This is a genomic window from Idiomarina sp. (assembly GCF_048260185.1).
Lineage (GTDB): Bacteria > Pseudomonadota > Gammaproteobacteria > Enterobacterales > Alteromonadaceae > Idiomarina.
In genome coordinates, this window is record NZ_JBLXHB010000001.1 from 805,071 (window position 1) to 1,035,756 (window position 230,686).

General features: G+C 46.5%; 206 protein-coding genes, 12 tRNA genes and 1 pseudogene (2 of these 219 only partly in view). 91 read left to right on the forward strand and 128 right to left on the reverse strand.

Annotated features, from left to right (window positions below; all coding sequences use genetic code 11):
- From recJ to ACN0RF_RS03995, 4 genes are all read right to left on the reverse strand, one after another.
- On the reverse strand, positions 1-509 hold the beginning of the coding sequence (recJ, locus tag ACN0RF_RS03980) for a single-stranded-DNA-specific exonuclease RecJ (RefSeq protein WP_034820485.1). 1,204 nt of this gene lie to the left of the window's left edge; 509 of the gene's 1,713 nt are visible here — the first part of the coding sequence; its start codon is at positions 507-509; its stop codon lies beyond the left edge, outside the window.
- 3 nt (positions 510-512) lie between these two features.
- A complete protein-coding gene (dsbC, locus tag ACN0RF_RS03985; RefSeq protein WP_034820482.1) occupies positions 513-1,244 on the reverse strand; it encodes a bifunctional protein-disulfide isomerase/oxidoreductase DsbC in 732 nt (243 codons plus the stop codon).
- Between the two features lie 55 nt (positions 1,245-1,299).
- Positions 1,300-2,202, reverse strand: coding sequence for a site-specific tyrosine recombinase XerD (gene xerD / locus ACN0RF_RS03990; protein WP_034820479.1), 903 nt, complete (start codon positions 2,200-2,202; stop codon positions 1,300-1,302).
- A gap of 100 nt (positions 2,203-2,302) precedes the next feature.
- The gene (locus ACN0RF_RS03995; protein WP_034820477.1) at positions 2,303-2,788 is read right to left on the reverse strand and encodes a VC2046/SO_2500 family protein; all 486 of its coding nucleotides are present in this window, start codon (positions 2,786-2,788) and stop codon (positions 2,303-2,305) included.
- A 111-nt stretch (positions 2,789-2,899) separates the two neighbouring features.
- Between ACN0RF_RS03995 and ACN0RF_RS04000 the strand changes: the two genes are divergently transcribed.
- Positions 2,900-2,984 (forward strand) — tRNA-Tyr (locus tag ACN0RF_RS04000).
- Between the two features lie 37 nt (positions 2,985-3,021).
- Here ACN0RF_RS04000 and ACN0RF_RS04005 read toward each other — a convergent pair.
- The gene (locus ACN0RF_RS04005) at positions 3,022-3,990 is read right to left on the reverse strand and encodes an NAD(P)H-quinone oxidoreductase (RefSeq protein ID WP_417438139.1); all 969 of its coding nucleotides are present in this window, start codon (positions 3,988-3,990) and stop codon (positions 3,022-3,024) included.
- An 84-nt stretch (positions 3,991-4,074) separates the two neighbouring features.
- Between ACN0RF_RS04005 and ACN0RF_RS04010 the strand changes: the two genes are divergently transcribed.
- Positions 4,075-5,718: a response regulator gene (locus tag ACN0RF_RS04010; protein WP_417438326.1), complete on the forward strand. Its 1,644-nt coding sequence runs from the start codon at positions 4,075-4,077 to the stop codon at positions 5,716-5,718.
- Here the strand turns inward: ACN0RF_RS04010 and ACN0RF_RS04015 are convergent.
- The 16 genes from ACN0RF_RS04015 to rpsB form a co-directional block, all read right to left on the reverse strand.
- Positions 5,715-6,551 carry a pirin family protein gene (locus ACN0RF_RS04015; protein WP_417438140.1) on the reverse strand — a complete coding sequence of 279 codons (837 nt, stop codon included), beginning with the start codon at positions 6,549-6,551 and terminating at the stop codon, positions 5,715-5,717. The two genes, ACN0RF_RS04010 and ACN0RF_RS04015, sit on opposite strands and share 4 nt — an antisense overlap.
- On the reverse strand, positions 6,548-7,510 hold the full coding sequence (locus tag ACN0RF_RS04020) for a glutathione S-transferase family protein (RefSeq protein WP_114981475.1): 963 nt from the start codon (positions 7,508-7,510) through the stop codon (positions 6,548-6,550). The genes ACN0RF_RS04015 and ACN0RF_RS04020 overlap by 4 nt, the downstream gene beginning before the upstream one ends.
- Positions 7,511-7,604: 94 nt before the next feature.
- Entirely contained in the window at positions 7,605-8,744 is a 1,140-nt protein-coding gene (gene lpxB, locus ACN0RF_RS04025; protein ID WP_417438141.1) for a lipid-A-disaccharide synthase, read from the reverse strand.
- Positions 8,744-9,511 (reverse strand): acyl-ACP--UDP-N-acetylglucosamine O-acyltransferase, encoded by a 768-nt coding sequence (gene lpxA / locus ACN0RF_RS04030; RefSeq protein WP_034820458.1) that lies wholly within the window; start codon positions 9,509-9,511, stop codon positions 8,744-8,746. Before lpxA ends, lpxB begins: the two co-directional genes overlap by 1 nt.
- A complete protein-coding gene (fabZ, locus tag ACN0RF_RS04035; RefSeq protein ID WP_011234085.1) occupies positions 9,512-9,967 on the reverse strand; it encodes a 3-hydroxyacyl-ACP dehydratase FabZ in 456 nt (151 codons plus the stop codon). It lies immediately after the preceding gene.
- Between the two features lie 14 nt (positions 9,968-9,981).
- A complete protein-coding gene (lpxD, locus tag ACN0RF_RS04040) occupies positions 9,982-11,007 on the reverse strand; it encodes a UDP-3-O-(3-hydroxymyristoyl)glucosamine N-acyltransferase (RefSeq protein ID WP_417438142.1) in 1,026 nt (341 codons plus the stop codon).
- 3 nt (positions 11,008-11,010) lie between these two features.
- Entirely contained in the window at positions 11,011-11,526 is a 516-nt protein-coding gene (locus ACN0RF_RS04045; protein ID WP_051018736.1) for an OmpH family outer membrane protein, read from the reverse strand.
- Between the two features lie 44 nt (positions 11,527-11,570).
- Entirely contained in the window at positions 11,571-14,072 is a 2,502-nt protein-coding gene (gene bamA / locus ACN0RF_RS04050; protein WP_417438143.1) for an outer membrane protein assembly factor BamA, read from the reverse strand.
- 31 nt (positions 14,073-14,103) lie between these two features.
- Positions 14,104-15,459, reverse strand: coding sequence for a sigma E protease regulator RseP (gene rseP / locus ACN0RF_RS04055; RefSeq protein WP_417438144.1), 1,356 nt, complete (start codon positions 15,457-15,459; stop codon positions 14,104-14,106).
- Positions 15,456-16,649: a 1-deoxy-D-xylulose-5-phosphate reductoisomerase gene (ispC, locus tag ACN0RF_RS04060; protein ID WP_417438145.1), complete on the reverse strand. Its 1,194-nt coding sequence runs from the start codon at positions 16,647-16,649 to the stop codon at positions 15,456-15,458. The genes rseP and ispC overlap by 4 nt, the downstream gene beginning before the upstream one ends.
- A 4-nt stretch (positions 16,650-16,653) precedes the next feature.
- Positions 16,654-17,517 carry a phosphatidate cytidylyltransferase gene (locus ACN0RF_RS04065; RefSeq protein ID WP_034820446.1) on the reverse strand — a complete coding sequence of 288 codons (864 nt, stop codon included), beginning with the start codon at positions 17,515-17,517 and terminating at the stop codon, positions 16,654-16,656.
- Between the two features lie 3 nt (positions 17,518-17,520).
- Entirely contained in the window at positions 17,521-18,294 is a 774-nt protein-coding gene (uppS, locus tag ACN0RF_RS04070; protein WP_417438146.1) for a polyprenyl diphosphate synthase, read from the reverse strand.
- 82 nt (positions 18,295-18,376) lie between these two features.
- Entirely contained in the window at positions 18,377-18,934 is a 558-nt protein-coding gene (gene frr, locus ACN0RF_RS04075) for a ribosome recycling factor (RefSeq protein WP_011234093.1), read from the reverse strand.
- A gap of 31 nt (positions 18,935-18,965) precedes the next feature.
- A complete protein-coding gene (gene pyrH, locus ACN0RF_RS04080) occupies positions 18,966-19,700 on the reverse strand; it encodes a UMP kinase (protein WP_016341299.1) in 735 nt (244 codons plus the stop codon).
- Between the two features lie 103 nt (positions 19,701-19,803).
- Positions 19,804-20,682, reverse strand: coding sequence for a translation elongation factor Ts (gene tsf / locus ACN0RF_RS04085; protein WP_034820442.1), 879 nt, complete (start codon positions 20,680-20,682; stop codon positions 19,804-19,806).
- Between the two features lie 15 nt (positions 20,683-20,697).
- The gene (gene rpsB, locus ACN0RF_RS04090) at positions 20,698-21,426 is read right to left on the reverse strand and encodes a 30S ribosomal protein S2 (protein WP_011234096.1); all 729 of its coding nucleotides are present in this window, start codon (positions 21,424-21,426) and stop codon (positions 20,698-20,700) included.
- Between the two features lie 285 nt (positions 21,427-21,711).
- Between rpsB and map the strand changes: the two genes are divergently transcribed.
- Genes map through dapD form a run of 3 tightly spaced genes read left to right on the forward strand, consistent with a single transcriptional unit; the run spans position 21,712 to position 25,995 of the window.
- Complete coding sequence (map, locus tag ACN0RF_RS04095; protein WP_034820440.1) at positions 21,712-22,500, forward strand: type I methionyl aminopeptidase; 789 nt, start codon at positions 21,712-21,714, stop codon at positions 22,498-22,500.
- Positions 22,501-22,521: 21 nt separating this feature from the next.
- Positions 22,522-25,161: a [protein-PII] uridylyltransferase gene (gene glnD / locus ACN0RF_RS04100; RefSeq protein WP_417438147.1), complete on the forward strand. Its 2,640-nt coding sequence runs from the start codon at positions 22,522-22,524 to the stop codon at positions 25,159-25,161.
- Positions 25,162-25,170: 9 nt separating this feature from the next.
- On the forward strand, positions 25,171-25,995 hold the full coding sequence (gene dapD, locus ACN0RF_RS04105) for a 2,3,4,5-tetrahydropyridine-2,6-dicarboxylate N-succinyltransferase (RefSeq protein WP_034820436.1): 825 nt from the start codon (positions 25,171-25,173) through the stop codon (positions 25,993-25,995).
- A 3-nt stretch (positions 25,996-25,998) separates the two neighbouring features.
- Here the strand turns inward: dapD and truC are convergent, their stop codons facing one another.
- Complete coding sequence (gene truC, locus ACN0RF_RS04110) at positions 25,999-26,709, reverse strand: tRNA pseudouridine(65) synthase TruC (RefSeq protein ID WP_417438148.1); 711 nt, start codon at positions 26,707-26,709, stop codon at positions 25,999-26,001.
- 2 nt (positions 26,710-26,711) lie between these two features.
- The gene (locus ACN0RF_RS04115) at positions 26,712-27,056 is read right to left on the reverse strand and encodes a YqcC family protein (protein WP_011234101.1); all 345 of its coding nucleotides are present in this window, start codon (positions 27,054-27,056) and stop codon (positions 26,712-26,714) included.
- Positions 27,057-27,149: 93 nt separating this feature from the next.
- Here ACN0RF_RS04115 and ACN0RF_RS04120 point away from each other — a divergent pair, with 93 nt between their 5' ends.
- On the forward strand, positions 27,150-28,181 hold the full coding sequence (locus ACN0RF_RS04120; protein ID WP_417438149.1) for a DUF3549 family protein: 1,032 nt from the start codon (positions 27,150-27,152) through the stop codon (positions 28,179-28,181).
- On the forward strand, positions 28,181-28,489 hold the full coding sequence (locus ACN0RF_RS04125) for a DUF3301 domain-containing protein (RefSeq protein WP_417438150.1): 309 nt from the start codon (positions 28,181-28,183) through the stop codon (positions 28,487-28,489). Before ACN0RF_RS04120 ends, ACN0RF_RS04125 begins: the two co-directional genes overlap by 1 nt.
- Here the strand turns inward: ACN0RF_RS04125 and ACN0RF_RS04130 are convergent.
- The 3 genes from ACN0RF_RS04130 to syd form a co-directional block, all read right to left on the reverse strand.
- Positions 28,463-28,777, reverse strand: coding sequence for an Mpo1-like protein (locus ACN0RF_RS04130; RefSeq protein WP_417438151.1), 315 nt, complete (start codon positions 28,775-28,777; stop codon positions 28,463-28,465). The genes ACN0RF_RS04125 and ACN0RF_RS04130 overlap by 27 nt on opposite strands.
- 5 nt (positions 28,778-28,782) lie before the next feature.
- Positions 28,783-29,463, reverse strand: coding sequence for a GNAT family N-acetyltransferase (locus ACN0RF_RS04135; protein ID WP_417438152.1), 681 nt, complete (start codon positions 29,461-29,463; stop codon positions 28,783-28,785).
- A gap of 97 nt (positions 29,464-29,560) precedes the next feature.
- The gene (gene syd / locus ACN0RF_RS04140) at positions 29,561-30,112 is read right to left on the reverse strand and encodes a SecY-interacting protein (protein WP_417438153.1); all 552 of its coding nucleotides are present in this window, start codon (positions 30,110-30,112) and stop codon (positions 29,561-29,563) included.
- 59 nt (positions 30,113-30,171) lie between these two features.
- On the opposite strand from syd, the gene queF reads away from it, so the two are divergent.
- Entirely contained in the window at positions 30,172-30,996 is an 825-nt protein-coding gene (gene queF, locus ACN0RF_RS04145; protein ID WP_417438154.1) for an NADPH-dependent 7-cyano-7-deazaguanine reductase QueF, read from the forward strand.
- A 4-nt stretch (positions 30,997-31,000) separates the two neighbouring features.
- Here queF and ACN0RF_RS04150 read toward each other — a convergent pair whose 3' ends face one another.
- Entirely contained in the window at positions 31,001-32,794 is a 1,794-nt protein-coding gene (locus ACN0RF_RS04150) for a M61 family metallopeptidase (protein WP_417438155.1), read from the reverse strand.
- 151 nt (positions 32,795-32,945) lie between these two features.
- Here ACN0RF_RS04150 and ACN0RF_RS04155 point away from each other — a divergent pair, with 151 nt between their 5' ends.
- The 5 genes from ACN0RF_RS04155 to ACN0RF_RS04175 all read left to right on the forward strand — a co-directional run bounded on the left by ACN0RF_RS04155 (position 32,946) and on the right by ACN0RF_RS04175 (position 38,923).
- A complete protein-coding gene (locus ACN0RF_RS04155; RefSeq protein WP_034820399.1) occupies positions 32,946-34,469 on the forward strand; it encodes a sensor domain-containing diguanylate cyclase in 1,524 nt (507 codons plus the stop codon).
- Between the two features lie 74 nt (positions 34,470-34,543).
- The gene (ppnN, locus tag ACN0RF_RS04160; RefSeq protein WP_034820396.1) at positions 34,544-35,899 is read left to right on the forward strand and encodes a nucleotide 5'-monophosphate nucleosidase PpnN; all 1,356 of its coding nucleotides are present in this window, start codon (positions 34,544-34,546) and stop codon (positions 35,897-35,899) included.
- Positions 35,900-35,906: 7 nt separating this feature from the next.
- Positions 35,907-36,293 carry a DUF3192 domain-containing protein gene (locus ACN0RF_RS04165; RefSeq protein WP_034820394.1) on the forward strand — a complete coding sequence of 129 codons (387 nt, stop codon included), beginning with the start codon at positions 35,907-35,909 and terminating at the stop codon, positions 36,291-36,293.
- Positions 36,290-37,813: a hypothetical protein gene (locus ACN0RF_RS04170; RefSeq protein ID WP_417438156.1), complete on the forward strand. Its 1,524-nt coding sequence runs from the start codon at positions 36,290-36,292 to the stop codon at positions 37,811-37,813. Before ACN0RF_RS04165 ends, ACN0RF_RS04170 begins: the two co-directional genes overlap by 4 nt.
- A 105-nt stretch (positions 37,814-37,918) precedes the next feature.
- Positions 37,919-38,923, forward strand: a complete 1,005-nt coding sequence (locus ACN0RF_RS04175; protein ID WP_011234112.1) for an isocitrate dehydrogenase — start codon at positions 37,919-37,921, stop codon at positions 38,921-38,923.
- Between the two features lie 44 nt (positions 38,924-38,967).
- On the opposite strand, the gene rlmM is transcribed toward ACN0RF_RS04175, so the two are convergent.
- The 9 genes from rlmM to ACN0RF_RS04220 all read right to left on the reverse strand — a co-directional run bounded on the left by rlmM (position 38,968) and on the right by ACN0RF_RS04220 (position 47,583).
- Complete coding sequence (gene rlmM, locus ACN0RF_RS04180) at positions 38,968-40,077, reverse strand: 23S rRNA (cytidine(2498)-2'-O)-methyltransferase RlmM (protein WP_417438157.1); 1,110 nt, start codon at positions 40,075-40,077, stop codon at positions 38,968-38,970.
- Entirely contained in the window at positions 40,077-40,457 is a 381-nt protein-coding gene (locus tag ACN0RF_RS04185) for a DUF423 domain-containing protein (RefSeq protein ID WP_114981492.1), read from the reverse strand. Before ACN0RF_RS04185 ends, rlmM begins: the two co-directional genes overlap by 1 nt.
- Positions 40,454-41,077 carry an alpha/beta fold hydrolase gene (locus ACN0RF_RS04190; RefSeq protein ID WP_417438158.1) on the reverse strand — a complete coding sequence of 208 codons (624 nt, stop codon included), beginning with the start codon at positions 41,075-41,077 and terminating at the stop codon, positions 40,454-40,456. Before ACN0RF_RS04190 ends, ACN0RF_RS04185 begins: the two co-directional genes overlap by 4 nt.
- A complete protein-coding gene (locus ACN0RF_RS04195; protein WP_011234116.1) occupies positions 41,077-41,976 on the reverse strand; it encodes a transcriptional regulator GcvA in 900 nt (299 codons plus the stop codon). Before ACN0RF_RS04195 ends, ACN0RF_RS04190 begins: the two co-directional genes overlap by 1 nt.
- Positions 41,977-42,073: 97 nt before the next feature.
- Positions 42,074-42,838, reverse strand: coding sequence for an SDR family oxidoreductase (locus ACN0RF_RS04200; protein ID WP_011234117.1), 765 nt, complete (start codon positions 42,836-42,838; stop codon positions 42,074-42,076).
- A 20-nt stretch (positions 42,839-42,858) separates the two neighbouring features.
- Positions 42,859-43,755 carry a 3-hydroxyisobutyrate dehydrogenase gene (gene mmsB / locus ACN0RF_RS04205; protein ID WP_417438159.1) on the reverse strand — a complete coding sequence of 299 codons (897 nt, stop codon included), beginning with the start codon at positions 43,753-43,755 and terminating at the stop codon, positions 42,859-42,861.
- Positions 43,756-43,782: 27 nt separating this feature from the next.
- Positions 43,783-44,904: an enoyl-CoA hydratase/isomerase family protein gene (locus ACN0RF_RS04210; RefSeq protein WP_417438160.1), complete on the reverse strand. Its 1,122-nt coding sequence runs from the start codon at positions 44,902-44,904 to the stop codon at positions 43,783-43,785.
- 9 nt (positions 44,905-44,913) lie between these two features.
- On the reverse strand, positions 44,914-46,071 hold the full coding sequence (locus tag ACN0RF_RS04215) for an acyl-CoA dehydrogenase family protein (RefSeq protein WP_110012549.1): 1,158 nt from the start codon (positions 46,069-46,071) through the stop codon (positions 44,914-44,916).
- Between the two features lie 12 nt (positions 46,072-46,083).
- The gene (locus ACN0RF_RS04220; RefSeq protein ID WP_011234121.1) at positions 46,084-47,583 is read right to left on the reverse strand and encodes a CoA-acylating methylmalonate-semialdehyde dehydrogenase; all 1,500 of its coding nucleotides are present in this window, start codon (positions 47,581-47,583) and stop codon (positions 46,084-46,086) included.
- Positions 47,584-47,652: 69 nt separating this feature from the next.
- Between ACN0RF_RS04220 and ACN0RF_RS04225 the strand changes: the two genes are divergently transcribed.
- Complete coding sequence (locus ACN0RF_RS04225) at positions 47,653-48,531, forward strand: EamA family transporter (RefSeq protein ID WP_034820374.1); 879 nt, start codon at positions 47,653-47,655, stop codon at positions 48,529-48,531.
- Between the two features lie 8 nt (positions 48,532-48,539).
- On the opposite strand, the gene ACN0RF_RS04230 is transcribed toward ACN0RF_RS04225, so the two are convergent.
- Positions 48,540-49,721 (reverse strand): acetyl-CoA C-acyltransferase, encoded by a 1,182-nt coding sequence (locus ACN0RF_RS04230; RefSeq protein WP_417438161.1) that lies wholly within the window; start codon positions 49,719-49,721, stop codon positions 48,540-48,542.
- Positions 49,722-49,799: 78 nt separating this feature from the next.
- Between ACN0RF_RS04230 and ACN0RF_RS04235 the strand changes: the two genes are divergently transcribed.
- From ACN0RF_RS04235 to rcsF, 11 genes are all read left to right on the forward strand, one after another.
- Positions 49,800-50,219 (forward strand): MerR family transcriptional regulator, encoded by a 420-nt coding sequence (locus tag ACN0RF_RS04235; RefSeq protein ID WP_011234124.1) that lies wholly within the window; start codon positions 49,800-49,802, stop codon positions 50,217-50,219.
- Positions 50,216-51,385, forward strand: a complete 1,170-nt coding sequence (locus tag ACN0RF_RS04240) for an isovaleryl-CoA dehydrogenase (protein WP_417438162.1) — start codon at positions 50,216-50,218, stop codon at positions 51,383-51,385. Before ACN0RF_RS04235 ends, ACN0RF_RS04240 begins: the two co-directional genes overlap by 4 nt.
- Positions 51,386-51,400: 15 nt before the next feature.
- Positions 51,401-53,008, forward strand: a complete 1,608-nt coding sequence (locus tag ACN0RF_RS04245; RefSeq protein ID WP_034820366.1) for a carboxyl transferase domain-containing protein — start codon at positions 51,401-51,403, stop codon at positions 53,006-53,008.
- A 16-nt stretch (positions 53,009-53,024) separates the two neighbouring features.
- On the forward strand, positions 53,025-53,810 hold the full coding sequence (locus ACN0RF_RS04250) for an enoyl-CoA hydratase-related protein (protein ID WP_417438163.1): 786 nt from the start codon (positions 53,025-53,027) through the stop codon (positions 53,808-53,810).
- A 14-nt stretch (positions 53,811-53,824) separates the two neighbouring features.
- Entirely contained in the window at positions 53,825-55,795 is a 1,971-nt protein-coding gene (locus ACN0RF_RS04255; RefSeq protein ID WP_417438164.1) for an acetyl/propionyl/methylcrotonyl-CoA carboxylase subunit alpha, read from the forward strand.
- Positions 55,796-55,814: 19 nt separating this feature from the next.
- Entirely contained in the window at positions 55,815-56,714 is a 900-nt protein-coding gene (locus tag ACN0RF_RS04260) for a hydroxymethylglutaryl-CoA lyase (RefSeq protein WP_417438165.1), read from the forward strand.
- 22 nt (positions 56,715-56,736) lie between these two features.
- Positions 56,737-58,680, forward strand: a complete 1,944-nt coding sequence (locus ACN0RF_RS04265) for an acetoacetate--CoA ligase (RefSeq protein ID WP_417438166.1) — start codon at positions 56,737-56,739, stop codon at positions 58,678-58,680.
- 3 nt (positions 58,681-58,683) lie between these two features.
- Positions 58,684-60,900, forward strand: coding sequence for a putative bifunctional diguanylate cyclase/phosphodiesterase (locus ACN0RF_RS04270; protein ID WP_417438167.1), 2,217 nt, complete (start codon positions 58,684-58,686; stop codon positions 60,898-60,900).
- Positions 60,901-60,917: 17 nt separating this feature from the next.
- The gene (locus ACN0RF_RS04275) at positions 60,918-62,567 is read left to right on the forward strand and encodes an electron transfer flavoprotein-ubiquinone oxidoreductase (protein WP_417438168.1); all 1,650 of its coding nucleotides are present in this window, start codon (positions 60,918-60,920) and stop codon (positions 62,565-62,567) included.
- 325 nt (positions 62,568-62,892) lie between these two features.
- Positions 62,893-63,309 (forward strand): H-NS family nucleoid-associated regulatory protein, encoded by a 417-nt coding sequence (locus tag ACN0RF_RS04280; protein ID WP_417438169.1) that lies wholly within the window; start codon positions 62,893-62,895, stop codon positions 63,307-63,309.
- Between the two features lie 182 nt (positions 63,310-63,491).
- Positions 63,492-63,788 carry an Rcs stress response system protein RcsF gene (gene rcsF, locus ACN0RF_RS04285; protein ID WP_417438170.1) on the forward strand — a complete coding sequence of 99 codons (297 nt, stop codon included), beginning with the start codon at positions 63,492-63,494 and terminating at the stop codon, positions 63,786-63,788.
- On the opposite strand, the gene ACN0RF_RS04290 is transcribed toward rcsF, so the two are convergent.
- Complete coding sequence (locus ACN0RF_RS04290; protein ID WP_417438171.1) at positions 63,785-64,426, reverse strand: hypothetical protein; 642 nt, start codon at positions 64,424-64,426, stop codon at positions 63,785-63,787. The two genes, rcsF and ACN0RF_RS04290, sit on opposite strands and share 4 nt — an antisense overlap.
- 211 nt (positions 64,427-64,637) lie before the next feature.
- Between ACN0RF_RS04290 and tsaA the strand changes: the two genes are divergently transcribed.
- Positions 64,638-65,345 carry a tRNA (N6-threonylcarbamoyladenosine(37)-N6)-methyltransferase TrmO gene (gene tsaA, locus ACN0RF_RS04295; RefSeq protein ID WP_417438172.1) on the forward strand — a complete coding sequence of 236 codons (708 nt, stop codon included), beginning with the start codon at positions 64,638-64,640 and terminating at the stop codon, positions 65,343-65,345.
- Positions 65,346-65,423: 78 nt separating this feature from the next.
- Complete coding sequence (locus ACN0RF_RS04300) at positions 65,424-67,127, forward strand: proline--tRNA ligase (RefSeq protein ID WP_417438173.1); 1,704 nt, start codon at positions 65,424-65,426, stop codon at positions 67,125-67,127.
- Between the two features lie 79 nt (positions 67,128-67,206).
- Here ACN0RF_RS04300 and gpt read toward each other — a convergent pair whose 3' ends face one another.
- Together gpt and ACN0RF_RS04310 are read right to left on the reverse strand one after the other, a co-directional pair.
- The gene (gene gpt / locus ACN0RF_RS04305) at positions 67,207-67,692 is read right to left on the reverse strand and encodes a xanthine phosphoribosyltransferase (RefSeq protein ID WP_034820335.1); all 486 of its coding nucleotides are present in this window, start codon (positions 67,690-67,692) and stop codon (positions 67,207-67,209) included.
- A 7-nt stretch (positions 67,693-67,699) separates the two neighbouring features.
- Entirely contained in the window at positions 67,700-68,992 is a 1,293-nt protein-coding gene (locus ACN0RF_RS04310; protein WP_417438174.1) for an NCS2 family permease, read from the reverse strand.
- 108 nt (positions 68,993-69,100) lie between these two features.
- Here ACN0RF_RS04310 and ACN0RF_RS04315 point away from each other — a divergent pair, with 108 nt between their 5' ends.
- The gene (locus tag ACN0RF_RS04315) at positions 69,101-69,421 is read left to right on the forward strand and encodes a 2Fe-2S iron-sulfur cluster-binding protein (RefSeq protein WP_034820329.1); all 321 of its coding nucleotides are present in this window, start codon (positions 69,101-69,103) and stop codon (positions 69,419-69,421) included.
- Between the two features lie 12 nt (positions 69,422-69,433).
- On the opposite strand, the gene ACN0RF_RS04320 is transcribed toward ACN0RF_RS04315, so the two are convergent.
- The 5 genes from ACN0RF_RS04320 to prmB are packed head-to-tail and all read right to left on the reverse strand — an operon-like array spanning position 69,434 to position 73,290.
- Positions 69,434-70,576, reverse strand: coding sequence for an ATP-NAD kinase family protein (locus ACN0RF_RS04320; RefSeq protein WP_417438175.1), 1,143 nt, complete (start codon positions 70,574-70,576; stop codon positions 69,434-69,436).
- Positions 70,577-70,578: 2 nt separating this feature from the next.
- A complete protein-coding gene (locus tag ACN0RF_RS04325; RefSeq protein ID WP_011234141.1) occupies positions 70,579-70,707 on the reverse strand; it encodes an entericidin A/B family lipoprotein in 129 nt (42 codons plus the stop codon).
- Between the two features lie 10 nt (positions 70,708-70,717).
- Positions 70,718-71,266 (reverse strand): elongation factor P hydroxylase, encoded by a 549-nt coding sequence (locus tag ACN0RF_RS04330; protein ID WP_417438176.1) that lies wholly within the window; start codon positions 71,264-71,266, stop codon positions 70,718-70,720.
- Positions 71,267-71,272: 6 nt separating this feature from the next.
- A complete protein-coding gene (aroC, locus tag ACN0RF_RS04335; RefSeq protein WP_417438177.1) occupies positions 71,273-72,361 on the reverse strand; it encodes a chorismate synthase in 1,089 nt (362 codons plus the stop codon).
- The gene (gene prmB, locus ACN0RF_RS04340) at positions 72,361-73,290 is read right to left on the reverse strand and encodes a 50S ribosomal protein L3 N(5)-glutamine methyltransferase (RefSeq protein WP_034820317.1); all 930 of its coding nucleotides are present in this window, start codon (positions 73,288-73,290) and stop codon (positions 72,361-72,363) included. The genes aroC and prmB overlap by 1 nt, the downstream gene beginning before the upstream one ends.
- 86 nt (positions 73,291-73,376) lie before the next feature.
- Between prmB and smrB the strand changes: the two genes are divergently transcribed.
- Entirely contained in the window at positions 73,377-73,940 is a 564-nt protein-coding gene (smrB, locus tag ACN0RF_RS04345) for an endonuclease SmrB (RefSeq protein WP_034820315.1), read from the forward strand.
- Positions 73,941-73,943: 3 nt separating this feature from the next.
- Here the strand turns inward: smrB and sixA are convergent, their stop codons facing one another.
- Genes sixA through ACN0RF_RS04360 form a run of 3 tightly spaced genes read right to left on the reverse strand, consistent with a single transcriptional unit; the run spans position 73,944 to position 75,224 of the window.
- Complete coding sequence (sixA, locus tag ACN0RF_RS04350) at positions 73,944-74,426, reverse strand: phosphohistidine phosphatase SixA (RefSeq protein WP_114981509.1); 483 nt, start codon at positions 74,424-74,426, stop codon at positions 73,944-73,946.
- Entirely contained in the window at positions 74,423-74,800 is a 378-nt protein-coding gene (locus ACN0RF_RS04355; protein WP_114981510.1) for an RnfH family protein, read from the reverse strand. The genes sixA and ACN0RF_RS04355 overlap by 4 nt, the downstream gene beginning before the upstream one ends.
- Entirely contained in the window at positions 74,778-75,224 is a 447-nt protein-coding gene (locus tag ACN0RF_RS04360) for a type II toxin-antitoxin system RatA family toxin (RefSeq protein WP_153849005.1), read from the reverse strand. Before ACN0RF_RS04360 ends, ACN0RF_RS04355 begins: the two co-directional genes overlap by 23 nt.
- Positions 75,225-75,331: 107 nt before the next feature.
- Here ACN0RF_RS04360 and smpB point away from each other — a divergent pair, with 107 nt between their 5' ends.
- Positions 75,332-75,811 (forward strand): SsrA-binding protein SmpB, encoded by a 480-nt coding sequence (gene smpB / locus ACN0RF_RS04365; protein WP_034820895.1) that lies wholly within the window; start codon positions 75,332-75,334, stop codon positions 75,809-75,811.
- Positions 75,812-76,331: 520 nt separating this feature from the next.
- On the forward strand, positions 76,332-77,864 hold the full coding sequence (locus ACN0RF_RS04370; protein WP_417438178.1) for an integrase catalytic domain-containing protein: 1,533 nt from the start codon (positions 76,332-76,334) through the stop codon (positions 77,862-77,864).
- Positions 77,865-77,953: 89 nt separating this feature from the next.
- On the opposite strand, the gene ACN0RF_RS04375 is transcribed toward ACN0RF_RS04370, so the two are convergent.
- From ACN0RF_RS04375 to ACN0RF_RS04395, 5 genes are all read right to left on the reverse strand, one after another.
- Positions 77,954-78,883: a hypothetical protein gene (locus ACN0RF_RS04375; protein WP_417438179.1), complete on the reverse strand. Its 930-nt coding sequence runs from the start codon at positions 78,881-78,883 to the stop codon at positions 77,954-77,956.
- A gap of 231 nt (positions 78,884-79,114) precedes the next feature.
- Positions 79,115-79,822, reverse strand: a complete 708-nt coding sequence (locus ACN0RF_RS04380; protein WP_417438180.1) for a hypothetical protein — start codon at positions 79,820-79,822, stop codon at positions 79,115-79,117.
- A gap of 339 nt (positions 79,823-80,161) precedes the next feature.
- A complete protein-coding gene (locus ACN0RF_RS04385; protein WP_417438181.1) occupies positions 80,162-82,888 on the reverse strand; it encodes a TrlF family AAA-like ATPase in 2,727 nt (908 codons plus the stop codon).
- A gap of 366 nt (positions 82,889-83,254) precedes the next feature.
- Entirely contained in the window at positions 83,255-84,037 is a 783-nt protein-coding gene (locus tag ACN0RF_RS04390) for a hypothetical protein (protein ID WP_417438182.1), read from the reverse strand.
- A gap of 135 nt (positions 84,038-84,172) precedes the next feature.
- A complete protein-coding gene (locus ACN0RF_RS04395) occupies positions 84,173-85,054 on the reverse strand; it encodes a hypothetical protein (protein ID WP_417438183.1) in 882 nt (293 codons plus the stop codon).
- A gap of 445 nt (positions 85,055-85,499) precedes the next feature.
- On the opposite strand from ACN0RF_RS04395, the gene ACN0RF_RS04400 reads away from it, so the two are divergent.
- The gene (locus tag ACN0RF_RS04400) at positions 85,500-85,727 is read left to right on the forward strand and encodes a hypothetical protein (RefSeq protein ID WP_417438184.1); all 228 of its coding nucleotides are present in this window, start codon (positions 85,500-85,502) and stop codon (positions 85,725-85,727) included.
- A gap of 225 nt (positions 85,728-85,952) precedes the next feature.
- Here the strand turns inward: ACN0RF_RS04400 and ACN0RF_RS04405 are convergent, their stop codons facing one another.
- Entirely contained in the window at positions 85,953-86,144 is a 192-nt protein-coding gene (locus ACN0RF_RS04405) for a hypothetical protein (RefSeq protein WP_417438185.1), read from the reverse strand.
- A gap of 420 nt (positions 86,145-86,564) precedes the next feature.
- On the opposite strand from ACN0RF_RS04405, the gene ACN0RF_RS04410 reads away from it, so the two are divergent.
- Together ACN0RF_RS04410 and ACN0RF_RS04415 are read left to right on the forward strand one after the other, a co-directional pair.
- Complete coding sequence (locus ACN0RF_RS04410) at positions 86,565-87,236, forward strand: hypothetical protein (protein WP_417438186.1); 672 nt, start codon at positions 86,565-86,567, stop codon at positions 87,234-87,236.
- A 192-nt stretch (positions 87,237-87,428) separates the two neighbouring features.
- Positions 87,429-88,588 (forward strand): annotated as a pseudogene (locus ACN0RF_RS04415) (IS30 family transposase).
- A 159-nt stretch (positions 88,589-88,747) separates the two neighbouring features.
- On the opposite strand, the gene ACN0RF_RS04420 reads toward ACN0RF_RS04415, so the two are convergent.
- Together ACN0RF_RS04420 and queE are read right to left on the reverse strand one after the other, a co-directional pair.
- The gene (locus tag ACN0RF_RS04420) at positions 88,748-88,987 is read right to left on the reverse strand and encodes an addiction module protein (RefSeq protein ID WP_417438187.1); all 240 of its coding nucleotides are present in this window, start codon (positions 88,985-88,987) and stop codon (positions 88,748-88,750) included.
- A gap of 155 nt (positions 88,988-89,142) precedes the next feature.
- Positions 89,143-89,814, reverse strand: coding sequence for a 7-carboxy-7-deazaguanine synthase QueE (gene queE / locus ACN0RF_RS04425; protein WP_153849269.1), 672 nt, complete (start codon positions 89,812-89,814; stop codon positions 89,143-89,145).
- 62 nt (positions 89,815-89,876) lie between these two features.
- Here queE and queC point away from each other — a divergent pair, with 62 nt between their 5' ends.
- Positions 89,877-90,533 carry a 7-cyano-7-deazaguanine synthase QueC gene (gene queC, locus ACN0RF_RS04430; protein ID WP_317496617.1) on the forward strand — a complete coding sequence of 219 codons (657 nt, stop codon included), beginning with the start codon at positions 89,877-89,879 and terminating at the stop codon, positions 90,531-90,533.
- 15 nt (positions 90,534-90,548) lie between these two features.
- Here queC and nagZ read toward each other — a convergent pair whose 3' ends face one another.
- Entirely contained in the window at positions 90,549-91,541 is a 993-nt protein-coding gene (gene nagZ, locus ACN0RF_RS04435) for a beta-N-acetylhexosaminidase (RefSeq protein ID WP_417438188.1), read from the reverse strand.
- 133 nt (positions 91,542-91,674) lie between these two features.
- Here nagZ and ACN0RF_RS04440 point away from each other — a divergent pair, with 133 nt between their 5' ends.
- Positions 91,675-93,018: a S41 family peptidase gene (locus ACN0RF_RS04440; protein WP_417438189.1), complete on the forward strand. Its 1,344-nt coding sequence runs from the start codon at positions 91,675-91,677 to the stop codon at positions 93,016-93,018.
- A 31-nt stretch (positions 93,019-93,049) separates the two neighbouring features.
- On the opposite strand, the gene ACN0RF_RS04445 is transcribed toward ACN0RF_RS04440, so the two are convergent.
- From ACN0RF_RS04445 to hemA, 10 genes are all read right to left on the reverse strand, one after another.
- Positions 93,050-95,389 carry an acyl-CoA dehydrogenase gene (locus tag ACN0RF_RS04445; protein ID WP_417438190.1) on the reverse strand — a complete coding sequence of 780 codons (2,340 nt, stop codon included), beginning with the start codon at positions 95,387-95,389 and terminating at the stop codon, positions 93,050-93,052.
- A gap of 63 nt (positions 95,390-95,452) precedes the next feature.
- Entirely contained in the window at positions 95,453-96,079 is a 627-nt protein-coding gene (locus tag ACN0RF_RS04450) for a TetR/AcrR family transcriptional regulator (protein ID WP_011234169.1), read from the reverse strand.
- Positions 96,080-96,193: 114 nt separating this feature from the next.
- Positions 96,194-97,687 carry a TrkH family potassium uptake protein gene (locus ACN0RF_RS04455; RefSeq protein ID WP_417438191.1) on the reverse strand — a complete coding sequence of 498 codons (1,494 nt, stop codon included), beginning with the start codon at positions 97,685-97,687 and terminating at the stop codon, positions 96,194-96,196.
- A gap of 4 nt (positions 97,688-97,691) precedes the next feature.
- Complete coding sequence (gene kdsA, locus ACN0RF_RS04460) at positions 97,692-98,534, reverse strand: 3-deoxy-8-phosphooctulonate synthase (RefSeq protein ID WP_417438192.1); 843 nt, start codon at positions 98,532-98,534, stop codon at positions 97,692-97,694.
- 15 nt (positions 98,535-98,549) lie between these two features.
- Positions 98,550-99,821, reverse strand: coding sequence for a DUF819 domain-containing protein (locus ACN0RF_RS04465; protein ID WP_034820257.1), 1,272 nt, complete (start codon positions 99,819-99,821; stop codon positions 98,550-98,552).
- Between the two features lie 15 nt (positions 99,822-99,836).
- Positions 99,837-100,211, reverse strand: coding sequence for a SirB2 family protein (locus ACN0RF_RS04470; protein WP_417438193.1), 375 nt, complete (start codon positions 100,209-100,211; stop codon positions 99,837-99,839).
- Positions 100,212-100,235: 24 nt separating this feature from the next.
- A complete protein-coding gene (locus ACN0RF_RS04475; protein ID WP_417438194.1) occupies positions 100,236-101,708 on the reverse strand; it encodes a DUF3369 domain-containing protein in 1,473 nt (490 codons plus the stop codon).
- Positions 101,683-102,555, reverse strand: a complete 873-nt coding sequence (prmC, locus tag ACN0RF_RS04480) for a peptide chain release factor N(5)-glutamine methyltransferase (protein WP_417438195.1) — start codon at positions 102,553-102,555, stop codon at positions 101,683-101,685. Before prmC ends, ACN0RF_RS04475 begins: the two co-directional genes overlap by 26 nt.
- Positions 102,552-103,643: a peptide chain release factor 1 gene (prfA, locus tag ACN0RF_RS04485; protein WP_145914817.1), complete on the reverse strand. Its 1,092-nt coding sequence runs from the start codon at positions 103,641-103,643 to the stop codon at positions 102,552-102,554. Before prfA ends, prmC begins: the two co-directional genes overlap by 4 nt.
- Before the next feature lie 7 nt (positions 103,644-103,650).
- Complete coding sequence (gene hemA, locus ACN0RF_RS04490) at positions 103,651-104,922, reverse strand: glutamyl-tRNA reductase (protein ID WP_011234177.1); 1,272 nt, start codon at positions 104,920-104,922, stop codon at positions 103,651-103,653.
- Positions 104,923-105,054: 132 nt separating this feature from the next.
- Between hemA and lolB the strand changes: the two genes are divergently transcribed.
- From lolB to ychF, 6 genes are all read left to right on the forward strand, one after another.
- Complete coding sequence (gene lolB, locus ACN0RF_RS04495; RefSeq protein WP_034820245.1) at positions 105,055-105,681, forward strand: lipoprotein insertase outer membrane protein LolB; 627 nt, start codon at positions 105,055-105,057, stop codon at positions 105,679-105,681.
- The gene (ispE, locus tag ACN0RF_RS04500) at positions 105,672-106,532 is read left to right on the forward strand and encodes a 4-(cytidine 5'-diphospho)-2-C-methyl-D-erythritol kinase (RefSeq protein ID WP_034820242.1); all 861 of its coding nucleotides are present in this window, start codon (positions 105,672-105,674) and stop codon (positions 106,530-106,532) included. Before lolB ends, ispE begins: the two co-directional genes overlap by 10 nt.
- A 15-nt stretch (positions 106,533-106,547) precedes the next feature.
- Positions 106,548-107,495 (forward strand): ribose-phosphate pyrophosphokinase, encoded by a 948-nt coding sequence (locus ACN0RF_RS04505; RefSeq protein WP_016341307.1) that lies wholly within the window; start codon positions 106,548-106,550, stop codon positions 107,493-107,495.
- A gap of 138 nt (positions 107,496-107,633) precedes the next feature.
- On the forward strand, positions 107,634-108,299 hold the full coding sequence (locus ACN0RF_RS04510) for a 50S ribosomal protein L25/general stress protein Ctc (protein WP_034820239.1): 666 nt from the start codon (positions 107,634-107,636) through the stop codon (positions 108,297-108,299).
- A gap of 14 nt (positions 108,300-108,313) precedes the next feature.
- Positions 108,314-108,910, forward strand: coding sequence for an aminoacyl-tRNA hydrolase (gene pth, locus ACN0RF_RS04515; protein WP_034820237.1), 597 nt, complete (start codon positions 108,314-108,316; stop codon positions 108,908-108,910).
- 6 nt (positions 108,911-108,916) lie between these two features.
- Positions 108,917-110,008: a redox-regulated ATPase YchF gene (ychF, locus tag ACN0RF_RS04520; RefSeq protein WP_034820234.1), complete on the forward strand. Its 1,092-nt coding sequence runs from the start codon at positions 108,917-108,919 to the stop codon at positions 110,006-110,008.
- 44 nt (positions 110,009-110,052) lie between these two features.
- On the opposite strand, the gene ACN0RF_RS04525 is transcribed toward ychF, so the two are convergent.
- The 4 genes from ACN0RF_RS04525 to ACN0RF_RS04540 are packed head-to-tail and all read right to left on the reverse strand — an operon-like array spanning position 110,053 to position 114,278.
- Positions 110,053-110,460: a group I truncated hemoglobin gene (locus ACN0RF_RS04525; RefSeq protein ID WP_034820232.1), complete on the reverse strand. Its 408-nt coding sequence runs from the start codon at positions 110,458-110,460 to the stop codon at positions 110,053-110,055.
- Between the two features lie 9 nt (positions 110,461-110,469).
- Positions 110,470-111,324, reverse strand: coding sequence for a DUF3034 family protein (locus ACN0RF_RS04530; protein WP_417438196.1), 855 nt, complete (start codon positions 111,322-111,324; stop codon positions 110,470-110,472).
- 6 nt (positions 111,325-111,330) lie between these two features.
- A complete protein-coding gene (locus ACN0RF_RS04535; RefSeq protein ID WP_417438197.1) occupies positions 111,331-113,622 on the reverse strand; it encodes an EAL domain-containing protein in 2,292 nt (763 codons plus the stop codon).
- Positions 113,622-114,278 carry a methylamine utilization protein gene (locus tag ACN0RF_RS04540; protein ID WP_034820226.1) on the reverse strand — a complete coding sequence of 219 codons (657 nt, stop codon included), beginning with the start codon at positions 114,276-114,278 and terminating at the stop codon, positions 113,622-113,624. Before ACN0RF_RS04540 ends, ACN0RF_RS04535 begins: the two co-directional genes overlap by 1 nt.
- Positions 114,279-114,475: 197 nt before the next feature.
- On the opposite strand from ACN0RF_RS04540, the gene ACN0RF_RS04545 reads away from it, so the two are divergent.
- The 7 genes from ACN0RF_RS04545 (at position 114,476) to ACN0RF_RS04575 (ending at position 117,185) form a co-directional block, all read left to right on the forward strand.
- Positions 114,476-115,858 (forward strand): class II fumarate hydratase, encoded by a 1,383-nt coding sequence (locus ACN0RF_RS04545; protein WP_034820224.1) that lies wholly within the window; start codon positions 114,476-114,478, stop codon positions 115,856-115,858.
- Positions 115,859-115,882: 24 nt separating this feature from the next.
- The gene (locus ACN0RF_RS04550; protein ID WP_417438198.1) at positions 115,883-116,551 is read left to right on the forward strand and encodes an SDR family oxidoreductase; all 669 of its coding nucleotides are present in this window, start codon (positions 115,883-115,885) and stop codon (positions 116,549-116,551) included.
- A 144-nt stretch (positions 116,552-116,695) separates the two neighbouring features.
- Positions 116,696-116,772, forward strand: a tRNA-Met gene (locus ACN0RF_RS04555).
- Between the two features lie 19 nt (positions 116,773-116,791).
- A tRNA-Leu gene (locus tag ACN0RF_RS04560) sits at positions 116,792-116,876 on the forward strand.
- Positions 116,877-116,897: 21 nt separating this feature from the next.
- Positions 116,898-116,972 (forward strand) — tRNA-Gln (locus ACN0RF_RS04565).
- A gap of 37 nt (positions 116,973-117,009) precedes the next feature.
- Positions 117,010-117,084 (forward strand) — tRNA-Gln (locus tag ACN0RF_RS04570).
- A 14-nt stretch (positions 117,085-117,098) separates the two neighbouring features.
- Positions 117,099-117,185 (forward strand) — tRNA-Leu (locus ACN0RF_RS04575).
- A 76-nt stretch (positions 117,186-117,261) separates the two neighbouring features.
- Here the strand turns inward: ACN0RF_RS04575 and ACN0RF_RS04580 are convergent.
- Positions 117,262-118,404, reverse strand: a complete 1,143-nt coding sequence (locus ACN0RF_RS04580; protein WP_417438199.1) for an FAD-dependent oxidoreductase — start codon at positions 118,402-118,404, stop codon at positions 117,262-117,264.
- A 106-nt stretch (positions 118,405-118,510) separates the two neighbouring features.
- On the opposite strand from ACN0RF_RS04580, the gene ACN0RF_RS04585 reads away from it, so the two are divergent.
- The 22 genes from ACN0RF_RS04585 to ACN0RF_RS04690 all read left to right on the forward strand — a co-directional run bounded on the left by ACN0RF_RS04585 (position 118,511) and on the right by ACN0RF_RS04690 (position 139,133).
- Positions 118,511-119,380 carry a DMT family transporter gene (locus ACN0RF_RS04585; RefSeq protein ID WP_417438200.1) on the forward strand — a complete coding sequence of 290 codons (870 nt, stop codon included), beginning with the start codon at positions 118,511-118,513 and terminating at the stop codon, positions 119,378-119,380.
- A gap of 79 nt (positions 119,381-119,459) precedes the next feature.
- Complete coding sequence (gene miaB / locus ACN0RF_RS04590) at positions 119,460-120,899, forward strand: tRNA (N6-isopentenyl adenosine(37)-C2)-methylthiotransferase MiaB (protein WP_011234192.1); 1,440 nt, start codon at positions 119,460-119,462, stop codon at positions 120,897-120,899.
- Positions 120,900-120,914: 15 nt separating this feature from the next.
- Complete coding sequence (locus ACN0RF_RS04595) at positions 120,915-121,904, forward strand: PhoH family protein (RefSeq protein ID WP_153848991.1); 990 nt, start codon at positions 120,915-120,917, stop codon at positions 121,902-121,904.
- Complete coding sequence (ybeY, locus tag ACN0RF_RS04600; protein WP_011234194.1) at positions 121,904-122,395, forward strand: rRNA maturation RNase YbeY; 492 nt, start codon at positions 121,904-121,906, stop codon at positions 122,393-122,395. Before ACN0RF_RS04595 ends, ybeY begins: the two co-directional genes overlap by 1 nt.
- Complete coding sequence (gene corC / locus ACN0RF_RS04605) at positions 122,392-123,279, forward strand: CNNM family magnesium/cobalt transport protein CorC (protein ID WP_011234195.1); 888 nt, start codon at positions 122,392-122,394, stop codon at positions 123,277-123,279. Before ybeY ends, corC begins: the two co-directional genes overlap by 4 nt.
- Complete coding sequence (gene lnt / locus ACN0RF_RS04610; RefSeq protein WP_417438201.1) at positions 123,279-124,790, forward strand: apolipoprotein N-acyltransferase; 1,512 nt, start codon at positions 123,279-123,281, stop codon at positions 124,788-124,790. Before corC ends, lnt begins: the two co-directional genes overlap by 1 nt.
- 88 nt (positions 124,791-124,878) lie before the next feature.
- Entirely contained in the window at positions 124,879-125,076 is a 198-nt protein-coding gene (locus ACN0RF_RS04615) for a hypothetical protein (protein ID WP_011234197.1), read from the forward strand.
- 36 nt (positions 125,077-125,112) lie between these two features.
- Positions 125,113-127,689 (forward strand): leucine--tRNA ligase, encoded by a 2,577-nt coding sequence (gene leuS / locus ACN0RF_RS04620; protein ID WP_417438202.1) that lies wholly within the window; start codon positions 125,113-125,115, stop codon positions 127,687-127,689.
- A 3-nt stretch (positions 127,690-127,692) separates the two neighbouring features.
- Entirely contained in the window at positions 127,693-128,178 is a 486-nt protein-coding gene (gene lptE, locus ACN0RF_RS04625; RefSeq protein WP_414018498.1) for an LPS assembly lipoprotein LptE, read from the forward strand.
- A 12-nt stretch (positions 128,179-128,190) separates the two neighbouring features.
- Entirely contained in the window at positions 128,191-129,273 is a 1,083-nt protein-coding gene (gene holA, locus ACN0RF_RS04630) for a DNA polymerase III subunit delta (RefSeq protein ID WP_417438203.1), read from the forward strand.
- A complete protein-coding gene (nadD, locus tag ACN0RF_RS04635; RefSeq protein WP_417438204.1) occupies positions 129,270-129,899 on the forward strand; it encodes a nicotinate-nucleotide adenylyltransferase in 630 nt (209 codons plus the stop codon). The genes holA and nadD overlap by 4 nt, the downstream gene beginning before the upstream one ends.
- A gap of 63 nt (positions 129,900-129,962) precedes the next feature.
- The gene (rsfS, locus tag ACN0RF_RS04640) at positions 129,963-130,280 is read left to right on the forward strand and encodes a ribosome silencing factor (protein ID WP_011234202.1); all 318 of its coding nucleotides are present in this window, start codon (positions 129,963-129,965) and stop codon (positions 130,278-130,280) included.
- Positions 130,281-130,283: 3 nt separating this feature from the next.
- Positions 130,284-130,754, forward strand: a complete 471-nt coding sequence (rlmH, locus tag ACN0RF_RS04645) for a 23S rRNA (pseudouridine(1915)-N(3))-methyltransferase RlmH (protein ID WP_034820185.1) — start codon at positions 130,284-130,286, stop codon at positions 130,752-130,754.
- 8 nt (positions 130,755-130,762) lie between these two features.
- Positions 130,763-132,658, forward strand: a complete 1,896-nt coding sequence (gene mrdA / locus ACN0RF_RS04650; protein ID WP_417438205.1) for a penicillin-binding protein 2 — start codon at positions 130,763-130,765, stop codon at positions 132,656-132,658.
- Positions 132,645-133,763, forward strand: coding sequence for a rod shape-determining protein RodA (gene rodA / locus ACN0RF_RS04655; protein ID WP_417438206.1), 1,119 nt, complete (start codon positions 132,645-132,647; stop codon positions 133,761-133,763). The genes mrdA and rodA overlap by 14 nt, the downstream gene beginning before the upstream one ends.
- A gap of 14 nt (positions 133,764-133,777) precedes the next feature.
- Complete coding sequence (gene mltB / locus ACN0RF_RS04660) at positions 133,778-134,749, forward strand: lytic murein transglycosylase B (RefSeq protein ID WP_417438207.1); 972 nt, start codon at positions 133,778-133,780, stop codon at positions 134,747-134,749.
- Positions 134,736-135,563 carry a septal ring lytic transglycosylase RlpA family protein gene (locus ACN0RF_RS04665; protein ID WP_417438208.1) on the forward strand — a complete coding sequence of 276 codons (828 nt, stop codon included), beginning with the start codon at positions 134,736-134,738 and terminating at the stop codon, positions 135,561-135,563. The genes mltB and ACN0RF_RS04665 overlap by 14 nt, the downstream gene beginning before the upstream one ends.
- A gap of 62 nt (positions 135,564-135,625) precedes the next feature.
- A complete protein-coding gene (locus ACN0RF_RS04670; protein WP_417438209.1) occupies positions 135,626-136,783 on the forward strand; it encodes a serine hydrolase in 1,158 nt (385 codons plus the stop codon).
- A 12-nt stretch (positions 136,784-136,795) separates the two neighbouring features.
- Positions 136,796-137,062 carry a DUF493 family protein YbeD gene (gene ybeD / locus ACN0RF_RS04675; RefSeq protein WP_011234209.1) on the forward strand — a complete coding sequence of 89 codons (267 nt, stop codon included), beginning with the start codon at positions 136,796-136,798 and terminating at the stop codon, positions 137,060-137,062.
- Positions 137,063-137,106: 44 nt separating this feature from the next.
- A complete protein-coding gene (lipB, locus tag ACN0RF_RS04680) occupies positions 137,107-137,772 on the forward strand; it encodes a lipoyl(octanoyl) transferase LipB (protein ID WP_417438210.1) in 666 nt (221 codons plus the stop codon).
- Positions 137,756-138,724: a lipoyl synthase gene (gene lipA / locus ACN0RF_RS04685; RefSeq protein ID WP_110012614.1), complete on the forward strand. Its 969-nt coding sequence runs from the start codon at positions 137,756-137,758 to the stop codon at positions 138,722-138,724. Before lipB ends, lipA begins: the two co-directional genes overlap by 17 nt.
- 16 nt (positions 138,725-138,740) lie before the next feature.
- On the forward strand, positions 138,741-139,133 hold the full coding sequence (locus ACN0RF_RS04690; RefSeq protein WP_110012615.1) for an MAPEG family protein: 393 nt from the start codon (positions 138,741-138,743) through the stop codon (positions 139,131-139,133).
- On the opposite strand, the gene ACN0RF_RS04695 is transcribed toward ACN0RF_RS04690, so the two are convergent.
- The 17 genes from ACN0RF_RS04695 to rlmE form a co-directional block, all read right to left on the reverse strand.
- Positions 139,101-140,258, reverse strand: a complete 1,158-nt coding sequence (locus tag ACN0RF_RS04695; protein ID WP_417438211.1) for a peptidase — start codon at positions 140,256-140,258, stop codon at positions 139,101-139,103. The two genes, ACN0RF_RS04690 and ACN0RF_RS04695, sit on opposite strands and share 33 nt — an antisense overlap.
- A gap of 10 nt (positions 140,259-140,268) precedes the next feature.
- The gene (nlpI, locus tag ACN0RF_RS04700) at positions 140,269-141,153 is read right to left on the reverse strand and encodes a lipoprotein NlpI (RefSeq protein ID WP_417438212.1); all 885 of its coding nucleotides are present in this window, start codon (positions 141,151-141,153) and stop codon (positions 140,269-140,271) included.
- 124 nt (positions 141,154-141,277) lie between these two features.
- Positions 141,278-143,428, reverse strand: a complete 2,151-nt coding sequence (gene pnp / locus ACN0RF_RS04705; protein ID WP_417438213.1) for a polyribonucleotide nucleotidyltransferase — start codon at positions 143,426-143,428, stop codon at positions 141,278-141,280.
- Between the two features lie 180 nt (positions 143,429-143,608).
- Positions 143,609-143,878 carry a 30S ribosomal protein S15 gene (gene rpsO, locus ACN0RF_RS04710; protein ID WP_011234216.1) on the reverse strand — a complete coding sequence of 90 codons (270 nt, stop codon included), beginning with the start codon at positions 143,876-143,878 and terminating at the stop codon, positions 143,609-143,611.
- 97 nt (positions 143,879-143,975) lie between these two features.
- The gene (truB, locus tag ACN0RF_RS04715; protein WP_417438214.1) at positions 143,976-144,908 is read right to left on the reverse strand and encodes a tRNA pseudouridine(55) synthase TruB; all 933 of its coding nucleotides are present in this window, start codon (positions 144,906-144,908) and stop codon (positions 143,976-143,978) included.
- Positions 144,908-145,294 (reverse strand): 30S ribosome-binding factor RbfA, encoded by a 387-nt coding sequence (gene rbfA, locus ACN0RF_RS04720; protein WP_273025158.1) that lies wholly within the window; start codon positions 145,292-145,294, stop codon positions 144,908-144,910. Before rbfA ends, truB begins: the two co-directional genes overlap by 1 nt.
- Positions 145,295-145,312: 18 nt before the next feature.
- Positions 145,313-148,003, reverse strand: coding sequence for a translation initiation factor IF-2 (gene infB, locus ACN0RF_RS04725; RefSeq protein WP_417438215.1), 2,691 nt, complete (start codon positions 148,001-148,003; stop codon positions 145,313-145,315).
- Positions 148,004-148,029: 26 nt separating this feature from the next.
- Positions 148,030-149,529: a transcription termination factor NusA gene (nusA, locus tag ACN0RF_RS04730; protein ID WP_417438216.1), complete on the reverse strand. Its 1,500-nt coding sequence runs from the start codon at positions 149,527-149,529 to the stop codon at positions 148,030-148,032.
- A 26-nt stretch (positions 149,530-149,555) separates the two neighbouring features.
- The gene (rimP, locus tag ACN0RF_RS04735; RefSeq protein ID WP_417438217.1) at positions 149,556-150,014 is read right to left on the reverse strand and encodes a ribosome maturation factor RimP; all 459 of its coding nucleotides are present in this window, start codon (positions 150,012-150,014) and stop codon (positions 149,556-149,558) included.
- Positions 150,015-150,190: 176 nt separating this feature from the next.
- Positions 150,191-150,267 (reverse strand) — tRNA-Met (locus ACN0RF_RS04740).
- 75 nt (positions 150,268-150,342) lie between these two features.
- Positions 150,343-150,429: transfer RNA gene (locus ACN0RF_RS04745), tRNA-Leu, on the reverse strand.
- A 6-nt stretch (positions 150,430-150,435) separates the two neighbouring features.
- A complete protein-coding gene (gene secG, locus ACN0RF_RS04750) occupies positions 150,436-150,777 on the reverse strand; it encodes a preprotein translocase subunit SecG (RefSeq protein WP_034820144.1) in 342 nt (113 codons plus the stop codon).
- Between the two features lie 4 nt (positions 150,778-150,781).
- The gene (gene tpiA, locus ACN0RF_RS04755) at positions 150,782-151,540 is read right to left on the reverse strand and encodes a triose-phosphate isomerase (protein ID WP_417438218.1); all 759 of its coding nucleotides are present in this window, start codon (positions 151,538-151,540) and stop codon (positions 150,782-150,784) included.
- Between the two features lie 87 nt (positions 151,541-151,627).
- Positions 151,628-152,968, reverse strand: coding sequence for a phosphoglucosamine mutase (gene glmM / locus ACN0RF_RS04760; protein WP_110012621.1), 1,341 nt, complete (start codon positions 152,966-152,968; stop codon positions 151,628-151,630).
- Positions 152,965-153,780: a dihydropteroate synthase gene (folP, locus tag ACN0RF_RS04765; protein ID WP_417438219.1), complete on the reverse strand. Its 816-nt coding sequence runs from the start codon at positions 153,778-153,780 to the stop codon at positions 152,965-152,967. The genes glmM and folP overlap by 4 nt, the downstream gene beginning before the upstream one ends.
- A 70-nt stretch (positions 153,781-153,850) precedes the next feature.
- Positions 153,851-155,797 carry an ATP-dependent zinc metalloprotease FtsH gene (gene ftsH, locus ACN0RF_RS04770; protein WP_417438220.1) on the reverse strand — a complete coding sequence of 649 codons (1,947 nt, stop codon included), beginning with the start codon at positions 155,795-155,797 and terminating at the stop codon, positions 153,851-153,853.
- Between the two features lie 41 nt (positions 155,798-155,838).
- Complete coding sequence (gene rlmE / locus ACN0RF_RS04775) at positions 155,839-156,465, reverse strand: 23S rRNA (uridine(2552)-2'-O)-methyltransferase RlmE (protein ID WP_417438221.1); 627 nt, start codon at positions 156,463-156,465, stop codon at positions 155,839-155,841.
- A gap of 91 nt (positions 156,466-156,556) precedes the next feature.
- On the opposite strand from rlmE, the gene yhbY reads away from it, so the two are divergent.
- Complete coding sequence (yhbY, locus tag ACN0RF_RS04780) at positions 156,557-156,853, forward strand: ribosome assembly RNA-binding protein YhbY (protein WP_253619687.1); 297 nt, start codon at positions 156,557-156,559, stop codon at positions 156,851-156,853.
- Here the strand turns inward: yhbY and ACN0RF_RS04785 are convergent.
- The 10 genes from ACN0RF_RS04785 to grpE form a co-directional block, all read right to left on the reverse strand.
- The gene (locus ACN0RF_RS04785; protein WP_417438222.1) at positions 156,828-157,376 is read right to left on the reverse strand and encodes a hypothetical protein; all 549 of its coding nucleotides are present in this window, start codon (positions 157,374-157,376) and stop codon (positions 156,828-156,830) included. The genes yhbY and ACN0RF_RS04785 overlap by 26 nt on opposite strands.
- 159 nt (positions 157,377-157,535) lie before the next feature.
- The gene (gene greA, locus ACN0RF_RS04790; RefSeq protein WP_011234230.1) at positions 157,536-158,012 is read right to left on the reverse strand and encodes a transcription elongation factor GreA; all 477 of its coding nucleotides are present in this window, start codon (positions 158,010-158,012) and stop codon (positions 157,536-157,538) included.
- Positions 158,009-161,233: a carbamoyl-phosphate synthase large subunit gene (gene carB / locus ACN0RF_RS04795; protein ID WP_110012623.1), complete on the reverse strand. Its 3,225-nt coding sequence runs from the start codon at positions 161,231-161,233 to the stop codon at positions 158,009-158,011. Before carB ends, greA begins: the two co-directional genes overlap by 4 nt.
- A 58-nt stretch (positions 161,234-161,291) precedes the next feature.
- A complete protein-coding gene (gene carA, locus ACN0RF_RS04800; protein WP_034820125.1) occupies positions 161,292-162,437 on the reverse strand; it encodes a glutamine-hydrolyzing carbamoyl-phosphate synthase small subunit in 1,146 nt (381 codons plus the stop codon).
- 158 nt (positions 162,438-162,595) lie between these two features.
- The gene (dapB, locus tag ACN0RF_RS04805) at positions 162,596-163,402 is read right to left on the reverse strand and encodes a 4-hydroxy-tetrahydrodipicolinate reductase (RefSeq protein ID WP_110012624.1); all 807 of its coding nucleotides are present in this window, start codon (positions 163,400-163,402) and stop codon (positions 162,596-162,598) included.
- Entirely contained in the window at positions 163,402-164,634 is a 1,233-nt protein-coding gene (locus ACN0RF_RS04810; RefSeq protein ID WP_417438223.1) for a dicarboxylate/amino acid:cation symporter, read from the reverse strand. The genes dapB and ACN0RF_RS04810 overlap by 1 nt, the downstream gene beginning before the upstream one ends.
- 129 nt (positions 164,635-164,763) lie before the next feature.
- A complete protein-coding gene (locus ACN0RF_RS04815) occupies positions 164,764-165,600 on the reverse strand; it encodes a M48 family metallopeptidase (RefSeq protein WP_417438224.1) in 837 nt (278 codons plus the stop codon).
- Positions 165,601-165,649: 49 nt separating this feature from the next.
- On the reverse strand, positions 165,650-166,804 hold the full coding sequence (gene dnaJ, locus ACN0RF_RS04820) for a molecular chaperone DnaJ (protein WP_034820113.1): 1,155 nt from the start codon (positions 166,802-166,804) through the stop codon (positions 165,650-165,652).
- A gap of 102 nt (positions 166,805-166,906) precedes the next feature.
- Positions 166,907-168,835, reverse strand: a complete 1,929-nt coding sequence (gene dnaK / locus ACN0RF_RS04825) for a molecular chaperone DnaK (protein WP_034820110.1) — start codon at positions 168,833-168,835, stop codon at positions 166,907-166,909.
- 105 nt (positions 168,836-168,940) lie between these two features.
- Positions 168,941-169,606, reverse strand: coding sequence for a nucleotide exchange factor GrpE (gene grpE / locus ACN0RF_RS04830; RefSeq protein WP_110012627.1), 666 nt, complete (start codon positions 169,604-169,606; stop codon positions 168,941-168,943).
- A gap of 142 nt (positions 169,607-169,748) precedes the next feature.
- On the opposite strand from grpE, the gene nadK reads away from it, so the two are divergent.
- The 5 genes from nadK (at position 169,749) to ACN0RF_RS04855 (ending at position 179,535) form a co-directional block, all read left to right on the forward strand.
- Positions 169,749-170,627, forward strand: a complete 879-nt coding sequence (nadK, locus tag ACN0RF_RS04835) for an NAD(+) kinase (protein WP_034820105.1) — start codon at positions 169,749-169,751, stop codon at positions 170,625-170,627.
- 80 nt (positions 170,628-170,707) lie between these two features.
- A complete protein-coding gene (recN, locus tag ACN0RF_RS04840; protein ID WP_153848977.1) occupies positions 170,708-172,372 on the forward strand; it encodes a DNA repair protein RecN in 1,665 nt (554 codons plus the stop codon).
- An 86-nt stretch (positions 172,373-172,458) separates the two neighbouring features.
- Positions 172,459-172,809, forward strand: a complete 351-nt coding sequence (locus tag ACN0RF_RS04845; RefSeq protein ID WP_034820100.1) for an outer membrane protein assembly factor BamE — start codon at positions 172,459-172,461, stop codon at positions 172,807-172,809.
- 30 nt (positions 172,810-172,839) lie between these two features.
- Positions 172,840-175,548 carry an insulinase family protein gene (locus tag ACN0RF_RS04850; RefSeq protein WP_417438225.1) on the forward strand — a complete coding sequence of 903 codons (2,709 nt, stop codon included), beginning with the start codon at positions 172,840-172,842 and terminating at the stop codon, positions 175,546-175,548.
- Positions 175,549-175,653: 105 nt separating this feature from the next.
- The gene (locus tag ACN0RF_RS04855) at positions 175,654-179,535 is read left to right on the forward strand and encodes an EAL domain-containing protein (protein ID WP_417438226.1); all 3,882 of its coding nucleotides are present in this window, start codon (positions 175,654-175,656) and stop codon (positions 179,533-179,535) included.
- A 15-nt stretch (positions 179,536-179,550) separates the two neighbouring features.
- On the opposite strand, the gene fadJ is transcribed toward ACN0RF_RS04855, so the two are convergent.
- Complete coding sequence (gene fadJ, locus ACN0RF_RS04860; protein ID WP_110012632.1) at positions 179,551-181,677, reverse strand: fatty acid oxidation complex subunit alpha FadJ; 2,127 nt, start codon at positions 181,675-181,677, stop codon at positions 179,551-179,553.
- The gene (gene fadI, locus ACN0RF_RS04865) at positions 181,677-182,987 is read right to left on the reverse strand and encodes an acetyl-CoA C-acyltransferase FadI (RefSeq protein ID WP_034820090.1); all 1,311 of its coding nucleotides are present in this window, start codon (positions 182,985-182,987) and stop codon (positions 181,677-181,679) included. The genes fadJ and fadI overlap by 1 nt, the downstream gene beginning before the upstream one ends.
- 211 nt (positions 182,988-183,198) lie before the next feature.
- On the opposite strand from fadI, the gene ACN0RF_RS04870 reads away from it, so the two are divergent.
- Genes ACN0RF_RS04870 through ACN0RF_RS04895 form a run of 6 tightly spaced genes read left to right on the forward strand, consistent with a single transcriptional unit; the run spans position 183,199 to position 190,122 of the window.
- On the forward strand, positions 183,199-184,155 hold the full coding sequence (locus ACN0RF_RS04870) for an AAA family ATPase (protein WP_034820087.1): 957 nt from the start codon (positions 183,199-183,201) through the stop codon (positions 184,153-184,155).
- Positions 184,155-185,114: a DUF58 domain-containing protein gene (locus tag ACN0RF_RS04875; RefSeq protein ID WP_114981556.1), complete on the forward strand. Its 960-nt coding sequence runs from the start codon at positions 184,155-184,157 to the stop codon at positions 185,112-185,114. The genes ACN0RF_RS04870 and ACN0RF_RS04875 overlap by 1 nt, the downstream gene beginning before the upstream one ends.
- Entirely contained in the window at positions 185,114-185,590 is a 477-nt protein-coding gene (locus ACN0RF_RS04880) for a DUF4381 domain-containing protein (protein WP_417438227.1), read from the forward strand. The genes ACN0RF_RS04875 and ACN0RF_RS04880 overlap by 1 nt, the downstream gene beginning before the upstream one ends.
- Positions 185,583-186,566: a vWA domain-containing protein gene (locus ACN0RF_RS04885; protein ID WP_417438228.1), complete on the forward strand. Its 984-nt coding sequence runs from the start codon at positions 185,583-185,585 to the stop codon at positions 186,564-186,566. The genes ACN0RF_RS04880 and ACN0RF_RS04885 overlap by 8 nt, the downstream gene beginning before the upstream one ends.
- A complete protein-coding gene (locus ACN0RF_RS04890; RefSeq protein WP_417438229.1) occupies positions 186,563-188,401 on the forward strand; it encodes a VWA domain-containing protein in 1,839 nt (612 codons plus the stop codon). The genes ACN0RF_RS04885 and ACN0RF_RS04890 overlap by 4 nt, the downstream gene beginning before the upstream one ends.
- Complete coding sequence (locus ACN0RF_RS04895; protein ID WP_417438230.1) at positions 188,395-190,122, forward strand: BatD family protein; 1,728 nt, start codon at positions 188,395-188,397, stop codon at positions 190,120-190,122. The genes ACN0RF_RS04890 and ACN0RF_RS04895 overlap by 7 nt, the downstream gene beginning before the upstream one ends.
- A gap of 73 nt (positions 190,123-190,195) precedes the next feature.
- On the opposite strand, the gene ACN0RF_RS04900 is transcribed toward ACN0RF_RS04895, so the two are convergent.
- The 11 genes from ACN0RF_RS04900 to ACN0RF_RS04950 form a co-directional block, all read right to left on the reverse strand.
- On the reverse strand, positions 190,196-192,064 hold the full coding sequence (locus tag ACN0RF_RS04900) for a SurA N-terminal domain-containing protein (RefSeq protein WP_417438231.1): 1,869 nt from the start codon (positions 192,062-192,064) through the stop codon (positions 190,196-190,198).
- Positions 192,065-192,217: 153 nt separating this feature from the next.
- Positions 192,218-192,490 carry a nucleoid-associated protein HU-beta gene (gene hupB / locus ACN0RF_RS04905; RefSeq protein ID WP_011234253.1) on the reverse strand — a complete coding sequence of 91 codons (273 nt, stop codon included), beginning with the start codon at positions 192,488-192,490 and terminating at the stop codon, positions 192,218-192,220.
- A 304-nt stretch (positions 192,491-192,794) separates the two neighbouring features.
- A complete protein-coding gene (lon, locus tag ACN0RF_RS04910) occupies positions 192,795-195,119 on the reverse strand; it encodes an endopeptidase La (RefSeq protein WP_034820068.1) in 2,325 nt (774 codons plus the stop codon).
- 121 nt (positions 195,120-195,240) lie between these two features.
- Positions 195,241-196,512, reverse strand: coding sequence for an ATP-dependent protease ATP-binding subunit ClpX (gene clpX / locus ACN0RF_RS04915; protein WP_417438232.1), 1,272 nt, complete (start codon positions 196,510-196,512; stop codon positions 195,241-195,243).
- 28 nt (positions 196,513-196,540) lie between these two features.
- Positions 196,541-197,161, reverse strand: coding sequence for an ATP-dependent Clp endopeptidase proteolytic subunit ClpP (gene clpP / locus ACN0RF_RS04920; RefSeq protein WP_011234256.1), 621 nt, complete (start codon positions 197,159-197,161; stop codon positions 196,541-196,543).
- 99 nt (positions 197,162-197,260) lie between these two features.
- The gene (gene tig / locus ACN0RF_RS04925; protein ID WP_011234257.1) at positions 197,261-198,562 is read right to left on the reverse strand and encodes a trigger factor; all 1,302 of its coding nucleotides are present in this window, start codon (positions 198,560-198,562) and stop codon (positions 197,261-197,263) included.
- Between the two features lie 180 nt (positions 198,563-198,742).
- The gene (locus ACN0RF_RS04930) at positions 198,743-198,970 is read right to left on the reverse strand and encodes a hypothetical protein (protein WP_034820065.1); all 228 of its coding nucleotides are present in this window, start codon (positions 198,968-198,970) and stop codon (positions 198,743-198,745) included.
- Between the two features lie 100 nt (positions 198,971-199,070).
- Positions 199,071-199,147: transfer RNA gene (locus tag ACN0RF_RS04935), tRNA-Pro, on the reverse strand.
- A 27-nt stretch (positions 199,148-199,174) separates the two neighbouring features.
- A tRNA-His gene (locus ACN0RF_RS04940) sits at positions 199,175-199,250 on the reverse strand.
- Positions 199,251-199,276: 26 nt separating this feature from the next.
- Positions 199,277-199,353, reverse strand: a tRNA-Arg gene (locus tag ACN0RF_RS04945).
- Between the two features lie 28 nt (positions 199,354-199,381).
- Positions 199,382-199,458: transfer RNA gene (locus ACN0RF_RS04950), tRNA-Pro, on the reverse strand.
- On the opposite strand from ACN0RF_RS04950, the gene ACN0RF_RS04955 reads away from it, so the two are divergent.
- Positions 199,431-199,610, forward strand: a complete 180-nt coding sequence (locus ACN0RF_RS04955) for a hypothetical protein (RefSeq protein WP_082815444.1) — start codon at positions 199,431-199,433, stop codon at positions 199,608-199,610. The genes ACN0RF_RS04950 and ACN0RF_RS04955 overlap by 28 nt on opposite strands.
- Positions 199,611-199,698: 88 nt before the next feature.
- Positions 199,699-200,559, forward strand: coding sequence for a bifunctional methylenetetrahydrofolate dehydrogenase/methenyltetrahydrofolate cyclohydrolase FolD (gene folD, locus ACN0RF_RS04960; RefSeq protein WP_034820064.1), 861 nt, complete (start codon positions 199,699-199,701; stop codon positions 200,557-200,559).
- Between the two features lie 3 nt (positions 200,560-200,562).
- Here folD and ACN0RF_RS04965 read toward each other — a convergent pair whose 3' ends face one another.
- Both ACN0RF_RS04965 and topA read right to left on the reverse strand, forming a co-directional pair.
- Entirely contained in the window at positions 200,563-201,297 is a 735-nt protein-coding gene (locus ACN0RF_RS04965; RefSeq protein ID WP_417438233.1) for a TadE family protein, read from the reverse strand.
- 111 nt (positions 201,298-201,408) lie between these two features.
- Complete coding sequence (gene topA / locus ACN0RF_RS04970; protein WP_034820062.1) at positions 201,409-204,027, reverse strand: type I DNA topoisomerase; 2,619 nt, start codon at positions 204,025-204,027, stop codon at positions 201,409-201,411.
- A 296-nt stretch (positions 204,028-204,323) separates the two neighbouring features.
- Between topA and astB the strand changes: the two genes are divergently transcribed.
- Positions 204,324-205,667 (forward strand): N-succinylarginine dihydrolase, encoded by a 1,344-nt coding sequence (astB, locus tag ACN0RF_RS04975; RefSeq protein WP_417438327.1) that lies wholly within the window; start codon positions 204,324-204,326, stop codon positions 205,665-205,667.
- Positions 205,668-205,701: 34 nt separating this feature from the next.
- Here the strand turns inward: astB and purF are convergent, their stop codons facing one another.
- The 10 genes from purF to fabB all read right to left on the reverse strand — a co-directional run bounded on the left by purF (position 205,702) and on the right by fabB (position 217,268).
- A complete protein-coding gene (purF, locus tag ACN0RF_RS04980; protein WP_034820059.1) occupies positions 205,702-207,219 on the reverse strand; it encodes an amidophosphoribosyltransferase in 1,518 nt (505 codons plus the stop codon).
- A gap of 14 nt (positions 207,220-207,233) precedes the next feature.
- Entirely contained in the window at positions 207,234-207,728 is a 495-nt protein-coding gene (locus tag ACN0RF_RS04985; RefSeq protein ID WP_011234264.1) for a CvpA family protein, read from the reverse strand.
- An 89-nt stretch (positions 207,729-207,817) separates the two neighbouring features.
- The gene (locus ACN0RF_RS04990; protein ID WP_417438234.1) at positions 207,818-208,363 is read right to left on the reverse strand and encodes an SPOR domain-containing protein; all 546 of its coding nucleotides are present in this window, start codon (positions 208,361-208,363) and stop codon (positions 207,818-207,820) included.
- 2 nt (positions 208,364-208,365) lie between these two features.
- Positions 208,366-209,658, reverse strand: a complete 1,293-nt coding sequence (gene folC, locus ACN0RF_RS04995; RefSeq protein ID WP_417438235.1) for a bifunctional tetrahydrofolate synthase/dihydrofolate synthase — start codon at positions 209,656-209,658, stop codon at positions 208,366-208,368.
- Entirely contained in the window at positions 209,658-210,536 is an 879-nt protein-coding gene (gene accD, locus ACN0RF_RS05000) for an acetyl-CoA carboxylase, carboxyltransferase subunit beta (RefSeq protein ID WP_034820050.1), read from the reverse strand. Before accD ends, folC begins: the two co-directional genes overlap by 1 nt.
- A gap of 91 nt (positions 210,537-210,627) precedes the next feature.
- Positions 210,628-211,413: a tRNA pseudouridine(38-40) synthase TruA gene (gene truA, locus ACN0RF_RS05005; RefSeq protein ID WP_034820047.1), complete on the reverse strand. Its 786-nt coding sequence runs from the start codon at positions 211,411-211,413 to the stop codon at positions 210,628-210,630.
- Positions 211,414-211,424: 11 nt separating this feature from the next.
- Positions 211,425-213,779: a FimV/HubP family polar landmark protein gene (locus ACN0RF_RS05010; protein ID WP_417438236.1), complete on the reverse strand. Its 2,355-nt coding sequence runs from the start codon at positions 213,777-213,779 to the stop codon at positions 211,425-211,427.
- Positions 213,780-213,858: 79 nt separating this feature from the next.
- The gene (locus ACN0RF_RS05015; protein WP_034820040.1) at positions 213,859-214,875 is read right to left on the reverse strand and encodes an aspartate-semialdehyde dehydrogenase; all 1,017 of its coding nucleotides are present in this window, start codon (positions 214,873-214,875) and stop codon (positions 213,859-213,861) included.
- Between the two features lie 11 nt (positions 214,876-214,886).
- Positions 214,887-216,032, reverse strand: coding sequence for a 4-phosphoerythronate dehydrogenase (locus ACN0RF_RS05020; RefSeq protein WP_417438237.1), 1,146 nt, complete (start codon positions 216,030-216,032; stop codon positions 214,887-214,889).
- Between the two features lie 21 nt (positions 216,033-216,053).
- Positions 216,054-217,268 carry a beta-ketoacyl-ACP synthase I gene (fabB, locus tag ACN0RF_RS05025; RefSeq protein ID WP_034820035.1) on the reverse strand — a complete coding sequence of 405 codons (1,215 nt, stop codon included), beginning with the start codon at positions 217,266-217,268 and terminating at the stop codon, positions 216,054-216,056.
- Between the two features lie 133 nt (positions 217,269-217,401).
- Here fabB and mnmC point away from each other — a divergent pair, with 133 nt between their 5' ends.
- Positions 217,402-219,222, forward strand: a complete 1,821-nt coding sequence (gene mnmC, locus ACN0RF_RS05030; protein WP_417438238.1) for a bifunctional tRNA (5-methylaminomethyl-2-thiouridine)(34)-methyltransferase MnmD/FAD-dependent 5-carboxymethylaminomethyl-2-thiouridine(34) oxidoreductase MnmC — start codon at positions 217,402-217,404, stop codon at positions 219,220-219,222.
- Here mnmC and ACN0RF_RS05035 read toward each other — a convergent pair.
- Positions 219,187-219,483: a YfcL family protein gene (locus tag ACN0RF_RS05035; protein ID WP_034820028.1), complete on the reverse strand. Its 297-nt coding sequence runs from the start codon at positions 219,481-219,483 to the stop codon at positions 219,187-219,189. The genes mnmC and ACN0RF_RS05035 overlap by 36 nt on opposite strands.
- A gap of 105 nt (positions 219,484-219,588) precedes the next feature.
- Between ACN0RF_RS05035 and fldB the strand changes: the two genes are divergently transcribed.
- Both fldB and ACN0RF_RS05045 read left to right on the forward strand, forming a co-directional pair.
- Positions 219,589-220,110, forward strand: coding sequence for a flavodoxin FldB (gene fldB / locus ACN0RF_RS05040; RefSeq protein ID WP_034820885.1), 522 nt, complete (start codon positions 219,589-219,591; stop codon positions 220,108-220,110).
- Between the two features lie 5 nt (positions 220,111-220,115).
- A complete protein-coding gene (locus ACN0RF_RS05045; protein ID WP_417438239.1) occupies positions 220,116-222,518 on the forward strand; it encodes a zinc-dependent metalloprotease in 2,403 nt (800 codons plus the stop codon).
- 18 nt (positions 222,519-222,536) lie between these two features.
- Here the strand turns inward: ACN0RF_RS05045 and ACN0RF_RS05050 are convergent, their stop codons facing one another.
- The 3 genes from ACN0RF_RS05050 to ACN0RF_RS05060 all read right to left on the reverse strand — a co-directional run bounded on the left by ACN0RF_RS05050 (position 222,537) and on the right by ACN0RF_RS05060 (position 227,516).
- On the reverse strand, positions 222,537-222,929 hold the full coding sequence (locus ACN0RF_RS05050; protein WP_011234277.1) for an acyl-CoA thioesterase: 393 nt from the start codon (positions 222,927-222,929) through the stop codon (positions 222,537-222,539).
- Positions 222,930-222,969: 40 nt separating this feature from the next.
- Positions 222,970-225,201: a DPP IV N-terminal domain-containing protein gene (locus tag ACN0RF_RS05055; protein WP_417438240.1), complete on the reverse strand. Its 2,232-nt coding sequence runs from the start codon at positions 225,199-225,201 to the stop codon at positions 222,970-222,972.
- 140 nt (positions 225,202-225,341) lie between these two features.
- Entirely contained in the window at positions 225,342-227,516 is a 2,175-nt protein-coding gene (locus tag ACN0RF_RS05060) for a TonB-dependent receptor (RefSeq protein ID WP_417438241.1), read from the reverse strand.
- Positions 227,517-227,692: 176 nt separating this feature from the next.
- On the opposite strand from ACN0RF_RS05060, the gene ACN0RF_RS05065 reads away from it, so the two are divergent.
- Positions 227,693-229,339: a M28 family metallopeptidase gene (locus ACN0RF_RS05065; protein WP_417438242.1), complete on the forward strand. Its 1,647-nt coding sequence runs from the start codon at positions 227,693-227,695 to the stop codon at positions 229,337-229,339.
- Between the two features lie 126 nt (positions 229,340-229,465).
- Positions 229,466-230,686 carry the 5' portion of a GNAT family N-acyltransferase gene (locus tag ACN0RF_RS05070; RefSeq protein ID WP_417438243.1) on the forward strand. The gene runs 483 nt beyond the window's last position, so the window shows 1,221 of its 1,704 coding nt (coding positions 1-1,221); the start codon lies at positions 229,466-229,468; its stop codon lies off the right edge, out of view.

Here is a 230,686-nt window from a genome sequence, read left to right on the forward strand (position 1 = left end):
GCCGGAGGCAGTTCTTCAGGTGGTAAATGGTGGTCAGTAACCAGCACTTGTATGCCCTTTTCACGAGCAAGTGCAATGGCGTCATGCGCTGCAATACCGTTATCGACAGTCACAATTAACTGCACATTCTCTACGGCCAGTTGTTCTACCATGGCAACAGACAGGCCATAGCCGTCAGTCATTCGATTTGGTACACGATAACCCACTTGCTGCAGACCAAAGGCCTGCAGGGCCGACACCATTAATGCCGAACTGGTTGCGCCGTCGGCATCAAAATCACCGCAAATACAAACCTTTTCTTGATTTTTTAACGCATTTAGCAGCAGTTCAACGGCTTTATCGATATCTCTTAACGAAGAGAAATGGAGTAAACCGGAGGCTTTCAAAGATAATTCGTCAGCACGACGGACACCCCGGCGGGCATAAATTTGCCGCAACAAAGGCGGTATTTGTTGCGGCAAAAAGTCATCGTCAACGACTTGATAACGACGTATTTCATAATCACTCATGAATTACTGTGACTCACCTTTTTTAATTTCAGCAATTAAACGTGATGCAGGTAGCGCTCCCGGCACTAAACGACCGTCGGGCAGAACAATAGCGGGAGTACCGCTTACCCCAAACGATTTACCGAGTTGGTAGTGCTCCGCAACCGGATTGGAACAGCTTAAGTCGCCACTGTAATTTTCGTCTTCTTTAAAGGCGGTAATGGCCGCTTTTTTGTCATCCGCACACCAAACCGTCTGTAGCTGCTGCCCGCCTTTGCTACTCATACCACCACGGGGAAAGGCCAGGTATTTTATGGTAATGCCCTGTGCGTGATAGCTGTCCATGTTTTCGTGCAAGCGCTGACAATAACCGCAGGTAGTGTCTGTAAAAATCGTTACCTGATATTTCTCGTCCTCAGCCGGGTACACGATCATATCGTTTTCAAAACCTTTCAGCATTTTCAGACGAACTTTAGCCATACCCGCTTCACTTAAGTTTTCCGGTTCACTGCCGGTTATATCAAACACATTGCCGCTAATCAGCCGTTCACCATCATCTGACACATAAAACATGCCCTGATTAGTCACCGCACGGACATAGCCGTCAATTTCACCAGACTCTGTGGATAACACTTCAATACCAATTTTATTCAGGTGTCGGGTGTCGATTTCATTTTGTTCCGCACTAATTGCCAGCGCACTAAAACTTGCACCAACCAGCCCTACTAATCCAACTACAGACACTAAATTGCGCATAAATACCTCTTAAATTAACTGTCCGAACCCTACCCTGTTACCAGCCAAAATGCAATTAGCCGCGCGGGTGATGCTGAGCATGTAAGGCCTGCAGACGTTCACGTGCAACCTGGGTATAAATTTGTGTGGTGGATAAATCACTGTGACCTAACAGTAGCTGTAAGACACGTAAGTCGGCGCCATGGTTCAGCAAATGCGTGGCAAAAGCATGGCGTAAAGTGTGCGGCGACAAATGTGCGTAAATGCCGGCTTCTTCGGCGTAATGCTTTAATCTGTACCAAAATGCCTGACGTGTTAATAAAGAGCCACGTTGCGTAACGAATATCCAAGGGCTGCTCTTATCCGTTATTGCCGGGCGGCCGTGCTTCAAATACTTGTCCAACCATTCCAGCGCTTCTTCTCCTAAAGGCACTAATCGTTCTTTATTGCCTTTGCCGACAACCCGAACTAGTCCTTGCTGGCGGCTCAACTGGTCATATTGCAGACGAATAAGTTCGGTTACCCGTAGTCCGGTGGCATAGAGCACTTCCAACATAGTCCTGTCACGCAGACCAATGGGAGTTTCTGTATCAGGTTGTTCCAATAGAGAAACCACATCGTCCTCGCTTAACGAATGTGGGATGCTTTGCGGTAATTTAGGGCGTTTAAGGCGTGCTGTTGGGTCTACTGCCACCCACTGCTGTTTTACAGCAAACTGGAAGAATTTCTTCGTCGAACTTAAAAAACGCGAGGTGCTTCGTGGCGATAAGCCTTGCATACGCCGCCACAACAGGTAGTCCTGCAGCACCACTTCATCGGTGTCCATTAAGGATTTTTTGAGCGATAGCAAATATTCACAATAACGGCGTAAGTCACTGCGGTACGCTGCTTGAGTATTATTACTGGAGCCATGATGCAGCCATAGATGCTCAGTAAAAGCATCAATACGGTCTTCGTCCTCTGGGCGGAGTTGCTTCATGGGTTTTGGAAATTAGCGAAATGATAATGCTATTATGCCGCATAGCGAGAGCGGCTGAAACTGCTTGTGCAAAACTCTCCGAAAAGAATCAGGTTAAGCGCTAATGAGTAATGCCTAGTTTCTGCAGAACATCATATAGGCCAGCGGGCCCTTTGTGCTTGTACTCGTCTTTTTCTTCCGTTTGCGGCTGTTTCTTCTTTTCCAGCCGCTGACGAACCCGCCAGTCCAGGTTGTGAAGAAGCTCCAGGGGCAAACGATCAGGCGTTGCATCGGGAATAAGCGGCTGAGGATGAGTCGCGTCCTGTAGTTTAAAGTCTGACAACTGACTGACTGTTGCATAGACACCACTAGCCAGCACCATACCCGGCTTCGCATCTAAAGGCCGCGCTCTGCCTGCGCCAATGCTTCTTTGCCAGTTAACTTGCGCAGGGCGCTCAGAAATAACCGGGTCGTCACCCAAGGCAGACACCCAATAGGCAAACTCGCCCGCGAAGCCGTGATTAACTGCTTCGCTCGCGTGTTGCTCAAAGAAATGAGCGGCCTGATTTTCGACAGCAGCATTCTGTACAGCTGAAACTTGACTCATTAAGACTCTGGATAATCGGTTACAGATACTTCTGTATCGACCAAAGTCCTAAAAGTTTAAGTTTTCTCTTTACAGCTAAGCTAAGACTGTTATTATACGCGCCTCTTGAGTGGAGGGGTTCCCGAGTGGCCAAAGGGATCAGACTGTAAATCTGACGGCTCAGCCTTCGCAGGTTCGAATCCTGCCCCCTCCACCATTTCTTTACTGCACCGTCAGTTGGCTATCAGTCTGAATTACTCTTCCGAAAGCGTTATAACGACCTTACCCTGAGTTTTATTATCTGCAACATAATCCAGTGCCTGCTGAATATCGTCAGCGGCAAAAACCTCATCGATAATCGGTTTTATGGTGCTGCTTTTAAACTTATCACCAAAATCACGCCACAAACCCTGTAAAATTTGCCCCTTGCGTTCCGCTGATAATGCTCTAAGGGTTGAACCAATCAGTTTTTGACGCTTCATCAGCATACGCCCGAAATCGACTTCGCCAGTTACGCCAGCCATTAAGCCAATTAAAATAATACGACCATCCTGAGCCAGATACTGCTGGTCTTTTGCTATGGACTCACCGGCAACAGGGTTCAGAATAACGTCGACTTCGCCCAGAGCTTTAACTTCTTCAACAATGTTCTGTTGGTGCCGGTTAACCGTATATTTTGCCCCCAGTTTCAGACAAAACTCTGATTTCTCCCCGCTACCCACTATGGCGATAAGTTCGTTCCCGCTTTCCCGGCACAGCTGTGTTAATGAAGAACCAACCCCACTGGCACCCGCATGAGTTAATACTCTCTCTCCGGGTTTTAAGCCAGCTAATTGATAGACATTAAGATAAGCTGTAGCAAAAGTTTCCAACCAACCCGCAGCTTCTGCATTATTCCAGCTTTCAGGCACCTCCAGTATTTGTGCGGCGGAAACATTCACCTGCTCAGCAAAGCCGCCGCCAGCCAATAACGCACTGACACGTTGCCCGGTTTGCCAACCATTGACCTCGCTACCCACTTTTTCTATAACCCCACAGACTTCTAAGCCGGGAACAGCTGACGCGCCTTTAGGTGGTGGGTATTTCCCTGCTATTTGCATTAAGTCGGCACGATTAAGCCCGGCGCTTAGTACCCTCAGCTGAACTTCATTAGCCTGAGGTTCGTCCAGTGCAGGGTGGTTCTTCCAGTGTACTTTTTGTTCGGAAATAGCAATTGCTTTCATATCAGCCTCTGTTGCCGCTTAACATTATTGAAATTAGCCAGTATGCTGTCGGTATGAATAAGATCAGGATACTGTTTGACGCAAATGGACAAAACCTTAGAGCTCAATAATAAACGCGTATTATTAATAGATGACCAGAAGCCCTTTCAGGTCATGCTCAAAGGCTTGCTGTTAAACTTGGGGGCGCAGGACGTACAAGTCAAGACCACTGGCGAAGCCGGCATTGCCGCTTACATCAAAAATCCGCACGATATTCTGCTGGTAGACTATAACCTGGGGCGTGGACGCAATGGCCGCCAAGTTTTAGAGGAGCTGCAAGTTCGCGGGTTAATGAAAGAGCACACTCTGTTCTTTATTATTACCGGCGACAACACTCGCCCTATGGTGCTCAGCGCACTCGAATTGCAACCCGATGATTATTTGATGAAACCATTTTCACATCGGGTGTTGCGCTCCCGCCTGGTGCGAGCTTATAAACGTCGCATGTGGTTAAAGGACGTATTCAAAGCGCTGACCAATCATGATTATGAGGCCTGCATTGATGCCTGCCAGAAGCATATTCAATCTAACAGCCGTTACAGTAATTACTGCCGCAAACTGCAAATTGAGTTGTACAACAAAACCGGGCAATTGGATAAAGCGGAAACGGCGATAAAAGAATTGCTGGAAGAAAACTCCCACAGTTGGGTCTTTCTAAAACTGGCTGAAACACGGTTATTACAGAACTCTCCCGAAGAAGCGCTGAATATTCTTAATCATTTAATTAAGCGTATGCCTAACGCTGTTGAAGCTTATGATCTGAAAACCGAGTGTTATCTTCAACAGCAACAGCTGGAAGACGCTTTGGAAAGCGCCCGCGATGCCATCACCATGGCGCCATTTTCAATTGAAAGACAAACCAAACTGGCTCATATTGCCCGCGATAACGGCGACTTTGACATTGCCAAGCAAGCCATGAACAACGTTTTGCAAATAGCCCGTAAATCGGTTTTTCGTAACGCACATCACTTGTGTAACTATTTACGCAGTATTTTAGATGCGGCCGAAAATAGTGATACACCGCAGCAAATCAGTAAGTATCAGACAGAAGCAACAATGGAGCTGCAACGTGCCCGCTACGACGAGCATCTGTTGCATGCCGATATTTCGTTTGAGGATTTGGAATCCATTTTATTATCGCGTATTGACTCATTTAATGGTCGCTTACGCGAGGCACAACAGCGTTTAAACGAAGTTGTCGGCGAAAAATTGGCGCACAACCAGCCTATCAATAAAGACTTATTGCCTGACGTTATCGCCATTTTGCTGGATGTCGGGGAGTATGAAAAAGCGAATGCCCTGACTGCGAATCAGGACGAAAACCCAACTCTTGACAGTTACACCTTTAAAATTTTACAGGCGCGCTTAGCTGCTGCTCAAAAACAGCAGGATAACTTCTTTGAGGTTCACAAGGCGGGCTTAGATGCTTACCAGCAAGGCAACTACATTCGAGCACTGGAACTGTTTCGTAAAGCTATGGAAGCGGCACCAATGAACAGCGGTGCCGCACTTAACTTTATTCAGGCGGCCGTTCGTTATGTTGAAGAAACACCTGGTGGAGAGCGGGTTCGGCTTAAGAAAGAATGCGATAATTGCTTTAAAGTCTTAGAGGGGCTGCAATTATCCAGTAGCCACAGTAACCGCTATGAGCGGTTACTGGAGCAAACCGAGGGGCTGGAACTGCGCTAGCTTAGCTTTTGGTTAGCGGCTAACTGACCCGATTGATAATCTTTAATAGCCTGCTCAATCTGATCCGATGAATTCATGACAAAAGGACCGTATTGAGCAATAGGCTCTTCAATAGGTTTCGCGGCCAGCAAAATAAAGCGCGCATTTTCAGTAGCGGAAAAATCTAATGTTTCAGCAGGATCAAGCAACATCAACTCGCCCTCTTTCGCGGCTTCTCCATTCACTGTCAACTCACCCTGATAAACATAAGCCAAGCGTCGTTTTTGCCCTTGTGACGGCAAGCTGAAGCTTTCACTTCCTAAGTGAACATCCAGCATTAGAAAGTCTCTTCCCGGCGCATTCACAGGCCCCTCATGCTGCTGGTACTGCCCTGAAATAATCCTGATCAGAGCATCACCATTTTTCACTTCAGGAATACTGGCTGCCGGGTAGTCGTGCCACTCAGGTTCACTCATTTTTTCATCGGCCGGCAAATTGACCCAGAGCTGAAAGCCCCACATAAGGCCTTCAACTTGCTTCGGCATTTCGGCGTGAATAATACCTTTCGCTGCTTTCATCCACTGCACACCACCAGCATCCACTTCACCGCTATTACCGACAGAGTCTTTATGCTCCATCGTACCCGCCAACATATAGGTCAGCGTACAAAAACCGCGGTGCGGGTGCGGCGGAAAACCAGCAATATAGTCGTCCGGGTTATCGGAGCGAAACTCATCCAGCATTAAAAACGGGTCCTGATGTTTTAGCCCCGGCTGATTAATAATACGAGTGAGTTTAACTCCCGCGCCATCCTGCGCTGGCATTCCCCGGTGTTTGGCTAAAATAACACTCATGACTGGCTACTCCCCTTACTACTACGGTTATGTGCCTGATGAAAATCGATTTCCGGCCCCTTAGGTACTATTTGTGTCGGATTAATGGTTTTATGGCTGGCATAGTAATGCGTCTTAATGTGGTCCATCACGACGGTCTCCTCCACGCCCGGATGCTGGTATAGCTCCAATAGGTAATTCCACATGTTAGGATAATCGACAATGCGCTTCTTATTGGTTTTAAAATGCCCAAAATAAACCGCATCGAAACGCACCAGAGTAGTGAATAAGCGCCAGTCCGCCTCGGTTAACTCGTCACCGGCTAAATAGCGGTTCTGACTAAGAATGTTCTCTACTTTGTCTAAGGCAGCGAATAGCGATTCATACGCTTCTTCATACGCCTGTTGTGTAGTCGCGAAGCCACTGCGGTAAACACCGTTGTTAATGTCGTTATAAACCCATTCATTAACTTCTTCTATCTGCTTTTGCTTATCTGCAGGAAAGAAGTCCAGTGTATTCCCGGTCAGTTCATTAAACGCGGAATTAAAAATACGGATAATTTCGGCCGACTCATTGTTCACAATGGTCTGATTTTTCTTATCCCACAGTACTGGAACGGTTACTCTTCCGGTGTATTCCGGGTCGGCTTTTAAATACAGCTGATAAAGAAAGTCCGCGTCATACAGTGGTTCGTTAAGTGGCGCATCAGCAAACTCCCAGCCATTCTCCAGCATTAGCGGATGCACAACGGAAACGTCGATATGACTTTCCAGACCTTTTAATTTACGGAAGATAAGCGCCCGGTGAGCCCACGGACATGCGTAAGAAACGTAAAGGTGGTAACGCCCGGATTCAGGCTCAAACTCAGTACCCTGCGCTACGGTATTGCGAAATTGTGATTCGCTACGGACAAAGCGGCCACCATGTTTTTTGGTGTCATACCACTTGTCGTGCCATTGACCATCAACTAATAAACCCATAATAAACTCCTTAAGTTGGTATACCCTTATAATAGAGTCTATTTTTTGGAATTATTAGCGCATTATTTTCTATTTATTTTTCTAAAAAATAGAACTATAGAAAAGATTCAACCACATCAGCGGCTTTTTCGCTCGCCGACACCTTCAATTGCTGGTGAATATTCGTAAACTGCTCCAAAAGCGGCTGGTTGTCTTGCTCAATTAACCGCACTAGCGCTTGTTCGATTGCCTCTTCCGAAGCTTCTGATTGAGCCAGTTCCGGCACAATTTCTTTACCCGCTAAGAGGTTAGGTAAAGAGAAAAAAGGTGCGTGAAACAAACGTTTAATGATTTGATAAGACAACCAATGAAAACGATAAGCGACTACCATTGGCCGTTTAATCAGCAAGGCTTCAAGCGCAACAGTTCCCGACGTTAGCAGTAAATAATTGGCTGCCGCCATAACTTTTCGACTTTCACCAACAGGTAATACAATATCCAGTTCAGGACTGTACTGATCAACTAATTCCCGAAATTGTATGGCTCGAGCTTCGCTTATCATAGGAGCAACAAAGCGTAATTCCGGATATTTTTTTGCTAGCTTGTTCGCTACATTCAGAAATACCGGCGCCATACGGGCAATCTCACCCTTACGACTTCCAGGTAAAATGGCAAGATACGTAACATCAGGTTCAAGTTCCAGCTCGTTACGTGCTTCCGTCTGTTGCCACTGCATAGGAATATCATCTGCCAGGGGGTGACCAACAAAGGTTGCTGGTAGCTGGTGTCTGTCGTAGAAGTCTTTCTCAAAAGGCAATAAACACAGTACGTGATCCACTGCCTTTTTTATTCCTTTGATACGACCTTCACGCCATGCCCAGACAGATGGACTGACATAATGAATAGTAGGGATACCGGCTTTTTTAAGGCGAGCTTCAACCGTCAGGTTAAAATCAGGAGCATCAATGCCTATCATCACATCCGGTTGCTCAGAAATAAGATAGTTGACCAGGTTCTTTCTGTGTTTTAACAGCTTAGGAAGTTGCTGAAAGACCTCAGCAATGCCCATAACGGCCAAATCATCCATGGCAAAGAACGAGTCCATTCCCCGTTCTGCCATTAAAGGCCCGCCGACTCCAATAAAAGTTGCATTGGGGTGACGTTTGGCAATGGCCTGCATTAGCCCGGCGCCTAACAGATCACCCGAGTGCTCACCGGCAACAATAGCTATTTTAGGCGACTGATTGCGGCTCATTACGGACGAATAATGCCTCGTGAACTGTTTTCAACAAAAGCTTTAAAACCATCCAATACCGGTTCGTTTAATGCTGAAATACCTTCCAGGGCTTCGTCTACAGTCAGGCTGGAACGGTACAAAATTTTATAGGCACGACGGACATTTTGAATTTGTTCGGGCGTATAGCCGCGACGCTTTAAACCTTCGGAATTGATTGTTCTGGGCTTGGCATTATGACCCTGCGCCATCACAAAGGGAGGAATATCCTGAACGATAATAGAGTTAACCGCAGCAAAAGAGTGAGAACCAATATGACAAAATTGATGCACACCGCTCATGCCACCCAGAATAACCCAGTCACCTACGTGAACATGGCCAGCCAAAGTAACCTGATTAGCAAAGATATTGTCATTACCTATGACGCAATCATGCGCAACATGTACGTAGGCCATAAACAGATTATTATCGCCAATTTTAGTTAACGAGTTATCCTGCACCGTGCCACGGTGAATGGTTACCGACTCGCGGATGACGTTGTTGTCACCAATCTCAAGCTGTGTCGGTTCACCGTCGTATTTTTTATCCTGACAGTCTTCACCCACCGACGCAAATTGATAAATAGTATTATTTTTACCAATGGTTGTCGGGCCTTTTAAAACAACATGAGAGCGGATATCGCAGTTGTCGCCGATAACAACGTCGGGGCCGATAACCGTCCAGGGGCCGACACTAACATTAGTACCGAGTTTGGCGCTGGGATCGATAATTGCGGTTTCGTGAATCACTTAAACTTCTCTTCTTGCACAAATAATTTCGGCAGTACAGGCAACGTCACCGTCGACTTCCGCGCGGCCGGTAAACTTCCAGATACCACGACGCTCTTTTTCGAAGGTAACAAAGAAATCAACGGTATCACCGGGGATAACCTGACGTTTAAAACGGGCATTATCGATACCGGCAAAAAGGTACAAATCGTTTGCATTCTTTTTGCTTTCGGTAATTTTAAAGCCTAATAAACCACAAGCCTGAGCTATAGCTTCGAGCAATAACACTCCCGGGAAAATAGGCTTCGCCGGAAAATGCCCATTAAACATAGGCTCATTAAAAGTTACGTTTTTTATCGCGTGCAACGAGTCTTTAGAGTTTGTTTCTATAACTCTGTCTATTAATAAAAACGGATAACGATGAGGCAGTAAATCTAATACGCCCTGAATATCAAACCCTGATTCCGTAATTTTCAAACCTTTCACCTTACTCAATTATTATCGTCAGCTTGTTTTTCTAACTCTTTGACACGCTTGAAAAGATCATCCAGCTGACGGAATCTCGCTCCATTACGTCGCCATTCACGATGTCCACTGGCAGGAATACCTGACGCATAAACACCTGGCTCGGTGATTTCTTTTATCACCATAGCAAATCCCATAATTTGCACGTCGTCGCACACACTAATATGACCGTTAATAGCCGAAGCTCCGCCTATCATACAACGCTTACCAATGCGACAGCTACCGGCGAGTACAGTACAGCCCGCAATAGCCGTGTCTTCATCAATGAAAACGTTATGTGCTATTTGACATTGGTTATCAATAATACAACCCGACGAAATAATGGTGTCATCCAGCGCTCCACGATCGACCGTTGTACTGGCACCAATTTCAACGTTGTCTTTAATAACGACACGCCCCAACTGAGGGATCTTTAGCCATTTGCCATTATCAGGTGCCCAGCCAAAGCCATCAGCACCAATAATAGAACCGGAATGAAACAGGCAGTCATCGCCAATAACACAACGATGGTAGATTTTAACGCCTGACCAAAGTGTGCATCCAGAGCCAATTTGCGTTTCAGGGCCAATATAGCAATGCGGTCCAATACTGGTGTTATCACCAATTATAGCGCCATCATCAATGACCGTATATTCGCCAATGCTAACATTTTTGCCTATGCTGGCTGACTGCGCAATTTTCGCAGACTCAGCGATACCCTTGGCTGGTTTCGGCGTAGTGTCTAATAGCTGCGCTATTCGGGCAAAAGCCGCATAAGGGTTGGACACCCGAATCGCGTTATCAATCGCATCGCTGTCGTCTCTTTCAGAGACAATAACTGCGCCGGCAGAGGTTGTTTCTAGCTGACTTTTGTAACGGCTATTCGCTAAAAAGGCGATAGCGTCACCAGTAGCAGACTGCAAGGTCGCCACGCGCAAAATGGGGAGCTGCGAATTACCTCGCACCTCCCCACCCACATGGTCAGCCAACTGCTGCAATGTGTACTCAGCCATAAATTAGTTACCTGAAGTCATTTTCTCGACAACGGCGTTAGACAAGTCATTATCGGCTTTCATGTAAGTAACCGCGTTGCTTTCAAGAACCATGTCGTAGTCTTTAGCTTCTGCAACAGCAGTAATCGCGTCCTGAACTTTTCCAAGTAGCTTATTACGTTCTTCGTTCTGACGACTACGAGTATCTTCTTGTAACGCTTTGCTCTTAAGCTGTGCTTCAGAGATCGTTTGCTCAAGATCACGCTCTAACTGAGTTTTCTCAGAAGCAGACATGATTGATGCATCGCGTTCCTGCTTTTGACGCAATTCCTGAACTTTTTGTTCAAGGCGGCGCATTTCTTCAAAGCGATCTTGAAACTCAGTTTGCAGTTGCTCTGAAATTTGCTCACGTTGTGGTAACTGCTGGAATACTTCCATCATATCGACCACACCAATTTTTTGTTGCGCCTGTGCGGCACCAGCAAAAAGCGCTGTAGAAACAGCAACCGCTGCAGCTGTAGATTTAATTAACTTTTTCAAGGTAAAACTCCTTCAAATTTTATCACTATATTTAATTATTATTATCAGAATGTGGTTCCGATATTAAATGAGAACACTTGGGTTTCATCACCCTCAACTTCTTTCAAAGCCCGACCTAACGAGAAAGTTAATGGACCCATTGGAGATATCCATTGCACTGACACACCAGCCGATGCACGAAAGTCTCCCGGAGAACTATAGTCGGTTAACGGTTGTGGACTGGTATTCTCCAAGTCCTTGTATCTATCGTAGTCGAATTCAGTATCCCAAACCATACCAAAATCAACAAAGACACTAGTTCGTATACTATTACGCATACCTTCGTCAACAAATGGCGTCGGTACAATCAGTTCCAGTCCGCCAGACACTTTAGCGTTACCGCCTAAAGAATAGTTGTTTTGCACAAACAACTGCTGGTTACCTGTTTCTGAACTGTAGTTCGGAGTCGGCAACCCGGTAAAGTCCGGGATACCCTCTGAGTTGACCGACTCAGGTACAACATAAACAGCTCTGGGACCGACAGTGTTCGGTTCAAAGCCACGCAAGTCTCCCTGACCGCCAATACGGAAATACTCCCAGAACGGTAACAGGTAATCATTTCCAGCATCGTCTTCACCGTAACCGTTACCATAACCTAAATTCAGTCTGGTGAGAAATGACCACTGCTGGTCTCGACTTAATGGATAATAGTGTTTGTACTCATAGTTTAAACGGAAATACTTTACGTCACTAAATGGTGCTGAAATTTCAGCGCTGGCACGCTGCGACGAACCGCTGGTCGGGAACTGTCCACGGTTTAATGTTACCCGTGACCACCCTGCGTTCAGTTCATAAATATCGAAACTAATTGGTCGCTCTGGATTCTGGTCATCCAGATAAGACCGATAAAACTGCTGAATTTGCTCAATACTTTGGTTCTGTGAATTTACGCTCACTTCCTGGTTTTTATAGCCAATACCAAAGTTTAAGCGGTTAATTTCATCAATTGGGAAGTTAAGTCCGGTCGATACCCCATAGGTTTTCTGGTTATAGTTTACGAGGTTTTGCGCATTACCCGCGTCAAACTCACTCATATAAACCTGACCTGAGAGTCCAACGCCGTTCATGGTGAAGTAAGGGTCAGAATACGACAAGCTGACGTTTTTATTAAACCGACTAGTGCTGATATTAAAACCAACCCGGTTACCGGTACCTAAAAAGTTGTTTTGCTGAACACCGGCATTAAGCTGCAGGCCAGAGTAATCACCGTAACCGATACCAGCATTAAAGGAGCCTGAAGGCTGTTCTTTAACCTTATAAGTCACATCAACCTGATCATCACTGTCTTCAACCCGTTCAGTAGAGGTTTCTACGGTTTCGAAGTACCCCAGACGTTGAAGACGAACTTTACCTTGTTCAATATTGCTATCAGACAACCAGGCACCTTCAAGTTGACGCATTTCGCGGCGTAACACCCTGTCTTTGGTCGCGCCATTACCCTCAAAGTTAATGTGGCGAACGTAGACACGTTTCCCGGGGTTTATCGAAAACGTAATTTTAACGGTTTTATCTTCGTCGTCGTGCTCAGGAATAGCCTTAACCTCTGGGTACGCATAACCATAGCGCCCATAAAAACGGCTAATCATATCTTCAATGTAAGTAACCTGTGCCGCGTTATAAAGCGTGCCTTCTTCTATTTTAGCGATTTTTCCAACCAGCTCGTCATGCCCTTTCAAGTCGCCAATAACGTCCGTTTCGCTAATATTGTATTTATCACCCTCATTCACATTTATGGTGATATAAATACCTTCACGATCCGGCGTCATAGAAACCTGTACAGACTCCACCCGAAAGCGCAAATAACCGCGGTCACGGTAGAATGACTCTAAGGTTTCCAGGTCACCGCTTAACTGTTGTTTCTGGTAACGCTTTTCACCTATAAAGTTCCACCATGGAAGGCTATCCCGAAGCTCAAAGGTATCCAGTAATAGCTCATCAGCGAACGCCTTGTTGCCCACAATGTTGATTTGCGCAATTTCAGCGGCATCGCCTTCTTCAAAATTCATGCGCAACTCAACACGGTTACGCGGCAAATCCACGACCTGAACTTCTACCGAGGCATTGTATTTACCAACGCTGTGATAAAAGTCTTCCAGACCTTTTTCTATGCCTGAAATAGTGGTTCTGTCTAAAGGCTCACCAGTAACAATATTATTATCAACCAGGCTTTCCTGAAGCTGCTCGTCTTTAATATCGCTGTTACCTTCAAAGGTGATTTCGGCAATAGTTGGCCGTTCACTAACAGTGAAGATCAAAGTGTCTTCACTTCTGCGCGCATCGATATAGTCGAAATGAGTAGAAGAATACAGTGCACGAATAGCGCTGCGAATTTGCAGCTCGCTAACTTCGTCACCGACTCTCACCGGTATATAGGTTAACGCTGCGCCTAACGCAACACGTTGTAACCCTTTAACTTCAATATCTTCGACAACAAATTCATCTTGTGCGTAGGCTGGTGCTACTGCACCTGCAATCATGGCACTCACTAACAGCTTTTTAAACGTCATTATCACTAGCTACTTATTGTTAATTCGTGACTCAGAATGCGAAACGGGCGATGTCATTTGATATTGCTAACGCCATCAACGCGAATACCAGCACCCCACCAATCCTATAGCAAACGTCTTGCACTCTTTCGGATACCGGCTTACCACGCACCCATTCAATGCTGTAAAACATCAAATGACCGCCGTCCAATACCGGTAAAGGTAATAAATTAATGATCCCTAAATTGACACTTAACAGCGCCAAAAAACTTAAAAAATAAACGAACCCATTGCTGGCACTAACCCCAGCACCTTCGGCAATACTTAAAGGTCCAGCCAGGTTCTTTACAGAAACATCTCCGGTCAGCAGTTTACCTATCATTTTCACGCTAACAACCATCAATTCCCAAGTTTTTTCTGCGCCTTTCGCTAAGCCCCCGAAAAAACCGTATTGATGGGTGAAAACGTAATCATCTGGCAACGGCTCTGTTACCGGAACTACGCCAAGGTAGCCTATGACACCATTTTGGCTTTCCCGTTCCCCTATTTGAACAGAAATTTGCTGCTCAACCTGGTTCCTCTCAACCGTAAATAAAACGTCCTGTCCCGCCGATTGAGCGATTATCTTACGTATTTCAGTCCAGCTTTCGACACTTTCATCACCAATTCGCGTGATTGTGTCACCTTCTTTTAAGCCACCAACGTCGGCTGGCGAGCCGCTTTCCACCTGGCTAAGCTCGGTATACACAGCGGGTTGATACACCTCAATACCCAAACTACCAAAGGTCGATTCCGTTTCAGGATCAAACTGCCAGCCACTTAACTTCAGTGTCCGTTTAACTTCATCACCGTCCGGTGTTCTTAATGTGAGCACCGTTTCATCATCACCTATTGCTGACATAAGCCCCAACTGAACCTGTTGCCAGTCATAGGCTTCAACGTTATCAACTGAGAGAATTTCACTGCCTCTTTCAAGTTGAGCCTCAGCAGCAACAGAGTCGGCTTTTATGTCGCCGATAACCGGTTTCACCGTTGGTACACCAATACCAAACATCAACCATAAAACAGCAACGGCTAATACAAAGTTCGCAACCGGACCCGCAGCAACTATCGCGAAACGCTTGTAAACTGACTGTGCATTAAAGCTGACATCTCGTTCTTCCTCGCTGACATCATCAATGCGTTCGTCCAGCATGCGTACATAGCCGCCAAGAGGAATAATACCCAGTTGATAAACCGTGCCGTCTTTGCCTTTACGTTTCCATATAGCCCGGCCAAAACCGACCGAAAAAGTTAACACTTTTACGCCGCAACGGCGCGCAACCCAAAAGTGTCCAAACTCGTGAAAAGCAACTAAAATGCCCAGAGTTACAACGAAGGAAAAGAAATACCAAATTGCGTCTATCACTGTGCGTACTCCTGCAACCATTTATTGGCCGCTAAACGCGCTTGTTTATCTATGGCTAACAGCGTCTCTAAGCTGTCGGCCTCATCAGCTTGTATTGACTGCAATACCGAATCACAAACTTTTGCAATATCAGTAAAGCCAACCTGTTCTTGTAAAAATGCAGCGACGGCAACTTCGTTCGCCGCATTTAAAGCCGTAGTGGCCCACTGCCCTTCCCAACATGCTTCTATTGCCAACTGTAAACACGGATAACGTTGCGCTTCGGGCTGCTTAAAGGTCAGTTCGGCTATTTGAGTAAAATCTAAGCCCGCCACACCGCTTTCTAAACGCTCTGGATAACCCAGCGAATGGGCTATCGGTGTGCGCATGTCCGGCTCGCCCATTTGAGCAAGTACGGAACCGTCGGTGTATTGCACCATTGAGTGAATAACGCTCTGCGGGTGAATAACAACTTTAAGTTGGTCGCGTGAACAATTAAATAACCAGCGAGCTTCAATGTATTCCAGCCCCTTGTTCAGCATGGTGGCGGAGTCCACTGAAATTTTCCGACCCATAGACCAGTTTGGGTGATTACAGGCTGCATTTGCGGTTTGCTGAGGCAACTCATTAAGGGGTAAATCGCGGAACGGGCCGCCTGACCCCGTTAACAATAAATACTGGATACCATGCTCAGCCAGAGCCATAGTACCGACCTGCTGCTGCGCCGCCTGGGGTAAACACTGAAAAATAGCGTTGTGCTCACTGTCGACTGGGATAATTCTAGCGCCAGAACGTTGTGCATGATCAATAAACAACTGACCACTCATAACCAAAGCTTCTTTGTTCGCCAGCAGTACGTCTTTACCTGCATCAATTGCAGCCAGTGTCGGTGATAGCCCGGCCGCACCGACTATAGCCGCCATAACCACATCCACCTCACCAGCCGAGCTCACCTCTGCTAAAGCCTGCTCTCCAGAAACAACCTGAGTTGGAGTCTGTTGACCGAGCAACGTTTTAAGCTCAGCAGCTGCATCTTGTGAGCCCATAACCGCATATTGCGGATTATGCTTTACACAAAGCTCAGCCATAGCGCTAACCTGGCTATGGGCAGTTAAGGCAAAAACCTGAAAGTCATCCGGATGCCGCGAAAGAACATCCAATGTGTTTTGACCAATAGAGCCTGTTGCTCCCAAAACTGTAATTCGACGCATAGGTTTAATGCAAAAACTCCAGATAAGCTAAGGTGAAAATAGGCACTGCAGCGGTAAGACTGTCAATACGGTCAAGAATTCCCCCGTGCCCGGGTAAAATTGAACCGCTGTCCTTAACCCCTGCACTACGCTTAAACATGCTTTCGTTTAAATCACCAAATACTGAGGCAACCACAGTAAACAATCCGGTTAAGTAATAACCGGTAAACTGATCGGCCGGCACTTTAGTCCAGTGCGCCACAACCATCATCACCACAAAAGCTAAGGTCACACCACCACAAAGGCCTTCCATAGTTTTCCCCGGGCTTACCGCTGGCATCATCTTATTACGGCCATAACGCACGCCGGCAAAATACGCACCAACATCAGCAGCCCAAACCAGCAGTAAAATAAAGAGAACAACCCAGCCACCAAAGAAACGCGACTCATCAATATCAATTGAGCGAACCGTGACTAATGCCGCCCAGGTAGGAATAAAAATTAACAAACCGAATACGCCGACAATGGCGCGGGTTCGCGACCACATACGTCGGCTGGAGGGGTAATTAACGATCATTGCCAACGCAACGACCCACCAGACACCGCCGGCTAAAATGGTGTAATAAATGAGTTTAGAGAGCTCGCCGCCCTCCCATAAATGCTCGTAGGGAGCCAGCCAGGACAACACGCCAATAATGGCACCGACAAATAAGGTGTAAGCGATACGCGCTGAAGTGCGGCGCACGCCCATTAGCGGAGACCATTCCCAGGCGCCCAGCATAAGGACCCCCTGAATAAAAAGAGCAAAGCCCCACAACGGCAGCATAAAAACACCGTACAGTGCCACCGGAACCAGCAATAGTGCTGTAATAATACGTTGTTTTAGCAAGTGTTATTCCTCTATCCGAGTTTCTATGCCTTGCATTAGCACGGTTAATTGTTCGCTCGTTAAACCAAAACGGCGTTCCCGTTGCGCAAAATCTGTAATGGCCTGAGCAAAAGCCGTATCGTCAAAGTCAGGCCATAAGACTGAGGTGAAATACAGTTCGGCATAAGCCAGCTGCCATAAAAGAAAGTTACTGATACGATGTTCACCGCCTGTGCGAATGAGCAAGTCCGGCAATGGCTGGTCGGCCATCATCAATTCACCGGCTATTGTCTGTTCAGTAATTTCTGTCGGCTCTATTTCACCAGCTTTCACTTTCTCAGCTAACTTACGACTGGCTTGTGTAATATCCCACTGACCGCCGTAGTTTGCCGCTATGTTCAGATTAAGTCCGCTGTTCTTTCGCGTTTGCTCTTCTGCCTCGCTCATGCGCTTTTGCAAACGTTTTGAAAAAGCCTCTTTGTCACCAACTATGCGCAAGCGAATATCGTTGTCATCTAATTTTTTAATTTCGCTTTTCAGTACTGACATAAACAATTCCATCAATACCGAGACTTCAGTTGCCGGACGCTTCCAGTTTTCACTACTGAATGCGAATAAAGTCAGTGACTCTATACCGTTACGACGAGCGAAAGCAACTGCCTTGCGTACTGCCTCCGCGCCCGCTTTGTGGCCGAAGGTTCTTATTTTACCGCGTTGTTTCGCCCAGCGCCCGTTACCATCCATTATAATGGCAACATGCTTGGGGACTAACTGCTCAATTGACGGTAATTCTTTCATTCAATCTGCCGTAAACATTAAAAAACGCCGTGCGAGTATACCTGACACGGCGTCATAGACCAACGTAGGGAAGGTTTGATGGTTAAATTTCCATCAAATCCGCTTCTTTTGCTTTCAGAGCTTCATCAATTTGCTTCACGAATTTATCGGTCAGTTTTTGAATCTCTTCTTCAGCATTACGTTCTTCGTCTTCAGTAATTTCTTTTTCTTTTAGCAGGTCTTTAATATCACCATTCGCATCGCGACGAATATTACGTACCGCAATACGCCCGTTCTCAGCTTCGGCACGAACAATTTTAACTAAGTCGCGGCGACGCTCTTCTGTCAACGGAGGTAATGGAATACGGATAACTGCGCCTGCTGAGGCCGGATTCAGACCCAAATCAGAATTAATAATGGCTTTTTCAACTGCTGCTGAAGCTGACTTATCAAACACTGTCAGAGCCAGAGTTCTGGAATCCTCCGTGGTGATATTAGCTAACTGCTTAAGAGGCGTGTCAGTACCGTAGTAGTTCACCATGACACTGTCCAGTATACTCGGATGAGCACGGCCTGTGCGTACTTTTGACATTTGACTGCGCAGCGACTCAACACTTTTTTCCATGCGATCTTTAGCGTCTTCTATAGTTTCTTTTATCACTGTCTTATACCCTTTTATTCAATAACTGCGTTTACTCTGCGTTCTTGCTGATAAGTGTACCTTCTTCTTCACCCATTATCACGGCTCGTAAAGCACCCGGCTTATTCATATTAAACACCCGGATAGGTAAAGCGTGATCACGCGCCAGAGTAAATGCGGCTAAATCCATTACTTTTAACTGTTTTTCCAGTATATCATCGTAATTAATATGCTTATACAAAGTGGCATCCGGGTTACTCACTGGGTCATCGGAATATACTCCGTCAACCTTGGTTCCCTTAAGTACGACTTCAGCTTCAATTTCGATACCGCGCAAACAAGCGGCAGAATCTGTAGTAAAGAACGGGTTACCGGTTCCTGCAGAAAATATCACTACACGTCCTGATTTTAGCAAACTGATGGCTTCTGCCCAGTTGTAACTGTCACAGACCCCCGTCAATTCAATAGCTGACATTAAACGTGCGTTAACAAAGGCACGGTGTAAAGCGTCGCGCATAGCCAGACCATTCATTACAGTGGCCAACATGCCCATGTGGTCGCCCACAACCCGATTCATACCCGCTTTTGCTAAACCTTCTCCACGGAATAAGTTACCGCCTCCAATGACTAAACCAACCTGAACCCCAAGTTCAACCAATTCTTTAATTTCCTGCGCCATACGATCAAGTACTTTGGCGTCAATACCAAATGGCTCATCTCCCATAAGGGCTTCACCACTGAGTTTTAACAATATGCGTCGATAACTGGGTTTCGGATGGGTGCTCATCATTGCCTCTACTCTTTCCTTTAGTTTAAAAAAAACCGCGTCCTGAACGCTCAAGACGCGGTTTATAATTTTCTATTTCATGGGGCTGGTCGAGACCACGTTATTAGCCTTTACTCGCTGCCGCCACTTGTGCCTGAACTTCAGAAGCAAAATCTTCTTCTTTACGTTCAATACCTTCACCCACTTCAAAGCGAACGAAAGTAACAACATCAGCACCAGCTTTCTTCAGTAACTCACCAACAGTCATTGATGGATCTTTTACGAAAGGCTGACCTGTCAGGCTGATTTCACCGGTAAACTTACGCATACGGCCTTCAACCATTTTTTCAGCAATTTCTTTCGGCTTACCGCTTTGCATCGCGATATCAACCTGAATAGAACGCTCTTTTTCTACAACTTCAGCTGCAACGTCTTCAGGCTTAACGAATTGCGGGCTGCTTGCAGCAACGTGCATGCACAGGTCGCGAGCCAGATCTTCGTCACCGCCGGTTAAAGCAACAGCAACACCAATGCGGGCACCGTGAGTATAAGTCGCAACAACGTCGCCAGCTTCAAGAGTTTGAACACGACGAACGTTCATGTTCTCACCAATTTTAGCGACTAAGTCTTCACGAGTTTTCTCTACAGTCTGACCGTCGATGTCAGTAGTTTTTAATGCTTCAACGTCATTTTCTTTGTTAGCAAATGCGGCGTTAATAACTTTATCGCCGAATGCCAGGAAGCTGTCATCGCGAGCAACAAAGTCGGTCTCACAGTTCAGTTCAACCAAAGTTGCCTGGTTACCTTCAGATTTAACTAAGATAACGCCTTCAGCCGCAACACGGCCTGCTTTTTTAGCTGCTTTTGCCTGACCGCTCTTGCGCATCAGTTCAATTGCCGCTTCCATATCACCGTCGACTTCCTGCAATGCTTTTTTGCAGTCCATCATGCCAGCGCCTGTGCGCTCGCGCAGTTCTTTAACTAGAGCTGCTGTAATAGCCATGATTCTATTCCTCGATTATTCAGTTGCTTCGACGAAATCGTCAGAGTCTTTCGCTTCAACTTGCGCTGTACGTGCTTCTTTTACCGCTTCAGCAGCAGTGTTCAAGTATAATTGAACCGCACGGATTGCGTCATCGTTACCTGGAACAATGTAGTCCACACCGTCAGGGTTAGAGTTTGTATCCACAACAGAAACAACTGGAATGCCCAGGTTATTTGCTTCTTTAATAGAGATGTGTTCGTGATCAGCGTCGATAACAAACAGAACGTCAGGTAAGCCGCCCATGTTTTTGATACCGCCTAAGCCTTTTTCCAGCTTTTCCATTTCACGAGTATTAACCAAAGCTTCTTTCTTGGTCAGTTTCTCGAAAGTACCGTCCTGGCTCATTGTTTCAAGGTCTTTTAAACGCTTGATTGATTGACGAACTGTTTTCCAGTTAGTCAACATGCCGCCTAACCAACGGTGGTTTACATAGTACTGACCACAGTTAATGGCTGCTTCTTTAACCGCTTCAGCTGCTGCGCGCTTAGTACCAACAAACAGGATTTTACCTTTGTTAGAAGCAACGTGCTGCATATAGCTCAACGCGTCGTTGAACATAGGCACAGTTTTTTCGAGGTTAATGATATGAATTTTGTTACGAGCACCAAAAATGTAAGGTTTCATTTTTGGGTTCCAGAAACGAGTTTGGTGACCGAAGTGGACACCCGCTTTCAGCATGTCACGCATTGACACGTTAGCCATAATATTTTCCTTTTTAGGGGGTTAAGCCTCCATACATCCCATAAGCCGACCTGTTCTTAGACAAGCACCCCGCCTTATGTGTCGATGTATGTGTGGATTATAATTTACATACAAGTGTACTTTGTTGGCATAAGGCCAAAAAAGCGTGCGTTTTATACCATAAAGCTGAGCCCTGCACAACAAAAAACCTTCGCTAACTTCTGCTTTGACCCACCTCAAAGATAGCGAATTTTATCAGTCACTGTTAAACTGTCGGCTTTTCCAGCAGTCATGGACAGGAAGAGAATGACCATCTCAATTAAGACACCCGAAGAAATCGAAAAAATGCGCGCCGCAGGCAAACTCGCCGCCAGTGTGCTTGAAATGATTGGTGAGTACGTCAAACCAGGCGTAACCACGGAAGAACTGGATGATATCTGCCATAAGTACATCACGGATCATAACGCCTATCCAGCACCATTAAACTATCACGGTTTCCCTAAATCGATATGTACGTCCGTTAACCATTGTGTCTGTCATGGTATTCCTGGCCCCAAAAAACTGAAAGACGGCGATATCATGAATATTGACGTTACCGTTAAACTGGATGGTTACCATGGCGACACCTCAAAAATGTTTGTTGTGGGTAAACCCTCAATAATGGCTGAGCGATTAATTAAGGTAACTCAGGAGTCGCTTTATAAAGCTATAGAAATGGTTAAACCGGGTATCAAACTGGGTGACTTTGCTGAAGTTATTCAGAAACACGCCGAAGGTCATGGCTATTCTATCGTTCGTGAGTATTGCGGTCACGGTATTGGCTCCGTATTCCACGAAGACCCACAAATTCTGCATTACGGTGAGGCGGGTACTGGCGAAGAGTTAAAAGCCGGTATGTGTTTCACTATTGAACCTATGGTCAATGTTGGTAAGCGTCACACAAAATTAATGAAAGACGGCTGGACCGTACTGACGAAAGACCGCAGCTTAAGTGCACAGTGGGAACATACATTATTAGTTACCGATAACGGTGTTGAAGTACTGACACTGCGCAGTGATGAGCCCGACTTAGCGCGAGTTATCGAGCACAGCTAACGCATTTGCAGGGGAGAGCCTATGGCTAACGTTCAAGAAGATAAAGACTTTCACGGGCGCTGGCCTGACCGAACCCTGCAACCTTGCCTAAAAGACTACAAAGCGCTTTTAGAAAGTTACCAAAACTGGTCTGCCGCGCGTTTTGTCACCGCCGATATTGATGAGCTGGTTCATCACCGTGCGACCTTTTTTGACCAGTTAATTGGCCAGTTGTGGCAGCAATTTCAGCTTAATGGCGAACCGGCAAGCATCTTAGCTGTGGGCGGCTATGGTCGTGAAACTCTGCACCCCGGGTCGGACATCGACCTGCTCATTTTAGTTGGCCCTGAAAATGCTGAAGCCGAAGCTAAGTTGTCTGAAAAGCTCGGACAGTTTGTTACCTTTTTATGGGACCTGCACCTGGATATCGGCCATTCGGTACGTACTATTGAAGATTGCTTCGCTCAGTCAGAAAACGATATCACGATAGCCACAAACCTTATTGAAAGCCGATACCTTTCAGGGGCTGAGTCGCTCTACAATGAATTTCATCAACAGTTGTTAAATGACTTTCCCTGGTCTAGTCGCGATTTCTATCAGGCCAAGCTGGATGAACAGAAGCAGCGCCACCAGCAATACCACAGCACATCTTATAACCTGGAACCGAATATTAAATCGAGTCCCGGTGGGCTCCGTGATATTCAGACCGTAGGCTGGATTGCTAAGCGTCACTTCCGTACTCACTCGGATGAAAACCTGGTTGAGTACGGTTATATGACAGCCGATGAATTCGTTGAATTGCGCGACTGCATGAACTGGCTATGGCGCATACGCTTTGCCCTTCATCTGGAAGCAGGTAAACGCGAAGACCGCTTACTCTTTGACTTTCAGCCAGGCGTTGCTGTTCGCCTGGGCTATGGTAATGAAGGTAAAGCATCCGTTGAAACCATGATGAAAGATTACTTTAAAGTGGTCTTACGCGTCAGCGAGCTTAACCAGATGCTTCTGCAGTTTTTTCATCAGGCAATACTAGGAACACAGGACTTACAACACGCTGAACATATTAGCGATGACTTTGCGGTTGCGAATAAACTGTTAACAGCACGCCACGACAATGTATTCGATAATCACTGTAATATTATCCGCGCTTTTGTCTGCATTGCGGAACATCCGCAAATAAAAGGCATACACTCAAATACCATACGTTTACTCAGAAATGCCCGCGCCCAACTAAGCGAGCCATTAAGCCACGATCCGGAATGCCGTGACTTATTCAACCAACTGATTAAGCATCCCAGAGGCTGTGGTTTGTCCTTTGCACTGATGCATCACCACAGTGTGCTGGCGAGCTACCTATCGCAGTGGCAACAGATTGTCGGACAAATGCAGTTTGACCTTTTTCACGCCTACACAGTGGATGAACACACCTTTCGCTTAGTAAGAAATTTGTACCGCTTTAGTGACGAAGATTATCAGGATCAATTTCCACTGTGCGAAAAACTCGTGGCGCAAATGGATCGCCGCTATTGCTTGTATTTGGCGGGTATCTTCCATGACATAGCTAAAGGTCGCGGCGGCGATCACTCAGAGCTTGGCGAAATGGATGCGCGTAATTTTTGCCACCAACACGGTTACAGTGAAGAAGACGCAGAGCTAGTGGCCTGGCTAGTACGGCACCATTTAACCATGTCGGTTACCGCGCAAAAGCGGGACATTCATGACCCGGAAGTTATTCAAGACTTTGCAAATCAAGTTTCGACGCTCGAGCGGCTAGACTACCTTTACTGTCTTACGGTGGCAGATATTCGGGCAACGAACCAGTCGCTTTGGAACAACTGGAAAGCAACTTTACTGGAAGAGCTTTATAACGCCACTTCGTACTTACTGCAGCAGGACAGTAATAAGCCTACCCTGGATATTCGCCAAAAAATTAATGAGAATAAAGCCAGTGCAATGGCCTTACTACTAAGCGCAGGCTTTAAAAAAGCAGAAATTCTGGCGTTATGGGGGCGTTTTACCGCGGATTATTTTTTCCGCCATACGGCAGAGCAAATCAGCTGGCATTCACAGCATATTCTGAACCTGCCAAGCGAGCAGTTGCCGCTCATTCTCATCGGAGACGAAAACAACTACGGCACAACTGAGTTGTTTATCTACCATCACGAAGAAGGTCATTTATTTGCCTCGGTTGCCGGTGTTCTCGACAGTCAGCAACTCAACATTCTGGATGCACAAATTCTGGCTACCCGCGACGGCTTTGTTATGGATACCTTTGTGGTGCTACAGAGAGACGGCAAGCCGTTAACAGAGCCTCATCGTATTGAAGAAGTAAAACAACAATTGCTGGATGTCCTGCATAAACGGATACCCGTTCCCAGCACTAAACGACCATTATCGCGGCGCATGAAGAACTTTTCGGTGGCAACTGAGGTCACTTTTATACCGAGTAAACACCACGGCCGTACCACCTTCGAGCTGGTAACACTGGACAGGCCGGGGCTTATTGCTAAACTTGCCGCTATTTTACAGCAACAGAACGTTATTCTGCTGGCAGCGAAAATCACCACCATAGGCGAGCAGGCAGAAGATTTATTTATTGTCACTACCGAGCAGCAAACCGCCCTTAGCGACAAACAGAAAAAAACATTGAAAGCAAAAATTATCAAAGACCTGGAGTTTTAAATTCTTATCATGGAAAACATAAAGCAGCGCATCATCGATGCATTTGAACAACGTGATCAAATCAATGCCCGTACCGACAACGACGACCTACGCGAAGCTGTGCGTTACGTTATCGACGAGATTGACCGCGGCGAATTACGGGTAGCCGAAAAAATTTCCGGTGAATGGGTTGTTCATCAATGGCTTAAGAAAGCGGTTCTTTTATCATTTCGCTTAAACGACAACGACCTGATTGAAGGCGGAGAAACCCGCTTCTGGGATAAAGTGCCGGCCAAATTTGCTGACTATGACAGTGCCCGCTTCCGTGCCGAAGGCATGCGCGTTGTACCACCTGCCATGGTTCGTAAAGGAGCTTTCATCGGCCGCAACGTTGTCGTAATGCCATCGTACGTTAATATTGGTGCATACGTTGGTGAAGGCACTATGGTGGATACCTGGGCTACCGTGGGCTCTTGTGCGCAAATTGGAAAAAATGTTCACTTATCCGGCGGGGTTGGTATCGGTGGTGTTCTGGAGCCGCTGCAGGCCAACCCGACGATTATTGAAGATAACTGCTTCATTGGTGCGCGCTCAGAAATTGTTGAAGGCGTTATTGTTGAAGAAGGCGCGGTGATCTCCATGGGCGTTTACATTGGCCAGAGCACGCGCATTTATGACCGCGAAAATGACCGCATTCTATATGGTCGCGTACCTTCAGGTTCCGTTGTTGTACCGGGTTCATTGCCTTCTGCAAACGGAACGCACAGCCTTTACGCTGCCATCATTGTTAAGCGGGTTGATGCTAAAACTCGTGCCAAAGTGGGTATCAATGCCCTGCTACGTAGCGCGGAATAATTTTTACTTAAGAAATGGCTGGTGAAACTCATCCGGCAGTGGTATTTCCAAATTGATGGACTCGCCACTGACCGGATGTTTAAAGCTAAGTCCAGTCGCTGCCAGCAGTAAACGGTGGCAATTAAAGTGCTCGCGAAAAAAGTTATTATGCCGTCCATCACCATGGTTAGTATCACCGACAATGGGATGCCTAATGTGTGCCATGTGTCGACGTAATTGATGCTTGCGCCCCGTTTCCGGTTGCATCTGAACCAGTGAATAACGTGTGGTGTCATGTTTTTTACTGACTTTATAAGGCAGTTCAATCTGCTTTAAACACTGATAATGCGTTACCGCCGGCTGCTTATCTTTATCCGGATCCGCCTCTTTATCAGCAAGCTTATCCAGTTCTTCTTTCAGCGCGTAATCGATAGTACCGTTTTCTGGTACGTAGCCTCGGACCACAGCGTGGTAAGTTTTGCTCACTTCGCGAGCGGTCAGTTGCTCTGTCAGAGTACGGGCGACATCGCTGTTTAAGCCAAAAATCAACAAACCGGATGTCGGGCGATCTAAACGATGAACAGGGTAAACATGACAGCCAAGTTGATTCCGCAGCATCTGCATTGCAAACTCGCGGGCACCGCTGGCTATACGGCTTCGGTGAACCAATAAGCCACTGGGCTTATTAATAACGGCAAGGTGCTCATCCAGATAAACAACTTCTAACTGACTCACCGTTAAACATCTTCCTGCAAGGGGTCAGTTCCGCTGAGCAACACATCAAATTCACGTATCAGTGCAATAAGTTGTTCGTATTGTTCCAGCTCGCTGCGGTAGATATGCGCAGCCATGGGGCTAACAGCAATACCCTCAGGCAAAGGGCGCTTGCTATCCACTAACGCCCACATTCGGGGAAGCATAATAAACTGCAGCCACTGATGAAATTCCAGCGTGTCGACAGCAAAAGGCTGCTGACTCTCCAACGCCTGCACCGGCGGGTGGTGAGACTGCCATAAGCCAAGACTGTTCAGTTCACGCTCTATTCTATCCAGCAATCGAGCGGCTTTCTGATACTGCTCCATATCAGACTCCGTTACCACATCATTGTATAAACCGATATAATGGCGCCATAGTGATTTAATACGCCTTAAAATTCAAGCAAAAAGGGAGCGCCTGTGTCAGCACCGACCATCACCACCTTGGGTGAGTTTTTGCAAGCCGGCCAAGCCGAATACAAAATTTTTGATATTGGCAGATGCCTGACAGAGCTGTCTCAAGAAGAGTTTGCAGCCATTGAGCAACAACAACGTCCATACCCTTACCCCATTGCGCGGCAGGCTCAATTGGCGATACTGTTCCAGCATAAACAACATGATCAACAGCCTTTTATTTGGTTTTTGCAATTTCCGTTGGACGAGCGCGGGCTTTTAAATATAGCCGCACGTAATCAATATCTGGAGTACGTGATCAATGCATTGGGCCATGAAATTACCGAAGAAATGACCGAGGAGCAGCAAAAACAACTGCAGCAAAATCCGTATTTATTAACGCCGAATGAGCAACAGCGCGCAGCTTTGCATGCCCGGGTTCAGCGCCAGCAAAAATTGTCGCCGTCCATACATTTTGAAACGGCGGAAGCCTATTTGAAGCAACCTGAAAGCGGCATAGATTGGCAACAAATAGGCTTGCAGGGGTTACACGACTGCGCTGCCCGGTTAGAGCAATTGCCGGAACTGAGCAAAGCCATAGCAACGCATTTCTCTCATTATCCGAGTGCTGTGCGCCAGCCGTTGGCGGTTGCGCTTGAGCAACAAAGCCTGACTCCACCGGTAAGAGACGCTCTTCTGCATAACCTCGAGAGCAGTAATGCTCAACTGTGCACTGACAGTTTGCGCGCGCTGGCCTCAGCGTCAGCTCATCCTCGGGTACAAAAAGCAATAAACACGCTGGTTCCAAATGCCAATGCCGATCAGCTCGTTGTTATTGCTGCGCGTTTATGGCCGGTGCTTTGCGAAGAACAAAATTTGCTGCGCTACTTAGACGCCATCGCAGAGCTTGATAATTCATTATTTGATGCATTATTCCAGGATATTATTGCCCTGCCGGACATACGTCCGTTACTGTTATCCATTATTGCTCAACAAAAACAGTCTGCGGCGGTTAATGAAGCATTAAACCGATTAAAACAACAGACTCAGGGAAGCTAATGAATTTACTTGATGTCATTGTTTTACTGGTGCTGGCAACGGCAATATGGGTGTTCTGGCAACATCGCCAACAGTCAGAAAGTGCGCAAAAGCATGCGGTATTTTACTGTAAGCAGCAAGGGCTTCAGTTTTTAGATATTCGTCGCGAGGAGACGCGTTGGTCATTTAAAGGCAGTCAACCGGGCTGGCGTAGTACTTTTAAAATGGGCTTTAGCAGCGACGGCGAAACTCGTTATGAAGGCGACTTAACCCTTCATAATCAGCGTTTGGTCGGCGTTGAATTACCGCCCTTTAGAATTCCCGCTTAATAACCGGACCCAGGCGTCTTTATACATAACCCAGTCACCCATTAAACTGTACAAAGGATATTGGAAAGTGGCTGGTTTATTCTTTTCAAAAATAAAGTGACCGAGCCAGGCAAAGCCATAACCAATAATAGGCAATGCTAACAACCACCAATAGTTTGCACTAACTAGCGCATAAAAAAGTACAACTAAAACCAGGGTGCTCCCAATATAGTGCAGCACCCGGCAACGCTTATCGCTGTGCTCCTGTAAATAATAAGGATAAAACTCCTTAAAACTGGAATAACTCATTTTACTCAGCCTTGCTGCCGTTCATAGAACAGGACTTCACCGGGCAGCTTTTCAACTTCTATCTGAGCTTGTATGCGATAGCCGCGCTTTTTAAAGAAAGCCTGATAATCCGAACGAGTGACGTAAACCGCTATCCCTTGTGATTCCGGGTCTTCTTCGAAAACCGCTTTGGCAGCTTCAACAAGTAAGTGCCCCACGCCCTGCGACTGATATTGTGGTGCTACCGCAATAAATGCCAGCATATGGTAAGGCACATCCGGCATCGCTTCCTGAATTAAGCGTTCCTTTTCAAGTACCTGTTTCGTACTCAAAAAACCAGCCGTGAGCAACATGCTTATCCGCCAGTGCCAGAAACGCCCCGGACCAAAACTTTTGCCAGGACGAGTAAGACACGCGACACCTAATAGTGTACCGCCGTCTCTAATACCTATAATAGGCTGTCCACTTTCCCAAAACGCGTTTAAGTCTTCGCGGATAGCCGCCCGTAAACGCTTATCGTAGTCAGGTTTGTCTGACCGGAAAATTTTCTGCAGCAACTCATCATCGTAATAAGTCTGGAACAAAAGCGAGGCCGCTAATTTCAAATCTTCAGCAACAAGATAAACCAGCTCGCCCTGAACATGCTCACTGCTGTTTTCACCTGCTTCATCAATTTCGTTTTCCGTTTTTTCTGTCAGACCCTGCATAATGAATAGCCAATTGTTAGTTTTTCATAACACCAACTTAACCATTTTTCGGAATTCTGTCGAGAGTCATTTATCCGCCATTCCGGCAAAGCTGTCATCAAGAGTTTTTATCAGTCTCGACTTGAGGCTGACAATTATCAAGCCAGTCAGCCAATGAGTCAGACAGAACTTCGTGTTGTTCCTTACCTACCCATTCAAGTCCAACCGCACCACTTTGATTATCTATGGTTACTAACAAGCCGTCATCCTCGCTACCTAAACCAATAAAGACCGTTTCAGGCTGTTTCAAACGGCGCTTCATTAAAATGTGACCCGTAATATTCTCTAATAAACGTTCACCATCTTCTGCGCTCTGCGTCTGTAGCAAGCTAATTTCGTGCCCCTGATAATCAAGCGCTAGATCTCCTGCGTACCAGCGGCCAAACAAAGTTTTAATACTCTGATGGAAACTCATTTCCAGAGCACTCTCAAGATCATCAAAGTTTAACGCTTCAGGCTGCCGGCACGGCGTCCATTCAACCGTATTCTCATCAATAACAGTTCCGTAAATCGGGCTATTCCACTCTTCTACGTACTCTGTATAGCGCACAGGAACAGTTTCCTGATAGCGCACCATTAGTGCATCTATCGATTCTTCTAACGTCTTCATCTGGTACTTACACCTAAGAAAATTTACAATACAGCCATTGTACTTACGGAGCGACTTAAATGCCAAAGAAGGACGCACTAGACCACTTATCTCTGGGTCAACACACCGACTACCCGAATGAATATGACCCAAAGCAGTTGCAACCAGTCCCCCGCTCACTGAATCGGGAACCTATAGGGCTTAAAGATAAGCTACCTTTTTCGGGTGTAGATTTATGGACCGGTTATGAAATCTCCTGGCTAAACTCAAACGGACTGCCACAGGTTGCGGTGGGTTATTTTGCAGTGCCTGCCGAAAGTCCTAATCTGGTCGAATCCAAGTCGTTTAAGCTTTACTTAAACAGCTTCAATGACTCGCGTTTTGACACATGGGAGCAGGTGCAACAACTGATGGAAACCGACCTGTCCGCTTGTGCCGGTGCACCGGTTAAAGTCAAGCTGGAACATTTATCTGAGCTGGAAGGTGAATCCGTGGCGACTTTCCCGGGTCATTGCATCGACCATCAGGATATTAGTATTTCGCATTACGACTATCAGCCGTCACTACTTGCTACAGAACAAAATGAAACAGAAGAAGAGCTACACAGTCATCTGTTAAAATCGAACTGTCTGATAACCAATCAACCCGATTGGGGTTCGGTTTACATTCATTATCAGGGGCCGAAGTTGGATCGCGCTGCACTGCTGGCTTATCTGGTCTCATTCAGACGTCATAACGAATTCCACGAGCAATGTGTCGAGCGCATTTATCAGGACTTGAAAGCACTAGGAATGAAAAAGTTGACGGTTTATGCCCGTTACACACGTCGTGGCGGTCTGGACATAAACCCATTTCGTTCAGACTTCGAGCCAGCGCTGCAAATGCAACGCATGGCCCGACAATAACTGATTAAGCGTTAGGGTGCGGAATTTGTAACCATTGCAGGAAACGAGCTTTCTGTTCAGCAGTAGGCTCGTCTAATGGTTCAATTTTCGCATCGGTTGCAGGAGTTGGTTGCACCGTTAAGGTTTTCTTGTGCAACTGGTCGCGACGGAAGAATGTTACTTCAATAGAATCACCCGCTTTATATTCAGCAAAAGCTTCTTTAAAGCGACCATCAACTACGGTATGTCCGTCATAAGCAACAATGACATCACCCGGTGTAAAGCCCGCTTCCCAGGCCGGGCTGCCTTTACTAACCCGGGTCAGTTCCATGCCGCCACTGGCTTCATTAGCACTCCAGCCGGCCCAGGCTTTTTCAACGCTGTCTTCGTCCTCACCCTGCTCATACACCAGTTCTAATCCAACTTGCTCCAGCATACTTTCAAATGGAATATCTGCCGCCGGACTTTCAACATTTTCCTGCCACCAGCCCTGCCAGGACTTACCCGTTAAGTCTTTCAAAATAGTTAGCACGTCGGCTGAAGTGAAGCCCTGCTCGTCGGCATCAAAGCGCTGATACAACTCATTATGTACGTCACGATAGCTAACTTCCCCATCGGTTGTTTTCAACAACTCGCTGTCCAGCATCCAGGAAACCAGAGCACCTTCCGAATAAATATTCACAGAATCGTTGTGCGCGCGATCTCCATATTGATCAATCCACGCCTCAAAAGAGGCTTCAGCCACTGACATAACATCCCTGCCTGGCTTTGCTCGGTAACGGTCAATGCTGGTTGCCACCCGCTCAAAATACTCAGACGGTTCCATAATATCCGCCTGTAATAACAAATGATTCTGGAAGTAGCTGGTTGAACCTTCAGCAATCCAGAATAAATCAGTGTAGTTTTCTTTTTGATAATCGTATGGAACCAGTCCATCCGGACGATAAGCTTTCACGTTCCAGGTATGCACAAACTCGTGTGACGCTGTGGACATAAACGACAAGTAATCATCGCGACTGGCAAAGCTGTATCTGGGGCGCTGGATAATCGTCGAGTTTTTGTGTTCCGTTGCACCACCAGCCCCAGTCGTCGCGTGGATCATAAAGACATAACGCTCAAATGGGTAACTGCTCCAAATCGAGTCACCGGTGGCCACTAGCTTTTGTAAATCTTCGACCGTTTTTTCAGCGTCGTAGTTACCCTCACCCCAGAATACGACTTCATAATCGCGATCATCCTGAGTGAATTCATAGTGTTTGCTAATGCCTGTTTCTATTGGCGAATCAACTAAGACATCCCAGTTTGCGGCCGAGAACTGATGTCCGCCATCTCTGTCCATACCGGAATAACTCTTCCACTCACCCGGTACATCCAGAGAAACTGAAACCGGCTCGTCACGCCACGCATCTGCATACATGAACACAGCGGATGCATCTAAATAGGCATGGCTGTCATCAATATGACGGCTGCGGCGACCAAGTTGATTCGCGTAAATTTCGTAATCTACGGTCACTTCGCCGCTGTTTTCAGGTAAGTAAACTCGCCAGGTGCTTTTATCAACTTTTTCCCAGCGAAGTTTTTCACCATTACTCTGAACTTCAAAATCACGAACACCGTTCGCTAAATTTAAAATGCGATAATAACCTGTTCTCCAGGATGGCATCTTCACATCCAGAAACTTAGCATCACTGGCCGGGAAGGTAATCGACACTTCACCCTTGTGGTGCTCAGGTTGCGTTAAATCAATTTTATAGTCGGTATTTGCTAATACAATGGAAGGTGCCAACATAACACCAACAGCTAATAAGCTCTTGCGCACAGTTTATCTCCGTTAGTTTCGCTTTATTTGTTAGTTAACTTGTTCAAAGACTACCACAATTCACCAATAGTAAATAAATTCAGATAGGTTAGACTTTATCTGATTAATTTTCGTATTATGCGTATTGACTTCAATATTGGGTAGGTGAGCATTGACAATACCTGAGACACCACAAGAGCAGGTTCAGCATCTTAGTAAGAAGCTGCGACAAAGTATCCAGTCACGCAAACAGATAGAAGACGATTATCAGCGCGACTCACAGCGTTACTCGAATTTTGTAAATGATCTTTGTCTGGCGTTAAATGGTGTTGACAGTGAGTTAGACGGTTTACTGCATAAATTACGTGGTCATCTTCAGCAAAATGCGTCCGCCGCGGTGCTAGAGCCCATGATGCAGCAAGTGGGAGAGGTAATTTCTCAGCATACTGTCCGTATGCAAACTCTTCTTAGAGAAAGCAATGAAAGTATCCAGTTAGCTTTACAACACGTTAAGCCCCGCGATAGCAACGGCAAGAGCCAGCTACAAAAAATAGCAAATGAGTTTGAGCAACCCACAATGACGGTTTCTCATTATTTGCCCCTGGTTAATCAATTGCTTGCACTTTCTTATCAGCAGCAAGGTACTCAGACTGAGACCCAAGTAACTCAGTACCAAAATCAATTGGTTGATTTACTAAGTGAAGTGGAATTTCTGGGCAGTGCCGCAGATACCCTGCAACAAGTGAAAGTAGCTTTACAAAAGCCACAGACCAGTGAAACCTTGCTAGCTATCACCTTAAAGGTTATGCGGCTGGTATTTAACAACATTAACGATGAACGCCGCTCAGCGCAGCTGTTTCTACAACAGTTAAATGCATCTTTAGAATCTGTTCAGAGTGTCTTAGGTCAAACCATAAATCATTCTGCAGACTTTGCTGATCAGCGACTGCATCTGAACCAGCAACTAAAAAGTGGCGTTTCTGAGATAAAGGCTTGTGTCACTGACGCGTATGAACTTAACGATTTGAAAGAGTCTGTCGGTTTGCAGTTGCACCGTTTAGGTGAAACTTTGAATCAGCACCTTCAGTTGCATGATGAAGAACGTCAAAGTTTCCATAGCAACACACAAGCCATGGAACAAAAACTTCGTGAAACCGAAGCGCAGGTTTTACACTATAAACAGGAGCTGGCTAAACAAAAGTTCCGCAGTTTACAGGACAACCTGACCAAACTGCCTAACCGCTCTGCTTTTGATGAACGCTTGAATCTGGAGTTCCAGCGCTGGGGCAAAGATGAAACTCCGCTCAGCATAGCGATTATCGACGTGGATCATTTTAAGAACATTAATGATAGCTTCGGCCACATTGCCGGCGACAAAACCTTACAAGTTATTGCAGGTACTCTCAGCAAATCGTTAAAAGAATCGGCCTTTGTTTGTCGCTATGGTGGCGAAGAGTTTGCTATCATATTCTGTTCTGATGGACAAAGTGCCTATCAACATATAGAGAATACGCGGGAGAAAGTGGCTAATATCCCGTTTAAATTTAAAACCGACGATATACGCATTACTATTTCCGCAGGAATAGCTGAATTTAAATATAATGAAGATACACCGCTGGCGGTTTTTGAAAGAGCCGATAAGGCGCTCTATGAAGCAAAAAATAGCGGGCGCAATAAAGTTATCGCAGCCAAATAGAAACCAACGCTGATGATCACCGCCGGCACAAGGATGACGCCGAGTCATCGTTATTACAGGAGTATGGAAAAATAATGAGAGCAAGTATTTCTCCAAGAGGCACCATGTCTCTTTTGTCGCAACTGGAAATAGAACGTTTAAAGCAATCCTCAAACAGCCAACTTTATAAATTATTTCGTAATTGCTGTCTCGCGGTTTTAAATGCCGGAAGTAATACCGACAGCAGCGCTGAAATTTACGATAAGTATAAAGATTTCGCCGTTAATATTATCCGCAAAGAGCGCGGTATTAAAATTGAGTTAATTGAGCCGCCGGCAGAAGCTTTTGTTGATGGCGAACTCATTGTCGGTATTCGTGAATTACTGGAATCGGTATTGCGCGATATTCTCTTTACCGGAGAGCGCTACTCAGAAGAAGAACTAAAAGACGCTGACAGTGCTACCCTAACCCACGTGGTGTTCGATATTCTACGCAACGCCCGCACTATTCAGGCCATGCAAGAGCCCGATATGGTTGTTTGCTGGGGCGGTCACTCGATTAACGAAGCTGAGTACAAATACACTAAAGAAGTGGGTTATCAGTTGGGTTTGCGTGGCTTAAATATCTGTACCGGGTGTGGTCCGGGTGCAATGAAAGGCCCGATGAAAGGCGCGACTATTGGTCATGCTAAACAGCGTATTAGTGGTGGGCGTTATTTAGGTCTTACTGAACCGGGCATTATCGCTGCCGAGCCACCCAATCCTATCGTTAACGAACTGGTTATTTTGCCCGATATTGAAAAGCGCCTGGAAGCCTTCGTTCGCTGTGCGCACGGTATTGTTATTTTCCCGGGGGGCGCTGGTACGGCTGAAGAACTGTTGTATCTTCTTGGCATACTGATGCACCCGAAAAACCAACAACAAAGCTTACCGGTTATATTAACAGGCCCTGAAGCGTCTAAAGATTACTTTGATGCGCTGGATACCTTTATTGTTGAAACTCTGGGTGAAGAGGCTCGCGGATTCTATCGTATTATTATTGCAGACCCTTCAGGTGTTGCGCAGCACATGCACGCCGGAATGGCAGCAGTAAAACAATATCGCCGTGATTCTGGTGACGCTTACTACTTTAACTGGACCTTGTTTATTGATGAAAACTTCCAGCGCCCGTTCTACCCGACTCACGAAAATGTCGCGTCGCTAAACCTGCACCCGGAACAGCCTAAAGAAGAGTTAGCAGCGGACTTACGCCGTGCATTCTCAGCTATTGTTGCCGGTAATGTGAAAGATGGCGGCATTCGCCAAATTCGGGAAAAAGGCGTATTTACCATTCACGGTGAAAAAGAGTTAATGAAACGACTGGACGTATTGTTAAGAGCATTCGTCGAACAAGGACGTATGAAATTGCCAGGTTCGGTGTATCATCCTTGTTATAAGGTTGTTACTGACTGAAGGATTTATGAAAAATAAAGTCTTTGTCATACTCGCCATTGGCGCTGTTTCTTACCTAGCCATAGTAGGAGCAGTGCTGATGCTTTATCAGGCTGATCCTGCTGATTTACAATGGCAGGAACGAGAAACCTACAACGCCAGACAAATTGGTCAGTTGGATCTCGGTATGTCCAAAGACAGCGTTATTCGTATTTTAGGCTCACCCGATATCAACGAAGCGAAAGCCTCCTCTGAAGGTGACATGCAAGTTCTGTTTTATCGGACTCATCACGTGACTTCTGACGGAATAACGACTAAAGATGAATGTACCCCTTTGGTTTTTCGCGATAATAAGCTTATCGCCTGGGGCAACGACTCTTATCGTGACTATCAGAATTATCAGAGGCGAGAATGAGAAAGCTGACCGAGTGTTGTGAAAAAGCAGCTAGTTTACTGAAACAACACGACGTTCGTCAGCTTTATCGTCTGGTTCAGTTTATTGATGAAGAGTATCAGCAAAACCGCTGGCCGGAACTACTTCCCCTTTACGCTCAGCAACATGCTCCGGGCAATAACCAACTAATAAGTGAGTTACTCGCGGTTTGTGTAACCGCACTGCATTGTGGTTACCAATGGTCTTTGCACTCGCATTACCGTCGAATTCTGGCCGCTGCTTGTGTCAGTGAGAAGCTTAACCCGGCCCCTTCTCACTGGAAGCAGCTGCATTTAAGACAGCCGCTGTGGCTTTCGGCTTTAGAGCCTTTAACACTAAAATCCGCTGACATTGTCGTTTTTCGCTATTGGGTTAACGCCTTAACTCAGGTTCAGTTGCAATGCTGTGAGCCTACTCAAGCTTTTTTCCCTTTATTAAACAGCGAATTCCGCTATCGCTTCTGGACACTGTTAAATCAGCAGGATGCGTTTCCGATAAGGCTAACCGGGCAAAAGTTTTCACACCATAAGAACCAACAGACCGCTGTACTTTTAGGTTTTGAAGGAAAGCACCAGATTCTGGCTTTATTACATAAGCTGGACAGCCCGTTTTATGTCAGCCCGAACGAGACACAAAACTGGCAAGTTAACGACAAGCCTTTGACTCAGGAACAAATGAACGCTCTGGCTCAGCACCGGTTACTAAAACACGAGCAAAAAAGTGCAACACAACAAACGCCCAGACAACTGTTACGCGCAATAAACCGTTACGCCAATGCCAGTGGCGCCTTAAACGCAGTAATTCAGCAAATTAACCAGCTACCCTTTTTAGCCAGCAGTCTACATGCTGCCGTGCATCAGAGCGAACGCATTGGCAACAGCGAAGCCAGTCGTATGGACTTAAAGCAATCTTATTTATGGCTAGGCTCTAAACGGGCTTCCGTTATTCTTGCTACCGCTTTTTTGCAGCATCAGTTTTCATTAAATACCATTCCGCTGCATAACGCATTAATGCAAAAGCTCGGCTTACTGACAACAACGCTACAGCACTTATCGGCAGAAACCGGCGTTAGCCTGCCAACCCCGGCACCACTACTTGCCCTACTTTCAGGCTCCGATCTTTTTCGTCACCCGGAGCTGCTTAAATCGGCAAAGTGGCCTCGCCCGCGAGAAATAGAACACTGCTACAGTACAAGTTGGGTAGGCTCTGCACTGGATATCAGTGACTTCCGTCGCAGTCGACAATTAGTTAAGCGCTGGCAATTGCCTCCGGCTACCGAAAATTTATTAAACCCGGATAAAGCCGAATCCAATAAATTAGGTGCACTATTTTTTTTAGCTCATTATTTAACACTAAGCACTTATTATCCCGATGTCTCGTTAAGCAGTTCAGTAAAATCGATGCTAAAGTCTTATTGTCAGCAACTGCAAATAAACAGTGAGCAACTGACCCGAATTAAAGCCAAATCGGCTTTTGAAAGTCACTGTTACTCACCGTTATAACCTACATTCACTGACTGAATAATGCTTTGCTAGTCAGTATTAGCGCGGCAATGGTAGAATTACCGTTCCTGTTTTTGTTGTAACACGGTTTAAAGGAATCAATTCATGAGTAGAACTATCACAGTTATTCCAGGTGACGGCATCGGTCCGGATATTGTCGAGTCTGCAACAGCCATTCTTGATAAAGCAGGTTGTGACTTTGAATATGAATACGTCGACGCTGGTTTAACTGCTTTGGAAAAGACCGGAGAGTTATTACCTCAGAATACTCTTGATGCGATTGAACGTAACGGTGTTACATTAAAAGGTCCACTAACCACTCCGGTTGGCGAAGGCTTTACCTCTATTAATGTCAGCCTGCGTAAACATTTTTCGTTATACGCTAACGTACGCCCTGTGCTGTCTTTTACCGGCACCCAGGCACGCTACGAAAACATTGATATTATTACCATTCGTGAAAATACCGAAGGTATGTATTCGGGCTTAGGTCAAAAAGTGTCTGAAGACGGTAACGAAGCCGAAGCAGTCAGCAAAATCACCCGTGAAGGCGCTGAGCGCATTGTCCGTTTCGCCTATGAAACCGCGCGTCGCGAAGGCCGTAAGAAGGTCACCGCGGTGCATAAAGCCAATATTCTGAAATCCACTTCTGGTCTATTCTTAAAAGTAGCGCGTGAAATTGCTGAAGAGTATCCGGACATTGAATCAACAGAAATGATTGTTGATGCTGCCTGCATGCGCTTAGTTATGAACCCGGAAGAGTTTGACGTTATTGTCACCACCAACCTGTTTGGCGATATCCTGTCAGACCTGTGCGCAGGTTTGGTCGGCGGCTTAGGTATGGCACCCGGAGCTAACATTGGTAAAGACTGTGCCATTTTCGAAGCTGTACACGGCTCAGCCCCGGATATTGCCGGTAAAAACCTGGCAAACCCAACCTCAGTTATCTTAGCGTCAATTCAGATGCTGGAATACTTAGGCATGCAAGAGCAAGCGGAAAAAATCACCAAAGCATTAGAAGATGTGATTTCCAGTGGCGATCGAACCACTCGTGATTTAGGCGGTTCGCACGGTACCACTGACTTTACTCAGGCGGTTATTGAGCGTCTTTAAAGCGAACGGCATAGCCTGAATGAACTCAGGCTATGCCATTAAAGCTAGCTGCGGGGCAACCAGCGCAAATGTACGGTAATTTCTTCACGGTCGTGGTAAAGGTGCTTGGCCTGAATTTCAAACGGCTTAGTCCCCTCGGTTTGTAGCTGTTCTTTAATCTGATCCAGGTAGCCTTTAACTGCGGCATAGCGCTGACGCATTGGTAGCTTTAAATTAAATATGGCCTCTTCACAGTCACCGTCCAGTAACCAACTGGTCATCAGCTCGCCGACACGTGCGGGTTTTTCAACCATATCGCACACCAGCCAGGTAACATTTTTGCGTTTCGGGCGGAATTTAAAACCGTCTTCCTGAATGTGCTTAACCTGACCGGTTTCCATCAAGGATTCTGCCATCGGCCCGTTGTCCACAGCCTGTACCATCATACCGCGGCGTACCAGCTGATAAGTCCAGCCTCCCGGCGCTGCACCAAGATCTACCGCCTTCATGCCCGAATGAACACGTTTTTCATGTTCGTTTTCAGGTACAAATACCTGAAAGGCTTCATCCAGTTTCAACGTTGAACGGCTTGGTGCCTCTTTTGGCATACGCAAGCGCACAATACCACCGTTGTGTAAGGTTTGGTTATAGCTGTATGAATAGCCCACCAAGGCATGCGCCGGGTTGACGAATAACACATGCAGCATCGGTCGTTTAGCTAGCGGTTTATTACTTAAAAGCTCTTCTTTACGCAACGCCTGACGCAGCGGCACGCTAAACTTACGGCAGAATTTGGATAGCTGGTTAGCTTCGTTAGTATCTGGAGTTCCCACTCGTAACTCACCAGCCAGGCCAAACGTTTCCTGGTGAGGTTTTAATACCTTAATGACTTCGCTGGCACGGTCTTCTATACCGGCCACTTTAACCGGCCCCAGCAAGGCAAACATTTCGCGCGCAAAAACCAGGTCTTTCAGCGTCAGTTTACGGGCAATATGCTCTGCTTCTTCGTGCTGGCAATGATAGGTAACGTAAGCTTGCTCGGGTTGTGTCTGGCAATAACCATAAACACCCAGTTCCGCGGTTTTATCCTGAATTTCGGCCGCGCAATCACCTTCGAACCCAGCACGACACAGCAATACAATGCCACTACCTCTGCCGTTAACAATCTCACTCATTAACTACCTGCTCCTAACTTTATTGCGCCAACTAATAAACTGACCCAGCCAGCAATAAATAATAACCCGCCAATAGGCGTTATAGGCCCAAACCATTTAACACCGGTAAGTGCTAAGGCATACAAACTGCCGGAAAATAAAACCACGCCAGCCAGCCACAAATAACCACTGGCAACAAACCAGACTGACTGTGACTGCTTTAACCAAAGCGCTAAAACAAACAGTGCCAACGCGTGATAAAATTGATAAGTGACTCCGGTCTCAAAAGCGCTCAGCAAACTCTCGCTTAATTTCGATTTTAAACCGTGCGAAGCAAAAGCGCCCAACATAACGCCGGTACCGCCTAAAATGGCGGCCACAATTAAAAATATCTGACTCATTGAATAAACTCCTTAATGGCATCTGCGGCCTGTTGCCAAAGCTTAGGCGTATTCTCCGCTTTGGCTTTTGTGGCGGCAAAACCGTGATCGGCACCCTCTAGCCACTGCAACTGCCAGTTATGCGGCAACTCCACGCTTTGCCCCTGCTCCGCTCTTTTTAAAAGCGGTTTACTGAACGGGTCCCGTGTTCCCTGCAAAATAAGACCGGGCGCCTGCGTCATTTCTAATTCTTCAAGGCGTGACTTCTCAGGTTTTTGCGGCGGATGGAACGGAAACCCCAAAGCAATTACTGCTTTCGCGCCGGATTTATCGGCTAAACGCAACATCACCCGGCTTCCTAATGACTTACCCATCAAAACTAACGGCTTATTATCTTGCTGTAATTCGATCAGCAGTTCATCAATCGCATCAACCAATGCCTGCATTTTATTCGGCGGCCGTGGCTTACCGGTTTCTCGAACCTTTTCCCAATACGGAAAGTCCGGACGGACAAGCTCTGCGCCAAGCGCTATGCCCTGCTCCACAAAGAAATCCATAAAAGCTGTGTCGGGACCGCCTCCTGAACCGTGCAAAAACACGATGCGGATGACTCCTTCCGGGTTCTGTTGTTGATAACGCATTATTGGTTAAACTCTTGCTCTTCTTTTTGAACCAAGTTTAGCAACCACTGACGGAAGGTCGCGATTTTACCTATCTCCGCCTGATTGTCACGACAAACCAGATAAAACGCTTTATTCCGCTGCAGTGCCTGAGGGAAAATGCGAACCAGGTGGCCACTGTCAATTTCGGACTTCACCAGCACGTTATTGGCTAATGCAATGCCCTGCCCGTGAACCGCCGCCTGTAAAGCCAGGCTCGAATGACTGAATACCGGTCCATTATCACCTTTATACTGAGGTAAGCCCACCAACTGAAACCAGTCCTTCCAGGCATTACGGGTTTCGTCGTGCAGCAAGGTTTGCTTGAATAAATCTATCGGTTCTTTGATATTCGCTTTGTTCAATAACAACGGCGAACAAACCGGCCATAAATATTCTTCATGCAATTGGTATGCTTTTACCCCGGGCCAGCGGCCATCGCCATAGTAAATAGCAACGTCCACGTCGTCGGTTAACGAACCACTAATTTCATCCACCGCTTTAATACGAATGTCCATATCCGGGTGTTCTTCGCGAAAACTACTAAGCCGCGGAACAAACCATAAAATAGCGAAACTGGGCGGAACCGACACGGTCAAAGCGCCGCGTTCAGACACTAACCGAAGTTTATCGGTGGCCTGCGCCAGTTGCTCAAAAATATCCCGTAATTCTAAATAGTATTCCTGTCCTTCTTCGGTCAACAGCAACGAGCGGTTACGTCGAATAAAAAGTTTAAGTTCAAGAAAGTCTTCTAACGCTTTTACCTGATGACTGACTGCCGCCTGAGTCACAAATAACTCTTCGGCTGCTTTGGTAAAACTGAGGTGACGCGCTGCCACTTCAAATGATTTAAGCGCGTTTAAGGGAGGTAATTTCCGCATGCCATTAACTAAAAAGCGTCTCTGTTTAGTAGATATCCACCACTATAACAGAGACGCCCTTTGTTCGGCTATTTATCATTACTTTATCTAATGTGACTTACAACCGGACGCCACCGTCAATTTCGACCACACGGCCGCTGAAGAAGTCATTTTCAATAATGTAGCGAGCACTGTGAGCTATTTCATTGGGCTGGCCCCAGCGTTTTAGCGGGACCATAGACAACGCACGATCAACCGCTTCAGGTTTCATCTGTGCCGTCATTGGAGTTTCGATAAAGCCCGGTGCAATGGCACCACAGCGAATGCCGTAGCGACCTAATTCACGAGCCCAGGTGACTGTCATGGCAACCACACCGGCTTTCGTTGCGGAATAGTTAGTCTGTCCCATGTTGCCAGCACGCGCGACGCTGGAAATATTAATGATAACGCCTTTCTTACCAGCTTTTACCATCTGCGCTGCGGCTTCACGTCCGCACAAGAAGGTACCGGTTAAGTTCACATCCAGTACTGACTGGAACTGCTGTAATGGCATTTTCTGTTTCAGTTCGCCGTCTTTGAATTTTATCAGCAGGCCGTCACGTAGTAGACCGGCGTTGTTTACCAACACATCAATGCCATCAAATTCTTGCTGTATTTGTTCAAACACGGTTTCTACCGATTCTTCGTCGGTAATATCAACTTCATAACCAACCACTTTGGCTGCACCCAGCTTTTCACATTGCTCCTGAGCTTCACCTAATACGTCACCGTTAATATCGATAAGCGCAAGTTTGGCACCTTGTCTGGCGAAATCTTCAGCCATTGCAAGGCCCAGCCCCTGGGCACCACCGGTAATAACAATAACACTGTCTTTAATTTGCATGTGTATCCCCAATTCTTAGGTTACTTCTGTGACTTAGGTGCCACATAATTAAAAATACTGGAAAAGTCCTGCCGCCCATGGCCTTGTTCAGACCAGCTGTGATAAAGGTTGCGAGTCAACGAACCCATAGGCGTTGCAGCACCACTTTCTAATGCGGTTTGTTGCGCCAGGCCTAAATCTTTGGCCATTAGGTCAACCAGGAAGCCACCTTGATAGTCATTACTTGAAGGCACGTTATCCATTACTCCAGGGCACGGATTATATACTTGTAAAGTCCAGTTGCTACCTGAGCTTGCCAGCATAATTTCCGATAAAACTTTCGGGTCCAGCCCGTTAGCCTTACCTAATTGCAGAGCCTCTGAAGTACCCACCATTAACACTGACAACAGCATGTTGTTGCAAATTTTTGCAATCTGCCCGGCACCGACATCACCGGCACGGAAAACGTTTTTCCCCATGTCGTTAAGCACAGTGCGAGCCCGGTCCACATTGGTTTCTGTGCCGCCGCAAATAAAGGTTAAGGTGCCGGCTTTCGCGCCACCCACACCACCAGAAACCGGAGCGTCGATAAAGGCAATACCTGCTTTCTCTAGTTGTTCACCCACATACATAGCGGTTTCAGAAGAAATGGTACTGCAGTCAATGACCAACTGATCTTTATTCAGCTTGTTGATTAGGCCGTCGTCACCAAGGTAAACGCCTTTTACGTGATGGTCTGCAGGCAACATAGAAACCACAAATTCAGCTCCATCAACTGCCTCAGCTGCTGTTTTCGCGGCCTGTGCACCGTCAGCAACTATCGCTTTAAGCGCTTCTTCCGATAAGTCAAAAGCCTTAACCTTGTGGCCGGCTTTTGCCAGGTTGCTGGCCATAGGGCCGCCCATGTTACCCAGTCCAATAAATCCTACGGTTGCCATACAGGCACTCCTTCTTGTTAATTCGTTTTATTTATCAAGATCGGCTAGTGGATGCGTTCGCTCGCCCCAGGGCGGTAAAAAGAATGCATCAACCTCTTCCGCTGGTACTTCGGCTACCGAGCTATGCTGCCATTGGGGATTCTTATCTTTATCAATCAGCAGTGCCCGAATACCTTCCGCAAAATCACCACGAACCGCACAGTTACAGGACAAGGTTAGCTCTAAACGGAAACAGTCAGCCAAAGACAAGTCAGAGCCTTGCTGCAACTGGTTCCAGACCAGGTGCGATGTAAATGGACAACCATTGGCCAAGTTCTTCCGTGCACGCGCCAGCCATTTATCATCGGTTTCGTCACTGACAATACGTTCAGCAATTTCACCGATATCATTGCCTGTGGTTAACTTAGTAATCAACGACTGATGCGGCTCAACCTGTGGATTCGGCAAAGATGTGGTGTCACTACTAGCAACCGAACTCAGTAAGTCCGTCACTTTTTGTTTATTCAGAGCCTCGGTATTGCCCCACTGAACTTCCTTCAGCTGATTCAGAATGCTTTCTTTGCTTTCATGACCAACAAAGTGATCGGCCAGGTTCAGATACAGCGCATCGTTCGCATTCATCGTCGCGCCGGTAATGCCTAAGAACAAACCGCAACCTTGTGGCATGCGATTAAGGAAGTAGGTCGCACCAACATCCGGGTACAAGCCAATAGTCACTTCCGGCATAGCCAGTAACGAACGTTCGGTCACAATACGGTGGCTGGCGCCATTCATCAGCCCCATACCGCCGCCCATCACAATGCCGTCACCCCAGCAAATAAGAGGTTTAGGGAAGGTCTGGATAAAGTAGTCCAGTTGATATTCCTGCGTGAAGAAGTTTTCGACTTCTTCCACTAATTTGCCCGGTTCTGCCTGCATAGCTTTATACATGGCGACAATGTCACCGCCGGCACAAAAGGCTTTTTCACCAGCACCCTGCAACCAGACACAAGCAACTTTGTCATCTTCTGCCCATTTTTTCAGCTGCGGTAACAGCTTTTCAGCCATCGCCAGACTCAGGGCATTCAATGATTTCTCGGAATTTAACGTAGCAACGCCGATGACTTTGTCACCGGCGTTCAGTTCTTCAAAAAGTACAACGTCTTGCATGGAATCTCCTTACAAGATTTCGCGATCGTTATCCGCCAGAATGCGACGTCCAATAATCATGCGCATCACTTCGTTTGTGCCTTCCAGGATCTGGTGCACACGAACATCACGCACATGGCGCTCTAACGGATACTCTTTAATGTAGCCATAACCACCGTGCAACTGCAGTGCGTCGTTACACACTTTAAAACCAACATCGGTCGCAAACTGTTTTGCCATAGCACAATAGGTAGTTTTATCAGCGTCGTTGTTATCGACTTTACTGGCTGCCAGACGCACCATTTGACGGGCTGCAACCAGCTCAGTTGCCATATCGGCTAACTTAAACTGTAACGCCTGAAATGCCGCCAGCGGCTTACCAAACTGCGTACGTTCCTGCATGTAAGCTTTAGCAGTATTTAATGCCGCCTGCGCGGTACCCACAGAACACACCGCAATGTTAATGCGTCCACCGTCTAAACCCATCATGGCAAACTTAAAGCCTTCGCCTTCTTTACCCAGCAGGTTTTCTGCCGGAATGCGAACATCTTCAAAGGTCACCAAGCGGGTTGGCTGGGCATTCCAGCCCATTTTATCTTCGGCTTTACCGTAAATAACACCTTTGGCGTCCGCCGGTACAGCAAAGGCAGAAATGCCTTTAGGCCCGTCTTCGCCAGTACGAGCCATAACCACTAAAACGTCAGTTTCACCGGCACCGGAGATAAACATCTTAGAGCCGTTCAGAACGTACTCGTCGCCGTCTTTTTTCGCACTGGTACGTAAGCTGGCAGCGTCCGAACCAGAGCCTGGTTCAGTCAGGCAGTAAGAGCCAAGCTTCTCACCGGTTACCAACTCTGGTACCCACTGGTCAATCACTGACTGTTGGCCGAAAGAACCAATCATCCAGGTAACCATGTTATGAATAGTCATCATGGCTGTGGTGGCTGTACAACCACCCGCCAACTGCTCAAAAATGAGCGCCGAGTCCAGACGGCTCATTCCGAAGCCGCCAGCCTCTTCCGGCGTGTACATGCCCATAAAGCCCATTTCACCGGCTTTACGGAACACTTCAACTGGGAAGTAATGCTCTTCATCCCACTTAGCCGCATTAGGCGCCAGCTCTTTGTCGGCAAAGGCCTTGGCAGTATCTACAAAAGCTTGCTGGTCTTCTGTCAATTCGAAGTTCATCGTTATCCCCTATTATCTTAGGTTAATTGACATGTTCGGACCTGCTGGATCTTCAAGGTCGCTCTCAAACCAACGCGCCGTTACGGTCTTCGTTTCACTATAAAAACGAACGCCCTGCTTACCATAAGCGTGAAGGTCACCAAAGAATGAACGCTTCCAGCCTGTAAATGAGAAGAACGGCAGTGGTACCGGAATTGGAATGTTGATACCGACCTGACCCACTTCAACTTCGTGCTGATATTTACGTGCCGCAGCACCACTTGCAGTAAAGATAGAAGTACCATTACCGTAAGGGTTGTTGTTAACCAATTCCAAAGCGTCTTCAAGGCTGTCCACTTCTGTGGCGCACAATACCGGACCGAAAATTTCCGTTTTATAAATTTCCATATCCGGCGTTACGTTAGAGAAGACCGTTGGTCCAACCCAGTTACCGTTTGGCAGACCGTCAACTTTGCAATTACGACCATCAACCAGCAATTTAGCACCTTCTTTTTCGCCTTGAGTAATCAAAGCTTCAACGCGTTCTTTCGCTTGTGGACTAATAACCGGGCCATAAGCGGCACCTTCGTCATTCCATGCGCCCGGACGAACCTTAGCAATAGCTTCCGCTATTTCAGGGATCCACTCTTTTGCCGCGCCAACAAATACCGCGACAGAAATAGCCATACAACGTTGACCCGCCGCACCGACAGAAGAGCCAACCATATTGTTGATGACTTGCTGTTTATTGGCGTCAGGCATAATAACGCAATGGTTTTTTGCACCGGCAAAGGCCTGTACACGCTTACCATTTTCCGTACCACGGCGGTAAATATATTCAGCAACCGGCACTGAGCCTACAAAAGACAAGGCGCGAACGTCGGGGTGGTCTAACAGAAAGTCGACCTGTTCTTTGTTGCCATGCAATACCTGCAGTACGCCTTTCGGTGCGCCAGCTTCTTCGAACAGTTCAGCCAAACGGGTTGGTGTTAAAGGATCTTGCTCGGAAGGCTTCAGAATGAAGGTATTACCGCAAGCAATGGCCAGCGGGAACATCCACAGTGGGATCATCGCCGGAAAGTTAAACGGCGTAATACCAGCGCAAACACCTAATGGCTGAGTGTAACTATAAGAATCAATTTTACGGGCAACGTTTTCAACGGTCTCGCCCATTAATAACGAAGGAATATTCGCTGCGTGTTCAACCACTTCAATACCACGCCAGACATCGCCTTTGGCATCTTCAAAAGTTTTACCGGTTTCTTGCGCCAGAGTCTCGGCAATTTCTTCCTGATGTTCTTTTAACAAGGCCTGATAGCGCATCATTACTCGAGCACGCTCAGAAACAGGCACTTCTTTCCAGGTTTTAAAAGCTTCACGGGCACTCTCAACCGCTGCGTCCATTTCGCTCTGGGTAGCAACTGGCACTTGAGCGATAACTTCCTGAGTAGCAGGGTTGGTGACAGGAATCCACTGTTCTGACTTCGAGGCGACAAATTCGCCATCTATATACAGAGGCACTTTCTTAGACATAATTCACCTTCTTATTGTGTTATTTTGTCATCTATTGATGAGCTAAATTTAGTTAAGTGAGCCTTTTACGTGACCCTCTTAATTCTGATTACTTTACTTTGGGCCGCCAGTTTTTCGCTAATTGGCGTTTACCTTGCGGGCCAAGTTGATGGTTATCTGGTTGTCTTTATTCGCATGATTTTAGCACTGATAACAGTGTTACCCTTATTCCGCTGGCGTCATCTGTCGCCCCAAAATGGTCAGCTATCTCAGTTGGCTAAGCTAGCGATTATTGGCGCTGTACAAATTGGCGCTATGTATTTGTTTCTTTATCATGCCTTTTTGTATTTGAGCGTTGCCGAAGTGCTTTTGTTCACTATTTTTACACCACTCTACATAACGCTAATTGACGAGCTGATACTTAACCGCAAGCATCTGCCGCTGTTATGGTGGATAGCCGCAGCGGTATCGGTATGCGGCGCCGCCATTATTCGCTATCAACCCTTGTCCGATGACTTCATCACCGGCTTCTTTTTAATTCAGGCAGCCAATGCGTGCTTTGCTGCCGGTCAAGTTGCTTATAAACGTTTACCCACCGGTAAAACCTTAGAACAAAGCCAGCAATTTGCTGCCTTTTTCTTTGGTGCCAGCGTCGTTGCCGGCCTTGGTGTTTTATTATTTGGCGACTTAACCAAAATGCCGACCACCAATCTTCAATGGGGCATTTTATTATGGCTCGGTATTGTTGCCTCCGGCCTTGGTTACCTTGGTTGGAACCTTTCCGGAAAACGAGTCAATACCGGGCAACTGGCCACCATGAACAATGCGTTAATTCCCGCGGGCATTTTGGTTAATGTCGTGTTTTGGGAACAGTCTTTCGACTATACCCGCTTAAGCATTGGTGCTCTTATTATTATTCTTGCCGTATGGCTGGCAGGACGGGTTAACAAACTTAAACCCGCCCGCTAACCAGCGCTTTAGAGCATTTCTACGGCCAGAGCAACGGCTTCTCCACCACCAATACACAGTGAGGTGATGCCCCGTTTCTGGCCTTTTTGTTTCAGTGCATGCAGCAAAGTAACCAATAACCGCGCCCCACTTGCGCCAATGGGATGCCCTAAAGCACAGGCTCCGCCATGCACATTCACTTTCTCCGGATCCAGTTTCATTTGCTGAATAGCCAGCATGGTAACCATGGCAAAGGCTTCATTAATTTCCCATAAATCGACGTCGTCTTTAGTCCAGTCCAGCTTACTCAGCAAAGAGTTCATTGCACCAATTGGGGCAACGGTAAATTCAGACGGCGCCTGAGAATGCGTAGTGTGACCCATAACTCGCGCCAGCGGCCGCAGGCCTTTGGCCTTTGCATCGCTTTCACGCATTAAAATGAGTGCTGCTGCGCCATCAGAAATGGAACTGGAATTAGCCGCGGTAATGGTGCCGTCTTTTTTAAATGCCGCACGCAACTGAGGAATTTTGTCCAGACGCGCTTTACCCGGTTGCTCGTCAGTATCGACAGTGACGTCGCCTTTACGAGTAGAGTATGTAACTGGGGTGATTTCGTCTTTAAAAAAGCCATCTTTAATAGCAGCCTGAGCTTTGGTAAGTGAATGAATGGCAAACTCATCCATTGCTTCACGGCCCAGACCGTATTCGTCAGCAGTGTCCTGTGCGTAACACCCCATAGCTTTATGCTCGTAGGCGTCTTCCAGACCGTCCAGCATCATATGATCCAACACTTGTCCGTGCCCCATACGATAACCGCTGCGGCCTTTTGGCAGCATGTAAGGTGCATTCGACATGCTTTCCATGCCACCGGCCAGCACCACGTCTGCAGAGCCCGCTTTAATTAAATCGTGCGCCATCATTGCAGCTTTCAAGCCAGAGCCGCATACTTTGTTAATGGTTGTGGCGCCTGTTGAGCGAGGTAAATCGGCATGCAGCATTGCCTGACGCGCCGGCGCCTGACCTAAGCCGGCAGGTAACACATTGCCCATGATAACTTCTGAAATATCATCGGCTGTTAAACCGCTGTTACTCAGCGCCGCTTTTATAGCTGTTGCGCCCAAATTGGGAGCAGTAACTTCACTTAAGCTGCCCTGAAAACCGCCCATTGGCGTACGGTTGGCCGCTACTATAACGATTGAATCGCTCGACATTTTTCCTCCAAATGCACTTTACGTTAACGTAAACTTCCTCTAAGCTTAGATCTTAGGACAACCAAAAAGCAAGTACCGATGAACAATAAAGTGACCTACAGTATTGGCGAACTGGCAAAAGAATTTGACATTACCACCCGTAGCATTCGTTTTTATGAGGACGAAGGCTTGCTTTCCCCCAGACGCCAGGGGCAACAGCGCATATATACCAACAAAGACCGGGTTCGTTTAAAGCTGATTCTACGCGGCAAACGACTCGGTTTTTCACTGGCCGAAACCCGTCGTTTGTTCGAACTTTACGACGCGGATAATAGCAGTGCGGCCCAGCTCGAAAAGGTACTTGAGCTGGTCAGTGAGAAAAAACACTCACTTAAACAACAAATGGAAGATATTAATGTGTTACTGACCGAACTCAGTGGTCTGGAGCAACGTTGCCAAGACGAGCTCGAGAATATTCAGTCGTCAGTTTCAGAAGTTCATTCTCAGGAGTCGTTATGATCAGTCAATATACCACCTTTAACTTTGGTCTCGGCGAAACAGCCGATATGATCCGTGAACAGGTTAATGCCTTCGCGCGTGATGAAATAGCCCCACGCGCCGCCGAAATTGATGAAAAAAATGAATTTCCCAGCGATTTATGGCAAAAACTTGGCGACATGGGTCTGCTTGGCTTAACCGTTGCTGAAGAATATGGTGGTTCCGGCATGGGCTACCTCGAACATGTTATTGCTATGGAAGAAATTAGCCGCGCTTCTGCCTCGGTTGGCTTAAGTTATGGTGCCCATTCAAACCTTTGTGTTAACCAAATTCACCGTAATGGTAACGAAGAACAGAAGAAAAAATACTTACCGAAACTATGCACCGGTGAACACGTTGGCGCTTTAGCTATGAGTGAACCGAATGCCGGTTCTGATGTAGTCAGTATGAAGCTGCGTGCTGAGAAGAAAGGCGACAAATACATTCTGAACGGCAATAAAATGTGGATCACTAACGGTCCGGAAGCTAATGTCTTTGTCATTTACGCGAAAACCGAACCCGAAAAGAACTCACGGGGCATTACGGCCTTTATCGTTGAAAAAGACACACCAGGGTTCAGCCAGGCGCAAAAACTCGACAAACTGGGTATGCGTGGTTCAAATACCTGTGAACTGGTATTCGAAGATGTCGAAGTCCCCGAAGAAAACATTCTGGGAGAGCTAAACGAAGGCGTTAAAGTGTTGATGAGTGGCCTTGATTACGAGCGCGCTGTTCTTGCAGCGGGCCCTTTAGGCATTATGCAGGCCTGCCTTGATACTTGCGTACCTTATATTCATGATCGTAAACAGTTCGGTAAAGAGATCGGCGAATTCCAGCTAATTCAGGGCAAAGTTGCTGATATGTACACTCGCACCAATGCGGCGCGTGCCTACGTTTACGCCGTGGCTCAATCTTGCGACCGTGGCGAGACCACTCGTAAAGATGCCGCCGGAGCGATTCTCTACGCCGCAGAATTGGCCACTCAGCTAGCACTGGACGCTATTCAATTATTGGGCGGTAACGGCTACATTAACGAATACCCCACAGGACGCCTGCTACGTGACGCCAAGCTATACGAAATTGGCGCTGGCACGTCAGAAATTCGCCGTATGCTCATTGGTCGCGAACTGTTCACTGAATCCAAATAATAAGGAGGCAACGCCGTGGCGATTTTATCCAGTAAAATCAACACCCGCGATGCACAATTTGCGGCTAACAGCGAGTCTATGCAGAGCGTCGTTAACGACCTGCAGGAAAAAGCGGCAAAAATTCATCAAGGTGGCGGCCCTAAGTATCAGGAGCGCCATTTGTCCCGGGGTAAATTATTGCCCCGCGACCGTATTAATAAACTACTGGACGCGGGTTCACCGTTTCTGGAAATAGGTCAGTTTGCGGCCTGGGAATGTTACGAAGACTACGTTCCTTCTGCTGGTGTGGTTGCCGGTATTGGTCAGGTTGAAGGCACTGAGTGCATGATCATCGCTAACGACGCCACCGTTAAAGGCGGTACCTATTATCCGCTGACCGTTAAAAAGCATTTGCGTGCTCAGGAAATTGCCGAGCGTTGTCACCTGCCCTGTATTTACCTGGTGGACTCCGGCGGCGCTAACCTGCCCCGTCAGGATGAAGTATTCCCGGACAAAGAGCACTTTGGTCGCATCTTTTTCAATCAGGCGAATATGTCTGCCAAAGGCATTCCGCAAATTGCTGTAGTTATGGGATTGTGTACTGCCGGTGGCGCTTACGTACCGGCAATGGCCGACGAAAGCGTTATTGTCAAAGAGCAAGGCACTATTTTCCTTGCGGGTCCGCCGTTAGTTAAAGCAGCAACTGGCGAAGAAGTTTCAGCCGAAGAGCTTGGCGGCGCCGACGTGCACACACGCATTTCCGGTGTTGCGGATCACTTTGCTCACAACGACGAACACGCTTTAGCCTTGGCACGCCGCTCGGTAGCCCGCCTTAACCGCGGTGAACCTACTAAGCTTGACCGCCAACCAGCCAAACCTCCGCGTTACGACGCAAAAGAGCTGTACGGCATTGTCGGCACCGACCTACGTAAACCTTATGACGTTCACGAAGTCATTGCGCGCATTGTCGATGATTCGGACTTTGACGAATTTAAAGCCAACTACGGCAATACGCTGGTAACAGGCTTTGCCCGCATTGATGGCTATCCGGTAGGCATTGTGGCTAATAATGGTATTTTGTTCTCTGAGTCGGCACAAAAAGGCGCCCACTTTATTGAGCTTTGTGCCCAACGCAAAATTCCACTGGTGTTCTTACAAAATATTACCGGTTTTATGGTCGGCAAAAAATACGAAGCCGAAGGCATTGCTAAGCATGGTGCGAAAATGGTGATGGCGGTTTCCTGTGCCAAAGTGCCTAAGTTTACCGTGTTAATCGGTGGCAGCTACGGCGCCGGTAACTACGGCATGTGTGGCCGTGCTTACGACCCTACCATGATGTTTATGTGGCCAAATGCCCGTATCTCAGTTATGGGCGGTGAACAAGCCGCGGGTGTTATGGCGCAGGTAACCAAAGACAACCTGGCGCGCAAAGGCGAAAGCTTAAGCGAAGAAAAAGAACAAGAATTGAAAAAGCCCATTGTTGAGCAATACGATAAGCAAGGCCACCCTTATTATGCGTCAGCGCGCTTGTGGGACGACGGTATTATTGACCCTGCACAAACGCGCGAAGTTCTGGCGTTAAGCCTTGCCGCTTCATTGAATGCACCGATTGAAGACAGCCGCTTCGGCGTCTTCCGCATGTAATCGGAGGTTATTGATAATGGCAAAATACACAAAGCTTGATATTAACGACCGGGGCGTTGCGACATTAACATTAAACCGGCCTGACGTTCACAACGCGTTTGACGACGTGATGATTGCGGAACTACTGCAGGCATTGAAAGAGGTTGAAGAAAGTACCAGCGCGAGAGTGCTGGTGCTTCGTTCAGAGGGTAAAAACTTTTCTGCTGGTGCGGATTTGAATTGGATGCGCTCCATGGCCGATAAAAACTATCAGCAAAACGTGGATGACGCCGGTGAGCTTGGGCTCTTAATGGAACGTCTGGATTTGCTCAGTAAACCCAGTATCGCGTTAGTGCAGGGAGCCGCTTTCGGCGGTGCCGTAGGCCTTGCCGCATGCTGCGACATAGTCCTGGCGCAACCGCGCAGCAGCTTCTGTCTGAGTGAAGTCAAAATTGGGCTTATTCCGGCAGTTATCAGCCCTTATGTTGTGCGTACTATTGGTGAGCGTCAATCACGCCGCTATATGCTGACCGCCGAGCGTTTCTTTGCCGACAAAGCGCAGGAGCTAGGTTTAGTCAACGAAGTTGTAGAAAACTTTGAAGAGCCGTTAAACAAACTATTAGATGCGCTTCTAGCCAATAGTCCACAAGCGGTAGACGCCTGTAAGCAACTAATTCGCAATGTCGGTTCACGCCCTATCGATAAAGGCGTACGTGAACACACCATTAAAGCCATTGCCGAAATTCGCGTGTCGGACGAAGGTCAGGAAGGACTCAGTGCGTTTCTTGAAAAACGCCCCGCCGCCTGGCTTAAACAGAGTTAACAACAGGTCTCATTATGATCAAAACATTATTGATTGCGAACCGTGGTGAAATTGCCTGTCGTATTATTGCCACAGCAAAGAAAATGGGAATTCGCACCGTAGCGGTATTCTCCGATGCCGACCGCAACTCACGCCACGTTAAATTGGCGGATCAGGCTGTACACATTGGTCCTGCAGCAAGCACTGACAGTTATCTGCGTGCCGATAAAATTATCGCCGCCGCTAAGCAAACCGGTGCTGAAGCCATTCACCCGGGTTATGGCTTTCTCTCAGAGAACGAAGACTTCGCTGACCAATGTCAGCTGAACAACATCATTTTTGTGGGACCGCCGGTGTCGTCTATTGCCGCTATGGGCTCTAAGAGCGCGGCTAAATCCATTATGCAGGACGCTGGTGTACCTCTGGTTCCGGGGTACCACGGCAGTGAACAGGGTATTGAAACGCTAAAAGCCGAAGCTGAAAAAGTTGGCTTTCCATTGCTACTAAAAGCGGCGTACGGCGGCGGTGGTAAAGGCATGCGTGTAGTAGAAAACATGGGCGAATTCGATGACGCTCTGAATTCCGCGAAACGCGAAGCTAAGTCCTCTTTCGGCAACGACAAAATGCTGATGGAGCGTTTTATTCGTAACCCTCGCCACGTAGAAATTCAGGTGTTTACCGATGAGCACGGTAACGCTGTTTATTTGGCTGAGCGCGATTGTTCAGTGCAGCGCCGTCACCAAAAGGTGCTTGAAGAAGCGCCCGCTCCGGCACTTACCGAGAAAACACGTACTGAAATGGGCGAAGCCGCCATTCGTGCAGCCCAGGCAATAGACTACGTTGGTGCCGGTACGGTTGAGTTTTTGTTTGACCAAAGTGGTGAATTCTACTTCATGGAAATGAACACCCGCTTACAGGTTGAGCATCCGGTTACGGAAATGATCACCGGCCAGGACTTAGTCGAATGGCAATTGCTGGTCGCTTCCGGTCAGCCATTGCCGTTGGCACAAAATGACATAAAGGTAAACGGCCACGCGTTTGAAGCACGTATTTATGCCGAAGACCCGGACAACGATTTCTTACCCTGCACTGGCACCATTAAGCATTTACGTACGCCGGCAGAAGAAAACGGTATTCGTATTGATACAGGCATTGAAGAAGGCGATGAGATTTCGGCTTTTTATGACCCAATGATCGCGAAACTGATTGTCTGGGACACCGATCGTACCCGAGCCCTGCTGCGTCTGCAAAAAGCTTTGCGTGAATACCGCTTAACTGGGTTAACGACTAACGTAGACTTCTTGCATCGTTTGGCCTCGCATCCGGAGTTTGTAAAAACTAACCTGACAACCGAATTTATCCAGCAACATCAGGAAGAACTGCTGCCCGATAGCTCGGTAAATTATCAGCAAATTGCAACCGAAGCGGCGTTGTTTGATATTTGTCAGCGCCAACAGCAACGTGGCAGTTCTCCATGGCATAGTGGTAACGCGTTTAGAATGAACTCAGCGGCGACACATACGGTTCCACTGCAGTTTGGCGAAGAAACCTACCCTATTTCACTAATAGAAACCGCTAACGGAGAGTTCCTGCAGCGAGTTGATGAAGAAAGCGTACAATGGCAAGCGTCTTTAACCGACGACAAACTTACGCTGACTGCCGGTAGTATGCGCTATCATCGCTACGTCAGTGCCGACGACCAGCAAATTACGGTATTCACCGATAACGGCCCTATAACTTTCCATCGACACCGTGTGACTGATACGCTGTCGGACGAAGCGGCGCACGGTGGTCACGTTGCACCAATGAACGGTACCATTATGGAAGTGCTGGTTGAAAAAGGCGATACAGTCAAAAAAGATCAACCACTGGTCATTATGGAAGCCATGAAAATGGAATACACCATTAAAGCTGGCCATGATGGTGAAGTCACCGACGTCTTTTTCGCCGCAGGAGATTTGGTCAGTGACGGCGATGAACTGCTTGCAGTGAGCGAAGCCGAATAATAAATAATCAGGAGTGACTATGGCTATTGCAGAACAGATAAAAATCGTCGAAGTTGGTCCTCGTGACGGCTTGCAAAATGAAACTGCTGTTTCTGTTGATGCAAAAGTTGCCTTAATTGAAGCGCTGGCAGAAGCCGGCGTTTCTTATATTGAAAGTGCCAGCTTTGTCAGCCCCAAATGGGTGCCTCAAATGGCCGACAGCACAGCTGTTATGGAGCAGATTAAACGTCGCCTGGGAGTCACTTACGCCGGTTTAACGCCAAATTTGAAGGGCTTTGAAGCGGCAGTAGCAGCCAACATGGACGAGGTAGCGGTATTCGGTGCAGCGTCGGAAGCTTTTGCCCAAAAGAACATTAACTGCAGTATCGACGAGTCGCTGGAGCGTTTTAAGCCAGTTATTGCCGCAGCTAAAGAAAAAGGCATTCCTGTCAGAGGCTACGTTTCCTGCGTTTTGGGTTGCCCTTATCAGGGTGAGGTTCCGATAGGAAATGTGGTTAAAGTTGCAGAAGCCTTGTATCAAATGGGCTGTTATGAAGTATCGCTGGGCGACACCATAGGCGTCGGTACGCCGTTAAAAGCTCAGGAAATGCTTGCCGCCGTTGCAGAGAAAGTCCCCATGGACAAGCTGGCGCTGCATTTTCACAATACCTACGGACAAGCTTTGGCCAATATCATAGCCTGCCTTCCACTGGGTGTTGCTACCATTGATTCAGCCGTAGCTGGCCTGGGTGGCTGCCCGTACGCTAAAGGCGCCAGTGGCAATGTTGCCACCGAAGATGTGGTTTACATGTTAAATGGTATGGGCATTAAAACCGGTATTGACCTGAACAAGTTGATCGCGGCCGGAGCCGGTATTTGTCAGCATTTAGCGCATGGCCCCCGCTCTCAGGTCGCAGTAGCAGAATTGGCAAAAGCTTAATTAGCAAAATAAGAGGATTAAAATGACTTCAGAAGCTTTATGGCAACCGTCAGCAGATACCATTGCTAATGCCCGCATGACAGACTTTCTACAACAAGTGAATAAAGATAAAAACGTAGCGCTGGCCAATTATCACGACCTTTATCAATGGTCCGTCGATAACGATGAAAGTTTCTGGTCTATGGTATGGGATTACTTTGATGTTATTGGTGAAAAAGGCTCTACCATTGTTACCGATAAAGAAAAAATGCCAGGTGCTCAATGGTTTCCTGAAGCCAGCCTGAATTTTGCCGAAAACCTGTTGCGTCATAAAGACGACCATATTGCTTTAATTTTTCGCGGTGAGAATGGCACACGCCAGCAGTTAACTTATGCTGAACTCAACCACGAAGTTGCCGCTTTTTCCGAAGGCTTACGCCAACGCGGAGTTGAAGCCGGTGACCGTGTTGCCGCCATGATGCCTAACTGCATAGAAACCATAATTGGTATGCTGGCAACCACCAGTATCGGCGCTATCTGGTCGTCTTGCTCGCCGGACTTTGGCGTTCAGGGCGTACTTGATCGTTTCGGTCAAATAGAACCTAAAGTTCTGATCACTGTTGATGGTTATTTTTATAACGGCAAAAACCTCAACATAAAGAGCAAAACCGCCGATATCATCAAACAAATTCCAAGCATTGAAGCCACGGTATTAGTTAATTTCAGTCAGCAAAAAGACCGCATAAAAGGCGACAAAGTGTTTTCATGGAGTGATTTTGGCGACGCTGAAAAGACCCACATAGATTTCGCTCCACGCAACTTTAATGACCCGCTCTATATCATGTTTTCATCAGGTACTACGGGCGTACCTAAGTGTATTGTTCATGGTACAGGTGGTACCTTATTGCAGCACTTAAAAGAACACGGTCTGCATACCGATTTAGATCGTGACGATAATCTGTTTTACTTCACCACCTGCGGCTGGATGATGTGGAACTGGCTGGTCAGTGGTCTGGCTGTGGGCGCAACCTTAACCTTATTTGACGGTTCGCCTTTTGCACCTAAACCTGAGTTTTTATGGGACGTGGCTGACGAAGAAGGTATTACCGTATTTGGTACCAGCGCCAAATATTTAGCCGCACTTGAAAAAGAAGGCGTTAAACCGGGAGAAAGCCATAAACTGGAAAAGCTGCGCAGTATCTTAACCACGGGCTCGGTGCTACCTCCAGAAAGCTTTGACTACGTTTACCGCGACATTAAAAAAGACTTGTGTCTTTCATCGATATCAGGCGGTACTGACATTGTCTCCTGCTTTGCCCTTGGCTGCCCTATTCTGCCGGTTTACCGGGGAGAATTACAATGTCGGGGTCTTGGTTTAGCTGTTAACGTTTATGACGAGAACGGAAAGCCGGTTAAAGGCGAAAAAGGCGAGCTGGTTTGCGAAAACTCATTCCCCTGCATGCCCGTAAGCTTCTGGAACGACGAGAATGGCGAACGTTACTTCAGTGCGTATTTCGACCGCTTTAAAAATACCTGGGCACATGGTGACTTTGCCGAGCTCACCGAACACGATGGCGTTATTATTTACGGTCGTTCCGATGCCGTTCTCAACCCGGGTGGCGTACGTATTGGCACTGCCGAAATTTACCGTCAGGTAGAAAAGGTTGATGAAGTATTGGAAAGTATTGCCGTCGGTCAGCAATACGATGATGACGAGCGCGTCGTTCTTTTTGTAAAACTCAGAGACGGTATAAAGCTTAACGACGAACTTCGTCAAACCATTGCGAAAACCATTCGTGCTAACGCAACTCCACGGCACGTACCTGCTGTAATTTTGCAGGTTGACGACATACCCCGTACTATAAGCGGTAAGATAGTCGAATTAGCGGTACGTAATGTGGTTCACGGCGACCCCGTGAAGAACACGGATGCTCTGGCAAACCCAGAAGCACTGGATTACTTCCGTGATAGAGAGGAGTTGCGTTAATCCATGATGTTCCTGCACGGATCACGGCAGGCTGTTATAGCAGCCCTTGTTGGTTTGGTTATTACTGTTACCGCTTTTAGCTATTTGCGTTATCAGGAAAATCAAGTTGTCCACGATGCCCTGGAAGCGGAAACTTACAACTTACAACGCGACATTAGGCAAAGTCTGGTTTCCCATTTATTTGTCGCTGAATTGCTAGCGCGCGAGTGGGAACGTAGTGATCTTTCGATAGAGGAACGCTGGAAGGAAAACGCCGATATCGTTACTTTGTACTATCAAAATGTACAAGGCATTACCTGGCTCAATGACCAGTTGGATATTGCGCTTATCTATCCTCAGAATGAACAACCCGAGCTACTGGGAACGTCTTTCGCTAAAACGCCATTGCTGGAAAAACTAAAGGCTTCTGAAGGAAACCGTCACGCAATGATGGGAGCCGCCGGAAATTTGGGACGTATTAGCAGCGACATAGCTATTTTCGTCCGTGTGGAGCAAGAACAAACCCACGGTTTTCTGGGGTTTGTAATAAGCCTGCAAAGCCTGTTTAATAATGTCGTGCGCAGTAACATCAGTGAAGGTTTCCAACTCAGCGTACGCAGTGACAACGACATACTGTATCAATTTGCCGGCGATACCTCATTACGCGATGAATGGTCACATTTTCATTCACTACAATTGGTAGGAAACAGCTGGGAGCTCTCGGTCTGGCCAACCGCTGATCATCTGGAGCAACTCCGTGGTGGAATTTCAGTAGCTGCGTTAATCGCCGGTTTACTCGTCACCGGCATGCTCACTTTTGTCCTTTATATTTTAGGTCAGAGCCGCTTTAAAGCACAGCAACTGGCCGATTCTAATATTGAACTTTATAGTGAAATTGATGAACGCGAGCGCATTGAAAAGCAGATGGCTTATCTTGCCGAGCATGATTCTCTTACTGGCCTTGTAAACCGAAACGCATTAAAACGCATTCTGGGTGAGTGGCTGGAAACCGAATCACCGCATAAAAAGGCCGCTTTATTGTTTATCGACTTAGATAGGTTCAAAGAAGTCAATGATGCGCTGGGTCATACGGTTGGTGACGAATTGCTACGCCGAGTTGCGCGACGCATTACAAAATTAGCGCCTAAAGGCAGCGTTCTGGCACGAGCCGGCGGCGACGAGTTTTTATTGGCAATAGCAAAGCCTGATAGTCGCGAAAGTATTATCAAATTGTCTGAGCAAATGCTCCAGGCTTTGGACACGCACTTTTTCGTGGACGTCTATGAACTCTTTATTAGTGCCTCTATTGGTGTCACTTTCGCGGATGATGCCGATTTTAACGCTGAATACTTTATTCGTAACGCAGACACCGCGCTATATCAGGCAAAAGAACATGGCCGCAATACCTATAAAGTTTACGATAAAGCCATTCACCGCGACTTGACCAAAAAACTGGAATTGGTTAAACGGCTGCGCCACGCTGTTTCTAAGCAGCAACTAACGGTTTATTACCAACCTAAAGTTGAACTCGGCAGCCGCCGTATCAGTGGTTTAGAGGCTCTGGTTCGCTGGGTTGATGACGATGGCAGTATCATTCCTCCGGATGAGTTTATTCCACTGGCTGAAGATACCGGTCTCATTATTCCGATATCGGAATACGTGATGGAAGAAGCCTTTCTACAATTAAAGCAATGGCACGAACTTGGCTTCGACGAATTGAGCATTGCCATCAATATATCTGGGAAGCAGCTACACTTAGCTGATTTGGTCGACGATATTATGGAGCGGGTGAACGAAGCCCAAATACCGCCAAACAAAGTAGAACTAGAGCTAACTGAGCAAGTGTTTATAGAAAACATTCAGTCCCATACCCGCTTTATGCATTCGGTACGCGAACAGGGAATGTCGCTGGCTATAGATGACTTTGGTGTGGGATATTCTTCGCTTTCATATTTGAAGAATTTTCCGGTTACTTCGTTAAAAATAGATCGCTCTTTTGTCAGAGATCTACCGCACAATGAAGATGACGCAACCATTACGCAGACCATTATTAGTCTGGCACGTAACTTAAATCTTCAGTTGGTTGCCGAAGGTATTGAAACCGAAGAACAAGTCGAATTTTTATTACAACGTGAATGCAGTACCGGACAAGGCTTTCTTTTCAGTAGACCGGTCCCGGCGCGGCAAATCACTGAATTATTACAGCAGTATAACGGGCTTATCCCTATCCAGATAGCCTGAATATAGTGGAGGTTAATGTGGAACGCGAAAGCATGGAATTTGACGTCGTCATAGTTGGTGCAGGCCCATCAGGGCTGGCAACCGCCTGTCGACTCGGACAACTCGCGCAGGAAAATGAGCAAGAGCTCATGATATGCGTGGTTGAAAAAGGCGCAGATATTGGCGCTCATATATTATCCGGCGCGGTGTTCGAACCTCGAGCCCTGAACGAGCTTTTTCCTGACTGGAAAGAGCGCGGCGCTCCACTCAACACCGAAGTAACCGGCGACGATGTTTTATTGCTAAAAGACGAAAATAACCACAGTCGCCTGCCAGACTTTAGTGTCCCTAAAACCTTCCATAATAAAGGCAATTATATTGCCAGCATGGGTAACCTGTGCCGTTGGATGGCAGAACAGGCCGAACAACTGGGCATTGAGATATTCCCCGGATTTGCGGCTTCTGAAATTCTGTATAACGACGATGGCAGCGTTGCTGGCATTCAAACTGGCGACATGGGCGTTGCTAAAGATGGCAGCGAAAAAGACGGCTACATGCCGGGAATGGAACTGCGTGCTAAATACACCTTATTCGCAGAAGGTTGTCGCGGTCATTTAGGCAAAGAGCTGATTAGCAAGTTTGAACTGGATAAAGACAGCACCCCGCAGCATTACGGTTTAGGCTTTAAAGAAATTTGGGATGTACCACAGGACATGCACGAGCCCGGCAAAGTGGTTCATACCGCTGGCTGGCCGCTAACCGACAGTGACGCCACTGGCGGCGGTTACCTTTATCATGCCGAAGACGGACAAGTGTACTTAGGTCTTATTGTGGATCTTAACTACGCTAACCCTTACCTGAATCCATTTCAGGAGTTTCAGCGGTTCAAAACTCACCCGGCTATTAAACAAGTTATAGAAAATGGTAAACGGGTGTCCTACGGCGCACGCGCTATTGCTAAAGGCGGCTATTATTCGTTACCAAAAATGACCTTCCCCGGAGGTTTGCTGGTTGGCTGCAACGCAGGCACCTTAAACTTTGCTAAAATTAAAGGAAACCATACCGCAATGAAGTCGGGTATGGTGGCCGCTGAATGTGTATTTGAACAGCTAAAAAATGGTAAAGCCAACGACGACATTACCAGCTACAAAGAAGCGTTTGAAAAGTCCTGGGTATTTGATGAATTGTATCGCTCACGCAATTTCGGTGGTGCTGTGCATAAGTTGGGCACAATACTTGGCGGCGCTTATAATATGGTCGATCAAAATTGGTTTGGTGGTAAACTGCCCTTTAAATTTAAAGAGTGGACGCCAGACTATAAAGCTACAGGTAAAGCCGAAAACTATACGGCAATCGACTATCCAAAAGCAGATAATAAACTGACATTTGATCGTCTGTCATCGGTCTTTTTATCCAATACCAATCACGCAGAAGATCAACCCTGCCATTTAAAGCTCAGTGACGCTAATATTCCATTAGAGGTCAATTTACCGAAGTATGCAGAGCCGGCGCAACGCTATTGCCCTGCCGGGGTTTATGAAGTGGTTGAAGAAGACGGTAAACAAGTTTTTCAAATTAATGCGCAAAACTGCATACATTGTAAAACTTGTGATATTAAAGACCCCAGCCAAAATATAACCTGGGTTGTGCCCGAAGGCGGTGGCGGACCTACCTACCCAAATATGTAAACACTTCGTAAAGTTAATAACAAAAAACACCAAAGCATGTTAAATGTTTTGGTGTTTTTTCGTTTTAGGAACTAAAAATTATAAATTTATCGACTTATTAAGTCGTAAATGCACTTTAAACGAGTCATATAAACATGAAGTAAAAAGCGAGCAGTATTGATAGTAATTATAAGTAATTGTTAATAAGTAACGCTAGACGGTGATTTTAATCCCCTTTCTCTATTTCTATGTACTTATTCAATAAAAAGAAATTTCAACTTAAACTGTGATAACAACTATAATCAGACAAACCAATATTTAAGCAATCAAATAAGGTAAGCAAAAAATGAGTGAATTCATTAACATTCTTCGTCACGAACGCCGTTTAAAAGCAGCATTAAAAGAACTAGATTTAAATGAACTGGAAAGTGTTAAATCTAAATTTGATTCGGTAATTTCTCAGCGTCGCGAAGAGGAAGCTGAAAAGCAACGCCAGAACGAAGCAAAGCAGAAAAAAATAAAAGAATTTAAAAGTGCCATGGCTGATGCCGGCATTGAATTGTCAGACATATTAGAGCAAGAGCTCGGTGGCGAACCTATTGCTAAAACCACTCGTAAAAAACGAGCACCTAAGCCACCTAAATACGAATACACTGACGAAAACGGTGAAAAACAAACCTGGACCGGCCAGGGTCGTATGCCCAAAGCCATGAAAACAGCAATTGATAATGGCAAATCGCTAGAAGCTTTTTTAATTAAATAGCGTAAATAAGGCGTAATCGGTACTAATAAAGAGTATTGATTACGCTTTTTGTTGAACAATAGGCTCAGCTTGATTAGGCTATAGAAAATTCAAACTGGCAAGGATCGACATTGCGCTATCGTTTCATAGCATTCGTATTAACGCCATTATTCGGCCTTTCTGCCTGTAGCATCTTACCTCAGATGTCAGGGGGCTCTCATCAGATCGACTCAGGTGATGTTGAAGTTTATCGTGGTGACAATAAGCCTTCACGCGCATACGAGTTGATAAGTATTGTTAATGGTGAAAGCTGCCAGCGACAGTTTAAAGGCGCAAAAGCCTCAGCTAACGATGCAGTTCAAGCCCTGCAGGAAGACGCTGCCCGGTTTAAAGCTCATGCCGTTATCGGTACTCAGTGCTTCTCTTTTAAGCCAGAAGCCGACTCCATCTGTTACAGTGAAGTCAGCTGCGTAGGCCGTGCTATTCAGTGGCGTGATTAATGGCCTTGTTTCAATGTCACGTCGCCAACGCCAACTTCAACCTGAACTCTGACAGAGCCATTCCCCTGATAACGCGACTCAGATGTCACAATCATTCTGTCTTCCTGAGTATTGCCGAAGTTTTTTAAGCTGGTATCGCCAACTCCTACCGAAGCTTCTACTTGCTTGTAGTCGCCCTTCGCCAAATTCAAAGAGACATCACCAACACCTAAATCAACTTTTAAATCGTTGAACGGTACGTCACCTTCAATCTGTCCAACCCCCAGATCTATCTCCAGTAACCGGCTACGCGGCACGGATACAACCCAGTGTTGTGACATGTCGTCATCAGGCGTAGCAGAAATTTCCAGACGATTCCCGTCTCGCTCACCTTTTATAATCACTTTGTCGAGCTCACCACCACTGACAAACCAGCCGTCGTCGTCTGACTCTACACGAAGCTCAATTCCGACCGTATCACCGTCGGTTACATTTAGCTCAACCGTTCCCACCGTTGCGTCTAAATGAATTTCTGTATCGCTACTGACGATATAGCTGCTGCTTAAGGTACGTTCGCTTTCAGCAGAAAATGCGGCTGTACTCACCGTAACCAAGCCAATAAAACCTAAAGTTAAAGGCCAAATTTTATGTTTCATCATTTTTCTTTTCCTATTGTTATTAAAACGATTCATGCCAAACCCTAAAGCATTAAAAGTTGCTTATAACTGGTTTTTGCAACGCCTATGCCAAAATTAAAAAGTGTTAATAATCATATATTTAAATAAATATCTACTTTGTAGATTAGTGAATTAACAAACTATGTGGTCAAATTGGCTACCACAATTATGGGTATTCACTAACGGAGGCAGAATGAAAAGCCAGCAACAATTAACACCCATAGCTATCATTCGTACGCCTTTTCCTGAAAAGTTTAGTGTTCCCCGGCAACCCGGTCTGGCTCCCTCTGCATTAGCTCAGGTTGAGTTAGTTGGAAATTACCAGCATGCACAAGCCATAGAGGGCATAGAGCAGTTCTCTCATCTTTGGCTAACCTTCGAGTTTCATCAGCACAGTTCATGGCAGGAACGCGTTCGCCCACCACGGCTTGGCGGTAATGAACAATTGGGCGTCTTTGCCACCCGCTCCCCCTTCCGGCCGAATCAATTAGGCTTATCTGTGGTTGAGTTAGTTGCAGTAGAAACCAAACCTAAAGTGGTGTTGACTGTTCGCGGAGCTGACTTGGTGGATAACACCCCTATTGTTGATATAAAGCCTTATATTCCCTACGTCGACGCCATTTGTGAAGCTCGTGCGGGATTTGCTCAGCAGAAACCGGAAGAAAACTTAACGGTGGAATTTTTAGAGGCGGCGGAGTCTACTCTGATTAAAGAACTAGAACGAACTCCTGAACTTAGAGCACTAATTACTGAAGTGCTCAGGCAGGACCCCAGACCGGCTTACCACAAGTCACAGGAAAACCAGAGAAATTACGGCACAACACTTTTGAACTACAATATTCGCTGGTATGTACAACAAAACACCGTTTTTGTTGAAGAAATCTCGTTAAAACAGCTGTAAAAGGCTTTTGAGCTGAGTCAGACACTGCTAAACTTCGCTCTAATTTTTGACCACTATAACTTGCAGAGATGCCGGACTATGCGCAGCAGCAAATATTTATTATCAACGCTTAAAGAGACACCTTCTGATGCTGAGATCGTGAGTCATCAGCTGATGTTGCGGGCAGGTATGATCCGTAAAGTCGCCGCTGGGTTGTATACCTGGACGCCAACCGGTTTGCGTGTACTGCGCAAAGTTGAAAACGTTGTGCGCGAGGAAATGGAAGCCATTAACGCATTGGAAATTTTAATGCCAATGGTACAACCCGCCGATCTTTGGCAGGAGTCAGGACGCTGGGACGACTACGGCCCGGAATTACTGCGTATAAAAGACCGCAACCAACGTGACTTTTTACTGGGACCAACCCACGAAGAAATTATCAGTCAACTGGTACGTAAGGAAGTTAGTAGCTACAAACAACTGCCATTAACCTTATTTCAAATTCAGACTAAATTCCGTGACGAGATCCGCCCTCGTTTTGGCGTTATGCGTGCGCGCGAATTTCTAATGAAAGACGCCTACTCTTTCCATTTGACCGACGAATCTCTGCAGAAAACATACGACGATATGTATCAGGCCTACTGCCGTATTTTCGAGCGTCTTGGTTTGGATTATCGTCCGGTTATAGCTGATACAGGCTCTATTGGCGGAAGTCACTCGCACGAGTTTCATGTGCTGGCAAGCTCCGGTGAGGACGCCATCGCGTTTTCTGACTCTTCAGATTACGCCGCGAACGTGGAAATGGCAGAAGCTCTACCTCCTGCCGGTGAACGCCCTGCTCCGAATCAAAAAGTGGAAAAGCATGCAGTACAAGGCGACGAACTCGCTGCTGTATTACAGCCTTTGTCTGTAGAAAGCCAGCAAGCAACCAAGTCTTTTATTGTTAAAGCAGCGGACGACATTGAATCAGAATACGTTCAGCTAGTTCTTCGCGCTGACCATGAACTGAACACAGTAAAAGCCGAGAAACTCGCTCAGGTCGCGGCTCCGCTGCAAGTGCTGACTGAAACTGAAAAAGCCACTGGCGTAGAAGCTCCTTATATTGGCGTAGTAAACGCAGTATTACCATTGCTGGTTGATCGCAGCGCGGCTCACCTTGCCGATTTTGCCTGTGGTGCAAATGAAAATGGTCAGTGGCTAACCGGTGTTAACTGGAAACGTGACACCGGTGATTTCAGCGTTGTCGATATTCGCAACGTCGTTGCTGGTGACCCGAGCCCTTGTGGTCAGGGCAAAGTCAAAATTGCCCGCGGTATTGAAGTTGGTCATATTTTCCAGCTGGGCAAAAAATACAGCGACGCGATGAAAGTTGGTGTGTTGTCTGAAAGCGGTAAACACGAAACTTTAACCATGGGCTGCTATGGAATAGGTGTTTCGCGCATAGTCGCTGCCGCCATAGAGCAAAATAACGACGAGCGCGGTATTTGCTGGCCGGAAGCTTTAGCACCTTTCCAGGTTGTTATTGTGCCAATGAATATGCACAAGTCTGCACGGGTACAGGAAGCCGCTGAAAAGCTTTATACCGATTTAAAGGCTCAAGGTATTGATGTGCTGTTTGATGACCGTAAGGAACGCCCCGGGGTCATGTTTACCGACATGGAGCTCATAGGTATTCCTCATCAGGTTGTGGTTGGTGAACGTAACCTTGACGAAAACCAGGTTGAGTACCAAAGCCGCAAAGGCGGAGAGAAGCAGAAAATCAATTTAGATGACTGCATTAGCTTCATACAGCAACAACTCTAACTTATGCCGTTAATAAAAATGGCCTGATAGCGAAAACTATCAGGCCATTTTTTTGTCTTAATTTTTTAACGAGCGAGTCTTAAGACTCCTGACCCGCCAAAGGCTCAATGTAATGTAAGTGCATATCCCACGGAAAGTGGATCCAGGTGTCCTGGGCTAAGTCGGCAACGAAATCGTCGACCATTTCCATACCACTGGGTTTTGCGTAAACCGTCACAAACTTAGCTTTCGGCAAGCGTTCCCGCAAAAACTTAAGCGTATTGCCGGTATCCACTAAGTCATCAACGACCAGAAAACCTTCGCCGTCTTCCGTTGCCGTTACGTCTTTCATTACCTGCAAGTCGTCACGCTGTTCTGTGTGGTCATATGAGCTGACAGCAACACAGTCGACAACACGAATATTAAGCTCGCGCGACACAATTGCCGCCGGAACCAAACCACCACGGCTAACCGCAATAATACCTTTATATTGCTCCGCCGGTAATTGCCGACGCGCTAGTTCACGCGTTGCGCGGTGCAACTCTTCCCATGATACAAAAAACTCGCGGTTTGAATGCCATCCCATAATTTCGTTACCCTAACCAAATAAATTTAGCGACAAAAAGTGCGCCCAAGAAAACGACGCTTGGTGTTAAATCCTGATAGCGTCCGCCCAGTAATTTCACCACAACGTAACTAATAAACCCTAATGCAATGCCGTCGGCTATCGAAAATGTCAGTGGTGTCATCAATAAAACCACTGTTACCGGCGCGGCCTCAGTAATGTCGTCCCACTCTACGTCTTTCAGCGTAAACAGCATTAACACCGCAACATAAATAATTGCACCTGCGGTTGCGTAGGCAGGGATCATACCAGCCAACGGCGCAAAGAACATTGCCAATAAGAATAAAATGCCAACAACCACCGCGGCAAGCCCCGTTTTACCACCTGATGCCACTCCTGCGGCTGACTCGATATAACTGGTGGTGGTTGAGGTACCCAGCATGGACCCGGCAACGGTTGCAGTGCTGTCTGCCATTAATGCTTTATTCAAGCGCGGCATTTCGCCATTGGCTTTTGCCAGCCCCGCTTTTTGCGCCACCGCCAGTAAAGTGCCAGACGTATCAAACAGATCCACAAACAAGAAAGCAAAAATAACCGACAGCATGCCAATATCAAAAGCCGCCGCTAAATCCATTTGCATAAAGGTTGGCAGCAAGCTCGGTGGTGCAGACAAAATACCATTATATTCAACCAGCCCGGTTGCCCAGGCAATAACCGTTACCAGCAAAATACTGATTAAAGCCGCACCCTGTATTTGCCGTGCGACTAACCCAATAATGAGAAAGAAGCCTGCTGCGGCGAGCAGTACTGAAGGCTCAGACAAAGAACCCAGAGTCACCATAGTGTCGTCGTTTGCCACAATAATATTCGCATTCTGCAAACCAATTAATGCCAGAAAAGCCCCAATACCTGCGGCAATAGCCAAACGCAATGTGGTTGGAATGGACTTTATTATCCACTCACGCACACGCAAAGCCGACAGCAAGAAAAATAAACAACCGGAAAAGAACACCGCTCCAAGGGCCGTCTGCCAGGTGTAGCCCATGCTAAAAACAACGGTGTAGGTAAAAAAAGCGTTTAGTCCCATACCCGGAGCTAGTGCTACCGGATAATTTGCCCACAGGCCCATGACCAGACAGCCAATAGCCGCGGCCAGACAGGTAGCGACAAATACGGCTCCGTAATCCATACCGGTTTCGCTTAAAATGGACGGATTAACAAAGATAATGTAAGCCATAGTCAGAAAGGTTGTGAGCCCGCCAATAACCTCTGACTTAACCGAACTACCGCTAGCTTTAATTGAAAACAGCTTTTCCAGCATGAGGAACCTTGAAAGTTTAGCGTTGTGGTTAAAGGGCAGGTATTTTATCCTAACCGCCACAGAATTTGTTGCTCACTTTTTATTTTTTAACAGGATACAGAATTTATCATGCCAACCGTTTACTTTGTTGATGCCGATGGTAACCAATTTGAAGCTACTGTCGATGCAGGAACCAACGTTATGGAAGCCGCTGTCGAAAACTTTATTGACGGCATTATTGGCGAATGTGGCGGCGTTATGTCGTGCGCAACCTGCCATTGTTACGTACCACCTGAGTGGCAAAGCAAGATTCCTGCTCCTTCAGAGCAGGAAGAAGACATGATAGATATGGTTTTAGACCCGCAGGACAATAGCCGCTTAAGCTGTCAGATAGAAGTAACTGACGAATTAGACGGCCTGGTTGTACACATGCCAAAAACTCAGTTCTAAATAAGCCTGAAATTAATTTACGGCTGCCACCGGCATAAGAACTTCGTCGTGGTAGCCGGTAATAACCCGAATAGTGCCTGAAAGTTCCCGGTCTAATTCTGAGTCGCCCGTATCAATACGTAGTGGTTTGTTATTCAGTGCCTGCAACTTAGTTTTAGTCGCAACCACCCAAATGTTCTCTTTACCAATATGCCGAATAACCCGTGGACTTAATTGCTGATTTCCACGACCAAATATATGTCCCTGCCCGCCAATTAAGGTTATAACCAATTTAATGCTTCCTGTTTCGCGCTTAGCCACTTCTTCGTATAAACGGTTTTCGGTTACGTCGCTGGCTAACAGGTTATTCTGCTCGACTAAGTCGACACCGAGCAAAGTATTCTCGTGCCCCATACACTGCATAATAGCTTCTACTGTAGAGCCAGACCCCATGACTAAAAGCTCGTCGTCAATACGCTCTGTGACTTCAGCAGCAATATCATCCAGTACCATCTCGTCGCTTTCTTTACCGCCCATTTTTACTGCCTGAACATATTCAAGCTCGGCCGGTACCGACATTTCACCAAAACGCCGGGCTTTTACGGTACCTTTTCTAAAGGCTTCTTCGTCAATATCCATTACATCGGCATTATGAATACTGGATAACTCACCCTGCAGGATCTTTTCAATAACCCGTCCGGCAGCAGTTGGACTAATAGCGTAAACGCCTGAATGAATTTTAACGCCGGCCGGTATACCCAAAACTAATTGTTGCTCAGGAACTACCTGATAAATATCGCGCGCAGTACCGTCACCGCCAGCGAATAAAAGAATATCGACATTATGAGTCACAATTTCAGACACTGCTTTTTTTGTGTCTTCTGGTGAGGATGGCGTTTCAGCAGCCTTATAGACTGAGTTAAATGAAAAGCCCAGAGCTTTGAGGCTATCCGCGCCCATTTCATTGGCGGCAGTAACAAAATGAAGTTGCTGCTTATATGGTTGCAAAAGTTCTAATGCGGTTTCAGCTCTTTTAGCGGCCTTTTTCTCGGCCCCCGCCGCTAATGCTTTTTCCCGAATATCGGCGCCATCGCTTCCCTTTAAAGCTAAGGCGCCGCCAATACCTGCGTATGGGTTAATAATAAAACCTACGGTGAGTCTACTGCTTGTTTCCATTACTACTCGTCATCAGCCTCATCTTGGATCGCTTCACCAGCGTTTTCTATATCTTCACCCGCACCTTCCATGGTTTCACAGGCACTCAAACCGAATATTGCGATGGTAACCAGTAATGCTCTTAAAAACATAGATAACTCCTTATTTACTATTACAATTAACTGTTTGGCGATTAGGCCAACTACAATTAAAGTCGTGACAGAGTGCTTTTGCAAACTTTGCAGCGCGTGGCGGTATAGTATTTTCTTCCAGTAAACGGTTTAACTGTGCAGCCACTTCTTCGGTAAAGGCCTGCCTGTCGACTTCAACGCCATTCAAATTATCCACACTTACCTGAAACGGAAAGTCACAACACAAAGAGAACAGCCACTCCAAAGCCTGCGGCTTTTGCTCAACCTGCTCAAAGGATTTCTGCTGGGCTTCGTTGCGCCCGTCAGGCTCATACCAGTAGCCATAGTCAAACAGCTTGCGCCGCGCTTTGCCCGCTATACACCAATGCGCGGTCTCGTGCAGCGCTGAAGCAAAAAAACCATGAGCAAACACCACTTTATGCGGTTCCCCCTCTTCCGAGGCAGGCTGATAATACGGTTCGTCGTCACCGGCAACCAGTATTGTGTTGCAATCTTCGCTGAAACAGCGGTTAAAAATATCAATTAAGCGCTCATAATGGTGTTCTGACGTATCACTCATATTCGCTTAGCGACTAATATCCGGTGTTTCAGTTTGCGCGGTTAAATTATGCGCACGCTGGCGTAACCAGTGGTCCGCTAAAACCAGGCTGGTCATAGCTTCAACAATAGGTACCGCACGTATGCCAACACAAGGATCATGACGACCTTTCGTCACTATAGCCTGCTCATTGCCCCAGCGGTCAATTGTTCGGCCGCTAATAGCAATACTGGACGTTGGCTTTAAGGCGATATCGGCAAAAATAGGCTGGCCGCTGCTAATACCGCCTAAGACACCGCCCGCGTGGTTCGACAAAAAGCCGTCCGGCGTCATTTCATCGCGGTGTTCGCTGCCACGCTGGCTCACAACCTCGAAACCATCGCCAACACTCACTGCTTTTACCGCATTAATGCTCATCAGTGCTTTGGCTAAATCAGCATCCAGTCTGTCAAAAACCGGTTCACCCCAGCCTGGGGGCACACCAGTAGCCTGCACCCGAATTTTTGCGCCAATTGAGTCGCCTTCTTTTTTCAGCTGACGAATGAGCTCCTGCATAGCTTCAACCGCATTGGCGTCGCCGCAGAACAGTTCATTCTCGCGTACCTGCTGCCAGTCAATGTTATTAGCAACAACATCGCCCATTTGCGTTAATGCCGCCTGAACCTGTATGCCCTGCTGTTGCAGTAATTTATCGGCTATAGCACCAGCCGCCACCCGCATTGCGGTTTCACGCGCTGAAGAGCGTCCGCCACCGCGATAATCACGTACACCGTACTTGTGCTGGTAGGTGTAATCGGCATGGCCGGGACGGAAGGTATCTTTTATGTCAGAGTAATCTTGGCTGCGCTGGTCGGTGTTTTCAATCAGCAAACCAATTGATGTACCGGTTGTCACACCTTCAAATACCCCGGAGAGGATCTTGACCTGATCGGCCTCACGACGTGCAGTGGTATAGCGGCTTTGTCCTGGCTTACGCCGGTCTAAGGCTTCCTGTAAATCGGTTTCGGTTAGTTCTAACCCTGCAGGACAACCGTCAACAACGGCACCGAGCGAAGGTCCGTGGCTTTCACCAAAGGTGGTAACTTTGAATAACTGCCCAAAACTGTTTCCTGGCATTAGCTGGCCTTAGTTTCCCGTTGTTTATGTTCAATTAGTTGCTGTTTTGTCAGTAAGAATACTCCGTCACCGCCATTAGCAAACTCAAGCCACATAAAAGGCGTTTCCGGATACTTTTCAGCTAAAGCCGGCATTGAGTTGCCCACTTCACAAACAAACAGGCCGCCGTCGTTCAACAAGTCCGAAGCCTGCATCAGCATTTTGTCTACCAAAATCAAACCATCTTCGCCAGCCGCCAGCCCAAGTTCCGGTTCATGGTGATACTCAGGTGGTAAATCAGTCATATCTTCGGCATCGACATACGGAGGATTGGTAACAATTAAATCGTATTTTTCGGCTTTTACTGCATCGAATAAGTCCGACTGAATGGGCGTCACTCTATGAGTTAAACCGTGCTGTTCAATGTTGAACTCAGCCACTTCCAACGCCTCCGTGGAAATATCCAGCGCATCGACTTCAGCTTCAGGAAACGCATAGGCACAGGCTATAGCAATACAGCCACCGCCGGTGCATAAGTCCAGAACACGGTGCGGGGCTTCGACTAACCAGGTCTGAAAGCCATTTTCAATAAGCTCGGCTATTGGCGAGCGCGGCACCAGAACTCGTTCATCAACATAAAAAGGTAACCCGGCAAACCAGGCCTGATGAGTCAGATACGCAGCCGGAATATGCTGTTCAATACGTTGCTTTAATAACTCGACAAACTCTTGTTTCTCTGAGTTGAGCATACGGCAATGACCCATAGCGGCTAGCTGAGCCGTTGTTAGCTGTAGCACGAAGCTTAATAAAGCCCGGGTTTCATCAATTGGGTTGTCGGTGCCATGACCATAATACACATCCGACTGGTTCAGCTGAGTTACGCTCCAGCGGGTAATATCATCAATGCTTACTAACTCTTGAATGGCTTGTTCCAGATTACGCACTTGCAAAGGCTGTCTCCCGACCACTGAATGTTTTATACTGAATAAACTTAATGCCTTAAAGATACCTTAATTCAGCGCGGTTTTCATCAATCATGGTTGCAAACAAACGTCAGTCATCATCACTTTCTGAAGACGATATCGAGCTTTTTCGTGAAGCCGCAAAAGGTGCTGCCCGCATAAAGCAGGACAAATTGCCGCCGGAACCACCCAAAATTGCTGAATTACGGCAGCGCCGACAGCTATCGCAAGACCCCAGCGCACAGCAAATTGCCGACGCCAGTCGCTCGGCCAGTCATTATTTTTCCGATGATTTTGAAGCGCACTTTGCTGACGGCCCGGTACGTTTTGCCGCGGAGGGTGAGTCGGGGTATTTGGTTAAGCAATTACGCCGGGGAGACTACACGCCCGAGTTGCTGCTGGACTTACACGGCATGACATTAGCCACGGCACGCCAGGAGTTAGCGGCGTTATTACTGGCATGTGAGCGCGAACACATAGACTGTTGCTGCATTATGCACGGGCACGGCAGTGGTAAATTAAAACAACAACTGCCGCACTGGTTAGTACAGCATCCGCATGTTCGGGCCTTTCATCAGGCGCCGCTGGAATGGGGTGGCGCGGCGTCGTTATTGGTACTGTTAAAAGTTGCGAGCTAGCAGTTAGCCCGCACACCGCTCTGCAATTAACAGCTGCTGAAATTTACCGCGTAAAGTTTCCGGCGAAAAGTCGACAACCGCAATACCCGCTGTCGGAAAAATAGGAGGCTGCACGCTGGCATCCAGTTCATGCACTAAATAACTCACTAGCGGCATGTGCGACACCAACACCACACTCTCATAGCCGTGCTGCTGAATTTCCGCAGCAAGCCAACTGACAACCGAACCGGCATGACCATCGGGGGTAATATCATCGCAATTTTGCTTCTGTCCGGTTTTCAGGTGCGACAATAAAATAGAAGCCGTTTGCTGAGCACGTATATAAGGGCTGACATAAACACAGTCAACCTTCGGCTGTTTGTCTATCAGCCATTTCGCCGTGGTTATAACTTCGTGTTCACCGTTAGTGGTTAAACGGCGCTCGCGATCGGAATAGCTGCCCTGTGGGTAGTTTGCTTCACCATGACGCATGATATACAGCTTCATTCTGGCTTAGACTCCTCGGCCTGCGTTCGGCGATTTGTGTCAGGTCGGCCACCGGTAACCCGATTAGCCCGGCCGGACTGTTTGGCTTCTTCCGCACGACGTTTGCGTACGGCTTTTGGATCGGCAATTAACGGGCGATAAATTTCAATGCGGTCACCGTCTCGCGGTTGTGCATTTAACTTCACCGTCTTATTCCAGATACCCACTTTTTGCTGTTCAAGATCAATTTCCGGAAACTGCTCGAACACGTCCGACATGCGTATGCACTCTTCCACCGTTGCGCCCTCTTGCGGATGCACCGTTAGCAGCACTTGCTTGTCAGGAGTAGCGTATGCCACTTCAATGGTTAATTTATTGCCCATGCTGGTTTCCATACACCTGCTCCGCCCTTTTCACAAAGGCATCGACCATACGGGAAGTCACTTCTTTAAATATTTTACCAAAGGCCATGCCCAGCAAGCGACTGGAAAACTCAAAGTCCAGCTTAAGCTCAACTTTGCAGGCGTCGTCGGCCAGTGGCGTAAATACCCAGCCACCGGTTAATTTTTTAAATGGCCCGTCTACCAGGTCCATGTCTATACGTTCGGGTTCGTGCAGCGTATTGCGGGTAGTAAAGGTTTTGCTGATACCCGCCTTGCTTATATCTAACGCAGCCACTTTTTGTTGGCTTGACGACTCCAGCACCCGCGCAGCAGCACATCCGGGTACAAACTCCGGGTAAGCTTCAACGTGGTTAACGAGGTCGAACATTTGTTTGGCGCTGTACGAAACTAAAGCACTTTTCTCGATACTCGGCATTTTTTTACCTACGACTAAAATCAACTGCGCAATAATAACGCAACCAGAAACGCTTTGAAGCCCTTAAAGCAATTTTCTTTTCAGTGCGCATAGGTATAATGGCTGTCATGAGTAAAAAGAAACCACAACAATCATCCAATACCATAGCTCGTAATAAAAAAGCGCGGCATGAATACTTCCTTGAAGACAAGTTCGAGGCGGGTGTCAGTTTGCAAGGCTGGGAAATTAAGAGCATACGGGCTGGCAAGGTCAACATTAGCGACAGCTACGTCATTATAAAAAATGGCGAGGCTTACCTTTTGGGTGCCGAAATTCAGCCACTTAACCAAGCCTCGAGCCACGTTTACTGCGAGCCCGACCGCAGCCGTAAACTGCTGCTGAAGCGCCGCGAGCTGGATAAGCTTATTGGCGCCTCAGAGCGTGAGGGCTATTCCATAGTTGCCACAACCATGTACTGGAAAGGCCCGTGGGCAAAACTGGAAATATTTTTAGCCCAGGGTAAAAAGTCACATGACAAACGCGACACCATTAAAGAGCGCGACTGGCAACGCCAGAAGGCTCGGATAATGAAACATTCGGTGCGTTAGTTTAAATAGTCTATCCCCTTTGTTTGACAGGGCTCAATAACGACAAGAGCATCAGAAGTTTCAGTTGAGCCCTCAATCAAAATAACTTTATTTACAATGAACGCAGCTCCCTCAAACATCAAAAAGTCATCCTTTACCGGAATTCTAGAATAACTAACATTTCCCAAAACTACTCCATCGTAGCTAAGTGTTATATCCCCCAAATTTCACCTCCTCAAAAAGCAAATAGGTTATTACCGTTTTGAAAGCGTTAAAATAAGAGATAGTTAAACATTCTTGTAGGAAATTTCAGGTTTGAAATGCAGTGATTTCCTTAAGACTTCAAGTGTCACCATTCAATACATCAGGTAGCCCCCAAAGTCCGCTAAGTGCCAAGAGCGTCAACTTATTAAGTGGTTTAGGCTCATTATTGAGCGACAATTACGGTGGCCGGTCCGCATTGACTCACTAAGAATCAAACCTAGCAAGCTCGGTTGCCTCATCTAAAATCAAACTCTACGGGAATGATATTAGGTGATTTATGACGACTACTATGAGTCTTGCCGCTCGCCGCGAAATGTTATTAAGCATCCGGCAGCGGTACTTAGCAGCAAAACGCCCGGAAAAAACCAAGATCCTCGATGGTTTTGTGGCGGCAACCGGTTACGACAGAAAATATGCGCTCGTTCTGTTATGCAAAAAGAGTTCATCAATCGATATCGTATCGTTAAAACCCAAATCCCGACCTGGAGCTCAGGTTTATGATGATCAGTTTCGCCACGTGCTCATTAAAGTCTGGAATACCGCGAATCAAGTGTGCTCCAAGCGATTTGTTCCTTTTATACCTGATTTAGTTGCGGCGATGGAGCGACACGGCCACTTGCGAATATCAGGCGACATACGAAAAAAACTTATGACAGTGAGCGCTGCCACTGTTGATCGAATACTTCAACCTGAACGCTCTCGACAAGTTCAGGGACTAAGCCAAACCAAAGCCGGAGCCCTTTTAAAGAGCAAAATTCAAGTGCGAACTTTCGCCGACTGGAATGACATAGTGCCCGGGTTTTATGAAGTTGATTTAGTTGCCCATTGTGGAGATGATGCAAATGGCACGTTTCTTAACTCGCTAGTGATGGTGGACGTAAGCACCGGTTGGCTTGAATGCATGCCGTTGTTAAGAAAAAGTGCGGCGGATGTCATTAACGGCGTTAGCGTTGCTCGCTCTCTCATGCCGTTTACGCTGTTGGGACTTGATACAGACGGCGGCTCAGAATTTATTAATTACGAAGTCCTGGATTACTGTGAATCAAACAAAATCACATTTACTCGTTCGCGGGCTTATAAAAAGAATGACCAAGCATTTGTCGAAGAGAAAAACGGCTCCGTTGTTCGGCGCTTAGTCGGTTACGACCGTTTCGAGGGCCCTAAAGCATGGACGGCTCTCGCGAAGTTCTATAGTGTGTTACGAAAATACGTAAACTTCTTTCAGCCATCAGTAAAACTACTCAAAAAAACACGTACCGGTGCCAAAGTGGCGAAACAATATGACAAAGCACTGACCCCTTACCAACGTATTTTAAATAGTCCGCACGTACAGCAAGGCGTCAAAGACGATTTGACCGCAATGTACTTACAACTCGACCCGGTGACGTTAATGTCTGAGTTAAAAGTGTTGCAAAATAACCTAATGACCTTTGCCTGGAATATTAACGGCACCGCCAAAACCGAGCAGTATGCTGATAAACCGGCTGAACGGAATCAGAGTCATTCAGCACCCACAGAGTCAGACGTTCTCGATTACTTTCGTTTTGAAAAGCCAAAAGACAAGCGGAGTCTTCCGCGTACCTGGCGGACCCGTAAAGACCCGTTTGAACACGCCTGGGATGATATTAAATTTAAACTTCAATTAGAGCCTCACTGCACAGCCCCTGATATCATTGAGTGGCTTTCAGTACGTTATCCTGGCCGCCACGATATGGGACAAGTTCGAACCCCGCAAAGACGTATTTCAGCGTTGCGTTTACGTGACCAGACTTATCAAGCTAAACTAACTCAGTTAATGCAAACGGAATGATTTTGGACTGAAAAAACCGAGCGATTGGCAGAGTGTTATTTTTTAATGAGGCAATACGAACCGGCCAAGGTAATTGACGCTACATAGGCTCATAGTCTTTGGTGGATAAACTCATTCACCATTGCCAAAAAATCAATATCAAATTGTTTACTGTCTCGTTCAAGCAAACGTGACGCAAAAGTAGACTTAATCATGGTGGATACATTGCCCGCCATAGATGATAATTTAGTATTCGAATGCACAAACGTAAGTATGACAGGTCGAACTTTTGAGCTATCGAAAATCTCGGCTAAATCTTCTTCTGCGACTTCAGGCAACGACCTATAAGTACTAATAAGACCAGAGGTAAGTTCATGGAATGGCTCTTCTAGATCGAGGTATACATTTTCAACAATGTTATTGTGGGGAAGTATATTCATTGCATTTATCGCAATGTACCCAAAGTCACAATCCGCTCTTTTTATTTGTTTTGCAGCAGATCTAAAATTATCCAAAATGGTATTTACAGACTCGCCCCGCAGGGTTTTGCAAGCTATTGATATCCTGTTACCTTCATAATTAAAAATGATATCGGGATTATCGCCACCTGATGATAAGATTGGATCATCCAAATCAATTTCGCTACCAACTTTTACTGCGAACATTGCAACAATAGTTTCAATCAATTTATTAGTTTTGTCATCTTGTTTTTCCGTAACAGGGCTTAACATGGTAGTTTTAGAGTTTATCCTAGTGGCCGATTGAGACAGCATTTTTAAGTGAGGTATTAGTGCATCAAATTCATCACAATCTTTAATTGACCATAACCACTTATATAGCTCATGCAATCCCCCTACAGCGGCCCTTCCATCTTCCGTTAACTGATCTTGCTGTCCATTCTCGAAATTTTCTAAAAAATCAGTTGCTAATAAATAGTCACTTTCTAAATGCGATTTTAGTTCCCCATCAATTCCAAGCTGATTCAGGAAGGCAAGCAATGAATTTATGTTCTCATGTACTTTCTCGTAATGTGTTATCACATAATTTCCTTATGATCGCTTTATTGTGCTCACGCACTTTGTAACTTTCTCAACTGATAAAAAGTGCCGATACTAATCAACACATTTGCCTACTGCAAACCTATCGCAACTATGTGAATTTTAGTATGCAATGGAGCCACACACACTTCTGCTCTTTGGTCATTACTGACCTTTTTCTCGGACAATACATGTGGATACCACAGACAAAACCTTGTCAAAAGCTAATTGCTTTTACCTAAGATAAAGGTACATCACAACCGGAGTAAAGAGATAGAAGATTATTAAATGAAGAAAATAACAACCAACTAATATTCTAAAAAACCTTCCTTTGATGTCAGGGTAAAGGTTTAATAAAGCTAACCAGAAAGCGAAGTAGCAGGAGAAACTTATAACCAAGTCGATTATGAACGTAAAACCAAAGATAAGAAGATAGCCAATATTATTCTGGTAATCAAACCCTTCTACGTACGTTGCGAAAAGCTCATGATCTAGAAATAGAGATTTTGCTTCAGTCACATCAAGGACTAGCTCTGGATAAAAGAACAAAGATAGACCATTGCTGAACGACCATAAAAAAGAGTTTAAAATTAACTGCAAAGCACTTATAGCAAATGCGGCTACTGTTACATTAGCTACATCGCTCATTTCCTTTCGACCTAGGAATAATGTGGCAGGAAAAATCAAAGATAAAATCGCAATTAACTCTATCACCACAAGTTGAAAAAAGGGCACCAAACTAATACTGACTCCATCTTCTATGTTTGGCGAGGTTAACATAGCAACGCAGAGTGCCAGCCCGCACAAAAAGAAAAGCCTCGAGGCCTTTTCCTTTTTTCCTAGTTCGATAAGCTTAAATATGGTCACGATTGGCTGGAAAAACATGCCCCAAGTGTCAGATAGCAGGTCAGGGATGTGTTCTTTTACTTTAAAAACATCCATTTTATATCGCTTTTCTTTTATATTTTTGGGTTTTCCGGGATGTAAAGTCCATTAAGTTTCCTAGTGCTATTCTACACATAAACTAAAGATTTTTATCGAATGCTCAAGAATTATAAAAGGACTCATGGTTGAGACTCTCTGTATGCCATCTCATGAGTACGGAGCTATTACAGACTAACTATAAAGGGTGAAAATCCAAGCTCGCCCAATGACTGTTATTCTCTCGTTACAGACTGTCAGCCTTGTGTCAAAAGCTGTCGCCAAGTATGAGCTAGTACATCTGAAAGTTTGCCATAAAGAAGTTTGATTGAGCAATCATCTGCTAACTGAGTTAGATAATCAAAGCCCAGAAAAATGGTGTTGAATCCCATATTTCCGCTCTCTCTTTTCAAAAGCGTAACTACCGCCCTCTAAAATGTTGCAGATACTTGCTTTAATGCCATCCCCGGTTTCTACTTTTCCGTCTTCAAGCGCCCCAGACACATAGCTTATTACCTCTCCTTCATTGTGAGCTACGATAATTTGTTCCGCATCAGTATTCACTACCAAATTGGCATTATGCGTCACGATTATTACTTGTCGATACTTCTTGATGATTCGGAATAGTGGCACTAGCTGTTGCATGATGAATTCATTATCGAGGTCATCTTCAGGTTGATCGAACACGAATGGACTACCGAATGGATCAGTAGCAAGTTTAAGGCAAACATAGAATGTACCTCGCTGACCGACACTCAACTTATCAACTGTCTTACCTTTGTATTCAAAATCAGCGTTCACGTATAGGTAAGAACTAATGCTCTCCGGGGAAAACAAATAATTTAGTAGTTCAAACCGCCCGCCTTGATTGAAGTACTCATTCTTCCAAAGGAGCTCTTCAATTGAAATTTTTATCGGCTCTCCGTTTTCGTCAAGCTTTCCCTCGCAAATGATCTGCTTATTTCCTGCAACCAAAGAGAAAAAGCTATCAACACTATCCACCAAAAACATATCCAACAAACGCTGCTTCGTGGTCTGCTGTTGTGTTGCCCTAAATTTCCCCCTGTTAAGGCACTCTTCTAAGCCCTGATAAAACCTTTCTGCGTCAAAAATGACTGTCCCAATAATTGTTATATCCTGAAGAATTGAAGCTACTAATTGGTTTTGTTCTTGATTCCAATGCTGCCTAGGTTCCTTCAACGCCTGAAATCTCTGATTAATACCCTGCTCTTGTTCGACTAGAAATCCTCTGTATTCCTGAACCAATTGCGATCTTGAAGATACATATTCATGATAGCTCTGAGTTTTGTTATGAATTTCAGACAGTTTCGATTGGGCAGTATCGATAGCCAATTGATACTCTGAGACTTTATCCAACAATGAAGCGATGTCCTGAGTAATTCCTTGTTTTTTAAACTGCTCAACAATATCGTTGTTGCTCTTTTTGAAGTGTTCAACTTCAGTTTCAAACACCCCCAAGTTAGCACGTAGTTTGTCTTCAGTACCAGATGTCTCAACTAATGGCACTTGTTGGTCTAGATTTAGCTTTCTATTTATTAGCTCAATGCTCACGTTGACTTGTTTAACATTTCTCTGTGCTTCTGCAATCAGCTCCCTAATAGAGCCAATCAACGCCAGTTTTTCATTAATTTCTTTAAGATTCTGTTGGTACTGGGCAATAAGCTGTTTGTTGTGGAGATTTGTGATCGTTGCCATCAAGCCCTTGTTCTTCTCAATAACATTATTTTGATAGTCAGGCGTGTTTACCCTATTCCCTTGGTTATCAGTAGACTCCCAATATTGGACGAACCCTCGGTACTTACCGATATTATCGGTGATAGCAGCAGTTACTACGGGATCAAACTCAACATCATGTATTCCTAGCATCCTCTTTATTTCATTACTTAAATCGCTAGGCGATGAACTAAATGTTTGCACATCACCTTGGGATACATGGAGATACGAATAATTGTTATCAGTGCTATCAAACACCAGTTCTGAACCGTCACCCTGATCAATCGTTACGTTCAAACTTTCTACGTTTACAGCTCTCGCATTATCAGATGGGGAAGAATGATGGAATAAAGTGTGTAGAGAATCCATGAAGAGGCTTTTACCTGTTCCTCGCCCCCCTATTATGGCTACCAAATTAGGATTTAAAGGAATGCTTTGTTGCTCGAACCTAATTCCTTGGCCTTGAAAAATTTCTCCACCTAGTTTAATTGAAGTGAATCTTGGTTTACTAAAGTTTTTTTCAATGAAGTTATCAGTTTGCTGAACCCTAAGTTCAGGTTCATAAAGGGTCTGTCTTAAACCTTCAAAGGATGATTTTGCTTTAACCCAAGTATAGTTCTCCCCTATTGAATACCTACCGTTATCAGGATCACTGTCGAAACCATGAGCATCTGAACAGCAAAACACGGGTTTAGGTTTTGCACCCTCGTATCGAGCAATGTTCTCTAGAAAAAATTCCCTATCGCGTTCACGACCGAAGATGATTTGGCCGTTTCTTTCAATCTCTGTTGCAACAGCGTTAGACCGCCCCCCACTTGCATCGGGGCGAAAGCCGCCATAACCATTAGGGCATACAGCTATCAGGTAATCGATGCCGAACCTAAAGTTTTGTCTCAGATGCTCAACTAGAACTTTGAGTTCGACTGTCACCTCGTCAATTGATATGGAATTTTCATCCAAAGACGTTTGACAGCAGTAAACACTCTGACCATGTGCACCCGTTGATGAGGTCTCTAACCTAGATAGGACATTATTTATCTCGTCTGTTGTAATATGCTCTGCGAATATCGCGTGTAGATTAATCCATTCACCATCTTTATTTTGTTGGGTAAGCCTAAATTCGACATTTCCTAGAACAGCAATGTTAAGTTCTTTCCTGCCTACTTCCTCTCTGACAGCCTCAAGTTCACGTTCTGCGAAATAGAAGTAGTTAGTAATACCAACTAGAGCTAATTCATGAGACGCAAGCGAATCCACATAGTCTGATATAGATAAACCATTGAACTGACTATTTAGATGCGTAAGTGGAGAGTGAAGGTGTAAATCCCATTTATTCCAAATCGACCCAATCATTCTACAATCCTTGTTTTTCAGCATATGGCACAGTTTATACCTTTTATGCTAACTGGGAGGGCATTTTTACCCAAGTATTAATAACGCTAATGCTTCTGCCAATGTACCACTTTGAATCAGTATTAGTTAACTGGAGAAAAAATCTAAATTTGAATGGCAATTTTTGTAGTCTATTAGTAGATACCAAACCCACTACAAAATCTCTGCACGACTCACTTTTTGATTATTCGTTGCGCCGTATATTGCTAAGGTCCGAACGACCGCAAATTGTCTGAAATGGACGACCATTTAAGAACGAGTCAACGTCCGCTCTCGCTCACTGAGGCCTGAGTGCTTAGTGCCAAGAGCTGACTTTCAGAGCCAAATTTAGCTACCGTTTTCAACGGTTGGTTGATTTTTCCCTTCGCCCCTAATTTCAGCCTCGTCATTATCTAAACTAGATTTTATTTTTCCACTGAATGATAGTAAAACTCCACCATCTTTTTCAATGCATATATCTTTACTTTTTGAATTTACAAAAAAGTAATTGCTACCGTAATAACCGAGATAAATCATTTTAGACTCTTTATCAACCAAGCAGTTTTCTGAGCTACTTTTAAGATAATAGAAGTTGGAGTCACCTTCTAAGACTTCCATTATGCTTTTACTACCTTGAAAATAAGATACTGTCGGGAGTATACAGGTAAATATAATTACAAAGTTTCTAATGAATTTATGACTATTTACCAAAAATGGGGGGTGAGATAAGAAGTAGAAAATACTTACTACTGAAGCGACTGGTAAGGCGTATGAAAGCCTTTCTTCTGGCTCTGAAATAAATAGATAATACAAATGGGTAGCCAGGAACATGATATTTATTAAAAACATCAATAAAAATAACGCGACAATAACCCCAAAAATCACCTTTATCGCTTTCGGCTCGTCATATTCTGGTTTCCTTGTCCCTTGTGAATTATACGAGTCTATTAATACAAAAAAGAGTATCCCTAACGCAGCGGGTATAACTGGGTAAGTTGCGGATTTAATCATGTCGATGGGAGATAGAAACTCCAATATATTAAAATGTAAAGGGAACCAAAATCCGAGAAGGTAGCATATTCCCACAAAAACAAAATAAAAATAAAAGAAGGCGGAGAGAGTCCAGTTCATCGCTATATTATTCCTTTAAGGTCTAAAAATTTAGCACTTATACGATAGCTAGATTGTTTTGCAGTGTCGCTTTTTAAATGCTCGGTGCCATAAGTAGAGTACGTTGACGCTTTCTTTGTCCAATTCAATTAGGTTTTATTTACTCTCAGATCCATCCATCGACAAGATCACTTCTTGTAAAGCCTCAAAATCCTCGTATTCATCTTTAGTGTTGCCATGCGTAGATTTGGTTCCAATAGCCTTACTAATCTCGCGAAGTATGTCTTTGACCGAGTTATTATCCGCACCCTGAGTGACAAGGATTTTTCTCATCGTGTTTCGCCAGAATTCGATCTCTTTCCCATAGTCCGCAACACGACGTAAAAGAAAAACTCTTTGACGTTTATAAATTTTTCTAATTTCAGTCAAATCCTCTTTTAATTTTTCAGTTTGATCTAATGAATTCTCGTTTTTTTCGGATAACGTTCTTATATCCTGTTTTAATTCGGCTACTTTTGATCTCAACCAAACCGCCAATAACAATATTAATAGACTATAGATAGATGCTGTTTGAACACCGTTAAAAAATGCGCTTTTTATCGGATTTAAGGTATCACCATCATTTCTTAAATCAAGCTTCAGCTCCTTTGCATTTAGAAATTCGCAGCAACTGGAGTCTTTGAATTTAAGGGGAACTAGTATTCTAGTAATCGCTTCACCATTGATTTCCGATATTTCAAACAAATTAAATTGATTGGAGGATGCAACAGAACTGACTTGCGCTATCTGAACCGGCTTAGATGAAACGACATCTTCAGCTTCCAAGCCGATTGGCATAAGAATTTTTATGCCATTGATAGAGCTTGACTTGTAGTTCTCGATATCGATTGGCACGAAGCGGTTAGATCCAATAGATAAAACCTCACCAGTTCGAATATATCCAGCATCCGCGGTGAAAGCTTCGAGGGCCCAGTTCAACGCTAAAGTCAATATGAAAGCCATAACGATATTGAGGCTTTGAGAAGCGTAGCTAAACATCAATTCTCCAGGAGATCTAAAAGTTAATATATTATGCCAGCGCACTTTCGAAACTTGTTTAACTGATAGTCGTTTGCTCTATAGTTAATGAGGACAAAGACACTCATACCTCGAGATGCTTTGAGAACGAAAAAGAAAATTTGGGCACGTTCAGCCGTATTTTAACGGACGCACAATAGTTAACTTTAGTTTTGCATTATGCTTTTAACAGTAAACGACTTAAATACACAACACAATGACAAAACGCTCAATATTGTGTAGATAAGTGTGCCGAGCGTGATTGATGTCACTAGCACTGACTAATAACAGGACGGCGAGTGGCTTGTTGAATTAAGCAAAAGTCAGACGATCCGCAGTTCGCTCGCTGCAGACCGTCGGTCTCGTATCAACAGCGGACGTTAGCGCTGCCAACATGCGCAGATTTGGAATGGAGGCGGAAGCCGAAATGGAAAAGCTGTCGCAGTGCTTGGCTTTGTTAGCGTACGCCACCACGCTACCGCTCAAGTTTGCCAATTTTCTTCTCAAGAAATTAGATATTCTTCAACCAATCGTCCGGCGAGTCCAGATTGTTGTGTTTTCTATGCTCCATAAACCCATCGCAGGCGCTCTTATACGCCTCCCGAGCATTTTCTTTCTCACCGAGCTTCTTGTAAGCAGCACCCATTTCTTTTAAGAGCAAGGGTTAATAATTTGAATAAATGTTGCCGAAGAATACAAGGCAATGATTTTATTGAATATTTCTACAAATCGCTGATACTCCTTTGATCGCTTAGCTTCTTTTAGAGCTTTTCTCAGCTCCTACCACTGATCAAACTTTTTCTGCTCGAATTTAACTGACATATACCGTGACCCAACTTGTAATCAGAACACTACCAATTGATCTGGCATCTCAATGACCTCAAATGCTTTTATCGTAGGGTTGCAAGTTTCCGTCTTGCTCTCGAATCTTGTACTGACGGCGGATCATCTCCTTGCCTTCTTCCAGCGATATCCCCAGTTCTTCACAATGACCGGGCAAAACCGATTCACCACCGCCGTCTCTATATGCCAGATAGACACTCTCTTCAGTAGTCAATTTCATCTCAGACATTATGCTTATTCCTCAGGTTGATTTGGCTCGCTAACATTTGTATATCGTGCATGCACACTTTGCCATTCGTCAAGTTATTAGTTAACTAACTTTAAGTTACTGAGCTAAAAAAGATTCCAACCTCGAAGCACTCTAAATAAGCGAGCAATAACGCAGAGCTACTAATTCGCACCCAAACTTACTAATGATAGGAAGGTGAGTAACCAATTAGGTTAGGTAAAAAACCTAAGGTCCGCTGTTCGCTCAAATCAGCTCCTCAACGGTTGCTTAACGATAGGTGAAACGTCGCTTGCTTTATAAAGTTCTATAATACATTCTAAACTTTTTCCTTCACTTTTAGTTTCATTGAATAGTGATGCTCGGTAAAGTGTAGCGATAACTTAAAATTATTTGAGTTGCTCAAGTTTGAAGGAGTAAAATTTGTTAATTCCTAAAGATCATACTAAAACTATTTTCTCTACGAAAATTCCATTTAGATTACTAATCGATTTTGTGCGGCTAGTGAAAAAGAAAGAGGAACAACACCAAATTAGTTGCCACATAATCCTAAAAACGGAGAACGGTGAAACTTACATATACCAGTCCGCAACCGAAGCTTTAGCAGAAGAAACTGAAGATAATCTAAAAACACATAACAAAAGAAAAGTTACCGAATTTATATTAAGAGTAAATGATAGGTTCAATATTTATATTTGGTCAAACGGACGAGCACAGCTGACCACGCGTTCTGGTGATGAGTTAGCACTAGCACTTTCCGACATCGCTACCTTAACGCTGAATTTGAGAACAAAGAAGTCTTGGATTGTATCAATAATCGATAGTAAGCTTTACGCCTTCTTAGGCGGGGTCCCACCTGTTGTAGCTTTTTTACAGCTAGAGCCAAACTATCCATTGGGTCTAGCTTTTGCCCTCACGCTCTTTCTTATGCATTTATTAACCACTGGATTAGTGACTAAGTATGAATCAAGCAATCGCATTGTTATGGAAAATGGACAAGACAGTTTTGTGATAAGGAACAGAGACTCAATCGTTATATCTTCAATCTCTGGTTTTATAGGGTTACTCATTGGGTATTTTGTTAGCTGCCAATAACCTACGCAAACAAAGAGCTTTGATTTTATATTGTGTTTTCACTACTAAGCCTTTTTTAGGTTCATTGTCCCCAAACGCTGTATCAGCTGCGCTGCACAACGGCCTTTTAAACCACTTAGTTAGAGGTCTGCTTTGAGCTGTGAGTTCAATTGGTGAATGCAACGCTATCCTTATTTAAGGGAGGATCGCGTCATGAACCGAAGAAAACGTATTTATTACACGCCAGAGCAAAAAGCACTGATTTGGGATAGGTACAAGCAAGGCGATTCGTTGCACGATATCGCTAAAATGTTTGATCGTTACCATTCGTCGATAATGCCGACCATCTACCAAACTGGTGGTTTTAGGCCACCCAACAGGAAAAGACGAGCTTCATCACTAACCCTTGATGAGAGAGAAGAAATATCCAGAGGACTGGCAACGAAACAGTCTATCAGAGCAATAGCCGAACGACTTTCCAGAGCGCCTTCAACCATTAGTCGAGAAATACTGAGGAATGGTGGTTCGAGCCAGTATCGTGCTGCAGAGGCTGAAGATGAGGCTTGGAGCCGAGCCCTACGACCTAAGCCTTGCAAGTTAATTGATAGCCCTTCATTGTGTAAATTAATCGCAGCTAAGCTCAAGCGCGCTTGGTCTCCACAGCAAATAGCTGGGTGGTTAAAGCGACAATACCCGGACGATCAGGAAATGCATGTGTCCCATGAAACCATTTATAAGACGCTCTTTATTCAAACGAGAGGCGCCTTAAAAAAAGAATTGCAAAGGTGCCTGCGAACCAAACGTGCGGTACGTAGATCTCGAACAGCGTCGACTAAAGGGAAAGGACTGGGTCAGATACCAGAGGCAGTTTCTATTAGCGAAAGACCTCAGTGTGTTGAAGATCGCGCAATACCTGGCATTGGGAAGGTGACTTGATACAAGGCTCTAAGAACTCTTTTATCGCCACATTAGTGGAGCGTCACTCACGTTTCGTGATGCTCGCAAAGGTGTCCGATAATAGAACAGCTACCGTTGTTTCAGCCTTAATTAAACAAGCGGAAAAATTACCGAAAGAACTCTATAAAACGCTTACTTGGGATCGAGGCTCTGAAATGACAAATCACAAGGCCTTTACGGTAGCTACTGATATTAAAGTCTATTTCTGCGATCCGAAGTCCCCCTGGCAAAGAGGCTTAAACGAGAATACAAACCGGCTTCTCAGGCAGTATTTCCCAAAGGGCACCGATTTATCAGCTCACAGTCAACAGAAGTTAAGTAGCACCGCAAGACAGTTAAACGAACGCCCGAGAAAAACGCTAAACTATGAATGTCCAGCTGAGAGATTTAAACAATGTGTTGCACTGAACGATTGAACTCACAGCACATAGCGGACATTGGCCCAAAACCAGAAGTAGATGCAGAGCATAAGAAGCTCTTCATAGATGAGCTGCCGTGTGCCTAGTGAAATATCACAATCTCTTATTCAATGTTAAGATATTTATACATCTGCGTAGAGAGTTTACGAACAGGTTTCAACGATCATCTGCCTTAAGATCTTTAAATACATCTTCAGATGGGATAGCTTGCTCTTCACCCCAAATATAAGCTTCGTATCGGTTATTTGCTTCAGCCACCCAGGCTCGCTCCACTTGTTGCGCATTCGAATCAGAGCGTTGCTCAAGACTCTCCAACAGGTGAACTATCAATCGGGTTTTCTCCTCTTTGGGAAGGGAAAGCGCCTCGGTTTCGAGAACTTCTGCAGGTATCGTCATAACCACCTCGGTTAATATTTACTCTATAACACCCTACTATACGAGAAAGATGAAATGAAACCAGCATGCCCCACAGAATATTTCGACGCCTAAACAGCACGCGATATAAACGTTAATTATAATGCCATAGATGGGAACATCGCTTTTTTAGCAAGTTACTCAATATTAAGATATTTATGCATCTGCACGGAAAGGCGCCAGTTGCGCGCTATGCAGGTTTTCATGGCCAGCTCGGTGGCGCGTGGGCGCTGGCTTATAGGTTGCAGGCAAATAATGGCATCTGCTTTGGGCGGGCAGCGTTCTAGTAAGGAATCTAGCGCATCTATGTGCTTTTGCATGGCTATGGGGTGCTTTATTTCATTAGCGCGTGCCATGCAGTCAGGGCGCACTAGGTAGCCGCCGGGCATATCCAGCTTGGGCGATACTGTTACCCAGGTGCTGTCGGTTACTTTTAGCTCAAAGGTACCGCTGGTTTCTATTTGCAGCTGGTAGCCTTTGGCTTCTAAGGCTTTGCCAAGCGGCAGTAAGTCAAACATAGCGGGTTCACCGCCGGTTATCACTACATGTTTGGCGGAGTAACCTTCTTGTTCAAAGCGCGCGATAATGTCCTCGGCAGTCATTTCTGACCATTTTGCTGAGGCTTCGGTTTTTGCCATTAATGCGTCTATGCTTACCTGGTCGCTGGGGTTGGTTTCCCATGTGTGCTGGGTATCGCACCAGGGGCAGCCCACAGGACAACCCTGCAAACGCAGAAAAATAGATGGCACGCCGGTAAAGGTGCCCTCGCCTTGCAAGGTTTCAAAAATTTCGTTGATGCGGTAAGACATAGCTTCCGTTAAAATGGCTTTGGTTAACATGAGTGAATGCGGATTATACGGGGAGTTACAGCATGTCGCAAAAGGTCGTTGTTATTTATTCAGGCGGAATGGACTCTTTTACCGTTTTGCACAAAGCCCTGGCCGAGGGAAAAGAGGTACTGGCACTGTCGTTTAACTACGGACAACGCCATGTAAAAGAATTAGAAGTTGCGGCTAACGTCTGTAAACAGCATGGAATACCCCACAAAGTGGTGGACATTACCGCTATTAACTCGCTGCTATCGGGTAGTTCGCTAACCGACGACATCGACATTCCTGAAGGCCACTACGAAGAAGAGTCAATGAAATCCACTGTGGTGCCTAACCGCAATATGATTTTACTGTCGCTGGCCATTGGTTATGCGGTGTCTGAAGAGGCTTCTGCAGTGTATTACGGCGCGCATTCGGGTGACCACGCTATTTACCCGGACTGTCGGCCGGAGTTTGTGCGGCAAATGGACGTAGTGAGTAAAATGGCGAACTACGAGCCGGTAGCGGTTCATGCGCCCTATTTAGACGTGGACAAAAACGCGATTTTAGCCGACGGCATTAAAATGGGGCTGGACTACAGCCAAACCTGGACTTGCTACAACGGCCGCGACAAAGCCTGTGGTAAATGCGGAGCCTGCCAGGAACGCTTAGAGGCCTTCGCCGCCAACGGCATTGAAGACCCTATTGCTTACGAATAAAAGGCTACGAATAACCTACAGCCAGCGTTGGGCTTGTTCCCAGCGCTGAGTGCGTTTTAACTCTTCGAGCGACACCGCCGACGATGACATCAGCATTCGGTTCACGCGTTGGGCACTTTCCGGCTCTGTTGCTGGCAAATCAGCGTCCAATACTTGCACCGCCCCTGCTCTGTCATTACACACCAGTATCATGTCGCAGCCTGCCTTTAGCGCCGTCACCGCGCGCTGCTGCATGTCACCGGCAACGGTAGCACCCTGCATAGACAAGTCGTCACTAAATATGGTGCCATTAAACTGCAATTCGCTGCGCAGTATTTGCTGTAGCCAGAACTCGCTAAAACCAGCAGGCTGCGGGTCTATTTGCGGGTATATAACGTGAGCCGGCATTATGCCGTCCAGTTTCTGGCTTAATGACAAAAACGGCTTTAAATCGTGCGCGCGAATTTGCTCTAAGGTACGGTCGTCTTCCGGAATGGCAATGTGGGAATCGGCCTGAACAGAACCGTGCCCAGGGAAGTGCTTGCCGGTGCAGGCCATACCGGCCTCATGCATGCCTTCAATAAACGACGACGCCAGTTTAGAAATTTCCGACGGTACTGCAGAAAATGCGCGGTCACCAATAACGTCACTACAGTCGTCTACGTCCAGTACCGGGGCAAAACTGATATCAATGCCCATAGCCTGAACTTCTGCTGCCATTAGCCAGCCTAAGTCGCGCGCGGCACGCTGGCGCTCATCTTCATTTTCTATGTTTTGCAAAGAGCCCATAGAAGGTATGGCGCTAAACCCCTCACGAAAGCGCTGTACCCGCCCACCTTCGTGGTCTACTGCAATAAGCAACGGCTTAGCAGCAGCGGCTCGTGCCTCACGTATTAACTCCTGCAGTTGTTCCAGCGAGGCAAAATTTCGCGTAAATAGAATGAGTCCGTTTACGGCGGGTGCCGCAAGAAGTTTTTTGTCCTCGGCGGTCAGCTCTGTGCCCGCAATATCTATCATTAATTGTGCCATAACAGCAGCTGTCTCATTTCGTTTTCAATAGTCAGCAGTTTGCCATGAGTTCAGTAAAGACGCCATGTTCCCTGTTTATCTTTTCGTTCGCTGTGCTAAATTAACATTATTACAACAACAAGAGATACGTAGTATGAAACTCGAAAAATCGCTTTTATGTATTGGTATTACTTTGGCACTGTCGGCCTGTGGCGGCTCAGACAGCGGCAGTTCTGGTAGTTCAGGTGGCTCCGCGGGTGGTGACAATGACTACGCATTTTGTTCCGCTGAATATCAAAATGAAGAGTTTTTCGAGTACATGAAAAAGGATTACTTCTGGGCAAATCAGCTACAGGACAGCTTAGATCCTGAGGCCTTTGACGACGTTTATGAGGTTCTTGAGGAATTGCGAGTACCAGAGGACACCTACAGCTACATTCTTACAGAAGAGGAATACGATGACCTGTTTGTCAGTGCGACTTACTTTGGGTTTGGTTTTTCTATGGAGCAGATTAGTGCAAGCCGGGTAAAAATTCGTTTTGTTTATGACAACTCCCCCGCCGCTGCAGCTGGCATTGCCCGAGGCGATGAACTATTGGAGATAGATGGGCAGTCGGTAGCGGACTTACTTGCCAATGGGGAGTTTAATAACGCATTAGGCCCCAACGAGAGTGGCGTCAGTAAAAGCGTTACCTGGAGACGTCCGGACGGTAGTGAAGAAACCGAACTCTTAAGTAAAGTTGAAGTAGAAACCAATACCGTTATGGGGGCTCAAACTTACACACAAAATGGAGAAACGGTTGGTTACTTTGCTCTGGACTCATTCATTAACCGCACGGGTTCAGACTTAAACACGGCATTTGATCAGTTTGCCACCGACAACATCGACCATTTGGTCATTGATGTGCGCTATAACGGTGGCGGTTTAATCCGTTACGCTAATCAAATTTCTACTCAGACTGCCGGCAGCAATGTGCTGGGTAAAACCTTTCTGCAATACCGCTTTAACGAGCAGAACAGCGACCAGAACCAGACACTCCCTTTTAGTTTGGTCGATGGTGTCGAGCAACTCGATTTAGACCGGGTGTTTGTGCTAACCACCGGCAGCAGTTGCTCGTCTTCCGAAATTATTATTAACTCGTTAAGCCCGCATATTGAAGTTGTCACTATAGGCGAACAGACATGTGGAAAGCCTGTCGGTCAGCAACCCGCCGAACTCTGCGATAAAGTCACTTTTGCCATTAACTTTGAAACGGTTAACTCAGAGGGTGAAGGGAAATACTACAATGGTCTGGCACCAACCTGTTCGGTTGAAGACCAACTGGTCGCTGACTGGGGAAGCTCAGAAGACCCATTAACAGCGGCCGCAAACACATACATTAGTACGGGCAGTTGCCCGGTAAGCTCCGCCAGCGCGGAAATAAAAAAGAGCGCTCAGGCGCGCTCTTTTGTTGAACCTATTCACAACATGAAGGATAAACGCGAGTCCCTGCAGTAAGCTTATACGCAGGAACCCGACGCCGCAGCGGTTAGTCTTTAACCGCTGCTTTTCTTATGTCGCCTTTAGCCGTGTAAAACTGGTTATTTTCGATAATACCGGGAGCAAAGCTGTCCACGCCAATGGCGGTTAAACGAAGCTCTTCGGTTTCAGCGAGTTTTTCAGCTGTGTCTTTATCAATTAAGCCTTTCTCAAGCGCCACATCGGCAAGCTCTTTACCATTAAGGTTAGAGGATAATTCACCGCGTTTTTGCGCTTTACGCAGCGTTTTGTAAACCGACTTCATTTCCAGCATAGAAGTAAAAGCTTTTTCCATGTGCCCTGTTGCATCACCAATACTGTCTTTCCAGTAACACAGGAAAGTATGGCGGTCACGAGTAACGCCCGGCTCCATCATGCTGACACTGATATCCTGTAAAATTTCATCAGACGGCTTTTTGAAATGATTGCCCAGCGGGAATATCAAAATACGCATTACCCACGCCATAAAGCGATTCGGGAAGTTATCAAAGAAGCCATAAAACGCATCGGCAATGCTGTATAAATGGTGCTTCAGCGCATAATGAACGTAAGGTAAGTCGGCTACCTGACGGCCTTCGTCTTCAAAGCGCTTCAGTACTGCCGAGCCCATATATAAATGACTCAAAATATCACCTAAGCGGGCTGAAATCATTTCTTTACGTTTCAAATCGCCACCCATCATCAGCATAGAAATATCTGATGCTAAAGCTAAACCACGACTCATACGACCCAGCTTACGATAATAATGAGCAGTTTCACCACTCACCGGAGACTCGCCAAAGCGTGCGCCACTAAGGCCCAGCCATAAGCTGCCAAAGACGTTGCTTGCGGCAAAGCCGATATGCTTCATCAGCAGACCGTCAAACTCACGCATACCCTCATCTTCATTCGGGTTAGCCGCAGCTTTCATTTCTTTAAGTACATAGGGGTGACAACGCGTTGCGCCCTGACCAAATATCATCAGGTTTCGGGTCAGAATATTTGCGCCCTCAACCGTAATAGACACTGGTGTCGCCATGTAAGCGTGGCCTAAATAGTTATGCGGGCCTAATTGAATGCCCTTACCGGCATGAATATCCATTGCATGCTCTAATACTTCACGACCCATTTCTGTCATGTGGTATTTGGTCATGGCCGTCACTACCGAAGGACTCTGTCCCTGACATAAAGCCGAAATGGTCAGACGGCGCATAGATTCCAGAATGTAGTTGGTGCCACCAATTTTGCCCATTGATGACTGCACGCCTTCGAACATACCAATTGGCATGCCAAATTGCTGACGCACATAAGCGTAAGCACCGGTCATGCGCTGAGTTACGTGGCCTGATGCAGCAGCCAGTGCAGGCAGTGAAATACCGCGCCCTGCTGACAAACATTCAACCAGCATACGCCAGCCTTTACCCGCATAGTCTGAACCACCAATAATCCATTTCAGCGGAATAAAGACGTCTTTACCGTAGGTTGTACCGTTTAAAAACGCCTGGTTCAGAGGGAAATGACGGTCGCCAATTTCAACACCTTTGTGTGATGTCGGAATTAACGCACAAGTAATGCCAATTTCTTTCTTATCACCTAATAAGGCATCCGGGTCGTAGAGTTTAAATGCCAACCCCAGAACCGTTGCTGAAGGCGCTAAGGTAATGTAACGCTTCGACCAGTTAAGACGAATACCAACAACTTCTTCACCCTCGTGCTCGCCTTTACAAATAATACCTTCATCCGGAATAGCACCAGCATCTGAGCCAGCTTCCGGTCCGGTTAAGGCAAAACACGGAATGTCGGTACCATCAGACAGGCGTGGCAACCAATAGTCTTTTTGCTCTTTGGTACCATAATGAGTTAGTAACTCGCCCGGCCCCAGGGAGTTTGGAACCATAACAGAGACCGCAGCACTGATAGAACGACTGGCAATTCGCGAAACAATGTAGGAGTTTGCCGCCGGGGTAAAGTCGAGGCCGCCGTAATCTTTACCAATAATCATGGCGAAGAAGCGTTCTTTACGCAGATAATCCCAAACTTGTTTAGGTAAATCGCGATCCTGCTGAACAATTTTAAAATCATCCAGCATGTCCAGCAGTTTAGCCAACTGGTTGTCGACAAACGCCTGTTCTTCGGCAGTGAGTTTAGGTTCAGGTACATCCAGCAGTTTTTGCCAGTCCGGACGTCCGCTGAACAGTTCTCCGTCCCACCATACATCGCCCGCTTCCATGGCCTCACGTTCTGTGTCAGACATAGGCGGCAAAATGCGTTTAAAAATAGCAAAAACGGGTTTAGTCACCAGGCTGCGACGGATATCTCCGACTGCAAACACCAGTACCACTAAAACCACTAACAGAATAAAAATTTCCATGGGTATCTCCAGTGCACCATCACAATAAAAGTGTAGTCAAATCTCAAACTTACGACAGGTTGTTTACGCTTCTTCCAGCCCGCCGGAAACAAATGGGATCAAATGATCAATAACATCCTGCGCACCTACTTTTTGATTGAATTCGGCCTCAGCAATTTCAATCAGAGCTTGCCCCGATACCTGGGCAAAAACTGCCGCTCCCAGAATAAAGTGTAGACGCCAGAACATTTGTTGCTCATCCAAATGTGGATTCGCGCGCTTTAATAAAGCCATTAAATGCTGTAATACCTCACCAAACTCCTGCTGAGTGTATTTACGTAAATGCCCCTGAATTTCGGAATAAGCAAAGCCCAGTAATCTTAAAAAGATATCGGGGCCGTGTTTATTAACTTCGGTTAACTTTGCCAGAGGTATTTTAAAGCGCTTAAACAATTCTTCCGTTTTTAACTCGCTCTGCTGCTCTGCCAGCTTTAACTGTTCTTCCAGAACCGGCATAAAAACAACCAGATAACGCGCCATTACGGCCTGAATAAGTGCTTTTTTTGAGCCAAAGTGATAGTTTACAGAAGCAAGGTTAACCCCCGCTTCCTGCGTAATTTGCCTTAACGAAGTCTGCTCAAATCCATCGCGGGAAAAGAGCATTTCTGCGGCATTAAGTATTTTCTTTTGAGTCGGAATTCGGGCTGCCATGAAATAAATAAACGCATGATTTAAACATGCGTTTAATCTAATTCATGTGGTTTCAGCGTGCAAGTGTTCGCTGAATTTATTTTTGGTAAGTGTGTAAACCTTATTAGGCTGCACTTAATGCCGCCAGTAATGACGATGGAACAAAATAAGTACCGTCATAATTTCCAGACGGCCTGCCAGCATAGCAAAAACCAGCAGCAACTTGGCTCCCCCGTCAAGGCTTGCGAAGTTTCCAGCCGGGCCAATAATGTCGCCTAATCCAGGCCCAACGTTACCTACAGCAGAAGCCGCACCAGATATTGCCGTCATAAAATCCAGATCAAATAATGACAACCCCAATGCAATAACGGCTATCAGCAAGAAGTACATAAAACAAAAAGCGACCATTGAGCCAAGTAATGAGTCATTTACCCGACGCTCCTGATAGGTCTGGACACTAACCAGGTTGGGGTGAATTAATTGACTGAACTGCTTTCTTAATAACAACTGCGACAACTGAAAACGAAAAATTTTCATACCGCCGGACGTTGAACCGGTACAGCCGCCAATAAACATTAAGTAGAAAAAAGCCATTAATGACCAGCTTCCCCAGTTTCCGTAATCTTCGGTTGCGTAACCGGTTGTGGTCACAACTGACACGACATTAAATGCCGTATGCATTAACGCATCACCAAATTCCCGTCCTTTAACTATCTGAACCAGAGTAATCAATGCAATAGCAATAAAAAGGAAGGTAACAAAAGCCCGTACCTGGCTATCTTTCCACAGTGGCCCAAAGTCGCCTTTTACAAAGCGAATGTAGAGCACAAAGGGTAAAGCGCCTGCCACCATAAAAATAGTGCCCGTTATCACCAAAAATGGTGTATCCGAGAAATGGCCAAAAGACGCATCGTAATTAGAGAAGCCCGCTGTCGCTATGGTGGTCATGCCGTGCACAAAGGCATCAAAACTGCCCATACCGCCAATTAAATACAAACTAATAACGGCAACCGTCAAAATGAGGTAAACCCGCCCTATTGCCAAAACCATATGGCTGGAGCGTGGCATAAATTTCCCCGACATATCGGAAGATTCAGCCTGGAACAAACGCATGCCGCCAACCTGCAAAAACGGCAAAATGGCCATAGCCATAACGATAATTCCAATTCCGCCCAACCATTGCAACATAGCCCGCCATAACAGAACACTCGCGGGCAAATCGTCCAGCCCCGAGATAACGGTGGCTCCGGTAGTTGTTATGGCTGACATGGCTTCAAACCAGGCACTGGAGAAATCCAGATAGGGGCGAGCAAAAATAAATGGCAAGGTTGCGAATAAGCTGGCGGAAACCCAGCATAAGGAGGTTAACAGGAAAACTTGTCTTGCCCGCAGCTTGGCATCACCCGCCGGCTGCAGGAATAAAACCAGACCCAAAACCAGACCCAGGCTGGACAGCGTCAGATAAGTCCACTGCTCTTTTTCGCCATTAACCACCGCCATAACAAAGGGAGCCAGCAAGGCGACAGAAAGCAAAGCAATGAGCCCGCCAATGGCTTTCAGCAATAGCTTAATAGCCTGACGCTTATCAAGCGGTGTCTGACGCAATGACTGGCTGGCCTGCATTGACATTGTTTTAGTTAGACGTGTCTAAAGGAGAAAATGACTTCACCAAATCATCAATCGCTTTCATCTGCTGAAGGTACGGCTCCAGAGCGTGTAAAGGCAACGCACAGGGACCGTCGCATTTCGCTTCATCGGGGTTAGGATGCGCTTCAATAAACAAGCCCGCGATACCCAGCGACATACCAGAACGCGCCAGCTGCGCTGCTTGTGCGCGGCGTCCGTCAGCGGAGTCAGTTCGGCCACCAGGACGCTGCAGGGCGTGAGTAGCATCAAAAATAACCGGTGCCATAGGCTTCATTTCGTCCATACCAAGCATATCGACAATAAGGTTGTTATAACCAAAGCTTGAACCGCGCTCACACAGCATTAACTTTTCATTACCGGCCTCGACAAACTTTTTAATAATGTGCTTCATTTCCTGTGGTGCAAGAAATTGTGGTTTTTTAATATTAACCATAGACCCGGTTTCAGCCAGTGCTACCACCAGGTCAGTCTGACGAGCAAGAAACGCCGGCAACTGCAATACGTCAACCACTTCAGCAACCGGAGCGGCCTGATGCGGCTCGTGTACATCGGTAATTAAAGGCACATTAAACTGCTGTTTCACTTCTTCAAAAATGCGCAGTCCTTCTTCCAGACCGGGGCCGCGAAAAGAGTGAATTGAGGACCGGTTGGCTTTATCAAACGACGCCTTAAACACGTAAGGTATGCCAAGTCTACTGGTTACCTCAACGTAATGCTCAGCAATTCGCAAGGCTAAATCACGGGATTCCAGCACATTCATCCCGCCAAATAAAACAAAGGGTTTATCATTTGCTATTTGAATGTCACCAAGCTGTAACTCTTTAATCATCTTAAACTCCCGCGGTTAACTACCGACAACTCGTAGAATCTGTCCGGCGAAATACGCCATATAGGTTCCAAGTGCATAACCCATTACCGCTAATAATACACCAACCGGCGCCAATGACGGGTGAAAAGCTGAAGCAACAACCGGTGCTGACGCTGCGCCACCCACATTAGCCTGACTGCCCACAGCCATATAAAACACAGGAGCACGAAGCAGTTTGGCCACAAATAACATAAGCCCGGCGTGGATCAGCATCCAGATGGCACCAATTAAGAAGTACTTAGGCGCTTCTACTATTTTGGTTACGTCCATATGTAAACCAATGCTGGCCACCAGAATATAAACAAAAACGGAGCCTATTTTTGACGCTCCTGCAGCTTCCAGAGAACGAGCCCGGGTAAAAGAAAGTGCAATACCACCAGCCGTGGCTAAAACAATAACCCAGAAAAACAAGCTGTCGAGACTGAATTTACTTAATGCAGGATAATTCGTTGCTATTCCCGGAGCTATCCAGTCAGCCAGCAAATGCGCTAACCCGGCAACACCAAAACCAATAGCCAGAATCAGCATTAAATCGCGTAAGCTTGGGTTTCTGACATGCTCAGCTTCATACTGCTCCACTTTATGACGAATGTTATCGATAGCGGATGTATCAGCGCCAGTGCGTGCATCAATTTTCTTAGCATTTGCTGCCATATAAAGCAGTACAGCCATCCATAAGTTGGCAACAATAATATCTACGGTCACCATGGCTGAAAAAATATCTCCGCCGACTTCATAAACTTCTTTCATGGCAGCCTGGTTTGCGCCGCCACCAATCCAGCTTCCGGCAATGGTTGTCATGCCACGCCAGACTGCATCGGGGCCTGCACCGCCAAGCATTTCAGGGAATATGGCAGACACCAGTAACAAGGCAATAGGGCCGCCAATGACAATACCAAAAGTACCGGTTAAAAATAGAATAAGAGCCTTTGACCCAAGGCCCATTACGGCTTTTAAATCCAGACTTAAGGTAAGCAATACCATACAGGCCGGTAATAGATAATCCATTGCTATATCTGTTACCGCGGTTTGATTTCCGTCGACAATACCAAAGGTATTCAGCAAAGACGGTATGAAATAGCAAAGCAATAAAGCCGGGACAAAGCGATAAAACTTCTTGAAGAAAGGATGCTCGCTGCTATTGGTGTAAAATACAAAACCAAGAATGGCCAGCAGTAAACCAATAACAACCCCATCGTTAGTGATTAAGGCATTCGTTTCCGAAACAACAGACTCAGGCGCTAACATAGGTACTCCCTTAATTTAACCGGCAATAAGTGCTTGTTTGGACACAGCCACATGCAACAGGAAGGCTATCCAGCCACAAGCACCAACAAAACCAAGCCAGCGTGCGCCAGCTGTTTTTCCTTTCATAGCCAAGACACCAAAGCCAATGTAAGCAATAACACCTATGACTTTATCGGTTAGCCAGGGAACCTGAATTGGGTACATGCTTAATGTCACCATGATACCCACCGCACTGAGTAACAATAAGGTATCGTTAATGTGAGGAACTATCTTCAACCACTTCTTTTTTAATAAAGGTGAGTCAAGAAGCTGAAGCACAAAACGGAATAAAAAAAGGCTGATCGAAATCAGCACAAATAATACATGCAGGTGTTTAAAAGCAGCGTACACAGTAACCTCTTATTTTTAATTTAATTAAATGGTTCTCAACTCAGGCAGGGATTTTATAACAACATCAAGAAACTTAGGTGAATAATAGCGACCCCGTTCATCTTTCAGGCGCACAGCAATATCGCTGTCACTAATGCCACTTTCCCACCAATCCAGCAACTGCTCGGTCAACAGAAGAACCTGAGTACTTATCGCGATATCCGAACCTTGTTTACCTTCAGGCAAACCCAGGCCGTCCCAGCGTTCCAGTCTTTCAATAAGTGCTCTGTGAGCATTTTGTGTTGCTTCATGCTCACCGTGCCCCAGTGCTCGCAATGAGCGGGCAACTCGTTGCTGACACGTAGTTTCTACCGCAGCAGCCGCATCCGAAGCGCAGTTAAGCAACGGTCGCGCCTGCGCAAATAAAGACCAGGCTAAAGCCGTTGTCTCAGCGTCTTCTGCCGAAGTTTTTTGGGCTACAGCATAAGCAAGCCGGACTTCGCTATTTTGCTCCAGAATGCCGTTAAAATGGCTGGCATGGTGCAGCATAAGTTGGTCAGCTAAACGCGCCAGAAACTGATCGGAGTCTTCCAGACAAACCACGTTATCCTGCGCCAGCTGCACGTTTTCAGAAAATAGCTGAAGTACATGGTGATCATCGGCCGTAAGTGCTCTGGATAAGCCGCCGATAAACAAAACAGACCCGTGCGACCGACAATGACTTCGGCAATATAACAATACGAAGTCGTCACCATAATACGAGCCATGATTCGCAATAACATGCTCTAACTCAGCTAAAGCCTTTGACGGAATAACCGAGCGTAAAGTCTGACCAACACAAACCCCGGAATCTTCTCCATGAGCGGCTAACACTCTATAGGATGAGCCGTCTTCATTAGCGGTAGCATACAAGGTTTGTTTGGCACCGCCGATGACCCAGCTCAACTGCTGCACTAAACCATCAACAAAACTGTTCATTGGTTGCAGAGCATAAAGATTCGCCGAAGCCGCAATGATTTTCTCAAGCCCGTGACGACTTTGATCAATGGACATGATATCGCGGTACGAACGCAGCGATGACATTACTGCAGTAAAGAGCTTCTGTGCAGTGAGTTCGGTTTTGGATTTGTAGTCATTAATGTCGTAGTTAACGATAACCGTGCGTTCAGGTGCCTGACCCGGCTGCCCTGTCCGCAAAATAATACGAGTAAAGTGGTTGTCGGCTTCTTCCCGAATATAACGCGCTACCTGTAGTCCTGCATCATCGGTTTCCATAACAACGTCCAGCAGTAATATAGCTGCGTCAGGATGCTCGTCAATTAACCGCTTTGCCTCTTCACCAGAAAAAGCACTGTAAAACTTTAAACCACGACCTAAAAAATTAAAGTCGTTGAGTGCCAGTTTGGTTACCGCATGCACCTCTGGTTCATCATCGACAATCAGAATTTTCCAGTATTCTGTCGGTAATTTTGTGGTTTGCTGGCTGGTTTCGTCAGCAAACATAAACTGATTGCTCATTATTAGTCTCTCCCCGCCCTGGCTTTTCCCCGCCGGTAACTCGGTCTACCCTAGCATAATCCTGCCAACGGTTAACCTTTTTATAACCACTTTTAAACAGTAGCTCTGCAACGCTATCAGCCTGTTGCCATCCCTGCTCAAGTAGTAACCAACCCTGGTCTGCTAAATGGTTGTTGGCTTCTTTTATAATAGTCTCTATATCGGCTAAACCGTTATTTTCCGCAATTAACGCCGTCTGGGGCTCAAATCTGACATCTCCCATACTCAAGTGCGGATCGCCTGCATCAATGTATGGAGGGTTCGATAAAATCAAGTCAAATTTAAGAGACTTTGGCACAGATTGAAACCAGTTGCTGCACAAAATTTCAACATTTAAGCCTAAAGCCTGACTATTCCGGCGTGCCAGTTCCACCGCATCGCCGCTTTTATCGCACGCCCAAACTTGCCAGCCGGGACGTTCCGACTTTAATGCCAGCGCGACCGCTCCCGTACCCGTACCTAAATCCAGTACGCGGGCATTTTCAGGAAGCTCAAGACTAAGCGCCGCTTCAACCAGCGTTTCAGTATCGGGACGGGGAATTAACGTGCTGTCGTTTACTTCAAGCATCAGTGACCAAAACTCGCGGCGACCAGTGATATGAGCCACAGGTTTGCCTTTCTGCCGGGCTAAAATACATTCCTCATAATGCCGTTGCTGCTCTTGTGTCAGCTGCTTTTCCGGCCAGGTCATAAGGTAAGTTTTTTCTTTATCCAGCACAAAGCAAAGTAAGGCAGAAACATCCGCAGCAGCATCTTCACTCTGCTTTAACTGCTCCCGCCCCCACTTTATGGCTTGCTGCAGCGTCATTGCTGTCCTTCAGACAGAGCCGCCAGTTGATCCGCCTGATGCTCAGTAATAATGGCATCCAGTATCAAATCAATATCGCCGGTTAGTACTTCATCTAAACGATACAATGTCAGGTTAATGCGATGGTCTGTTACCCGGCTTTGCGGATAATTATAGGTGCGAATGCGCTCTGAACGATCACCACTTCCTACCAGGTTACGGCGGGTACTGTCTTCTTCTGCCTGACGCTTTTCATCTTCCAGACGTTGAATTCTTGCCTGTAAAACCGACATAGCTTTAGCCCGGTTTTTATGTTGCGAGCGCTCTTCCTGACATTCAACCACCACACCGGTTGGTATGTGGGTAAGACGAATAGCAGAATCGGTTCGGTTTACGTGCTGACCACCAGCACCCGAGGCGCGGTAAGTATCGACGCGTAAGTCCGCCGGGTTAATTTCAACGGCCTCGGCTTCTGGAATTTCCGGTAACACGGCAACAGTACAAGCTGAAGTATGAATACGCCCTTGCGATTCAGTTTCCGGAACACGTTGTACGCGGTGCCCACCAGACTCAAACTTCATACGCCCGTAAACACCATCGCCACTCATGTGCGCAATAATTTCTTTATAACCGCCGTGTTCACCATCACTGGCACTGACAATATTGACCTTCCAGCCATTTTTTTCAGCGTAGCGGCTGTACATACGGAATAAGTCACCGGCGAATATCGACGCTTCGTCACCGCCAGCTCCGGCACGAATTTCCAAATAGCATGAGCGGTCGTCATTCGGGTCTTTGGGCAACAATAGAAGTTGCAGGCGGTTTTCCAGCTCTTCTTCGGCTTTTCTTGCCTCTTTTAGCTCTTCTTCCGCCATTTCGCGCATGTCAGCGTCATCATCTTCAGCCATATCTTTTGCGGCTGCCTGATCATCCTGATTCTGGCGGTACTCTTCAAAGCAACCAACCACTTCTTCTAATTGAGAATACTCACGCGATAATGAGCGAAAGCGGTTTTGGTCACTGATCACATCGGGCTCACCCAATAAAGCCTGCACTTCCTGATAACGCTCAACTAGACCTTCTAGTTTGCGTTCAATGGATGGATTCAACATGTTTTTATTTGCCTTTTGATGAGTCAGAGGATGGCTCTGACCAAAGTTGTTGCAAAACGGCCAGCGTATATTGGTCATTATTTTCGCCGGCAGATTTCAATAAGCTTGTCGGTTTATGCGTTAATTGCTGCACCAGCCTGTGGCTGAATCGTTGCAGCACTTCGGCCGGGTCTTTGCCCTGCTCTATTTGCGCTAATGCTTTTTTTAACTGCTCGTCAGCTAGTGTTTTTGTGTGCGTACGGTACTCCCGCACCAGCTCGACACTGTTCAGCGACTTCAGCCAGTCATTAAACTCTTTCGTTTGCTGCTGAATAATAACCTGAGCTTCACGAGCGGCCTGCTCACGGTTACGGATATTCTCACTAATAATACTTTGTAGATCGTCAACGGTATAAAGGTAAGCATCATCGAGTTCATTAACCTGCTCTTCAATGTCTCGTGGCACAGCTAAGTCAATTAACAGCATGGGTCTGTGCCGACGCTTTTTCAGTGCTTTTTCAATGCTGCCTTTGCCCACAATAGGCAAAGTACTGGCGGTTGAACTGACGACAATATCGGCCTGCGGCAATAACTCTGATAACTCAGACAAACTGTGAGCCGTTGCGCCGACACGTTCAGCCATTTCGCTAGCCCTTTGCAAAGTCCGGTTTGCCACCAGAATTTCGGTTACGCCTTGCTGCTTTAAATGCTGAGCAACCAGCTCGGAAGTATCACCGGCTCCAATCAGCAGCACCTTCGACTTCTGTAAATTAGCGAAAATATGACGCGCCATAGAAACCGCAGCATAAGCAACCGAAACCGCGTTTTGACCTACCGCGGTTTCATTTCTAACGGTTTTTGCTACACGAAAGGTCTGCTGAAATAAGCGTTCAAGGATACCGCCGACAGAGGCCTGACGTTTCGCGGCCTGATACGCTTGTTTTACCTGCCCCAGAATTTGTGGCTCGCCAAGTACCAGCGAGTCTAAACCACTGGCGACTGACATAAGGTGGGTAATGGCCTGCTCGCCCTGGAAGTGATAATGATGATTTTCCAGCGCATTTGGGGCCAATTTGTGGAAACCGGTTAACCAGCCCAGGAGCAAGTCACCAGACACTTCCCCCCGGCAATATAGCTCGGTTCGGTTACAGGTAGAGACGATAACGGCTTCTTCAACACCTTGAAGATTACGCACGGCCTGCAGCGCAGCATCAAGCTGTTCAGCACTAAACGCAACTTGCTCGCGCAAATCGACTGATGCGGTTTTATGATTAATTCCGAGAGCTGAAATGGTCATCTGACTGTGAAACTCGTTATCCCAACGCGGCCAAAATCTAAGTTGCCCGATTGTACGTGAAAGCCTTAGTCATTGAAAGTGACAGCGCTTTCTGGTCAACTAATTACATTCCGATTGCAGCAATTGAAAAATATGATTCAACGCCGACTATTCTGGGTTTACCTGGTTGTTATAACATCGTTAACCGGGTGCGCGCTGCCGACGCCATCAGAGCAAGCAAGCAGTACCGAAGTTAATCAACGTATTATTGACGCTCATCAACAAAAGCTGGAGCAGCTACAACAATGGTCACTAAGTGGTCGCATGGCTGTTATTCAGAAAAACAATAAGGAAAGGGACAGCTTTTACATTAACTGGCGTTACCAGCCTCACCAGCAAATCATTCGTTTCTCTCATCCGCTAAAAGGCCAACTGGCTAAACTGACCGTCGATGACAGCGGCGCTTTGTTGACTGACTCCGATGACCAGGAACGCTGGGCTCCTTCAGCAGACGCTTTATTATACCGTCTGCTGGGCGCGGCTGTTCCCTTTGAAGAGTTACACAACTGGGTTCTGGGCAGAAAAACGAGCTCACTAAAGTCTGTGAGTTATCATAAAGATGGAACCTTAGCTCAGTCGACGATATTCCATCAGGGTCAAAACTGGCAGCTCAGTTGGTTCTATGATCAGGACAAAGTACAAATAGTAACCTTACCGGAACAGATCCACCTGGAAAGTCCTGAGCTACAGATAAAGGTGCAAGTGAACGAATGGCAGTAAACACCTTAACGCTCCCAGCTCCGGCGAAACTTAATCTGTTTTTGCATATCGTTGGGCGCCGCGCCGACGGGTACCACAATTTACAGACCGTTTTTCAATTTCTGGATTACGCTGACACCCTGAAGTTCTATACCACCTACGACAACCAGTTTGATTTAATTGACTGCAACAGCCAAATTCCCCGCGACGAGAATTTAGTCTGGAAGGCGTTAACAGCGCTAAAAAAAGCCTATGAAGAAAAAGGCATGACGCAACTGCCTGGCTGCTCGATTGAATTAATTAAGAGGCTTCCTCAGGGAGCCGGACTAGGTGGAGGTTCATCTAATGCTGCAACCGCGCTGGTGGGGCTGAATCAGCTTTGGGGCAGTCATTTAAATAGCACAGAACTACAGGCAATAGGTCGCAAACTTGGTGCAGACGTGCCCGTATTTATTCATGGACATGCCTGTTTTGCTGAAGGTATCGGCGATGTATTCACTAATATAACACCGCCTACTCCCTGGTATTTGGTAGTTAAACCCAATGTTTCTATCAGTACGGCTGCGCTGTTTTCTCACCCTAAACTACAACGCAACTGCTCGCCGGTTACCGCGGAAAACTGGCAACAGCAAAAAGTCGCGAATGTGTTTGAACCGGTGGTCTGCGATCTACACACCGAAGTTGCTATGTTGCGCCGTGCCTTGCTAGAATACGCCCCGACTCGGCTCACTGGCAGTGGAGCATGTCTTTTTTCAACATTTGAGACAAGACAAGCCGCAAAGGAAGCGCAACAGCAGGTTCCCAAAGAACTTTGCTCATTTATCGCTCAAGGCCAGAACCGTTCACCACTTATCCAGACATTAACCCAATAAAAGTCGAGGTATGTTGTGCCTGACATGAAACTTTTCGCCGGCAACGCCACTCCTGAGCTAGCCCAGAAAATCGCCGATCGCCTATATATCAAACTTGGTGAAGCTTCCGTTGGTCGCTTTAGTGACGGCGAAATTAGCGTCGCCATTAATGAAAACGTCCGCGGTTCCGACGTCTTTATTCTTCAATCTACTTGTGCCCCCACCAATGACAACTTAATGGAACTCATTGTTATGGTGGACGCTTTACGTCGTGCCTCAGCTGGTCGTATTACTGCAGTGATGCCTTATTTTGGTTACGCTCGTCAGGATCGTCGCGTTCGTTCAGCTCGTGTTCCTATTACGGCTAAAGTTGTTGCCGATTTCTTATCCAGTGTTGGTGTTGACCGTGTACTGACTGTCGACTTACACGCCGAACAAATTCAGGGCTTTTTTGACGTACCTGTCGATAACGTTTTTGGTACTCCGGTATTGTTAGAACACATGCGTCAGCAAAACTTCGACCATCCGGTTGTAGTCTCTCCTGATATTGGTGGTGTTGTACGTGCCCGTGCTTTTGCCAAGCTTATGGACGACACCGATTTAGCCATCATTGATAAGCGCCGTCCGTCAGCCAACGTATCGCAGGTTATGCACATAATAGGTGATGTTAAAGGCCGTGACTGCATTATTGTCGATGACATGATTGATACTGGCGGAACGCTTTGCAAAGCCGCAGAAGCACTGAAGTCTCACGGTGCAAAGCGTGTGTTTGCTTACGCTACTCACCCGGTATTTTCCGGCAATGCGGTGCAAAACATTAAAGACTCTGAAATTGACGAATTTATCGTTACCGACAGTGTTCCGCTGAGCGATGCGATGAAAGCCACGGGTAAAGTTACTCAGTTAACCTTGTCCGGTATGCTTTCAGAAGCACTTCGCCGCGTTAGTAATGAAGAATCTATTTCAGCAATGTTCGATTACTGATTGTTGTAATTATTTCTGCTCAGTGCTAGTATTGCGCGCCCTTAGAAACCGGCCTCGTTGTCGGTTTCTAAGTTTCTGGGTCAGCTCTTGGTCGCGAGTGCTGACAAATAAAAACTTTAAACATTGAGAGGCCAAATCATGGCTGAATTAGATTTTAACATTCAAGCTACCGTCCGCACGGACAAAGGGAAAGGTGCGAGCCGCCGCCTGCGTCACGAGGACAAAGTACCAGCGATTTTATACGGTGGTCAGGGCGAGCCAATCGCATTAGCGTTAGACCACAACAAAGTGAATAACATGGCCGATTACGAAGCCTTTTATTCGCACATTTTGACGCTGGAGTTTGATGGTAAGAAACATCAGGCAATTCTGAAAGACATGCAGCGTCACCCGTACAAGCCTAAATTGACTCACCTGGATTTCCAGCGTGTAGAAAAAGGCCACAAGCTGCACACTAACTTACCTCTGCACTTCTTAAATGAAACAACTGCTAAGGGCGTTAAAGAAGAAGGCGGTGTAGTTGTTCACCACGTGAACGACGTGGAAATTACTGTATTACCGAAAGACTTACCAGAATATCTGGAAGTTGATATTGCTGAACTCAGCGTTGGTGACACTATTCACCTAACTGACTTAAAACTGCCTAAAGGCGTTGAGTTAGTTGAACTGACCAAAGGTGAAGACCACGACCAGGCGGTTGTGTCTATTACTGCTCCTCGCGTCGAGAAAGAAGAGACCGAAGAAGATACAGTAGCACCTGGCGACGTTCCTGCTGAAAACAGCAAAGACGCTGACGAAGAATAAGTCAGTCTCCTGTTATGGGAACTGAAGTAAAACTACTTGTGGGCCTGGGAAATCCGGGCCCCGAGTATGAACGAACTCGCCACAACGCTGGTTTCTGGTTAGTCGATGACTTTTGCAGACGCCACGCGATTACGCTCTCCCCCGATGCAAAAAGCAAAGCTCTGATTGGACGCTGGCAACAAGGCGCTCATGACCTGCGTATTGTATTACCACAAAATTTTATGAACCGTAGTGGCTTCTCTGTTGCGGCTCTGGCTAACTTTTATAAAATACCGGCTAACGAAATTTTAGTGGCATACGATGAGCTCGATTTACCACCCGGCGTTGCTAAATTTAAAAAAGGCGGAGGTGCCGGCGGGCATAACGGAATTAAAGACATTATTGCTCAGACAGGCAGCCAGGACTTTATGCGGTTACGCATTGGTATTGGCCACCCGGGCGATAAAACAAAAGTAACTGGCTTTGTCTTAGGCAAAGCTTCAGCAAATGAACAGCGGCTTATTGATGACTGTATCGATGAAGCCAGCCGCAGTATCGACACATTAATGGCGGAAGGCTGGGGAACTGCGTTGCAGCGCCTGCATAGCTACCGCCCTGAACAGAAAGGCTAAACTCTCATGGGATTTCGATGTGGTATCGTTGGTTTACCTAACGTAGGTAAATCCACTCTCTTCAACGCACTGACCAAAGCAGGCATTGAAGCTGCAAACTTTCCATTCTGTACCATCGAACCAAACACTGGCGTTGTGCCTGTTCCTGATCCTCGTCTTGATAAGCTAGCCGCTATTGTTAACCCGGAACGCGTTATTCCAACAACCATGGAGTTTGTGGATATCGCCGGGCTAGTTAAAGGTGCTTCAAAAGGCGAAGGCTTAGGTAACCAGTTTTTAGCAAACATTCGTGAAACTGACGCTATTGGCCATGTTGTTCGCTGTTTTGAAGACGACAACATAGTGCATGTCAGCGGTGGTATCGACCCGGCCGATGACATTGACACCATTAACACCGAGCTGGCATTGGCCGATTTAGACTCAGTTGATAAGTCTCTGTACCGCTTAAGTAAAAAAGCTAAAGGTGGGGATTCACAAGCTAAAGCCGAAATTGCTGTGCTGGAAAAGCTGAAACCGGCATTGGACGAAGGCAAAATGGCTCGTTCTGTTGAGCTAAGCAAAGATGAGCGTGCCACTATTCGTTCATACAACTTGCTGACTTTAAAGCCGACTATGTACATTGCTAATGTCAACGAAGACGGCTTTGAAAATAACCCTCATCTTGACAAAGTTCGTGAAATTGCCGCAACCGAGAATGCGGTAGTCGTTCCGGTATGTGCCGCTATTGAGTCAGAAATTGCCGAGCTGGATGAAGCGGATAAAGAAGAGTTCCTGAGCGAACTGGGTCAGGAAGAACCTGGCCTGAACCGCGTTATTCGTGGCGGTTACGAACTATTAAACCTACACACCTACTTCACTGCCGGCGTAAAAGAAGTTCGCGCCTGGACAGTTAAAGTGGGTTCAACTGCACCGCAGGCAGCCGGACGCATTCATACTGACTTTGAAAAAGGCTTTATTCGTGCCGAAATCGTTGGTTATGACGACTATATAGCCAATAACGGTGAACAAGGTGCAAAAGATGCCGGTAAATGGCGCCTGGAAGGGAAAGAGTACATTGTGAAAGACGGCGATGTCATTCACTTCCGCTTTAACGTTTAAATACCGATTAATGGCTCGCTCCCAGCGAGCCATTTTTTCATCCATTACTCTTCAACAATATCGCTATGCATAGGCGCCAGCACGCCCAATAACTGATTCTGCGCTGAAACCGGAACATTCTCCTTTTCCATTGCAGCAATCAAGTGTTCCACTAAAGCATTAAAATCCGCATTGTCGACGCCCATATTACGATGGGAAGTTTTCATATCCTCACCACTGTAATCACAAGGTCCGCCACTTAAATCACACACTTGCTCGCTGATGAGCTTATGTACGCGCATAATATCAACACCATCAAAATGATGCGCAATACGCTCGTCACCACCCACCCGATAAAGCATTTCTTCAACAATAGTCTCTATGCCCTGCTGTTCACCCAGTTGCTGATACAAGCTCTGAGCGAAACTCAGTGGCGAAAACAACAAGGCCACCAATAACAAAACGGTTTTCATAGTCTCTCCTTAAAAAGCTGCCTGAACAGACAAATACCAACCAGTTTGGTCGTCCAGTCCCGCAATGGAGCCCAGATCGGTGTAGGCTCCAACGACAGATACATGTTTGTTCGGGAAATACGCAACAAAAAGATCTTTCCAATCCTGCTCTTCCGCAAAGCTTAAGTTATCCGGTTTCTGTCGGTACTCAACGCCTACAGCCCAATAACGATTAATAAACGCAGCTACGGAAGCTTCAGCCAGCCACTCGCGGCTTTTCTCTTTATCGCCACCAAAGCCCAGTAAGCCCAATTGGTTAGCTTCACTTGAACGTAATGTCAGATTAGCAACCCAGGTACGGTGGAAAGGCCCGTCCAGCCATGCTTTTGCTGCACTGACATACCAGTCGGTGCCGCTGTCATCCTGAGAGCCTACCACCGCTGGCAACTCATAATCGTTGTTCTTCTTGTGTTGTAAACCCAGACTTATTTGCGGTAGGTCACCATAAATTAGATCGCCAGCTAAACGTACTTTTGCACCAACAATGCTTTGGCTCAATTCGCCGCCAATAGTGGATAAATCAAAGGTTTGCTCCGCATACGACAGCTCAATACGGTTATTCCAGCTGAAACTGGCGCCCTGAACACTTAAGCGAAAATCATCAACAGACACTTCACTCAAGTTAACCGTCGCGCCAAACTGGCCTTCACCGGCATAACTGCTTAACGTAGCCCAGGGCACAATGCCTCCGCCACCAGAGCCTTCAAGACTACTGGTACCGCCGGTTGCCAGTAATCGTGTTCCCTGATCCGCTGCCGCAGATGGGGCTACAGCTAAAGCGCAGGTCAGCAAAAAACCTCCGCCATATAAACACTTGTTCATCATTCGTTATCATCCATTGGTTTCATGGTTATTTAAGTAATCTATAAAGCCTGAAATTGGTAAGGGTTTGCTAAAGAAATAGCCTTGCAACTCATCGCAATGCATCGACTGCAACACTCTCCAGCTGTCTTCATTTTCGACACCTTCGGCAACGACACGAAGACCTAACTCGTGAGCTAAGTGTATGGTTGAACGAACAATAGATTTGTCCTTAGACTCCTCGCTCAAATGCTGCACAAAGGCTCTGTCTACTTTCAGCTCTTCTACCGGTAAACGCCGCAATTGTGCCAACGAGGAATGCCCGGTACCGTAGTCATCAATTGATATTGAAAACCCAAGACGCTTCAATGTTTCCAGCCGGGCAATGGCCTTTTCCGGGTCTTTCATTACCGCACTTTCTGTAATTTCCAGTACCAGCAACTTCGGTAATTCGGGAAAATCAATAATGAGTTGTTCAAATAGTAGGGGTAAGGCGTCGCTCAATAAGTCGACGGTTGACAAATTGATGCTCAGTTTTAGCGTCCGCCCCTGCTCATGCCAGCTCTGAAGCAGCTTGGTCGACTCTCTGCACACCCAGTTGGTCAACTCGGTAATAGCTCCGGATTGCTCTGCTAACGGAATAAATTCATCCGGCCCGACAAATCCAAGCTTGTCGCTCTGCCACCTCAACAATACCTCAGCCCCCACGACTGAACCCGTCTGGCAATTAATTTTAGGTTGCAGTACAAGATGTAGCTCCTGATCCGCTACCGCATCTTTAAGTGACTCAATAATTTGCAGGCGGCGCATGTATTGTTCGTCCAACCCACTCTTATATTCAACATAAAAGCTTTTCTGGAGCTTGGACTGCTGCACACTGACTTGCGCACGACGAATAAGTAAATCGACTTCATTGCCCTGCTCAGGAAAATAAACAACACCGACATTAAAGGCCAGACGATAATCACTGTCGCCAACTTTAAAGGGCGTATCGAGAAAAGAGTGAAGCTCTTTAATTTTACCATCGAGGTCGAATGTGGATTTATCAGAAGCGTATAGAACAGCAAATTCGTCACCGCCAATTCGAGCCAATAACTCAGCTTTACCACAACACCACTTCAGCCGAACAGATAACTGATGCAGGATGTCATCACCAATTTCCTGACCCACACTGTCATTGAGAACTCTGAATTGATGAATATTCAACAATAAAAGACACCCGGAGCTGGTATTCTCATCTAAACGGTATTGCAACTGCTCACGGAAAAATGAGCGATTCGGCAAATCTGTTAAATGGTCATGAGATGCCTGATAAGAAATTCTTTGTTCACGTTCGGAAATAGCTTTGCGCATGCTGCCAAAGGTATTGGCCAACTCTCCGAACTCATCATCGTTCAGCGACAGTTCAGACTCACTGTAGTCACCTTGCTGTAATTTTCTAGCGGCTCCCGATAACTGTTGTAACGGACGGGAAACACCTCTGGCTATAATCGCCGCTAAAAGTATCGCTATAACCAGAGCAACAATTGCAATTAAAGCAATTTGCCAATGCAGCCGCGTGAATTCAGCAGCCGCAGTTTCAAGTGACGTTGTTAATGCCACGTGGACAGCATCATCGGAACCGGCATCCAGCACCACCTCACTCCCCGCCAGTTCCTGATTTAACAACCAGTTATCAAGAGTATGGTCGTCTTTATTCAGCGCTTTCGCAAACGAAGACACTTGCCGTGCAGCCAGACTGGAAGCAATGACTTTTCCTGAGTTCTCCAGCCACAGGGTGATATCAGCATTAGCCAGATTTTTTAATTCTTCTGCTAAACCCGAATCCACTTCAAAACCTAAGGTTGCCCAGGCAATAAGATTTGGAGCATGAACCGGTACTGTAACCAGTTGAAACAGTTCTTCTTCGACAACCGCCAGTTCGCTGTTCGAACCTGCCCCACTATGGTTAATGCGTAGCTGATCAAAAGCATGAGATGATGCAATTTCTTCGCCTTCGGGAGTTTGCAGCACCATCAACTCAGCTTCAATACGTTCACCGTAGTTAACCAAAGCTGACACTATGGTTTCCCGATCTTTTGAAGCCACCGCGCGTTTAAACCCAAAATCATCGGTAAGGACTTCTGCCGCTTGCAGCAATTGAGCGCTACGACTATCCAGAAGCTCCCGGAAAACTCTCTCACTAACGCTAAGCTCACGCTCAATTGAGCGATCTAACTGATTTTCTGTAGCGACCCAAACCGCAGCCAAAGCAACCAACAAAGCGCCAGCTACAAGTCCTGCAAGGATGAAAATTAAACGGGTTCTGAACCGTGTTATCATCAATTCCCTCTGCGATTAAATCGCTGTTCCAGCCGCGAGGGCTCTTTATCTTCCCGCACCGGCGGTGATACTTGCACCTGCCCGGTCAGCTTCCCTGAATCTGAGGTTAATTGCACGTTCTGTGCTTTAGACAGTTCATCCCCCATCCAATAGTGCCACACCCTGATTTCGGCGGGAGCTGAATTTTCTTCCACCTTAAGCTCAACAATACCCTGCTCATTCGTTACCGCAATATCGTATTCGTCACTTACCAGCACATAGGCAACCATTTGGTCGTGGATATTACAACCCAGAGTCACTATGCCTGCTTTATCAAAATTAACGCTTGGCTTTTCTTTATCTGAATAAAGTTTTAACTCAAAATTCTTAGCCTCAGAGAAAGAGTAAACATGATGTCGAATGTTATCACTGTTAGGAAACACAACGTCGGTGCCCGGCTCTACTGCGCTAACCGTGGGCGTAAATTGCTTGTTCACCTGGTCAACTACCGCCGACTGCCCAGTCACTTTGACAGGCGGCTTTTCCCTCTCAATTAACAGTGCAGCATTTGCCAACGGCTGACCATCTGCGGCCAAAATCTCAACCTGCACGGTATCTGCGACCACGCTTTGAACCGCAAATACCGTGAAAAAAACACCAACAAAAAGTCGCTTCACACAAAGTCCCCCACAAAATCACCATTAAGCTCGCGCACATCAGTCAACCGTAACCGAAAAAACGAAACTGCGCTATGATTGAAGTACGTATTAATGATCCACTATGGTTCATTGTTGGTACTTGAAATACATAAGTATCGACAAACAAATTTAGACACTAAGCTATTACTCTTAGCTTGAGGACAGGAGGGATATTTATGAGTCAGGATTATCGCACAGAGAAGGACAGTATGGGCGAGGTCAAAGTCCCCCAAAAAGCACTTTACGCTGCACAAACACAGCGTGCCGTTGATAACTTTTCCATTAGTGGGCTAACCTTACCCACTCAACTGATACAAGCCATAGCAATGGTTAAAGCGAGTGCCGCCGGAGCAAACGCTAAAATTGGTCAGTTAGAAAAGGAACAGGCTGACGCCATTATTAAAGCGGCTAAAGAAATCATTAACGGTCATCACTTAGAGCACTTCCCTATTGATGTGTTCCAGACCGGTTCAGGTACCAGTTCCAATATGAATGTGAACGAGGTTATTGCCAATTTAGCTAAGCAAAGCGGTGTTGAAATTCACCCCAATGACCATGTGAACCAAAGCCAGTCGAGCAACGATGTTATACCTACCGCTATTCAGGTGGCGAGTGTACTGGCTGTAGAAAAACAGTTAACACCAGCTTTAAAAGGCCTTATTGATACTATTCGCAGTAAAGCCATTGAGTTACGCAATGTGGTAAAAACCGGCAGAACCCATTTAATGGATGCCATGCCAATGACCATGGCGCAAGAACTTGAAGCCTGGGCTGGTCAGTTGGACATAACTGCTGAACAGCTTCCACAGTTATTACAGCGCAGCCGAATTCTTCCGCAGGGCGGTACAGCAATAGGCACAGGAATAAATGCCCCTAAAGAATTTGCAGCTGAGTTTGCCGAACAGTTGACTGAGCTTAGCGGCAGTGACTTTAAACACTCAGCGAACCCTTTTACGGGTATTGCCGGACAGGAAATCAATTTACAACTCTCGGCACAACTGAATACGCTGGCGACGACCTTACTCAAAGTCAGTAACGACTTACGCTGGATGAACAGTGGACCACTGGCGGGCTTAGGCGAAATTCAGCTAACCGCATTACAGCCCGGAAGCAGTATTATGCCGGGTAAAGTGAACCCGGTCATTCCGGAAGCTGTAGCTATGGTTGCCGCTCAGGTTAATGGTAACCACACCACAATTACGACAGCTGCCCAGCAAGGCAACTTCCAGCTAAACGTTATGCTGCCAGTTATTGGCTACAACTTACTACAGTCCATTAATATACTCAGTAACAGTTGTGACGCTCTGGCAACTAAAGCTATTGCCGACTTCGAGGTCAATGAAGAGCGGCTGCAACAAGCTTTAGCGAAAAACCCTATTCTGGTAACAGCTCTTAACCCGGTCATTGGCTACAATAAAGCCGCTGAAATTGCCAAAGTAGCGTACAAAGATGGACGAGCCATTATCGATGTCGCTGATGAGATGACCGACCTAGGTCGTGACCGGCTTGAGCAGTTGCTGGACCCGAAAAAACTAACTGAAGGTGGCGTTAGCGAATAACGCCTCTGGTATTTGGAGTACAAAATGAGTCAACAACAGGTTTTAATTACCGGTGCTAACCGGGGAATTGGCTACGAATTTGCCCGGCAGTATGCCGAACAAGACCACAAAGTTTTCGCCGTTTGCCGCAACAGTTCAAAGCAATTAACTGAGCTGGACGTTGAAATTATTGAGGGCATTGATGTCACCAAAGCCTCCGATTTACTGCGTCTTTCCGAGACCATCGGCGATAAAAAGATTGATATCTTAATTAATAACGCAGGGCTTCTGCATAAAGACGTATTAGGTGAAATTGACGCTGGTAATATACGGGCTCAGTTTGAAGTCAACGCGTTAGCGCCGCTAAGAGTCACCGAAGCGCTACTAAAGAATTTAAAGAAAGGCAGTAAGGTTGCCTTGATTACCAGCCGTATGGGATCCATTGGAGATAATGGTTCAGGAAGCCGCTACGGTTACAGAATGTCAAAGGCGGCATTGAATGCGGCCGGGAAATCCCTTGCGCTGGACTTAAAAGAACATGGAATTCCCGTGGTATTACTCCATCCGGGTTTTGTACAAACCGATATGGTGAATCATGCCGGTGATATTCCTGCAGAAACAGCAGCGGAACGCTTAATGCAACGTATTGAGGAATTAAGCTTAGATACCACCGGACAGTTTTTTCATAGTAACGGAGAAAGCCTGCCCTGGTGATTTGCTGCCTTTTTAAGCAAATCACTGTTTTTTTGCTCAAACGCGCCCGTTAATATCGTTTTTTCTCAAAAATAGGTTGACGGGCTGCGGAGCGATTTGCATAATACGCGCCGCACTCACAGAGAGCGGTAAGTAAAAAGGTATGGCTACGTAGCTCAGCTGGTTAGAGCACAGCACTCATAATGCTGGGGTCGCAAGTTCGAATCTCGCCGTAGCCACCAACCTTTAACTGATCATGATGCGGACGTGGTGGAATTGGTAGACACGCTGGATTTAGGTTCCAGTGCCTCACGGCGTGAGAGTTCAAGTCTCTCCGTCCGCACCAACTCTCAGAGCCAGCTAAAATTGGGGCATAGCCAAGCGGTAAGGCAGCGGGTTTTGATCCCGCGATTCCCAGGTTCGATCCCTGGTGCCCCAGCCATTAGTTGTTTCCAAAAGTGATTGCCATCTTAGTAGGATGGGGCATAGCCAAGCGGTAAGGCAGCGGGTTTTGATCCCGCGATTCCCAGGTTCGATCCCTGGTGCCCCAGCCATACTAACTACTGTTGCGGTGGTGGCGGAATTGGTAGACGCGCTAGCTTCAGGTGCTAGTGTCCGTAAGGACGTGGGGGTTCAAGTCCCCCCCTCCGCACCACTTTATTCGAGTATAATTTTACTCAGGTAAAAGTGGAAAACAGAAAGGCCACCATAAGGTGGTTTTTTTGTGCCTGTTATTCGCCCACAGCTTGCTTTAACAGCCAACGCTTAACCCGCGGGAAAGCCGCTACTTTCAAGGATGCTGCGGTTGCAAACTGCATAACTGGATTACGACTGCGCCAACCAAACTGTATGGCATCCATCATCCGCATCATTTTCGCATTTTCGCCTTGCCGGGTCTTTTCGTACTTATCCAAAGCTACGCTCGGAGTATTTTCCTGTAGTACCTCAACCAGACAGCGCACATCGGCAAATCCCAGGTTAACGCCCTGCCCGGCCATAGGGTGAATACTGTGAGCAGCATCGCCTAATAAAACAATAGAGCCTTCTTTAACGTAGTGTGCAGCATGTTTTCTCTGCAGCGCAAAACTGGCACTTTTAAGTACCCGGAAATTGCCGATATGGGGAGAAAAGGTCTCACTCAAATAAGCTTCAAGACCCGCCTTGTCTCTCTGCAGAGAATTGATGTCGTCACGTAAACCGTAGTCTATAAGGCAAGCTTGTTGTTCAGTCAGCGGCAGCAAAGCATAAGGCCCCTGGGGGCGAAAAACTTCCCAGGTTTCGGGTTCTATCGGCTTTTCCAGACTGACATTAGCTAATAGGCAACGTTGGTCATAATCCCAGCCCCGATAATGAAAACCGGCAAGCTGCGCCACTTTAGAATTGGCTCCGTCACAGCCCAACAACAGATCATAGCTGAGCGTATCGCCCTGACTTAAAACCACCGTTTTTGTTCCAACATTGAGTTTATCGAGCGTGTCGTCTGTTCGTAAATCAACGTTTTTAAGAGTACGCAATTTTGTCCACAGAGCCAGCTGCAAAGCGTTATTTTCAACCATAACGCCCAGCTTCGATAAGCCCGCTTCACTTGCCTGAAAGCTCAGGTTATGGCCACTTTGCGATGTCACACTCAGTTTCTGGTAGTCAAAAACTCGTTGCTGACGCACACAAACGCCAATACCTAAATCCAGTAACCATTCCCAATTGCTGTTATTCACAGACGATATGCGTAAATCCCAGTCAGGGTCTGTACCGCTGTCTTCTCCCGGAGGAAAGGGTTCAAGTAAGGTCACATTTGCACCTTGCTGCGCTAATGCTAGTGCGGCCGCAGCACCGACCATTCCGCCGCCATTTATCAATACTGATAGCTGTTTCATCTACCGCGCCCTCACTCCTTACATTCCTGCTAGCCCTTATAAATAACACATCTCATGGTGAATTTCCGTTATCATAGTCAATAAGACGATGTTCAGAGTGTTTTTTATGCAAGCTAGGGAAAGTTCACAAAAAGCGGTCATTATTGCTTCTCTGCTTATTTTAAGTGCCGAAGCCAGTTTTGCAGGCGTCAGTGCGCTGGTTAAATACATCAGTCAGGATCAACCTTTCGAGCAATTGGTCTTTTTTCGTAACCTGATGGCCTTTCTCGTTCTTCTTCCCTGGTTATGGCGAAAAGGTCTTGGCAACTTAAAAACAGAACGCCTGAAACTGCACCTTATTCGTGGTGCTGCGGGCATTGCCGCTATGTACTTGTTTTTCTACGCTATTGCGACAATTCCGCTGGCGCAGGCTACTCTGGTTCTGTTGCTGTCCCCCTTTTTAATTCCAGTTATTGGCTGGCTTTGGCTACACGACTATGTGGCTAAACAAACCTGGCTGGCTATTGGGCTGGGTTTTATTGGTGTCTTTATTTTTCTCGACCCTATGAACAGCGAGCTTTCACCTGTCATCGGGTTAGCCTTTTTAGCCGCCGCATTCGCAGCCTTCACCAAAACCGTCATTCGCCGCATGTCGGACACCGAATCGACAAGTAAAATTGTATTTTATTTTTCTACTCTGGCCACCATTGCTTCAGGGCTTCCGCTGCTGTGGTTGTGGCAACCTATTCCAACTCAGCACTGGCTTGGAGTTGTTGTTATGGGCTTGCTGGCAGTTTATGGGCAATTGGCTATGACCAAAGCTTTTTCCATCGCCCCACCAGCAAAGGTTGGAGTGTTTACTTACAGCTCAGTTTTGTTCGCCGCTTTACTCGGCTACTGGTTATTTGGAGAGGAACTTGCCTGGCACATGCTGTGGGGCGCGTTAATCATTGTTGTTGCAGGCTATTTTGCCATACGAACACGGCGCAAAAGTTAATCATTTCAAACTTGGCAATCTGCTCCAATACGCGATAAAATAAGCGCCTTATACGAAATCCATCAACCATCGAGTGGTCATGAGTAAGAAGTTATATATCAAAACCTGGGGTTGCCAGATGAACGAGTACGATTCCACCAAAATGGCGGAATTGCTCCACTCAACCCACGGCTACGATGTTGCCGAAGAAGCCGAAGATGCCGATCTCATTCTTTTGAACACCTGTTCCATCCGCGAAAAAGCGCAGGAAAAGGTTTTTCACCAGTTAGGTCGCTGGAAAAACCTGAAAAAGAACAATCCGAATTTATTGATTGGTGTTGGTGGCTGCGTTGCTTCTCAGGAAGGCAATGAAATACGCGCCCGCGCGCCTTTTGTCGATATTATCTTTGGCCCTCAAACCTTGCACCGCTTACCGGAAATGGTTAATCAGGTCAGCGAGACTCATGCGCCTATGGTTGACGTCTCTTTTCCTGAAATTGAAAAGTTTGACCGTCTAGCCGAGCCTAAAGCAGACGGTGCCAGTGCTTTTGTCTCTATTATGGAAGGCTGCAGCAAATATTGCTCATTCTGTGTTGTGCCTTACACTCGTGGTGAAGAAGTCAGTCGCCCGGTTGATGATGTCATTTATGAAATTGCACAACTAGCGGAACAAGGCGTCCGTGAAGTAAACCTGTTAGGACAAAACGTTAACGCCTATCGCGGTGAGCATTACGACGGCGAAGTGTGCCGCTTTGCTGAATTGCTGCACCTGGTTGCGGCAATTGATGGTATTGATCGGATTCGCTATACCACATCGCATCCGGTTGAATTTACAGACGACATTACCGAAGCCTATAAAACCATTCCGGAGCTGGTCAGCCATTTACACTTACCAGTACAAAGTGGTTCAGACCGTATATTGACCATGATGAAGCGTGGTCACACGGCGTTGGAATACAAATCGAAAATTCGCGCCTTGAAAAAAGCGCGCCCTGATATCGCCATGTCATCAGATTTTATCATCGGTTTCCCCGGCGAAAGCGATGCCGATTTTGAAGCAACCATGGATCTTATCCAGAGCATTGACTTCGACATGAGCTTCAGCTTTATTTATAGTGCTCGCCCGGGAACGCCAGCGGCTGATTTACCTGACGACATTAGTGAAGAAACCAAGAAAAAGCGGCTGCAGCTATTACAGCAACGTTTGAACCAACAGTCTATGGCGCACGCTCGTCGTATGCTGGAGACGGAGCAACGCATATTGGTTACCGGACCATCGAAAAAGAACCCGATGGAGCTTACCGGACGCACTGAAAACAATCGGGTTGTAAATTTTGTTGGTCAACCCCATATGATTGGACAGTTCGTTGATGTACGTATTACCGAAGTTCTTCCGAACTCATTACGCGGTGAGTTAATTCGGGAAGAAGCCGATATGGGGCTTCGTGTAGATACGGCACCAGAAATTATTTTGCAAAGAGGAAAATCGAGCGAGCCTGATGAATTAGGCGTTGTTCGAATGCCTCGACAAGCCAGTTAAGTAAAGAGGAAACGATTGAGTCCACAAACACAGACACTTGATTTTGAGCTAGAGCCGACGGATTCACGTCGGCTTTCCAATCTCTGCGGCCCTTTAGACGAGAATCTGAAGCATATAGAGCGTCGCCTCGGCGTAGAAATAACACACCGCGGTCATCAGTTTCAGTTGATAGGTCACGCAGCCAGCGTTGCAGCCGTGCACAAATTATTACTCGATCTCTACATTGAGACGGCAACCGTAAAAGGCAAAGAAGGCCAGGTTGAACCCGAACAAGTTCACCTGGCCATTCAGCAGGCCAAAGTTCTTGAGCAAAGCGACGATCAAGGCGACCCTGCCGCTGAAAAAATGACTCACATTAAAACCAAACGCGGCTTAATTAAGCCTCGCAATCATAATCAGGCGGGTTATGTTCGTGCCATTCTGGCTCATGACGTTAATTTTGGTATTGGACCTGCCGGTACCGGAAAAACTTATCTGGCAGTAGCTTGTGCAGTAGATGCTTTGGAACGTCAGGAAGTGCGCCGTATTCTCTTAACTCGTCCGGCGGTAGAGGCGGGTGAAAAGCTGGGTTTCTTACCGGGAGACTTAGCTCAGAAAGTAGACCCTTACTTGCGCCCTCTTTATGACGCTTTATTTGAAATGCTCGGCTTTGAAAAAGTTGAAAAGCTGATTGAGCGTAACGTCATTGAGGTGGCTCCGTTAGCATACATGCGTGGTCGAACGCTGAATGATGCCTTCATTATTTTAGATGAAAGCCAGAATACCACTTGTGAACAAATGAAGATGTTTCTGACCCGTATTGGTTTTAATTCACGAGCGGTCATTACCGGCGACATCACTCAGGTGGATTTACCCCGCGGTCAACGCTCAGGGTTAAGGCACGCCATTGAGGTACTAAATAAAGTAACAGACATTAGCTTTACCTTCTTTCAAGCCGGCGATGTCGTGCGTCACCCCGTAGTGCAGCGCATCGTTCAAGCCTACGAGGAATTCGATAAAAGCTAATGGCTGATTTAACACTAGACTATCAACTGGCTGACGGTATTACCAAAGCTCCAGAGGAAAACGCTGTCCACAGTTGGGTCGCAGCCACTCTGGATTATCTGCAAGAAAATGATAAAGCGGTTGAGCTAACGGTGCGCATTGCTGCATTAGAAGAAGCTCAGCAGTTGAATAATGAGTTCCGTAATAAAGATTACGCCACCAATGTTTTGTCTTTCCCCTTCAATAGCCCAGTCGAATTACCCGTCACTTTGTTAGGTGATTTGGTTATCTGTCAGAGCGTCGTTGAACGTGAAGCTGAAGAGCAACAAAAGTCAGCCATCGACCACTGGACGCATATGGTGATACACGGTACTCTCCACCTATTAGGTTACGATCATATTGAAGACGACGAAGCCGAAGAAATGGAACAAATTGAACGTAACATCTTAGCGAGTCTGGGAATATCAGACCCGTATCAAACCGCAGACAACATGGAGCTTAACACTCAATGAGCGACGACAACCCCCACTCAGCCAACGGCTCATCGGGAAAATCCTGGGCAGCGAGACTGCTGCAAGTATTCGCTGGTGAGCCGAAAAGCAGAGAAGAACTCGTCGATTTGATTCAGGACGCCGAAGACCGCGACCTGATAGACAACGATACCAGAGAGATGATTGAGGGCGTTCTCGATGTCGCTGAGCTTAAAGTCCGCGACATTATGATTCCACGCTCACAAATGGTCACCATTGATATCCATCAAGGTGTAGACGAATTCCTGCCTATCGTTATCGATTCTCAACACAGTCGTTACCCGGTTGTTACTGACAACAAAGATCACGTTGAAGGCATTCTGTTAGCAAAAGACTTGCTCAGCTACGGCTTTAACATGACCGACGAAGCCTTTTCGCTGGACAAAGTCATGCGCCCCGCGGTTATCGTTCCGGAGAGTAAACGCGTTGATGTGTTACTAAAAGAGTTTCGTTCCAACCGTTACCATATGGCTATTGTTGTCGATGAGTATGGCGGCGTATCTGGTCTGGTAACTATTGAAGATATTCTGGAAGAAATAGTTGGCGAAATTGAAGACGAAACCGATGCTCATGGTAACGATGAGAAAAACAATATTCGTCGCCTTAGCCCAAGCCGCTATTCAATAAAAGCTTTAACTACCATTGAAGACTTTAACCAATACTTTGACACCAACTTCAGTGATGAAGAACACGACACTGTTGGTGGGCTTGTTGCGCACGGCTTTGGCCATTTACCACAGGCAGGTGAAGAAGTTAAACTCGGTAACATGACTTTCCGGGTCACTAACGCAGATAAAAGACGTATTCAACAACTGCAAGTCAGTCTGGACTCTGATACCGATACCTCGCCGGAGTCTGCACAGTAATGATAACACCCTCAGGAAGCGTTACACGCTCTTTACTGTTAGTGATTTGCGGCGCTCTCCTGACGCTGTCTTATTCACCTTTTCACTGGCATTGGCTGCCGTTTATCATACTGCCTATAGTGGTAAGACTGATATGGCCCCTAGCCCCTAAACGCGCATTCAGAGCGGGCTTTGTCTTCGGCATGGGTTGGTTCGGTGCTGGTTTAAGCTGGATTTACGTTAGCATCGATCAATATGGTGGTGTTCCGGTTCCGGTTACGCTGCTTTTATTAGTGTTGTTGTTTGCTTATTTAGCGCTGTTTCCTGCAATTGCATTTTGGTGTTGGCAGAAGCTCTCTCACCGAAAATTTGTCTGGCGCTTCAGTCTGCCTTTCTTCTGGCTTATTGCCGAGCTACTCAGAGGCTGGCTCTTCACCGGCTTCCCATGGCTGAGCCTGGGTTACAGTCAAACCGATGGTATTTTCGGCGGACTGGCTCCGGTTATTGGTGAAACGGGTATTACGGTAGCACTTTGGTTTACTGCTATTACCATGGTGCTGGCGTTCAGGTTCAAAAAACCAGCGTCGCTTTTAATTCCGCTTATTTTTCTCACTTGCGCTGTCGTATTCCCTAAAATACAACCCACAGAGAGAAAAACGGAGTCCATGTCGGTACTGCTGGTTCAGGGCAACATTCAACAATCTTTAAAATGGCAGGCCGAACAGCAATGGCCAAATATTTTGCGCTATCTCGATTTAACCCGCCCTAAATTTAATCACGATCTGGTTATTTGGCCGGAATCCGCGATAACCGCGCTTGAGCCTTATGCCAGTGATGTCCTCAATACGGTAGAACAGTCCGCGAGTATGAACGACTCAGCCTTAGTTACCGGCATTATTGATTACGACAGACTCAACGATGATTTTTACAACTCCGTTATTGTACTGGACGACGACAGCTACAATTATGGCAACGCTAACCGTTACCAAAAACACCAACTGCTGCCAATTGGCGAGTTTGTGCCTTTTGAAGATCTTTTACGTCCGCTGGCTCCGCTATTTAATCTACCTATGTCGTCATTTAGCCGGGGGGGATATCAACAGCCTAACCTCAAGGCCAACGGTAGCAATCTGGCCATGGCTATATGCTATGAAATAGCCTTTGCGGGTCAAGTTCGTAGCAATACCTACGACGATACCGATTATCTCGTGACCATAAGCAATGATACCTGGTTTGGTGATTCACACGGTCCCTGGCAACACATGCAAATAGCGCGAATGCGTGCAATGGAGCTTGGTAAGCCTTTGTTACGGGCGACGAATAATGGCGTTACAGCAGCTGTAGACGAACATGGTCAATATATAGAACTGGCTCCACAGTTTACGGCAACGGCGTTATCAGCAGATGTTTACCCGGTTAGTGGTTCAACATTATTTAATAAAATTGGTAACTGGGGAGCTGTAATTCTGGCTCTGTTTGGCCTGTTACCTGTAATCGCTACAAAACGTACTAAGAAACGCGCTCAGACATAGTCATTAGGCGCGAAAATCAGTACACTATAAAGGCTTAGCAGAACTATTCTGTTGCTGTTCTTTTCCATTTTTTCACAGGGATCTCATTATGGAAAATATATTTGACGCCATTCTTTTTGCTGTGCTTATTGCTGCAGGCGGTCTGGGACTAACTTCCTGGCTCATGCTGTTCGCCATTGATAAGTCTGAACCTGCCGAAGTCAAACAACGCGCTGTTTTTGAAAACGGTTTTTTTGGTCTGGCCGGCATCGTCGTTGTACTTCTTATGTGGTACGCAATTAGCTAAACCGATATTTAAATTCAAACGGAATCAGCAGGAATTATGCAAGAACAATACAACCCGAGCAAAATCGAATCTGCCATGCAAAAACGCTGGCAGGAACAAGACGTATTTACGGCAAAAGAACAGCCGGGCAAAGACAAGTTCTACTGCCTGTCCATGTTCCCCTACCCCAGCGGCAAACTACATATGGGGCATGTTCGTAACTATACTTTAGGTGATGTCATTAGCCGTCATCAGCGTATGCTCGGAAAAAATGTTATGCAACCTATGGGCTGGGATGCCTTTGGGCTTCCTGCTGAAAATGCCGCTATACAGAATAAAACGGCACCGGCAAAATGGACTTATCAGAATATCGATTATATGCGCGAGCAGTTAAAAAGCTTAGGTTTTGGCTACGACTGGAACCGTGAACTGGCAACTTGCTCGCCGGATTATTATCGCTGGGAGCAGTGGTTCTTCACTAAGCTTTATGAAAAAGGCCTGGTTTATAAGAAGAATGCGACGGTTAACTGGGATCCGGTAGACCAGACCGTGTTAGCCAATGAGCAAGTCATTGACGGGCGCGGCTGGCGTTCCGGCGCTAAAGTCGAGCAGAAAGAAATTCCTCAGTGGTTTATTAAAATAACCGATTACGCTGAAGAGCTGTTAGACGATTTGGATCAGCTTGATGGTTGGCCAGAACAGGTCAAAGCTATGCAGCGTAACTGGATCGGCCGCTCAGAAGGTGTCGAAATTGACTTTAACGTCGCTTCCTCTGAACAGAGTTTACGCGTTTATACCACCCGTCCGGATACGCTTTACGGCGTTACCTACATGGGCGTTGCGGCACAGCATCCTTTAGCTACGGAAGCCGCCAAAACGAACCCTGAGCTGGCTAAATTCATTGAAGAGTGCAAAAACAGCAAAGTTGCAGAAGCTGATATTGCCACCATGGAAAAGCTGGGCATGGACACCGGTATTAAAGCCGTTCACCCAATGACCGGCGAAGAAATTCCGGTGTGGGTCGCTAACTTTGTTTTAATGGATTACGGTTCCGGCGCTGTTATGGCGGTTCCTGCACATGACCAGCGCGACTGGGAGTTCGCAACGAAATACCAGTTGGAAATTCGGCCTGTAATTGAACCTCTTAGTGGCGATAGTGACATTGAAAAAGCAGCCATTACTGAGAAAGGCACCGTTATTAACTCGGGGCCATATAACGGTATGAGCTCGGCACAGGCCTTTGACGCAATTGCAACCGAACTAAAAGAGAAAAACATTGGTGAGCGTAAAGTAAACTACCGTTTGCGCGACTGGGGGGTATCTCGTCAGCGTTACTGGGGAACCCCAATTCCGATGCTGAATCTGGAAAATGGCGAGTCCGTGCCCGTTCCGGAAGATCAGCTACCGGTTAAACTGCCTGAAGATGTCGTTATGGACGGTGTGAATTCACCAATAAAATCTGACCCTGAATGGCGTAAAACCGAATATAACGGCCAGCCGGCAGAACACGAAACGGATACCTTCGACACCTTTATGGAGTCATCGTGGTACTACGCCCGTTACTGCAGCGCACAAACTGATGATGCCATGCTGGATCCGGAAAAAGCGAACTATTGGCTACCGGTTGATCAGTATATTGGTGGTATTGAGCACGCCATTTTGCATTTGTTGTACGCTCGCTTTTTCCATAAATTATTGCGCGACACCGGCTTAGTGAAGTCTGACGAACCATTCAAACGTCTGCTGTGTCAGGGCATGGTACTGGCAGACAGCTATTACCGCGAAGATGAAAAAGGCGGCAAACAATGGGTGTCGCCTCTTGATGTTGACATTGAGCGTGATGAAAAGGGCGCCATTGCCGGCGCTAAACATAAACAAGACGGCCAACCGGTTAATATCGGCGGCATGAGCAAAATGTCAAAGTCTAAGAATAACGGCATTGACCCGCAAACCATGGTTGAACGTTATGGCGCGGATACCGTGCGCTTATTTATGATGTTTGCCGCACCACCGGAAATGACGCTGGAGTGGTCAGACTCTGGTGTTGAAGGTGCGCAACGCTTTTTACGCCGTCTGTGGAAACTGACTTACGACTTAAATAACGCCGGTGGTGCTTGTTCAGGTCAAAGCTTAAATGCAAACCAAAAGCAGCTGCGTCGCGAGTTGCATAAAACCATCGCTAAAGTCAGCGATGACATGGGACGCCGCCAGCACTTTAACACAGCAATAGCGGCCATTATGGAGCTGCTTAATCACTTACAAAAAGCACCACTGGAAAGCGAGGCCGACCGTCAGGTATTAGCTGAGTCAATCGATGCTATGGTGCGTATGCTTGCGCCTATCACGCCGCATATCTGTGAGCAATTATGGCAGGAACTGGGACATCAGGAGCCGCTGTCTTTTGCTGACTGGCCAACCGTTGATGAAAGTGCGTTAGTTGAAGACGAAAAACTGATTGTGGTGCAAATTAATGGCAAAGTTCGGGCTAAATTAACCGTGCCGGCCGACGCTTCCGCAGAACAAGTTGAGCAAATCGCTTTTGATGAAGAAGCCGTACAAAAGCATACTGAGGGCAAGGAAGTTCGTAAGAAAATCTACGTGCCCGGAAAAATTCTCAATATTGTTGTTGGATAACCCATGCGCGTTACCTTTAATCTTTTACTCACCCTGCTACTGATAGCCACTCTTAACGGATGTGGCTTTCAGCTGCGCGGAAATTACCAACTGCCAGAAACACTGCAGTCGGTTTCTCTGCAAAGCCAGGTTTCAAAAGAATTAAGTGAGCATATGGAACAGCGCTTTATTCATTCGGGCATTCAGGTCTCTAAAGCGGAGCAGCCCGTTGTCGTTCGCCTTCTTTCAGATAAGTTAGAACGAAGAACACTGTCGTTGTTTGAAAGTGGTCAGGTTGCGGAATACGAGCTTCTGTATCAGGTCAATTATCAGTTGTTCAACAATGAAAAGCTGTTACTTGAGCGAACGGTTGAGGTGGCGCGGGACTATCAGGACGACCCTAACTTCGTATTGGCTAAAACCCGCGAACGGGAAATGCTGGTCGATGAAATGAGAGCCGAAGCGTCACGCCTTATTTTGCAACAAATCATCTCCGAAATGTCGGAATAGAACTCTTAACCAATGCAAACTATCTACCCTGAAAAGCTTGAACCTTACTTGCAACAGAATGGGGTTCCCCCTGTCCTGCTTGTGTTTGGTGACGACCTTTTACTCAGGAATGACGCCCTAGCCAGCATTCGAAAAGGCTTAGCCAGTGATGACCTCGAGCGAGTGCATTGGTTACAAAGTAAAGACTTCGACTGGCAGCAACTGTCTGCCGGTGAGCAGTCAATGAGCCTGTTTGGCAATATGCGGCTGATTGAGCTGGAATTACCCGAAAACAAACCCGGTCGGGACGGTTCTGCCGCATTGACCGAGTACGCAAAAAATCAGGCCGAGAGTGAAATCCTGGTTGTTATTGGTGACCGGTTAAAAAAGGAAACCCAGAACAGTCGCTGGTTTAAAGCACTGGCAGAGCGCGGCCCGCTGGTTCGCACCCAAAGCCCGGATAAATCACAGTTGCCCGCCTTTATTCACCAGCGTGCTCAGCGTTACCAACTCACTCTCGCCGCGGGTGTTCCGGAAAAGTTATCAGACTGGTTTGAAGGAAACTTACTTGCTCTGGATCAGGAACTTAGTAAGTGGCAATTGCTGAGCAACGATGGCGTCATTACGGAATACTTTCTGAAAACCTCCATTGATGATGTCAGCCGCTTTAGCGTGTTTGCCTTGCAGGAAAGTATCCAGCAACAAGATTTTGAAGGTGCGTTGCATCGGCTGGAGCGTTTACTAGACGAAGAGAATGATTTTCACAGGCTCATCTGGATTTTGCAGCGCGAAGTGCAACTGCTAACAGCATTGCAAAAAGCTAAGCAGACACAAACCGATACAAACGCACTTTTCCGTCAATTTATGATTTGGCCTAATCAACAACCGGGTTATCACCAGCGCGCAAATCAATTGAGTCAGCAAACTCTATTGAGTGCACAGCAGTTGATTGAGAGAATAGAAGCGGCGCTTAAGCTTGATAGCGGCGAATCCCCTCTTATACTCACGACTCATCTACTCAGTTTACTTTGCTGTAATAACGCCGACGCCATTAATGACGGACTTTCGGTGTTTAATCACGGCATTGAACCGAACGAAAAGTTTATTCAGCTATGATACGCGCAATTTTTGGCGGCACTTTCGACCCTATTCATAACGGGCACCTGGAAACGGCAGCCGCTCTGATAAAAGAGCTCGACATTTCCACTTTAGCGCTGATGCCAAGCGCGGTACCGCCACATCGCCCGCAACCAGATGCCAGCCCTGAGCAGCGGCTGGACATGGTTAAGCTTGCATCTCAACAACATACGGCTTTCACCGTCGAGGACTGGGAGTTAAGACAGGACAGACCGTCCTTTACCGCCAATACATTAAGTGAATTTAAAACCCAGTTTCCTGATGACACCCTACTTTTTGTGATGGGGATGGATTCATTAATGAGTCTTCACCGCTGGCATCAGTGGCACCAGCTTATTGAGTACGCTCACCTTGTCGTGATGCCAAGAGCCGGGGTTCCTTTTAACCCTCAGGATGACGAGTTGAAAGCGTTTATTTCAGCGCACATGACCCGCGATAGAAACGCCTTGAATAAACAACGCCAGGGGCTGCTTTATATTGCAGAAACTCCAATGGTCGATGTTTCCGCCACTGAACTCCGGAAACAACTTCAGCAACGTGAAAAAAACCTGCCACTGCCTTCCAATGTTTATGACTATATAAGACAACATCAGCTGTATTTGTAACTGAACACTTTTACTAATTTCTGTTAAACTTCGGGTTTTAATCCTTAAATCGGAGAAAATCTTTTGCAGGCAGAAGAATTGCGTGAATTTGTCATTGATAAAATCGATGATCTTAAAGGTCGTGACGTTCAAATTTTAGATGTTCATGATAAAACGGACGTTGTTGATTACATGATCATCTGCTCTGGCAGCTCGAAAACGCATGTAAGAAGCATTGCTGAACATGTGGCTACGGAAGCAAAACATGCTGGCACGCCACCTATTGGCGTAGAAGGTGGAGAACAGTCGGAATGGGTTTTAGTTGATCTTGGTGATGTTGTTATACATGTAATGCAGGACAGCATCCGCGACTTCTATCAATTAGAAAAACTCTGGGGCTAATCAGTGCAAATTCAATTACTCGCCGTTGGCACAAAAATGCCCGCGTGGGTTACTGAAGGCTTCAACGAATATAAAAAACGGTTCCCGACGGATTGTAAGTTAGTGCTGCATGAAATAGCGGCTCAAAAGCGAACGCGTAAAGCAGATTTAAACCGCGTTATGCAACAAGAAGGTAAATCGCTGCTGCAAGCAATACCCAAAGGGAACCGAATTGTCACTTTAGAGGTCACAGGTCAGGCCTGGGACACACCTAAGCTTGCCCAGCAGTTAGAGAAGTGGCAAATGGACGGCAGAGATGTCACTCTATTAATCGGAGGGCCTGAGGGCCTTTCTGATGAATGCCTGGCGGCAGCTGAGCAGCGTTGGTCTTTGTCTAAATTAACATTGCCCCATCCGGTGGTCAGATTAATTGTCGCAGAAAGTCTTTACCGGGCATGGAGCCTAAATAACAATCATCCGTATCATAGAGAATAAGAATAATAATGCGTCACCGCACCCACATACGTGATCATGATTCAGAAGCGGCCGTTTTTGGACGACGCGTGCTTGTTGCTATGGTGATTGTTGTGGCGGTTTTTATAGCTCTGGCATCAAACATGTATCACCTACAGGTAAGTGAACACAATGAGCTTCAAACGCGCTCTAACGATAATCGGATAAAATTACTTCCCCTGGCGCCGAATCGAGGCTTAATTTATGACCGCAACGGTATTTTGTTAGCGGAAAACACACCAATTTACAGTCTCGATGTTACCCCGGAAGAAATCGGCAACCTTGAGCAGACTCTAAATCAGCTTCAACAGTTACTCGAATTCCCCGACAGCACTATCGAGCGCTTCTACCGGAATCTAAAAAACCAACGGCGTTTTAATAATGTGCCCTTACTTGATGAGCTTAATGAAAAGCAACTCGCCGTTTTTGCAGCTCAACAACATAAGTATCCCGGAGTGAGTATCGAAGCTCGTTTAATCCGGAACTATCCGCATAAAGAGTTACTGACTCATGCCGTAGGTTACGTTGCAAAAATTAACCGTCGTGATGTCGAGAAACTACGTGAAAGCGACGAGTTACCTAATTACGCTGCCAGCCGGACAATAGGAAAGCTCGGGATAGAAAGATACTACGAGAAAGACCTGCATGGCGAGGTCGGTTATCAGAGTGTTGAGGTTAATAATCGCGGACGAGCGGTAAGAACTCTAAGTATAGAAGCTCCCAAGCCGGGACAGGATATCGTCTTAGAACTCGACCTTGAATTACAAAGAAAAGCCGCAGAGTTACTGGGAGAGCAACGCGGTTCTATTATATTAATGGACGCCACCACCGGTGGGATCTTAGCCATGGTCAGTACTCCCAGCTATGATCCAAACTGGTTCGTCAACGGCATTTCCGTTAAACAGTATCAATCGTTATTGAATTCAACCCAGAGCCCACTGCTTAACCGCGTAACTCAGGGAGCATACCCTCCGGCCTCAACTATCAAACCTCAGATAGGTTTACTTGGTTTAGAAGATGGCATCATTGAACAAGATACTCGCATTTGGGACCCCGGTTGGTTTGAAATAAAAGGGGTTGACCGGCGCTACCGTGACTGGCTGGCCTGGGGGCACGGTTGGGTTGACGTAGAAAGAGCCATTACAGAAAGCTGTGATACGTTTTATTACGATTTAGCTCTGAAACTCGGCGTTGATAAGATATCCGGCTTTATGACCCAGTTTGGTTTTGGTGAAAAAACAGGAATAGACATTCATGAAGAAGTTCCTGCGTTGATGCCGTCGCGCGGGTGGAAAAGAGCTCGTTTTGGTCAGCCATGGTATGCAGGCGAAACGCTCTCTGTTGGTATTGGCCAGAGTTACTGGACCGCTACACCCATGCAACTGGCAGTTGCAACGGCAATGGTTGCCAATAAAGGCGAGCACCTTATTCCCAGACTGTTGCGCGGAAAAATACAAGATGGCGCATTTGAAGAGGCTTTAATTGCTCATCGCGAAAAATTGACCTTATCCGACAGCAATAATTGGGACGTTATTACCAGGGGAATGCGTAATGTTAATATGGCGCAAAAAGGCACAGCTCATCGAGCGTTTAAAGATGCGCCCTACTCCTCAGCCGGAAAGACCGGAACGGCTCAGGTTAGAAGCCTTGGTCAGGAAGAAGAATATAACGCAGAAGATATTGCCGAACGCTATCGCGATAATGCAATGTACGTAGGTTATGCCCCGGCAGACGATCCTAAAGTTGTTGTGGTGGTTGCAATAGAAAACTCTCTAGGGGGTGGCGGGAGTATCGCGGCGCCGGTCGCAAGAAAAATATTAGACGTCTGGCACACCCGGTTTAACAATGGCAAAAAACAGCAGGAAGAAACTAATGCTGACGACTGAAGAACGCCAAAGAAGCCCGCTATTGAAAAAACTACACATTGACGGGCCCCTGCTTATTCCCCTAATAGTACTGTCGATTGTCAGTTTGTTTGTTATTTATAGTGCTGCGGGCCAGGACTTAGAGGTCGTAGAAAGGCAGTCTATACGTATAGGGCTATCGTTTGTGGTGCTTTTTGTGGTTGCACAAATTCCACCGAGAGCTTTGTCGCGGTTCGCCGTTCCCGCATTTATCGCCGGAGTCTTGCTGCTCATTGCTGTACTTGTCTTTGGTGAAATGGGCAAAGGTGCACAGCGCTGGCTAGACATAGGTCCTTTGACAATACAGCCGTCGGAGATTATGAAGCTCGCCATGCCTCTTATGCTGGCCTGGTATATGAATCAGCGCCCTATACCACCATCTATTTATCGGCTATTTGGTGCTTTAGTTCTGGTCATTATTCCCACACTACTTATTGCGCGACAGCCTGATTTGGGTACATCGTTATTAGTGGCCTGTGCAGGTATTTTCGTTATTTTTCTGGCTGGCCTTAGCTGGAAACTGGTTACCGCAGCAAGTCTTGCAGTAGCGGCATTTACACCAGTTTTGTGGTTTTATCTAATGCACGACTACCAGCGTCAACGAGTACTGACCTTTTTAAATCCCGAGCGCGATCCTTTGGGTTCCGGTTACCACATTATCCAGTCAAAAATCGCCATCGGCTCGGGCGGCATTGACGGTAAAGGCTGGCTTCAGGGCACGCAGTCTCAACTCGAGTTTTTACCTGAGCGTCATACCGACTTTATTTTCTCTGTTTTTAGTGAGGAGTTTGGCCTTACCGGAGTTATCCTTTTGCTTGCGCTATATGGCTTTATTATTTTACGGGGCCTGATTATTGCTCTGCAAACACAGGATATCTTTTGTAAATTACTGGCCGGTTCACTGACACTCACCTTCTTTGTTTATGTGTTTGTAAATATTGGTATGGTTTCAGGACTATTACCTGTGGTTGGGGTACCATTGCCCTTAATCAGTTATGGTGGCACATCGATGGTAACGCTTATGGCAGGCTTCGGCATGCTTATGTCTATCGCGACCCACCATCGCTTAGTTATGAAAAATGGCTAAAACAGGGAAACTTTATGCGCACCTTATTTGGATTAGCGTTGCTAACCGCAACAACCAGCTTGTCGGCATATGCTCAGGAGCAAACACCTGAGGTTGAAGAATTTATTCAACAGCAGGTAAAAGAACACCAACTTGACGAAGCTCAAGTACGTCAATGGCTATCAAAAGCAAAGAAAAATGACGACGTACTGGAAGCCATTCAGCGCCCATGGGAAGCCAAACCCTGGTATCAATATCACCCTATTTTCTTAACTGAAAAACGCTTAGACGCCGGCGTTAAATTTTGGAAAAAACACCGGAAAACACTTGAGCGCGCGGAAAAAGAATACGGCGTTCCAGCACAAATTATTGTGGCAATAATTGGTGTCGAAACCTTCTATGGCAATTACATGGGCAAATATTCTGTTCTGGATTCACTCTACACTTTAGGTTTCCATTATCCTCCCCGCTCAAGTTTCTTCCGTTCCGAGCTTAGCGAATTCTTTCAGTTAGCAGCTGAAGAAGGTTGGGACGTAGGTGAAGCAAAAGGCTCTTACGCCGGCGCTATGGGCTTCGGCCAGTTTATTTCTTCCAGCTATCGCCATTACGCAGTGGACTTTGATAACGACGGACACAGAGACATCCTGACGAATCCGGTGGACGCTATCGGCAGTGTGGCTAATTATTTTGCTGAACATAAATGGCAGCAAGGCCAACCGGTGGCTCAACCTCTTGGGAACGAACAAGACTGGAAAACTTTAGTCAGCGACGGTATGAAACCCAACACCACACGTTCTGAAATTAAGCGCAAGGGCTATGAACTTCCGCAACACCAGGCGGTTAATGATGACACCAAAGTTAGAGTATTTGAGTTTGAAACAGAAGAAGCTCATGAATACTGGCTGGGATACGACAACTTCTATGTCATTACCCGATATAATCATAGCCCACTGTACGCGATGGCTGTTTATCAGTTTAGCGAGCAATTGAAAAATGAAGTGGAATAATTTATTAACCTTAATACTGAGCGTACTTATGCTCAGCAGTTGTTCCAACGGCCCCTCCGGCCGCTACTCTCAACATAAAGACAGCGCTCCGACTCGTTTACCCAATGAGTCGGAGTTACGCAGCGCCGTTCCTGTTCACGAGCCTCTTAGTCCTCAGGGAAACCGGGACTACCGGGTTCTGGGTAATGACTATGAAGTAATGGACAGTGCTGCTGGCTATGTTGAGGAAGGCTATGCTTCCTGGTATGGCAATAAATTTCACGGTCACCTGACGTCCAATGGCGAATACTATGACATGTACAGCATGTCGGCCGCCCATACCCGGCTTCCCCTGCCAACTTACGTAAAAGTTACTAACTTAAACAATGACCGTACAGTCATTGTGCGGGTGAATGACCGGGGCCCCTTCCATTCTGAGCGTATTATCGACTTGTCATTTGCTGCTGCCTATAAACTCGATATGCTGGATAATGGCACCGCCCCGGTCAGAATTGAAGCCATTAACTTAAACACTCCCATGCGCGCAGAAGCGCAATCTATATCAACGAGTCAGTCCAATTATCATATTCAGTTAGCTGCTTCGTCAAATATCGACCGTTTATCGCAGTTAAAACACAACTTACCGCCCAAGTTCCAGGAAATTGCAACTACTGAACAAACTCACGGTCTACATAAACTCATGCTGGGACCGGTTTCTGAAGATGAAAGCCACGATTTACTCGAGCAAATACGATCTTCCGGATATCCCGAGGCTTTTCGCGTAAAGGCAGCGCAAAGTCAGACGGATACTCCTGACGCTGTGCAACAGAACTGATATAATCCGGCTTCCTTAAGCACATGATTCACTTTTTGACCGATAAGATAAAGATAATTCCAATGAAAAAAATTTGTCACCTCTTTACCGTTGTAACCCTATTATTCAGTTCAGCAAGTTTTGCGGCTCAGTCATTGGTTCCCAATGCGCCGTCAGTTAATGCCAAAGCTTATATCCTTATCGATCACACTACCGGCAAGGTATTAGCGGAAAGTAATTCAAGCGAAAGTTTGCCTCCTGCCAGCCTGACCAAAATGATGACCAGCTACATTATTGGTAAAGAGATGTTGGCCGGCCGCATTAGCGAAAAAGATCTTGTTACGGTTAGCGACAATGCCTGGGCCAAAAACTTCCCGGAGTCCTCTAAAATGTTCATAGAGGTTGGTAAAGAGGTCAGTGTTAAAGACTTAAACCGCGGTATTATTATCTCTTCCGGTAACGACGCCTGTGTCGCTATGGCGGAGCATATCGCAGGAAGTGAAGACGCTTTTGCCGACTTAATGAATAACTATGCCGAACAAATTGGCATGAAAGACAGCCATTTTGCTAACAGTCATGGTCTGCCCGATTCAGAGCAGTATGTATCTGCGCGGGACATGGCGACTTTAGCCAGCGCTTTAATAGAAGAAACCCCGGAAGAATATAAGCTATACGCAGAAAAGTCTTTTACCTATAATAATATTAAGCAATATAACCGTAACTCATTGTTATGGGATCGTAGCTTAAATGTCGACGGTATAAAGACCGGTCATACGAATGAAGCAGGTTATAGCCTGGTATCTTCTGCGGTTGAAGACGGAACCCGTTTAATTGCAGTAGTAATAGGAACCGGGAGCGAGCAGGCTCGTAAAGTTGAAAGTAAAAAACTACTTAACTACGGGTTTCGCTATTTCGAAACCGTTAAAGCTTATAGTGCGGGTGAAAGCTTTATCTCTCAGCGTATTTGGGGCGGTGATTTAGACGAAGTTGAACTGGGTATTAGCGAAGATGTGGTAATTACTTTACCTAAAGGCCAGCGTGATAAATTGAATGCTAACTTTGAACTTGATGAACAACTTCAGGCTCCGCTGTCGAAAGGTCAGCACGTAGGAACAGTATATCTTCAGTTAAATGGTGAAGATGTTGCTTCCTTCCCGCTGGTGACGCTACAAAGCGTAGAAGAAGGCGGTTTCTTCAAGAAAATGATGGATTACATCAAACAGCAATTTAGTGAAGAGTAAAGGTTTAGATAGATGCAAAAAACTCGTTTTGACGAACTGGTCGACTTTCCCTGTCACTTTACGTTTAAAGTGATGGGGGTTGCTAGTGACAGCCTTCCTGACCAGGTCGTAGAAGTTTTACAAGAGCATGCTCCGGGCGACTACAGTCCTTCCGTAAAGCCCAGCAGCAAGGGTAACTACCACTCAATTTCTGTTGCTGTGCGTGTTGAAAGCCAGCAGCATATCGAAATACTGTATCGTTCCCTCTCAGATATCGAGGACGTTCGCTACGTTCTGTAGTCATAGGGCTAGCCGTTATTGCTGACAAACGTTATAATGACGGCATGAACGATACCCTAATTATCCGTGAATTGGGCAGGCAGCCATACGAACCCGTATGGCATGCTATGCAGGAATTCACTGACCAACGCGACGAAAACACTGCCGACGAACTGTGGGTGGTCGAGCACGATCCTGTCTTCACTCAAGGACAAGCTGGTAAAGCTGAGCATATTCTCGCTCCGGGAAATATTCCGGTTATCCAGGTCGACAGGGGCGGACAGGTTACCTATCACGGTCCGGGTCAGCTCGTTATCTATTTTCTTCTTAATATTCGCCGTCTTAACTATGGTGTCCGTCAATTGGTTAATCATATTGAAAACACCGTAATTGACACCCTTTCCGATTACGGAATTGATGCCAAAGCGCGTCGCGACGCCCCTGGCGTTTATGTCAATGCAGATAAAATTTGTTCTCTGGGGCTTCGTATTCGTAAAGGCTGCTCTTTTCACGGATTGGCGTTGAACGTCAATATGGATATGGAACCTTTTTCCCGAATAAACCCCTGTGGCCTTTCGGGCATAAAAATGATTCAAACTAAGGACCTCAATGGCCCTGATAGCTTTAGTGAAGCGGCTGCTGCAGTGATAAAACACTTTACCAGCTCTCTTTCCTACAGCAACACTCTTCAACAAACGGGACTCGCTCAAGATTATGTCAAAGCCAGTTAGAGTTGAACCTGGTGTCAAAATGCGTGACGCCGATAAAATGGCACTGATACCAGTACAAATTATTCCCACCGAACGCGACCAGATGTTGCGTAAACCGTCGTGGCTGAAGGTGAAGTTACCTTCTTCAACTGAGCGTATTGATGAAATTAAGCAAGCAATGCGCAGCCATGGTTTGCACTCTGTTTGTGAGGAAGCATCCTGTCCAAATTTACCGGAATGTTTTAATCACGGTACAGCCAGTTTTATGATCCTGGGCGACATTTGCACACGTCGTTGCCCATTCTGTGACGTTGCTCACGGTCGCCCTCTTCCTCCCGATCCGGAAGAAGCTGAAAAACTGGGCAAAACCATCCGCGACATGAAAGTGAAGTATGTCGTAATTACATCGGTTGACCGTGATGATTTACGCGACGGCGGTGCGCAGCATTTTGCGGACTGTATTCGTGAAATTCGTAAGCACAGTGAGAACAACATTCAGGTAGAAGTATTGGTACCGGATTTTCGTGGTCGTATGCAGGTTGCGCTCGATATTCTTAAAGGCGAAGCGCCTGACGTATTTAACCACAACCTTGAAACCGTGCCACGCCTGTATAAGGCGGCTCGTCCTGGTGCAAATTATCAGTGGTCTTTAGACTTGCTGCAAAAATACAAAGAAGTGCGTCCTGATATCCGGACTAAATCTGGACTTATGGTCGGTCTTGGCGAAACCAAAGAAGAAATACTGGAAGTCATGAAAGATCTTCGTGCGCACGATGTCGACATGTTAACTATCGGACAGTATTTGCAGCCTAGCCGCCACCATATTCCGGTAGCGCGCTACGTGCATCCTGACGAATTTGAAGAGCTGCGTGTTGCGGGTGTTGAAATGGGCTTTAGCCACATTGCCAGTGGACCACTGGTACGCTCGTCTTATCATGCTGACTTACAGGCTGCAGGCGAAACCGTACGTTAATTAGGGAATAATGACCATGAGCCTTTTACTGTGGTGTTTACTCATTGCCGGAGTCTTGCCAATTTTGGCTAAGGCGCCTGTAGTTTACTTTCAGAACCGGGATAACGGTTATGACAATAAACACCCCAGAGCTCAACAGCAACGGTTACTTGGGCGTGGAGCCCGGGCCGTTGCCGGTCACTATAATGCTTATGAAGCTTTCCCGTTATTTGCCGCGGCCATATTGGCGGCCTTGGCAACTTCTCAGGTTACCGAACGCATTGAATTTTTGAGTATTTCTTTTATTGTGCTTAGAGTGCTCTATCACATTGCTTATTTAAGCAACTATGACAAACTTCGGTCACTTATTTGGTTTCTGGCAACACTCTGCCCAGTATTAATTCTGGCCCAAGTCGCTATTAGCGTCTAAATCAAAAGCGTCAGTTTTTTGCTTCAGCAATCTTAAGTAGAGTTCTGGCCATAGTTTGGTGTCATGCTGTTCCATAGCAGTTCTGACATTCACAGGACGCCATGCTTGCCTGTCATCTATGGCATTACAGGTATCCGCTTTAAAAAGGCCGACAGCAGCCTCTTTTGAGCTTCCTAAACGCCATTTCCCTTGCTTTTGCGTCGCAATATCCTGCCATGAACTGAGTTCATCTTTCCACGGCAGGTTTTTATAAACCGCTTTAACCTGCCGTGCCGAATACTCTTTATGGGCTTCTGTCACAATAATATTCAGACTGTCGTGGTCGTAGTAGCCATAACAGAACTTTTGAGCAAGTGCGTCTGACATTTCATATTCATCAGCGAACCCCAACCAATGTCCCAGCTCATGTTGAATAACCGCTTCTGAACTGTCAGGGGTTAAAGTCAATGTCTGACTATTTGCACTGGCAATACCTTGGTCGGCTAATATCACTCGCTTATCAAATTGCTGTTCGGAGCGGCAATTGGCTCGTTTTCTTTGCGTATCGGTCACGCAGGATAAGTTTTCGTCCAGAGTATAACTAATGCACCAATTCCGCGTATCAAAAGGAGCGTTTTGTACCGCGGACAAAAAGTTAAGGTAACGTCGCTTTTCTCCAGAGTCAGCTGCAACCACATTAATTTCCATATGACACTGACCATTATTCTTATAGCGTTCAATCAGTTGAAACTTGCTCTGCAACCAAGAGTCACTCGAGTTTACCCAGCGACTCTGCCATTGGTTTATAGAGGTGTTCTGATCGGTTAATTCAGCGCTGGCTACCTGCCTTTGAGCCGCCGGATCCCCCGCAGCAACGGCCAGTTCAAGCCAGGTGTCGCTCGCCGCCGGGAATTCGTTGATTAGACTTTCTATGGAAGGAAAATAATGCTGCCTTGCCGACCGCTGCCACCAATAATAAGCAGCGGTACGGTTATTAAGTTTCCAGTGATGATTTGCCAGTTGGTGTTGTGCCTGGGCATTACCCTGATGCGCTAGCCAATTGCGTTCTTGTTGTTGGTTGTAAACCTGATGAGACCACCCACTTAAAGCCAACAGAAACAACACAATTAAGAGTCTGGCTTTCACTTACTTCTCGTTAGCGACTAAGTAACGATTCACGAATACGGGTTAACTCAACCGACGCATAACGGTGTTCAACGAAGCCATACACATTAGTCATTAAAGCCAATTTAAAATAGTTAACGGCCTGCAGTTGCTCTCCTTTCATTTGCATGTATTTGCCAAGGTAAAAATAGGCTTCACACAAACGTTCAGTCAGTTTTTCCGACTCGCCTAAGTTACGAGTCATACGTTGTAAAAACTCTTCATCAGAGAGTTTCCCCGTATAAAGCTGCACAATCTGATAACCCCAGTCGGATTTATCCAGTTTCTCAGCGTTTTGCTCAAGACTTTTTTGTGCCAACGCGGCGTCATTTTCATGTTCGGCGAGAAACAGCCAAATAACACGGTAAGGGTCATCGGGTTCTTTTTTCAGGTGGTATTCTAAGTCTTCCTGAGACAGTTTCGTTCTGGCGTCGTAATACTCAGCTATACCCCGGTTTAAATAGGCGTAACGATGTTCGGGATTTAACTCAATTGCTGAGTCAAAAGCCTCGTAGGCGTAATCAAACTCTTCCAGCTGCGTATACTGAATACCTAAGAAATTATACGCATCGGCCAGTCTCGGGTTATATTCTAAAGCTCGGGTAAAATCCATTCTGGCAAGAGTTCTTAAGCCGACGGCGTCATATAGAGCCCCACGACGGTAATAGAGTTCTCCGCGTTGTTCTTCGGTTAAATCTTCTCTTAACATTTGCGCAATGCGGGCCAACTCAATTTCATAGCGAAACTCTGCCCGCTCAGGCTCAGCGAGTACCACAGTATCAGGTAACTGGTTAAATGAACTTTGCGAGGCACACCCCGTCATGGCGCCTAATAACAACAAAGCTCCAATGAACCTAACACTTCTGCGCTCTTGCATAATTTTATCCTTAAATAAACACTGGCCTCTATTACAGCACATTCAACGCCATTCAGGCAAAAAGCAGACATAAAAAAACCCCGTTTACACGGGGTTTTTAATAAAGCTGTGGAAATCTTTACGATTATTCTTCGCTTTTGTTTTCTTCTTCAGCTGCAGGCTCTGCCGGCGCTTCAGTTGCTGGTTCTTCTTTTTTCTCAGCTGCTTCTTTCATGCTTAAACGTACGCGGCCCTGACGGTCAATTTCCAGTACTTTAACCGGAACAACATCACCAACTTTCAGGTATTCGTTTACGTCGTTAACACGTTCTTCTGCAATTTGAGAAATATGAACTAAGCCGTCTTTACCTGGCAGAACAGTAACAAAGGCACCGAAGTCTACGATACGCGCTACTTTACCCTGGTAAATCTTGCCAACTTCAACGTTCGCCGTTAGCTGTTTGATTTTTTCAATAGCAGCGTCAGCATCAGCCTGATCACTGGCTGCAACTTTGATTGTACCGTCATCACCAATTTCAATGTTGGTATTAGTTGACTCTGTCAGCTCACGAATAACGGCTCCGCCTTTACCGATAACGTCTTTGATCTTGTCCTGATCAATTTTGATAGTGGTAAAGCGAGGTGCATAAGTAGACAGTTCTTCACGGTGACCGCCAATAGCTTCGTCCATCACTTTCAGAATGTGCAAGCGAGCTGATTTAGCCTGCGCTAAGGCACTTTCCATGATGTCGCGAGTAATGCCGTCAATTTTAATGTCCATTTGCAGCGCAGTAATACCATCGGTGTTACCGGCTACTTTAAAGTCCATATCACCTAAGTGATCTTCATCACCAAGGATATCGGAAAGAACAACATGCTTGTCGCCTTCTTTAACCAAGCCCATAGCAATACCCGCTACGGAAGACTTGATTGGCACACCAGCGTCCATCAACGCCAATGAAGAACCACAAACTGAGGCCATTGAACTTGAACCGTTTGATTCAGTAATTTCTGAAACCACACGGATGGTGTATGGGAACTCATCGTGGCTAGGCATAACCGCCTGAATACCACGTTTAGCTAAACGACCATGACCAATTTCACGACGTTTTGGCGAGCCAACCATACCCGTTTCACCAACACAGTATGGAGGGAAGTTATAATGCAGCATGAAGCGATTCGTGTTCATACCAGTCAGCTCATCAATCATCTGAGCATCACGGTCAGTACCTAAAGTCGCAGTTACCAACGCCTGAGTTTCACCACGGGTAAACAATGCTGAACCGTGAGTACGCGGTAATACACCAGTCGCCACGCTAATAGCACGAACCATGTCAGGGTCGCGGCCATCAATACGCTTTTCACCGGCAATAATACGGCTACGGACAATATCACTTTCCAGATCGTGGAAAATTTTGCCGGCTTCTTCTAAATCGACATTTTCATCTTCAGCAGTCAGCTTCTCTGCCATCTGCTCTTTAACCTGGTCAAGCTTACCTTTACGTTCTGCTTTGTCAGTAGTGCGGTAGGCTTCGCCAATACCTTGCTCTGCCAATTCACGTATTTTGGTCTGCAAACTTTCATCTTTTGCAGGTGCCTGCCAGTCCCACTTCTCTTTGCCTGCTTCTGCAGTAAATTCAGTAATGGCTTTGATAACGTCCTGCATTGCTTCGTGACCATACATAACGGCACCAAGCATTTGGTCTTCAGACAGCAATTCAGCTTCTGATTCAACCATTAAGACAGCTTTATCAGTACCAGCAACCACAAGGTCCAGCTTCGAGTTTTCCAACTCATCTGCGGTTGGGTTTAATACGTATTCATCGTTCACGACACCAACACGAGCTGCACCGATTGGGCCTGCGAAAGGAACACCAGAAATAGACAGTGCTGCTGAAGTACCAATTAAGGCAACAATATCAGGATTAATTTGAGGGTTTACAGAAACAACAGTTGCAACAACTTGCACTTCGTTCATGAAACCATCAGGAAATAATGGGCGAATTGGACGGTCGATTAAACGACAAGTCAGAGTTTCATTTTCGCTTGGACGGCCTTCACGCTTAAAGAAGCCACCTGGAATTTTACCGGCTGCGTAAGTTTTTTCTTGGTAATTTACCGTTAATGGAAAAAAGTTTTGCCCTTCGCGAGCTTCTTTTTTCGCAACCACAGTGACCAGGACTGTTGTGTCATCGATGCTGGCAAGTACAGAAGCAGTCGCCTGACGTGCTATTACGCCAGTTTCTAAAGTGACTGTGTGCTGACCGTACTGAAATTGTTTAGTTATTGGATTCACGTTGCTTTCCTTTACCTTCAAAATATAGAGTATCCGGATTGATACTCGTCTTCTCTCTTTATTTATCTCATCGCATAGTATAGGGGAATTGTGACGAAATTAAGACCCATAAGCCTAAAAAAGAATACAAAAAAAGGGCCTGAAGGCCCTTTTAATTTTATTCTTTTCAGAACGTTTGTCTTAGCGACGGATGCCAAGACGTTCTACGATAGCTACGTAACGTTTTTCGTCTTTACGCTTCAGGTAATCAAGAAGCTTACGACGACGGCTAACCATACGTAGCAGACCACGACGTGAGTGGTGATCTTTCTTATGTTCTTTAAAGTGGTCTTGTAATTCAGCCAGGTTTTTAGTTAAAAGCGCAACTTGCACTTCAGGAGAACCCGTATCGTTCTCGCCTTGGCCAAATTCTTTTAAAATCTCAGCTTTCTGTTCAACAGTTAGTGACATGCTAACTCCTAAGTTTTGTCAAAATGATCGACGCCAATCACTAATTCAGCATCGATATGAAGGCGGCGATTATACTCGTCAGCCGCCGTAAAAACAACTATAAATCCACATGCTCCCGCGCAATAACCCGACGCGGCCATAATTCCGCATTTTTCACCCGTGCAACACCAAGAAATAGCGAGTTTTCTGTGGCAACGCGCCATTCTTCTGCGTCATTTCCATTTTGCTCAGGTAAAGGAATGGGCTGTCCATGCAAAAAGTCGCGAGTTTGCGCTTGAGTCACTGTTACCTCTGGCAATTGTCCCAGTAGCAAATCAGCCGGATGCAATAACGCATCGAGACCTTCATAGCCCTCTTCTGCTAACGTTTCCAGTTGTTCCAGGGTCACCATAGCCGCTTCAGCTATGTCGGCTACTGCATTACGATGTAGCATGGATACGTGAGCACCACAGCCTAGTAACTGACCCAGGTCATCAACTAAAGTACGAATATAAGTACCTTTGCTGCAACTCACTTGCAGGGTCACTTTATTGTCCTGAATATTCAGCAGTTCGATAGAGTGGACGGTGATTGTCCGCGTTTTTTTCGGTACTTCAATGCCTTGGCGCGCATAATAATATAATGGACGGCCTTCGTGCTTCAGTGCCGAATAAATAGAGGGAGACTGATCCTGTTCACCAATAAACTGCTTTATTGCATTAGCTACAGTAGCAGCACCGACTGCAACCGGCTTTTCCTCTACCACTTCGCCTTCGGCGTCACTGGTGGTTGTTCTTACCCCCAGCGTAGCTTCAACCCGGTAGGCTTTATCGGCATCCAACAGATATTGCGAGAATTTGGTCGCCTCTCCGAGACAAACTGGCAGAATACCGGTTGCCAGAGGATCCAGCGCACCAGTATGACCGGCTTTTTGTGCATTATACAGGCGCTTAACACGCTGCAGGGCATGGTTTGAACTCATGCCCTGCGGTTTATTCAATAATACTACGCCCGTGAGAGCACGGCCTTTGCGTAGACGAGCTTTAGACATTAATCGTCTCCGCTGTTTTCGCTGCTTTTCTTATCTCGTTCACGAGCTTCTGCAACCAATTTGCCCATACGAATCCCTTCATTTAAAGAAGCGTCGTGCTGAAACTTTAGTTGCGGAACAATGCGTGCTTTGATGCGCTTACCCAATAAAGATCGAATGAAGCCTGAGGCTTCATTCAATACTTTTAACGCCTGCTTAGTTTGCTCAGGGTCATCCTGGAAAAAGGTAACAAACACTTTGGCATAAGCTAAGTCACGAGAAACTTCCACGTCGGATACTGTGACCATGCTAACGCGAGGATCTTTTATCTCACGTTGCAGGATCATAGCGATTTCTCGTTGTAGCTGATGCCGTACCCTTTCGGTACGGCTAAACTCTTGAGCCATAAATTCCTGTGTCCTTGATTACAGCGTACGTTCAATCTGAATGGTTTCGAAGACTTCAATTTGGTCGCCTTCTTTGACATCGTTATAGTTCTTAACACCGATACCACATTCCATGCCGTTACGAACTTCCTGAACGTCGTCTTTAAAGCGACGTAAAGATTCTAGTTCGCCTTCGTAGATAACAACGTTATCACGCAATACGCGAATTGGAGCAGAACGCTTCACCACACCTTCAGTTACCATACAACCAGCAATGGCACCAATCTTAGGTGATTTAAAGACATCACGAACTTCGGCTAAACCAATAATCTGCTGTTTAAACTCAGGCTGCAGCATACCGCTCATTGCCGCTTTAACTTCGTCAATTAAGTCGTAAATAACGCTGTAATAGCGTAAGTCGACACTTTCCTGTTCAACCAGTTTTCTGGCTGCAGCTTCAGCACGAACGTTAAAACCAACAACAATGGCATTTGAGGCACTGGCCAGAGAAATATCGGTTTCGGTGATACCACCAACGCCGCTACCGATGATGTTCACTTTCACTTCATCAGTTGACAGTTTGGTTAAGGCATCAGAAATCGCTTCCAGTGACCCTTGTACATCAGATTTAAGGACGATATTAAGCTCAGCAACATCGCCTTCGGCCATGTCCGCAAACATGTTTTCCAGTTTCGCTTTTTGTTGCTTGGCTAATTTCACATCACGGTATTTACCCTGACGGTAGTTAGCTACTTCACGCGCTTTACGCTCGTCTCTGACAACCGTTGCTTCGTCGCCTGCCTGAGGAACACCGGACAGACCCAGTATTTCTACAGGAATAGATGGGCCCGCTTCTTTAATTTCTTTACCGGTTTCATCACGCATTGCACGAATACGACCGTATTCAAGACCACAGAGTACAACGTCACCCTGCTTCAGCAGACCGCGCTGAACCAATACCGTTGCTACCGGGCCACGACCACGGTCCAGGCGTGATTCAACCACAATACCTGAAGCCATACCGGTTTTCTCTGCACGTAAATCCAATACTTCGGATTGCAGCAAAATAGCTTCTAACAGCTCATCAATGCCTTCACCTGTGTGCGCTGACAATGGAATGAACTGCACATCGCCACCCCAGTCTTCAGGAATAACTTCCAACTGAGACAACTCGTTCTTCACACGGTCTGGATCAGCGCCTTCTTTATCCATTTTGTTGATAGCAACAACCAGAGGAACGCCAGCAGCTTTTGCGTGCTGAACCGCTTCTTTAGTTTGCGGCATAACACCATCATCCGCAGCAACTACCAGGATAACAACGTCTGTCGCGCCCGCACCACGTGCACGCATAGAAGTAAAGGCGGCGTGTCCTGGAGTATCCAGGAAAGTCACCATGCCATGACCCGTTTCAACATGGTATGCACCAATATGCTGAGTAATACCACCCGCTTCGCCTGATGCAACTTTGGCTTTACGAATGTAATCCAGCAACGATGTCTTACCATGGTCAACGTGACCCATAACAGTAACGACTGGTGCACGAGGTGCCTCTTCTCCGCCTTCCTGACGGTCAGAAAGCACTTCTTCTTCCAGCGCATTGTCTTTCACCAACGCAGGTTTATGACCCAGCTCTTCAACCACTAAAGCGGCTGTGTCTTGGTCAAGAATCTGGTTAATGGTGACCATTTCGCCCATTTTCATCATGGTCTTGATAAGGTCACTGGCTTTAACCGCCATACGGTTAGCAAGTTCACCAACGGTAATGGTCTCACCAATTTTTACATCACGTTCAACTGGCTGAGCTGGTTTATTAAAGCCCTGTTGCAGCGACGAGCCGCGACGAGCACCTTTACGACGCTTCTCGCGGCGTGGGGTATCATCGCTTTCTTCATCTTTACGACGACGTTTTTTACCGCGTTTGCGGCTTTTACGCTCTTCGTCAAAATCTTGTGCGTCTTCAGCTTCTTGAGCAGTAGATGACGTTGTAAAGTGCACGTCTTCCTGCTCTTGCTGTTTACGTTTCTGCTCTTCTTCTTCCCAGCGTTTTGCGTTCTCTTCCGCTAGTTTACGAGCTTCTTCCGCTTGAGCTTCCGCTTCTTTTTCCGCTTTTTTACGTGCTTCTTCTTCCTGCTGACGCTTCAGTTTTTCAGCCTCTGCTTTCGCTTTGTCTGCTGCTTCACGTTCTTCAGGTGTCATTGCTGCACGTTTTTCAGCTTCTGCTTTTTGACGCTCTTTCTCTTTTTCTTTGCGCAGCTTTTCTTTTTCAGCTTTTTCTTTCTCAGCTTTTTCGCGTTCTGCTTTAGCCTTGGCTTCCGCTTCTTTACGCTGCTGCTCTTCTTCGCGCTGCTTTTCTTCTTCGCGAAGCTTCGCTTCTTCCGCTTCTTTCTCTTGCGCTAAGCGTTCTTGTTCTTCACGTTCCTGCTCTTCGCTTGCTGAACGTTTCACGTAAGTACGCTTTTTACGCACTTCTACCTGAACGGATTTAGAGTCTCTTCCGCCACCAACGCTTAACGTACTTTTTGTTTTGCGCTTTAAAGTCATTTTGCTGGGTTCAGAGCTGCCGCCACCGCCGTGCTGACGATTCAAGTGAGCCAGTAATTTCTGTTTCTCTTCTTCGTTAACAGAATCACCCGCTTTCTTGGTCATGCCCGCTTCAGCGAACTGCTGAACCAGACGATCAACTGTTGTACCGACATCTGTGGCCAGCTTATCGAGCGTTACTTCTTCCATAGTCTGTTGTACCTCCGCTGATCGTTCTACTGTTCTTCATTGAACCAGCAAATATTGCGAGCTTTCATAATTAAATCGCCAGCCTGCTGTTCATTTAATTCTTCAATATCGGCTAAGTCGTCAACACCCTGTTCCGCTAACTCCTCCAGAGTTGTCACGCCTTTGCTGGCTAATACGTAAGCCAGGTGACGCTCCATTCCTTCAAGGTTTAACAGTGTGTCATCTGGTTCAGCCGATTCCAGAGATTCTTCGGTAGCCAAAGCTTTCGTGGTTAAATAAGCACGTGCTCTGCTACGCAATTCTTCTACGATATCTTCGTCCATTCCTTCGATATCAAGGAATTCTGCCACCGGGACATAAGCCACTTCTTCAAGTGAAGAAAAGCCTTCATCAACCAGTACATTGGCAAAATCTTCATCGATATCTAAAGTCGATACGAACAAGTTCAATAGACGCTGAGTTTCAGCTTCATTTTTTTCGTTGAACTCGTCTTCGGTCATAACATTCAGCGTCCAGCCAGTTAGCTGGCTAGCCAGACGAACGTTCTGTCCACCTTTACCAATAGCTTGAGCCAGATTATCTGCCGCAACCGCAATATCCATAGTGTGTGCATCTTCATCCACAACTATAGACGCTACTTCAGCAGGTGCCATCGCGTTAATGACGTACTGTGCCGGGTTATCATCCCACAGCACAATGTCTACGCGCTCGCCACCAAGCTCACCGGATACCGCCTGAACTCGTGCACCGCGCATACCAACGCAAGCCCCAACAGGGTCTATACGCTTATCATTACTCTTAACCGCAATTTTAGCACGCGATCCCGGATCTCGGGCAGCACCGCGTAGCTCAATCATCTCTTCGCCTATTTCAGGCACTTCGATACGGAACAATTCCAACAAGAAGTTAGGATTGGTTCTGCTTACAAATAACTGTGCTCCACGAGCTTCTGGACGAACGTCATAAAGCAAACCGCGAATGCGGTCACCTGGACGCACTGACTCACGTGGTAACATTTCGTCGCGATAAATAATCGCTTCTGCGTTATTACCTAAATCCAGAATAACGTGTTCCCGATTCGCGCGCTTCACAATACCGCTGACCATTTCACCCACTTGCTCACGGTATTCATCAACAACCTGAGCTCGTTCGGCTTCACGTACTTTTTGTACAATAACTTGTTTTGCAGTCTGGGTCGTAATACGGTCAAACTGTATCGAATCGATTTGCTCTTCTACGTAGTCACCGGCCTGTACCGATGAATCTTCGTATTGCGCTGCTGACAAGCTAATTTCACGGTACGGATGTTCTAACCCTGAATCCGTGTCTTCAACGACTAACCAACGACGGAAGGTATCAAATTCGCCAGTGGTGCGATCGATATCAATGCGAACTTCAATATCGCCGTCGTACTTCTTTTTGGTCGCATGAGCCAATGCCGACTCTAACGCTTCAAATATTTTTTCGCGTGGTACTGCTTTTTCGTTTGAAACCGCTTCTGCGACTAACAGTATTTCTTTACTCATGAGTGCTGCCTCGCCAACGCAATCTTTTAATCAAATGCCGGAACCAGGTGAGCGTTTTTCACATCACGCATATTCACCTGAAGAGTATCGTTATCAACGGCAAGGGTCAGTTCTTCACCCTCAACCGCAATCAATTCTGCCTTAAATTTTCTTTTGTTTTTTTGCGCCGCTACTAACTCAAAAGCAACGGTTTCATTTATATAAGGCTGCATTTGTTCGGCATTAAAAAACGGTCTTTCCATCCCCGGAGAGGATACTTCCAGGTTGTATTCAACATTAATAGGGTCTTCAACATCCAGCAGTGAACTGACCTGATAACTCACGTCTGCACAGTTATCCACACTGATACCTTCCGGATGATCGATATATACCCGTAATGTTGAAAACTTACCGGCGCGAATAAATTCTACGCCCCACAATTCAAAGTCCAGCGCTTCTACCGCTGGGCGAATTATATCGGTTAACCGTTCTTGCAAATTTGCCAATTACTGCCTCCTGAAACAAAAAAAGGGCGCAAGCGCCCAGTGTTCTGGCTATCCTAAGATAGCTAAGGCCGCATAGCAAAAAGCCCCGAGCTGCTGCGGGGCTTTCTGAACACTGGACCCTTTGTCAGTTATTTTAGCAAAAGCGACGCCCTAATGCGAAACGCTGCTACTAAAATTGGTTGCGGGGGCAGGATTTGAACCTACGACCTTCGGGTTATGAGCCCGACGAGCTACCAGACTGCTCCACCCCGCGTCCGAAACTTGTTGCACATTATACGTATTTTTCGTTTATTTTCAACCTCTGAGGCAACAATCAGAGAGCTAATTTTGGTGCAGAAGGCGGGACTTGAACCCGCACGCCCGTAAGAGCACTACCCCCTCAAGGTAGCGTGTCTACCAATTCCACCACTTCTGCAAAATCTTAGTCAATTGGCGGCACGTCAGATTCAGACTCTGACTTATCATCCGCTGGAGGTAACTCTTGCTCTTCAGCCGGAACTGAAAGGTCTGAAAAGTCATTTGACGACTCATCAGTAGAGGTCGATAAGTTACCTAATACCAGGCTCAGAATGAAAAATACTACCGCCAACCCGGCTGTTGCGCGGGTCAGGAAGTTACCTGAACCTGATGAACCAAAAACAGTGTTCGATGCGCCGGAACCAAAAGATGCGCCCATGTCTGCGCCTTTGCCTTGTTGCAGCATAATAAAGCCAATTAAGACCAAAGCGACAACGAGAAATGCGATCATCAAAATTTCGTACATAATTTTACCCTTGAGCAGCTTGGCAAATAGCAACAAAGTCTGATTCTTTCAAACTTGCGCCACCTATCAGGCCGCCATCAATGTCTTTTTGCGCAAATAATTCGGCAGCGTTGTCAGCTTTAACTGAGCCGCCGTACAATAACGGCATTTTCTCACCAATCGCGCCAAATTGCTCTACCAGTAACGTTCTTAATTTTGCATGAACGTCCTGTGCTTGTTCTGGTGAAGCCGTTTCTCCGGTACCAATTGCCCAAACTGGCTCATAGGCCAAAACAATTTTACCGGCTTGCTCTTTAGGAAGGTCAGCTAAAGCCGCTTTCGCTTGCTCTGCTACAACTTCCCAGGTGTTTCCCTCATCGCGTTGTGCTTTATTCTCACCAACACAAATTACCGCTGTCATACCGGCATTAACCGTAGTTAAGGTTTTCTCATTCACCGTTTTGTCGGTTTCTGCGAACAGCTGCCGACGTTCTGAATGTCCCACTAGCACGTAGCTAACACCAAACTCTTGCAGCTGTGCGGTTGAGATTTCGCCGGTAAAGGCGCCACCAGTGTGTTCAGATACATTCTGAGCACCAATGGCAATGTCATCGTAATAACATTGATTAGCCAGCTCGCCAATAAGGGTGAACGGAGGACAAATGACTAACTTAACTTGCTGAAGCTGATTAAGTTTTTCCCGCAAAGCCGCCGACATTGTTTTCGTTAGCTCGCGATTTCCGTTCATTTTCCAATTTGCAATCACTAGTGATGCATTAGGCATAGTTTGTCCTCTACTCCAGAGCGCGGGAATAGTAGCGAAACACTCACCAACTTACAAGCGAGATTTTCACCACCACCCGCTAACTGTTTAATTTGTAGCCGCTTCGACCTCGTTCGCAATTTGCTGAGCAAAGGCTTTTACCTTAGCTTCGTTCTCGCCCTCGACCATTACGCGAATTAAAGGCTCAGTACCAGACTTACGTAATAAGACCCGACCACTACCAGCAAGAGCAGCTTCCACTTCGCGAACAACACTTTTCACATTTGCAGATTCCAGCGGCTGTTTATCGCTCTCGAACCGAACATTAATAAGTACTTGCGGCAGTTTATGAAAGTCGCAGCTCAGTTTCTCCAGAGACTTTTGTTCCTGATACATAGCTGCCAACACCTGCAGGCCAGCTATAATACCATCTCCAGTAGTGTGATGCTGACGGTTTATAACATGCCCGGAGTTCTCTCCACCCAGATACCAGTCACGTTTAACCAGTTCCTCAATAACATAACGGTCGCCGACTTTCGCCCGAACGAATGGAATACGCCGTTTGTCCAGCTCTTTCTCCAAAGCAAAGTTGGTCATCAAGGTACCAACAACCCCGCCCTGAAGCTGCCCCTGATTCTGCGCAGTAACAGCAAGCATATAAAGAATTTCGTCACCATCAATGGGGCGCCCGTTTTCAGTCACCATCATGATGCGGTCACCGTCGCCATCAAGCGCTATACCAAGGTCGGCTTTGGTTTCCAGCACTTTATTCTGCAATGCCGTTAAATGCGTTGCACCGCACTCTTTATTAATATTGAGGCCATTGGGCTGCGTGCCTATTTCGGTCACTTCAGCACCAAGTTCGCGAAGCACATTAGGCGCAATGTGGTAGGTAGCGCCATGAGCGCAGTCAACTACGATGTGAAGCCCTTCCAGAGTCATTTCGTTGGGGAATACGCTTTTGCAAAACTCAATATAGCGACCGGCAGCATCATTAATGCGTTTTGCCCGCCCTAACTCTTCAGAAATAACGCAGTCCATAGGCTCGTCCAGCAAGCGCTCAATTTCTAGCTCAACCGCATCTGGAAGCTTGTGTCCGTTATCAGCAAAAAACTTAATACCATTATCATAATATGGGTTATGAGAGGCGCTGATCACGATTCCGGCAGCGGCTCTGAACGTGCGTGTAAGATAAGCAATTCCGGGAGTGGGCATAGGACCTAAGAAGTCCACGCCAACACCAGCAGCGGCTAAACCAGCCTCTAGTGCTGACTCAAGCATATAACCAGAAACCCGGGTGTCTTTGCCCACTAATACGCGACTGGTCCCCTTAGCGGCTAGTACACGCCCTGCTGCCCAGCCAAGCTTTACGGCAAATTCAGGGGTTATCGGGAATTGCCCGACACGTCCGCGCACGCCATCGGTGCCGAAATATTTACGCTCACTCAAAGGTGTTCTCCTTCTATAGTTGCTGCAACCACTTTCATCGCATCAACTGTCTCCTTAACATCATGAACGCGAATTATACGTGCTCCTTTCATAGCTGCAATGGTTGCAGCCGCTAAACTGCCTGCTAAGCGGTCTTTTACTTCACGTCCGGTAACATGACCTATCATGCTTTTTCGTGACATTCCTACCAACAACGGCAACTGCAATTCGTGAAACGCCTGCAAACGTTGCAATAACTGATAGTTATGTCGCTGCGACTTGCCAAAACCAAAGCCTGGATCCAACCAAATCCTCTCGCGTCGTATACCCGCTTTTTCACACGCTATAACACGCTCTTGTAAAAAAGCCTTAACATCGCAAACAACATCATCGTAATTAGGGTTGTGCTGCATACTACGGGGTTCACCCTGCATGTGCATCAGACACACTTCTGCGTCTGTCCCAGCGAGGGCATCCAAAGCTCCTTCCTCACGCAAAGCATTCACATCATTAATGATATTAGCGCCGACTTCTATCGACTTGGTCATTACTTTGGGCTTGGTGGTATCCACCGAAATAGCAACATCAAAACGGTCTCTTACCGCCTTTACCAAAGGAACAACTCTGTCCAGTTCTTCCTGTTCTGCAACCGAATAAGCACCTGGGCGGGTTGATTCCCCTCCAATGTCCACTATGTCAGCGCCGTCTTTGATCAGCTGTGCAACATGGTCTATTGCATCATTTAGACGGTTGTACTCGCCTCCATCTGAAAATGAGTCCGGCGTGACATTAACAATTCCCATCACTCGCAACGGCTTTGGATTTTTCGGCATGGCTTAGCTCCGCTAATAACTGTGTCCTACAAAAAAGCCACCTCTCGGTGGCTTTTTAAAAGAATCAACGTTAAGAAGTTGCATCCCCGGGTTTATCAACATTAATGGGGCGATCCGGACGTTCTTCGGTGTTATCTGCCTTAGCAGCCCCACCGTCAGAATCGTTACCACCACTGTCTCTGTCATCCCAGTCTTTTGGTTGACGAACATCACGACGGTTCATCAAATCATCAATTTGGTCGGCATCAATAGTTTCATAGCGAACTAATGCATCCTTCATTGCATGCAAAATATCTTCGTTTTCTTCCAGCAGCTTTTTCGCTCGCTGATAATTACGGTCGATAACTGACTTAACTTCTTCGTCAATAGCACGCGCCGTGTCATCTGACATGTGCTTGTGCTGAGTTACCGAGCGTCCGAGGAATACTTCATTTTCATCTTCGGCGTACAGCAAAGGCCCCATTTTTTCTGAAAGCCCCCACTGGGTAACCATTTTACGAGCAATTTCAGTTGCACGTTCAATATCGTTAGAAGCACCGGTGGTCACTTTATCGTTACCGTAAATAATGGCTTCTGCGAGACGTCCGCCGAACAAGCTTGAAATCATACTTTCAAGGTGCTGCTTACTGTGGCTGACACGATCCTGCTCTGGCAGATACATGGTCACACCCAGTGCGCGGCCTCGTGGAATAATCGATACTTTGTAGACTGGATCATGTTCTGGTACCAGACGACCAACAATGGCGTGGCCGGCTTCGTGGTAAGCGGTCATCGCTTTTTCATCATCCGTCATAACCATTGAGCGGCGCTCTGCACCCATCATGATCTTGTCTTTTGCTTTATCGAATTCTTCCATTGAAACGACGCGCTTGTCGCCCCGGGCAGCAAATAGCGCAGCTTCGTTAACTAAGTTCGCTAAGTCCGCACCAGAAAAGCCAGGTGTACCACGAGCAATCACTGACGGTTTAACGTCATCACCCAATGGTACTTTACGCATGTGCACTTTAAGAATCTGCTCACGACCACGAACATCTGGTAAACCAACGATAACCTGACGGTCAAAGCGGCCCGGACGCAATAATGCGGGGTCTAATACATCGGGACGGTTAGTCGCGGCAATAACGATAATGCCTTCATTACCTTCAAAACCATCCATTTCAACCAGCATTTGGTTCAATGTCTGCTCACGTTCATCGTGGCCACCACCGAGTCCGGCACCACGTTGACGACCCACGGCATCAAGCTCATCAATAAAGATAATGCATGGCGCAGATTTTTTCGCTTGTTCGAACATGTCACGAACACGGGAAGCACCAACACCCACAAACATCTCAACGAAGTCTGAACCGGAAATACTGAAGAAGGGTACTTTTGCTTCGCCAGAAATAGCTTTTGCCAGCAAGGTTTTACCCGTACCCGGAGGGCCGACCATAAGAACGCCTTTCGGTATTTTGCCGCCCAGACGCTGAAACTTAGAGGGGTCTTTCAGATAATCAACAAGCTCTGAGACTTCTTCTTTGGCCTCATCACAACCCGCAACGTCTTTGAACGTTGTTTTTGATTGCTCTTCATTCATCAGCTTGGCTTTGCTTTTACCAAACGACATGGCCCCACGGCCGCCACCGCCCTGCATCTGACGCATGAAGAATATCCATACACCAATTAACAACAGCATTGGGAACCACGAAATAAAGATAGATGCCAGAATACTCTGCTCTTCCGGCGGAGTACCTTGTGTTTCTACATCGTTTGCCAACAAATCATCCAGAATTTTTGGATCATATTGAGTTGGTACAACGGTTTTATAAGACTGACCATTGCGAGTCATACCTGAAATAGTGCGTCCATCATCACCAAATTCAGCACGACGAATATTGCCATTATTAACCTGAGATACAAATTCGCTGTATACCATGGTTGATGATGACGTTCCGCTCGGACTGAAGCTCTGAAAAACGCTCATCAGTACGACGGCTATTACAAGCCACAAGATGAGATTCTTTGCCATATCGCTCAAAGCCTATTACCTCTATTAAAAATCAACTACCCAACAGGGTACTACAGTTTATAGTCTGTCGCTACCAAGTAGACCTCTCTCGAACGTGCTCTCGAGGACTCTGGTTTTCTCGTTTTCACATCGTTAAACGCTGCTCGTACATCTTTCAGGAAAGATTCAAAACCTTGCCCCTGAAACACTTTGACGGCAAAACTCCCGCCGGGTTTCAAAACCTGATGGCACATGTCCAGCGCCAACTCTACCAAATACATAGAGCGTGCCTGGTCCACCGTACCATTACCACTCATATTAGGTGCCATATCAGACAGCACCACATCAACATTCTTACCACCGATACGTTCCAATAAAGCGTCCAGTACCGATTCTTCACGAAAATCGCCCTGAAGAAAATCGACTCCGGCGATTGGGTCCATCGCTAAAATATCACAAGCAATAATCTGACCGTCACCATTAAAGTAGTCGGCAACGTATTGTGACCACCCACCCGGAGCCGCTCCTAGATCAACGACGGTTTGACCTTTTTTGATCAGTTTGTCCCGTTTTTGTATTTCTTCCAATTTAAAAACAGCGCGGGAGCGTAATCCCTTCTTCTGTGCTTTTTGGACAAACTGATCGTCAAAATGTTCTTTCAGCCAGCGCTGACTACTCACACTGCGTTTTTTTCCCATGATTTAACGAAGTTTCCTTAATTGTCTGGCCTGAATACCTGATCTGGCGTTACAATGTTAAAAAATCAAGCTCTAAAACGGATATTATCGAATGTCATTAAGTAATAAGCAAAAACAGCATTTAAAAGGTTTAGCACATCCGCTTAAACCCGTCGTACTACTGGGGGCTAACGGCCTTACTGAAGGTGTTCTTGCAGAAGTTGAGCAAGCACTTGACCACCATGAACTGATTAAAATAAAAGTTCCGGAAGAAGACCGCGAGCTCAGAAAGCAAATTATGGCAACCATTGTACATGAAACCGGTGCCGCTGAAGTGCAAATTATCGGTAAAACACAAGTGATATACCGTGCTGCAGAAGAACCTAAGATTCGTCTTCCTCGCGGGTAACTCTTTCAATCGCAGGCTTAAGAGCTAATGCTTTCGCGACTAACTCTAATGCCTGCGATTTCTCCATCCACTTATCGGTAGTGGAAAAATACGCATCCAGCATCAAAGTCATACATTTTTCGTCATCTTGCAACCCGTAGACTTTCAATAACGGCTCGATCTTCTTGTGCGCTTTTAAAAACTCAATTCGCCGTTTGCGTTCTTCCTCTGCCACACTGCTCTTAACATAGTCGCCCTGAGTATAAGTGTAACTGGGTTCATGCAAGGTATAACCCGGAGCGAAAAACCAGTTAAGAGAAATTCTTTCTTGCAATAGTTTGCGAATAATTTCGGCAAAAGGTAACTTGTTACTACGTTTCCAGTTGGCATAGTCGTTGGCGTTGCGGCCTAACCACACAGAAACATCTTTATAAGTTGCTTTCTGTGAGATGAGTTTTAAACGCTCGAAACACTCCGTGACAGTGAGTTCATCAAGAGGTGTATATTGAAGAGTATTAAATGATAGTGACTGTTCCTTGTCCATTGTCATCTTCTCTTGTAAATTTAATGTTAGAAAAAAAGATAAGAACAAACTATACAATAGATCGTATAAAAAACAAACAGGAATGTATTTGAAAAGCTAATAAAAAGAAAAAGGCTGGTAAACTTACGTTTCCAGCCTTTTATGCACTCATTTTTGATATTACTTATATTGTACTGCAACAACCTCGTATTCAACTTCACCGTTAGGTGTCGTCACTGTCGCAATATCATCAATTTCTTTACCAATAAGCGCACGCGCAATGGGTGAATTCACAGAAATTAAGTTTGATTTAATATCCGCTTCATCATCGCCGACTATTTTATAAGTAACTTCTTCGTCCGTTTTCGTGTTGTAAACGGTGACTGTGGAGCCAAAAATAACTTTGCCGTTATTTGGTACCTTAGTTACATCAATAATCTGCGCGTTGGAAAGCTTGGATTCAATTTCCTGAATACGGCCTTCGCAAAAACCTTGCTGTTCACGCGCTGCATGATATTCCGCATTTTCTTTTAAATCGCCATGCTCGCGAGCATCAGCAATAGCTTCAACGATGCGCGGACGCTCTACCGTTTTCAAACGTTTAAGCTCATCACGTAATAATTGCGCGCCATGTTCCGTCATTGGAATCTGGTTCATATTAACGATACCCTTTTATGTAATTCTTGTACCGAGCTCACCCGAGCCCGATCATCCGCTGTATTTGCTTTTACTGTCGCAAACGCAGCATTCAATGTTGTGGTATAAATAACTTTATTCAATAGTGCTTCGCGGCGAATATAGACCGAGTCTTCAATCGCCTGACGGCCTTCTACTGTATTTATAATATAGCAATACTCGCCGTTTTTAATCGCATCGACAATATTTGGACGGCCTTCTTGCAGTTTATTTACAATACTGCAATCAATACCTTCTTCGCCAAGCATTTTGGCTGTACCGCGCGTTGCTTCTAAACTAAAGCCTAATGCCAATAAGCCGCGGGCTAAGTCCATCAAGCGTTGCTTGTCACTGTCTTTTACAGAAATGAGTGCTTTACCTTTTTTAGCCAACGCTTCGCCGGCACCCAGGTTGGCTTTCGCATAAGCTTCTTCAAAGCTTTCACCCACACCCATAACTTCACCGGTTGAACGCATTTCAGGTCCGCGAATCGGATCCACGCCCTGAAATTTAGCAAAAGGAATAACCACTTCTTTCACCGAGTAATACGGTGGAATAATTTCTTTTACATAGCCCTGCTCTTGCAGTGACTGACCAACCATTACCCGTGCTGCCACTTTGGCTAACGGCACACCCGTTGCTTTAGAAACAAAAGGTACGGTTCGTGCAGCTCTTGGGTTTACCTCAATTAGATAAATTTCATCATCTTTAACCGCAAACTGCGCATTCATCAAGCCGTTCACATTTAACTCAAAGGCTAACTTACGCATTTGTTCACGTAATTGAGCCTGAATAATGTCACTCAATGAGTACGGAGGCAATGAACACGCAGAGTCACCTGAGTGAACACCAGCTTCCTCTATATGCTGCATAATGCCGCCAATTAGCACGTCGGTACCATCGCAAATAGCATCAACGTCCACTTCTATCGCATTATCAAGGAAACGATCCAGCAGTACCGGCGCATCGTTTGAAACTTTGACCGCGTCTGTCAAATAACGTTGCAAATCTGCTTCATCATAGACAATTTCCATTGCCCTGCCACCCAGAACATAGGATGGCCGAACGACTAGCGGATAACCGATACGCTTAGCTTCCGTCAGAGCTTCGTTAAAGCCTGTAACTGTTGAGTTCTCGGGTTGTTTCAATCCCAGACGGCGTACGGCGGTCTGAAAACGCGCTCTGTCTTCCGCCCGGTCAATAGCGTCAGGCGACGTACCGATAATCGGCACGCCATTAGCCTCAAGCTCACGCGCCAGCTTCAACGGAGTCTGACCACCGTATTGAACAATAACCCCTTTAGGCTTTTCAATACGGACAATTTCAAGGACATCTTCGAGAGTAATAGACTCAAAGTATAGACGATCTGAAGTGTCATAATCGGTGGATACGGTTTCCGGATTACAGTTCACCATAATGGTTTCATAACCGTCTTCACGCAGCGCCAGCGAGGCATGCACACAGCAATAATCGAACTCAATGCCCTGCCCTATACGGTTTGGTCCGCCACCAATAACCATAATTTTGTCATTGTCCGTCGGCGCTGCTTCGCATTCTTCATCGTAGCTTGAATACATATAAGCTGTGCCAGAGGCGAATTCAGCCGCACAGGTATCAACACGTTTGTAAACGGGATGAATTTTATACTTATAACGCTTTTTACGAACTTCTGCTTCACTCACATGCAGAACATCGGCTATACGGGAGTCAGCAAAACCACGACGTTTCAGCACCGTCATCACGTCTGCGGTGAGCCCGGCTAAACCAAGTTCATCAACCTCTTTTTCAAGGTCGACAAGCTCTTCAATTTGAATCAGATACCACTCATCTATACGCGTTAGTTCAAAGACTTCGCGTACCGTCATACCTAAGCGGAAAGCGTCGGCGATATACCAAATACGCTCTGCACCCGGTTCTTTTAATTCACGGATAACTTTTGAACGGGCATCTTTAGCTTCTAAGTCCACAATAGGGTCAAAACCTGAGGCACCAAGCTCTAGACCACGCAATGCTTTTTGCATTGACTCCTGGAAGTTACGGCCAATAGCCATCACCTCACCTACCGACTTCATTTGTGTGGTCAGCCGGTCATTACAGTTAGCAAATTTTTCAAAGTTAAAGCGCGGTATTTTTGTGACCACGTAATCTAATGCAGGCTCGAAAGACGCGGGCGTTTTGCCGCCGGTTATTTCGTTCTCAAGTTCATCAAGCGTGTATCCAACGGCCAGTTTCGCTGCAACCTTAGCAATTGGGAAGCCTGTAGCTTTTGATGCCAAAGCGGATGAACGCGAAACCCGTGGGTTCATCTCGATAATGACCATACGTCCGGTGTCCGGATTAACACCAAACTGTACGTTTGAACCACCAGTTTCCACACCGATTTCGCGCAGAACGGCCATTGCCGCATCACGCATTAGCTGGAATTCTTTGTCTGTCAAAGTCTGGGCAGGCGCAACCGTAATTGAGTCACCGGTGTGAATACCCATAGGGTCAAAGTTTTCAATAGTACAGACAATGATGCAGTTATCGCTTTTATCGCGCACAACTTCCATCTCGTACTCTTTCCAGCCCAGTAGCGATTCGTCAATTAACAACTCATTGGTTGGCGACAAGTCCAGACCCCGGCGGCAAATTTCTTCAAATTCTTCGCGGTTATAAGCAATACCACCGCCACTGCCGCCCATAGTGAAGGACGGTCTAATAATGCAAGGGAAACCTAATCGGCTAAGCACATCAAAGGCTTCATCAAGACTATGAGCCATTTCAGCATTCGGTGTTTCCAGACCAATCGCTTTCATTGCCTTATCGAAGCGATCTCGGTTTTCCGCTTTATCAATCGCATCGGCATTAGCGCCAATCATTTCAACCTTGTAGCGTTCCAGCACACCGTGGCGGTCTAAATCCAGCGCACAGTTCAAAGCGGTTTGGCCACCCATGGTCGGTAACACCGCATCCGGACGCTCACGCTCAATAATTTTCTCTACTACTTCCCAGTGAATTGGCTCGATATAAGTTGCATCGGCCATTTCCGGGTCAGTCATAATGGTAGCAGGGTTAGAATTTACCAAAATGACTCGGTAACCTTCCTCGCGCAGCGCTTTGCACGCTTGAGCGCCGGAGTAATCAAACTCACAGGCCTGGCCGATAACAATAGGGCCTGCACCCAGAATCAGAATGCTTTTAATGTCGGTACGTTTTGGCATAAAGTCGCTCTATCTGTCCTTTCGCTACGGATGACGGCATCGAATATCATTCGACGAATCAGGCTTTGGCCTGCATCAATTCAATAAATTGGTCAAACAGTTCACTGGCATCGTGCGGCCCAGGGCTTGCTTCAGGGTGCCCCTGAAAACTAAAGGCCGGCTTATCTTTGCGGCGAATACCCTGCAATGTGCCATCGAACAAAGACACGTGAGTCACTTCCAGGTTATCCGGCAGCTGCTTTTCATCAACGGCAAAGCCATGGTTCTGACTGGTAATCATCACCCGTTTCGTTTTTAAATCTTGTACCGGGTGGTTAGCGCCGTGATGACCAAACTTCATTTTCATGGAGTGCGCGCCACTGGCAATAGCCAATAATTGATGACCAAGGCAAATACCAAAAATTGGAATGTCTTTATCCAATAAGGCTTTGATTGCTGTGATCGCGTAATCGCAAGGCTCAGGGTCGCCCGGACCATTCGATAGGAAAACCCCATCGGGTTTTAATGCCAGTACATCCTCGGCCGACGTTTGAGCCGGTACGACTGTAATCTTACAGTTTCGGTCTGCCAGCAAACGCAGAATGTTGTGTTTACAACCATAGTCGTAAGCGACTACATGGTATTTATTCTGCTCTGGTTTGGTGTGGCCTTCGCCAAGCTGCCAGCTGCCGCCCTGCCAGTCGTAAGGCTTATCGCAGCAAACTTCTTTCGCAAGGTCCATTCCTTTTAAGCCCGGAAACTTCTGAGCCAGTTCCTGTGCTTTATTTTCATCCAGCTCGCCAACCATAATGCAGCCATTTTGCGCACCTTTCTCGCGCAGAATGCGAGTTAAACGACGCGTATCAATATCTGCAATGCCCACCACATTGTGACGTTGCAAGTAAGCGCTTAGCGTTTCCTCACTACGGAAATTGCTGGCTTTCATTGCCAAATCTCTAATGATAAGTCCTTTCGCCCAAACCTGATCAGACTCTGCGTCTTCAGAGTTAATACCGGTATTGCCTATATGGGGATAAGTGAGAGTAACGATTTGTTCTGTATAAGATGGGTCAGTAAGAATTTCCTGGTAACCTGTCATGGCCGTGTTGAAGACCACTTCGCCGACTGCAGAGCCTTCGGCTCCGATAGCGGTTCCGCGAAACACGGTCCCGTCAGCAAGCACCAGAATCGCTCGTTTAGCGGATTGACTCGCTAGAATACTCAAGGGCAACCTCCGTACATAAAAAAACGGGTAAATCAATAATTTGACTTCCCCGTCTTGCGTCCTGAACCGCGCGTTTTGCCAAATCACGCCGGCCTTCGGACTGATTCAGGCAAATTCCCGCCATTCTACGAAATATTACGAAAACCGTCCAGCGGTATTTATTGCTTGAGCATGCGTTGCAGTATGTCCTGCAAATTCAAGGTGTCCTGCAGGCTATATAAACCGGGCGCTTGTTCGTCGAGCCACTTAGCGGCACGTAAGGCTCCGTCGGCAAAAGTTTTTCGATTGCTGACACGGTGTCCAATCTCAATGCGTTCACCCGCAACCGCCAGAGTGACTTGATGTTCACCGATAATATCCGCTGCCCGCATTACAGAGAAGCCAATGCCATCGTCGCTACGCAGACCGTCAGAGCGGATACCGTCGTTAACCTGTTCCCAGTTTTGCTGCCGGCCTTTTGCGGCAGCCTGCCCCAAACTCAGCGCCGTTCCGGACGGGCCATCTTTTTTGTGCCGGTGATGCGCCTCGAAAATCTCAATATCAGCATTGGGTAATGCAGCACTGCTTAAACCAACCAGCTGTTCAAGCAAAGCAATGCCAATGCTGGTATTACTGGCATACAGCACCGGCACGGTCTCGGCCGCCTGAGCCAGACGTTCTTTCTGTTCTTCGTTTAACCCCGTCGTACAAACAACAATAGGCAATTGATATTGTTCAGCAAGCTTCAGGTTTTCAGTGAGTGCTTCAGGCAAAGAAAAATCAATAAGGACATCAACCTGCTCGGGCTGCAACTCATCGGCACTAATAAAATGAACGGGCTCGTTCTCTGTCGCACTGTCGCCGTAACTGTTGCTGCTTTTTCTGACAATGGCTGCACCCAGCTTAGCTTGGTTATCATCCGCCAAAGCCTGAATAACGGCTCTGCCCATTCTTCCCGAGGCTCCGAATACGCCCACATTAATCATTATTTTGACTCCGTCGCTAAATGAGTTTGATTGTCCAACAGGTTTTCGCTTCGCGCAACAACTCTGGAAACCATCATATCGCCAGTCACATTAGTCAGGGTTCGGGCCATGTCAATAATGCGATCGATAGCAGCGATAAACGCAATGCCTTCTAAAGGCAACCCAATAACATTCAGAGTAACAGTTAACATTACCAGAGCGGTGCCCGGCACGCCTGCCGTTCCCACCGAAGCCAGCGTCGCTGTTAGCATGATCAAACCGTAATCCATCCACTCTAACGGTATTCCGTAGAGCTGCGCAATAAAAATAGAAGCAACTGCCGGGTAAATACCACCGCAGCCGTCCATATTAATGGTTGCGCCTAAAGGCAAAACGAAACTGGCGTAATCCTTCGAGACACCCAAACGTTCAGTGACAGCCCGGTGCGCTGCCGGTAAAGAGCCGAATGAACTACACGTGGTAAAGGCGACAATCTGTGCGTCAAATATCGCTTTGAAGAACTGCCAGGGGCTCATACCGCCAGCGGTGCGAATTAACCCGCCGTAAACCACCACAATATGGATAAGACAGGCCAAATAAATAACGCCAACAAACTTCGCCAGAGGCAGTAAGGTACTAAAACCGTATTCACCAATAACCCAGGACATTAAACCAAGCACACCAACAGGCGTTAACTGCAACACCATGCGGGTAATTTCATACATGACTTCGGCGCCTGATTTTATCGTCTTGCGCAAAGGCTCGCCCTTGTCTTTTAAGCGTTGAATAGCAATACCAACCAAAGCAGCAAAAACAACGATTTGCAGCACATTACCTTCGGTTAAAGCAGCAAAAGGATTACTCGGCACAAAATTGAGGAAAACCTGGGCTATACCGGGAATTTGCTTCTCGTTTTGTTCTGTTGCAGTCAGCGTGGCTGCCGGGCTCATATCAATTAAACTGGCCAGGGTTAGGCCAATAGCACTGGCAATCACCGCAGTCAGCATGAATAAACCAATGGTTTTAGCGCCCAAACGGCCTAATTTTGTACCATCATTCAAATCCGTAATGGCGCTGACAATGGCACAGAAAATAAGCGGCGCGACCAGCATCTTAATGGCTTTTATAAATAAATCGCCAAGAGGCTTAAGCGCGACTCCAACTTCAGGAGCCAGTCCACCTATGAGCATGCCTAATACAAAGGCACCTAAAACACGTTGCCAAAATGGAATTGCAAACCACGCTTTAAACATAATTCCCCAGCCGCTTTATAAAAAATGGGAGCTAGGGTAAAACTTTAAGGATAAGGGCAAAAAGAATAAATTGAACTAGGTTATAACCTTTTGAAAGGCAGAGGGAACAGGATCATTCCCTCTGTTACTTTATTTGTCTGAACTGCCGACCGAAGCAGGCCGTTGACAGGCTGGTGTTTTTCCGGCGGCACGAGCCGCAGAATAACGCTCTTGCAACGAAGGGATCAGCGCTTCAAGATCTTTAATACGAGTTTTTGGATTCGGGTGAGTCGACAACAGCTCAGGCGGCGATTCGCCGTCTGAAGCGGATTGCATATTGCGCCAAAGCTCAGGTGCCTCTTCCAGATTGAACCCGGCGTCGGCCATATATTCCATTCCCAGTTCATCCGACTCTGACTCATGGGTACGTGAATAAGGCAGCAGAATACCAACCTGGGCTCCTACACCTAACGCGGCCATCAATAAACCGGCTTTATCGTTATCCAGCTGAGTACTGGCGAGAATGCCGCCAAGCTGCAAACCAAGCCCAACCATCATATTACTTGAGATGCGCTCATTACTGTGTTCAGCAATAACGTGGCCAATTTCGTGCCCAATAACCGCAGCAAGCTGATGTTGATTTTCGGCAACTTCTATCAAGCCGTCGTATACGCCAATATAACCGCCCGGTAAAGCAAAAGCATTGACTGTAGGCTCTGCAAAAACAGTCACTTGCCAGTCCATTTCACTATAGTTTCCCGGCAAGTTTTCAACTAATGCGTCGCTGATACAACGCACATAAGCATTGACCTCAGCATCATCATTAATTTTTTGCTCTTCGCGCATTTCTTCGTAGGAGGCAGCCCCCATTTTATTCAACTCGCTATTTGAATAAAGTTGCAACTGCGAGCGGCCCGTCGGAGATTTAGCACAACTGGCCAATACCACCAACATGCAGGCACTTAACGTCACGGTCTTCCAATTCATTGACTGCCTCCGGTCTTTTTTATCATGCACTTATATAGTGATAGACAATCTAGCTACGTAAGTCATCAAAGAATTGTTTCACGCCGTCGAAAAAACCTTTTTCTTTGGGTCGGAATTTTGCAGCTTCATCGCCGGTACCCATTGAATCCTCGAGCTCTTCTAACATGTCACGTTGCTTAGATGACAGATTTACCGGGGTTTCAATTACCACTTTGCAAATTAAGTCGCCAACTTCACCCGTGCGGACTGACTTAACGCCTTTACCACGTAACCGAAAATGCTTACCCGTTTGTGTTTCTTTAGGCACTTTCAGTTTTACTTTGCCATCTAAGGTTGGCACTTCAATGTCGCCACCCAGAGCAGCTTTAGTGAAACTGACAGGCACTTCACAGAACAAGTTATTGCCGTCGCGGGCAAAAATAGGATGCTCCCGTACGTGAACCTGAACATACAAATCACCCGCAGGCGCTCCGTGTTCACCCGCTTCGCCTTCATTCGCTAAACGAATGCGATCGCCGGTATCAACGCCAGCCGGGATCTTAACCGACAAGGTTTTTGTCTCTTCTTTACGGCCATGACCATGACATGTGCGGCAAGGATCTTTAATAATGGTACCCGTACCACGGCATTGAGGACAGGTTTGCTGCACAGCAAAAAAGCCCTGGCGCATCTGAATCTGACCTGAACCATGACAATGACCACAGGTTTGCGGCTTACTGCCTTTCTTCGCGCCACTGCCGTTACAGTCTCGACATTCCACTAAGGTAGGAATTTCGAGCTCAACAGTTTTACCGCGAACCGCTTCTTCCAGCGACATATCAAGGTTGTAGCGCAAATCTGCACCGCGTTGCGCGCGAGCTTGCTGACGTCTGCCACCGCCAAAAATATCACCGAAGACATCACCAAAGATATCAGCAAAATCAGCACCGCCACCGCCGAATCCGCCTGCACCATGGCCAGCTCCGCCCTGGCGTGCCTGTTCGAAAGCTTCATGCCCATATTGATCATACATCTGGCGTTTCTGAGGATCAGAAAGAACTTCGTACGCCTGCTTAATCTCTTTAAACTTAATTTCCATATCTTTATCACCCTCGGTTCTGTCCGGGTGATACTTCATCGCCATACGTTTGTAGGCTTTTTTAATGTCACGTTCATTGGCGTCTTTCGATACGCCCAGAACCTGATAAAAATCTTGCGTCGCCATAATTTCTTCGTCTTCTATCTGTGCTGTTTGTCAGCCTGATACAAATACACGGGTATTACCTTTCGGCAACACCCGTGTGCTTTTGCGAAGTTGCCTTGATGCTTACTTCTTATCGTCGTCTTTGACTTCTTCAAATTCAGCATCAACAACATCATCATCCGCTTTGGAAGACTGTTGTTCACCGCCAGCTGCACTTTCAGCACCTTGCTGTGCCTGTTGCTGCTGAGCCGCTTCCATCAGTTTCTGTGATGCTTCCATTAACGCCTGAGATTTCGCATCAATGGCTTCTTTGTCGCCATCTTTAGCAGCCTGCTCTAACTCTTCACAAGCTTTCTCAATGGCGTCTTTGTCTTCCTGAGACAAGGCATCGCCAACTTCTTTCAGTTGATTACGAGTTGCGTGAACCAAACCGTCAGCTTGGTTACGTGCCTGCACCATTTCTTCAAACTTCTTATCTTCTTCAGCGTGCGCTTCTGCATCTTTAACCATCTTATCGACTTCGGATTCATCCAGACCAGAAGACGCCTTAATGGTTATCTTCTGCTCTTTGCCGGTATCTTTATCTTTAGCCGATACGTGCAGAATACCGTCCGCGTCAATGTCGAAAGTGACTTCAATTTGCGGTACACCGCGTGCCGCTGCACGAATACCTTCGAGGTTAAACTGACCCAGCGACTTGTTGTCTGCTGAACGTTTACGCTCGCCCTGCAATACATGGATAGTCACCGCAGACTGGTTATCTTCAGCCGTTGAGAAGGTTTGCGACTCTTTAGTAGGAATCGTTGTGTTCTTCTCAATCAGTTTCGTCATAACCCCGCCCATGGTTTCAATACCCAGCGACAGCGGGCATACGTCCAGCAGCAGTACGTCTTTAACGTCACCTTGCAGTACACCGGCCTGAACCGCAGCACCAACGGCAACCGCTTCATCAGGGTTAACATCGCGGCGTGGTTCTTTACCAAAGAAGTCAGTTACAGCAGCCTGTACTTTCGGCATACGAGTCTGACCACCCACCATGATGATGTCCTGAATGTCACTGACAGACAGATCAGCATCCGCTAGCGCCTGTTTCAGTGGCTCAAGTGACTTCTTAATCAAGTCTTCAACCAGCGACTCCAGTTTCGCACGGGTCACTTTAATGGCCATGTGCTTAGGACCTGTGTTGTCTGCCGTAATGTAAGGCAGGTTCACTTCGGTCTGCTGCGCAGATGACAGTTCAATTTTTGCTTTCTCGGCAGCTTCTTTTAAGCGCTGCATAGCCAGCGGATCTTTACGCAGATCAATGCCCTGATCTTTTTCAAACTGCTCAACTAAGTAGTTAATCAAGCGGTTATCAAAGTCCTCACCACCTAAGTGCGTATCACCATTAGTCGCCAGTACTTCGAAGGTGTGTTCGCCTTCAACTTCATCAATTTCAATAATTGAGATATCGAACGTACCACCACCTAAGTCATACACAGCAATCACATTGTCGCCGGACTTCTTGTCCATACCGTATGCTAAGGCAGCTGCTGTCGGCTCGTTAATAATACGTTTGACGTTAAGACCCGCGATTTTACCGGCGTCTTTTGTTGCCTGACGCTGAGCATCGTTAAAGTATGCCGGTACAGTAATTACCGCATCCGTTACTTTCTCGCCCAGAAATTCTTCCGCTGTCTTTTTCATCTTTTTCAGGACTTCAGCAGAAATTTGTGGTGGCGCTTTTTTGTCACCATCAATTTCTACCCATGCGTCACCATTGTCAGCCTTAACAATTTTATAAGGCATGATGCCTATATCACGCTGTACTTCTTCGTCCTGAAAGCGACGGCCAATAAGGCGCTTAATAGCAAACAGTGTTTTGTTTGGGTTGGTTACTGCCTGGCGTTTTGCCGGTGAACCTACCAAAATTTCGCCATCGTCAGTAAATGCAACTACTGACGGAGTTGTACGGTCGCCTTCGCCGTTTTCAATAACGCGAGCTTTGCCACCATCCAGTACAGCAACGCAAGAGTTTGTTGTACCTAAATCTATACCAATCGTTTTACCCATGATTCGTCTCCAACTTCTGATTCATGTAATTTGTTTCGTTACCCCTTATCTGGGGTGCCTATGTTCGAATTTCAATACCCAACACAGGGATAATTTTCGATTTTGTTACGCTTTTGTGTCGACACCAGAGTTCGAATTACGCGCAACCATTACCATTGCCGGACGCAACAGGCGTCCATTCAGCTCGTAGCCTTTTTGCATTACCGCCATAATCGTATTGTTCGGATGTTCATCAGATTCCTGCATCGACATGGCCTGGTGTTGATCCGGATTAAAGGCTTCGCCTTCAGCACCAATTGCTTTTACGCCAAACTTTTCCAGCGTTGAGGTTAAGCTTTTATAGGTAAGCTCAATCCCTTCTACAAAGTTTTTGTTCGCTTCATCTTCTTTATCAGCCAGCTGTAAAGCACGTTCCAGGTTATCTACCGAAGTCAGTATTTCATTAGCAAACTTCTCCAGCGCAAACTTATGTGCTTTTTCAACATCCTGACTGGCCCGACGACGCACGTTTTCCATTTCAGCCTGAGTGCGTAGTACCGAGTCGCGTTGATCATTCACTTTCGCTTCTGCTTTACTTAAAGCCAATTCCAGTTCAGCAATGCGATCCGTTTGATCCGATGACTGTCCCGCAGTTTCTGCTTCATCAGCTGCTACATCTTGTTGCAACGCCTCTTCAGCTGCCTGTGCTGCTTCCTGTTCAGCTTTTTGCTGCTCTACAGTCGGCTCATCAGCCGCTTCATTTTTCTGTTTCGAATCGTTTTTATCGGTCATAAGTGACTCTCTTTAACCAGTTTAAAATTAAGGTTGCAGGATTAATGGGGGCAAGTTTTTTTCTTTCAAGGGGATTTCTCTTACTTGATAAATTTTCTTGCTCATCGTAGCGTAAGCACACGAACGCATAAGGATCCCGTTAATGAGCGCTTTTACAAAGATTGGGTTACTCGGCAAAGCCGACGACCGCGGTACCCAGTTAACTTTAGAAACAATTACCACGGCTTTAATTCATCGTGGTTTTGCGCTGTGTCTGGAGGCACGTACGGCGGAGCAATTAAACCTGCCGGAAGAGGTTGAGACGCTGAGCCTGCCAGACTTAGGTGAATGGGCCGAAATTGCTATTGTCGTCGGTGGTGATGGCAACATGCTGGGTGCTGCCCGCGCCTTATGTGAATATGATATCGGTGTTATCGGCGTCAATCGCGGCAATTTGGGCTTTTTAACCGACTTAGACCCTGACGAAGTTATGACGCCTTTGTTGTCTGTGCTCAATGGAGACTACCACGTAGAGGAACGTTTCCTGCTCTCAGCTGAAGTCATTAACAAAGGCAGCTCATCAGGTACCGGCAGAGCAATTAATGAAATTGTTCTGCACTCAGACAAAGTCGCGCATATGATAGAGTTTGAACTCTATGTAAACGACCATTTTGTTTTTAGTCAACGCTCTGATGGTTTAATTTGCGCCACACCAACCGGCTCTACCGCCTATTCATTATCAGGCGGCGGCCCTATTTTGCATCCCGGTCTGGACGCAATGACTCTGGTGACTATGTTTCCCCATACTTTAAGCAGTCGCCCAATTGTCGTCGACGGTAACAGTGAAGTCAGATTAAAGGCCGCTTTTGACAATGACTTGCTGCAAATCAGTTGCGATGGGCATGTCAGGATGACAGTTCACCCCGGCGACGATGTCATTATAAAAAAATACCCGAAAGCCTTACGTATGATTCATCCGATTGACCACAACTACTACCACGTATTACGCAATAAACTGGGCTGGGGTAGTCGACTTTTTTAAAAGGGATACTTGCATTTCGACGCAGCTACTGTATAAACACTGTATAACCTGTATATATCAACAGTATTGGAGCGAAGATTATGTTATCCCAATTAACTATTCGCAACTTTGCAGTCGTTAAATCTTTAGACATTGAATTTCACAACGGCATGACCGCTATCACCGGTGAAACCGGCGCCGGTAAATCTATAGCTCTGGATGCCTTGAGCCTTTGCCTGGGTAGTCGGGCCGATGCTAACTGGGTTCGTCCGGGCCAGGAAAAAGCGGAAATTACAGCTGTTTTCGCTTTGGAAGATGCCAGCCCCGCCCATCAATGGTTAACTGAAAATGAGTTTGATGCTGATGATGACTGCGTTTTACGCCGGGTTATTCAGCGCGACGGACGCTCCAAAGCATGGATTAACGGGACACCGGTTCCTGTCAGTCAGCAAAAATCCCTTGCACCTCTGTTAGTTAACATTCATGGTCAGCACGAACACCAATTATTGTTAAAAGAGGAGCATCAATTAACGCTACTCGATAGCTACGCCCGCCATCAGCACTTATTAGACAAAGTCCAGCAAGACTATAAAAACTGGGCTTCAGTTGAAAAACAATACCAAAGCTATCAGCAACAAAAAGAAGAGCTGGAAGCCCAGCGTCAATTACTTGAATACCAGGTTAATGAGCTGAATGAGTTCGCGCTAGCTGATGGCGAATTCGACGAGCTGGAGCAAAAACACAAACGCTTAAGTAACAGCAAGGTTTTACTCGAAGCCGGTGTGTTTGCTTTAAATGCTCTTTACGAAGGGGAGCACAATAACGCGTCCAGCCTGGTTCAGTCAGCCAGCCAACGCTTAGCTGAAGCTGAAGAGATGGATACCGCGCTTTCTCCTATTAACCAGTTACTGCAACAGGCGAAAGTACACATTGAAGAAGCGGCACTTGAATTACGCCAGTATCAGGACGATTTAGAGCTCGACCCGGGCGAACTCCAGATTATAGAAGACCGCTTAAGCGCCGCTATTCATCTAGCGAAGAAGCACCAGATACCCGGCTCGGAACTGAGCCAGCAACACAAAAAGCTAATAGATGAGCTTGATAATCTAGAGCAAGCCGGTGAACAAGCCGAGAAGCTTGACGAAGACCGGCAGCAGGCCCGAAAAATCTACCGTGAGAGTGCCCTTAAGCTTTCCGCTAGCCGGGAGCAGGCAGCTGCGGAATTAAGTCAAAAAATAAGCAGCTCGATGCAAGAGTTGAATATGCCCCATGGTCGTTTTGTTATTCAGGTTGAACATGATGCCAGCGCCCGGGCTACCCGACTGGGTACCGATGAGGTCGAATTTCTGGTCACAACCAACCCGGGACAACCCATACAGGCGCTGAATAAAGTCGCTTCCGGGGGTGAACTTTCGCGAATTAGCCTTGCCATACAGGTGATGACCGCAACACAGAAAACGGTTCCTACCATGATGTTTGATGAAGTTGATGTTGGCGTCAGTGGCCCTACGGCATCAATAGTGGGTTCTATGCTTCAGGCTTTGGGGAAAACCTCTCAGGTTATTTGTGTTACCCACTTACCACAAGTCGCGGCTAAAGCTCATCAACAATTGCAAGTGAGCAAGTCAACGGATGGAGCCGAAACTGAAACCGCAGTGGTTGCGTTATCGAAAGAACAAAGAGTTGTCGAGCTGGCACGCTTATTGGGCGGCGACAAGGTCACCGACATGGCGAAAGCTAACGCGAGAGAATTACTCGCCAGTTAAATTCGTTCTATACTGGCGTTCGGGTAAGTCATTGTTTATCATCGACGCCAATACAATCAATTGAGATTAATTTTAATAGGTATTTCATGTCAAGATTTGGAGTTTTTCTAGTTGCCGTTATAACCTTAAATGGCTGTTCTCTTCTCGATGAAATGGTATATCGTATTGATATCCCACAAGGAAATTACCTTGAACAGGAAGATGTCGACAAGTTGCGGGTGGGAATGACTGAAGAGCAAGTTGTCTTTGTGCTGGGAACCCCTGTTGCGCAGAACAGCTTTGACTCTGACCGCTGGGTATACCTTTATAAAATGGATCCCAATTCAGGTGAAGATTACCGTAAAGAGCTGGTACTTACCTTCAATGACAAGCGTTTGCAGGATTTTAAAGGCGACTTTGATAAACCAGAAGACTTTAATCAGGCACTGGACCAGTAACTCGCCTCGAAATCTACATCAAGGAGAATTATGGCGAACTCTTCACTTAACGATGAGGTCGTCCGTGTTGTCCGAAGTTCTGGAGACAAACGAGACTATCAGCACCTGACATTAGAGAACCAACTTAAGGTGTTGTTGGTTCACTGCCCTGATAGCCAGAAAGCCGCGGCCTCTGTCGCGGTAAATGCCGGCCATTTCGATGATCCTGAACATACCCAGGGGTTGGCTCATTTTTTAGAGCACATGTTATTTTTAGGAAGCCAGACGTTTCCTGATCCCTCCGCTTTCGGGCACTTCTTAAATTTGCAAGGTGGCCAGCATAACGCCTGGACCGGCACGGAATTTACTAACTATCACTTTGACTGCAATGCTAATGCACTGCCACAGGCGCTGGAATTTTTTTCCGCTATGCTAAAAAAACCGTTGCTGTCGGAGAGTTGGATCGAAAAAGAAATAAGTTCTATAGAGTCGGAATTTCGCCTGAAACAAAATGATGAACTCCGACGCTTATATCAGGTTCACAAGGTTACGGCTAACCCAAAACACCCTTTCAGTCAATTTTCTGTGGGCAACCTTAATACACTCAGACACGATGAGCACGGTACCTTAAAAAGCAAATTGCAGCGTTTTTTTAACGAGCATTACGTAGCGCAAAGAATGCGGCTGGTCATTGCCGGTCCGCAGTCTATTACTGAACTCGAACAATTAGCCCACAGCTACTTTGCGGATATTAAACAACAACGCACGGGCAAAACGTCTATTAATGCTCCTCTTTACCGCCAGGAACAAAAAGGAGTATGGATAAAAGTTAAGCCCATCAAAGCAGCTTACCGTCTTATTTTGACATTACCGTTACCGAGTATCGACGCAGACTACCCGCATAAAACCACCAGCTTTATTGCGCATTTATTGGGTTACGAAGGTCCGGGAAGTTTATTCAGTTCGTTGCGTTCAAAGGGTTGGGTCAACTCACTTTCAGCGGGCGGTGGCATTAGTGGTAGTAACTTCAAAGATTTTAATATTAATATCCAGCTTACTGAGTCTGGTCGCCACAGAGTTGAACAGGTTGTTCAGTGGGTTTTTGCCTATATACGAAAAATAGAAGCGGACGGGATCGAAGACTGGCGCTACAAAGAGCGCCGTATTACCACAGAAATGAGTTTTCTGTATCAAGAGCCTACTCCGGTCGGAGAATTGGCTAATCAACTCTCTGTAAACGCTTTTCACTATAAACCGGAAGACACTCTCTACGGTGATTATCGTATGGATGGGTTAAATCATTCCTATGCAGCTAAAACCCTGCAACAGATGACCGCTCATAATGCGCGCATCACATTAATTGCTCCTGATGTCCGTACGACTGAAGTCGCGCCGATTTATCATACAGAGTATGGTTTAAGCCCTATTAGCAAAAAGCAGTTTCAGTTATTTTTATCAACACCTGATGACTTCAACTGTCAGCTACCTAAGCCCAACCGTTTTCTTAATTCCCGGTTTAAACCTTTGCCTCTGGAGGCTGGAGGCTCTCTGCCAACACGATTAGAAGACAGTGCACAGTTACAGTTATGGCACCTGCAGGATCGTGACTTCCGGGTACCCAAAGGGCATATTTACTTATCCTTAAAGTTGCCTGCGGTAACCAATTCAGCCGCTCACTTCGCTATCGCCAGATTATGGTCTGAGCTTATGATAGATGCATTAAATGACGACTTGTATGACGCCGAAGTCGCTGGCTTGCACTTTAATATTTATCCAACTCAAAACGGTATTACAATACATACAACCGGGCTTTCTGCCGGGCAAATTCCGTTGATGCAACATCTTATCCGGCGAGCTTTAAAAACTCGTTTTGCAAGACGCCGCTGGCAGGATCTAAAACAAAGTTTGCTAAGTAACTGGCACTCAGCTCATCAGAGTCAGCCTCTTAACAAGCTTTTTGCTGAACTGAACCAACAGCTGCAATCCGGTTTATTTCGGCTTAGCGATTTAGCCTGTGAACTGGATAAGGTCTCTTTCCGTCAGTTTACAATAGAAGTAGCGAAGCTTTTCTCCCCAGTGCATGTTACTGCATTAGCTCACGGTGACTGGCAAAAAGGCGATGCTCTGGAGCTGGGAGAGCTTATTAAAAATAACCTCCCTGACCAACGAAGCGTCCCCAACAAAAGGCTTCCGGTTAAGCGCGTCCGCGATTTTTGTTCGCAGCAGTTAATTGTTCCTGCTGAACACTCAGATACCGCTGTTTTACTTTATTTTCAGGGCGAAGATGATACTTCAACCGAGCAAATCAGTTTTATGCTCTTGCAGCAGTTAATTCATCAACCAATATTCCAGGCTTTACGAACCGAACAACAACTGGGTTATGCCGCCGGTAGCCAATATTTTCCGGTACAGCGGCTGCCCGGAATCTTATTCTTTTTACAGTCACACGAGTTTGATGCTGATAAACTTTATCAAGCAATACAAGACGTGATTAAAGTGCAACTGGCCGAGCTTGAGGAGTTGACACTAAAAGAATGGCACCACGCTAAGTCGGTACTTAAACAGCAAATTAAGACAGTTGATCGTAACTTAAGGGTTCGCAGTCAAAGACTTTGGGGCGCTATTCAACTCGCCGATACAGGGTTCAATCGCCAGCAAGAACTCCTCAGTGCCCTGGAACATTGCCAACTCACTGACTGGCTGGAGCGAATAAAACTGCGTTTAGGTGATAAATCGCAAGCTCTAAGGCTTCAAACCTAAACTCTGACCGAGTAGAATAGTCTTTGACAGTCAGTACCTCTCTCGTTATCTTAACGATATATTAACAATAAAGAGCTGCTAAAATAGCCATTCAATAGGTTTGTCGTGAATTTTACATTGCCTATCAGAACATTATGCTCTGCTCTTTTTCTATGTGTTTTGTTATCTGGAAGCTTTAGCTTTCATGTTTACGCGCAATACTCCTCCACACAAAACTCAGTACATCAATGGACTTTCAATGATGGCTTACCCAGCAATCATGTAAATGTTATAGCTCAGGGTTCCGAAGGTTTCTTATGGGTTGCGACAGCCAGTGGCTTAACCCGATTTGATGGCAACGAATTCAAAAATATTTTAGCTGTCCCTGAAGCAAAAAAGCATTTGCTTTCTGATAATATCGAACAACTGTTTTTTGATACATCGGGTGCACTATGGCTCGGAACCCGAAACGGTCTGACGCAACTGCAGTTTTCCTCAGAGCACAAGCTTAAAACCTTTGAGTTATCAGGGCGTGAGTCCGGCGGTCAAACTCGTATAAAACACATTTCAGCAGACGCAAAAGGTCGGTTACTGGTTGGTACAGACCGAGTCATTTACCGCCACACTCCCGGAACAGAAGTTTTTGAACCCTTAAACCTAAGCTATAACGGCACCCCGATTCAGCAAATCAACTATATTTATCATGGAAAAAAATGGAACTGGTTAAGTACTGAAAATCAGGGAGTATTTGTCTGGGATGGTTTTTCCAGTGAAGTTTTTGCGGTTAATAAACAAAACCCGATTACAGACACAATACCAGGCAAGCAGCTATACGCTGCCGTTCACTATCAAGATAAGCTCTGGCTTGCAACAGAGAAAGGGCTGACTCTTCTGGACAAAGATTTACGCTTAAAAGCACTTCCTGAGTACCTTAGCAACCTAAATAAAGTTAATGATATAGCATTAACTCAAGACCGTTCCGCAATTTTACTCAGCACCGCTAATGGTCTTTATGAACTCCAAAATGGGAAGCTTATCCAGCTACATAACGCACCCGCGGTCTCGGCTTTGCAGATTAGCCGGGGAGATGTTTTTTTCGTACCGGATAATCAGGGCATTTACCAAATAGACACGCCTTTTGCTCCGGCGGCTCTGGTTTCCGGTTCCAATACGCAGCAAAGTTCAGCCAGCATAAACATTCCGCAACTGATGCAACAGGTATCAGCAGCTATAGAAGATAGCAATGGTAACTGGTGGTTAGCGACAGACTTAGGGTTATTATTTTACGATACCGTCAATGAAGAAATCTCCGAACTTAATCACTACCCGGACGCCCAGTTTGAAATAAATAAAATGCGTTTATTCGCTAATCAGCTTTATCTTGTTAATAACTCCGGAGCGCTATATCAGTACAACATTGGTAATAGAAGCTGGAATTCCCTGGTAACGTCAGAATTGTCGGCAGCGCCCGATAATTTAGATTTAACGGCATTTGACCATTCGCTTTGGTTGCATACAAAAACCGAAGCCATCGAAATAGACGCATTTGGACAAGTCTCTCAGAAGAAAACAATTTCTGTCGATAATGAACTGTTAGACAAACCACCCCATATTGACTTAGAAAAAGTCAGCAACGCTACATTTATAGCTGGCTTTACGGTTCCGTTCGCAGCCGCTCCGACAGAGTTACACTACCGTTACAAATTGAATCACGCTGAAAGTAGCTGGCAAACTCTGGAAAAAAGCGGGGCATCGCTACAACTATCGTCGTTGCCACCCGGATCGCATGAATTGGAGGTTCAGGTCTCTTATCATGATGACCTCTGGTCGCCATCGGCAGTGGCTCAGCTTGACGTGGCAATTCCTTTTTGGAAAACACCTTTTGCCTGGATCGGCGGCACACTCATCTGTGCTCTGGTCTTGTTATCGTATTGGCTTTATCTGCGCCAGCGGCAAACCAAAATGCGCCGCGATCTTAAACAGTACCACCGGCAGGCTCAAGGCGTACTTTCCAGCCGTTACCAATGCTGGGAATGGGATCTCGATTCAGGCGAACTGATACGACAGAATATCTGGGAGAACTGCCCCGCTTTCCCTATTGACGGGAAACGACTTGGCCTTTCTGGCGGAAAGTCGAACGTACACCCGGAAGACTTAAAACGACTGCAAAAAAGCCTTGCAGACCACCTAAGTGGTGAGTCTGAGTTGTTCGAATGCAGCTATCGACTGGACAATCAGGGCAACTGGCTGTGGGTATTAGATAGAGGAAAACTTCAAACTAACGATGAACACCGAACTATGTTCGGTACCCTAAGTGACATAAGCAGTCTGATAAGCTCTGAAGAGCGAATTACGATGCTGGCTTCTTCGATTACAAATATATCTGATGGAATTTGCATCTTCGACCGGTTTTTCCGAAAACGCGAAGTCAATAATGCGTTTGAGCGAATTAGCGGCTTCAGTCGTGAACAGGTTTTAGGTCAGTTATTGACGCTTGAATGTTATCCCGAGAGCTTCGTGAATCAAATAAAAAGAGCGGTCATAAAAGAGGGAACCTGGCGGGGTGAAATCACCGATGTTAAAGCCAACGGTGAAGAGTTCCTGATGGAATTAACCCTTGATGCGGTTCGGGATGATAACGGTGAGGTGTCACTCATCGTTGCCAGTTTCTCGGATATCACCGAAAGGCGTCACACAGAAAACGAGCTTCGCCGCTTGTCGAACACCGACACTTTAACCGGCCTGCCGAATCGTTCTTACTTTCAGGTCAGTCATTCAAATCTGGTTAGGAAAAAAGTCTCACATACTTTATTGCTCTTTGATTTAGACGATTTTAAGAAAATTAACGACTCCTTAGGTCATGAGATTGGTGACCAGCTTTTATGCCAGGTTGCCGAGCGACTTATGGATATTGGCCGTCGGCAGGATACTCTTTATCGGTTGGGTGGAGACGAGTTTGGTTTGCTCATTGAAGACAGCGTGGACATAAACCTAATTGGCGATTTGGCCAACCAAATTAACCTAAAAGTGGCAGAGCCATACTTTATTGAGCAACAGGAAATTGTCATTGGCAGTTCCATTGGCATTGTACTTTACCCTCACGACGGCCAGACGTCGCAGGAGCTTTTACAGAAAGCCGATATGGCTATGTATCATGCCAAGCAGCGTGGCGGAAACTGCTATCAGTTTTTCAGCCAGTCAATGAACGAGAACGCGGTCAAACGACTTAAGCTGGAAAATGAATTAAGAGCAGCATTAAAGTCTCATAATATTCGCGTTTACTATCAGCCGAAAATAGAAATAAACTCCGGCCATATTGCCGGACTTGAGGCGCTGGCCCGCATTGAGAGTGAAGACGGCTCAATGATTAATCCGGCTGACTTCATTCCTCTGGCCGAAGAAACCGGGCTTATTATTCCACTAGGCGAAGAAGTTTTGCGGCTAGCATGCCGTGATATGAAACGCTTTATGGCTTGTCAGGGCTCACCGAAGAGCATTGCTGTGAATTTGTCTGCCCGGCAGTTTATGCAATCCAGTCTGGCCTTGCAAATTGAGCAAATTTTACGTGAAGAGGGGTTGCATCCTCGCCATGTTGAGTTTGAGATAACCGAAGGCATGGTCATGAGCGACCCTGAACGCGCCATTACTATGATGGAAAACCTATCTGATATGGGTGTAAAACTGGCTCTGGATGATTTTGGTACAGGTTACTCTTCGCTGTCGTACCTTAAGCGTTTTCCTATGAACAGCCTGAAAATTGATAAAGCCTTTGTTGATGACATAACCATCAACGACAAAGACCGTAATATGGTCGCGTCAATTATTGCAATGGCACATAACCTTGGCCTGAAGGTTGTTGCGGAAGGGGTTGAAACTAAAGCTCAGTTACAGACGTTAAAAAGCCTCAAATGCGAATACATTCAAGGCTTCTATTTTGCAAAACCAATGCCGGCTGATGCGTTAATTGAGTTTATTGAGCAGCACAACGAAGTAGCTGCTCAGGTTTAACGTTACTAATAAAGGCTATTGATAAAAATTCCAACCATTTTCCAGCATTTGCTTCAACAAAGGCGCAGGCGTGTATCGTTCGCCACGTTCTGCTGCCAGCTTCTCTAGCTTATTCACTATCGTTTCAAGCCCCTGGCTGTCCATATAACGGAATGGCCCGCCAAGGAAAGGTGGGAAACCGATACCGAAAATTGCACCAATATCACCGTCGCGAGGACTGCGAATAATCTCTTCCTGCAAACAGTAAGCAGCTTCATTCAGCATGGGCAATAAACAAATATCAATAATTTCGTCCGCAGACTTGCTCTCGTTCGGATCAATATCCAGCAAAGAATACACTGAAGTGTCTACCGGCTTACCCTTTACACTCTTGCCGTATTGATAAAAGCCTTTTTGGTTTTTCTTACCTTTACGGTCGTCGTCAATCAGCTTCTCAAAAGCTTCAGGCGCTTCAAAACGATCACCCAGCTCTTTCACCAAGACCGGAGCCACTTTTGCCGCAACATCGATACCAACCTCATCCAGTAAAGTAATTGGCCCCACCGGGAAACCAAATTTCACTAAGGTTTTATCGATATGCTCAATAGGCTCTCCGGCTAACAGTAAGCGCGCAGCTTCGTTCATGTAGGGCGCAAGAATTCGGTTTACATAGAATCCGGCACCATCTTTCACCACTATCGGAGTTTTACCCTGCTTCTTGGCCAGAGAAACCGTTGTGGCTATTGTCTTATCGGAAGTACCCGGATGGGTAATAATTTCCGCCAACGGCATTTTATCGACCGGAGAAAAATAGTGGAGCCCAATAACCTGTTCCGGGCGCTTGGCTTTAGCCGCTATTTGAGTAATAGGCAGTGAGCTCGTATTAGTTGCAAAAATGGTCGACTCGTCTGCGTGCTCCTCCACATCAGCAACCATTTTTTGCTTCAGGTTAAGGTCTTCAAATACCGCTTCAATAACCACATCGGTACGCTCAAATCCACTGTAATCAAGCGAACCGCTCAGCATTAGCATGGTCTTTTCAAGCTCGGCCCGGCGCATATGCCGACGCTTCACTTTTTTATCTAGACGCTCGTAACTGTAATGTAATGCATGTCGAATTCCGTCTTCAGCGATGTCCTTGATACGTGCAGGAATACCTGCTTTAGCCGCCGTAACATAGGCAATACCGCCGCCCATCAATCCACCACCTAAAACGCCAACCCGTTTGACCAAATCAGGTTTAACACCATCGGCGCCGGTTTCTTTTTTCATTTCTGTGGTGGCAAAGAAAATCTGGCGCAGCTGATAAGACTCTGGCGTCATTGCCAACTCACCAAAGCTACGGGCTTCCTTATCCAGGCCAGCTTCGCGGCCACGTTCAACACCTTCACGCACCGTCTGAATGATTTTATCAATTGCCGGGTAATTGCCCTGAGCTTTCTTCTGCGCCTGCTCACTGGCCTTTTTAAAGATAATGTCACGGCCAAACTTGGTCGCCTCCAGCACTTTACTAATGCCCTTAAGTGGCGGCTTAGTTGATTTTGGCTTACGTTTTAACGCGTGCTCAACGGCAACATCCAACAATATGCTTTGGGGAACAACCTCGGTGACAAGTCCTGCTTTCAAAGCCTGTTTAGCACGCAGTTCTTTACCGGTCAGGATCATCGTCAGTCCTTGCTGAACACCAACCAGTTCAGGCAGACGTTGCGTACCACCACTGCCCGGTAACAAGCCTAATTTCACTTCAGGTAAGCCCAGAGCTGTCTTGCTGTTGTCGGTACAAACTCTTACATGACAAGCCATGGCCAGTTCCAGTCCACCACCCAGGCAAGCTCCGTTAATAGCCGCAACCACAGGCACATTTAACTGCTCGATGCGATCAAACATAGCCTGCCCTTTTCGCGCCAGACTTTCTGCATCCACGGCATTTTCACAACCGTCTATCATGTTGATATCAGCACCGGCAATAAAGGAGCCTGGCTTACCACTAATAAAAACCACACCTTTGACTGAATCATCGCTTTCTAAGCGATTCATCAAACTGCCAACTTCTTCGGCAAATGAGTCTTTTAAGGTATTCATCGACTCACCAGGGACATCAATCGTAATTACAGCGACGCCGTCGTCCCTAACTTCCATAGTGAATGCTTTATCCTGACTCATTATTCTGTCTCCACAATCATTGCTGCACCCAGGCCACCGGCAGCACAAGCGGTTGTTAAACCGACACCACCACCGCGACGGCGCAATTCATTCAAAGTCTGTGTGATCATTCTGGTACCGGTTGCGGCAAATGGATGACCATAAGCAATGGAGCCGCCCAGCACGTTAAATTTATCCATATCGATTTCGCCAATGGCTTTATCACGACCCAGCTTCTCTTGCGCAAACTTATCACTGGCAAACATCTTCATATTCGCCAATGTTTGCGCTGCAAAAGCCTCGTGCATATCAATAAGGTCTAAATCGTTTAAGCTCATACCCGCGCGGTCTAAAGCCACCGGAGTCGAATAGGAAGGTCCCATCAGCATGTCTTCTTCCACCTGTAGGGCAGCAAAGGCATAACTGCGTAAGTAACCTAATACCGGCAACCCGAGTTCTTTCGCGCGGCTTTCGGTCATCATCATGACAGCAGAAGCTCCGTCAGTTAAAGGCGTGCTGTTCGCCGCAGTCACTGAACCATGCTTGCGATCGAATACCGGCTTTAATTTCGCCAGTTTTTCTATCTGGCTGTCACCGCGAATATTGTTGTCGCGGCTCAAATGCTGTTTATAAGGCTCAGGGTAAGCCGTCATCACTTCATCACTTAACCAACCAGCTTCCCATGCAGCATGAGCCTTTTGGTGCGATCTTACCGTTAGCTCGTCCTGGTCTTCACGGCTAATGTTATGCGTTTTCGCCATTTGTTCCGCCGTTTGTCCCATGCTTAGTCCGGTACTGTATTCTGCCACGGCCGGTGGTACAGGCAGTAAGTCTTTAAAACCCAAGCGCTTCAATATAGAAAACCGTTGCCCTAAGGTTTTTGCTTTATTTAAATCGACTAGAGCACGCGCCAGACGTTTACTGACACCAATAGGTAATACCGAAGATGAATCCGCACCACCAGCTATGCCGCCACGAATATGGCCAGCCACCATAGCTTCGGCAATATTAACCGCCGACTGAAAGCTTGTAGCACACGCGCGGGACACACTGTAAGCATCAGTACCAACAGGCAAACTGGTTCCCAATACTATTTCACGGGCAATGTTAGGCGCTTCCGGCATTTGCACAACCTGACCAAACACCAGTTGCTCAACCCAGTCACCGTCAATACCGGTTTTATTCACTAATTCCTGAACAACCATTTTACCTAAGTCGACTGCGGGTATGCCGTGAAAGTCCGTTGCTTGTTTCGCAAATGGTGTTCTTATACCCGCCACAAAGGCAATTCTTTCGCCATTTACGGTTAGCAAGCGTTGTGCTGCTGTCATAATAAATCCTCAATTCAAAAACCAATACTGGTCTGACCACAAATTATGTTACAAATTCTAGCCCGTAATAGAGCAGATTAAAACCACCGTTTTCGGTAAAGTATGCTGTATAGATTGAAATTTCGGAACAAAGACAGCATTGTTGCTGTCATTGCTATGCAGTACTGACAGCATAGTCAGTTTTCGCTGATAACGACAGCCTGGAGTAAACATGACCGCGACAGCGTTTCAAAAGCTACAAAATTACCTGAATCGGCAAGTGCTTGGACAGCCGGACTTCACTCAAAACCTTTTAATTGCCGTATTGGCTGACGGCCACCTGCTGGTAGAGGGCCCTCCCGGCCTGGCTAAAACCCGTGCAGTACAAGCTTTAGCAAAAGGTATTGAAGGCGACTTCCATCGGGTGCAGTTCACTCCCGACTTATTGCCCGCCGATTTAACCGGTACCGACATTTTTCGTCCCGAAACTGGACAGTTTGAGTTTCAACAAGGCCCTTTGTTCCATAATTTAATTCTGGCCGATGAAATTAACCGAGCCCCGGCAAAAGTTCAGTCAGCATTACTGGAAGCTATGGCAGAGCGACAAATAACTGTCGGTCAACGCAGCTACCCACTTTCTGATCTTTTTATGGTGTTAGCAACACAGAACCCGCTGGAGCAGGAAGGAACTTACCCGTTACCTGAAGCCCAGCTCGACCGTTTTTTATTGCATTTAAAACTCGACTATCCGGATGCCGAGACCGAACAGCAAATTCTGCGCCTAACCCGGGGAGAAGCCCTGTCAGGTGATCTTGATATGCCTACGCCATTAACGCAAAAGCAGTTATTCGACGCGCGCCACGAAGTCCTGCAGTTGTATTTAGATGATGCAGTCGAAAACTATCTGGTTCAGTTGATTATCGCGACACGTCAGCCGCAGCGCTACGACCAGAACCTAGCACAATGGATAGGTTACGGCGCCAGCCCTCGCGCCACTATAGCGTTGGAGCGCTGCGCCCGCGCTAAAGCCTGGCTCGACGGTCGCGATTTCGTCACACCTGACGATGTTATCAGCGTGTTCCATAACGCTTTACGCCACCGTATTATTTTGAGTTATCAGGCGGAAGCCGATGGCGTATCACACGATCAGGTTCTTGATACAATACTGAAACTTGTACCGGCACCATAATGTTAAAAGCTGAAGTTGAACAATGGCTTAAGCAGTTGCACTGCGATGGAGTCAGTCCCGGTATTCAGGAACTTCTTTATTATCGCAGTAAAATTAATGCGTTTGCACGCCACCATAAAAGTCTGCCGCGCTCAAGCCAGACCGGCCCCCTGCTAAGTAAGAGCCGGGGGCGCGGAATGGAGTTTGATGAAGTACGGCATTACCAGCCCGGTGATGATATCCGCTCCATTGACTGGCGGGTAACCGCGCGAACCGGTAAAGCTCATACCAAGCTCTATCGTGAAGAAAAAGAGCGCCCGGTATTTATCTGGGTGGACCTTTCTTTAACCCAATTATTTGGTAGCCAGTTTGTATTTAAATCTGTGCAGGCTTGTCACTTAGCCGCAGCCCTGGCCTGGCAGGCACAACACAAAGGCGACCGTATTGGTGGGCTCATTGGCAACGGTTGGCAACATCAGGAGTTAAAACCTATAGCCAGACAAAAAGGCGTTTTACGTTTATGTCATGCACTTCTGGAAGTTCATAAAGACAGCCTGAAGCGTTGGCAAGACAAGCAAAAACAGCAACAAAACACGCTGGATGATAACTTAAAACGCATACGACAACTGGTTAAGCCCGGCAGCAGCATTCATGTTATCAGTGATTTCTATAACGCAGGCGAACGCTTTCTGGATGGTTTGCGCGTGCTATCCCAGCATAATTCGGTTCGTTGTTTTGGGCTTTACGACCCTATGGAGCATGAGTTGCCTCAGGGGTACTCGTCTCATCCGCTGGCAATTACCGATGGTCAGCAACAAGTCAGTATAAATCTCGCTGATCAGCAACAAAGAAAAACATACCAAAACGCCGCTGAGCTTCGTTGGAGCAGTATTCAGCAAGAGTTCAGGAAGCGGAAGTTGTCTTTAACACCTATATCCAGTGCTTTACCATTGGAACAGCAATGGGCAGAGGTAAAATAATGCAGCAACCGTCATTAGATAAGCTTAATGATATTGTCGAGCCAGGGGCAGCGAGTTGGTGGCCGCCGTCATGGCCGGCAATTGCTATTGCCGTTGTACTACTGGCTGGCATCGCTTTACTTATTTTCTGGTTAGTTCGGCGTCGACAGCAGTCACGCGTGCGCAAAGCGGCTATCAGGCAGTTGCAGCAAGACAGAAATATGAGCATCGAAGAGCTTACTATATTATTGAAACGCACGGCGCTGGCGTATTATCCCAGAAAGGTCGTTGCGGAAAAACACAGTCGTCAATGGATAAGCTTCTTGCTCATTCCTCTGTCAGGCAAGGAAAAGACAGCTTATGAACCCCTGCTTAACGAGGCCAATAAAAACTTTTATGGTATTGCTGATAATAATTTTAATCGACATTACTACGAACTCGCTCGCCTGTGGCTGAGTAAAGATTTGAGCAAGCAACCCGGAGCCGAAGATGTTTGAATTTGCCTGGCCGTGGATGTTTTGCCTACTCCCCTTACCCGCCATTATCTGGAAATGGTTTCCGGCCGTACGAAAAAGTAGCTCGGCTATACGCCTTCCCAGTACTTACGGCTTAGTTAGCGGCAGTCAGAGCTCTGGTAAACGCTGGTTATTGTTACCGCTGATGAGTTTATGCTGGATCATGCTGGTCGCTGCGGTGGCTAAGCCTCAATGGTTGGGCGAGCCGCTCGCAATTCGAGCCGAAGGAAGAGAAATTATGCTGGCTGTAGACTTATCCGGCAGTATGGAAATTGCAGATATGCAATTGGAAGGCCGCTCAGTGAACCGTCTAACCATGGTTAAGCACGTTTTGAGCGACTTTATTGAACGCCGCGAAGGTGACAGGCTCGGACTGATTCTATTTGCAGACACGGCCTATTTACAGACTCCCATGACTTACGACCGCAATACTGTAAAACAAATGCTCAATGAATCTGTACTCGGCTTAGTGGGTGAACGCACCGCAATAGGAGACGCTATTGCTTTGTCGGTGAAGCGCTTTCGTGACGACGAAGAATCGAACCGGGTACTGGTATTACTAACCGACGGTCAAAACACAGCGGGGAATTTAACTCCGGAGCAGGCTCTTGAGCTGGCTCAGGCTTACGATGTGACGATTTACCCTATCGCGGTAGGTGCTGAAGAAGTAGTAGTTGATAGCTTTTTCGGGCAACGGCGAGTTAATCCAAGCCGTGATCTGGACGTACCGTTAATGCAAAGTATCGCTAAACAAACTGGTGGTAAATATTTCCGTGCCCGCAGTACCAGTGAGCTCGAAGAAATTTATCAACGCCTGGACAAGCTGGAGCCTATTGCCGGTGACCCTCAGCAACTAAGGCCCCGAGTCAGTTTATTTTACTGGCCATTAGCAATCAGTTTTCTTCTGTTTATCGCGCTAGCCTTGTTGCACTATCGCCCATGGGGGAGACGTTCATGAACGAATTTCATTTATTGCGTCCCTGGTGGTTGTTGGCTTTAATTCCGGTCGTACTGCTGTACTGGCGTTTACTCTACAGTCAGAAACATCAGGCAGGATGGCATCAATGGCTACCCGGCCACCTGTCAAAAGTATTGGTTAAGTCAGGGTCACAACCGTCTCTCTGGCCTGCCCACCGTTTTCTGTTAATTTCAGTTCTGGCAACACTGGCTCTTAGCGGGCCTACCTGGGAACGACTGCCACAACCGGTTTACCAGCTTGAATCGGGACAGGTTGTGATTATGGACATGTCGCCATCGGTTTTAGCCGATGACATTTCACCCAATCGCTTAACCCGAATGAGATACAAAGCCATTGATTTAGTCCGGGCAGGACTTGATGGTGACACAGGTCTTATCGCTTACGCCGACGATGCTTTTATCATCAGTCCGCTGACTGCCGATAACCGTAATTTAATGAACCTCATTCCCTCACTCTCACCCGACATTATGCCGGCGCAAGGCAGTGAACCTCAGTTAGCTCTGGAACTGGCTGACGAGTTATTAAAGAATGCGGGCTACCCGCAAGGCGATATATACTGGCTTACCGATGGCATCAGTAGTAGCGAACTCAACCAGCTCAGTAGTTATTTGCGCTCTATTGAGCATCGGGTTTCTATTCTGGCGGTTGGTACTGAAGAAGGTGCCGCAATCCGCGATAGCTCTGGCCGTTTATTAAAAGACGACAATCAGGTCATTATTGCCAAAACTTATCCTTCGCGATTATCTGATCTGGCTTCTATTACGGGTGGAGCCTTCTCATCAGTAACCGCGGACAACAGTGATATTGATAAACTGATAAACCAGGCGCCATTGACGCGTGAAGGTAAAGACGGTGATGAACAGCAACAAGGAGACGCATGGCGTGATATGGGCCCTTACGTTGCACTCTTTATCTTACCTATTATGTTATTTAGCTGGCGTCGGGGCAGTCTGCTAAGCCCAGTGTTAGTCTCTATGTTATTGCCTTTAATCGGCTTCACTCCAAGTGTTCATGCTCAACAGGAGTCCGTCTGGCAGAAACAACTGCTGAATCAGGAGCAACGCGCACAGCGTTTATATCAGGAAGAAGAATATCAACAGGCTGCTAACCTTAGTGAGACGCCTTTTCGCCAGGGTTCAGCGCTCTACCGCGATGGTGACTATGAAGCTGCCGCCGAGGCTTTCTCTCAGGACGATTCAGCAGAAGCGCAATACAATTTAGGTAATGCTCTGGCTCAGCAGCAGCAATACGATGCAGCAATAGAAGCTTACGACAAGGCGTTAGAACAACGGCCTGACTGGTCACGGGCAGCCGAAAACAAGCAGCTTGTCGAGCAATTACAACAACAGCAGGAGTCCGAAGACTCCGGCGACTCGGACGAATCCTCAGATGAGTCAGATTCCGATAATAACGAATCGGATAAAAATTCTGAGCAAAGTGGTGACAGCGAAGAGCAGCAAAGTAATCAATCCAACAGTAATGATGGTCCTCCTAACCCTGATGAGCAGGGCCAGCAGGATGGAGAGTCTGATCCGGAGCAAAAAGAAAAGGAGCAGGAGTCATCTCAGGAGGAAATGCAAGAGCAACAGAGCAAGGATCAAGACACCGAAAGCGCAGAAGAATCCAACGAGCAACTTCAACAGCAAGTGCGCGAGGGCGATATTGATCCTGAAAAAGCCCAGCAATTGGAACAATGGATGAACCGGGTGCCTGATGACCCGAGTATACTGCTACGTAATAAAATGCTTCTGGAGAGCCAGAAACGGCGTCAGCGAAGAGCCTCAGAACCCCAGGGAGAAGATAAAAAATGGTAAGAGTATGGCGACACATTATCTTATTGATAAGTTTTTTGCTCGTGAGTCAGCTTGCTCACGCTGATGTCTCTGAAGTTACCGCAACGGTCGATCGCAATCCGGTTACGGCCAACGAGTCCTTTGTTTTAACGGTAACCGTTGACGACGATGTGGCTAACGACAGCTTTTCGCCATCTAAACTACTAAAAGATTTTGTTGTGGGCAGAACTTCGGTTAGCCGCCAGACGTCAATGATTAACGGAAAACTAAGCAAACAGACGCGCTTTACAACCGTACTTATTCCTCAGTCCGCCGGGGAATATAAAATTCCCGAAATTAGTATAAGTGGGGTTTCATCGGCTCCTATTTCACTGCAAGTTCTGGAGCCAGGCAACAACCAGGATAACGAACAGAAAGTCGCTTTCCTTGAAGCTCGGGTCGACAGTCAGCAAGTCTATTTACAGCAACCTATTACCTATGTTGCGAAGTTATTTCTTGCTGCCGACTTGAACAAGGGAAACTTAATACCGCCTGAAGCAGAGAATGCCGACATTCAGCAAATAGGCAGCGATGAAGAAAGCACTGAAATGGTGAATGGCAGGCGCTACAAGGTTTATCAGCGTATTTATCAAATAACGCCAAGCAAGTCCGGTTCTTTAAGTATTACAGGAGCCCGGTTCGATGGTGAAGTTTTCACTCAGGGCCAGCGTTCTATCTTTTCATCTTTTTCCAATACGCAGCCTGTCAGCACCATTGCTGAAACTATAGAGGTTGAGGTTCAGGCCGTTCCGGATAATTGGCAAGGCCATTGGTTACCCAGCGAGCTTGTCAGTGTTTCTCAGTCTGTTTCTCCTGAACAAGACAGTTACACCGTAGGCGAACCCTTTACGGTTTCTTATATGCTGACCGCGGTTGGTGTGAAACCAGAGCAATTACCGGACATTCAACCCGAATTTCCCGATACGGTAAGAGTTTATCCGGATGGCGACGAGACGGATCAGTTTAGCCGTAACGGCGTTATTATTTCGCAAAAAACAATAAGCTTTGCAATAGTTCCTAATCAGCCTGGACCGTTAAAAATTCCGGCGCTAAGCATCCCCTGGTTTAATACTAAAACAGGCTCACCTGCATCGGCTAAAACCAAAGAGCTTAACTTTTCTGTCGCAATGGGTGACGGCATGCAGTCTATTCCGTCGCCAAATGATAATGCCGAAGCTCCTGCTGCTGAAAAGCAACCAGAAAAGGATGAGAAGCAGGCTTCAACTGAGGTGAAAACCCAGTCAGCTGAATGGAATACCTGGGTAATAAGCTTACTTGCCCTTGCATTGGTTATTTCGCTCATACTAAACGCTTACCTTCTTTGGCATAAAGGCACAATCTCTCAGAATAGAGTATCGTCGCGTAAACCGGAAGAAACACCGCGTAACCTCAATAAAGACAAGTTCTGGAGAGAATTTCAGCTTGCCTGCCGTAACAATAATGCGCAAGAAGCAAAAGACTCTCTATTAGAGTGGGCAACCCGATATTTTAAGCGTTCGTTTAATAGCTTAACAGAGCTGTCCCAATACCTTTCGATAGAAGCTGCCTGCTCAAGCTTGCAGCAAAGTCTCTACCATCCGGGAGCTACCACCCCATGGCAGGATGGTAAAGTGCTTTATAAAGAGGTTAAAGCCTCTATAGAGAGTAGGAAAAATAAAACAACAACCAAAAACGTGCTGCCTAATTTATATGGCAATGGTTGATAAAACTTTCCGCAATAGCAATAAAAAAGCTCAGACTTTTTACGGTCTGAGCCTTTTTCTTCGATATTAACCTTTACCGAGTTGATAAACGTTGAATATCTGCGTCCGTTTTTAAGTTATTGATGAACGCTTGTAACATAACCTGAGCCTGACGATTCTGCATCTGACTCTTTAACTCATCAAGCTGGTTGTCGTCAGCATTTCCCGGAGAAACGTCGGTCAACGCGACCACAGCAGCATCGCCATTTGGCAAGGCAACCGTATTAAAAACACTCTCGTCGCTGGCTGAAGGAGACATCGAAAACAACTCTTGTATTATGGCTCGCGGATATTCGCCGCTATTCCGCTTTACGCTGTCAACCCAGACAATGTCGTCACTGACGTCATCGCCGTTTTCCCATGCCTGCATCCATTCTTCTGCCTGCTCGAGTGCCAGTTGCTGCGCTTTTTCTACGCGCAATTGTGAAACGATTTGTTCACGAACTTCGTCCTGATCCTTTACACGTTCTGGTTGATGGTCCGTTACGCGCACAACAAGAGAGCGGTCATCCGGCGTCTCAATGATGTCACTATTCAGTTTCTCTTTAATTAACTCTTCCGAAAATAAGTTATTGAGAATCACATCATCACTTAATGAAGTAGGCGCTCGCTCACGAGTAAATAAATCGGAGCGGCGTACAGTAGCACCAATTTCTTCTGCGGCAGGTTCTAAAGTGTCAGGTTGTTCAAAACTAATTTCCGCTAGTTTTTGTTGTTTTTCGAAATAGCGGTCTTCCGCTTTTTCGGTCAACAGTTGCTGACGCACTTCGTCTTCCACTTCGCTAAATGGTGTGACTGAGCCTTCGCGTAAATCAGTCAGCTTAATAATGTGGTAACCAAAACTGGTTTCCACAATACCGGATAAGTCGCCAACATTCTCCAATTCAAAAGCAGCGGCATCAAAGTCTTCATCCATCATACCGGCTTCTATCCAGTCAAGATCGCCGCCCTGCTCTGCCGAGAACGTGTCATCTGAATAAGTCTGCGCTACTTCCGGGAAGTCCGCACCTTGTTCAAGTTCAGCGAGCGCTTCTTCAGCTTTCTCTTTGGCGTTATCCGTATCAAACTCAATCAGAATATGAGACACATGGCGCTCTTCTTCCGTTGAATATTGTTGCTGACGTTCATCATAGTACTGACGTACTTCTTCATCTGAAATTTCGACTTCAGACTCAACAGCAGCTAACGAAAGCTCCACATAAGCAACGCTAAGCTTTTCCTGAGTCCGGAACATATCTTGATTTTGCTGATAGAAGTTTTCAATATCCTGATCTGCAATCTCTACCTGTTCTTCGAATTTCTCATTGCGAGCAACCAGAAAGCCCCCTGAACGAGATTGACTCTGTAAACGCATAAAGGCTATAGCTTCAGGCTCCAGTACGAACTCAGTTGCAGACAGCCCGCGTAGCAATTGGTTTCGTGTCATATCTTGCTGCATAACCTTAGCAAAAGCTTCAGGGCTGTAGCCGGCATTACGTAACGCCATCAGATAAACATCGTTATCAAATTGTCCAGCCGTACGAAATTGAGAGATATCGCGGATTGCAGCTTTTACCTGCTCAGGCCCCACTCTCATTCCGTTATCTTCGGCGTATTGCACTAAAAGCTCTTGTTCGATGAGTTGCTCTAATACTCCGCTACGTAAATTACGCATATAATCTGGATCGGAAGTAATAGCAGAAAACATATCACCAAACTGCTCTTGCAAGCGGCTACGCTCATTCTCATAAGCACGATCGTAGTCACTACGAGGAATTTCTTCTCCATTAACTTTTGCGACAGCATCTTCTGTGTCACTAGTGATATAACCACCAACACCCGCTAATGCAAAAGTTAGAATGATTAACACAAGAATGGCCTTAGCAGTATAACTCTGCGAGCCTTCCCGAATCCGCTCTAACATAATAAGGCTTTCCTTATTTAACCTGAATAAACAACGTCACATTATAAGGTGATTCGTCTTAAAACTCACCATTCATACAAAAAAATAACCCGAGGTTTTATAAACCTCGGGCTACTATTATTATTCTTTAAAAAAAGCGCTAATGCGCTTTGATTAATTTACTGCGTCTTTCAGTGCTTTACCTGCTTTAAAAGAAGGAACTTTAGCAGCAGCGATCTGGATAGTCTCACCCGTTTGAGGGTTACGACCAGTACGAGCAGAACGCTCACGCACGCTAAACGTACCGAAGCCAACTAATGCGACTTGGTCATCTTTTTTTAGAGCATCAGTTACTGCATCGATCATAGAGTCCAGAGCACGACCAGCAGCAGCCTTAGAAATATCTGCACCTGCCGCGATTTTGTCAATAAGCTGAGACTTGTTCACAGTATCATCCCCTTAGATTGTTATTATCAAGTTTCCGTGGTTCCATTCGGATTTTAAAATGGGCCAGAACGGTTATATCAAGCTTGATTTAATTGTTCAAGCACCATTAGTCCAAATGGCTTTCCTATCCAGCTGTTCGTATGTCATACATGTGAATCAGCTATAAACTCTAGGCTACCACAGTCTTTTAGATTGAAAACCCTTTTTACTCACTTTTTAACGAAAAAATGCGGTCTGAAGCATGATTTCTCATCCGCAGGCCGCATTCTAGTGCTTGAATATGACTTTAGTATTAATCCGCTGGTTAATCCTTAACCAAGGCGACATCCAATACTTCATCAATCCATTTTACCGGCTGAATCACTAAATCTTCTTTTACGTTATCAGCGATTTCTTTTAAGTCGCGTTCATTCTCTTTCGGAATTAACACATGCTTAATTCCGCCACGATGAGCAGCCAGCAGTTTTTCTTTTAAACCACCAATGGCCAGCACTTCACCGCGCAATGTAATTTCACCCGTCATAGCAACATCTGAGCGTACAGGTTTACCGGTTAACGATGAAACCATAGCTGTCACCATAGCGATACCGGCACTGGGCCCGTCCTTAGGTGTAGCGCCTTCTGGCACATGCACGTGAATATCGCGTTTTTCATGGAAATCTTCCGCAATACCCAGCTTGTCAGCACGGCTACGAACCACTGTCAGAGCAGTCTGAATCGACTCCTGCATAACATCACCCAGGGAACCGGTGGTGGTTGTCTTTCCTTTACCAGCTACATTAGTAGCTTCGATAGTCAGCAAATCTCCACCAACTTCAGTCCATGCTAAGCCAGTGACCTGACCGACTTGATTCGCTTCTTCAGCTTTGCCGTAATCAAAACGTTGTACGCCAAGGTAGTCGCTCAGATTATCGCCGGTAATCTCAACATGTTTTATCGATTTATCCAGCAAAATTTGCTTAACCGATTTACGGCACAAACGTGACAGCTCTCGTTCGAGGTTACGCACGCCGGCTTCGCGTGTGTAATACCGGATAATGCCAATAATCGCACTGTCCTGAACCGTTATTTCTTTTTCTTTTAAACCGTTACGGCCAATTTGCTTGGTTAACAAATGTCGCTTCGCAATATTCAGCTTCTCTTCTTCGGTGTAGCCCGACAAGCGAATCACTTCCATGCGGTCTAATAATGGCGCTGGAATATTCATACTGTTAGATGTCGCCACAAACATGACATCCGACAGGTCGTAATCCACTTCAAGATAATGGTCATTGAAATTAATGTTTTGCTCAGGATCCAGCACTTCAAGCAATGCTGAAGCCGGGTCACCACGCATATCAGCCGACATTTTGTCTATTTCATCTAACAGAAACAACGGATTGCGGACACCAACTTTTGACATTTTCTGGATCAGTTTACCCGGCATAGAACCAATATAAGTGCGACGGTGACCTCGTATTTCTGCTTCATCGCGCACGCCACCTAACGCCATGCGCACATACTCACGCCCCGTAGCCTTCGCTATCGATTGTCCAAGCGACGTTTTACCGACACCCGGAGGACCTACTAAACAAAGGATTGCACCTTTCACTTTGGTGGTTCGTTGTTGTACCGCAAGATACTCAATAATACGTTCTTTAACTTTCTCTAGCCCGTAGTGGTCAGCATCTAGCACTTTTTCAGCGTGAGCTAAATCTTTCTTGATACGCGAACGCTTTTTCCACGGGACCGATACCATCCAGTCGATATAGCCGCGCACGACAGTTGCTTCTGCTGACATAGGTGACATCATTTTTAATTTTTGCAGCTCAGCTTCAGTCTTTTTCTTCGCTTCTGCCGGCATCTTAGCGTCATCAATTTTCTTCTGTAACTGCTCAAATTCATCGACGCCATCTTCGGTTTCACCCAGCTCTTTCTGAATGGCTTTCATTTGCTCATTCAAATAATATTCGCGCTGGCTTTTTTCCATCTGCTTTTTAACACGACTACGAATGCGCTTTTCTACCTGCAGAATATCAATCTCACCTTCCATCAGAGCCATCAGGTGTTCGATGCGCTCCCGAATGTCAGTAATTTCAAGAATGGCCTGTTTTTCTGCAAGTTTCAGTGGCATATGAGCAGCCATGGTGTCCGCTAAGCGATCACCGTCTTCAATACCAGACAAAGAGGTCAGTACTTCCGGTGGTATTTTCTTGTTTAACTTTACATAGCCTTCGAACTGATTCAGTGCAGAACGAATAAGAATCTCTTCTTCTTTTTCCGGCAACTCTTCCGCGGCCAGGTAATGAATACTGGCCTGGAAGTATTCTTCGTTATCCTGCAATTCATCCAGTTGCGCCCGCTGCTTACCTTCAACCAGCACTTTAACGGTGCCATCGGGTAGTTTCAGTAGCTGTAGAACCGTCGCAACTGTACCTACCTGATAAATATCCTCAGTAGTAGGTTCATCCACAGAAGCGTCTTTCTGAGCCGCCAGAAAAACTTGTTTATCTTCATCCATAGCGGCTTGTAAGCATCGAATCGACTTTTCCCGACCGACAAACAGTGGTATCACCATATGCGGGTATACCACGACATCTCTCAACGGCAGAACCGGCATCGTTAATTGTTCGGTGCGCTCTTCGCTCATTAAATTCTCTCCCGACCTAGGTTTACTTTGTAATATGCGGTCTTTACCTGAAAGTTCAATCCTTGACAGAAAAAAAGGGCCTTTCCGGCCCTTTTTTGAACACTTTTAATACAGTTTCGGATTATTCGCCCGAAGCCTGCTTATTTTTCTGCTGATTCGCGTAAATTAGAATAGGATCGGATTCACCAGCGATTACCGACTCATCCACCACAACTTTCGCGACCCCTTCAATAGAAGGCAGTTCATACATAGTGCCCAGCAGAACACCTTCAACAATGGAACGTAGACCACGAGCACCTGTTTTGCGAGCCATGGCTTTTTTCGCGATAGCTCTTAAAGCATCTTCACGAAATTCCAACTCAACGTCTTCCATTTCGAACAAAGCTGAATACTGTTTGGTTAACGCATTTTTTGGCTCACGCAAAATTTCAATCAACGCTTCTTCATCCAGCTCATCTAGCGTGGCTACAACCGGTAAGCGACCAATGAATTCGGGAATCAAGCCATAGCGAACCAAATCTTCCGGTTCCACTTTAGCAATGATTGCCCCTTCTTCATTTTGCGTCTTACTCTTCACTTCTGCGCCAAAACCAATACCTGTTCCGGTAGACAAGCGTTGCTCGATAACTTTATTCAAGCCAGCAAAAGCACCGCCACAGATAAACAGAATTTTTGATGTATCGACTTGCAGAAACTCTTGTTGAGGATGTTTCCGACCACCTTGTGGCGGCACAGAAGCAACGGTTCCTTCAATCAGTTTCAGTAAGGCTTGTTGTACACCTTCGCCACTGACATCGCGAGTAATCGACGGATTGTCCGACTTACGTGAAATCTTATCAATCTCATCAATATAGACAATGCCGCGCTCTGCTTTCTCAACGTCGTAATCACATTTCTGTAAAAGCTTTTGAATAATGTTTTCAACGTCTTCGCCAACATAACCCGCTTCGGTTAATGTTGTTGCATCTGCCATAGTAAATGGCACATCCAAATAACGCGCTAAGGTTTCAGCCAGGAAAGTTTTTCCTGAGCCTGTCGGACCAATTAGCAGGATATTACTTTTGCCAAGCTCAACTTCCTGCTTGGCTGAACCGCGTAAGCGTTTATAGTGATTATAAACGGCTACCGACAACACCTTTTTGGCGCGATCCTGACCAATAACATAGTCATCCAAATGCTTACGGATAGCTTTTGGCACAGGCAACTCATCCTGATCCGGAACCGGAGACAGTTGATGAATTTCTTCTTTTAGAATGTCATTGCATAGCTCAACGCATTCATCACAAATGAATACGGACGGTCCTGCAATAAGCTTCTTAACTTCGTGCTGACTTTTGCCACAAAAAGTGCAATATAGCGGCTTATCGCCGTCACCTTTGGACTGATCCGTCATGCTTTTCTCCTAACTGCTCTGCGCCAACTCAGGACTCTTCGCCACGCTGACGTAAAATACCATCAACCAGGCCGTAATCGATTGACTCTTCTGCCGATAAAAAGTGATCGCGATCAGTGTCTCTGGCCACTTTCTCGTAATCCTGACCTGTGTTCTCCGCTAACATACGGTTTAAGCGCTCTTTCAGATCCAAAATTTGTTTCGCATGAATTTCAAAATCTGACGCTTGTCCCTGGAATCCACCCAAAGGCTGGTGAATCATCACTCGGGAATTAGGTAAACAATAACGTTTACCCTGAGCACCACCAGCCAATAGGAACGCGCCCATACTGGCCGCTTGGCCCATACATACCGTGCTAACATCCGGCTTAATAAAGCGCATGGTATCGTAAATAGCCATACCAGCTGTCACTACCCCACCAGGCGAATTAATGTAAAGGTAAATGTCTTTATCAGGATTATCTGATTCTAAAAACAGTAGCTGAGCCACAATGAGATTGGCCATGTGGTCTTCTACCTGACCACAACAAAAAATAACACGTTCTTTTAAAAGACGTGAATAGATGTCGTAAGAGCGCTCACCTTTCGAAGTCTGCTCGACGACCATAGGGACTAGCTGTGCCATTGGATCCTGAATATCGCTCGACATGTTTTATAAAGCTCCTGAAATAAAAATGGCTCGTATGAGGTCATACGAGCCATTAAACCAAGCTGTAGCGGGACCCGTCAAGGATTCCGTTACACGAGATTACTGCTGCTTCGGATTCATGATGTCATCAAAGCTCGCTTTTTTATCTTTAACCGAGGCTTTTTCCAACACGAATTCGATTGCTTGCTCTTCCAACGCTAAGTTACGAACTTGCTGCATCATATCGTTGTTTGACTTGTAGTATTCCACAACTTCCTGTGGGTCTTCATAAGCAGAAGCTGCGGTTGCGATGATTTCATCTACTTTCTCATCATCAGCTTTAAGCTCGTTACCACGAATCACTTCACCTAATAACAAACCGACTTTAACACGCTCTTTCGCTTGTTCTTCGAACAGCTCCGCCGGTAAGTCAGGCATTTGTTCAACATTACCACCGAAACGTTGAGCAGCTTGCTTACGCAACTGGTCAATTTCCTGGTCGATCATTGATTTAGGCAGTTCAACGTCGTTGTTTTCAACAATACCTTTCAGTACCTGTTCTTTAACTTTTGCTTTCACTGCGTTTTTCAGCTCGCGTTCCATATTTTTGCGAACTTCTTCTTTCAACGCTTCAACACCGCCTTCTTTCACACCGAACAATGCAACGAACTCATCGTTTAGCTCAGGCAGGTCACGTGCTTCAACTTTCTTAGCGGTTACCACGAATTGCGCTTCTTTACCTTTCAGGTTTTCAGCGTGGTAGTCTTCCGGGAAAGTGACTTCGATAGTCTTTTCTTCGCCTGCTTTAATTCCTTTGATTTGATCTTCAAACCCAGGAATCATACGACCTTCGCCCAGTTCAAGCGCGAAGTCGTCAGCTTTACCGCCTTCAAATTCTTCACCGTCGATAGAACCAACGAAATCCATAGTGACACGGTCACCCTTTTTGGATTTACGCTTAACTTCTTTCCAGTCAGCGTGTTGTTTCTGCAACGTTTCCAGCATGTTGTCGACGTCTTTCTCGGTGACTTCAACAGCAGGCTTTTCAACTTTTACTTTGTCCAGGTTCTGTACTTCTACTTCTGGATACACTTCGAACGTAGCCGTGAACTCAAGATCTTTACCTGGCTCATTGACTTTAGGTTCAATTGCAGGTGCGCCAGCAGGGTTCAATTTTTCCTGCATAACAGCTTCAAAGTACTTACTTTGCATGATACTTGATGCTGCACGTGAACGGGCTTCGCGACCAAACAGCTTTTGTAATACGTTTGGTGGAATTTTTCCTTTGCGGAAACCATTCACACGACGATGGCGATATTCTTCTTTTAATAAGCGTTTTACTTCGCTATCAATTGTATCTGCCGGGACTGTAACAGTCACACGACGTTCTAAACCTTGAGTTGTCTCTACAGAAACCTGCATTGCTTCATTACCTCGGTTTCAATCAATGAATGTTACTCGTATCAACTTATCATTATAAAAATGAGATACGGCAACGGCGTTGACCTTTAAAAATGACGCAGCATTATAGCGAGGTGACCGCCCGGAGTCGAGCCCCCGAGCGGCAATTTTTAGGCTTCACTTTAACGGAAGGAAAAATAACTAAGATTTGTCTTTAAGCTCAAGGAGTAGATTGTTGATTTCGCCCAGTTTATCCGGTTTTTCCCCGGCCATGTTTTCCTGATCGGCGACTTCAGTTTCCAGCTCATCATAACGCCACTGCGTCAGCACTTCGATTTTCTGCTCGTTTGAAAGCTCAGAATCGTTTGCCACGTCTTGCGGAGAATCAAACGCTTCAGCGGGATTCTTTAAACTTTTCTTAAAGTCCATAACAATAGCTCCAGCCAAGGATTAACAATAAAATCTTTTGATTAAGTATTAAGATAAATGTAGCAGTAGTGACTGAAAAGAAAAAGGGGAATTAGTGTAATGGTCGGCGATGCAGGATTTGAACCTGCGACCCCTTGGACCCAAACCAAGTGCGCTACCAAACTGCGCTAATCGCCGATATACAGGATGTTACTTCAAAAGAAATGGGGTGGATGATGGGACTTGAACCCACGACAACCGGAATCACAATCCGGGGCTCTACCAACTGAGCTACACCCACCACTGAGTGATTTCTTTGGCGCGTTATGGCGCACCCGGCAGGATTCGAACCTGCGACCCACGGCTTAGAAGGCCGTTGCTCTATCCAACTGAGCTACGGGCGCATATCGAACCAGTAAACCGTCAAGAGAATGGTCGGCGATGCAGGATTTGAACCTGCGACCCCTTGGACCCAAACCAAGTGCGCTACCAAACTGCGCTAATCGCCGAATTTCTCCGAAAGCCGTGTCAGACGCAGCTTTTAAAAACGCTATTGCTGGTCGACAACGGTGGCGAATATTACCTGCTGAAGACTGACCCGTCAAACTTTTTTTCGGTTATCGGTACCGACTGGCTACTTTTGCAACAACCTGATGACTAAACCAACAACCGGTGACATTCAGGGCAGAAAAAAGTTACAATGAGGCTTATATATCACCTTGAATTCTCTCATCTTTGGGAACGTCATTATGCCAGCTCAAATTATCGATGGTAAAACCATCGCTGCCACTGTTCGCCAGGCGGTTAAACAGCAAGTAAAAGAACGCATTGATTCCGGCTTACGGGCACCGGGGCTAGCTGTTGTCCTGGTCGGAAGCGACGCCGCTTCAGAAGTTTATGTGGGCAACAAGCGCCGTGCCTGTGAAGACGTTGGTTTTCGCTCGTTTGATTACGACTTGCCAATAACCACAACACAGCAAGAACTTGAGAAGCTCATTGAAGAGCTGAACGATGACGACGCCGTAGATGGTATTTTAGTTCAGCTTCCGTTGCCTGCGGGTCTGGATGCCACGCCGATTTTAGAACGAATTCGCCCGGATAAAGATGTCGACGGTTTCCACCCTTTCAATATCGGACGCTTGTCACAACGCATCCCTGCTTTGCGCCCCTGTACCCCCAAAGGCATTATGACACTGTTAGAACACACACAAGTCGACTTACATGGGTTAAACGCAGTGGTTGTCGGCGCATCGAATATTGTTGGTCGTCCAATGAGCCTGGAGTTATTACTGGCCGGAGCAACAACCACGGTGTGCCATCGCTTTACCAAAGACTTATCCGATCATGTAAAGCGTGCCGATATCGTCGTTGTTGCAGTAGGCAAGGCGGAGTTCATTCCCGGAGAATGGATTAAGCCTGGCGCCATTGTTATAGATGTAGGAATGAATCGCCTGCCCGATGGTCGGTTAACCGGTGACGTAGAGTTCTCTGTCGCTGCCGAAAGAGCTGGCTGGATCACTCCAGTTCCCGGTGGCGTTGGTCCCATGACAGTTGCCTCGTTAATTGAGAACACATTACAGGCCTGTGTCGATTATCACGACGTTCGTTAAGTTTTATTGCTGTCGGTAGCCGCTTAACATGACATGTTGAGCGGTATTCGATAACCCCCACAACGGTTTATCGAATAAAGTACTGCGGCCTGCACAGTAAGTCGCGGCTTTTGAATCTGAGAGTAAACTCTGTGTTGCTGCCAGAAAATCAGCAGCAATTGGAATTTCCAATGGCAAGCACCAATAAGTTTCAATGACCAGAACGCGTGCCTTATGCCATTCCTCCGAAGCATTATCGCCAGCCCGGGCATGATAATGGTCGACCGAAATTTCCAATACATCTTTTTGCAATTCGTTATCCCAACGCCAGTCGGAAAACTGGCGAAAGTCATCAGTACTGGGCGAGAGAACCTTTAATTCTCCAAACCGCGAGAAATGCATTCGCTGTTTAGCTATCGCCTCAGCTGCGGCGGCTATTTTGTTATCTATGTCCAGTTGTGGTTTTAAACCGGCCATTCCTGACGCCAGCGTGTTCACCATGGCGTTATTGTTGCCATGATTAAGACTTCCCGCTCTTACTGCATACTGATTCGCTACCGTGAGTGTTTGCTGCGCCCACCAAATAAAGAGCGCCTGAACAAAAGTAAAAACGCAGGCGACAATAACAGGCCAGACGACCAGCAGCTCAACACTCGCCTGCCCGGATTGTTTTTTCAGTATTTTAACGGGGTTCAGAAAAGAAAAACCCGCTGCCGGAAAAGCAGCGGGAAGTGTTATGCTCAAGCGAGACAATAACATGAGGACCTCCGTGTCCGGTGTGCCGTGTCCTTCAATAGACACGGCACTATGTTAGTTCAGCTTTTATCTTTTAACTATTGGCAAAATGAGTGTTTGTTCGTAAGTTTTTAGCTACTTTTCCTCAACTTTCCATTTACCGTTACGGTAGAACGCCTTCCACCCTGTTTGTTTCTTCTTAATTTCAGTTACAACGTACTGTTCTTTATTCTTTCTTGAAAAACGAACAATAGCATCATTACCGTCATCATCTTCCTTGGGTGCTTCTGCCAGGTACTTAAATTTTTCCGGTAAACGATCTTTAAACTGAGCCAGCTCTTTTACCGTTACCGCGCGTGTTTCTCTGGATTTAGGGAAGGTATTGGCCGACAGGAAAATACCGGAGGCACCGTCTCTTAGCACAAAGTAAGCATCCGACTCTTCACAAGGCAATTCCGGTAACGGCACAGGGTCTTCTTTCGGTGGCGCAGCTTCCCCGCTGCGCAGTAATTTCCGGGTGTTTTTGCACTCACTGTTGGTACAACCAAAATATTTACCAAAACGTCCCGTTTTTAACTGCATTTCAGAACCACACTTATCGCATTCAATGGTGGGTCCGTCATAACCCTTAATGCGAAAAGTCCCCTCTTCAACCAGTTGGCCGTCACATGTTGGGTTGTTACCGCAAACATGAAGCTTACGCTTTTCATCAATAAGGTAACTGTCCATTGCGGTGCCACATTTAGGACAACGCTTTTTGGCCCGAAGCGCTTCAGTTTCACGCTCTTCCTCGTCAGTCACCTCTATAGCTTCTTCGCCCGGCGTCAGGTTAAGCGTTTTAGTACAACGCTCTTTGGGCGGTAGGTTATAGCCAGAACAGCCAAGGAATACTCCCGTGGAAGCTGTTCTTATTCCCATTTTGCGACCACATTCAGGGCAGTCGATATCGGTAAGAACCATGCTGTTCTCGCGCATACCGCCTTCGGTCGGTTCCAGTTCTGCTTTTTCCAGACGCTCTTTAAAGTCGGCATAAAACTTATCCAGAGTCTCTTTCCAGTTCCGCTTTCCGGCAGCAATATCATCCAGAGCCTGTTCCATTTCCGCCGTAAAGTTATAGTTCATTAGCTCAGTGAAGTTCTCAACCAACCGGTCATTGACAATTTCACCCATTTTCTCAGCAAAGAACCGACGGCTCTCAACCCGAACATAACCGCGATCCTGAATGGTAGAAATAATGGAAGCATAAGTTGATGGACGACCAATGCCCCGCTTCTCCAGTTCTTTGACTAAAGAGGCCTCGCCATAACGCGCCGGTGGCTTAGTAAAATGTTGTTCCGGGTTCAGTTTCTCCAGCTGTAATGCATCGCCTTTTTTCACGTCAGGCAAGGTCGCATCACCGTCTTTTTTACTACTGGCCGGAGGCATCACCTTAGTCCAACCGGCAAACCGCATAACGCGTCCGCGAGCTTTCAATTCAAAATCGCCGGCGGTTGCAGTCAAGGTGGTACTGTCGTACCGAGCCGGTACCATTTGACAGGCTACAAACTGACGCCAGATAAGTTCATACAAACGCTGGGCGTCTCTCTCCACAGAAGATAAAGATTCAGATTTAACCTTCACATCTGACGGACGTATCGCTTCGTGCGCTTCCTGCGCATTACTTTTTGCACCATAGCGAACAGGAGCATCCGGTAAATAATTTTTACCAAAGTCCTTGGTAATTAATTCACGACAGGCATCAACAGCCTCAGAACTTAAATTGGTTGAATCGGTACGCATGTACGTAATGTGACCCGCTTCATACAGACGCTGAGCCATCATCATGGTTTTCTTAACACCAAAACCTAACCGGGTACTGGCAGCTTGCTGCAGAGTCGAAGTAATAAAAGGTGCGCTGGGTTTGCTGGACGTTGGCTTATCTTCACGCCCAGTAATTTCATAGCCGGCTTTTTTCAGTAGCGCTAAGGCTGCGTCCGTTTCCTGTTTATTGGACGGCCGGAAGTTCTTACCGGCCTGCTTCATCACCTGCATGCGCAGAGACTCGTCTACTGGCGTATTCAGGTCTGCATGGACGTCCCAGTACTCTTCCGGCACAAAGGCTTTAATTTCGCGCTCACGTTCAACCACAAGCCTTACAGCAACAGATTGAACACGTCCTGCTGACAATCCTCGGGCGATTTTCTTCCACAACAGGGGCGACACCATAAAACCGACGACCCGATCCAGAAAACGTCGGGTCTGCTGCGCATTAACCCGGTCGGTGTTCAGCTCTGCCGGATGCTCGAAGGCCTCCTGAATGGCTTTTTTCGTTATTTCGTTAAACACCACGCGTTTATAACGCGAGTCGTCACCACCAATAAGTTCCCGCAAGTGCCAGGCTATCGCCTCTCCCTCGCGGTCCAAATCCGTTGCCAGAATAATTTCATCTGACTTTTTGGCTAACTGTTTTAGCTCTTTAACGACTTTTTCTTTTCCCTGCAGAACCTCGTAATGCGCTTCCCAGTCATTTTCCGGGTCAACCCCCATACGAGCAATCAGTCGCTTATAATCACGTTCTTTCTGGTATTTTGCCTTAGCATCCGGCGACATTTTGCGTACTTCCGCAGCCGGCTTACTCTTTATTGTCTCAGTGGCACGGGTAGGCAGATCACGGACATGACCAACACTGGACTTAACGACAAAGTCCTTACCTAAATACTTATTAATCGTTTTGGCTTTTGCCGGAGACTCGACAATGACGAGCGATTTTGCCATAGAATAATCGTTCTCTTGTTGTAGATGACCGTGTATATACGTGCTAACAGTAACAATTACAAGTGCAATTGCTCTTTAGCGGCCTTTTTTAGGTATATCGGTTATCGCTTGCAGAAACAACCGCAACTCGGTTATTTGATAAAAATTCGCACAAGTTAAATAAACAGTCACAATTAGATTCGAACGCCAAAGTCCAGAAAAATAAAGGCTTTCAAGGCAGTTTTAAAACAGTATAATGGAAATTAAGTTTCTATTTTCAGGTGCACGACACGTGCAGGGAGTATCGAAAAGTGAGCATGCAACACTTCGAAGTCAACTACGACGGTTTGGTTGGCCCAACCCATAATTACGCTGGACTGTCATTCGGCAACGTTGCCTCTTTAGCTAATGCAAAAGCAACTTCCAGCCCCAAACATGCTGCCCTGCAAGGCCTGAAAAAAATGAAAGCCTTGCACGATATGGGAATGAAGCAAGGCGTGTTAGCCCCACAGGAACGTCCGGATATTTTTGCATTACGTCGCCTGGGCTTCAACGGCACCGATTCCGAGGTGTTGTACCGTGCAGCAACCGAAGCGCCCGCAATATTTCAGGCCGTTTGCTCCGCTTCCAGTATGTGGACAGCCAATGCCGCGACAGTTTCGCCCAGTGCAGACACCGCCAACGGGAAAGTACACTTTACCCCGGCGAATCTGACCAATAAGTTTCACCGTTCCTTAGAGCCACAAACCAGTGGTCGTATTCTACAGGCAATGTTCAATAATGGTCGTTATTTTGAGCATCACACCCACTTGCCGGACAATGAACACTTTGGTGACGAAGGTGCCGCGAACCACACCCGTCTGTGCCGTGAATATGGTCATGCCGGAATTGAGCTCTTTGTTTTTGGCCGTTACGCCTTCGACAGTTCCAAGCCAGCGCCTAAGCGCTTTCCGGCAAGACAGACTCTGGAAGCCTCTCAGGCAATAGCCCGGTTGCATGGTCTAAGTGAAGACAACACCGTTTACATTCAGCAGAACCCCGATGTTATTGATCAGGGCGTATTCCATAATGATGTTATTGCGGTCGGTAATCAAAATGTGCTTTTTTATCACGAGCAGGCTTTTACCGATACAGAGTCGAAATTAGCTGAAATTCAACGTAAATTCGGCGAACATCCGCTACATTTCATTAAAGTAGCTACAGAACAAGTGAGCATTCAGGACGCAGTAAATACCTATTTATTCAATACTCAGTTAATTACACCGCCCGACGGCCAAATGACCATTATCGCGCCTACAGAGTGCCAGGAAAATGATAATGTCCGTTCCTATCTTGAGCAGTTGACGCAAAGCGCTGACAGCCCAATTAAGCGGGTTGAGTACTTCGATGTGAAACAGAGTATGCGCAACGGCGGCGGCCCCGCCTGCCTGCGTTTGCGTGTTGCTTTAAACGATGAAGAAATAGCCGGTGCAAACCAGAACTGCCTAATGTCTGAAGGGCTATTTAATCGCTTAAATCAGTGGGTAGAGAAGCATTACCGTGATGAGTTAGCGGTAGATGATTTACGTGACCCTGCGTTATTGGAAGAATCGCGCACGGCACTTGATGAATTAACACAAATTATGAAGCTGGGTTCGGTGTACCCATTCCAACAAGACTGAGCGCCAGGCGCTCAGTCTTTCATTTCAGAATGAATTAATCGTTGTCGTTGTGAAGTTCGAGGTTGGCGTCTTCTGAACCGTCACGATCGGACCTTGCAACGTCATTACGTGCCGCATGCAAACGATCCAGATACTCCTGACTCACATCACCCGTTACGTATTCACCACTGAATACCGACGTCTCGAAGCGCTTAATTGAGCGATTCTCTGCTCCTACGGCATCAATCAAGTCGTCAAGATCCTGGTAAATGAGCCCATCAGCTTTAATCATGTCACGAATTTCTATAGCTTCACGTCCGTGACCAATTAACTCGTTAGCACTTGGCATATCAATGCCGTAAACGTTCGGGAAGCGAATTTCCGGAGCCGCTGATGCAAAATACACTTTCTTCGCACCGGCTTCACGAGCCATTTCAATTATCTGCTCTGAAGTTGTTCCTCGTACAATTGAGTCATCAACCAGCAGAACGTTCTTACCACGGAATTCCGCGCTAATAGCATTTAACTTGCGGCGTACTGATTTACGGCGCTGAGTCTGCCCAGGCATTATAAAGGTGCGGCCAATATAGCGGTTTTTCACAAAGCCCTGACGATAAGGTAAGTCTAGCACGCTGGCTATCTCTAAAGCGATATCACAGCTGGTTTCGGGAATTGGAATAACAACGTCGATATCAAGATCGGCATAGTCACGTTTCAGCTTTTCGCCCAGCTTACGTCCCATATTAACCCTTGATGCATACACCGAAATACCATCGATAAATGAATCGGGACGAGCAAAGTAAACGTACTCGAAAATACACGGGCAATGCATAGGTTTATCTGCGCACTGACGCGAATACAATTTGCCATCGTTAGTGATATAAATGGCTTCGCCGGGCTCGACATCACGCACATATTTAAAGCCGGTGCCATCAATGGCAACGCTTTCAGAGGCAACAATATACTCTTCGCCGTCTTCGGTATCGCGCTTGCCCAGCGCTAACGGACGAATGCCCCATGGGTCACGAAAAGCTACCATGCCATGACCCAGGATCATTGCTACCACGGCATAAGCACCGCGTACCTGACGATGTACAGCGGTCATAGTGCGAAAAACATCTTCTTCGCTCAGCGTTAAGCTCTCATTTTTATCCAGCTCATTGGCAAAAACGTTCAGCAAAATTTCCGAGTCTGAAGTGGTATTAATATGGCGACGAGCCGTTTGAAACAAATGCTCCTGAACGTCTGCAGCATTGGTTAAGTTACCGTTATGCGCCATGGCAATACCAAAAGGCGAATTAACATAGAATGGCTGAGCTTCTGCTGAGCTCGAACTTCCGGCCGTAGGATAACGCACATGACCAATACCGACGTTACCTGACAACCGGTGCATGTGACGCGTATGGAACACATCCCGTACCAGTCCGTTGGCTTTTCTCAAACGCAAAGTACAGTGTTCATCAACTGTCATAATACCAGCGGCGTCCTGGCCACGATGTTGAAGCATGGTTAACCCATCGTAAAGCGCTTGGTTAACAGGTTGCTTACCAACAATACCAACAATACCACACATGTCTTTTCACCTTTTTATACAGGTTGAGGGACTAAAAAACTGGAGCTGTTTTCCAGATAACTGAAAAACCACTGAATAAATACACCGAAATGGGGAATTAACACGGACTCCTTCCACCAGTCACTGGAAGATAACGTAGTAAAGGAGTCAATAAAGAATAATAACGCACTGACAATTAGCACTCCGCGTAAGGCGCCAAACACCAGACCAAGTACCCGGTCGGTTCCGGACAAGCCAGTGTGATGAACTAATTGAGAAAGAATATAGTTGATAATAGCGCCCAGAATAAGTGTCGCTACGAATAGTGCGGCGATAGCGGCTGCGTTTCTGACCAGCGGATCACCAATTTGGGTAAAGTATACCGCAAGATCTTCGTAGAACTGACTAGCGATGAAAAAAGCTGCTATCCAGATGGCCAGAGATACGGCTTCTTTAACGAATCCTCTTACCAGGCTGATAAGCGTAGAAAGGCCAATAACAATGATAATGGCGTAGTCAATCCAGAGCATAGTGACTCACAATTGCTGAGCTAAAGACGCGGGCGATTTTAACAGAATGCGATTCATAATGTGATTTCTTTTCGCATATATTGCAAAACTTATGGCCGGTAGGTAATGACCTTACCTTCAAGACCGGTTAACTCTTTTAATGGCGTTAATTGCTTTTCAAGTTCTGATTTAGACGTATCCGGACCAACCAATACACGGATTAAAGAGCCGCCTGAGGCTTTTTGTGAGTATGCGGCAAAGCCCTTTGCCTGTAACTGCGAAATTAACCGTTTAACACTGTCTTCCTGACTAAAAGCACCTAACTGAATAACCCAGGCTTTACCATCGGCAGCAAACTCAGTAGGTTCCCGTGGTGGCACCTGAACCTCGTTATCTTCGTTAACGGGAGCGGCCTCGTCTGCTGTCTTCTCAACATTTGATGACGCTTCTTCAACTGTAACGGGCTCTGCTACTGTTGTATCTGAGAGAGTTTCAGGTTTCTGCAGCTGCTCCTCTACTGCGGGCTTTAATGGAATGGTTTCCATTGGTTCCACAGGCCCTTTCTTTTCGCCATCAAGCACATCCGGAATAATGATCACGGCTAACGCCACAAGTATTAAAGTGCCAACGAGACGATTTTGCAGAGGACTGGACAAACTCAAACTCCTTTTAGGTACGCGTTAATTCTCGCTACAGTGTAAAACGAGCCGAAGCCGAAAACCAGAGCCTTACCATGATTCATTTGCCATTGCTTCGCTGCTTTTACAGCGGCAACAAATGCCTGCTCCACAGATTCAAACTGACAACAGGATTCGGTAGGTAATTTAGCACTCGTCACCAAGTTATCCGCAGTTTCACCACGCGGTTCCGGCAATGAGCCAAGATACCAGGCGGAAGCCTGAGAACTCAGTGCGTTAGCGACACCGGCATGGTCTTTATCGTTTAACATCCCAACCACAGCGAAAACCTGATGTTCAGGATAAAACTTACGTAAATAACGACTGGCATACACTGCAGCCTGCGGGTTATGCGCGACATCCAGCAAGACTTCAATACCATCAACGTTATGAGATTGCATTCGCCCGGCTAAACTCGCCCGGCTAATACCTTCACGAATAGCCGATAAGCTAACTGGTAACGGCAACTGTTCGATAGCCGCAATGGCTGTTGACGCATTGATAAGAGGCAGTTTGGGCAACGGTAAATCATTCAGTTGGGTGTTCTGACTGCGATAACTCCAGCTTTCTTTGTATTCGGTACGATGAAAGTCACGCCCCACTTGATAAAGCTTAGCCCCAATGCGCTCCGCGCTTTCTGCAATACTGGACGTTGGATTTACTTCACCGCAAATTAATGGCTTACCCGCTCTGGCAATACCGGCTTTTTCATAGCCAATGTGCTCACGATTATTTCCGAGAAAAGCAATGTGGTCGATACCGATACTGGTGACCACAGCCACGTCTGCGTCAACACAGTTAACCGCGTCTAACCGCCCACCCAGGCCTACCTCAAAAATAGCGACATCCGGAGACTGGCGACCCATTAACCAAAGCGCGGCTAAAGTACCAAACTCAAAATAAGTTAATGAAGTATTGTTACGAGCCTGCTCAATAGCATGAAATGCTTTAACGTGTTCGGAGTCAGGCAATTCTTGCGCATTAACCCGGACCCGCTCGCGATACTCGGTAATATGCGGTGAGGTATAAACACCAGTAGTGTAGCCCGCCGCCTGCAAAATGGTTTCCAGATAACAAACAGTTGAGCCTTTACCATTGGTTCCGCTAACCGTAATGACTAAAGGTGCCGGCTTTAATACGCCGACATTCGCGGCAACTCTGGCTACACGCTCCAGACCCATATCGATATTTTTCGGATGAAGTTTTTCGAGGTAGGTCAACCACTCCTGCAGTGACGCTGTCGCCGCAGGAGCTGATAAAGATATTTCCGCCATTACTCGTTTACACTTACTTCCGTAGCTTCGGTAGAAGGTAAGTTTTGCATTTTCGCCAACAAACGGGCAACAGTATCGCGCATATCACGACGGTCGGTAATCATGTCGATAGCCCCATGTTCCAGCAAGAACTCAGCGCGTTGAAAACCTTCCGGTAAGGTTTGACGAACCGTTTGCTCGATAACTCGAGGTCCGGCAAAACCGATGAGTGCTTTTGGTTCGGCAATATGAATATCACCCAACATTGCCAGGCTCGCAGAAACACCACCCATGGTCGGGTCTGTTAATATCGAGATGAACGGCAGACCTTCTTCACTCATGCGCGCTAAAGCTGCAGAAGTCTTAGCCATTTGCATTAACGACATCAGAGCTTCCTGCATACGAGCACCGCCGGAGGCAGAAAAACAGACCAGCGGAATACGGTGCTTAAGGCAGACTTCGGCAGCCAGGACAAACTTAGCCCCTACTACCGATGCCATGGAGCCGCCCATAAAATTAAAGTCAAAGGCAACCGCGACTATAGGAACGCCTTTTACGGTACCTTTCTCGGCAATTAAAGCGTCGTTCTCGCCCGTGCTTTTTTGTGCGGCAGCAATACGGTCTTTGTATTTTTTGGAATCTTTAAAGCGTAAAACGTCTTTTGGCTCCAAATCTGTGCCTATTTCTTCGCGATTGTCTTTATCCAGAAAAATATCTAAACGGCTGCGCCCGGTGACCCGCATGTGATGATCACACTTAGGGCAAACATTAAGACTGCGTTCTAAATCAGCCTTATAAATAATATTGCCACAGGCCGTGCACTTACTCCACACGCCCTCTGGAACGCCACGTCTTTTGTTAATTTTTGGCTTCGCAAGAATTCTTTCTATCCAGCTCATACTATTCCGCCCAAAGGCTGTTATTAGTCAATTTGATGTAGCTTACATGGTACCACAAATGGGTCAAGCAAAGAGGTCATAACAGTGACTCTTAATCGCCTAGCCACAAAGGTCCCAATGGAGCCTCCGGTATATTATAGTGTTCTGGGTAAGTTACTGCCACCAGGTAAAGTCCGCCGGGTTTCGCTGTAGCTGCGGCCTTGGTGCGGTCTTTTTCTCTTAGCAGTTCGCCAATCCACTCCGGCGGCTGCAAATGCTGGCCAACAACGATCAGGCTGCCGACGATATTGCGCACCATGTGGTGCAAAAAGGCATTCGCAGAAATATCCACGATAATATAATCGCCACGGCGTTCAACTGTTAAATCGGAAACCTTGCGAAACGGCGTATGCGACTGGCAATGAGATGCCCGAAATGCAGTAAAGTCGTGCTCACCAATAAGCGCCTGAGCGCCTTCTTGCATAACCTTTGCATCAAGTGGCTGATGATAATGACTGACCCCGGCCGAATGAATACCCGGACGAAATCTGGTATTAGCAATAATATAACGGTAACGCCGCGACGTTGCACTAAAACGGGCACTGAAATCACTGTCAACTTCCTGCGCCCAACGCACAGCAATACCGGCCGGCAGATTGCTGTTCACGCCTAATGTCCAGGCCACGTCAGCTCTTGGTACAGGAACATCGAAATGCACTATTTGTGCAGTGGCATGAACGCCAGCATCCGTTCTGCCGGCGCAGGTTACCTCAACAGGAGCATTCGCTATTTTACTCAAAGCCTCTTCAACACACTGTTGAACACTGGCTACTTCACGTTGTCGTTGCCATCCATAATAACGACTGCCGTCGTATTCAAGGCATAAGGCCATTCGCATACTACTTTATCCTACGAATCTAGTTTTTGTTGCAGCGTCTTAGCTTCATTTGCCAGCGCTTCATCATCACCTTCTGCTAATTGCTGAAGAATCTCCCGCGCTTCGTCCTCTTCGCCCATTTCAATATAGGCTCTGGCCAGGTCAAGCTGACCCGCCGGATCATCATCTTCTGGAGCACCTTCGGCATCTCCCGATTCATCATCCGGTAAAACGTCTTTTACTGCCGAGGACTGATAGCGATCGCTGTCTTCATCTTCCTCATCGGCGTCCGCCATTAAGGAGTCAATATCCACAAATTCATCATCGTCGGTAGCACTAAACGCGTCAGTTTCGGCTTCCTTTTCGGTTTCGTCTTCTTCTGTCGCCAGCTCATCTTCATCGGCAGTGTTATCTGCGTTATCAGTACCGCCAAATAATGATTCTAAGTCTTTGTCAGCTTCATCTTCAGCCTGATCAAGTTCCGCATCGTCGTCGGGAACTTCTTCTTCAAGATCATCCAGATCGTCCAGCGACTGCGTCAGCTCATCCGACTCTTGCAGCAACTGTTCCAGATTATCCTCTTCGGTGTCCTCTTCTACAGGCTGGCTCTCCTCTTGCGAGGTTACCCCGGTTTCTTCAGGTTCAGCAGTCTCTTCTGGTCGAACCTCATCAGCGTCTGGTTCATCTGCTGCTTCGGAGCTGTCTGTTTCTATACCTTCCGCTTCCGCACTTTCCGGCTCATCGGCTTCGTTTTCTGCAAGACCTAATTCAGCGAGAACATCATCAACTTCGCTGTCGTCAAAGTCATCCGGCAACAAATCATCGTTTTCTTCATCAGATTCGCTTTCACCTTCGTCCGGCTTTTCATCAGCCGCAGGCTCATCGTCGCTGTCAGCTTCTTCAGGGGTTTCTGAAGGCGCGTTGTCGGACAGAATGTCATCGATATCGTCGACATCCGCTACTGCAGACTCTTCTGTTGCTTCGCCTTCTTGCTCAATATCCTCTGAAACAGGTTCATCGGCGTCTGCACTCGATGACTCCGGCGATTCTTCTTCATCATTGACGGAAAGGTCAATGGCCTGTTCGTCATCATCGTCAGCTTCGCCAAATAAACGATCCAGTTCATCCTGAGACAGTTCACTAGACTCTTCGTCTTCTTCATCCGGCAACACAGCCTGATCGTCGTCATCTAAATCGTCTTCTACAGCCGGTTCAGTTTCGGCTTCCGGCTTCGGTTCTTCCTTCCTGACATCGTCTTTTCCATCGTCAAGACGAACACTCAAATCAGCGGCTTCCGGTTCGCTCGAATTCCCGGTTAACTCGGCCTCTAGCGCACTTAAGTCGTCACCTTCATCGTCAGCACTTTCTTCGCCGTCAATATCGAATAAGCCGTCCGTACTGTCGTTAGGCACATCACCCAGCAATTCTTTATCGAGTTCAGCCGCGGCTTCTTCTTCGGTGAGCTCTTTGCTGCTTTTCTCTTCCTGCTCCTCGTCTTCGTCCGCTGGTTTCGCTGAGCGGCGTAAAAAGAAGAAAACAACAAGACCAATTATGAGCAGTGCCGGTAATACCGATACAAGCAACATATTCAGAGGGCTTTGCAGCCAGTCGGAAAACCCTGACTCCTCCTCCATTTCTTCCCGAGCCTGCTGTTCAAGCAGCTCTCGCTGTTGAGCTAAAACCTGTTGAAACTGAACTTCCAGTTCATCTGTCTTGCTCGCATTGCTGGCGATTTCATCTAAGCGTGACGCTAACGCATCAATACGCTCCTGCAGAGACTGGTTCTCTCCATACATGCGTTCAACCGCCTGCATAGACTTCTGCATATCAGAGCGAAGCTCCTGAAAGTTTTGTTCCTGACGCTGTTCAACTTCCTGAATGGTTTGTTCAGCTTTTGCGCGGGCTTGTTCAAGTAACTGTTGCTGTTCGGCGCGAGTTTTCTGAGTCTCCTGCTGAGCTTGTGAAAGTTGTTGAGACTTGGTTTTTAACTGACCGTCAACCACTACTTGTCTACGAGCAGCTTCAGGATTAACCATTTTGATTTCTTGCAAGGAAGGTATACGCAGGTAAAAACCGTCGAGCATGCGGTTCATGTTACCGTCGACGAAAGCATCGTCGTTAGCCTGCACAATAGCAACCATCGTCTGATACTGGGTCACACTGGAGTGTGGCTTATAACGCCGCGCAATGTCCCACAAGGTGTCGTTGCTGCTTATAGGCCCATAGCGCTCCTGACCGATACGAACATCGGTTGCTTCTGAGCCTTTCTCGCCTTTTATAACGACGCCATCCTGCCAACCTGCTGCAGCGACAGTCATACTGCCGGACAACACCATGGCTGCCAGCGAGAAGTATCTCAGTACCTGCACTATCTTGGTTTTTCTCATCCTTTAGTCTCTGCCCGCGCTTTGCTCTTATCTTTAACGGCGTTCGTTAAAAAAACTTTATGACATACAGCTGCTTAAATTACCAGTAATCACGAATTAAAGTTTCCGCAATTTGTATACTGTTGGTTGCCGCGCCTTTGCGTATGTTGTCCGATACAACCCACAGGTTAAGTCCATTAGGGTGGCTGATATCTTCCCGTACCCGCCCTACAAAGACATCGTCATTGCCAGCAGCATTTCCCACTTGAGTCGGAAATTCCTCGCGCTGTTCCATTAAAGTAACACCCGGAGCCTCACTTAACAGCTGTTTTGCATGCTCAGCGGTAATTGGCTGCCGCGTTTCAATATGAATGGCTTCTGCGTGTCCGAAAAATACAGGAACCCTTACCGCCGTAGGATTAACCCGAATACTGGGGTCATTAAATATCTTTTGGGTTTCCCACACCATTTTCATTTCTTCTTTGGTGTAGTCATTCTCCTGAAAAACGTCTATTTGAGGAATGCAGTTGAAAGCAATTTGTCGACTGAAGTTCGCGACCGTCGGCTGCTTGCCGTTTAAAAGTTCTGCAGTCTGCTTTGCCAGCTCTTCCATCGCCTCTTTACCAGCACCGGATACCGACTGATAGGTGCTGACATTTATGCGCTCAATGCCGACCGCATCATGAATAGGCTTAAGCGCAACCATCATTTGAATAGTAGAGCAATTCGGATTAGCAATAATATTGCGGTTTCTGAAATCGGCTAGCGCCCAGGCATTAACCTCCGGCACGACCAAAGGAATATCCGGTTCATAGCGATATTCAGAGGTGTTATCAATAACCACACAACCTGCTTCAGCAGCTTTGGGGGCGAACTCGCGTGAAATTGAACCACCCGCTGAAAAGAACGCGATATCCGCATTAGACCAGTCGAACTCACCAGCATCTAACACTTCTATTTCTTCGCCGTTGAAGTCCACTGTTGCGCCAGCGGAGCGGGCACTAGCTAACGGAAAAAGTTCTGCCACCGGGAATTTTCGCTCAGCTAAAATTTCTATCATCTGCTGACCTACTAAACCTGTTGCACCTAATACGGCAACGCGAAACCCATGTGACATGCTAAAACTCCTTACTTAGGCAATTGTTGAGCATTAAAGCCCAACTGTAAAAACTGGATGTATTGCTCGCTATTATGGCATGTAACGACCTGATTAATGAACTCTCTACGCGGGCTTTCTTTGCGATAATTGCGTCGTAAGCTATCAAAACCTTCGGTAGTGAGACCCTGTTGCCGGAAAAGTTCATCGTCCAGGAACAAGTCGAAATGTTCTTTTGCCCACAAATTAAGACTTTCCAATGAATTCAACTCATCGGCATCACGTTCATTCCAGGCCGTCCCCGGCAACACGTCAGACACAGTCTTATCGGCGGGCTTACCAAAGTGTTCCAGCAATGCATTTGAAATCATTACCGCCCCGCCTACTTTACCTTCCAGGCTGTGTCCGGCAATGTGTGGAGTTGCGATATCAACATAAGACACTAAACCTGACAGGACGTCAGGTTCATTCTCCCATACATCCAGCACCAGCGATGGGCGCTCGCCCTGTTCGACTCGTTCCAGTAAGGCCTTGTTATCGATAACAGCACCCCGGCTGGCGTTAATTAATAACTGCTGCGAATGCAGTGACTGCAATGCCGTATTTTCAAACAAATGCTGAGTCGGGAAATCGCCGTCCCCCGTCAGGGGGACATGACAGGAGATAATATCGGCCGTTAGTACACGCTGCCAATGGTCATGCACAAACTTAACGCCTTTTTTACACAAGGGCGGATCATAATAATGAACATTGAGTCCCAGAGCTTCCAGCCTCTTTCCCCCGGCTTTTCCCGTATGCCCGGCACCAACAATAGCAACATCGATTTCGTCAGCTACATACCGGGGTTTGCCACTTAACCAATTGAGCACCGCGCATAAAACATATTCGCCAACTGATTGCGCATTCGCCCCCGGCGCGTGGGCAAAACCAATGCCTCGCTCTTCTAGAGCCTGAAGATTGATATGCTCGGTGCCAATGGTTGCGGAGGCAACAAATTTAAGTTTGGGAGCTTGCTCTAAAAGTGCTTCATCAACTTGAGTAACAGAACGCACGAGTAAAGCGTCAGCTTCTGCCAACAGTTTCTGCGGAGGGATTCGTTCAGAAAAGTAGGAAAGTGTTCCCGCACCCGACAATAAGTCGGAAAGTGCGGGAATATTCTGATCGGCAACGATTTTCACCGAAGTCACCGATCTTGTCGATTATTCAGAGTATTGGCGCATCACTAGTGATGCGTTTGTACCACCGAAGCCAAAGCTATTAGACATAACCGTTCTAAGTGGTGCTTCAGTTGTCTGCTGAATAATGTTCATGCCGTCGGCTTTTTCGTCCAGCTCTTCAATATTGATTGAAGGTGTAACAAAACCATTTTTAAGCATCAGCAATGAATAGATTGCTTCATGAACACCTGCGGCACCCAAGGCGTGTCCTGTCATGGCTTTTGTCGCGCTAATCATTGGCGTTTTCTCAGGGAAAACTTCACGAATAGCTTCTAACTCTTTAACGTCACCAACTGGTGTACTGGTACCGTGCGTATTCAAATAATCGACCGGAGTATCTACCGTTTCCATTGCCATTTTCATACAACGAACCGCGCCTTCACCCGACGGAGCAACCATATCGTAACCGTCTGAAGTCGCACCATAACCTACAATTTCACCGTAAATTTTGGCGCCACGAGCTTTTGCCGCTTCCAGTTCTTCAATAACCAGAATACCGCCACCACCAGCAGGTACGAAACCGTCACGACCCTGGTCGTAAGTACGTGAAGCTTTTTCAGGCGTATCATTGTACTTGGTACTTAATGCGCCCATAGCGTCAAATTCCATGCCCAGCGTCCAGTGCAGTTCTTCACCGCCGCCGGCAAATACGCGGTCTTGCTTACCGAATTGAATTAATTCCAGCGCATGGCCAATACAGTGCGCAGAGGTTGCGCAAGCAGAACTAATTGAATAGTTAACACCTTTAATTTTAAAAGGTGTTGCCAGGCAAGCTGAAGTCGTTGACGCCATGCAACGAGGTACCATGTATGGGCCAACTTTTTTCACGCCACGTTCACGCAAAATATCAGCTGCTGCAACCTGATGTTCACCAGAAGCGCCACCGGAACCAACAACTAACCCCGTACGCGGGTGAGAGACTTGTTCTTCGGTTAGGCCTGAATCCTCGATAGCCTGCGCCATTGCAATGTAGGCATAAGCAGCCGAATCGCCCATAAAGCGCAGCGCTTTGCGGTCAATATGGTCTTTAGGATCTAACTTAACTTCGCCCCATACCTGACAACGCAAGCCCATTTCAGCAAAAGATTCTGAACGGGTAATACCCGATTTGCCGGTGCGTAATGATTCCAGCACTTCTTCTTGATTGTTCCCGATACTTGATACAATACCAAGTCCGGTGATAACAGCTCTTCTCATTCTATAATCCTGTCTGACATTTCTACGTCGATATCTTACCAACGTCGTGTGTGAATGTGGTCTGCTTTGTCCACTGTTGTTCGTAAAGTTGTTATTATAGCGTTCATCAACCAATAAATCATGGGATAGCCGCTTGAATTCTAGTTCATCTGTTCAGTTTAACGAGCAAGGCGTACCCGTTTCCACTACTTTCGATGATATTTATTTTTCTGTCGAAAGCGGTGTTGACGAAAGTCAGTACGTATTTCTGGCGCAAAACGGATTACCCCGCCGCTGGCTGTCGCTACCGGCTCATTATAGCTTTACCATAGCCGAAACCGGGTTTGGTACAGGTTTGAACTTTCTTCTGACCTGGAAACGTTTTTTAGAGCAGGCACCTGCCAATACACGTCTTCATTTTGTCAGTTTCGAGAAGTTCCCTTTATCGCGTCAGCAACTTGAACAAGCATACCAATTACTGGAACCCTTAAAGGAATTCAGTCAGTTGTTTCTGGAGCATTACCCGGCAACCGATCCCGGCTGTCATCGCATTATCCTATCACAGGGCCGGGTCATTCTGGACCTGTGGATAGGCGACCTCAATGAGCTATTGCCCAAATGGCTTCCACAGGCACAACACCAAATTGACGCCTGGTTTCTCGACGGTTTTGCTCCGGCAAAGAACCCGGAAATGTGGCAGCCCACACTTTTTGATGCCATGAAGCAAACCGCACACAGCGAAACAACCTTTGCTACCTTCACCGCTGCTGGCAGCGTAAGAAGAGCACTACAACAAAGCGGATTCGAAGTTCAAAAAGTAACGGGCTTTGGTCGCAAACGAGAAATGCTTTGTGGTCACTACCATAGCGCCGAAGTTTGTCAGAAATATTACGACAGACGTGACGTTACCATTATTGGTGGCGGCATTAGCGCGGCATGTTCAGCCCTGGCACTGAAGCAAAGAGGCGTTAACGTCAGAGTCGTTAGTGCGGGTACTGCTGATGGCGCATCCGGAAACCCTCAGGGAGCAGTGTATCCTCTGTTACACGCCGAGCATACGCCGCTCAGTCGTTTCTACTGGCAGGCGTTCTCCACAGCCACCAGCTTCTACCGTAGTTTTTGTGCCACCCACTGGTTTCCAGTGGGCGTTATGCAGCCCGCCTTTAACGATAACAGAGCCAAACGTTATCAACGTATAGCCGATGAACTGTATGCGCCGGACACGGTACGCTATTTATCTCAGCCCGAGGCAGAACAAAAAGCCGGGGTGTCGCTGGCAGTTCCGGCGTTGCATTACCCTAAAGCAGGATGGTTAAGACCGGCGGCTGTGGTCAAAAGCCTTTTAGAAACAGCACAAATTGAGCTTATTGAAGGCGAAGCTACGGCTCTTCAGAAAACTGAAAATGGCAGTTGGCAGATATCACTAAAGGACGGAAGTGTGCTGGTCGCTGAGCGTGTCGTCATTGCCACGGGTCATCACATCAATTCGTTATTGCCGGAAAGCGTCGAACCGCTGCCAATCCAACCGGTTCGCGGACAAGTCAGCCTGGTTCAGACAACTCCCTTATTGTCTTCGCTGAAAACGGTTTTATGCTTTAAAGGGTATTTAGTTCCGGAAGATGGCAAGCATCACTGTGTTGGCGCAACCTTTAATCGCGATAGAGAGGATTTAGAACCAACCCCGGAGGATGACGAGGAAAACCTGAAACAACTGGCTGAAAACGCGAGGCAGCCATGGGCTGAGTCTCTGCAATTAACATCTCAAAGAGTCTCGGTACGGGCGACCAGCCCCGATCACCAGCCTGTTACCGGAGCGGTTGCTGAAAACTTATATGTTATTACAGCGTTTGGGTCACGGGGCTTCACTTCCGCCCCTATTCTGGCCGAGGTGATTGCCTGTCAGCTAACCGGAGAGTTAACGCCTTTAACTCAGGATGCTTTACGCCGCATCTCCGTTAGTCGCTTTGAGAGCTAATTTGTCCAGTACATTGTTAATATGAGCCTGGTCGGCCGGAGACAACTCATGCCGCGTTTTGTGAACTGCATCACGCAAAGCAGGCATAATCTTCTCCGGTTGAGTCTCACCAGCCATTTCCAGTTGAGCAACAACTAAATCGAAATGCCCGCGCAAATAACCGCAGGCAAATAGTTCATCATCTGTGCCGGAAACCACCGCATCATCGAATACGGTTTCAAGTTGTTCCACTAATTGATCAAAGTCCGTACGAGTTCCCATCTGCAGTTTCCCGTTGAAAAACAAAGGCGCTCATTCTAACGGTCTTTTTGTTACAATGCATCCGCATCACAGACTCAACCTATGACAGAGGTAGTTATTATGTCCCTGGAAATTGGCTTGTTTTACGGCTCTACCACTTGCTATACCGAAATTGCTGCAGAAAAAATTCAGCAAGCCATTGGCGAGGACATTGTTCAGCTGTTTGATATAAAAAATACCCCGCTAAAAGAAGCTGAGCAATTTGATATTCTTATTTTTGGTATTTCTACCTGGGATTTTGGCGAACTTCAGGAAGACTGGGAAAGCCATTGGGATGACATAAATGACGTGAACCTGCGCGGTAAAGTTGTTGCGCTTTTTGGCATGGGTGATCAGGAAGGTTATACCGACTGGTTCCAGGACGCTCTGGGCATGCTGCATGATGCCATAGCCAACCACGGTTGTAAGCGCATTGGTTTTTGGCCAAATCAGGGCTACGAATTTGCCGCCTCCAAAGCGTTAACCGCAGATAACACTCAGTTCGTCGGTTTATCACTAGATGAAGACTCCCAATATGAGCTATCAGATGAACGTATTGAACAATGGACGACGCAAATTTTAGAAGAAATTGCCGAACAATTAGGATAACAAAAATGCAAAACTTTCTTTCAAAAGCCCTGCTGTTACTCGCCTTGTTTGTGTCGATAACGGCTCAGGCAAAAACCGAAGTTTCCAGCATCGACGAATTCACCTCATCATTCCAGGAGCAGTCCGGGTTCTTCACCTTTTACCACGATAAAACAAACGCTAAATTTTATCTGGAAGTGCCCAGACAAGGACCACAGTTTATTTTTCAAACCAGTCTTCCCTGGGGCTTAGGCTCTAATGATGTCGGGCTGGATCGCGGCCAACTGGGTGAAACTCGGTTAGCATCATTTCATGTTGAAGGAAATAAGGCGTTACTGGTTCAACACAACACCGAGTTTCGTGCACAAACCAGGAATCAGGCTGAACGCAGCAGTGTCGATCAAGCGTTTGCCGACGCCGTACTTTATGGTTTTGACGTTGTTGCGAGCAGCGATGACCGTGTTTTAATAGACTACACCCCTTATTTGTTGAGCGATGTACACGGCGTTAGTAAGCGCTTACAGCAAACTGAACAGGGACAGTTTAAAGCCGATACAAGCCGCTCAGTAATTTACCCTGAACGCAGCAAAGCCTTTGCAGAAAATACGGAGCTGGAAGCAAAAGTCACCTTTGTCGGCGAAGGGAAAGGTCAGTGGGTAAATCAGGTTGCGGCCAACGCCGATGCACTTTCTTTGCACCTGCATCATTCCTTTATAAAGTTACCTGACGCCGGATACCAACCCAGGAAGTTTCATCCAAACAGCGGTTTTTGGGCTCACAGCTTTAAAGACTACGCAGCACCTCTTGGCGAGTCGATGACAGTGCAATATATCCCACGTCACCGGTTGAATAAGAAAGACCCTATTGCCTCACAAAGTGAAGCGCGTGAACCTATTGTTTATTATCTTGACCCAGGTGCACCGGAACCTGTCAAAACGGCACTGCTTGAAGGTGCCCGCTGGTGGGCTCAGGGCTTTGAAGCTTTAGGTTACGAGAACGCTTTTCAGGTAAAAGTTCTGCCCGACGATGCTGACCCTATGGATGTGCGCTACAACGTCATTCAGTGGGTTCACCGTGCAACCCGGGGCTGGTCTTACGGCTCATCGGTAATAGACCCTCGTACCGGCGAAATCATTAAAGGTCATGTCACCCTGGGGTCACTGCGTGTCCGTCAGGATATGAAAATAGCCGAGGGCTTGTTGACGCCTTTTATCGAAGACCCCAGTGAACTTAAAAGCGCGGTTAAAAATATGGCGCTGGCTCGTATTCGCCAATTAAGTGCGCATGAAATTGGTCATACCTTAGGCATTGCTCATAACTTTGCTGCCAGCGCGTCAGACAGAGCTTCTGTTATGGACTACCCGCACCCACTGGTAAACCTGACAACCGATGGCGGTTTAAGCCTAAGCAACGCTTATACAGAAGGCTTAGGAATATGGGATAAACAAGTTCTGGCTTATGGTTATAGCGATTTTGGCGGTATGCCATCGTCTGACGAGCAACTGGCACGTATTCTGGATAAAAATAAAACGCTCAATCTGAGCTTTATTTCAGACAGAGATGCGCGCCCGGCAGGCGGTGCTCACCCTCAGGCGCACTTGTGGGATAACGGCAGCGAACCTGTTACAGAGCTTGAGCGACTGCTTTCTGTGCGTCAGCAAGTACTGGATAATTTCAGCAAAGACATGCTGGACAGCGATCAACCGTTAAGCCAGTTACAATCGACTTTCGTGCCTATTTACTTGCTGCATCGGTACCAGACCGAAGCCGCAGTAAAATGGTTAGGCGGCGTTAACTACCATTACTATATGGCTGATGATTCTACCGACGACTACCAGCCGGTAGGTGCCGCCAGACAACAAGCTGCTCTGAAACAGTTGTTAAAAACCATTCAGGCAGATACTTTGCGTGTCCCTTCACATATTAAACAATGGCTGGTCCCATCAGCTTACGGTGAAAGCTCATCGCGCGAGAACTTCAGTGGTAAAACAGGGCTAATACCCGATACCGTCAGCATGGCCGCCAGTGCCGCAGATCACAGTTTAAGTTTGATGTTAAACAGCCAGCGTCTGAACCGGTTAGCACAACAACACGCGGACAATGACCGAGTGCCTTCTCCGGCCGGACTAATGACAGCTATTTTTAATACCGTTTTCAGCGACTGGGAAAACGCAAAGAAAGCTCCTGTTCAGCAGCGCTTGCTGGCAACGGCCATCAACGCCGAAGTAAGAGCGGTAAAAAATTCGGGACTGGCTGCAGAAACCCGGTTAGTCATGCGAGCTGAGCTTGCTAAACAACAGCAGGAGCTTGCCAAAGCTGACTCAATGCTAATACAACAATTGGCAGAGGATTTAGATAAGTTCTTAAACGAGGGAGAGTGGTCGGAACAATACGAACCCGAGCCGTTACCGCCGGGTTCGCCAATTTAAGTGAAATGCCAGAGCCGCTTAAAGCGGCTCTGGAAAATCGTCTAACTGTTCTTTCGTTTTGCCATGAGGCGTTGGCTGACGCGTTTCCGGATCAATATGTACGAACACAATATCATCGGCTGAACAAATATTTTGCTTGGTGTGCTTATTGCGTACCAGGCAAGTAATCGCTAACGACGTACGTCCCACAGATTTCACCTGCAAGCCAAATTCAACGACATCGCCCTGAAACGCAGAAGTTTCAAAGGTAATAGCGCCAATATGCTTAGTTACCAGGCTTTTCGCGCCTAGCTGGCAACTGGCAAAAATATAAGCTTCTTCATCAATCCATTCTAAAATACGGCCACCAAATAACGAACCGGCAAAGTTCAAATCATTTGGCATAACCAGTCGGCGAGATAAAAAGCGCATAGTCACTCCTTGTTCATGGAAGATATGTACATATTATAACCTATTGTTCGCCAATGGTTTGTTGAAAAAATTGAGCAATCATTGAATATAAATGAATTTTTGTATTACGCCCGTTAATAGAATGCTTTTTCCCAGGGTAATTCATCATTTCAAAAGCCTGAGCATTATCCTGCAATTGCTTATACAGCTTCGTGCTATGAGTAAACAAAACATTGTCATCCGCCATTCCATGGTAAATCAGTAAATCACCTTTTAAGTTCTTACTGTATGGAAAAACCGATGAGTTTTCATAGGCATCGCCGTCATCAGGCATGCCCATAAAGCGTTCCGTGTAATGCGTATCATATAAGCGCCAGTCGGTTACCGGTGCACCAGCCACTCCGGCCTTAAAGTATTCAGGTGCTTTAAACATAGCCAGCAATGACATATAACCACCGTAACTGTGACCGTATATGCCAATGCGCTTGGGGTCGACATAAGGCAGGCTGGTTAAATAGTTAACCCCCACCACCTGATCGTCCACTTCAGGGCTCCCCATATTTTTATAAATAGGTGCCTCAAAGCGTTTTCCCCGGTTCGCCGAACCCCGGTTGTCCAGAGTGAAGACGATAAAGCCCTGTTGAGCCATATACTGAACAAAACCGCTGCCCCAGCTTTTCGTTACCCGCTGAGCGCCGGGTCCACCGTAAACATATACCAGCACCGGATACTGCTTTTCTGCATCAAAATTCTTTGGCTTGGTTATTTTGTAATACAATGTCTGGCCGTCTTCAGCTTCCAGCTCACCAAACTCCGGGTAACGCCAGTTTCTCAAATAAGGAGACAGTGGATGCTCTTCAGTCACTTTGTTCTCAGCCAGCCACGCCAGATGATTCCCTGTAGGACCGTGCAAGCTCACTTGTTTGGGCTGCTGAGGCGATGAGTAAGTATCCAGATACGAGCGTGCATCGGCATCAAATTCAATACTGTGCATACCTTCGCGTGTGGTAATGCGTGTCGGGCTAGCCGCAGAACTCGCATTTAGCTGAGTACGATACAGATGAGATTCCAGAGGTGACTTTTTCCGAGCGGTAAAATACAGCGTACCGGTACTTTCATCAATCGCTTCCAGTTCATCAACCTGCCAGTCGCCGGAACTCAATTGACGAATTAGCGACCCGTCCAGGCGATATAAATAAAGGTGTTTGAAACCACTTCGTTCAGATGCCCAAATGAAATGCTTATTATCATTTAAGAAATACAAGTCATCGTGCAGGTTCAGCCAGCTGTCCGAGGTTTCTGTCAGCAACTCGCGCTGAGTTTCGTTTGTTCTATTATAAAGCCAAAGCGTCAAGGACTGTTGATTCCGGCTCTGCCATTGATAACTCAAGCGCTTGCTATCACCAACCCATTTCACCCGAGCCAAATAACCATCACTTTTCTTACCGAGCTGCAACCAATTGATCTGTTTATCGGCAATTTGATACACACCCAGGTCAATCTCAACATTGTCACTTCCGGCGAACGGATAGCGCTGTTGTATGGTTTCAATTCGGTCTGCGTATATCTCGCTACGGGTGGCCAGAGGCACCGGGCTTTCATCGACTTTGGTTAACGCAATAGCCGACTCATCCGGAGCCCACCAGTAACCGGTCATGCGCTTCATTTCTTCCTGTGCAACAAACTCCGCCATGCCAAACTTAAGCGTGTTACCGCCTTCGCTTGTAACCGCGTGTTCTTCGCCACTGGCAAGGTCAATAAAGTACAAGTTCTGTTCCCGGACAAAAGACACATAGTTACTTTTTGGCGAGAACTTAACGTCAGTTTCAAAAGCATCGGTTTTTGTCAGCTGAGTCACTTTTTCTTCGTCAGTCTGGTAATAAAAAACATCACCGTTATAGGGAAAAAGTAGCGCGTCCCCTTTTGCTGACCAGCTGTACTCAATTATGCCATTGCCGCTAATGCGTTGGCGTTCCCTGCGGGCTTTCTCTTCATCAGACAATTCAAGCTCATCGGCAGCAAGCTGGTCTGCTGAGACCAACAATTTATGCTTATCAGCTTCTATATCGTATAACCAGAGATCATAACGTTGCGGCTCTTCCTTACTGCCTTTTAAGTATGAAAGGTATTGCCCGCCGGGCGCAAACTTTAACGACTTGGGAGTTTCACCCGTAAGACCGGGACCACTAAACAAACGTTCTATGGTTAATTCTTCGGCAAAAACAGAGAGACTAAAAAAACTAAAAACAATAACGGCAATCGCCTGAATACGACGATTAAAATGAAAAGGCATGATGCAAGATCCAACGATGAGTTTATTACCACTTATATTAACAAAGTTCGGAATAAAAATCGGTTGGCTGCGGTGAAATAACACGAAAACGCTACCGTCGAATTACGACGATAGCGTTATTTTCGGGAAAGGCAGTTCAATTAGAAACTAATAGAAACGCCAGCCTGAAAACGACGACCTGTAACAGGCGCATCATCTTTTATAAAGGAGCTGTGAACAAAGCCCAACTGATCCGTCAGGTTTTCACCCTTCAGGTAAAGGGTAGCACCGTAATTTGCTAACCATTCAGGGTAAAAGTTGAGGCGGGCGTTCAATAAGCCATACGCGTCAGTTACTGTTTCATTCTTCCCTATTTTATCTTGTTCCATATAGCGCGTATAACCGATAGCACCATCCCAGCCAACGGCCTGATAACGCACTTCAGTACCAAAACGCTGAGCCGGAATTCGCGGCAAGTCATCACCATCACGCTGTTTTGCGCGAGTGTAATCACTAAAGCCGTGGAGTGACCATTGTTCTGTAAATTTCCAGTCTAACTCAAGTTCATAGCCATAAAGCTCAGCGTCAACCTGTTTAAACTGAACCACTTCCAGACCGCCGTGATCATGAGCATGCTCTTCTTCATGTTCATGCTCCTCTTCATGAGCATGTTCATCGTGGTCATGGTCTTCATCACCGTGCAATTGTTCACTGTTCAGGCCAATGAAATCATCGTAGATGAAGTCATCAACGCGGTTGTAGAACACGTTCAAATTTGCATGAAAACGGTCATTTTCGTAATGAAAGCCAGCATCAATGTTGTTTGACGTTTCGGTTTTAATCGCAACATCATTCGGCTCAACATGGTACTCATCGTGCTCTTCTTCATGCAGCTCATAACCCAGACCTAGCTCATAAGTGCGGGTCGCAAAGTGATTACCGTTAGCAAAGACTTCGTTTGCAGCCGGCGCCCTTTCTGCATGACTCAAGTTAAATGAAACCGATGTGTGGTCACTAAAATGGTAGAGGTAACCGGCAGATGCCGAAGTGGCGTCAAAGGTATCCAGTTTGCGCTCATCACTAGAAAGCGATGTGCGCTCGTGACGAACACCTAAATCAACATGATGATAACCAAATTCCTGCTCTACGACCCAGAATAAGCCCTGAGTACGGCGCGAGGTGTTCGGGGTAAAGGCTTCTTCTCCAAAAGCCGCCTTATCACTGATGTCCCACTGCCAGCCGACAGCGCCTTTCCAGCCCGCAATTTCTTTATGCTGACCAATCAGTCGTACCTCTTTTTGTTCATTTTCAAATTGAGTCGCAACAAAGTTGTCTTCAATTTCCTGATGCTGGTAGTCAGTTAAAGCGGCACGAAAATCTAAACGGTTGAAACCACTGAAAGGATTACGCCATTGACCCGCAAATTGAATACGCTCTTGCTCCAGGTCAGCATATGGGCCAGCTTCCGCATGGTCATGCTCTTCCTCGTGATCGTGTCCTTCTTCATGCTCATCGTGCTCATGTTCTTCCTCACCATGGCCATGGTCATGGCCCGGAATACCGTATTCCTGATAAAGCCCCTGGTAAGACACTCCGAAAAAGCCATCATCGAACTGATAGCTGGCGCCAATAGTGCCGCCCTGAGCATCAATAAAAGAGTTTTCGACATGATCTACCGTTTCACCTTCATCATTAGTAAACGACGGTGTCTCATAATCGTTGGCGCGGCGAATAAAGGCGTCGGTATAAAGAGCCCAGCGGCCATTGCCTACTTGCAAGTCGTAAGAGCCCTCTTTGTTATCGTTATTGGTAGCAGCTGACACATTCGCATTACCCTGCATGCCGTACACCGGCTCAGAAGGAATACGGTTATCGACCACGTTAATCACGCCACCAATTGCTCCACTACCATACAGCAGGGTAGCCGGGCCTCTTAGTACTTCAATTTGCTGTGCGGTGCTGGTTTCCGTTGTGACTGCGTGATCAGGACCACCACGAGATACGTCACCAGTATCAAGTCCGTTTTGGGTGATTTTTACTCGTGGTCCGCCCAATCCCCGAATAATGGGGCTCCCAGCAACATTCGCAAAATGCGTGTTGTTAATACCCGGCTCCATTGCCAGAGTTTCTCCCAGGCTATGGGCATTCTTTTGCTTAAGCGCGTCACCGGAAATAATATTGACAGGCTGTGCTGATTCAAGTGCCGTCTTATCCAGCGGGCTTGCATTAATCACTATGACTTCATAGTCATTAATGTGTTCATGTTCTTCTTGCTGTTGCGCATGCGCAACGGTGCTCGTTGCCAGTAATGCAAGAGTTAACGCATTCAGTTTCATAACCACTCCAGTTAACGTCGTTTCAGATTAACGCCATCTCGTTATTGTAATAATATAACATTACGAAATCTTGATACGTTTTGCAACACTCTTTCATCCATCCACTCTGGTTGTCTGTTATCTGCTGCGGTACACTAGATTGGCTATTATGATAAAAATAACACCAAGGACATGATATGAAGCCATCCCATATTCTTCTGCCCGTCACATTAAGCCTGCTGGTAGCGGCTTGCGGTGCATCAGAAACCAAGTCGCAGACTGAAGAGATCCGTGCTGACGAATCCAATATCCGTGCTCATTTAGAGTTTCTTGCAGACGATGACCTTAAAGGCCGAGAAACCGGTAGCGACGAGCATGAAATTGCCTCTAACTACATTGTTTCTGAATTCAAGCAGCTAGGCCTGGAGCCTGCTGGCGATGACGATACTTTTTATCAGCGTATTCCCTTTCGTAAAAGTACACTGAAAGAAAACAGCGCTCGCATGACCTTTGAAAACAATGGTGAAGTGGTTGAGTTTGAATTTCCTAAGCAATTCATTACCGGCCCAAGTCATTATGAAGAAAAAGATGAAATTACCGCGCCATTAGTTTTTGTTGGCTATGGTATGGAAGCCCCTGAGTTTGAACTTGATGACTATAACGGCCTTGACGTAGAAGGCAAAATTGTTGTCATGCTAACCGGTCGTCCGGACTTTTTGCCTAGCGAAGAAGGCGCTCATTTAGCCAATATTAAAAGTGATATTGCCCGCGAAAAAGGCGCGGTTGGTATTATTACTTTGCACACTCCGGTACGCGAAAAAACTCGCAAATACGAAACCAGTGTTTATTACACCAAAACACCACGCATGACCTGGTTAGGTCCTAATGGTTTGCCTAAGGGTGAAGAGCAACAATTAAAAGGTTCCGCCTATATTGATGACGAACCTGCGGAGAAACTGTTTGCGAATGCTCCGACTAAGCTAAGCGATATCTTCGAGAAGATAGAAGAAGACCCGGACTTCTCTCCTAAAGGGTTTGAACTGGAAGGTGAAGTCACCCTGGCTCGTGAATCGCGTCACGAGGAAATTTCCAGTCCTAACGTTGCGGCTGTATTACCCGGTTCTGACGAAACCTTGAAAGACGAATACGTTGTTTATACTGCGCATTCCGATCATATTGGCGTAGTAAAAGACATGAGTCGCGAAGACAATATCAATAATGGCGCTATGGATAATGCCAGTGGCGTTTCCATTATGCTGGAAACCGCGCGCTTATTTGTTGAATCCGGACAGGAATTCGACCGTTCAATTATGTTTTTGTCTGTCACCGCAGAAGAAAAAGGCCTGCTAGGTGCTGACTACTTTGCCAATAACCCTACGGTTCCGTTAGAAAACATTGTAGCAAACGTAAACCTGGATATGCCGGTACTGCTGTATGATTTTGCCGACGTGATTGCCTTTGGTGCTTCCCATTCAACTTTGGGTGACACTGTGAGCAAGGCAGCTCAGCAATTCGATACAAAGCAAAGCCCCGACCCTATGCCTGAGCAGGCTATTTTTACACGCTCAGACCATTACACTCTGGTTAAAAAAGGTATTCCGGCGGTATTTTTGATGACCGGCTTTACCTCACGTACCGAAGGTGAAGACGGTGGAGAAGTCTGGGGCGAGTTTTTTGCTGAGCATTATCATAAGCCCAGCGATGGGCTCAACTTAGACATTAACTACGAAGCCGGAGCTCGCTTTACCAACATTAACTTTGCCATTGGTAAAGAAATTGCGAACGCCGATAAGCGTCCACAATGGCTGGAAGACTCGTTCTTCGGTAAGCAATTTAACAACTAAGCATACTGTTAAAGCACAGAACGAATTCGAGGGAGCCTTAACCGGCTCCCTTTTTGTTAGCCACCGTCATTAAACTGTCATTTACGCTCTCTACACTTTTACCATCAGTAGCTGCCGGAGCACTTGATGTTATCTGTAGACAAAGTCGTTAATGACAAGCTTCCACTCATTAAAGGTAAACCCTGGTTAGAAAAGCCAACAACCTGGGTTTTACGCAACCTTTTACACGAAGAAGACATTCAGAAGTTTGGCAAAAGTTTTCCCTCTTTAGAAGGCATAGACTTTGTTGAACACACTCTGGACTACTTTAATTTCACTTACTCCTACTCTTCGCAAGAACTGGATAATATCCCTGTCAGCGGACGTCTGGTTATTATTGCGAATCACCCGATAGGTTCTCTTGATGGCCTGGCGTTATTAAAGTTAGTGAGTGAAATGCGCAGCGATGTAAAAATAGTTGCCAATGAATGGCTGTCTGCACTCGAACCTCTTAATTCCCTATTGCTGCCGGTTAATGTCTTTGGCGGCAAACCCAGCCGCAAAGACATTCGCAACATACATAACCACCTTCACGACGAAGGGTGCGTCATACTATTTCCTGCAGGAGAAGTGTCGCGGTTACGCCCTAATGGGGTACGCGACACACACTGGCAAAGTGGCTTTCTTAAAATAGCCAAGGCAACCCAAAGTGACATTTTGCCAATACGCCTTGATGCTCACAATTCCGCCTGGTTTTACACCGCTTCTATGGTCTATAAACCTTTAGCAACCATGCTCTTGGTGAAAGAAATGTTCCGTCAGCAACGTAAACAGGTTAAATGTCATATAGGGCAAAGAATACCGGTTGAAGCCTTTATTCATCAGGGTCTTAGTGTCAACCAGCAGGTTAAACTGTTTAAAAAGCACTTGTACCGTTTAGGTACTCAAAAAAAATCGATTTTCCCAACTCAAACAGCAATAGCCCGTCCTGAATCGCGCCAACCTTTGAAAGCGGCCATTGAGGCCTGTGAGTTACTTGGTGAAACCCCATGTGGCAAAAAGATTTATCTGTATGAATTCAGTGGTAGCTCTCCTATTCTTCGGGAAATAGGCCGCTTAAGAGAAGTCGCTTTTCGCACCGTGGGCGAAGGCACCTGGCGTAAACGGGACCTTGATGAGTACGATACCTGGTATATGCATCTGATACTCTGGGATCCGGATGACCTTGAAATTGCCGGTGCTTACCGTCTGGGCGACTGTAAAAAAATAATAGAAACTCACGGCCAAAACGGACTCTACAGTGACGGATTCTATGAGTTCTCAGACGCTATGAAGGAGATTTTTCCGCAAAGCCTGGAGCTGGGTCGC

Coding starts and splice junctions, on each gene's coding strand:
- tsf (WP_034820442.1), bottom strand. CDS start 20,682: ATGGCTATTACAGCAGCTCTAGTTAAAGAACTGCGCGAGCGCACAGGC.
- ACN0RF_RS04315 (WP_034820329.1), top strand. CDS start 69,101: ATGCCAACCGTTTACTTTGTTGATGCCGATGGTAACCAATTTGAAGCT.
- ACN0RF_RS04965 (WP_417438233.1), bottom strand. CDS start 201,297: ATGTTATTGTCTCGCTTGAGCATAACACTTCCCGCTGCTTTTCCGGCA.
- ybeD (WP_011234209.1), top strand. CDS start 136,796: ATGCAAAAAACTCGTTTTGACGAACTGGTCGACTTTCCCTGTCACTTT.
- ACN0RF_RS04400 (WP_417438184.1), top strand. CDS start 85,500: ATGGAAAAGCTGTCGCAGTGCTTGGCTTTGTTAGCGTACGCCACCACG.
- dapB (WP_110012624.1), bottom strand. CDS start 163,402: ATGATTAATGTGGGCGTATTCGGAGCCTCGGGAAGAATGGGCAGAGCC.
- ACN0RF_RS04930 (WP_034820065.1), bottom strand. CDS start 198,970: ATGGACTTTAAGAAAAGTTTAAAGAATCCCGCTGAAGCGTTTGATTCT.
- ACN0RF_RS05010 (WP_417438236.1), bottom strand. CDS start 213,779: ATGAGAAAAACCAAGATAGTGCAGGTACTGAGATACTTCTCGCTGGCA.
- ACN0RF_RS04010 (WP_417438326.1), top strand. CDS start 4,075: ATGGACAAAACCTTAGAGCTCAATAATAAACGCGTATTATTAATAGAT.
- ACN0RF_RS04785 (WP_417438222.1), bottom strand. CDS start 157,376: ATGGACAAGGAACAGTCACTATCATTTAATACTCTTCAATATACACCT.
- ACN0RF_RS04875 (WP_114981556.1), top strand. CDS start 184,155: ATGTTAAAAGCTGAAGTTGAACAATGGCTTAAGCAGTTGCACTGCGAT.
- ACN0RF_RS05045 (WP_417438239.1), top strand. CDS start 220,116: ATGCAAAACTTTCTTTCAAAAGCCCTGCTGTTACTCGCCTTGTTTGTG.
- ACN0RF_RS05055 (WP_417438240.1), bottom strand. CDS start 225,201: ATGCCTTTTCATTTTAATCGTCGTATTCAGGCGATTGCCGTTATTGTT.
- dnaK (WP_034820110.1), bottom strand. CDS start 168,835: ATGGGTAAAACGATTGGTATAGATTTAGGTACAACAAACTCTTGCGTT.
- folD (WP_034820064.1), top strand. CDS start 199,699: ATGCCAGCTCAAATTATCGATGGTAAAACCATCGCTGCCACTGTTCGC.
- ACN0RF_RS04250 (WP_417438163.1), top strand. CDS start 53,025: ATGGCAAAATACACAAAGCTTGATATTAACGACCGGGGCGTTGCGACA.
- ACN0RF_RS04215 (WP_110012549.1), bottom strand. CDS start 46,071: ATGAACTTCGAATTGACAGAAGACCAGCAAGCTTTTGTAGATACTGCC.
- folC (WP_417438235.1), bottom strand. CDS start 209,658: ATGGCGGAAATATCTTTATCAGCTCCTGCGGCGACAGCGTCACTGCAG.
- ACN0RF_RS04330 (WP_417438176.1), bottom strand. CDS start 71,266: ATGAGTGATACGTCAGAACACCATTATGAGCGCTTAATTGATATTTTT.
- gpt (WP_034820335.1), bottom strand. CDS start 67,692: ATGGGATGGCATTCAAACCGCGAGTTTTTTGTATCATGGGAAGAGTTG.
- nadD (WP_417438204.1), top strand. CDS start 129,270: ATGATACGCGCAATTTTTGGCGGCACTTTCGACCCTATTCATAACGGG.
- nagZ (WP_417438188.1), bottom strand. CDS start 91,541: ATGGCACAATTAATGATAGATATTGCGGGCACAGAGCTGACCGCCGAG.
- nadK (WP_034820105.1), top strand. CDS start 169,749: ATGAGCGCTTTTACAAAGATTGGGTTACTCGGCAAAGCCGACGACCGC.
- greA (WP_011234230.1), bottom strand. CDS start 158,012: ATGAACCAGATTCCAATGACGGAACATGGCGCGCAATTATTACGTGAT.
- glnD (WP_417438147.1), top strand. CDS start 22,522: ATGGCTAACGTTCAAGAAGATAAAGACTTTCACGGGCGCTGGCCTGAC.
- pyrH (WP_016341299.1), bottom strand. CDS start 19,700: ATGAGCACCCATCCGAAACCCAGTTATCGACGCATATTGTTAAAACTC.
- ACN0RF_RS03995 (WP_034820477.1), bottom strand. CDS start 2,788: ATGAGTCAAGTTTCAGCTGTACAGAATGCTGCTGTCGAAAATCAGGCC.
- ACN0RF_RS04585 (WP_417438200.1), top strand. CDS start 118,511: ATGCAAGCTAGGGAAAGTTCACAAAAAGCGGTCATTATTGCTTCTCTG.
- rodA (WP_417438206.1), top strand. CDS start 132,645: ATGCTGACGACTGAAGAACGCCAAAGAAGCCCGCTATTGAAAAAACTA.
- sixA (WP_114981509.1), bottom strand. CDS start 74,426: ATGAAGCTGTATATCATGCGTCATGGTGAAGCAAACTACCCACAGGGC.
- ACN0RF_RS04670 (WP_417438209.1), top strand. CDS start 135,626: ATGAAAAAAATTTGTCACCTCTTTACCGTTGTAACCCTATTATTCAGT.
- topA (WP_034820062.1), bottom strand. CDS start 204,027: ATGGCAAAATCGCTCGTCATTGTCGAGTCTCCGGCAAAAGCCAAAACG.
- lpxD (WP_417438142.1), bottom strand. CDS start 11,007: ATGGCTGAGTACACATTGCAGCAGTTGGCTGACCATGTGGGTGGGGAG.
- tsaA (WP_417438172.1), top strand. CDS start 64,638: ATGAAAAGCCAGCAACAATTAACACCCATAGCTATCATTCGTACGCCT.
- ACN0RF_RS05035 (WP_034820028.1), bottom strand. CDS start 219,483: ATGGGAACTCGTACGGACTTTGATCAATTAGTGGAACAACTTGAAACC.
- prmC (WP_417438195.1), bottom strand. CDS start 102,555: ATGACGCTGCAGCAAGCCATAAAGTGGGGGCGGGAGCAGTTAAAGCAG.
- ACN0RF_RS04005 (WP_417438139.1), bottom strand. CDS start 3,990: ATGAAAGCAATTGCTATTTCCGAACAAAAAGTACACTGGAAGAACCAC.
- mmsB (WP_417438159.1), bottom strand. CDS start 43,755: ATGGCAACCGTAGGATTTATTGGACTGGGTAACATGGGCGGCCCTATG.
- ACN0RF_RS04320 (WP_417438175.1), bottom strand. CDS start 70,576: ATGGAAACAAGCAGTAGACTCACCGTAGGTTTTATTATTAACCCATAC.
- queE (WP_153849269.1), bottom strand. CDS start 89,814: ATGTCTTACCGCATCAACGAAATTTTTGAAACCTTGCAAGGCGAGGGC.
- ACN0RF_RS04890 (WP_417438229.1), top strand. CDS start 186,563: ATGAACGAATTTCATTTATTGCGTCCCTGGTGGTTGTTGGCTTTAATT.
- astB (WP_417438327.1), top strand. CDS start 204,324: ATGCAACACTTCGAAGTCAACTACGACGGTTTGGTTGGCCCAACCCAT.
- ACN0RF_RS05015 (WP_034820040.1), bottom strand. CDS start 214,875: ATGTCACATGGGTTTCGCGTTGCCGTATTAGGTGCAACAGGTTTAGTA.
- ACN0RF_RS04360 (WP_153849005.1), bottom strand. CDS start 75,224: ATGCCGAGTATCGAGAAAAGTGCTTTAGTTTCGTACAGCGCCAAACAA.
- lon (WP_034820068.1), bottom strand. CDS start 195,119: ATGAGCGAAGAGCGCACCGAACAATTAACGATGCCGGTTCTGCCGTTG.
- ACN0RF_RS04355 (WP_114981510.1), bottom strand. CDS start 74,800: ATGGAAACCAGCATGGGCAATAAATTAACCATTGAAGTGGCATACGCT.
- ACN0RF_RS05060 (WP_417438241.1), bottom strand. CDS start 227,516: ATGAAACTGAATGCGTTAACTCTTGCATTACTGGCAACGAGCACCGTT.
- clpX (WP_417438232.1), bottom strand. CDS start 196,512: ATGACGGATCAGTCCAAAGGTGACGGCGATAAGCCGCTATATTGCACT.
- ppnN (WP_034820396.1), top strand. CDS start 34,544: ATGAGAGCAAGTATTTCTCCAAGAGGCACCATGTCTCTTTTGTCGCAA.
- fadJ (WP_110012632.1), bottom strand. CDS start 181,677: ATGAGTCAGGATAAAGCATTCACTATGGAAGTTAGGGACGACGGCGTC.
- ACN0RF_RS04530 (WP_417438196.1), bottom strand. CDS start 111,324: ATGATGAACAAGTGTTTATATGGCGGAGGTTTTTTGCTGACCTGCGCT.
- ACN0RF_RS05050 (WP_011234277.1), bottom strand. CDS start 222,929: ATGCGCTTTTTATCTCGCCGACTGGTTATGCCAAATGATTTGAACTTT.
- uppS (WP_417438146.1), bottom strand. CDS start 18,294: ATGAAAGAATTACCGTCAATTGAGCAGTTAGTCCCCAAGCATGTTGCC.
- ispE (WP_034820242.1), top strand. CDS start 105,672: ATGGCAGTAAACACCTTAACGCTCCCAGCTCCGGCGAAACTTAATCTG.
- ACN0RF_RS04380 (WP_417438180.1), bottom strand. CDS start 79,822: ATGGATGTTTTTAAAGTAAAAGAACACATCCCTGACCTGCTATCTGAC.
- ACN0RF_RS04235 (WP_011234124.1), top strand. CDS start 49,800: ATGAACAATAAAGTGACCTACAGTATTGGCGAACTGGCAAAAGAATTT.
- ACN0RF_RS04230 (WP_417438161.1), bottom strand. CDS start 49,721: ATGTCGAGCGATTCAATCGTTATAGTAGCGGCCAACCGTACGCCAATG.
- syd (WP_417438153.1), bottom strand. CDS start 30,112: ATGAAGACGTTAGAAGAATCGATAGATGCACTAATGGTGCGCTATCAG.
- infB (WP_417438215.1), bottom strand. CDS start 148,003: ATGGAAGAAGTAACGCTCGATAAGCTGGCCACAGATGTCGGTACAACA.
- purF (WP_034820059.1), bottom strand. CDS start 207,219: ATGTGTGGTATTGTTGGTATTGTTGGTAAGCAACCTGTTAACCAAGCG.
- ACN0RF_RS04450 (WP_011234169.1), bottom strand. CDS start 96,079: ATGGCAGCCCGAATTCCGACTCAAAAGAAAATACTTAATGCCGCAGAA.
- grpE (WP_110012627.1), bottom strand. CDS start 169,606: ATGACCGATAAAAACGATTCGAAACAGAAAAATGAAGCGGCTGATGAG.
- bamA (WP_417438143.1), bottom strand. CDS start 14,072: ATGACGTTTAAAAAGCTGTTAGTGAGTGCCATGATTGCAGGTGCAGTA.
- folP (WP_417438219.1), bottom strand. CDS start 153,780: ATGCCGAAAAATCCAAAGCCGTTGCGAGTGATGGGAATTGTTAATGTC.
- ACN0RF_RS04195 (WP_011234116.1), bottom strand. CDS start 41,976: ATGCGGAAATTACCTCCCTTAAACGCGCTTAAATCATTTGAAGTGGCA.
- carB (WP_110012623.1), bottom strand. CDS start 161,233: ATGCCAAAACGTACCGACATTAAAAGCATTCTGATTCTGGGTGCAGGC.
- ychF (WP_034820234.1), top strand. CDS start 108,917: ATGGGATTTCGATGTGGTATCGTTGGTTTACCTAACGTAGGTAAATCC.
- ACN0RF_RS04190 (WP_417438158.1), bottom strand. CDS start 41,077: ATGCGTTATCAACAACAGAACCCGGAAGGAGTCATCCGCATCGTGTTT.
- ACN0RF_RS04130 (WP_417438151.1), bottom strand. CDS start 28,777: ATGAGTTATTCCAGTTTTAAGGAGTTTTATCCTTATTATTTACAGGAG.
- ACN0RF_RS04420 (WP_417438187.1), bottom strand. CDS start 88,987: ATGACGATACCTGCAGAAGTTCTCGAAACCGAGGCGCTTTCCCTTCCC.
- ACN0RF_RS04900 (WP_417438231.1), bottom strand. CDS start 192,064: ATGTTAGAGCGGATTCGGGAAGGCTCGCAGAGTTATACTGCTAAGGCC.
- ACN0RF_RS04135 (WP_417438152.1), bottom strand. CDS start 29,463: ATGCAGGGTCTGACAGAAAAAACGGAAAACGAAATTGATGAAGCAGGT.
- dnaJ (WP_034820113.1), bottom strand. CDS start 166,804: ATGGCGACGCAAGATTTTTATCAGGTTCTGGGCGTATCGAAAGACGCC.
- ACN0RF_RS04290 (WP_417438171.1), bottom strand. CDS start 64,426: ATGATGAAACATAAAATTTGGCCTTTAACTTTAGGTTTTATTGGCTTG.
- ACN0RF_RS04280 (WP_417438169.1), top strand. CDS start 62,893: ATGAGTGAATTCATTAACATTCTTCGTCACGAACGCCGTTTAAAAGCA.
- ACN0RF_RS04325 (WP_011234141.1), bottom strand. CDS start 70,707: ATGTTTTTAAGAGCATTACTGGTTACCATCGCAATATTCGGTTTGAGT.
- ACN0RF_RS04395 (WP_417438183.1), bottom strand. CDS start 85,054: ATGTTTAGCTACGCTTCTCAAAGCCTCAATATCGTTATGGCTTTCATA.
- accD (WP_034820050.1), bottom strand. CDS start 210,536: ATGAGCTGGATAGAAAGAATTCTTGCGAAGCCAAAAATTAACAAAAGA.
- miaB (WP_011234192.1), top strand. CDS start 119,460: ATGAGTAAGAAGTTATATATCAAAACCTGGGGTTGCCAGATGAACGAG.
- tig (WP_011234257.1), bottom strand. CDS start 198,562: ATGCAGGTTTCTGTAGAGACAACTCAAGGTTTAGAACGTCGTGTGACT.
- rcsF (WP_417438170.1), top strand. CDS start 63,492: ATGTCAGGGGGCTCTCATCAGATCGACTCAGGTGATGTTGAAGTTTAT.
- ACN0RF_RS04665 (WP_417438208.1), top strand. CDS start 134,736: ATGAAGTGGAATAATTTATTAACCTTAATACTGAGCGTACTTATGCTC.
- smrB (WP_034820315.1), top strand. CDS start 73,377: ATGGTTGCAAACAAACGTCAGTCATCATCACTTTCTGAAGACGATATC.
- recN (WP_153848977.1), top strand. CDS start 170,708: ATGTTATCCCAATTAACTATTCGCAACTTTGCAGTCGTTAAATCTTTA.
- rlmM (WP_417438157.1), bottom strand. CDS start 40,077: ATGAGTGAGATTGTTAACGGCAGAGGTAGTGGCATTGTATTGCTGTGT.
- ACN0RF_RS04390 (WP_417438182.1), bottom strand. CDS start 84,037: ATGAACTGGACTCTCTCCGCCTTCTTTTATTTTTATTTTGTTTTTGTG.
- ACN0RF_RS04405 (WP_417438185.1), bottom strand. CDS start 86,144: ATGTCTGAGATGAAATTGACTACTGAAGAGAGTGTCTATCTGGCATAT.
- ACN0RF_RS04870 (WP_034820087.1), top strand. CDS start 183,199: ATGACCGCGACAGCGTTTCAAAAGCTACAAAATTACCTGAATCGGCAA.
- ACN0RF_RS04210 (WP_417438160.1), bottom strand. CDS start 44,904: ATGCAAGACGTTGTACTTTTTGAAGAACTGAACGCCGGTGACAAAGTC.
- ACN0RF_RS04125 (WP_417438150.1), top strand. CDS start 28,181: ATGAATTTACTTGATGTCATTGTTTTACTGGTGCTGGCAACGGCAATA.
- ACN0RF_RS04690 (WP_110012615.1), top strand. CDS start 138,741: ATGAGCCTTTTACTGTGGTGTTTACTCATTGCCGGAGTCTTGCCAATT.
- ACN0RF_RS04895 (WP_417438230.1), top strand. CDS start 188,395: ATGGTAAGAGTATGGCGACACATTATCTTATTGATAAGTTTTTTGCTC.
- leuS (WP_417438202.1), top strand. CDS start 125,113: ATGCAAGAACAATACAACCCGAGCAAAATCGAATCTGCCATGCAAAAA.
- dsbC (WP_034820482.1), bottom strand. CDS start 1,244: ATGCGCAATTTAGTGTCTGTAGTTGGATTAGTAGGGCTGGTTGGTGCA.
- ACN0RF_RS04255 (WP_417438164.1), top strand. CDS start 53,825: ATGATCAAAACATTATTGATTGCGAACCGTGGTGAAATTGCCTGTCGT.
- ACN0RF_RS04440 (WP_417438189.1), top strand. CDS start 91,675: ATGAAACTCGAAAAATCGCTTTTATGTATTGGTATTACTTTGGCACTG.
- fabB (WP_034820035.1), bottom strand. CDS start 217,268: ATGAGAAGAGCTGTTATCACCGGACTTGGTATTGTATCAAGTATCGGG.
- aroC (WP_417438177.1), bottom strand. CDS start 72,361: ATGCCAGGAAACAGTTTTGGGCAGTTATTCAAAGTTACCACCTTTGGT.
- rpsB (WP_011234096.1), bottom strand. CDS start 21,426: ATGGCTAACGTGTCAATGCGTGACATGCTGAAAGCGGGTGTCCACTTC.
- pth (WP_034820237.1), top strand. CDS start 108,314: ATGGGAACTGAAGTAAAACTACTTGTGGGCCTGGGAAATCCGGGCCCC.
- ACN0RF_RS04525 (WP_034820232.1), bottom strand. CDS start 110,460: ATGAAAACCGTTTTGTTATTGGTGGCCTTGTTGTTTTCGCCACTGAGT.
- corC (WP_011234195.1), top strand. CDS start 122,392: ATGAGCGACGACAACCCCCACTCAGCCAACGGCTCATCGGGAAAATCC.
- fadI (WP_034820090.1), bottom strand. CDS start 182,987: ATGACAGCAGCACAACGCTTGCTAACCGTAAATGGCGAAAGAATTGCC.
- ACN0RF_RS04165 (WP_034820394.1), top strand. CDS start 35,907: ATGAAAAATAAAGTCTTTGTCATACTCGCCATTGGCGCTGTTTCTTAC.
- ACN0RF_RS04475 (WP_417438194.1), bottom strand. CDS start 101,708: ATGAGCAATCAGTTTATGTTTGCTGACGAAACCAGCCAGCAAACCACA.
- ACN0RF_RS04615 (WP_011234197.1), top strand. CDS start 124,879: ATGGAAAATATATTTGACGCCATTCTTTTTGCTGTGCTTATTGCTGCA.
- ACN0RF_RS04220 (WP_011234121.1), bottom strand. CDS start 47,583: ATGTCTAAGAAAGTGCCTCTGTATATAGATGGCGAATTTGTCGCCTCG.
- nusA (WP_417438216.1), bottom strand. CDS start 149,529: ATGAGTAAAGAAATACTGTTAGTCGCAGAAGCGGTTTCAAACGAAAAA.
- tpiA (WP_417438218.1), bottom strand. CDS start 151,540: ATGCCTAATGCATCACTAGTGATTGCAAATTGGAAAATGAACGGAAAT.
- nlpI (WP_417438212.1), bottom strand. CDS start 141,153: ATGCAAGAGCGCAGAAGTGTTAGGTTCATTGGAGCTTTGTTGTTATTA.
- queF (WP_417438154.1), top strand. CDS start 30,172: ATGCCAAAGAAGGACGCACTAGACCACTTATCTCTGGGTCAACACACC.
- holA (WP_417438203.1), top strand. CDS start 128,191: ATGCAAACTATCTACCCTGAAAAGCTTGAACCTTACTTGCAACAGAAT.
- truB (WP_417438214.1), bottom strand. CDS start 144,908: ATGTCTAAAGCTCGTCTACGCAAAGGCCGTGCTCTCACGGGCGTAGTA.
- ACN0RF_RS04850 (WP_417438225.1), top strand. CDS start 172,840: ATGGCGAACTCTTCACTTAACGATGAGGTCGTCCGTGTTGTCCGAAGT.
- ACN0RF_RS04815 (WP_417438224.1), bottom strand. CDS start 165,600: ATGAATTGGAAGACCGTGACGTTAAGTGCCTGCATGTTGGTGGTATTG.
- map (WP_034820440.1), top strand. CDS start 21,712: ATGACCATCTCAATTAAGACACCCGAAGAAATCGAAAAAATGCGCGCC.
- ACN0RF_RS04310 (WP_417438174.1), bottom strand. CDS start 68,992: ATGCTGGAAAAGCTGTTTTCAATTAAAGCTAGCGGTAGTTCGGTTAAG.
- lolB (WP_034820245.1), top strand. CDS start 105,055: ATGATTCAACGCCGACTATTCTGGGTTTACCTGGTTGTTATAACATCG.
- ACN0RF_RS04270 (WP_417438167.1), top strand. CDS start 58,684: ATGATGTTCCTGCACGGATCACGGCAGGCTGTTATAGCAGCCCTTGTT.
- ACN0RF_RS04510 (WP_034820239.1), top strand. CDS start 107,634: ATGGCTGAATTAGATTTTAACATTCAAGCTACCGTCCGCACGGACAAA.
- ACN0RF_RS04185 (WP_114981492.1), bottom strand. CDS start 40,457: ATGAGTCAGATATTTTTAATTGTGGCCGCCATTTTAGGCGGTACCGGC.
- rpsO (WP_011234216.1), bottom strand. CDS start 143,878: ATGTCACTAACTGTTGAACAGAAAGCTGAGATTTTAAAAGAATTTGGC.
- ACN0RF_RS04200 (WP_011234117.1), bottom strand. CDS start 42,838: ATGCAAATTAAAGACAGTGTTATTGTTATTACCGGTGGTGCCCAGGGG.
- ACN0RF_RS04265 (WP_417438166.1), top strand. CDS start 56,737: ATGACTTCAGAAGCTTTATGGCAACCGTCAGCAGATACCATTGCTAAT.
- ACN0RF_RS04240 (WP_417438162.1), top strand. CDS start 50,216: ATGATCAGTCAATATACCACCTTTAACTTTGGTCTCGGCGAAACAGCC.
- ACN0RF_RS04810 (WP_417438223.1), bottom strand. CDS start 164,634: ATGTTTAAAGCGTGGTTTGCAATTCCATTTTGGCAACGTGTTTTAGGT.
- ACN0RF_RS04170 (WP_417438156.1), top strand. CDS start 36,290: ATGAGAAAGCTGACCGAGTGTTGTGAAAAAGCAGCTAGTTTACTGAAA.
- ACN0RF_RS04985 (WP_011234264.1), bottom strand. CDS start 207,728: ATGCTCTGGATTGACTACGCCATTATCATTGTTATTGGCCTTTCTACG.
- ACN0RF_RS04445 (WP_417438190.1), bottom strand. CDS start 95,389: ATGGAAATTTTTATTCTGTTAGTGGTTTTAGTGGTACTGGTGTTTGCA.
- ACN0RF_RS04550 (WP_417438198.1), top strand. CDS start 115,883: ATGAGTCAACAACAGGTTTTAATTACCGGTGCTAACCGGGGAATTGGC.
- ACN0RF_RS04845 (WP_034820100.1), top strand. CDS start 172,459: ATGTCAAGATTTGGAGTTTTTCTAGTTGCCGTTATAACCTTAAATGGC.
- ACN0RF_RS04545 (WP_034820224.1), top strand. CDS start 114,476: ATGAGTCAGGATTATCGCACAGAGAAGGACAGTATGGGCGAGGTCAAA.
- hemA (WP_011234177.1), bottom strand. CDS start 104,922: ATGACCATTTCAGCTCTCGGAATTAATCATAAAACCGCATCAGTCGAT.
- rlmE (WP_417438221.1), bottom strand. CDS start 156,465: ATGGGAAAAAAACGCAGTGTGAGTAGTCAGCGCTGGCTGAAAGAACAT.
- ACN0RF_RS04260 (WP_417438165.1), top strand. CDS start 55,815: ATGGCTATTGCAGAACAGATAAAAATCGTCGAAGTTGGTCCTCGTGAC.
- ACN0RF_RS04880 (WP_417438227.1), top strand. CDS start 185,114: ATGCAGCAACCGTCATTAGATAAGCTTAATGATATTGTCGAGCCAGGG.
- ACN0RF_RS04020 (WP_114981475.1), bottom strand. CDS start 7,510: ATGGGTTTATTAGTTGATGGTCAATGGCACGACAAGTGGTATGACACC.
- lipA (WP_110012614.1), top strand. CDS start 137,756: ATGTCAAAGCCAGTTAGAGTTGAACCTGGTGTCAAAATGCGTGACGCC.
- clpP (WP_011234256.1), bottom strand. CDS start 197,161: ATGTCGAGCGATATTCAGGATCCAATGGCACAGCTAGTCCCTATGGTC.
- mltB (WP_417438207.1), top strand. CDS start 133,778: ATGCGCACCTTATTTGGATTAGCGTTGCTAACCGCAACAACCAGCTTG.
- ACN0RF_RS04370 (WP_417438178.1), top strand. CDS start 76,332: ATGACGACTACTATGAGTCTTGCCGCTCGCCGCGAAATGTTATTAAGC.
- ybeY (WP_011234194.1), top strand. CDS start 121,904: ATGGCTGATTTAACACTAGACTATCAACTGGCTGACGGTATTACCAAA.
- yhbY (WP_253619687.1), top strand. CDS start 156,557: ATGTCATTAAGTAATAAGCAAAAACAGCATTTAAAAGGTTTAGCACAT.
- xerD (WP_034820479.1), bottom strand. CDS start 2,202: ATGAAGCAACTCCGCCCAGAGGACGAAGACCGTATTGATGCTTTTACT.
- queC (WP_317496617.1), top strand. CDS start 89,877: ATGTCGCAAAAGGTCGTTGTTATTTATTCAGGCGGAATGGACTCTTTT.
- ACN0RF_RS04580 (WP_417438199.1), bottom strand. CDS start 118,404: ATGAAACAGCTATCAGTATTGATAAATGGCGGCGGAATGGTCGGTGCT.
- truA (WP_034820047.1), bottom strand. CDS start 211,413: ATGCGAATGGCCTTATGCCTTGAATACGACGGCAGTCGTTATTATGGA.
- ACN0RF_RS04465 (WP_034820257.1), bottom strand. CDS start 99,821: ATGTTAGCGCCTGAGTCTGTTGTTTCGGAAACGAATGCCTTAATCACT.
- rbfA (WP_273025158.1), bottom strand. CDS start 145,294: ATGGCTCAAGAGTTTAGCCGTACCGAAAGGGTACGGCATCAGCTACAA.
- ACN0RF_RS04300 (WP_417438173.1), top strand. CDS start 65,424: ATGCGCAGCAGCAAATATTTATTATCAACGCTTAAAGAGACACCTTCT.
- ispC (WP_417438145.1), bottom strand. CDS start 16,649: ATGCGTCGAATTACAGTTTTGGGAGCAACAGGCTCTATTGGTCAAAAC.
- mrdA (WP_417438205.1), top strand. CDS start 130,763: ATGCGTCACCGCACCCACATACGTGATCATGATTCAGAAGCGGCCGTT.
- ACN0RF_RS05065 (WP_417438242.1), top strand. CDS start 227,693: ATGAAGCCATCCCATATTCTTCTGCCCGTCACATTAAGCCTGCTGGTA.
- ACN0RF_RS04885 (WP_417438228.1), top strand. CDS start 185,583: ATGTTTGAATTTGCCTGGCCGTGGATGTTTTGCCTACTCCCCTTACCC.
- ACN0RF_RS04455 (WP_417438191.1), bottom strand. CDS start 97,687: ATGTCAATGCAGGCCAGCCAGTCATTGCGTCAGACACCGCTTGATAAG.
- ACN0RF_RS04115 (WP_011234101.1), bottom strand. CDS start 27,056: ATGGAGCAGTATCAGAAAGCCGCTCGATTGCTGGATAGAATAGAGCGT.
- smpB (WP_034820895.1), top strand. CDS start 75,332: ATGAGTAAAAAGAAACCACAACAATCATCCAATACCATAGCTCGTAAT.
- dapD (WP_034820436.1), top strand. CDS start 25,171: ATGGAAAACATAAAGCAGCGCATCATCGATGCATTTGAACAACGTGAT.
- lipB (WP_417438210.1), top strand. CDS start 137,107: ATGAACGATACCCTAATTATCCGTGAATTGGGCAGGCAGCCATACGAA.
- ACN0RF_RS04015 (WP_417438140.1), bottom strand. CDS start 6,551: ATGAGTGTTATTTTAGCCAAACACCGGGGAATGCCAGCGCAGGATGGC.
- lnt (WP_417438201.1), top strand. CDS start 123,279: ATGATAACACCCTCAGGAAGCGTTACACGCTCTTTACTGTTAGTGATT.
- ACN0RF_RS04535 (WP_417438197.1), bottom strand. CDS start 113,622: ATGATAACACGGTTCAGAACCCGTTTAATTTTCATCCTTGCAGGACTT.
- lptE (WP_414018498.1), top strand. CDS start 127,693: ATGCGCGTTACCTTTAATCTTTTACTCACCCTGCTACTGATAGCCACT.
- secG (WP_034820144.1), bottom strand. CDS start 150,777: ATGTACGAAATTTTGATGATCGCATTTCTCGTTGTCGCTTTGGTCTTA.
- kdsA (WP_417438192.1), bottom strand. CDS start 98,534: ATGATTAAAGAGTTACAGCTTGGTGACATTCAAATAGCAAATGATAAA.
- lpxB (WP_417438141.1), bottom strand. CDS start 8,744: ATGAGCCGCAATCAGTCGCCTAAAATAGCTATTGTTGCCGGTGAGCAC.
- ACN0RF_RS04175 (WP_011234112.1), top strand. CDS start 37,919: ATGAGTAGAACTATCACAGTTATTCCAGGTGACGGCATCGGTCCGGAT.
- ACN0RF_RS04385 (WP_417438181.1), bottom strand. CDS start 82,888: ATGATTGGGTCGATTTGGAATAAATGGGATTTACACCTTCACTCTCCA.